The organism is Umezawaea tangerina, from assembly GCF_003002815.1.
Classification (GTDB): domain Bacteria; phylum Actinomycetota; class Actinomycetes; order Mycobacteriales; family Pseudonocardiaceae; genus Umezawaea; species Umezawaea tangerina.
Genome location: NZ_PVTF01000011.1, coordinates 169,633 through 380,540, shown reverse-complemented (window position 1 = coordinate 380,540; position 210,908 = coordinate 169,633). Strand labels below are relative to the sequence as shown.

Sequence of the window (210,908 nt, the reverse complement as noted above, 5' to 3'; positions counted from 1 at the left end):
ACCTGTTGCAGCAGCACGAGTTCGGCTACTACACCTTCCACGACCTGGTCCGCAGCTTCGTCCGCCAGATCCTCAAGAACTCCGACCACGCCGACCACTCCGACGCCTCCGACGTCCCCAACGCCCTCAAAGGCCTGCTCGACTACCTGGTGCACACCAGCGACCACGTCTGCGACATGCTGTTCAGCGGCCGAGTCCGACTGCCGACAGGGGTCACCGACCCGCCACCCATCCCAGCGCGGCTGCTGGACCACAAGAACGCGCGCGCATGGCTGGCCAGGGAACGGGCCACCCTCGAGGCGGCCGCGGTGCTGGCCTACGAGCAGGGCTTCGACCGGCACGCGGGCCACCTGACCCGCAACGTCGTCTTCCAGCTCGACACCATCGGCCTCTACACCGAGTTCGCCGAGATCACCCAGCTCTCCGTCCAGTCCTCCCGCAGACTCGGCGACCGCGAACTACTGCACCTGAGCCTGTCCAACTCCGCCGTCGCCAACTGGAAGCTCGGCCGGTTCGAAGCAGGCATCAAAGCCGCCTCCGAAGCACTGGAGATCGCCCGCGACCTCGACGACAAGCGGGGGTTCGCGAAGGGCATCGGGATGCTGGGGGTGCTCACCGCGCACGCGGGCAGGTTCGACGAGGCGCTGCCGATGTTGCAGGAGTCGATCCGCATCAAGCGGGAACTCGGTGTCGGGCGGGCCGAGGCCGAGTCCCTGGTCAACCTCAGCTCCCTCTACGAGGAATGGGGCCGCTACCCCGAAGCCGTCGAGGCCGCCAGCCGGGCCGTGGCCCTGGACAACGAGTTCCACATCCGCGGCCAGCAGATCATCGCCTGCGTCAGCCTCGCCCAAGCACACCTGGGCATGCACGACCACGGCAAAGCCGACCACCAGCTCGACGTCGCCAGGGCACTGGTCGAGGAGTTCGGCGCACCCGCCGGCAACGCCGCACTCGTCTTCGCGTTGTCCGCGCTGACCCACCACCGACTCGGCCGCGACGAACTGGCCGACCAGTACGCCGACCTGGCCCTGCGCAACCACCGCGGCCACTGGACCACCACCCGCCAGGTCGAGATCGACAACATCATCGGCCGACTCCGCCGCGCCCAAGGACGACACACCGACGCCCTCACCCACCACCTCATCGCCTACGAGGTCGCCTCCGCCATCGGCTACCGCATCGCCGAAGCCCGCGCACTCGCCGGCCTCAGCGAAGCCGAGAACGCACTCGGACGCACCGAAGCCGCACGCGAACACCTCCGGCAGGCCAGCGAGGGCTTCGCCGACATGGGTGTCCCGCTGACCGCTCGCACCTGAAGCGGGCGGGGTCCACTCCGGACAGCGCGACCGACCCCGTTGCGCGACAACGAATCCTCCACCACCGGGATCCCGCCCGTCAACGGCACCGCGGGTGCCCGAGGTCGGGGCACGGCGACACCTTCGGCGGCCACTGGTCGACCCCGAGCACACCGGTGGCGCACGCCCGCGCCACCAGCTCGGCGCGGTTGCCCGCGTTCAGCCTCCGTTGCAGGCTCTTGACGTGGTAGTCCACCGCCTGCCTGCTCAGCCGCAGCCCGCGGGCGATCCGCAGACTGGACGCGCCCGCGGCGACGGCTTCCAGGATCGTCGCGTCGAGCGGGGTGAGGCGCCTGCGCGGGCCCGCGCCCGTGAAGGGACAGCCGCCGCACCTCTCGGGCTCGTCCTGCCGCAACACCAGGGGAACCTCCACCCGGACCGGCCGCGCCCCTGGCGCGCTCACCGGTTCCACCCCTCACCGGAGGAGCCGACGTGGTACCCGCGCGGTGTTCCGGCGACCGCCGCGACGGCCCACCCGCCCATGCCCGTGCAGGCGGCGAAGTCCTTGGAGCATCCCGTTTCCGGTGTGCCGGTCATGGCGCCCGACCCTCCCGCCCCGGTTCCCGTGTGGTCATCCGTCCTGGTCCGCACCGTCGTCGTCCCGGCCGCTCGGCCCCTGTCCGAGGGCGACCTGGGCCGCGCCGTCCAGTGCGATCAGGATCCACTTCTCGAAGTCCACACCGTCCTGCTCGGCCGCCGCCCGCCACCACCGGACCTGCGCCTGCGGCGCGGTGACCCGCGGCAGCACCACCTCCGGGGGCGGCCGGAGGTCCTCGGAGCCGATCCGGGACCGCCGGATGGTCTCCCGCAACTGGTTGCGGGACCAGTGGTTGCGCTCCGCCTCGTCCAGCCAGCGGTCCTGCTCGTCGTCGGGAAGAGCGGCGACCTCGGCGTGGTGCTGGAAGCTGAGCTGGTCGCGCCTGCGGGAGAGCTCGAACCTGCGGGCGATCCAGGCGTAGTTGCGCAGCGTCTGGTAGTCCAGCCCGGCCTCGGCGATCGCGACCCGGTAGCGGTCGCGGTACTCCTTCTGACCGCAGATCAGCCAGTCCCCGAGGCACCACGCGCTCGAGTCGGCTATCCGGGCGATCTGGAGTCCCGCCCTGGCCCAGCCCTCGTAGGTGAGCGTGGCCGGGAGCCTCAGCCCGACCCGCGAGAACAGCACCTGCCCGGCGGAGTCCCCGAGGCGTTGCGGCTCCTGCCGGGTGCGGGGCGCAGGTCCGTGACCGTTCCCCTCACGTCGCGGGTCGCCGAGGCCGTGACCGGGCGGAGTCGCTGTGGTTCCCATGGTGCTCGACCTTTCGTTCGCGAAATGCCCGAGTGGGTGCGAGCATCGGATGGGGACCGCCGGTGACGCGGGCTGGACGACCGCGTCCGGGAACCGGCACACTTCAACGGGGTTCGGAGGCGTTCCCGGCGCAGCACCAGGAAGCCCCATGAGCGGGACTGGAGCCCGTCGGACGGGCGTGTCTTGGGGGGAAGGACCCTGATCGGCTCAGGTGTTGCGCGTCTACGAGCGGCGCGCCGTGCCGTGGTCCTCGGACGCGGCCCGTGACCGGTACCCGCGTCGCGCGGCCTCCGGGCGCCTGCCCGGCTCGGCCGTGTCGTGCACCCACCGCGACCGACCGGCGTACCGGAGGGCGGTCGGGATGGTCCTCATGCCTTCTCCTCGAGAGCTCGCACCGACGCCCTCGGCGGCCGCTCCGCGGCCTCGACCACTGCTGACGGGTAGATCCTCGACTCGGTGGTGGTCCACCGCACGTCCGTGGAGGTGCGGGCGATCCACGCGTCCCCGGTCGTCTCCGGGTCCGACGCGCCGGGCATCGCCGTGCGCCGATGCGGGACCACGCCCGTCACCCGCCCACAACGCCGACCGCCTGGACACCGCTGTCGTCCTCGGGGATCAGGCGTTCGACTTGCCGCCGGGGACCGAGCTGGGCCCCTCCTCCGAACAGCAGTCCGGCACGTCCGAGGCACCGAGCGCCGACCGCCCTTCGGAACCGGACGCCGTGACGAGGTGCACGCCGTGCGGGGCGTGGGACTCCTGCGTGGCGTCCAGGTAGCCGGCACCGGCGACCGCGACCAGAACCGCCATGGCAGCCGTGCCCCACAGCCTCCGGGCGACGCCCTGTCGGGTCACGTCGGAGCGTCCACCGGATCGGGTCGTCTCGTTCATGTCGATCTCCCTCGCACTTGTTCTTCGGCTTGGCTCCAATCCTGTGAAGTGGCGGTTCCTCTGAGATCCGCCTGCGTTACCCGTGCGAGGGAATGAAAAGGGAACTCGAGCAAAACGGACAAGGACTCGGATCAGTCCGACGGTGCTCCGGCCTCGTCCAAGCGCTCGCGGACGACCTCCGGCGAGACGCCTTCCGCGAACACGCTCGGCTCCCGGTCCCCACCGGGGGACCCCGGAGGCCAGGAGGACCGCGTCCCCGCGAACCACCGCGGTCGCGGCGGTTGCAGGAGCGCCCCGGCCAACGCCCGGAACAGCTCGGTCGCGACGTCGAACCCGGTGGCGACCTCGATCAGCTCGGAGATCCCGTCGACGCTGAAGCACGGCCGCGAACGCAGGACGCGGGGCTCGGGACCGGTCAGCGCGACCCGTGTCTGCGCGGGGCCGAACTCGTGGCCGACCAGGTCGAGCATGCTGGTGACCGCGGCCCTCACCCGCACCATCCTGAGCTCGGGCAGGCTCGCCGGGTACACATAGGACCTCGCGCCCGCCTCCTCGACGCGCTCGGTGATGGCGATGACCCGGTGCATGCCGTCGACGGTCAGCGTGGAGACGACCACCTCGGGGTCGGAGTCGAGCTTCTCGACCGCGAACGGGCCGGAGTGCGGTTCACGCGCCCGCGCCCACTCGTCCACGTCCTCCCCCGACCGGACGACGACCTGCTCCCGGTCCGCGCGGATCACCGCGTGCCAGCCCAGGTCGCCGACCACCTTGCGCACCTCGTCGACCGTCGCGGCGGTGTACTCCCCCACCGCGGACTGCCAGGCCGGGACCAGCTCGCGCCCGAAGAGGTCGTCGTCGGACCCGGCCGCGGAAAGCGGATCGCGCAAGGGAAAACCCGCGCCGTCGAGGACGTGGGTGACCCGGTGTTCGCCGATGAGCTCGCGGACCACCACCGCGGTCCCCCGGTCACCACGGCCGTCCACTCCGACCACGCGGTCGGCGGGCAGCGGGATGTCCTCGGCACGCTGTCGCCCGTCGAGCACGACGCGGACGTCCAGGCCCGCTCGCACGGCCTTGCGCACGAGCGCCGGGTCCGGGAAGACCAGCAGCAGGCGCGCGGGCGGCAAGGACTGGGACGACCCCGCCATCACGACACCTCCCCTCGTCGACGGACAACCGCTGATCGGCTCGTGTGACAACGTGACATGGCGTACTCCACAGTTCAGCCGGCCGTCCGAACCCACCCGGCCGCCACCGGCGATTGCACGTGATTCCTATTGAGTTGACCTGGTCGCCGCCAGGCAGCAGTCCCGAACCCCACCAAGTGCACCACGGGTGCGACCACGCACCCCGGCCGCGTTGTACGGCAAGCCGTGGCGAGTGCTCTTCAGCCCGCGGGCAATACCCTTCGGAAAACCTCTGAACAATAGGGAGCCGGAGATCGAAGTACAGCAGAATACGCGCGCCGAACCGGACGCCTTCGGCGGCCGGCGGCCGGGCCCCGCAGATGGCATGTCTACGCCACTCGCCTGCCGACCCCCTGGTGACCACTTGATGCGGTGACACCATTGGCGCTGCTCGCAAAGCACATACTCCGAACTCTCCTGACGCGCCCATCCGCATCGCCCGGCCGACTCCACCGCGAATCGGACGAAGACGACGACGCCGATGACCTTCTTGCCTGCCGCAGACTCCCGCAACAGGGCCCCGATCGCAAACAACTCGGGCCGGTTTTCCGGTTCTGCCAACGGTTCACGTACTCTCCCGCAATTCGGGCACGATGCACCACTTGCAACGCCCCTGGTGACCGGACCACCTCCGCCCGCCGACGCCGTCGTTCCACCGCCGAAACCGGTGTCCCGGTGAGCGGTACCCGGCGGTCGGCGCCGGGCCCGGACCGGTGCGCCCGCGTCCCGCCGGCGGGACGCCGCCGACCTGCGCCCTCTCGCGGTAGTCGACCACGGGACCCCGTTCGTTGACGAGATGCCGACGTCGGCCGGACGGTGCCGCGCGCCGCGTCGGCCCGTCCACCACCTGCCGGAGGACCAACACGTCCCACCATCCGGTCGTGCCACCGGTGGCACGAGTGGCGGATCGACGGAGGACCCGCACGCGCACCGGCGACGAGCCGGGGCGGTAACAGGGACTTGGGGCGACGAAAAGTCCTACTTGCGCGCGAGACGGCCACCAGGCACGTGAATAACGCCGTCGTCCGATCGCCTAATGGCCGCGAACGCGCCGGACCCGACGTTTTCCGTCGGGCACCCGCGGACGCATGGTCGACTTCGGGACAACACGTCGGCCGCCGTTGTTTTGCCTAATGCCAAATTCGTGGTCACGACCGGACAAGTGCTGACCGGAAACACCGTCCCGCCAGCGGGACGCGGGTGTTCCACCGATCTTGCCGCGTTCGCCGGGAGCTGTTTATGCTCCGCCGCGACGCATGGACATCGACAGGACAAAACACGTCGGTTCCCGCGGCGGACAATCGATTCGCCGCCCACCGCCCGGCACACCGGCGGTCGTGCACGGACCATGCGGTCCGGTTTCCGGTTCAGCGCAGCTCAGCGACATCCGAGAGGTCGTCCACGCCGGACGGCCGAAGCTCGGAGTGGAATGCAGCCGAAAGAGGAACATGAGCGACATCCAGCGTTTCGTCGGGAGACAGGAACACGAAGGTGCCCCGGACCGGGACGCGCCCCGGTTCGCCGTCCTCGGACAGGTGCGGGCGATGCGCGACGGCAGGACGCTGACCGCGGCGTCGCCGCAGCAGCAGGCGTTCCTTGCGGCGCTGCTCCTCCACTCCGGACGCGCGAGCGGGCTCGCCGAACTGGTGTACGCGCTGTGGGGCGAGAACCCGCCCGACGCCGCGGTGTCCACGGTGCGCACCCACGCGTGGCGCTGGCGCACGCTGCTGGAGCGGGGCGGCGGGGCGCACCGCGTCCTGCTGTCGGTCGGGGACGGCTACCGGGTGGTCGTCCCGGAACTGGGGCTGGACCTGGACTTCGCCGAGGACCTGGCGCGCCGGGCCCGGCAGGCCGGTGCCGACGGGAGGCTGGAGGCCGCCGACAAGCTGCTGGCCGACGCGCTCGCGCTGTGGCAGGGCAACCCGTTGTCCGGCCTGCCGGGTCCGTTCGCCGAGCAGCAGAGGGTGCGCCTGGGCGAGCTGCGGCTCGCGTGGACCGAGGAGCGCCTGCGCCTCGCGCTCGCATTGGGGCGGCACGCGCTGGTGCTCCCCGAGCTGACCCTGCTGGCCGCGGAGCAGCCGTCGCGCGAGCACGTCCACGAGCTGCTCATGCGGGCGCTGCACGCGGCCGGGCGGCAGACCGACGCGCTCGCCGTGTTCAGCCGCCTGCGCCAGGCGCTGGTCGAGGGGCAGGGCATCGAACCGGGTGCGGCCCTGAAGTCCTTGCACCACAGCATCCTGGCCGGCGAACCGCCCGTCGCGGAGCCGGTCGCCCGTACCGCGACCGCGTTGCCCCGGCCCGCGCCGGCGGTCCCGGTGCCCCGGCAGCTGCCCTCGGCGACCGCGGACTTCACCGGTCGGCACGCGGAGATCGACGCCGTGGTGCGCGCCCTCACGGCACCTGCCCGCAGCTCACCCGCCGTCGTCGCGGTCACCGGCACCATCGGGGTCGGGAAGTCCGCGCTGGCGCTGCAGGCCGCGCACCGGGTGCACGACGCCTTCCCGGACGGCGAGCTGTACGCCGACCTCGGCGCCGCGGGCGCGGGGTCGACGACCGCCGGGGTGCTCGAAGGTTTCCTGCGCGCGTTGGGGCTGGCCGCGGAGGCGGTGCCGGACTCGGTGCCGGAGCGGTCGAAGATGGTGAACACCGTCCTGGACGGGAGGAAGGTGCTCGTCGTCCTGGACAACGTCCGCGTCGCCGAGCAGATCCGCCCCCTGGTACCGGGGTCGGCGGGGTGCGGGGTGCTGATCACCGGCTGGGCGCCCCCGTTCGGGGTGCCCACCACCGAACGGGTGTGCCTCGGGGTCTTCACCGCCGTGGAGGCGCTGGACCTGCTCGGCGCCGTGGTGGGCGCGCAACGCGTGGCCGCCGACCGGGCGGGCGCGCTCGCGCTGGTCGAGGTGTGCGGGCTGCTGCCGCTGGCGGTGCGCTCGGCCGGGGCGCACCTGGCCGCCAGGCCGAGGTGGAGCTTCGGCATGCTCACCGCGAGGCTCGCGAGCGATCCCGCGGGCGCCATCAGGCTGGGCTCCGGTGACCGGTCGATGCTCGCCGCCCTCCGGGCGATCGAGGCCCAGCTCACCGACGACCAGCACCGGGCGTTCCTGGCGATGGCCTCGGCGGGCCCGGAGTTCGGGCTGCGCGCGGCGAGCGCGGTGCTGGGTGTCGCCGAGCGCGAGGCGGAGGACCTGGTCGAGTCGCTGGTCGACGTGGCCGTGCTGGAGTCGCCCTCGCCCGGCCAGTACCGCTACTCGCACCTGCTGTGGTCGTTCGCCCGCCACTACGGTCGCCTGCACTACGAACAGCCCGACCCGGCGTCCCGGATCGCCTGACGCCGAATTCCGCCGCGCGTTTCCGATCGCCCGGTGGAATTCGGCGGTCGACCGCCGGAGGAATGCCGTGCGGTGACGTCCGAGTCCGACCGGCGGGCATGGCGGCCACGGCCGCCGAGGCAGCGGACGATCACTACTTCCACCACTCCGTCCGACGCGAAAGAACCGAGCGCGCCCACGGCACCTCATTTCACACCGCCGCCCCCGCCGCACCGGGTCGACCATTCCCGCGCGGGCCGGGTGCAGCGCGATCCCGATGGCCATGAGCCAGGAGCCCGCCACGGTCGGGCGCACCCCATCCCCCAGCAGACGTGCCTGGTAGAGCCCCATGACCTCCGGACGTTCGCCAGGCCGGGCCGCAGGTCCGCATGCGGCGGCCCGTCGTGGACAGCACCTGCGTCCACTCCCCGCCGACACGCCGCCCGAGCCCATCCGGAAATCGACGCAATGAGACGCTGAAAACAGGTGTACCCGGTCGAATATTCGGCGAATACCGTTCATAGATCCCGTTCATTGCGATTTCCCACGACGAATGTCTAACGTCTTCACCGTGCCCGTTAGCGCTTGCCGGTCGGGTTCCACTTGGACGGAGAAGACGACATCACCAACTCGCCCGTCATGCTCACAGGTCCCGACCGGCAGGCAGGGCGACATCCGGTGCCGATGATTGTCACGAGACGAGGAGCGGATCCAAGGTGAGTCTGGAGACGAACATGTCGGACGCCTTCTACGATCCGGAGCTGTATTCCCTGAAGATCGGCTACGCCCCGCGTTTCGACCGGATCTACGCCGACCGGCTCGCGGGCGTGCCCGCCGGGTCGACCGTGATGGAGCTCGGCTGCGGCACCGGCGACGTCCTGCTCCCGTTGGCCCGCAGCGGGATCCGGGTCATCGGCGTCGACAGCTCGGCGGACATGCTCGGCCACTTCGAGCGCAGGCTGCGCGAGGAGCCCGCCGACGTCGCCGACCGCGTGGCGCTGGTCCGGGAGACCCTTCCCGAGGTGCCGTCCACCGAACCGGTGGACGCGGTCATCCTGCCGAACGACATCGTCTCCCACCTGGTCGACGACCCGGCGGTGGACCGGTTGTTCGCCAACATCCGGTCCGCGCTCGCCCCGGACGGCCTCGTGGTGCTGGACATGGCCGAGTTCGACGTGGTCGAGCTGGGGTCGATCGCCGCCGCCCCGCACGGCCTCACCCGCCCCTACGGCTTCTTCCCCTACACCGAGGACCGCCACCTCCGCGTCGAGGAGCACGTCACCTACGACCGCGCCGCGGGCGTGGCCGACAGCGTGATGCGCTACGAGGTCCTGGAGTCGGACGCGACCGTCGGGTCGGTCCGGTACCGCAGGCTCCGGATGCACCCGAGACGGGCTCGCGAGATCACCCTGGCGCTGCGGCTCGCGGGCTTCGAGGTCACCGGTGTCGAGGACATCGGCCACCTGCTCGGCAAACAGCCCGGCGGCCTCCAGGACCTCCTCATCCAAGCCAGACCAGCCCGCACGACGTCCACCGCCGCGCACGCCGGAGGGATCTGATGCAGACCTACGACACCGTGCTGGTGATCTCGCCGCACGCAGACGACGAGGTGCTCGGCTGCGGGGGCATGCTGGCCCGCCTGTCCGCCGAGGGCAGTCGTGTCCACGTCCTGTACCTGTCGGTCGACGGCATGAGCCACTACGGGCTGGCGAACCCGGTCACCTACGAGGCCAGGGTCGCCGAGATCGACCGGGTCGCGAAGCTGCTCGGCTTCGAGTACACGATCGCCTACGGCGACCGGCAGCTCAACGAGCGCCTGGACACCCTGCCCCGGCGCGAGCTCGTCGACCTGTTCCAGGACCACCTCGACCGGCTGCGCCCCGACCTCCTGCTGCTGCCCAGCGGCGACGACTACGACCAGGACCACGTGGCGACGTTCACCGCCGCGTTCGCCGCCGCGCGCCCCATCGGCCGTTCCTTCGGCAAGTGGCTCGTGCCGCACGTCATGAGCTACGAGATGTCCAAGCTGCAGTGGGCGAACAAGCCCCTCGCCCTGTGCACCGCGTTCCTGGACATCAGCGACCACCTCGACGCGAAGCTGGCCGCGTTGCGCGAGTACGCCAGCCAGCACAGGCCGGTCCCCCACATCCGCAGCGAGGAGTCGGTGTCCGCTCTCGCCGTGCTGCGCGGTGCCGAGATCGGAGTCCGGTACGCCGAGGCGTTCGAGGTCCACCGGACCCTCCTCTAGGTCCATTGCACAGTCGGTAGTCGGCCGGGCGGAGTCCGGCAGAGGGGAGAGCCGCACGTGGAAGCGGCACAGACAGATCGCGTCGTCGTGGTCGGACTCGGCTACGTCGGCATCCGGATAGCGCACGAGGCGATCATGGCCGGGCTGTCCGTCGACGGCTACGACACGGACGCCGGACGGGTGGGGCTGCTGAACTCGGGACGCTCCTACGTGGACGACCTGAGCGACTCGGACGTGGGTGACATGCTGGCACTCGGGTTCCGGGCGAGCTCCGAACCCGACGTGCTGGCCTCGGCCACCGCCGTGGTGGTGTGCGTCCCCACGCCCTTGCACGCCGACCGCACACCGGACCTGACGGCGGTGCGCGCCGCGGGCCGCACCATCGCCCCGTTCCTGCGCGCCGACATGCTCGTCTCGTTGGAGTCGACGACCTACCCCGGCACCACCGAGGACGTCTTCCGGCCGTTGCTGGAGACGACCGGTCTCGTCGCGGGCGAGGACTTCTCGCTGGTGTACTCCCCGGAGCGGATCGACCCCGGCAACCGGGCCTTCGGGCTGCGCAACACCCCGAAGATCATCGGCGGGCTCACGCCGCAGTGCGCCGAGCACGCGGCGCGGATCTACGGCAAGCTCGTCGACCGCACGGTGTTCACCGCGGGGCCCCGCGAGGCGGAGATGGCCAAGCTGCTGGAGAACACCTACCGCAACGTCAACATCGCGCTGGTCAACGAGCTCGCGATGAGCTGCGACGCCTTGGGGATCGACGTCTGGGACGTCGTCTCGGCGGCGGCCACCAAGCCGTTCGGCTTCGAGAGCTTCCGGCCGGGCCCCGGCGTGGGCGGGCACTGCATCCCGGTGGACCCGCGCTACCTCACGCACTGGGCGCGCACGTCGGGACGGCGGCTGACCATCGTCGAGGCCGCCGACGAGGTGAACACGGGGATGCCCGGCTACCTCGCCCAGCGGTTGGCGAGCTCGCTGCACGAGTGCGAGCGGCCGCTGGAGGAGTCCTCGGTGCTGCTGCTGGGGGTGACCTACAAGGCGGACATCGCCGACACCCGCGAGACCCCGGCCGCACCGCTGGTCAGGAGCCTGCGGGAGCGCGGCGTCCGCCCGCACTTCCACGACCCGCACCTGGCGGAGTGGTCGGTGGACGGCGTCCCCGTGCCGAGGGCCGAGCTCGACGCACTGTCCACTGTGGACGTCGTGGTGCTGCTGCAGCCGCACGCGGAGTACGACGTCGACGACATCTGCGCCCGGTCGCGCGTCGTGTTCGACGCGCACGGCGTCGCCAAGTCCCCGAACGCGGTCGCGCTGTGACCGCCACGCGGGCGGACGGGGACACGACGATCGCCGTCTCCGTGGTCATCCCCGCGCACAACAGGTCGACGGCGCTGCGCAACGGGCTGCGCAGCCTGCGGACGCAGTCGTTGTCCCGCGACGCCTTCGAGGTCGTGGTGGTCGACGACGGCTCCGAACCGCCCCTGTCCGGCGAGATCGGCGACCTCGTCGACGGCGAGCACGTCCGGCTGGTCCGCCACGACTCGGCGCGGGGCGCGGGTGCCGCGCGCAACACCGGCGCGGAGGCGGCGCGGGGCGGGCTGCTCGTGTTCCTCGACGTGGACTGCCTGTGCCACCCCGACCTGCTCAGCGCCCACCTGCGGGCGCAGGCGGACGGCCCGGTAGCGGTGTGCGGCTTCTCCAGCGGCCGGGAGATCACCCCCGCGGCGTGGCGGATGACACTGGGCGACGACTGGGACTTCACCGACGCGGAGGCGACGTTCGCCCGCGCCGCGAAGACCCCGGCGCTGCACGACCCGCTCACCGAGCTGCTGGCCGAGCCCCGCCCCGCCGACTGGGCGTTCTTCTGGACCCTCAACGTCGGCGTGCCCAGGTCGGCCTTCGACCAGGTCGGCGGGTTCAACCGCGACTTCGAGGTGAAGGGGTGCGAGGACCTCGAGCTGGGCTACCGGCTGGCGAAGGCGGGGTACCCCACCGTGTTCGCCCCCGAGGCGATCACGATCCACCAGCCGCACGAGCGCGACCGCAACACCGAGGTCGTCAGGGACCGGCGCAACGAGCACGTCCTGGTGCGCGCGTACCCCACCCTCGAGGTGGAGGCCGTGTGCAGCTACGACATCGCCAACTCCCGCGAGCTCGTCCCCGCCGTCGAGCGGTTCGCCGCGGGCCTGGAGACCGGGACGTCGGACTGCGCCCACCTGGGGCGGCTGCCCCGGCTGGTCGAGCGCGTCGCCGACTGCGGACCGGTGCTGCTCGTCGGCGCCCCGCGGGGGTGGCCGGAGCGGCTGCGCCCGCCGACCGCCGTGTGCCACCCGCACCACGTCGACGACGTCGGCCAGCGGCAGGACCTGCGGCTGCTGGGGACCCGGATCCCGGTGGAGGACAAGCACTTCGACCTCGGCCTGATCACCGACTACTGGCGCCAGCTCCCGGAGCGCACGGTCAGCCGGGTCCTGGCGGAGATGCACCGGACGTGCAAGGACGTGCTCGTCCTGTCGGGGGTGAGCAGCACCCCGGTCGAGCGGCCCGACCCGGACCTGGCCGGGGCGCTGGCCGCCCACGACCACCCCTACTGGGAGTTCACCGTGCGCCTGCGCCGGGAGCTGCACCAGTTCGACCTGGCCGAGTGGGAGGGCGGTGGGCGGGGACCGACGGCGTTCGCCTGCCCGCCGCGGCACTGGCCGACCGCCGAGCTCGGCGAGAACGCCGCGGCGTCCCAGTGAAGGAGGCAACATGCGAACCCTGGTGACCGGAGGCGCGGGCTTCATCGGCTCCCACCTGACCGAACACCTGCTCAGCGCCGGTGACGAGATCGTCGTCCTGGACGACCTGAGCATCGGCGGCGAGGCCAACCTCGCGGCCGTGTCGGACCACCCCGGTCTGCGGGTGGTGGTCGGCTCGGTGTGCGACCGCGACGTGGTGGACCGGTGCGTGCGCGACGTCGACCGCGTCTTCCACGCCGCCGCGTCCGTGGGCGTGCTCAGGATCCTCGAGAAGCCGTTGCAGGGCCTGCGCACCAACATGCGCGGGACCGAGGTCGTGCTCGACGCGGCACTGCGCCACGACGTCCCGATCCTGGTCACCTCCACCAGCGAGGTGTACGGCAAGAACAGCAAGGTCGGCCTGTGCGAGGACGACGACCGGATCCTGGGGTCGCCGCTCAAGAGCCGCTGGTCCTACGCGGAGGCCAAGGCGGTCGCCGAGTCGCTGACCAAGGGCTACGTCACCGAGCACGGGCTGACCGCGGTCATCGTGAGGCTGTTCAACACCGTGGGGCCGCGGCAGACGGGGCAGTACGGCATGGTCGTGCCCCGCTTCGTCGGGCAGGCGTTGTCGGGGCAACCGCTGACCGTGTACGGCGGCGGGGAGCAGATCCGCTGCTTCTGCCACGTCCTGGACGTGGTGCCCGCCATGGTGGCGCTGCTGGAGGACGAACGCGCGCACGGCGACGTGTTCAACCTCGGCGGCACCGAGCAGGTGAGCATCGCCGACCTCGCCGAGCGCGTGGTCGCCGCCACCGGGTCGACGAGCGAGATCGTCCACCTGAGCTACGAGCAGGCCTACGGGGAGGGGTTCGAGGACATGCGCCGCCGTGTCCCGGACTCCACGAAAGCGTTGGAGCGGGTGGGTTTCCGCCCGCGCCGGAGCCTGGACGACGTCATCGCCGACGTCGCGGACCACTGGAAGAGCCGCCTGGAGGTGGAGCATGCCTGAACGGGCGAAGACGACGGAGAGCCCGGACTTCTTCACGACGTACGGCTTCGTCGTCCTGAGGAACCTGCTGGACGGCGACGAGGTCGCCCGGCTGCGCGCCGAGGTCCTGGAAGCGCTGTCGGCCAACTACGAGCTGCCCACCGAGCAGGTCGTGGAGGCCAGCGGCACCAAGGGGTACTACCTGCCGATGACCGGACCGCGCACACCGGTGAGCCGGGCGCTGCTCGGGGACGCGCGGATCGTGGACGCCGCCCGTGCCTTCCTCGGCCGGGACGTGGTTCCCAAGCCGGCCAAGGGGATCCTCTACCGGGACGCCTCCAGCTGGCACGCGGACTCCTACGTCCGCGAGCTGGACGCGGTCAAGGTCGTTGCCTACCTCGACCCGCTCGACGCGGGCACCGGCGCGCTGCGCGTGCTGCCGGGCTCGCACCACGCGGACGTCAGCGACTCGCTGCGCGAGCACCGGGCGAACAACCCGCCCGGCTCGCCCGTGCTCGACGAGGAGCTGGAGTCGGCGCTGTGGCCGGGACTGGCGCTGGAGACCGACCCCGGCGACGTCATCGTCTTCGACGTCAACCTGTGGCACGCCAGCCTGTCCGGCCGCGACCGTCTGCAGTGGAGCGCGTCCTACGCCGCCGTTCCGCGCGACGAGCGGGAGACGGCCGCCGTCCGCCACTACGTCCTGTCCTTCCTCGACGCCGGGCACGAGTACGACACCGAGCGCTACCCCTACTTCGACCCGGACTGGTCGCTGCCCGGCGCACCGCCCTACGCCGAGGCGCTGAACCGGATCTGCGCCCCCGCCTGACCGGCAGGCGCACGCGCGGCAGAACAGGAGGCAACAACCAGTGTCCGGCTACTACAGCAAACGGTTCCGGGACGAGCTCGAGGCCGCGGTCGCCGAGGCCTACGCCGACGAGCTGGGGGCGGCGGAGGTCACCCCGCGGGACGGGTTCGCGACGCTCAGCGGGTACGTGGCCGCGGCGTCCAGGGTGGCCGACCGGGTCCGGCGGGTCACCAGGGCGCAACTGACCGCGGAGGCGGTCATCCAGCACGACACCGTGGAGCGGGTCGCGGCCCACCTGCGTTCCCAGGCACCCGCGGAGAGCTGCGTGCAGCTGCCCGCCGGGGCCGTACCGGGCGCGGTGAACCTGTTCTACTTCCACTCCGCGTCGGGCAACGCCTTCGCGATCAGGACCCTGCGCAACCACCTGCCCGTCCAGCTCACCGGGGTGCGGGCGGCGGGCCTGCACGGCGAGCGCGACGTGCCCACGACCATCGACGAGTTCGCCACGACCTACCTGGAGCAGATCCTCCGGGTGCAGCCGGACGGCCCCTACCTGCTGTGCGGATTCTCCACGGGCGGAACCATCGCCTTCGAGATCGCCTGCAGGCTCAGGAGGTCCGGCGCCGAGGTCGGGCTGCTCGCCATGTTCGACAGCCAGCCGCCGGACCCGACGGTGATGGAGAGGCTGCAGTCGGAGGACGACCTGAAGCGGGGCAGGCTGCGCGAGATCCTGCGCCGGGTGGGCGACTCCCCCGACGCCGAGGTCGGCCCCGGCGACGCCGGCGTGGTGGAGGCGCTGCGGCGCTCCCACGCGCTGGCCGAGGAGATGGACGCCGAGACGCTGGAACGCCAGCTGCTCGTGTTCGCGCGCACCCTGCGCGCCGACTGCCTGTACGAACCGGGCCACTACGACGGCGAGGTGCACTACTTCGCCGCCGACACCCCCGTCGAGCTGGTGCCCGGCTGGAAGCCCCACGCGGCCGCCCTGCACCTGCACGACATCGACGCCGAGCACTACGAGTACGCGATCTTCGCCAACCAGGAGTTCCGCTCGATCTTCGGGGACCTGGTGCGCGACGCGCTGGCCGGGAGGACTGACGCCGGATGACCGACAACGGTGCACGAGCCGAGAACCACGACCTGAACATCGTCGAGTTCGAACGCAGGGCCACGGTGCTGACCAGCATGCCGAGGGTGCTGTTCATCGAGCTGACCGAGAACTGCAACCTGTCCTGCCCGATGTGCCGGTCCGCCGGCCCCTTCCAACCCTCGCGCAACATGAGCACGGAGCTGTTCGACCGGGTCGCCGAGGAGCTGTTCCCCACCGCCGAGATCGTCGACCTGCGCGGCTGGGGCGAGAGCACCATCCTCAAGCGCTTCCCCGAGTTCGTCGACAAGACCCTCGCGCACGGCTGCCGGATCCGGCTGGTCACCAACCTGACGGTGCCCAACGAGCAGCTGTGGCGCAAGCTGGTGCGCAGCGGCGCGCTGATCGCGGTGTCGTTCGACGCCGGTGAGCCGGAGACCTTCGAGATCCTCCGCAAGGGCGCCAAGTTCGACGTCGTCATGCGCAACCTGCGGATCCTCGCCGACGAGGCGAGGGTGAGCGGCGTCGGGACGGACAACATCCACCTCAACGTCGTGGTGCAGCCCGCCGCGCTGGCCGAGCTGACCCAGATCGTGCGGGTGGCCGCCGAGCTGGGGATCAAGGTGCAGCTCAACCCGTTGACGACCGGCGAGGACGACCCGGACAACCTGGTGCACCACCGGGAGGAGCTGCTGGCCGAGCTGACCGGCATGGCCGAGGCGGCGCGGGAGCTGGACGTCGACGTGCAGATCAACGCGGCGCTGGACCCGTTGTGGGCGCAGGACGCGCACGCGGACAAGACCTGCACGCACCCGTGGATGTACTGCTACGTCAACTACCGCGGCCAGGTCGGCTTCTGCGACCACCTCATCGGCGCGCCCGCGGAGCAGCACCTGCTCGGCGACCTGACCACCACGAAGTTCGACGACATCTGGAACGGGAGCGCCTACCAGCGGCTGCGCGCCGAGCACGCCCTCGGCCGCGACGGGCTGTCCGAGCAGTTCGAAGAGTGCAAGTGGTGCTACCACAACAGGTACGTCGACTTCGACGAGACGTCCTACGAGCCCTACCAGGACCACCGGGTGGCCTTGACACCCGCGTTGTGCGGCGGCTTCACGCCCGCCCCGTCCGTGCAGGTCCCCTCCCGGCACACGCTGCCCCTCGCGGTGGTGCCCTCCGGCAACGGCAACAGCAAGGAGACCCCGTGAACGAGCAGACACCCCCGGTGCCGGCCGACCGCCGTTGGCCCGGCTGGCCGGAGACGGACGAGTGGTCGGTGCAGGCGGTGGGCGGCGCGCTGCTCAGCGGCAGGCTCGCCGTCAGCGGCGCCCGCAGCACGTGGACCTCGCGCAACGTCACCGCCGCCAGGGCGCTGGCGGACATGGCCGGGCGCGAGCACTGCGTGCTGACCACCAGCGGGTCCAGCGCGATCCTGGTGGCGTTGCAGGCACTGGGCATCGGTCCCGGCGACGTCGTGCTGATGCCCGCGACCACGTGGGTCAGCTGCGCCACCTCGGTGCTCAGGGTCGGGGCCACGCCCGCGTTCTACGACGCCGACGAGGCGTCCCCCTGCCTGATCGGGGAGACGCCGATCGAGTCGCCCGCCGTGGTGCTCGCGATCCACCTGTACGCCCAGCACACCGACATCGACGCGCTCCGCGTCCGCTTCCCCGACTCGCTGATCATCGAGGACGCCTCGCACAGCCAGCTCTCGCTCACCGCGGACGGCCGCAGGATCGGCAGCCTCGGCGACGTCAGCATCATGAGCCTGCAGGCGACCAAGGTGATCACCAGCGGTGAGGGCGGGGCCGTGCTCACCGACGACGAGGAGGTCGCCGCGCGGGTGGAGTCGCTGGTCATGGACTCCCGCAAGCGCGCGGAGCTCGTCGCCGCGGGGGCCGCCAACGAGCTGGAGCCCGCGTTCCTGCTGCACGGGGCCAACCACTCCGTCTCGGAGGTGTCGGCCGCCCTGCTGCTCGACCAGCTCGACCGGCTCCCGGCGCAGGCCGCGCTGCGGTCGCGCGCCGCCCTCCGGTTCGTGAACCGGCTCGCGGCGGAGGGCTGGCACTGCCCCTCCGACGACTGGGCGTTGCGGTCGGGCAACTTCTACGGCCTCGCGGTCCGCATCCCCGACGGCCGGGGCACTCCGGAGGAGCTGGTCGCGCGGGTCGCCGAGAGGACCGGCCTGACGCTGGACCGGGTGTACCCGCCGGTGCCGGAGGGTCCGCTGTACCGGCCGGGCACGGTCAAGCAGTACTCGGGGATCGGCCACCTCGCGCCGCCCACCAAGCGCTCGCGGCAGTGGCACGAGACCCACGTCGTGGTGCCGCACCACGCCTTCCTGGCCGCGGACGAGCTGCTCGACGGGCTCGTCGACGCCCTCACGGGCAGCGCGACGCCGACCCGGACCGTCCCCCGGCGCACCTCGGTCGAGGTCGTCGTGGTGACCAAGGGCGACCGGCCGTCGTTGGAGGCCGCGCTGGCAGGCGTCGCCGCGCAGCAGGTCGACGCCGACGTGCGGGTGACGGTGTGGTGGGACGGCCCGGCACCTCGTGACCCCGTTGCCGCGCAAGGACTCCCCGACCTGCGGGTGATCACCGTGGACACCGGGCGGGTGCTGCCGGACTCGCCGTTCGAGCGGATCGCCGCGCTGCGCCAGCTCGCCGCGCAGACCTGCGACGCCGACTACACCGCCTTCCTCGACGACGACAACGCCTGGGCTCCCGACCACCTGGCCAGCCTGCTGGCGCTGGTGTCGCGGGACCTGCCCGCGGCGCACTCGTGGCGCACCCTCGTGGACTCCGACAGCAGGCCGGTGGCCGTCGACCGGTTCCCGTGGCTGCCGCCGGGCCAGGAGGCCGTGGACCGCTGGCAGTCCCTGCAACGCGCGGGGGTGGTGGACGCGGAGGGCACCGTCGTCCGCGACGGCGTCGAGGCGGGCATGGTCGACATGGGCGCCTGGCTCTTCGACACCCGGCTGCTGCGGCTGCTGCGGTTCAGCCGTCCCCGCACCCCCGACGAGGTGGCCGGGCGGCTCGGCGAGGACGACGTCGTCCTGGAGCAGCTGGGCAGGCTCGGCGTGCCCACCGCGTGCACCGGGCTGCCGTCGCTGCGCTACCGCCTCGGCGGCATGTCCAATCCCGAATACGCCACGATCTGAGGTGCCGCACGTGGGTTCGCAGGACAGTTCGCACCTGGTGCCGCTCGACGGCGCCGGGTGGCACGTGTGGCGGGAGTTCGTCCTGCGCGGCGCCGGTTTCCCCGCCGCCGACGTGCTGCTGCTCAGCGACCAGGAGCTGGCCGAGGCCGGCGAGCGGTCCTGGCGGTCGCCGGACGACCTCGCCCGGTTCCGGCAGGACTGGGACCGCTGGCAGCTGGTGCTGCGCCCGCGGCTGCGGGACCTGGCCGCCGACCCGCGCTTCCGGGAGGCCCTGGCCTGGCAGAACCCCACGATGGTGCGCAACGCGCTGGACAAGGTGCGCTCGCCCCGCGTCCCCGGCAAGCGCCCCGACCAGGGGCACCTCCTCGCGATGGCCAACTACCTCCAGCGCTACACCACCAAGAACGACACCATCGGGTTCTTCGGGCCCGCGGTGTGGGCGCGGTTGACCGACGACGAGGAGGCCGTGCGGCTGCGGCACGGCGCGGAGCTGGTGACCGACCGCAGGCTGTACTTCGAGGTCTGGGCGATCGACGCGCTGGCCGAACGGCTGGCGCGGGACCCCGACGTCCAGCCGTGGCTGGTCCCCCGTCCGGTCGGCGGCTGCTGGCTGGACGGGGACCTGCTGCGGCGGCCGCACGGCGAACCGGTGCGGCTGAGCGCGGAGCACGCCGGACTGCTGCGGGCGTGCGACGGCACCAGGACCGTTCGCGACCTCGGCGCCGACGCGCTGCCGACGTTGCTGGACTGGCGGGACCGGCACCTGGTGCGCCTGAGCCTCGAAGGGCCCGTGGAAGCGCACCCCGAACGGGCGCTGCGCGACAAGCTGGTCCTGATCGGCGACCAGGCGGCCCGGCGGCGGGCGCTGGACCTGCTCGACGAGCTGGTGCAGGCCCGCGACACCGCGGCGGCCTCCGCCGGTGACGCGGACAAGGTGCTGGCGTCGGTCGCCGAGCTGGACGAGACCTTCCGCCGCGTCACCGGGCAGGACGCGACCCGGCGCCACGGCGAGTCCTACGCGGGCCGCAAGGTCGTCTACGAGGACACCCGCCGGGCGGTCGACCTGGAGCTCGGGCTGCCGGTCCGGCGTGCCGTCGCGGCACCGCTCGGGCTCCTGGCCGACAGCGCGCGCTGGCTGATCGCCCGCGCCGGGCGCAACTACCTCGACCTGCTGGGCGCGCTGTTCGACAGGTGCCTGGCCCACGACGGCGGCACCTCGGTGCCGCTGGCCCGGCTCGTCGGGGTGGCCACGCCCCACCTGCTGGTCCGCACTGGCCTGCCCCGTCCGGTCGCCGCCGCCGTGGCGGAGTTCCAGGACAGGTGGGCCCGCGTCCTGGAGGTGCCCGCGGGCGTGCGCGAGCACTCGGTGCGGGCGGAGGAGATCGCCGGGCGCGTCGCCGAGCTGTTCCCGTCGTCCCCGCTGCCGTGGTCGTCGGCCCGGTACCTCTCCCCCGACCTGATGATCGCCGCCGACGGGCCCAACGCGCTGCGGCGCGGGGACTTCACCGTCGTGCTCGGTGAGCTGCACCTGGCGACCAACACCGTGGAGAGCAGGCTGTTCGTCGAACGGCATCCCGATCGGGTCAGGCTGCTGGCCGCCAGTGCGCGCGACCACGCCGACCGCCGGATCTACTCCGTGCCGACCAAGGACTGGCCGCAGGTCAACTCCAGGGTCTACCCGGCGGCGCTGCTGTCCGAGCGGTTCTACTACTGGTGCCTGCACGACGACAACAGCGGCGCGCCCGGACCGGTGATGCCCTCCGCGGCACTGGAGGTGCACCGCGAGGCCGGTCGGCTGGTCGTGCGCTCCCGGCGCGGGGACGGCGAGTTCGACCTGCTGGAAGTGCTGGGGGAACAGCTGTCGGCGGCCGTCGTCGACGCCTTCCGGCCGCTGCCACCGGCTCCGCACCGACCGCGGGTCTCGATCGATCGCCTGGTGCTGGCCAGGCGGACGTGGTCGTTCCCGCCCGCCGAGATCGGCTGGGCGACCGCCAAGCAGCCCGTCGACCGGTTCCGCGCCGCCCAGCGCTGGCGGACCGAGCAGGACCTGCCCCGGCTGGCCTTCTACAAGGTGCGCGGGGAGCGCAAGCCGATCTTCCTCGACTTCGCCGCGAGCCTGCTGGTCGACCGGTTCGCCAAGGCCGTGCGCCAGGCGGGCGACCAACTCGAGCCCGCGCCCGTGACGGTCTCGGAGATGCTGCCCGACCTGTCGCAGAACTGGCTGGTGGACGCCACCGGCGCCGGCTACACCTCCGAGCTGCGGCTCGTGCTGGTGGACCAAGGGGAGGACGCGGCATGAGCACCGAACCGGCGATCGACGTCCGGGGGCTGTCCAAGTCCTTCGTGGTGCCCGAACGGGAGTCCGGTCTGCGCGCGGCCCTCGGCGGCCTGGTGCGGCGCCGCACGCGCACCGTCCACGCCGTGCGGGACGTGGACCTCACCGTGGCGCGCGGCGAGGTGGTCGGCTTCCTCGGCGCGAACGGCGCGGGCAAGACCACCGTGCTGAAGATGCTCTCCGGGCTGCTGCACCCCACCACGGGTGACGTGGCAGTGCTGGGCCACGTGCCCGCCCGGCGCGAACGGGCCTACCTGCGCCGGATGACCCTGGTGATGGGCAACCGCCACCAGCTCCAGTGGGACCTGCCCGCCTCGGACTCCTACGAGCTCACCCGCGCGATCTACCAGGTCCCCGAGGCGCGGTTCCGGCGCACCCGCGAGGAACTGGTGGAGCTGCTGGAGATCGGCGAGCTGATCCGCAAGCCCGTGCGCACGCTGTCGTTGGGCGAGCGGATGAAGGCCGAGCTGGTCGGTTCGCTGCTGCACCAGCCGGAGGTGCTGTTCCTCGACGAGCCCACGCTCGGGCTGGACATCACGATGCAGAAGCGGATCCGGTCCTTCGTGGCCGAGTACAACCGGCGCCACGAGGCCACGGTCCTGCTCACCAGCCACTACATGGCCGACATCCAGGCGCTGTGCAAGCGGGTGGTGGTGATCCACCACGGCAGGCTGCTGTTCGACGGCGACCTGTCCGCGCTGGGCGAGGAGTTCGCCGCCCACAAGGAGATCGAGGTGACCCTCGACGAGGCCGACGCCGACCTGAGCGGCTACGGCGAGGTCCGCTCCGCCGAGGGAGGGCGGGTGCGGCTGCGGGTCCCCCGCGAGAACGCGCCCCCCACCATCGCGAAGCTGCTGTCGGAGCACAACGTCCTCGACCTGACCGTCGAGGCGCCGCCGATCGAGGACGTCATCGAGCAGGTCTTCTCCTCGGGGACCTCCGGCGCGGCGGTCCCGCGATGACGGCGGTCCGGGAACGCCCGGTGGCCAGGATCCGCGCGCTGGCCGACTTCTACGTCCAGGCGGGCAAGCTCTCCGCGGTCCAGCAGTTCAGCTACCGCGCCAGCAACTACCTGTTCCTCGTCGGGATGCTCGCCGAACCGGTGATCTACCTGGTGGTGTGGCGGACCATCGCCGAGGCCAAGGGCGGCAGCGTCGGCGGCTACACCGCGGGATCGCTGGCGGCCTACTACATCCTGTGGACCCTGGTCCGGAACATGAACCTGGTCTACGCGCCCGCCGGTTTCGAGTGGCGCATCGCCAGCGGCCGGATGTCCGGGCGGCTCCTGCTGCCCGTGCACCCCGTGCACTACGACCTCGCCGGGTTCGCCGGTGCCAAGGTCGTGTGGATCGTGCTGTGGCTGCCGATCGCGGCGCTGCTGACGTGGCTGTTCGAACCGGCGCTGGACGTCGGACCCGTGCAGGTGGCGGTGTTCCTGGTGGCGATCTGGGGCGCGTTCGCCATCCGGTCGCTGTTCCTGTGGGCGCTGGGCCTCGTCACGTTCTGGACCACCCGCGCGGGCGCGCTGTTCGAGCTGTACTTCGTCGTCGAGCTGCTGCTGTCGGGGCGGCTGGTGCCGCTGTCGCTGCTGCCCGGCTGGGCCAGGGCGATCGCCGACCACCTGCCGTTCAAGTGGACGTTCGCCTTCCCCATCGACTCGCTGGTGACCCCGCAGTCCACCGCCCGGCTGCTCGGCGGGCTGGGCATGCAGGCGCTGTGGGTCGCGGTCGGCGCCGCACTGGTCGCCGTGGTCTGGAAACGGGCCGTGCGCAGGTACTCGGGGGTGGGCGCGTGATGGCCGGTCTGGTGTGGAGGTTCCTGCGCGTCCAGGTGCTCAACGAGCTGCAGTACCGCGCCAACTTCCTGGTGCGCCTGCTCAACTCCGCGCTGTCGCTGGTCACCGGGGTGGCCGTGCTCGCGCTGGTGTTCGGCGAGGTCGACCGGCTCAACGGCTGGTCGGCGGGGCAGCTGCTGGTGGTGATGGGCGTGTTCACCATGATGAACGGCTTCGTGCAGATGGTGGTGATGCCCGCCGCGCTCAAGCTGCTCACCGACATCCAGGACGGCGACCTCGACCACGTGCTGACCAAACCGGTCGACGCGCAGCTGGTGGTCGGCGTCCGCGCGGTGCAGCTGTGGCAGGGCGTGGACCTGCTCACCGGTGCCGGGGTCGTCGCGGTCGCCGTGGTGTGGCTCGGCGACGGCGTCGGCCCGCTCGACCTGCTCGCCTTCGCGGTGTCGCTGGTGCTGGGGGCCGTGCTGGTGCACAGCTTCCTGATGATCGTCACCACCACCGCGTTCTGGTTCGTGCGGCTGGACAACGTCGCCGAGCTGTTCTCCGGGGTGTACCAGGCCGCCCGCTGGCCGGTGGGCATCTACCCCGGCTGGCTGCGGGCCGGGCTGACGTTCGTGGTGCCGGTCGGCCTGGCCGTCACCGTGCCCGCCGAGGCGCTCACGTCCCGGCTGACCCCGCAGACCCTCGCCGCGCAGGCCGCGCTGGCACTGGCACTCGCACTGGTCGGCAGGGCGCTCTGGCGCGCGGGCCTGCGCCGGTACTCCGGCGCCTCCTCCTGAGCCCGACCACACCGACCCGATCGACAGGGAGAACCCGATGGACATCAGCCTGTTCTACTTCGCCGACGACGCCTCGGGCAGCGACCGGGGGCGGTACGACCTCCTGCTCGACGGCGCCCGGTTCGCCGACGAGGCGGGGCTGACCGCGGTCTGGACCCCCGAACGGCACTTCCACCAGTTCGGCGGCCTGTACTCCAACTCCGCGGTCACCGGCGCGGCCGTCGCCTCGGTCACCAAGCGGATCGGCGTCCGGGCCGGCAGCGTCGTGCTGCCGCTGCACGACCCGATCCGGGTCGCCGAGGAGTGGTCGATGGTCGACAACCTGTCCAACGGGCGGGCCGCGGTCGCCTTCGCCTCCGGCTGGCACGCGACGGACTTCCTGCTGCACCCCGACCCGACCACCGCCTACCCCGACCGGCGGGCGCTGCTGGCCGAGCACATCCAGGTGGTGCGTGGACTCTGGGCGGGCAACAGCATCACCAGGATCGACGGCAGCGGCGAGAAGGCCACCGTGCGGATCTACCCGACCCCCGTGCAGCCGGAGCTCCCCTTCTGGATCACCAGCTCCGGCAACCCCGACACGTTCCGCGCCGCGGGCGCGCTCGGGGGCAACCTGCTCACCCACATGCTCGGCCAGCGCCCCGCCGTGCTGGAGCGCAACATCGGCGTCTACCGCGAGGCGCTGCGCGCCGCGCACGGCCCCGACGCGCGCGGCCACGTGACCCTGATGCTGCACACCTACCTCGGCACGTCCGACGAGGAGGTCCTGGAGGAGATCCGCGAGCCGTTCAGCCGCTACCTGGCGAGCTCGCTGGACCTGACGACCCGCTCGGGCCCGACCACCGAGGGCATCGACGAGGTGAGCGAGGACGACGTGAAGGTGCTGGTGCGGCGCGCCTTCGACCGCTACTCGAAGGAGAGCGGACTGTTCGGCTCCCTGTCCACGGCGCACCGCACCGTGCGCGCCCTCAAGGAGGCCGGTGTGGACGAGATCGCCTGCCTCGTCGACTTCGGCGTCGACCGCAAGTCCGTGCTGAAGGGCATGGACCACCTCGGCGAGCTCGTCGCCGACCTGCGCTGAGCACCGGACCCACTGGAAAAGGACGCTTCATGGCCCACAACACCCCCGACCGGTCCCTGCACCGGCTCGTCGAGAACTCCGCCGCCCGGTCGCCCGAGCGGACGGCGGTCATCACCCCCGACCGGACCCTGACCTACCGCGAGCTCGACGAGCTGGCCGAGGCCGTCGCCGACCGGCTGCGGCCCGTCGTGGGCGCGGACCGGCTCGTCGCGATCGCCATGCGCAAGGGCTGGGAACAGGTCGTCGCGGTACTGGGCGTCCTCAAGTCCGGAGCCGCCTACCTGCCGGTGGACCCGGCGCTGCCCGAGGCCCGGCTGCGGCAGGTGCTGGAGCTCGCCGAGTGCACCACCGTGCTCACCCAGCCCGGTCTGCTCGACGGGCTCGACGGCGTCGAACTGTCCATCGTGGACGAAGGGCTGACCGGGGTACCGGGCACCGCCTCCCCCGACGTGCCTGGGGACCTCGCCTACGTCATCTTCACCTCGGGCTCCACCGGTGTGCCCAAGGGCGTGATGATCGAGCACGGCGGCGTCGCCGACACGGTCCTGGAGATCGACCGCCGGTTCGACGTCGGTCCCGCCGACCGGACCATCGGCCTGTCGTCGCTGAGCTTCGACCTCTCCGTGTACGACGTCTTCGGCCCGCTCGCGGTCGGGGGCGCGCTCGTGCTGCCCGCCGCCGACCGGGCGGGCGACCCGGCGCACTGGGCCGAGGCGATGCGGCGGCACGGGGTCTCGGTCTGGCACACCGTGCCCGCGCTGATGGGGATGCTGCTGTCCTGGCTGGAGGACACCGGCACGCCCGCGCCGCCCGCGCTGCGGCTGGTGGTGCTGACCGGTGACTGGATCCCCGTCGACCTGCCCGACCGGGTCCGCGCGCACTTCCCCGACGCCACCGTGGTCAGCATGGGTGGGGCGACCGAGACCTCCATCAACTCGCTGGTCCACGTCATCGGCGACGTCGACCCGTCGTGGACCAGCATCCCCTACGGCGTCCCGCTTCCGGGCGAGGGCTGCCTGGTGCTCGACGACGACCTGCGCCCGGTCCCCGACGGCCAGGACGGTGAGCTGTGCGTCACGGGGACGGGGCTGGCCAGGGGCTACTGGCGCGACCCCGAGCGCACCGCGGCGAGCTTCCCGACCCACCCCGACACCGGGGAACGCCTGTACCGCACCGGCGACCGGGGACGCGTGACCCCCGACGGCACGATCGAGTTCCTCGGCCGCCGCGACAACCAGGTCAAGGTCAACGGGTACCGCGTCGAGCTGGGCGACGTCGAGGCGGGACTGCTGGCGTGCGGCGGTGTCCGCGGCGCGGTCGCCGTCGCGACCGGTCCCCGGACCGCGCTGACCGGCCTCACCGCCTTCGTCGTCGCCGACGACTTCGACCCCGCGCGGATCCGGACGCGGCTCGACGCGCTGCTGCCCGCGTACATGGTGCCCGGCACGATCCGCGCGGTGGAGGCCTTCCCGTTGACCGCCAACGGGAAGGTCGACCGGGCTGCCCTGCGCGAGCTGGCCGCCCAGGCCGGTCCCGCGGCCGACGACGAGCCGCCGAGGCCGGGCACCGAGCGGCGCGTCGCCGACCTGCTCGCGGAGCTGACCGGCCGACCCGTCACCAGCCGCACCGCGCACTTCTTCGACCTGGGCGGCAACTCCCTGCTCTCCGCGCAGGTCGCCACCCGGCTGCGCCGGGAGTTCGGCGTGGAGGTGCCGATCGGGCTGGCGCTGACGCACCCCAGCGTGGAGCGGATGGCGGCGGCACTGGGCGAGGCGCCCGCGCGGGCCGCGAGCACCGAGCCCGCCCTGGTCGCGAGGTCCGTCGCGGGCACGCCGTCACCGGTGTCCTTCGGCCAGGAGCAGGTCTGGTTCCTCGACCGACTCGTGGGCGGCAACCGCGCCTACCACTTCCAGTGCGGCGTCCGGTTCACCGGCGCGCTGCGGCCGGAGCTGGTCCAGCGCGCGCTCACCGAGGTGGTCGCCCGGCACGAGATCCTGCGCACCACCTTCCACGACTCCCTCGACGGGCCGGTGCAGGTCGTGCACCCGCCGACCGAGGTGCCCCTGCCGCAGGTGGACCTCCGCGGCCTCCCGGAGTCCGAACGCGAGGCGGCGTTGGCGCGCGGGCAGAAAGAGGAGATCGCCCGCTCGTTCGACCTGGAGCAGGGCCCGCTGATCGTCTGGAAGCTCTACCGGATCGCCGACGACGACTGGGTGGTCACCGAGACCGAGCACCACCTCGTGCACGACGGCTGGACGGTCGCGGTGTTCTGGCGCGAGGTCTCCGAGCTCTACAGCGCGTGGGTCCGCGGCGAGGAGCCCGTGCTGGCCGAGCTGCCGATCCAGTTCGCCGACTTCTCGGCCTGGCAACGGGAGCGCTACCTCGGCGGCAGGCGCGACGAGGTCCTGCCCTACTGGAAGCGCCGCCTCACCGGTGTCACGCCGTTCGACCTCGCCATCAGCCGCCCCCGTCCGGCGAAGCAGACCTTCACCGGGCGGGCGATGCGCGTCGCCATGCCCGCGCCGCTCTACGCCCGGCTGCGCGAGTTCGCCGCCGCCGAGGGGCTGTCGCTGTTCGTGCTGATGTTCTCGACGTTCACCCTGCTCATGCACCGCTACAGCGGCGCGCGGGACCTGTGCGTGGGCACGTGGATGGCGAACCGGGACCGCGCGGAGACCGAGAACCTCATCGGGATGCTGGTCAACATGGTCGGCCTGCGGACCGAGGTCACCGGTGAGGAGTCCTTCCGCGAGCTCGCCTCGCGCACCAGGACCGCGGTGCTCGAGGCGCTCGCCCACCAGGACGCCCCGTTCGACGACGTGGTGCGCGAGCTGGACCTGCCCCGCGACGCCAGCCGCAACCCGCTGGTGCAGACGTGCTTCAGCTTCCACGACTCCCCCGTGCCCGACTTCGACTGGCCGGACGCGACCGGGGCGCTCACCGAGTACCACAACGACAGCGCGAAGTTCGACATCAACGTGGTCGTCGTGCCGAGGGCTGAGCAGCTGCGGACCTCGGGCACCCCCGGCGAACGGGACCGGCTCACGCTGATCTGGGAGTACAACACCGACCTGATCGACCCCGACGCCGCCGAGCGCATGGTCGGCCACTTCCAGCGCCTGCTGGCCACCGCGGTGGCCGACCCGGACGCCCCGGTGGACTCGTTGGACATGCTCGTCGACGCCGACCGGGAGGCGATCGCGGCAGGCGTCCCCGAAGTGTCGGTGGACGAGACCGGCACCACCCTGGTCGACCTGTTCCGGGCCCAGGTGGCCGCGCGGTCCGACGCCGTCGCGGTCCGGTCGGGCGGCGACGTCCTGACCTACCGGCAGCTGCACGACCGGGCGGCGGGCCTCGCCGGGACGCTCAGGCGGCGCGGTGTCGGGGTCGGCGACCGGGTCGCGGTGTGCGTCGACCGGTCGTGCGACCTGGTGGTCGCGCTGCTGGGCACCGCCATGGCGGGCGCGGCCTACGTGCCGCTGGACCACCGGCACCCCAAGGCGCGCAACGACTTCATGCTCACCGACGCCCAGGTCGACGTGGTCGTCACCGAGCGGGCGCTGGCCGGGCACTTCGCCGACCGTGCGGTGGTGCTGGTCGGCGAGAGGGGCGTCGGTGACCTCGTGGCCGCGACCGCCGGGGGCGACGACCTCGCCTACGTGCTCTACACCTCCGGCTCCACCGGCACCCCCAAGGGCGTCCGGGTGCCGCACCGGGCGCTCTCGCACCTGCTGCGGGCGATCTCCCGGCAGGTCGGGATCACCGACCGGGACGTGCTGCTCGCGGTGACCACCGCGACGTTCGACATCGCCGCGCTGGAGCTCTTCGCACCGCTGGTCAACGGCGCCACCCTCGAGATCGCGCCCACCGGGGTGTCGACCGACGGCGAGGCGCTGGCCGCACTGCTCGCCGAGTCGCGGGCGACCGTGATGCAGGCGACCCCGATGACGTGGCGGATGCTCACCGAGGTCGGCTGGCGGCCGAGGGGCGGGTTCACCGCGCTGTGCGGCGGTGAGGCCATGCCCGCCGACCTCGCCGCGGAGCTGGCCCCTCGGGTCGACAGCTGCTGGAACCTCTACGGCCCCACCGAGACCACCATCTGGTCCACCGCGCACCGCGTGCGGGGCGACGAGAACAGCGTGCCGATCGGGCGGCCGCTGGCCAACACCACCATCCGGGTGCTCGACGCGGCCGGGCAGGAGGCCGCGGCCGGACTGCCCGGTGAGCTCCACATCGGGGGCGCCGGGCTCGCCGAGGGCTACACCTCGCCCGAGCTGACCGCCGAGCGGTTCGTCGAGCTCCCTGGGGGCGGGAGGTTCTACCGCACCGGTGACGTCGTGCGGCGCCTGCCGAACGGAGACCTCCAGTTCCTGCACCGCGTGGACAGCCAGGTGAAGCTGCACGGCTACCGCATCGAGCTGGAGGAGGTCGAGCACGCCCTGCGCTCGCACCCCTCGGTCACCGACTGCGCCGTCGACCTGCGCGGCGAACCGGTCCGGCTGATCGGCTACTACGTGCCCCGGCCCGGTGCCATGCCCACCCACGCCGAGCTGACCGCGCACCTGGCCGGACGGCTGCCCGCGTACATGGTCCCGGTGGACTTCGTGTCGGTGGCGGGGATCCCGGCCTCCGCCAACGGCAAGACCGACCGCCGCGCGCTGCCCGACCCCGTGCCCGCGCCCGTGGAGGAGCCGGGGTCCACCGCCACCGAGGCGTTGTCGGAGAAGGAGGAGGACCTCGCCAGGATCTGGGCCGAGGTGCTGGGGCGCGACCGGGTCGGCGCGCAGGACGACTTCTTCATCCTCGGCGGGCACTCCCTGCTCGCGCTGCGGCTGGTGTCGAGGATCAAGGCCAGGATGAGCACGACCATCAGCGTGGACCTGGTGTTCGACCACCCGACCGTCCGCGAGCTCGCCTCCGTGCTCGACAGCGGTGTCCGGTGATCACGACCGCCGTCCACCACGACGTGGAGGAGTTCGCGGCCGAGTACGCGCGGCTCGCGCCCGACGTCCCGCTGCACGAGTCCGCCGCGTGGCTGCGCTACTGCGACCGGCGCTCGCGAGGACGCATGCGGTACGTGACCGCCAGGGATGACCGGGGTGAGCTGCTGGGCCTCACCGCGTTGCGCGCCACCGAGGACGAGTCCCTCGCCTCGGCCAACTACGACGTCGCCGAGCTGCTCTGGCCCGCGCCGACCGGCACTCCCCCGGTGCCGGTCGGCAGGCTCTACCCGCAGCTGTTCGCCGCGGTCTCCGGGTCGCGCTGCCTGTTCCGGGTCCTGGGCGGTGTCGCGACGGAGGTCCGCGCCGCCCTGGCCCGTGCGGCGTCCGCGCTGGCCGACGAGGACGGCTCGGTGCTGACGTTCGCCTACCTCGCCGACGCTGAGGTGGTCGAGGAGCTGGCCGGGGCGCTGGGTGCCCGCGAGCACGCCGTGGTCGGCGCGGACACCGTGCTCGACGTGGAGTGGACGGACTTCGAGGGCTACCTCGCCGGGCGCTCGCGCGGGCGGCGCGGCACGATCCGCCGCGAACGCAGGCAGTACCTGGGCAGCGGTCTGACGACCGGGGTGCACGAGTCGACCTCCGTGCTGGGCGAGCGGACCGCGCTGCTGCAGGTGCACCTGGCGGGCAAGTACGGCGTGCGGGCCTCGGTGGAGTCGGTCCTGGAGGACTACCGGGACCTCGCCGCGACGCTGGACGACGACGTCCTGGTGTTCACCGCCGACCGCGACGGCGTGGCCGTCGGCGTGTGCGTGTGCCTGCGCGACGGGGACACCCTGCACATCCGCAGCGTGGGCTTCGACTACTCCTCGGTGGGCGGCGACTTCGTCTACTTCAACCTGATGTTCTACGAGCCCCTGTTGTGGGGGCTGGACAACGGCGTGCGCCGGTTCCGGTTCGGGAACGGCGCCTACCGCGCCAAGCGGCTGCGGGGGTGCCGAGTGGAACCGCTGCACGGCGTCGTGCGGTGGCCCGGCTCGCTCGCGGCGGCGTGCGCGGACTCGTTGGCACTGCGGGAGAAGGACGTCCGCGCCGAGGTCTGGGGTGTGGTCGAGACCCCGGTGTGACGACGTCCCGGCCCGCGCGGAGACGTGACGACCGACGTCCGCTCCGCGGTTCCCCTCACGACTTTCCACGGAGGTTGTCCTGTCCAGGCAAGAGCTGTACCCCGGTCTTCGGCCGCTGCCCAACCACCCGGTGGGCCGTTCGGCGATGACCTGCGCCTACCGGTGCGGTAGCGCGTGCGCGAGCGACGAGCCCAACTGCTCGGGCAACGAGTACTTCGGCGACATCGCGGGCAGCGCGCTGTCGCGGCGCGGTGTCCTGCGGGCGGGTGTCGTCCTGGCCGTCGCGGGCGGCACGGCGCTCGGTACCCCGCTCGCCCGCGCCGAGCCGAGCCCGACCGCGAGTCCCGGTGCGGGAGTGCGCGCCACGGGCGTGGACTTCGAGCCCGTCGCGCCCAACCGCGAGGACGCGGTCGTGGTCCCGGAGGGATACGTCCAGGAGGTCCTGATCAGCTGGGGCGACCCCGTGCTGCCGGGGGCGCCGGAGTGGGACTTCGACAACCAGACCGCGGCCGCGCAGGCCATGCGGTTCGGGTACAACAACGACTACTGCGCCCTGGTGCCGATCCCGGGGTGCGACGACCGGTGGCTCATGGTGAACAACCACGAGTACTCGTCGGAGGAGCTGATGTTCCCCGACTGGGGCAGGGCTCCGCTGACCCGCGAGCAGGCGGAGATCGGCTGGGCGGCGCACGGCATGTCCGTCGTGCTCGTGGAGCTCGACCGCGCCACCGGCAGGCTGCGCGCCAAGGTGGACGGCGAGCACAACCGCCGCATCACGTTGACGACGCCGTTCGAGGTGCGCGGACCCGCGGCCGGGTCGCCGTACCTGCGGACCTCCGCCGACCCGACGGGCAGGCTGGTGCTGGGGACGCAGAGCAACTGCTCCGGCGGCCTCACCCCGTGGGGCACGGTGCTGTCCGGGGAGGAGAACGTCAACGGCGCCTTCGCCAACGCCGACGCGGTCACCAACCCCGTCGCGAGGGCGCGACTGGCCCGCTACGGGTTCCCCAAGGGCGCGGGCGTCCGCCAGTGGGAGCTGTTCGACCGGCGCTTCGACCTGGCGCAGGAACCCAACGAGGCCAACAGGTTCGGCTACATCGTCGAAGTGGACCCGTTCGAGCCCGACCGGCCGCCGGTCAAGCACACCGCCCTCGGCAGGTTCAAGCACGAGGGCGCCAACGTGATCGTGGCACCGGACGGCCGCGTGGCCGCGTACATGGGCGACGACGAGCGCTTCGAGTACCTGTACAAGTTCGTCACCGACGGACGCGTCAAACCGGGGCTCGGCAGGCACTCCCGCGAGCACAACAAGCGCCTGCTCGACTCCGGCACCCTCTACGTCGCCAGGTTCACCGGCGACAGTCCCGCCGAGGAGGTGGACGGATCCGGCAGGCTGCCGTCCGACGGCCAGTTCGACGGCACCGGCGAGTGGGTCCCGCTGGCGCACAACGACACGTCGTTCGTCCCCGGCTTCTCCGCCGAGGAGGTCTACGTCTTCACCCGCGCGGCCGCCGACGCGGTCGGCGCGACCAGGATGGACCGCCCCGAGGACGTCGAGCCCGACCCGCGGACCCGGAGGGTCTACGCCGCGCTCACCAACAACACCGACCGCGGCAAGCCGGGCAAGGAGGGCCCCACCGAGGTCGCGCCCCGCGTGGGCAACAAGAACGGCCAGGTGCTGGAGATCGAGGAGGACCGGTCCGACAACACGGCCACCGCCTTCTCCTGGCGGCTGCTGCTGGTGTGCGGCGACCCGGCCGCGGCCGACACCTACTACGGCGGCTACGACAAGGCCGACGTCAGTCCGATCTCCTGCCCCGACAACGTCACCTTCGACGCCCACGGGAACCTGTGGATCACCACCGACGGCAACGCGCTCGGCTCCAACGACGGGCTGTTCGCCACCCCGCTGGCGGGACCCGAACGCGGGCACGTCCGCCAGTTCCTGACCGTCCCGGTCGGCGCCGAGGCCTGCGGTCCCGTCGTCGCGGAGCGGTTCGTGCTCGTCTCGGTGCAGCACCCCGGCGAGGTCGACGGCGCCACCGTCGAGAACCCGGCCTCGCACTGGCCCGGCGGCGGCACCAGCCAGCCCCGCCCGTCCGTGGTCGCGGTGTACAAGGCCGACCGCGGTCGCATCGGCGGCTGAACGGCGGACCACCCGCTCACCCCCGGAGGGCGCCCGTGCCCTCCGGGGTTCCCGTCGTCCGTTCTGAGAGGTGCGAATGACCCACTTGTTCCCGCAGTCCGTCCAGCAGCCGCCCCGACGCGGGGTGGTGGGATGGTGATCGGGTCGAAGGACCGGCTCGCCGAGTTCGCCGACCACCTGTGCGCGCGGTTCGCGGTCGAGCAGCGCGGCCCGCGCAGGATCGTCCCGGCGGGCAAGGGTTCCGTCGGCGTCGTGTGGCGGTTGGAGACCGGTGCGGCGCGGTACGCCGTGAAGGAGTTCCTGTGGGGGCTCCAGGAGTCCGAAGTGGACCGCGAGGTCGCGTTCCGGGACCTCACCGCCGACGCCGGAATCCGCTCACCCGCGAACATCCCGTCCGTGGACGGCGGTTACCTCGTCCGGCTGCCACCGGAGCCCGACGGCAGGCTCGTGCGCGTGTACGAATGGCTCGACGGCACCCCCGTCCGCGCGGGCCAGGTGCCGGAGCTGGTCGGCGAGGTGCTGGGCCGCATGCACGCGCTGGAGGCTCCCCCGGTCAACGCCCCGGATCCCTGGTACTCCACCAGTCCCGACGAGGCGACCTGGTCGGCACTCGTGGCCACCGCCTCCCGTGCGGGCGCCGACTGGACCGGCGAGCTGGTCGCCGCCCTGCCGCGGATCCTCGACCTGGCCGCGGTCACGGCCGAGCTCCCCACCGACACCCCGCGGCTGCTGCACCTCGACCTGCAGCCGTCGAACCTCCTGATGGTCGGCGGGCAGCTCGCCGTGCTCGACTGGGACGGCACCGACACCGGCAGCCCCGAACGCGAGCTGGGCTTCGTGCTCGCCCACTGGCACCTCGTGGACGGCGCGGTCGACGCCCCCGGTGCCGCGCGCATGGTGCGGGGGTACCAGGACTCCGGCGGCGAAGCCCGTCTGCACGGCCTGTCCTCGTTCGGCATGCGAATAGCCACCCACCTCAACTACGTGCTCTGCCAGGCCGAGCTCGCGCTGGACACCGACGCCGACCCCGCCACCAGGCACACCGCGCTCCAGCGCACCCGCCGCTCGCTGGCCCGGCTGCCCAGCCGTCCCGAGCTCGCCGCGCTCCTGCACGCCGGTCAACGGCGTGCGTAGACCATGTGCAGGTCCAACGACGGGTCGATCATCGACGGCCGCTCCACCACCGCGGTGTACCCCTTGGCCTCCAGCAGCCCGACCACCTCCGCCAACCGGGACCCGACCTGCTGCACCTCCACCACCAGCTGCGCGATGCGCGCCCAGTCCGCCTCCTCGATCCCCTTGAGCACCTCGAGCTCGGCACCCTCGACGTCGACCTTCACCAGGTCGATCCGCTCGACGTGCCGCCACTCCCGCAGCAGGTCCGACAACGGCCGCACCGCCACCAGCTCCGTGCGCGACCGCATGGTGTGCTCGGTGACCTCCACACCCCGGTCACCGCGCATCAGCTCCAGCAACGAGCTCTTCTCGTCGGGGTAGCGGGTCGAGTTCGCGGGCAGTCCGGGGAAGTGGTGGAACGTCGCCACTTCCTCGCGCTCGCCCAGCCCGCACGCGTGGACGTGGCAGTCGGTCAGCCCGTGCAGCTCGATGTTGCGGCGCAGCACCTCGCGGGTGTCCGCCATCGGTTCCACCGCCACCACGGTCGCACCCGGCGCCGTGGTCTTCACGAACAGGCAGAAGAGCCCGATGTTCGCCCCGGCGTCCACCACGAAGGCGTCCGGCGGCAGCACCACACCGTGCTTGAGGTAGTCCCCCCGCTCGAAGATCTCGCCGTAGAGGAACCTCGCGTCGTCTTCGGCGTCCGCGTCCGCGACCGTGTAGCACTCCACCGCCGAGTCCAGCCTCACCAGGGACAACTTCCCCATGTTCTCCTCCTGCAGATCGGCCGAACGGGCACCGCGGCCGTCCCGCGAGGAGCTCCGCCGCGGGTCGGTTCCGACGTCCCGCCCACCGTAGAACGGCCTCCGCGCCACCTGATACCGAAGCGCTCCGCGCACGATCTACGCCCGAGCAGCGGCCACCACCCCGTGCTCCTCCGCCCTGGCCCGCCACCACCGGCGCGAGGCCAGTCCGGCCAGCAGGGCGCCGGTGGCGTTGACCAGGACGTCGTCCACGGAGGACACGCGGTCCAGCTGGAAGGCGTACTGCGCGGTCTCGACCAGGATCGAGCAGCCCGCGCCGAGCGCCAGGACCCGCGGCGCGGAGGCCAGCGCCGCGAACCGCATCGGGGCGAAGAAACCGAGCGCGGCGAAGATCAGCAGGTTGGCGAAGATCCCGAGCGGCCCCATCGTGACCAGGTCGCGGAACGGGACCAGGCTCAGCCTGCCGGGGACGAGACCCGCACCCTCACCCGGCATCAGCGTCATCCACAGGAACGGCACCGTCCCGTGGACCATCCCCACCTCGGCCAACGACGTCCGCCACGCCGACGCGGAGCCGCGGCGACGTGCCAGGAGCCACACCAGCACGAGGGACAGCGGCACCGTGGCCAGCGTCGTGAACACCACGCCGTTCTCCGTGCCGAGGCAGCCGCGCCACCGGCCGTCCAGGCACATCGGGGCAGCCATCAGGAGCGGCCCGCGCACGAGGTAGGCCGCGCCCGCCAGGCCGAGGACCGCGAGTCCGACGAGAACGAGCCTGGGCGTGCGACGTTGCGGGGACGTGCTCCGGTTCATGCCTCCATTGGGCGCCACGGGCCGTTGCCGGGGCGTATGCGGTTTCGGATACGCCCGCGATACCCCGGACTGTCCGTCCCGGAGTCCTACCGTTCGCCCGCGTGGGCCTGCCTGCCGTCGTTGGTGAGGATCGTGAGGATCACGACCGGTCGCCTGCCGTGGGCGCCGATGGCGTGCGGGACCATCGTCGAGAACTCCGCGGCGTCACCGGCGCGCACCAGGATGAGGCGTTCGCCGAGACGGAGCTCCGCGGTGCCCGAGATCACGGTGAACCAGTCGCGACCGGGGTGCACGCCCGCCTCCTCCAGGGGTGGCACGGGTGTGGTGATGCGCATCTTGGCGACCGTGAGGTCGTTCGGGGTGCGTTCCCGCGCGAGCGTCCAGATCGTCATGCCGGGACGGTCGCCGCGGTACGGCCGGATCACGACGTCCTCGTCGTCCGGGGACTCCACCAGCTGGTCGATGGTCGTGTCGAGGGCCTTGGCGATCGGGATGAGCTGGTCCAGCGCGATCCGCCGGGCCCCGGTCTCGATGCGGCTCAGGTTCGACGGGCTCAGGTAGCTGCGTTCGGCGAGAGTGTCCAACGACCACCCGCGCGCCTGGCGAAGGGCCCTGACCCGCTGCCGGACCAGCTGGTCCACATCCAGTTCTTGCTTCATGGACAAGAGCGTATGTCCTGGGAGCAAGACGAACCTAGGGTCGCGGCATGACCAGTTCCCGGTCCCACCCCCGACCGTCCACCACCGCGCCCCTCCCGAGGCGGTGGTCGCTGCTGGCCGTGCTCGCCCTGGCGCAGCTGATGATCGCGCTCGACACCACGGTCATCACCATCGCGCTCCCCTCGGCGCAGGCCGACCTCGGCTTCCCCGACGGTGCGCGGCAGTGGGTCGTCACCGGCTACGCCCTCACGTTCGGCAGCCTGTTGCTGCTCAGCGGCCGCCTCGCCGACCGGTGGGGCCGCGAACGCCTGCTGGTGGTCGGGTTGGCGGGCTTCGCCGTCACCTCGGCCGTGGGCGGCGCCGCGTCGACGGTGGCGGTCCTCGTCGCCGCCCGCGTCGGTCAGGGTGTCTTCGCCGCCCTGCTGGCCCCGGCCGCGCTCGCCCTGGTGTCGACCACCTTCACCGACCCGGCGGAACGGGGGCGGGCGTTCGGGATCTTCGGCTCCGTGGCCATGGTCGGCACGACCGCGGGCCTGCTCCTCGGAGGGGCGCTCACCCAGGCGTTCTCGTGGCGGTGGACGATGTTCGTCAACATCGCGGTCGCGATCCCGGCCGTCGTCGGCGCGGTCGTGCTCGCACCGGCGTCGGACCGCCGGGTCGGCCGCCGGGTCGACCTACTCGGCGCCACCACCGTCACCCTCGGGCTGTTCAGCCTGGTGTACGGGACCTCCCGCGCCGAGGTCGCCGGGTGGTCCGCGCCCGGCACGGTCGGTCCCCTGGTCGCGTCGGGGGTCCTGCTCGCGGCGTTCGTCGTCGCGCAGACGCGTGCGGCGGATCCCCTGCTGCCGCTGCGGATCCTCACCGATCGCGGCCGCGGCGCCGCCCTGGTCGCGTTGCTGCTGTCGTCGGCGGGCCTGTTCACGACGTTCCTCTTCCTGCCCTTCTACCTCCAGTCCACCCTCGGGTACGGCCAGATCCGCACCGGGCTCGCCTTCCTCCCCGTGCCCGTGGCCCTCGTGCTCGCCGCGGCCGTCATCGGCCCCGCCCTGGGCAAGCGCTCCGGACCTCGCGTCGTCGTGCCGGTCGGCCTGCTGACCGCAGGCGCGGGTGAGCTGCTGTTCACCCGGATCGACCCGCACAGCGAGTACGGCGCGGACCTGTTGCCGAGCCTCGTCCTCATCGGCGCCGGGGTCGGCCTCGTCATCGCGACCGCCACCGCGTCCGCGACCGCGCGACTGGGTGACGACCTCGCCGGCGCCGCGGCGGCCTCCGTGAACACCGCGCAGCAGATCGGCGGCTCGGTCGGCGTCGCCGTCCTCAGCACGGTGGCCGCGGCGGCCGCCCGCGACTCGACGGCCGGGGACGCCACCGTGCACGGCTACAGCACGGCATTCGGCTGGACGGCCGCCGTCTTCCTCACCGGCGCGGTCCTCACCGCGCTCATCACCCCGTCGAAGGGACCGACCGCGTGACCACCACCGCCACCCCGACCAGCCGGAGCGCCCGTCTCGGCGGGGTCCTGCTCGCGCTCGGCCCCGCGCAGTTCCTCGTCCTGCACGTCGTCGTCGCGAACGCCTGGGTCCGGCCCCGCTACAGCTGGTGGACCAACTACATCAGCGACCTCGGCGCCGTGCACTGCGCCCCCGTGCTCGGCAACGACGTGTGCTCACCCCTGCACGCGGGCATGAACACCGCGTTCGTCCTGCTGGGCGTGCTCCTGCTCGCCGGGACCGTCCTCACCGCCAACACCTGGTCCACCCAGGGGAACCGGCGCGTCTGGCAGGCCATGGTCGGCCTGGCCGGGCTGTCGTGGGTCGTCGTGGGCCTGGTCCCGGAGGACGTCGACCTGACGGTCCACTCGATCGGCGCGCTCCCCGTCTTCATCCTCGGCAACGCCGCCCTCGTCATCGCGGGCACCTCCGCTTCGACCCGCACCCGCCCCCTGGCCCGCACGGCGGCGCTGGCGCTCGGGATCACCGGCCTGCTCGGCTTCGCCCTGACCGCTTTCGCGGCCACGAACGCCGGGCACGTGATCGGCGTCGGCATCGCCGAACGCGTCACCGTGTTCCCGCTGCTCCTGTGGGTGCTCGTCGTCGGTGTCGACGTGGTCCGGGAACGATGACGACCCGGCTGGTGGCCACAGCCACATCAAGACAAACTTTCCACTCCTGGACCAAATGTATAAGGTCGAGGACGTGATCGACCTCGAAGCCATCAGGAGCGCCGCCAAGCGGATCGACGGCGTCGCCCACCGGACTCCCGTCCTGACCTCGTCCACCCTCGACCGGGACACCGGGACGACCGCGTTCCTCAAGGCGGAGAACTTCCAGCGGGTCGGCGCCTTCAAGTTCCGCGGCGCCTACAACGCGATCTCCCGGCTCACGCCCGCCCAGCTCGCCACCGGCGTCGCCACCTACTCCTCCGGCAACCACGCCCAGGCGGTCGCACTCGCGGCGAGCCTCGTGGGCACGAAGGCCGTCATCCTGATGCCCGAGGACACCCCCGCCTCCAAGGTGGACGCCACCCGCGGCTACGGCGCCGAGGTCATCACCTACGACCGCTACACCGGCGACCGGGTCGCGCTGGGCCACGAGCTCGCGCGGGAGCGGAACCTGACCCTCGTCCCGCCCTACGACCACCCCGACGTCATGGCGGGCCAGGGCACCGTCGCGCTCGAACTGCTCGACGAGGTCGGTCCGCTGGACACCCTGCTCGTGCCGATCGGGGGCGGCGGGCTCATGGCCGGCTGCGCGACCGCGGCCAAGGCCCTGCACCCGGACATCCGGGTCGTCGGCGTCGAACCCGAGCAGGGCGACGACACCCGGCTGTCGCTGCTGGCAGGCGACCTCGTGCGGATCCCCGTCCCGCGCACCATCGCCGACGGGCAGGCCACCGAGATCCCCGGCGAGCTGACCTTCCCGGTCAACCGCCGCCTCGTCGACGACGTCCTGCTGGTCGGCGACGACGAGATCCGCGAGGCGATGCGGTTCGCGTTCGAACGGCTCAAGGTCGTCCTGGAACCCAGCGGCGCGACCTCGCTCGCCGCGCTGCGCAAGGGCACCCTGTCCGGCCGCGTCGGCGTGGTCCTCTCCGGCGGCAACATCGGCGTCGACCGCTTCCGCGACCTGCTCGCCGGCCAGGGCTGAGCGCCGCGTCGCGGAAGCGGCGGATCCGCGCTAGGGCCTGTCCTCGAAGCCAGAGGATGAGGGTCGCCAGGTCGATCACCGCCCGGTAGGACGTAGCGGTCTTGTCGTAGCACCTGGCGATGGAGCGGAACTGCTTGAGCCTGCTGGAGCAGCGTTCCACCACGTTGCGGCGCTTGTAGGCGACGCGGTCGAAGACCGGGGGTCGACTGCTGTGGGCGGTTGGCCTGCTGGTCGCGGCGTTCGGGAATCGTGGCCGGGACCGGGGCGAGGGAATCGAATTCCGGCCATGACCTGCTCGAACATGGCGCAGTCGTCGACGTTGCCGCCGGTCAGCACGACCGAGAGCGGTCGGCCGTGGCCGTCGCAGGCCAGGCGGATCCTGGTACCGGGGCCGCCGCGGGAACGCCGGATGGCATGATCACCTGGCTCGCTGTGCCCGCCGCACGACCGGCCCGCCCCCTGTGAGGGACACGGTCGTGCGACGGGCACCCGCGGCGTGCCGGTGGGCGCGCACGATGCTGGAGTCGACCGAGACCTCGCGATCCAACTCGTCGACCGCCTCGGCCACGACCCGGACCTTGGACACGAGCATCGTGAGGGTGCCGTCCCGCGACCACCGCCAGAACCTGGTGTAGACCGTTTTCCACGGGGGAAGCAAGGGCTCGATGGTGTGCCACTGCTCATCGGTCAACTCATGCCCACACACCACGACACAAGATCAAAGCAGATCACAGTCACCTGCTTTGAGGACAGGCCCTAGTGGGCGCGGGCGATCGCCCCGACGAGGTCGGAGACGTGCTGCGCCACGTCCGCGGGCAGGGCGTCGACGTTGTCCAGGAGGTACTGGCGGTCGAGGCCGAGGACCCTGGAGTTCTGCATGGCGACGACCTTCCAGCCCGCCTCGCCCTTGACCACGGTGTAGAGCTCCATCGAGTTCCGGCTCGGCGAGGGCGCGGCCTCGCCGGGCAGGATCACCGACAGGCGGCTGTGGACGACGGCGAACCGGTCGTCGTGGACGCGGACGAACGGGACCTCGCCGTTCACGAGGCGGGAGCCCTTGAGCACGGTGTCGAAGAGCGGTTGGTGGAACGCGACGACGGCCTCGGTCCCGTGCAGGACCGTGCCCTCGAAGGCGACGAAGTGGGCGTCCTCGGCGAACGGTGCGGCGAAAGCGGTGGCGTCGCCGTCGTTCCAGGCCTCGATCATGCGTGCTGGGATCGCCGCGAGCTCGGCGGTCGTCTCGTCCGGGTGCGTGTTCGGCATGTGCCGATGCTGTCGCCCCACCGCGTGGTCGACCATGACGATCCGCGCACCGACGTTGATCATCAGCGCACGCCGTGGACCTCGCGGTAGTCGGAGGCCGAGACGCCGTAGGCGGACTTGAACAGGCGGCTGAAGCTCGCCGGGTCGGTCAGGCCCCACCGGGCGGCGATGGAGGCCGCCGAACGGTGGCGTTGGCCGGTGTCGCGCAGGTCGTCGGCGCACCGCTGCAACCGCCGGTGCCTGATCCGGGCCGCGACGGTCATCGGCTCGGTCTCGAAGAGCTTGTGCAGGTGCCGCAAGGAGATGTGCTGCGCCGCGGCGATGGAGGCGGGCGACAGGTCCGGCCGGTGCAGGTTCCCGTCGATGTGGGCGTAGACCTGCCGGCGCAGGACGGCGTGCCGCGACCGCGGTGGGGCCGGTCCGTCGAGCCGCGTCGCCAACGCGGCTTCCAGGAGGTCGACCACGGCGGTGCCGATCCGGGCGGCCTCGTCGACGCGGATCCCGTCGAGCGCGGCGGGAAGTCCCCTGACCATCGAGGAGATGAGCGCACCCGTCCCCCCGCCACCCGGTATCGCCAGGCCCGCCACCCGCAGGAAGTCGTCGTGCCCCGACGACAGCATCGTGCGCGGGAACAGGACGGTCACGTTGGTCGTGTCCGTGGTGCGCCACCGGATCGGCGCGGTCGGGTCGACGAGCACGACGTCGCCCACCCCGATCCGGGCCTGCCTGCCGTGCTGCTCCAGCACGGCCTCGCCGCTGGTCAGCACCTCCAGCTGGTAGAGCTCGTCGGCGAACCGACGGGCCATGCGCGCGGTGCGCACGCACTCGCCGCCCGGCGTGGTCGCCTCGACGACGCGGACGGCCCCGATCCGCCCGAACCGCAACCGCGCCTCGAAGTCGCCCTCGATCCGCCTGCCCTCCCGCAACGGCGGCAGCCCGCCGCGGGCGGCGGCGTCCTGCCAGCGCTCGACGCGCAGGTCCGCCGCGACGTCGCGGGTGTCGAAGGTGGTGCTCACGCCCCGACCGCCGACCCGCCGGGGAGGCCGGTGTCCGGCCCGTGCAGCACGGTCGGCAGCACCGACAGGAACCGCGTGGCCCGGTGCAGGTCGGTGGTCGACACCCTCTCGTTCGCCTTGTGCATCAGCGCTTCCTCGCCGGGACCGAACAGGACGGTGGGCAGGTTCCGGGGTGGCGAGAGCACGGAGGCGTCGCTGAAGTACGGGACGCCGCGGGTCGGTCGACGACCCCCGAGCGTCCGCACCGCCGCCTCCTGGGAGGCCCGCACCAGCGGGTGGTCGACGGACGTGCTCACCGGAGCCCGCTCGTGCAGGACCCGCACCAGGATCTCGACCTCCGGCATGGCGGCCATCACGCGGTCCGCGCCCTCCTTCACGGACGCGAGGACCACGTCCGCGTCGACGCCGGGGATCGTGCGGACGTCCACGACGGCGCGGCAGAGGTCCGGCACCACGTTGACGGCCGTGCCGCCCTCGATGAGGTTCACGCTCGACGACGGGGAGCCCAGCAGCGGGTGGGGCCGCACGTCCGCAGGGAGGACGCGGACTGCGGACACCAGCCGCGCCACGGCCTCGATGGCGTTCACGCCGAGCTCGGGCGTCGCGCCGTGCGCCGACATGCCGTGCGCGACGAGCTCCACGCGGACGGCGCCCTTGTGCGCGACCACCAGGTCCAGGTCCGTCGGCTCGCCGACGACCAGCCACCCGGCGTCGTCGAGGACGTCGGTGCCGTCCAGGTGCCGGGAGCCCGCGCAGTCGGCCTCCTCCCCCACGACCGCGCACAGCACCAGGTCACCCGGCAGTTCGGTGCCCGCGAAGCGAAGCACGGCCAGGGACGTGAGCATCGCCGCGAGCCCGCCCTTCATGTCCACGGCGCCGCGCCCCCACAGGTACCCGTCGCGGACCACGCCGCCGAAGGGGTCCTCGGCCCAGTCGCGGCGGGCTCCGACGGGGACGGTGTCGAGGTGCCCGCAGTACACGAGGGACGGTGCGGACCCGGTGCCCGGCAGCCTGGTCACGACGTTCACGCGGTTGTCGTCGATCTCCTGGGTGGTGACCTCCAGCCCCCACGCCCGCGCCTGCCCGGCGAGCACCTCGGCCACCGCCGACTCCCGGCCGGGCGGGTTCTCGCTCGGGGTGCGGACCAGGCGCCGCGCGAGCGCGGTGACCTCGTCCTGCGCGTCGAAGTCCATGCCCAGCACCACCTTCCGACGATCCCGGTCCAGCGTCAGGCGGGCTCGTGAGCCGCGCCGTCGAGCTCGTTGAGGTAGTTGTAGATGGTGAAGCGGCTGACCCCGAGCGCGCCCGCCGCCGTCTCGGGCGCCTGCTTGACCAGGAAGAACCCACGACGCTCCAGCTCGGCCACCACCTGGAGCTTCTGCTCCTTGCGCATCTTCGCGACCGGGACGCCGACCGCGGCGATGGCCGCGTCCACGAGCACCCTGCACAGCTCGTCGACACTGCGGGGGAACGACTCCCCCTGCTGCTCGGCCGGGACTGAGGAGGCACGGGGCTCGGGAACGTCGCGCCCGAGCACGAACCGGTCCACGGCGGAGCGCAGCGACACCCAGGCGGACACGTCGGTGTTGAGGCACAGCGCCGCCGCGGGGCGGCCGTCGGCGTCGGTGTAGACGATCGTCGAGCTCCGCAGGACGCGGCCGTCGGGCAGCTCGGTGCGGTAGCCGATGTCGTGGCGCAGGTCGCCCGCCGCGACGCGTTCGAGCAGCTTGTCCGTGGGAGGGTCGCCGACGCGCCTGCCGGTGAGCGTCCCGGCGATGGCGCGGACGGTGTTCGGGACGCGGCGCAGGTCGTGCAGCACGACCTCGGTCGGCTGGGGCGCGGCGGCCTGGAGGGGCGCGACGAGGATCTCCAGCACCCGGTTGACGCACTCGGCGTCCAGTCCCGCCAAGGCGTCGGGTGGGGGCACCGCGTCCATCCGCACCCTCCGTTCTTCAACCGCACGTTGAACTCCGCTCAACACAATGTTGCAATGCGGACCCTTGATGTCAACCGCTTGGACAACCCGTCGATGTCGATCAGGGACACCCGCACCCCTGGAGTGCGCGCGCGGATGATCACCTGCACTATCGGGGCATGCGCAGCTCACTGTTCAACCACACCGAGCGGTCCGTCGAGCCCGGCAGCTTCCAGCTGCAGAACGACCGCATGCTCAAGGTGGACCTCACCGGCAGCGGTGGCTTCTTCTTCGCCAAGCAGGGGTCGATGGTCGCCTACCAGGGTGATGTCGACTTCGCCTACGAGGGCAGCGGCGGTCTCGGCAAGCTGTTCAAGAAGGCCTTCACCGGTGAGGGCATGTCGCTGATGAAGGTGTCGGGCAGCGGGGACGTCTTCCTCGCGCAGGACGCCGACGAGGTGTTCGTGCTCTACCTGGAGGACGAGGGCGTCACCGTCAACGGCAAGAACGTGCTCGCGTTCGACAGCACGCTCACGTGGGACATCAACCGCACCGAGGGCGCGTCGATGCTCAGCGGCGGCCTGTTCAACACGACGTTCAAGGGCACGGGCGCGCTCGCCGTCACCGCCTACGGCACCCCGGTCGTGCTGAGCGTGGACGTGCCGACGTACGTCGACATGCAGTCCGCGGTCCTCTGGTCCACCTCGCTGCAGTCCTCGATCCGCAAGACCGCGAAGCTCGGCGCCGTCATCGGCCGCGGCTCCGGCGAGGCCTACCAGCTCGCGCTGTCGGGTCAGGGCATCGTCGTCGTGCAGGCCTCCGAGGGCCACCCCGCTCCGCCCGCGCAGTAGGACACCACCCGGAAAACCGCGCCAGGTTCCCCTTTTCCGCACTTCTGCGGCGAAGAGGAGCCTGGCGCGGACGACCCCGGACCCACCACCGGGCGACTCGTCAGTGGTGCTGGACATCGTCCGGCCCAGCGCCGTCGGACTGTGCGTGACCACCCCCGCCAGCCGGCACGAACTCACGCGGAGTCCGCGGCACGACGGCACGACCGGACGGCCCCGGCGACTCCCGGCGGAGCCGACCGACCCGCGGCCGGACCCGCACGAAACGGGCGCGAACCCCGTGACCTGCGGCCCACGGCGCGGCCCGCCCACTCGATACCGATCGTTCCGGCGGTCGAAACAATCTTGGAATCCGATCCTCGCTTCCGCTTCCCGGCCACCCCGAGCACCGGCCCGTGATTTTCTCCACGTGGTGACGAAAGAGTTTCGGATGACCGGCCGTAGCTCATTCGGGTAGTACCGCCCACCCGACCTTCCGGCCCATTCATCTCCTCTGTAGCTTCTCATGGGGATACGAAACCGGAATCGGAAAAATGGTCGTATCCATTGTTGGACAATCCCCGGAGAACGCATCGTCGCGTTGTGCTGTCACGAAAGCGGGCACCGAAATGGACTACACGCTCCAGCTCCTGGTCGACTCGGCGGACCTCGAGATCCTGAAAGCGGCCCAGCAGAACATCATCCTCGCGAAGCCGGTGGGGGGCGGCAGCCCCAACGTCGCCTGGCTGACCGTCGACCCCTTCCCGGAGAACACCATCGAGTGGACGGAGAGCTACGGGCTCTACGCGTCCACCTCCAGCGTCGAGTCGGGCGCCAGGATCCGCAAGGTCGGCAGCGTGCCCGTCGCCGAGGACGGCAACACCTACGCGTTCAAGGCCACGAACACCTTCAGCGGCCCCTCGTCGATGCCGCCCGTCCCGAACGGGACCTTCGCGGTCAACAACGTCAACGACAACCCGCTGTACCCGTACCTGACCTTCGGCCTCACCCAGTCGGCGACGGTCGGGCCGGTGCCGGTGGAGAACGCGCCGATCAGCGCCACCGTCGTCCCCAGCAACCAGTCGGTGGCGATGACCCCGCTGACCAGCGTGTGGGTGTGGCTGGAGGCCAACCTGATGAGCGGCACGGTCATCACGCAGGTGACCAGCAAGCGGGCCATCGCCACATTCGGCGACGGGGTCCCGTCGATCACCCTCAAGTACAGCCGGTCCAAGGGCTTCTTCGTCCCGGCGACGACGTCCGGGAAGGAGATCGCGTCGGAGAGCTACCTGCTCTACGACCCGCTGGCACCCGACGCGCGGGCCGCCACCAAGGAACTCCACGAGCTCGTTTCGTCCACCTGACAAAATCCTCCCCGATTCATCGGGCAATAGTCGACGCGGCCGCGGAATCGACAACGCGGCTGCGTCGACGCACGCACCGAGGAAAGAATGGACAATGAACGCGACACCTGTCGAAAATCCCACCATCCCGCCCAGAAGCACCGTCGGGTACCTCGCGATGCAATGGAGCACCGACGGCGGGTGGGCCTACGGGTCCGGGGCGCTGATCGACGACCGCCACGTGCTCACGTGCTCGCACAACCTCATCGACGCGCTCACGGACCCGCTCCCGCGGGGGCAGGCCACGCAGGTCTTCTTCTACCGCGCCTACAACCAGGCCCGACCCGCGGACCCGCCGCCCAGCGGTGCGCGGGTGTCCGCGGGCTACTTCAACGTGAACTTCCGCAACGGCCAGGACGCCTGGGACGTCGGGGTGTGCTTGCTGGCCGCACCCGTGCAGGTCCCACCCCCGTTCGCCTACTTCCAGCCCACCGTGACCGGCGAGGAGATCGTCGGCGAGAACGTGAAGCTGACCGGCTACCCCGGTCCCCACCGCGGCCGGATGTACGAGGACGTCGACCCGGTGGACGGCGTCCACATCGACACCAACACGCTCATCTACACCCACGACACCTGGGGAGGGAACAGCGGATCACCGGTGTGGACCTACGACACCGACCACGACAGGGTCCTGCAGCACGGGATCCACGTGTCCCGCCAGCCGATGGAGCTGCGCAGGGCGGTGCTCGTCACCCGACCGGTCCTGAGCTGGATCCAGTACGCCTGCGGCCAGCCCGCCCCCGCGGGCGGGGGCTTCACCCTCATCGGACTCTGAACGACCGCGCCACCCGTCCCCGAAAGCGTCCCCTGCCCCGCCATCGGGCCCGATCGCGACCGTCCACTTCGGACCGTGATCCAGGCCGTCCCCTGGTCTCAGCCGGACGTCGTCGGCTCGCGGGACGCCAACGCCTCGCCGAGGCGGTCGATCGCGGTCGCCAGGAGGTGGGGTGCCGTCGCGAACGACAGCCGGACGTGCTGTTCGGCGGTGGGGCCGAACGCGCCGCCGGGCGCGACCACGACCCCGGTGCGCTCCAGCAGCCAGGCTGCGCACTCCCCCGCCGAGCCGAAGCCGAGCCCCGAGATGTCCGGCAGGACGTAGAAGGCGCCCTCCGGATCGGGGCACACGACACCGGGTATCCGGTTGAGCGCGTCGACCACGTACCCGCGCCGGGCGTCGTAGCTCGCCACCATCTCGTCCACGGCGACGCGGGCCTCGGGGGTGAACGCCGCCAAGGCGCCGCGCTGCACGAACGAGGAGGCGCAGCCGACCGTGTGCTCCTGGACCTTCAGGACGTCGCGCATCACGGCGGGCGGGCCGACCACGTAGCCGAGCCGCCAGCCGGTCATGGCGTGGCTCTTGGAGAAGCCGTTGACGGTGATGGTCCGGCCGCGGCCGCCGGGCCTGGCCGCCAGGCTGAGGTGGGGGCGGTCGCGGTAGCGGATGTACTCGTAGATCTCGTCCACGAGGATGGTCAGGTCGTGCCGTCGGGCGACGCGGATGACGGCGTCGGCCTCGGCGGGGGTGAGCATCCGGCCCGTGGGGTTGTTCGGCGAGTTGACCAGGACCGCCCGCGTGCGCGGGGTGACCGCGGCCGCGAGCTGGTCCGCGGTGAGCCCGTACCCGTCGCGGGGGTCGAGCGGGACGTCGACCGGACGTCCGCCGAGCAGCCCGATCATCGGGGCGTAGCTGACCCACGCGGGCGAGGGCACCAGGACCTCGTCGCCGGGCCCGATGACACCCGCGAGCGCGATGAACATCGCGTGTTTGGCCGACGGCGTGACGATGACGTCCGTCGCGGGGTCCGCGGCGATGCCGTTGTCGACGAGCAGCTTGGCCGCGATGGCCTCGCGCAGCTCCGGGAGGCCGCGGCTCGGGGTGTAGTGCGTGAAGCCGGCCTCCAGCGCCCGCACGGTCGGGCGCACGATGTGCTCCGGTGTCGGGAAGTCCGGCTCTCCCCCGCCGAGGTTGACCACCTCGACGCCGCGCACCCGCTGCCGCTCGACCTCGTCGAGGAGGGCGACGGTGGGCGACCGGCCGATGGACCTCGCGACCGGGACGGGACGTGCGCTCACGCGATCTCCTGTGCGGTGAGGGGGAAGGACCTGTCGACGCTGCCGACCACCGCGGTGCGGGCCAGCAGGAGCACGGCCGCGGCCTGCAGCTCCTCGTCCGCGGTGGCCGTGGCGTCCTCCAGGACCTCGACCGCGAAGCCGAGGTCGTGCGCCTGCATGGCGGTCATGAGGACGACCAGGTCGGTCGCGACCCCGGCCAGCAGGAGCCTGTCGACCTTGCGGGCGCGCAGCAGGAGCTCCAGGTTGGTCCCGTGGAACGGGCTCACCCGCTGCTTGACGACGACGTCGTCGCCGGGTTCGGGTGCCAGCAGGTCGTGCACCCGCGTGCCCCACGAGCCGAGCGTGAACCGGCGCTCCGGGTCGGGTGGGCCGAACAGGGGCGACTCCGACGGCCAGTCCTCGTAGTGGCTGCTGTAGCCGAGCACGACGTAGACGACCGGGACGGCCGCGAGCCGGGCGCGGTCGACGGCGGCCCTCGCGCGGTCGAGCACCCCGCGGGCGGCGACCTGCTCCCGGCAGACGTGCGCGTAGTGCCCGTCGGGGTGCACGAGCTCGTTGACCATGTCGAGGACGAGCAGTGCCGAACGGCTCATCGTGGACCTCCGATCGCCACGGGGTGGTCGGTCCGGTGCCCGACGGGCCGCAGCAGGTGCCGGGCGACGTCGTCGGCGTCGCGCATGAACTCGCTCCAGCCCGCGGGGCCGGTCGCGACGACCTGGGTGAAGAAGCGGGAGTGCTCCGAGGGGATGCCCAGCACGTGCAGGCCGCGCACCGGTCGGCCGTCCGCGCCGACCGGGTGGAACGGCGACCTGGTCACCTCGACGCCGCCGGTGCGGAACGACCCGCCGTCGACGAACTCCCGGCACAGTCCCCGCCGCAGCAGCATCCGGGACAGCGGCGACGTGTCGGACCCGATGTCGGGCGGCGGGATCCGGGCGTCGACGACCGTCCGGACCACCTCGGACGCGCCGCCGACTTGGGGTGAGGAGACTCGGAACGCCCCTGCTGCGGCGTCGACCTCGTACCGGGCCCTCGGGCCGATGACCCGCAGGACACCGGCCTCGACCAGCGCCTTGGTCTCCCGCAGCCTGACCAGGGGCGGTCCCGCGGCCAGGAAGGCGCTGCGCGGCGCGTACCAGCCGACGAGGTCGTCGCGGTGCGACTCGGGCAGCAGGCCGCCGAAGTCGGTGAGGTCCCGGATGGTCGCGCGCAGGCCGCGCAGGACGTCGAGCGCGGCCTTGACCGGTGAGTCGACGTTGCCGCGTCCGGCCTCGCGCACGTCGGCCCCCAGTGCGGTCAGGAGCGCGTCGTCGAAGGCCGCCCGGTCGACGAACGCTTGGTCGGCGAACGGGAAGGCCAGGGTGTCGAAGTCGAGCCGGGTCGGCACGGGGAGACCGAGGTCGGCCGCGCAGTCGTCCACTGTGGACAGCGAGGCGCCGCCCTTCTCCCGCACCCGTGCGACGAGCTCGTCCGCCACGACCGTTCCATGGCGCTCGCGCAGCACCGCGGCGAAGTGGACGAGGTCCACCTCCGCCATGAGCCTGGGCAGCAGGTGCCGTCGGAAGTCGAGCCGTCCGGGGCCCGTGTCGGCGCGCACCAGGCCCTCGGTGAAGAAGACGGGCCGGTGGGCGGAGTCCGGCGGCTTCCGGTTGCGGCCGCGGGCCGGTTGCGGGAACCCGCTGCGCGACCCGGCGACGAGGAGCGGTTCCTGCCCGCTGGCGGAGTAGACCAGGCCGTCCGGCGACTCCTCGAACCTCCCCCCGCGCCCGACCGTCAGCGCCGCCACCACGTCGTAGAAGGTCAGCCCCATCCCGATCACGCCGACCGCGCTGCCCGCGGGGATGGCGGGCAGCGGCATGTCCGCCGCCGAGTCCCCCGCGACGAACCGCAGGTCCGGGTGGGCCTCCGCGAACCGCCGCAGCTCCAGCAGGTGTCCCGACAGCCGCGGCCGGGCGTGGCCGGTGACCAGGACCGCCCGGTCGACGTCGATCCCCGTCCCGTCGTGCAGGGTGAGGCGGTACCCGCCGCCCTCCAGCCCGCGGAGGTCCTCGACGGTCGCGGTGACCCGGTGCAGCACCACCCCCGACGGCAGGGCCCGCTCGACAGCGTCGAGGAGGTGGAGCAGGTAGCGGCCGTAGAGGCGGCGCGGGGCGTAGGCGTTGACGTGCTCGGTACCGGGGTCGGCCAGGTCCCACCACCGTGCGAAGGACGGGCCCGCCCCCGGTCGCGGCGGGCCCGCGTCGGGTGGTCCGGAGAAGGCGGTGACCTCGCCCGCCACCGTGTTCATCAGGAACCAGTCCGGCTGGTCGGTGCGCCACACCCGCCCGCAGCCCACCTGCACGGAGTCGACCAGGTGGATCTCGACCGGCTCCGTGGTCCCGGACAGCCGGACGGCGAGCCGTTCCAGGACGCTCATGGCCCTGGGGCCGCCCCCGATGATCGCCAGCGCGGTCACCGCGCGCGCTCCGAGGTCCCCGCGGCGTCCTCCGGGACGACCCGCCCGTGCGCGAACCCGCTCAAGGCACCACCCTCCTCGACTCGTAGTCCTCCACCTCGGCGAGGTGGAGCAGGGTCTCGGCGATCCGGTCACCCGGCCGCAGGAGACGGCGGCGCAGGGGCTCGTCGATCCGGAATGGACACTCCCCCGCCCCGAAGCCGAGGCGCCGCGCGGTCAGGTCGACCACGAGGGGCAGCCAGGGGTCCGCCTCGACCTCCCGCCACAGGCGTTCGACGACGTCGTGGTCGACCTCGACCGTCCAGAGCCCCCTGGTGGTGGCGTTGCCCCGGAAGATGTCGCCGAAGCCGCTCGCGACGACGACCTGGAAGCCCGCGCCCTGCAGGGCCCAGACGGCCGACTCGCGCGACGACCCGGTCCCGAAGTCGTGGCCCGCGACCAGGACGCTCGCCCCCTGGTACTGCGGCTGGTTGAGCACGAAGTCCGGATCCGTGCGCCAGTCCGCGAACAGGATGTTCGTGAAGCCGTCCGGCCGGTAGTAGGGGACGAACCGCGCGGGCGACAGCTGGTCGGTGTCGACGTCGTCGCGCCGCAGCGGCACCGCCGTCCCGGTGCGGACCGACCGCGTGCTCACAGGTCCTGCGGTGTGGTGATGCGCCCGGTGACCGCGGTGGCGGCCGCGACCCGCGGTGACACGAGGTGGGTCCGGGAGCCCTTGCCCTGCCGTCCCTCGAAGTTCCGGTTGCTGGTGGACGCCGCGCGCTCGCCGGGGGCGAGCCGGTCCTCGTTGAGCGCGCAGCACATGGAGCAGCCCGCGCCCGGCCGGAAGTCGGCGCCCGCGACGCTGAACACCCGGTCCAGCCCTTCCGCCACGGCCTGGCGGCGCACGGCCGCGGAGCCCGCGACGATCAGCATCCGGACACCGTCGGCGACCTTGCGTCCGGAAAGGACGGACGCGGTCTCGCGGAGGTCCTCGATCCGCCCGTTGGTGCACGAGCCGACGAAGACGGTGTCCACCTCGACGTCGCGCATCGGCTGGCCCGGCCGCAGTCCCATGTAGGCGAGGGAACGCTGGGTCGTGGCCCACTCCTGCTCGGTGGCGCAGTCGGACCTGGACGGGGCCCGGCCGTCGAGCGGCAGGTTCTGGGCCGGGTTGGTCCCCCACGAGACCCTGGGGCCGACCTGCGCGGCGTCGAGGTGCACGACGTGGTCGAACCGGGCGCCGTCGTCGCTGCGCATCTCCCGCCACCGCGGCTCGGCGTCGGTGAACCGCGCGCCGGTCCGCGTGCGCAGGTAGTGGACGGTGGCGTCGTCGACCGCGACCAGACCGGCACGGGAGCCCGCCTCGACGCTCATGTTGCACAACGTCATCCGGGCTTCCACGGACAGGGCGCGGACGGCTTCGCCGCGGTACTCGATGACGCTGCCCCGACCGCCGCCCGTGCCGATCCGCGCGATCAGCGCGAGCGCGAGGTCCTTCGCGGTCGCGCTGTCCGGCAGCACACCGGAGATCTCGACGGCCAGGTCGTCGGGGCGGTGGATCGGCAGGGTCTGGGTGGCGAGCACGTGCTCGACCTGGCCCGTGCCGATCCCGAACGCCAGCACTCCCAGCGCCCCCAGCGTGGAGGTGTGCGAGTCGCAGCAGACGATCGTCATGCCGGGCCGGGCCAGTCCGAGCTCCGGGACGACGACGTGCACGATCCCCTGGTCGGGATCGCCCAGGCGGTGCAGCCGGATGCCGGACCCGGCGCAGTTGGCGCGGATCAGGTCGCGTTGCCTCCGGCCCGCCAGGTCCTCCCGGCCGCCCTCCCCGGTCGGGGTGTTGTGGTCCTCGACCGCGAGGGTGAGGTCCGGGCGGCGGACGGTCCTGCCCGCCGCCCTCAGGTCGTCGAACGCGCGCGGCGTGTTGACCTCGTGCAGCACGTGCAGGTCGACGTAGAGCAGGTCCGAGCCGTCGTCCAGGGGGCGCACGACGTGGTCTTGCCAGATCTTCTCCGCGAGCGTCCGGTGGCCGGTCACCTCACGGGACCGCCGTTCAGCACGGGGACGAGGTCGGCCGCCAACCGGCGGCGCACGACCGAGATGTCCTCGCAGTCGCTCTCGACGCGCTCGGCGATGTGGACGCGGTAGATCTCGTCGACCTCGTCGGCGTCCAGCGACAGGCCGAGGCCGGTGAGCAGGTGGCGCAGCACCGCCCGGCCGGAGTGCCTGCTGATCAGCAGGGTCCGCTCCCGGCCGAACCTGGCGGGCTCGACGTACTCGTAGGTCGCCGGGTTCCGGAGCACGCCCGCCTGGTGGATCCCGGCCGCAGTGCCGAACGCGTACTTGCCGAAGATCGCCTTGTTGCGCGGCTCCTCCAGGCGGATGACCTCGCGCAGGCGGGTGTAGACGGAGTGGATGGCGGCGAGGTCGACCTCGGCGAACAGGCCGAGCTGCTCGTGCTTGTAGGCGAGCAGGGCGCAGACCTCCTCCATCGCCGTGTTCCCCGCGCGCTCGCCGATGCCGCCGACGGTGACCTGGACGTCGTCCGCGCCCGCCCGCAGCCCTGCGACCGCGTTCGCGGTGGCGAGCCCGAAGTCGTTGTGGCAGTGCACACCGACGCGCACCGGGGCGGGCGCCCACTCGCGGATCCGGGCGATCAGGTCGCCGAACTCCTCGGGGGTCGCGCACCCGGACGTGTCGGCGACCGGGATGTAGCGGGCACCGGCCTCCACCGCCCGTTCGGTGAGCTGCCGCAAGTGGTCCGGGTGGCCGCGGGTCGCGTCCTCGATCCCCACGGACACGGTCTCCACGCCCAGCGACGCGGCGAACCCGGCCGCGTCCACCGCGTCGTCGATCGCCTGCTGCCGGGTGATCCCGAGCTTGTGCTCCAGGTGGATGTCGCTGCCGGTGCCCAGGATCTGCAGGACGTGGTTGCGCCCGCCCGCGGCTTGGACGGCGGTCTCGACGTCGTCGCGACGAGCCCGCGCCAGCGTCGCCACCTGGGCCCGGCTGAGCGCTCCGGCGATCGCCTTGGTGGCCGCGAAGTCGTTGGGCGAGGACGCGGGGAACCCGGCCTCGACGACGTCCACGTTCAGCGCCTCGATCCGCAGCGCCAGCTCGAGCTTGTCCTGGGCGGACATGGCGTTGCCGGGTGCCTGCTCGCCGTCGCGCAGCGTCGTGTCGAAGATCCCGACGCGGCGCGGGGCCTGGTTGGTGGTCACTGGACTCCTTCCGGTGGTGGGAGGTCGTGCGGCCGCCGGGGTGCGGCCCTGGGGAGGGGTCAGTCGCCGACCTTCCCCGGTACCCCGTCGACCCAGGCGTCGGCGTGCGCGTCGGCCGACTCCCGGTCGGCGAAGGCGTAGGTCTTGAGCAGCCAGCGGCCGAGCGCCCTGCCAGGATCGGTGATCTCGATCTGCTCCCGGTTGTGCAGGCCGTGCTGGTTGGCGAACGTGAGCACGTCGCCCCGCTGCATCCGGTGCCGGTCCTTGGGCACCCTGGTCAACGCGTTCTTCAACGCCAGCAACGCGTCCTTCGCCTCGACCGGCGCGCCCGCGGCCGTCGTGGTGTGGGTGTCGAGGTAGCGCAGCGAGGAGCGACCGCTCAGGATCGGGTGCGCGACCTCCTCGCCCAGGTCGGCGTTCGCGTCCCGCGAGACGACGTCGAACGGGGTCGCGAAGTGGGGCTCGCGCAGCACCCTCCGGACCTCCGGCGACAGCTCGGCGACCAACCTGGTGCCGGGGACGAACCCGGTGTACACCAGGTCCTCGGTCGGGCACCGCATGCCCAGCAGCGTGATGTAGTCGGCGCGGACGGGGTGCGCCGTGCGGTCGTTGTGGAAGACCACCTCGCCGCCGTTGTACCCGGTCTGCTTGCCCAGGTACCTGGAGATCGCGACGACGTCGATGAAGAAGTCGCCGCCGAACCGGTTCGCGTAGGCCAGCAGCGGGGTCCCGGTGATCTGGGCCAGCAGCTCCAGGAACGCCTCGCCGACGAACGTGGTCTTCCGCTTCTTCTTCTCCGCCGAGGGGTCCTCGTTGCCGAGCTCGGGGAGGTCGTCGTCGACCGGGCAGTTGCGCAGCACGTGCGCCTCCACGACGCCCTCGGCCCGGTCGGCCCGGATGCGCCCGGCCGCCCGGAGCAGCCGGTCGGGCACCACGTCGTCGACCACCAGGTCGCGGACGTGCTCGCTGAAGGCGGGGTAGTCGTCGTAGGGGCTGGCCTTGATGCTCCCGAACCCCTCGACGAGCTGGGACCGTTCGGTTCCGGTGAGGACCAACAGGGCGTCCACGATCTCACTCCCGAATAGGTCAATGGGACCGGATCAGTGAAACAGCACTTCCCCCACCACCACATCGGCCGACGGTCGACACGGGGCTCAACCTAGGACGAGAAGCGAATTCCGGCGGCATTAAGCGGGGGAACACCGAAAAGCACGGCGGACAATTCGCCGTGCTGCGGTGGGAATACCGGCGACCGGATCCGGCAATACCCGGAATGCGCGACGCGGATCGCGTTCCGGGGCTGGATCACTGTGGCACCGACGGGCTCGGCCGACGTAGGAGCGGTCCCGGTCAGCGGGACTCACGCCCGGAACTTCAACTTTGGACGAGACCGGAGGACGTCCGGTCAGGGCCGCCGGTAGGTCGCGAGGAACCCGGCGACCAGCTGGTCGCGGAAGTACTGGTCCAGCGGCTCGTCGCTGACCAGGCGCCGGTAGAGCAGCGGGCCGCTGATCTGCGCTATCGCGACGTCGCTGTCGATGCCGTCCCGCAGCTCCCCGCGCCCGGAGGCGTCCTCCAGCACGGCCCGCAGGGTGGCGCGCCGCGCGTCCAGGAAACCGGGCATGAACGTGGCGAACTCCGGGTCCCGCCTCGCCTCGTCCAGCAGCGTGGGCAGCACGGATGCCCACGGGTGCGCGCTGAGCTGGTGCGCGAGGCCGTCGACGAACACCCGCAGCCGCTCCTGCGCGGTCCCCCGGTCGGGCACGTCCATCGGGGGCGGCATGAGGCGGTTGAGGCCGTCGATCAGCAGCGCCCGGCGGGTGGGCCAGTGGCGGTACAGGGTGGCGCGCGAGACGCCGGACCGGGTCAGCACCGCCTCGATCGTCACCGACGGGAGCCCTCGTTCGCGCAGGAGGTCCACCACCGCCGCGAGCACCGCCGTACGACTGCGTTCGACACGGGGGTCCTGCGCCTGCTGCCCGCCCACAGCGAGACCATACAGCGCACCCGTCAGAGCGGTGGAGCTTGATCCACTGGGGCGCCGCCGGGCGCCGACCAGGACCCGGCGCCCGCGGGGTCGTCCGACGGAAAACCCGCCACCACCGGCGTTACCGGACTTTCCCCACCCCGGTGTCTGGAAAGCTTGCGGACACCGTTACGACACCCTATGGTCCCTCAACAAGACCACGTGGTGTCGTTTCGGTGGAGGCGCAATTCCGGAATCGCCCACTCGCCCTCACCACAGCGGCACCGGACATTCGACTCGGCGAAGCCCGACAAGGAAAACGATGACACTCACGGACGCGTTCACCCTTGCCCAGGACACGGCCGACAACGTGGTCGAGGTCGTCCTCTTCGACGAGGACCCGGTGTCCAGGCACGTGCTGGGCGCGGCGCTGGCCGGGGTCGGCGGGATCACCGTCGTGGACTCCACCGACGACGCGGCGTCCTACGGGCGGCGCAGACCCGCGGCGGGCCACGTCGCGGTCATCTCCGCCTCGCACGACCGCGCCGTCGAGCTGGTCCGCCTCTTCACCGGTCTGCACCTGCGCGCCGTCTGCCTCGGGGTGGGCTGGACCCAGGACCGGCTCGACGAGATGTTCCACGCGAGGGCGTCCGGCTGCCTGGTCAAGGAGACCAGGGTCGCCCGGCTCGCGGCCGCGGTGCGGGCCGTGGCGTCGGGCTGCGTCGTGCTGTCCGACGAGCTGCGCTGCCTCCAGGTGCGGACGACGGCGATGACCGGACCTCCCCCGGCCACCGCGTCCCCCTCCGCCGGGTACACCTCGGCGGAGGTGCTGGTCGACGGGCTGACCGACCGCGAGTTCGAGGTGCTCGCGCTGCTGGCGCAGGGCTGGTCGACGGCGGAGACGGCGAAGCGGCTGATCGTGTCGCGGTCCACGGTCAAGAGCCACGTCTCGCACGCCCTCACCAAGCTCGGTGTCCGCAACCGCGTCGAGGCGGTCCTGCTGGTGCGCGGGCTGCTGGACCGCCGCACCGGCTCGTCGCCGCTGTCGCGCCCCGGCGCGCCCCGAGCGCTCCCGGCGCCGTCCCACCCGACGTCCGGCTGACCTCGACACGACAATCCCTTGCCGCCGTGGCACGGGTGGGACCTCGCCCAGAGGGTCACGGGGTGGGGCGCACTCCGACACCGGTGTAGACCGGCCACGAGTAGGCCCACACGTCCGGGTCGTGCATCGCCTCGCGCAGCGCGGTGAGCGCGGCGAGGTCCATGCCGCGGGCGAGCAGGCCGTCCTCGACCTGGCGGCTGATGCTGTCGTGCAGCAGCATTCCCGCCTCCCCACCGGCCCACAGCCGGTTGGTCACCCGCGCGGACACGTCCACCAGCCCGGCGTCGCGCATGGCGGCGGGGATCCGCCGCGCCCAGGCCGGGTCCATCCCGTTGCCCACCCCGATGCCGGTCAACGCGTCCTGGAACGCGGTGAACACCTCGGCCACCGGATCCGGTGCCACCACGAGCATGTCGCCGCGGCGGCTCGCGTCGCAGTCGGTGACCACCAGCACCCCGCCGGGCTTGAGCGCGGCCACCGCCCGCTCCAGCACCCGCTCCCGCCGCGGCAGGTGCATGAACAGGAACCGGGCGTGGATCAGGTCGTACCGGTCGCGGCCGAGGTCGGTCGTGTTGACGTCCCCCGCGACCACCGTCATGCCGTCGCGGGCGACCACGTGCTGCGGCTTCTCGTCGACGACGGTGACGTGCCCGGACGCGCCGAGGCGGTCGGCGAGCCACGCGGACACGGTCCCGGCGCCCGCGCCGAGGTCGAGGCACCGCCAGTCGTCGGCGATCCCGAGGTCGGCCAGCACGGCCGTGGTGTCGCCGTCCAGCATGGCCGCCAGCAGCCGGACCTGTTCGGCGGCGTCGACGGCGTCGTTGTCGAACAGGTACCCGCCGGTGTCCGCGCTCTCGGGCGCGGCGGTATCGGTGCTCCGCATCAGGATGGTGCCCTTCGACTGCCTTGGTGGTCAGGAGTCGCCCGGCGGCCGTTCGACCGGGCGACCCACAGTCAACCGGCCCGCCCGCGCGTCCCACATCGGCCGATGGCGGAGACCCGGCTCAACCTAGGACGAGGGACCGTCCACTCCGGACACTCGACGCACCGGCCGCGACCACAGGTCCGGCACACCGCCGGGCGGTACGACACGACTACGCCCCCGGTTCCGAGGAACCGGGGGCGCGGTCGCGGGGGGTGCGCCCGTCAGCGGCGCGGGCGGGGCAGGATGCGGCCCGCGCGGGAAGCCCTGCGCAGCAGCAGGACCGTGGGCACGAGGCAGACGAGCAGGGCCAGCAGGCTGGCCTCCGGGCCGAACGAGCCGCCCGTCACCACCGACGGACCGGAGAGGACGGCGTGCAGCAGGCCGTTGGGGACGTCGTTCGACCCCGACACCGCGATGCCGAAGATCCCGGCGTGGGTGAAGTTCCAGGCGAAGTGCAGGCCGATCGGGAACCACAGCGTCCGGGTCGCGGTGTAGGCCGCGGCCAGCATGGTGCCGCCGGTGAGACCGATCGCCAGCGCGCCCCACGGGGTGGCGTTGACGTTGACCAGGTGCGTCGCGCCGAACAGCAGCGAGGACACCACCAGCGAGACGACCGTGCCCGTGCGCTCCTCCAGGATGCGGAACAGCACCCCGCGGAACAGCACCTCCTCCATGGTGGCGACACTGGCCATCATCCCGATGAGGCCGAGGAACCCGGCGAACGAGCCCCACGACAGGTCGTCGAACCCGCCGAACACCAGGACGAGCAGCAGCACGGTGCAGAACAGCGCGAACCCGAGCAGCGCTCCCCTGCCCAGCCCCGACCACCGCTTCTCCGCCGCCAGCTCGGGCACGCTGTCGCGCACCTCGACGTGCCGGGTCAGCTTCTGGTAGCAGAGCACCCCGGCGGCGGCGAGCCCGAGCCCGATCGGCAGCGCCAGCAGCGGGAGGGGTGCGACGAGGGTGTCGATACCGACGACCGCGAGCATCACCACGAACAGCGACCCGAACAGGACGGGGAACCGGAAGCGGCGCAACCGGATCCTGCCCTCGGACAGCTCGACTGGTGTGGTGCTCTGCTCCGGCTGGACTTCGCGCTCCATGGTTCCGACTCCTGGGCTGCGGGGTGGACAACGACCTTGTGGCACAAAGGCTAGGGAGCGGGCCGACCCGCGGAATCCCGCTGGAGCGGACACTTCCGGGTAGCTCTCACGGGGGACAGGCCCGCCGCGGCCGGTGTGCGAAACACCCGCCGGAACCCGATCATCAGTGGAAGGTTCCCACCTCTTGCCCCCGCGGGAGCGCCCCTAGGTTTGGCCGGGGGACGACCGCACGGCGGCTGGCCGCCGGACCCGAGGCGGAAGGGGTGACCGACGTGGACGGGTTGATGCAGCCGCGGCCGCTGACCATCGCGCACATCCTGGAGCGCGCCGAGAAGCTGTACGCGCACAAGCACGTGACGACGGCCGGCGGCGAACGGCTGACCTACGCGGAGGTGGCCGACCACACCCGGCGCCTCGCCACCGCGCTGGACGCGCTCGGCGTCCCGGTCGGTGCCCGCGTCGCCACGTTCGCCGCCAACACCCGGCGCCACCTGGAGCTCTACCTCGCCGTGCCGGTCACCAAGCGGGTGCTGCACTCGGTCAACATCCGGCTCTCGCCGGAGCACCTCGAGTACATCGTCGAGCACGCCGAGGACGACGTGGTGTTCGTCGACCGGGCGCTGCTGCCCCGGATCTGGCCCAGCGCCGACCGGTTGCCGAAGGTGCGGCACTGGGTGGTGCTGCCCGACGACAGCGGCACGGAGATCCCGGAGGACCCCCGCGTCCTGGACTACGACGAGCTGGTCGCCGGTGCCGCCCCGTTCACCGGCTCGTTCGAGGACGCGTTCACGCTCGCGGACGAGAACCTGGCCTCCGGGCTGTGCTACACCTCCGGGACGACCGGACCGCCCAAGGGTGTGGTGTACAGCCACCGGTCGACGGTCCTGCACTGCCTGGGAACGCTCGCGGCCGGGTTCATCGGCCTGTGCGAGAGCGACGTCGTGATGCCGATCGTGCCCATGTTCCACGCCAACGCCTGGGGCCTGCCCTACGGCGCGATGATGACCGGAGCCTCGCTCGTCCTCCCCGGCCCCTCGGCGGACCCGACCCACCTGCTGCGCCTGATGGAGTCCGAGCGGGTGACCGTCGCGGGCGCGGTCCCCACGGTGTGGACGAGCCTGGTCCCCAGACTGCGCGACCACGACCTGGGCGCCACGCGGTTCCTGCTCGGCGGCGGCTCCGCCATCGCACCGGCGCTGTCGGAGACCTACCGGTCGGCGGTCGGCGTGCCCATCACGCATTCCTGGGGGATGACCGAGATCAGCCCCGTCGGGACCATCGGCGGCACCCGCACCCAGCACCAGGACGGCGGTGCCGAGCAGCAGGTGGCCGTGCGCGCGGCCCAGGGCCAGCCCCTGCCGCTGGTGAACGTGCGGATCGTCGACGTCGAGACGGGCCGGGAGCTGCCGCGCGACGGCCGGGCGATCGGCGAGGTGCAGGTGGCGGGTCCGTGGGTGGCGGGCGGCTACTTCCGGGTCGACGGCGGCACGAGCTTCACCGGCGACGGGTGGCTGCGCACGGGCGACCTGGCCACCATCGACGCCGAGGGCTACCTGCGGCTCGTGGACCGGATCAAGGACCTGATCAAGTCCGGCGGCGAGTGGATCTCCTCGGTCGAACTGGAGACGGCGATCTTCTCGCACCCCGACGTGGTCGAGGTCGCCGTGATCGCCCGCCCCGACCCGCGGTGGGTGGAACGCCCCGCCGCCTACGTCGTGCTGCGCGACGGCAGCGCGGCCACCGCCGAGGACCTCCTGCGGCACATCACGCCGATGGTCGCCAAGTGGTGGCTACCCGACGAGGTCGTCTTCATGTCCGCGCTGCCCAAGACCGGCACCGGCAAGCTGTCGAAGACCGCCCTGCGCGACGCGACGCGTATCGCCTGAGCGCACCGTGGCGTCCCTGTGGCGGTTGTCAAGCTGCAACGAAGGCGGGAACGGGCTCGGCGGCGACCTGCTTTCTCTGTTGGAGCACGGTTTTCAGGATGTCCGCGAGTCGGGGCAGGACCGTGTCGGCCGCGGTGGTGCCGGGAACGGTCACGGTCTGTTCGTCCAGCGCCGTCATGATCGAATCGACGAGCACCCATGCGGGGTGCGTGCGCGGCCGCGATCGCGGTGAGTGTGCGGCGGCCGGCCTTGGCGATGCCGGTCGGTCCGCCGCAGCGGGACAGGATCTCCAGCACCGCCGGGTGGCTGATCCTGGGGCCGATCGCGCGTTCCAGGGCGGGGTGGATACCGGTGAGCAGGCCGCGGATCCGGTTGGACAGTCGGGTGGCCTCGTCGGCCAGGTCGTCGTCGAACCCGACCAGTACGTCCAGTTCGGCCAGGGCGTCGTCGCCGACGTCGACCGTGCGCAGGGTGTGCGTGAGGGTGCGGGCGGGCGGCGGCAACCGGCAGCGGTCCGGCGATGCCACCAGGTCCGGTGACACCACCCCCGGATCATGCGTTCGACTGGGGGCGTCAGTCATGCCGGACCTGGCGACCACGGCTCCTTGTCAGGAGCAACGAAAAAGGCACCGGGGTAAGGGCGCCTCACGACGGCGCGGTCGCGATCGCCCTGAGCCGGTGCAGCCGCAGTCCGAGCTGCAGCTCCAGGTCGTCCTCGTGCCGCCGGTCGACGCCGAGCACGCTGCTCGCCCGGTCCAGCCGCTTGAGCAGCGTGTTGACGTGCACGTGCAGCGCCCGCGCCGTCGCGGCGACGTTGGTGCGGTGCAGGTAGTAGGCGCCCAGGGTGTGCACGAGGTCGGTGCCGCGCCGCCGGTCGTAGTCGAGCAGCGGGCCCACGGAGTCGGCGATGAAGCGGTCGAGCTCGTGGACCCGCTCGGTGTCGAAGATCATCGAGTACAGGGCGTACCGGCCGGTCGTGGTGCCCAGGTCGGTGTGCCCGATCGCCCGCACGACCGCGCCGCACCGGCTCGCCAGCGAGAAGGCGCGCGACCAGTCGTGGTTGACCGCCCGCTCCCCCACCACCACGACAGGTGCGCCCAGCGCGCGGCGCAGCCGGCGGTGGACGTCCTCCACGGTCCGGTCGTCCTCGGCGCTGGGCAGGATCATGGTGGCCTTGCCCAGGTGTTCGCCCGCCAGCCCCGAGCTGTCGCGGGCGATGTCGTGCAGGTGGCGCAGCAGATCGGTCGACGACAAGGCGTCGGACTCCACGACGAGGACGAGGTCGAGGCGGTCGGCGTCGATGTTGCGGGTCCTGGTGCGGGCGCGCTGGGCGGGGCTGATGCCGGGGCTGCCGACCATGAGCTCGGTCAGCAGCTCGCCGCTCATCCGCTCGCTGGCCTCGGCGACGGCCCGCTCCTTGAGGATGAGCAGCCCCAGGATGTGGGTGGCCCGCTCCAGGGTGCGCAGGTCCATGTCGTCCGGCACGCCGTGGTCCACCACCGCTTTCCGGCTCCACGCCAACGCGCCCAGGTAGCTGTCGCCCGCCCGGATCAGGGCCACGCTGCGGGCGACCCCGGCGGCGTCGACCGACGTGGCGCAACGGCCCGAGCGGTGGGCGTTCCCGATGGCGGCGGCCAGGTCCGCCTCCGACGGGGTCCGGCACGGGCTCTCCGAGGAGTGCCGCCGGACCAGCACGTCCCCGGTCCGGTCGACCAGCGTCACGCCGCCGCCCAGCTGGTCGGCCAACAGCTGCACGACGTCGCCGGGTGCCCCGCCCTCCAGCACCACACCGGTCAGGGCCTCGTGGATCGCCTGCGCCCGCTCGACCACGGCCACGTGCCCCTCGATCGCGCGGTACGCGATCCGCAGCTCCTCCAAGGCGGTCCGGCTGGCCTCGTAGAGGCGGGCGTTGTCCAGGGCGACCGCGGCGTGGTCGGCGAACGCGCTCAGCAGCGCGATCTCACCGGCCTGGAAGGACCGCTCGGAGCGGTCCGCGGCGAACAGCGCGCCCACCACCTCACCGCGGATCACCAGTGGCACGCCCAGAAGCGCGACCAGCGCCTCCGTGGTGACCAGGCGGTCGAAGTCCGGGTCGTGGGAGATGAGGGTCGAGGCGGCGTAGTCGCGCACCCAGTGCGGGCTGCGGGAGGCCAGCACCTTGCCGCCCAGCCCCACGTCCGCCGGTATGCACGCGGTGAGGAAGGAGGCGGAGATCGTCCCCTCCGACGCCTTGGCCGACAGCTTGCCGTCCGCCCCCACCAGGGACAGGTAGGTGAAGTCGGTGCCGATCAGCTCGTGCGCGTGGTGGACGATCGACTGCAGGACGTCGTCGAGCCCGCCCAGCGCGGTGAGCGACTTCGCGGTCGCGTACAACGACGCCAGCTCGCGCTGTCGGCGCACGAGAGCGCGCGACTCCGCCTCACGACCGGGATCGCTGGCCACAGTGCCATCCTCCCTCGGCATCGGGTGGGGGAAAGCCCCACCGAACAGGCCTGAGACGTGGGTGATCCAGACCTCAACCACAGGGTAACGGCGCCCTAACATGACCGTCATCACTTGCCTGAGCTATTGACGAAGGCGGCATGCATGGCAACCCCGATCGCCCAACCCGAGGAACAGTCGGGCCTCCCCGACGCCGCCCTGTCGACGACCCGTCGCCGGGCCTTCCGCAAGCTGCTGACCGTCGGGCTCGTCGGGAGCTCGATCGAGTGGTACGACTTCTTCCTCTACGGCACCGCGGCCGCGCTGGTGTTCCCCCGCGTGTTCTTCCCGCACTCCACGGCGCTGACGGGGACCCTGCTGGCGTTCAGCACGTTCTGGGCGGGCTTCGTGGCCCGGCCGATCGGCGGGGTGCTCGCCGGGCACTTCGGCGACAAGTACGGGCGCAAACCCGTCGTCGTCACCTGCCTGGCGGTCATGGGCGCCGCGACGTTCCTGATCGGCTGCCTGCCCAGCGCGGCGAGCGTCGGCGCGCTGGCCCCGACGCTGCTGGTCGTGCTGCGCTTCGTGCAGGGACTGGCCACCGGCGGCCAGTGGGGCGGCATCGTGCTGCTGCTGACCGAGTCCGCGAGTCCCAAGCGGCGCGGTTTCGCGGGCACGTTCGGGCAGACGAGCGTCCCGGTCGCCGTGATCATCTCGAACCTGATCTTCGTGGCCGCCAGCGGCCTGATGCCGAACGACGCGTTCCTCAGCTGGGGCTGGCGGATCCCCTTCCTGGTCAGCGTCGTGATGTTCGCGGTGGTCCTCTACATCCAGGCGAAGGTCGAGGACACCCCGGAGTTCCGCGAGCTGCAACGGGAGGTGTCGACGCCGGAGGCCGCGGTGGTCAGGGCGCCGCTGGCGAAGGTGGTCCGGAGCAAGTGGCGGACCATCCTGCTGGGCTGCGGGATGCTGTCGGCCACCAACAGCCTCTTCTACGTCAGCATCGCCGGACTCCTGAGCTACGGCACCAACTCCCTCGGCCTGCAGCGCAACTCGCTGCTCGCGGCCGTGCTGCTCAGCTCCGTGGCCATGCTCGTGGTCATCCCCTGGTCGGGCCACGTCTCGGACAGGGTGGGCCGCCGTCCGCTGATCCTGATCGGCGGACTGGGCGTCGCGCTCTGGGCGTTCCCGTACTTCGGGCTCGTCAACACCGCGTCGCTGCCGCTGATCTTCGTCGCCGTGGTGGTGGGCTTCGTGTTCCAGTGCCTCACCTACGGCCCGCTCGCGACCTACCTCGGCGAGCTCTTCGCGCCCAACGTCCGCTACTCGGGGGCGTCGCTGGCCTACCAGCTCTCCGCCATCATCGTCAGCGGCGGCACGCCGTTCCTGATGACGGCGCTCATCGCGAAGACCGGGAGCACCATCCCCGTCGCGGCCTACATCGCGGTCATGGGCCTGATCACGTTCGCCAGCGCGTGGTTCCTGCCCGAGACGAACACCGCCGAGATCCGCGAGGACCCGCTCGCCCTCCCCGGCTCGCACCTGCACCGCTGAGCGGTGCCGACCACGTGCCTACGAGATCCACGGAGGGACCAGCGTGAGCAGCACATCCGCAAGGGCCACGAGGAACCGCCGGGTCGCCGTGCTGGCCACCGCGCTCCTGGTGGCGGGCGTCGCCCGGTTCCCCGCCACCGCGACGGCCTCGGCCGAGGCCTCGACGGTTCCCGCCTGCGCCGGGCTGGACCAGCTGAGGATCCCGGCGTCGGTGATCAGCCTGCCGACGACCGGCGGCCGCGTCACGGCGGCCGTGGTCAAGACCGGGGTCGTCAGCGGGGTGGCGGTCGAGTACTGCCAGGTCGACGCCGACGTCTTCCCCGTCGACCCGGCCGCGCCGAGCATCAAGATGCGCGTGGACCTGCCGACCGGCTGGAACCGCAAGACGATGATGTTCGGCGGCGGCGGTTTCAACGGGACCATCCCCGACCTGACCGGGAACGTGCCCTTCGGCCCCGCGGACCAGCCCGCGCCCTTGGCACGGCGGTACGCGGTGCTCGCCAGCGACTCCGGCCACCAGCAGAGCCCCACGGCCGTCCCGTCGTTGGACGGGTCGTTCGGCGTCAACGACGAGGCCCTGCACAACTTCGCCGCCGGTGACGCGCTCAAGAAGACCTACGACGCCGCCCGGTTCATCATCCGGCACGGCTACGGGGCGACCCCCGTCAAGTCCTACTTCGCGGGAGGCTCGACTGGTGGCCGCGAGGCCCTGGAGGTCGCGCGCCGGTGGCCGCTGGCGTTCGACGGGGTGATCTCCGCCTTCCCCGCGTGGAACAACATGAGCGAGATCCTCGACCTGGGCTACCTCGCGCAGGTCCTGTCCCGCCCCGGCGCCTTCCCCGGTCCCGAGAAGCAGGGGATGCTCTACACCAGCGTCATCGCCGCGTGCGACGGCCTGGACGGCGTGCGGGACAACGTCGTGTCGAACCAGGGCGCCTGCCACTACGACCCCCGCGCCCTGCGCTGCCCCGACGGGGCGGACACCGGTCCGACCTGCCTGTCGGACGCGCAGATCGGGGCGGTCAAAGCCATGTCGACGCCGTTCAGGTGGCCGTACCGGATCGCCAGCGGCGAGACCTCCTACCCCGGCTTCCCGTTCCTGTCGGGCGCGGACATGCGCACCCCGTTCCTCGGGTTCGGCACGACCGCGCCCGCCAACCCCATGCCGGTGACGAGCGGCTACGGGTTGCAGTACTGGGAGCAGTGGGTCAGGTACTTCCTGACCCGCGATCCCGGCCACAACTCCCTCGACGTCGACCCGCGGCATCCGGGCAAGTGGCTCGACCGGATCAGCGCACTGTCCACGGTGGAGGACCGCAACAACGTCGACCTCCGCCCGTTCGCCCGCGCGGGCGGCAAGCTGATCCTGATGCACGGCTCCGCCGACGAGCTGGTCTCCCACCTCTCGACGAACGACTACTACCAGCGGGTCCGCGGTGTGCTGGGCCCCAGGGCGACCCACGAGGCCACCCGCTACTACGTCATCCCCGGCGCCAACCACGCGAACTTCGGCACACCGGCGTTCGCCGCGAGCTGGGACTCCCTCACCGCCCTCGAACGCTGGGTCGAGACGGGCCGAGCACCCCGCGACCCGGTCGTGACCGACGTCAACCACAACCGCACCAGGCCGCTGTGCGAGTACCCGGACTGGCCCCGGTACCGCGCGGGCGACCCGAACACCGCGTCCAGCTTCACCTGCGCGCACTGACGTCGGACCCGGAACCCGTTGCGCTGCCGGGCGCAACGGGTTCCGGTCCGGTGTGGACACCCACGGGAGTGGCCGGTGTCCGGTCGACCGCCACCGCTGTCGGTGACGCGCGGACCTCCGGTCGACCCTGCCGCACAGGCGGTTCCGTCACTCCGGCTTCTGGTCCAGTGTGGACAGCCAGGAGGCGATCTCCCGGCCGATCCGGTCACCGTGGTCCTCCTGGAGGTAGTGCCGCCCCTCGCCGAGGTGGATCGAGTGGCAGTTCTTGAGCCGCTCGGAGTACCACGCCGCCCGCTCGGGGGAGATCAGCGATCCGGGCGTGACCCAGAAGAAGACCTTCGGGAGGTCGGTGTCCAGCAGCCACTCGTGGTAAGCGCTTGCCATGGCCCAGGTGTCCGCCGGGTGGCCCGCGATCGGGAGCTCGTTGGGGAAGCGGTAGAGGGGTTCCCGGTGGGCGGGGTCCAGGAACGGCTGCCGGTACACGTCCAGCACGTCGTCCGGGAGACCGCCCACGACACCCGCGGGCAGCACCTGTTCGATGAAGCGGTTCTCCTCGACCAGCTGCCGCCGGCCGACCTCGGGGTCCCGGAAACCGCGGAAGACCGCGGCACCGGCCTCGCTCACGTCGAGCCAGGTCGGGATGGGCCGGATGAACTCCATCAGCACCAGCCCGCGCACCCGGTCCGGATGCCTGCGCGCCCAGTCCAGCCCGAGCGCGGAACCCCAGTCGTGCAGGACCAGCACGACGTCGCGCAGGTCGAGCGCGTCCATGAACGCCTCGAAGTACCGGGCGTGCTCCTCGACGCGGTAGCCCAGCCCCGGCTGGTCGGAGCGGCCCATGCCGATGAGGTCGGCGGCGACGCACCGCGCTCGGGGCGCCACCCGCGGGATGACGTCGCGCCACAGGTAGGACGAGGTGGGGTTGCCGTGCTGGAACACCACGGCCGCCCCCTGCCCCTCGTCGACGTAGGCCATCCGCGAACCGAGCACGGTGACCCGGTTCAGCTGTCGGGAGTCCACTGGTTCACTCCTTGTGGGATAGGGAAGTTCAGGACTCGGCGGGGGCCACCAGGACGGTGGTGAAGACCAGCCGCGTGAACGCCTCCAGCGCACGGGGGGCGCGCTCGACCTTCATCCGCAGCATGGCGCCCTGCCAGGCGGCGAGCAGGAACTCCGCCGTCTCGTCCGGATCGAGGTCCGCGCGGATGTCACCGGAGGCCTGTCCCGCCCTGATCGCCACCGCGAACGGCGCGGTCCACTCGGCGAAGATCGCGTCCAGCCGCTCCCGGATGGCCTCGCTCTGCTCGGTGGCCTCCAGGCTCATGTTGCCGATGAGGCAACCGTGCCGCCAGTCCCGTTCGGCCAGGAGTCCCGAGATGGTCCCGAAGTACGCCCGCAGCCGGTCGAGCGGCGGCCTCGACTCGTCGAGCAGCGTGCGGTCCACCACCTCGAGGATCGACTCGAAGTAGCGGGAGACGACCTCCAGCCCGAACGCCTCCTTGCTCGCGAAGTGGTTGGTGAACGACCCCTGGGGGACCTTCGCGTCGGCGACGATCGCGCGCACGCCCACGTGGTGGTAGCCGCCCCGGTGGAGCGTCTCCACGCCGGACTCGATCAGCTGGTCCTTCAGTGATGCCCGCGCCATGCCACTGACAATACGTTCGTACGTATTGGCCGTCAACCCGGCCGCGGCCGACCCGCGTTCGATGCCGTTCGTCGTAGTGGCAAAGGTTTTCACCACCTCCTGCCGACCGCTCGTTGACACCGGGGCGGGAACAGCGCGACTCTGCGAGCGGGTGAACCTGGAGGTTGCCGAGTGCCACGACGAAGTCTCGCTCTCGCCGTCCTGATCGCCATCGCACTGCCCTGCACCGCCACGGCGGCCACCGGCGGCGTGCCCGTGAGCCAGGACTCCGCCCTCTACCCCAGAGCTGTCTCCTTGGCGCACAACGGTTCCGCGAACGGCCGCGTGCTGCTCACCACCACCGGTTTCCCGTCGGCCGGGCCGGTCGGGGCGATCAGCGAGAGCGTCGACGGCGGGAGCACCTACCGCCGCGTCGGCTCCGTCTCCGACGACACCGCGGCCACCGGGCTGTGCTGCACCACTCTGTTCGAGCTGCCGCAGCGGATCGGCGCACTGGCCGAGGGCACCCTGCTGTGGGTGGGCAGCACCGGCCAGAACGGCACCGACCGCCGGATGGCGTTGCGCGTGTGGCGCAGCACCGACGTGGGGCGGACGTGGACCCTGCTGTCGACCGCCGTGCGCGCGGGCGGCACCGGCGGCCTGTGGGAGCCCGAGCTGTCCGTGGACTCCTCCGGCCGACTGGTGCTGCACTACGCCGACGAGGGCCAGGCAGGCCACAGCCAGGTGCTGTCCAGGGTGGTGAGCAGCGACGGCGTCACGTGGAGCCAGCGCACGACGACGGTCGCGGGCACCGCGGCCGGGCACCGACCGGGGATGCCCTCGGTGCGCCGCCTGCCCGGCGGCACCTACCTGATGGCCTACGAGGTGTGCGGGTACGGCGGCCAGTTCGACTGCGCGGTGCGCTACCGCACCTCGTCGGACGGCTGGTCGTGGGGCGACCCGGCCGACCTCGGTCCGGTGGCGCGCACCGGCGACGGCCGCTACCTCGTGGCGACACCCACCCTCGCCGTGACGCAGTCGGGCCGCGTTCTGCTTGCTGGACAACGGGTCCTGCTGTCCGACGGCCGGACCGCGCCCGCCAACGGGCTCGTCCTGTTCACCGCGGGCACGGCGCTGGGCACGTGGAGCACCGTGCCCACCCCGGTCGGCGTGGCGGGCGCGCGGGCGGGCGTGTGCCCCAACTACAGCCCCACCGTGGTCCCGCTGGAGGGCGACCGGATCGCGGAGGTGGCCACCGACGCGGGGTCGGACGGGACGTGCCGGGCGTACGCCGGGACCGCCGTGCTGCCACCCGCGACCGAGCGGACCGGCGCCCTGGTCGCCGTGGGCGGCACCTGCGTGGACGCCGCGGCCGGAGGTGTCCACAACGGCGACGCCGTGCAGCTCTGGACCTGCAACGGCGGGGCGGTGCAGCGCTGGACGTGGCGGCCCGACGGTTCCCTGGCCGTCAACGGCCGCTGCCTCGACCTCCCCGGCGGCACCCCGACCGCCGGTACGCAGCTGCAGATCTGGGACTGCAACGGACTCCCGCCGCAGCAGTGGCTGCACCGCGCGGACGGCACCCTGCTCAACCCCCTGTCCGGTCGCTGCCTGGACTCCCCCAACGGCGCCACCGCCGACGGCACCCGACTGCGCGTCTGGGACTGCAACGGCTCGACCGCGCAGCGCGTGACCGTGCGCTGAGCAGTCCCCGCGACGGACACCGCCGTCCGACCGACCGCACGAGCCCGACCCGGCCACCCGGCAGCGGGACCCGCTCGCCGGACCCGCCCCGGTCGGCGCGCCGGCGGGTCAGCACTCCCGGCAGCGGCGGACCCCGCCGTGGTGCTACCCGACCCGACCGGCTCGCAGCTCGGCGTAGTCCGGCAGTGGCCAGGCACCGCCGCGGTCCTCCTTCGCGAACCGGGCGGCGAGCTCGGGGAGCTTGAGGAACGTGCCCACCGCGCCCATGGTGCGCAGGGCGTTGATCCCGAACCTGCCCTGCGGGAACCCGAGTCGCAGGACCTTCGGGTTGACCTCGGCCTGCACGGTGTCGACGAAGGGCTGGAGCGCGGTCTGGTAGTCGGCGAACGCCGTCGGGATGTCGCCGGGGTTGCGGTTGAGCTCGCCCGCCAGGACGTAGGCGCCGACCAGTCCGGCGGAGGTCCCCATGCCGCTGTAGGGCGACGGGCAGTAGCCCGCGTCGCCGACGAGCGCGACCCGCCCGTCGGACCAGGTCGGGATCCGGACCTGCGCGACCTCCTGGGAGTAGAAGAACTCGGCCGTCTCCATGCCCGCGAGGAACCGCCCGGTCTGCCACCCGGCGTCGCGGAACCGGTCGGCCCAGAACCGCTTCTGCCGGTCGACCGGCCGGCGGTGGATCGCCGTGGCCTCCTCGGACCGCTCCCACAGCGCGAAGTAGACCTGGGTCTCGGTGGGGTTGTGGCTGCGCCGCATGATCATGCGGCCGCCGGGGGCGTTGTAGGTCTCCCTGAGGGCGTCGTCGGTCTCGTCGCGCGGGATGAACCAGTAGGCCATGTGGATCCCCACCGGCCAGTACGGGTCGGTGCCTACGGGCAGGAGGTCCCGCCGGACGCGCGAACCCTGTCCGTCGGCTCCGATCAGGACGTCGAACTCGTCGGTGGTCCCGTCGGAGAAGTGCGCGAGGACGCGGTCCGCGTTCTGCTCGAAGCTCTCGACGCCGGTGCCGAAGACGTACCGCGCGTCGTCCTTCGTGGCGTCGTGGAGGATGCGCACCAGGTCGCCGCGCATGATCTCGTACTCGGACGTCATGGTCTGGCGCCCCTTCCCCGACGTGTTGGCCATGACCGCACCCCAGCGCCTGCCCCGCTCGTCCACGAAGGCCACGCCCGGCTCGTGCACGAGCTTGTCGCGCACGGCGTCGAGCAGCCCCATGCGCTCGACCGCCTCGATCCCCTGCCCGCGCAGGTCGATCTGCGCGCCGGTGGCGCGCAGCACGGGGAAGCGCTCCACCACCACGACCTCGTGGCCACCCCGCACGAGCCAGTAGGCCGCGGCCTGACCGGCGATACCGCCACCGCAGACGAGGACCTTCAGCGAAGGCCCGGATGTCGCGTCCATGTGCGCCCCTTTCAGTGATAGGCAACTGGCGCCCAGCATCGCCTATCACTGATAGGTCGTCAAGGCCTATCGCTGATAGGCTGTCGGGGTGATGAAGTTGGACCGCGAGACCATCGTGAGCGAGGCGCTCACCCTCCTCGACGAGCTGGGGCTCGACGCGGTGAGCACCCGGCAGCTGGCCAAACGCCTTGGCGTGGAACAGCCTTCGCTCTACTGGCACTTCCGCAACAAGGCCTCGCTGCTCGACGCGATGGCCGAGGCCGCCGTCGCGGGCCACGCGACGACTCCCCTGCCCGCGCCCTCGGACGACTGGCGCGACTGGCTCGTGGAGAACTCGCGCAGCTTCCGGCGGGCGCTGCTGGCGCACCGCGACGGCGCGCGGCTGCACGCCGGGACCACACCGCAGGGCGTGGACCTCTCACGCGCGCTGCACAAGCTGGAGTTCCTGGTCTCCGCGGGGCTGCCCGAGCAGGACGCGCGGATCGCGATGCTCACCACGAGCCACTTCACCGTCGGCAGCGTGCTGGAGGAGCAGGCGGAGGCTGGTGACGACGCGGAGGGCCCCGGCCTCGACCGGACGGCGGCGTTCGAGGCGGGACTGGCGCTGATCATGGACGGCCTGGCCCAGCGCGCGGGCCACCTCCCGAAGCGGCGCCGCTGAGCCCCGGTCAGCGGGGACGGGTCGCGGCCTCCAGCAGGTGCCGCGTCCGAGGAGCCCGACGGCCGCGCCAGACCTCGTCGTCCTCCCGCGACCACGCGTACGCGGGGCGGCCGTCGTGGACCAGGTCGAGCAGTGCCGGTTCGTCGAGGTCGCGCGCGGCGTGCTCGTACAGCCCGGCGGCACGGGGCAGGATCACGCCGTAGTCGAGCAGGTGGCCCAGGTGGTTCTCGGCGTCCAGCAGGTCGCCGAGCCCGACGTCGTCGAGCGGGTACCGCGCGGGCAGGATGTTGCGCAGGGACAGGAACACGTCGGTCGCACGGCGGCGCGGGTCCCCGAGCAGGCGACCCACCGGGGCGAAGCGGCCCAGGGCGAGGCCGGGGTCGGACACCAGGCAGTCGGCGTAGAGGACCCGCAGCAGCGCGGCGTTCATGAAGAACCGCTCGGCGGTGTTCTCCAGGTCGGCCAGGCCGCGGTGGGCGAGGTACCCCGCGACGATGCTGGAGTTGTGGGCCCGGTACCAGGTCCGCACGGAGGGGTCGCGCAGGAAGCGCATCCACCGGTCCACCCGCGTGGAAGGGGCGGACCGGTCGTCCCCGCGCAGCCGGAGCTCCGCCTCCACCGTGTCGCGCAGCAGCTCCTCGTTGACCGCCCGCCACCACGGGCTGCCACCCGCGCCGGGCGGGCCGAGGACACCGCGGCGGATCTGCCACCGCATGAACGCCAGCTCCGCCCGCCGGTACGGCCGGATGCCCGCGGTGCCGTCGTAGAAGCGGGCGGCCAGTGCCAGCCGAGCCGCCGGGTCGTCGCGGACGGCCGCCACGACGGCCGCCGCCGCGGAACCGGCCCGACCCCCGTCCCGCGTGCGCGGGGTTCCGCTCCACCGGGTGCGCTCCGGCGAGTCGACCAGCAACACGATTCCCGCCCCCTTCGACTCGGCGCGTTCCGCGGTTACTCGCCCACCGGTGTGCCGCGGCCGGTCCCGATCTTCCGGACGATGTCGTCGCCGAAGAGCCTCGTCTCCTCCACCGTGTGGGAGCGGATGGCCGGACCGAGCAGGGACAGGGCGCCGAGCACGCGCAGCAGCGGGTTCATGGTCAGCTCGACGGTGCAGCGGAACTCGGAGGTCTCCGCGTCGCGGGCGGTCGCCGACATCGTCCAGCGGACCTGGATGGTCGCCGGGACGAGGTGGAACAGGTACACCCGGCTGCGCCTGGACAGCATCTCCACGCGGGACGGCTCCGCCGAGACCTCCTGGTAGTGCTGGACGATGAGGTGTCCGCCGATGGCCTCGACGTTGACCGTGCCGCGGACGCCGTCCTGGACGAACGTCCCCGCGGCGCGGTGCCCCCGCGCGCAGGCCTGGTACTCCGCGTCGGTGAGCCCGAAGAGCCATTCCTCCAGGTCCACGCGGTCGGCAGGTGCGTCGAGGACCGCGGTTCCGGTGTGCTTCATGTCTTTCACCCTTCCGGTCGAGTGGAGGTCGTTGTCGCGAAGAGCATCACTAAACGACCGTTAGGCGAACAGTAGCGGCAAGACAAACAGTTGTAAAGTGATGCCGTGGAACGCACTCGCAAACCCAATCCCCGAGGGGCGGGCGGCGGTCTGCGCGAGGAGGTCGTCGACGCCGCCCTCCGCCTCGTGGAGGCCACTCCCGACCCGTCCGGCATCACCCTGCGGGGAGTGGCGCGCGAGGCCGGGATCACCGCACCCTCGATCTACCCGCACTTCGCCAACCTCGGCGCCGTCCTGACCGCCGTGGTCGACCGGGCCTTCGAACGGCTGCACTCGACCCTCGATGAGGCGCGCACCGGGAACGACGACCCGGCCGCACGCCTGCGCGCGCTGTGCCGGGCGTACGCCGCCTTCGCCGTGGCCAACCCCCGGCTCTACGGCCTGATGTTCACCCAGGACAAGGTGTTCCTCCTCCGACAGCCGGAGGCCGGACCGCTGCCGCCGAAGTCGGTCGCCACCATGCCCGGCGCCCACGCCTTCGACCTGCTCGTCCGGACCGTCGCCGCCTGCGTCGAGGCGGACAGGTCGACCAGCACCGATCCCACGCGCGACGCGACCCTGCTGTGGACCGCGCTGCACGGCTACGTCACCCTGCCGCACTCCACTGCCGACTTCCCGTGGCCGTCACGCGACAGCGTGCTCGACCAGTACGCCGACCGCCTCGCCCTCCTCACCCCGTGAGACCGTCCGTTCGGAAACCGGACGACCTCGCCGACGGCGGAGTTCAGCGCGCCGAGCCCGTCAGCAGGTACCGCTCGTCGGAGGTGGGACCACCCCACAACCGGGGGTCGACCAGCGGGTGCACGGCGACGTCGTCGAAGTGCTCCTCCACGAGCCCCCGGCAGTCGGCGGCACCCATCCCCGCGCCCGTCGTCCACAGGCCTTCGACCAGGACCAGACGATCACCAGGTCGCAGGAGCCCCGCCCACCGGGCCAGCGCGGCGCCCGGACGCGGCAGCGCCCACAGCACATGCCGCGCGAACGCCACGTCGAACGACGCGGGCGCGAACGGCGGTGACGCGGCATCACCCTGCCGGACACCGACCGCCAGACCGGCACCGGCCAGCTTCGCCCTCGCCGCGGCGACCATCCGACCGGACAGGTCGACCCCGTGCACGTCGTAGCCCGCTTGGGCCAGCAGCAAGGCGACACTGCCCGTCCCGCACCCCAGGTCCACGACCCGTGCCGGCACCGGCGGCATCGCTGGAAGCAGCACGCCACTCCACGCGGCCCGGACTTCCGGGTCGAGAAGCCCGTGATCGGGCTCCTCGTCGAAGCTCGCGGCCTGACCGTCCCAGAACCCCTGCACCTCGCTGGTCATGAGCGCCATCATGCCGAGGGCGCCCCGTAATCTGACGCCCCATGTCGGAGATCCGCCGGTCCGCACCGCCCGAGGAGCACAGGACGCCCCAGGGCGGGGGTCGGATTCCGCACGGCTACCACCTCGACTCCCACTCGCACCCCGACGGCCAGCTCGTCTACGCGGCCGCGGGGGCGTTCGCGACCACGACGGAGCACGGGACGTGGGTCGCGCCCGCCAACCGGGTCACCTGGACGCCGCCGGGTTTCGCGCACTCCCACCGCTTCTACGGCGACACCGACGCCCGGCTCCTCGCCATCCCGGCCGACGAGTGCTCCGCGCTCTCGCCGCTGCCCGGCGTGTTCGCGGTGAGCCCGCTGGTGCGCGAGGCGCTACTCGCGTTGACCGGCCGGAGCACGAGGTCGCCCGAGGCCGTGCGGCGGCTGCGCGGAGTGGTGGTCGACGAGCTCGTCGAGACGCCCGAGCAGTCGTTGCACCTGCCCGAGCCGCGCGACGACCGGCTGCACGCGGTCACCGACCTGCTGCGCGCCGACCCCGGCCGGGACACGACGCTGGCCGGGCTGGGGCGTTCGGTCGGAGCGAGCGAACGCACGTTGAGCCGCCTCTTCCAGGCCGACCTCGGGATGGGTTTCCAGCGCTGGCGCACGGTCCTGCGCATCCACCACGCCATCGTCCACCTCACCGACGGCCGGTCGGTGACCGAGACCTCGATCGCGTGCGGGTGGTCCAACCCGTCCACGTTCATCGAGACGTTCGCCATGATCGTCGGCCAGACGCCGGGCCGGTACCAGGCCGGGCTGCACACCCGCGGCGGATGACGCCCGCGGCACGTTGGCGGGTTTTCCTTATCCCGTGACCTGTTGTCGGTGGTCGGCAACCGCCCGTGGGGAGCACGGTGGTGTCCGACGGCGGGGACCACCACTCCCCCGTCGGGCCGAACACCTCTTCACGGAACGGAAAACCTGATGCCGGAGAACGAGAACACCACCGTCGTCGTCGTGGGCGGCGGAGTCGCCGGACTCACCCTCGGCATGTTCCTGCTGCGCCGCGGAGTCGCGTGCACGATCCTCGAGAAGCACGATCGGGAGCACGTGGAGAACCGGCAGCGAGCCGGTGCCCTCGACGCGAGCGGCGTGCGCATGCTCCGGAAATGGGGAGTCGACGAGGTCCTGGAGGACGTCGGCGGCGGTCACGGCGACGCGGAGCTGCCGCTGCTGGTCGACGGCGAGAAGCGGTTCTGGAGGAGGGACGAGGACGACGCCGAGTCCGTCTTCTGCCCGCAGCAGGTCCTCGTCCGGAACCTGGTGGCGCTGTTCCTCAAGGAGGGCGGCGACCTCCGGTTCGGGTCCGCGGACATCACCATCCACGGCATCGACACCGAACGTCCCGTCGTGCGCTACCGCGACCCCGCCGGGTCGGCGAAGGCGATCGGCTGCGAGTTCGTCGCCGGGAGCGACGGCTACCACGGCGTCAGCAGGACGGTGATCCCCGAGGACGTCCTCACCTGCTCCGCGCACGAGTTCGGGTACGCGTGGCTGAGCATCCTGGCCGGGGTGCCCGCGAACCCGCCCGCGGTGATGGCGGTGCACTCCCGCGGTTTCGCGGCGCAGATCACCAGGGGCCCCGAGGCCAGTCGCGTCTACCTTCAGTGCCCGGTGACCGACACCGTCGACCAGTGGCCGGACGAGCGGATCTGGACCGAGCTGGAGACCCGGTTCGGGGAGCAGCCCGTGGTGAGGGGCCCGATCGCGGGCAAGCAGGTCGTGCCACTGCGCGGGGTGGTGTTCAGCCCGATGACCCACGGCAGGCTGCACCTCCTCGGGGACGCCGCCCACCTCATCTCCCCCATGAGCGCCGAGGGCATGAGCCTGGCCCTGCACGACGCCGAACTGCTCGCGCTCGCGGTGGTGAAGCACGTCGACGAGGGCGACTCCAGCCTGCTCCAGGGCTACTCCGACACCTGCCTCGCCCACGTCTGGGAGCGCCAGGCCTCCGCGGTCTGGATGACCGAGACGATGCACGAGTCCGGTGACTCCTCGTCCACGGGCGAGTTCCGCAAACGGGTCGCACGGGCGAACCTGGAGAACCTGGTGCGGCCGCGCGACACCGCGGCGGGCTGACCGGAGCACCACGCCCACCGCACGCCGGTGTGCGGTGGGTGGTCCGTCCCCGCCCGCTTCCTTTGTGGAGCGAGGTGCGACCCGTGTGTACTGTCGATCACGGCACTCCTTCCGCCTTCCGCAGCGGGATTGGCGGCGCTCGCGCGACCACGCGCGATGATCCTTCGTGAGGGAAACCGTGACAGTTGTTCCGATCAGACTCCTCGGAGACCCCGTGCTCCGCCAGGCCGCGCAGCCTGTCGAGACGTTCGACGCGGAACTGCGGCGACTTGTCGCCGATCTGCGGCAGACGCTGGACGACAGCAACGGCGCGGGACTGGCCGCGCCGCAGATCGGTGTCGGTCTGCGGGTCTTCGCCATCCACCCCAAGCTCTCCGACGGCGAGCTCGACCACCTGGTCAACCCCCAGCTCACCTTCCCGGACGAGGACGAGCAGGACGGCATCGAGGGCTGCCTGTCCATCCCCGGCGTCTACCTCGACACGAAGCGCCGGATGAACGTCACCGCCAAGGGTTTCAACGTCCACGGCGACCCGGTGCAGATCGTCGGTTCCGGGCTGCTCTCGCGGTGCGTCCAGCACGAGACCGACCACCTGGACGGGGTGCTCTTCCTCGACCGGCAGGACGTGGAGGGGCAGCGGCGGATCATGTCGACCCTGCGCGCGGCGTCCTGGTTCGACGAGGTCGGCGGCCCGGAGCCGGTCGTCAAGGTCAGTCCGCACTGACCCCGCGAGCCCGACCCTGGTCCGCCGCACAGTCCGACGGCGTCCGGTTCGGCCGATCGGACAACGTCCGCCACGGGAACAGCGCCGACAATCGGACTCGGTCCGACCGCCGACACCCGCCAGCGAGGAGCCGACAGTGAAGGTCTACATCTCGGTCGACATGGAGGGCGTCGCGGGCATCGCGACGCTGGACCAGGTCCTCCGCGGCGGCTCCGGCTACCCCCGCGCCCAGGAGCTGATGACCGGGGAGGCGAACGCCGCCATCGCGGGCGCCTTCGACGGCGGCGCGACGAGCGTCGTCGTCAACGACTCCCACGGGACGATGGACAACCTGGTCCACGAGCACCTCGACCCCCGTGCCCGCCTGGTCTTCGGCACGCCCAAGGCGCAGTGCATGGCCGAGGGCCTGACCGAGGACTGCGGCGTGGCGCTGTTCGTCGGCTACCACGCGCCCGCGGGTGCGCCGGGCGTGCTGGCGCACACCTTCTCGGCGTACTTCGGCGAGGTCCGGATCAACGGGGTGAGCGTGTCGGAGGCGGAGGTCAACGCGCTGTACGCCAACTCGCTCGGAGTCCCGGTCGGTCTGGTCACCGGCGACGACGTGATCGGCGAGATCGCCGCGAAGGCGTTCCCGGACGCCCGCGTCGTCACCGTCAAGACCTCGCGCGGGTTCTCGGCCGTCGACTCGCTCGCCCCGTCGGTCGCCAGGGACCTCATCCGCGAGGCCACCGCCGCCGCGGTCGCCGGAGTCGCGGTCGCCGGTGCCGCGGGAGCGCCCTGTCCGGACCTGCCGTCCTCGTTCCGCGTCGAGGTCGACATGCCGTCACCGGTGGCCGCCGAGCTCGCCGCGGGCATCCCCGGCTGCGACCGCACGGCCGACCGCACGGTGTCGGTCACCGTGGCCTCGGCGGACGAGGTGCAGGGCCTGATCATGGTGCTCTACGAGCTCGCGGCGAGCAGCGAGCGCACCCGCCAGGCGATCGCGAACCGCCGTTAGGACCGCGGGCGGAGTCCACTCCCCTTGTCCGCCAAGGCTTTCCGGGGGATCACCCGCGGAGGCCGCCGCGCAGCTCGATGGCGATCTGCGCCGCGTCGAGGTCGGCCAGCGCCTCCTCCAGGACCTCGGCGTCGAAGGTGCCGTTGTCGCGCGCGTCGAGCAACGCCGACCTCTGGGCGGAGATGACCGCGAGCCGGTGGGCGGACGCCGGTGAGGACGTCGCGTCCGGATGCGCTGTCGCGGAGGTCGTCCGCATGATCTCGGCGATCCGGTCCCGTTCGGCGGACGCCCTCCGCGCGGCCGCGACGTGGTCGGCGGCAGGCGTCAGGCGGCGCAGCAGCGGGCCGATGGTGCCGCCCTGGACGAGGAGGGACAGCAGCGCGACCGCGAAGGCGATGAGCACGAGGACCGACCGCCGCGGCGTGTCCTCGGGGAGCGTCTGGGCGGCGGCGACCGTCACGGCGCCGCGCATGCCCGCCCACACCACCGCCGTACCTTCGCGCCAGCCGAGCACCTCGCGGCGGAAGTAGTCGAGGTCGGCGAGGATCCGGACGATCCGGCCCGCGAACCGGTCGAGGTCGCGCTCCTTGGGCGGTCTCCCGCGGAGCTTGGCCTCGTCCATGGTCTGCTGCTTGCCCTCCGGTGTGCTCATCCGCTCCTGCAGGCCCCGCACCCGCGTCCGGATCGTGTCGCTGCCGCGGGCGCGGGCCGCGAGGACGGCGAGCAGCGGCCCGATGTAGGCCGCGCGCACGAGCACCGTCAAGGCGAGGGCCGCGGCGGCGACCAGGACGGCCGTGCCGATCTCGTCGTAGTCCGCCCGCACGTCCGCGACGATCGGGCCGATCTGGACGCCCATCGTCAGGAACACCGCTCCTTCCAGGACGAGCTCGACCGTGCGCCAGTTCTGCGAGTCGGACAGGCGGTTGCGCGGGGACAGGTCGCGCGGTGCGCGGATGCCCGTGACGAGACCGGCGACCACGGCCGCGACGAGGCCGGACGCCCCCAGGTGCTCGGCGGGCACGGAGGCGAGGAACGGTGCCGTGAACGAGATGACGGTGTTGACCGTCGGGTCGGTGACGCGCTTGCGCACCAGCAGGTCGAGCCGTCCGACCGCCCACCCGACGGCGAGGGCGACGACGACCGAGTACGCCAACGTGCCCACCGCGCCCCAGAAGGAGAACGCCGCGGCCGTGGTGACGACCGCCGTGCGCAGCAGCACCAGGGCGGTCGCGTCGTTGAGCAGGCTCTCACCGTCCAGGATGGACACCACGCGCCTGGACACCGGTGTCCGCTTGACGATGGACGTCGCGACGGCGTCGGTCGGGCTGATGATCGCGCCGAGCGCCACGCCCCACGCGAAGCCGAGTCCGGGGATGGCGAGCGCGAAGAACAGGCCGAGCAGGAGCGCGGTGCCGATGACGAGGAGCACCGACAGGCCGCTGACGGCCCCGAACTCGCGCCGGAAGTTCATCGGCGGCATCGACACCGCGGACGAGTAGAGCAGCGGCGGCAGCACGCCTTCGAGGATCCACTCCGGCTCGACGTGCACCGATCCGAACATCGGCGACAGGCTCGCGACGACGCCGGTCACGACGAGCAGGAGCGGCGCCGCGACCCCCAGCCGCGGACCCACGACGGTCGCGGCGGCGATCACCGCGAACGCGGTCACCATCACCACTAGCGGCTCGGTCACGTGCTTGCACTCCTGGAGGTTCCGTCGGTGAGGGGCTCGCGGTCGTGCGGGCGCGGCACGGCGTCAGGCCATCCGGACCGACACGTGCCCCCGGTGGTGCCCGGCGAGCAGGGCGACCAGGGTGTCGGGCAGGACCGGGAGGCCGCCGTCGACGCTGGTGTGCGGGAAGGTCATGCCCTCGGCCAACCACCGGCGGAACAGGGCGGGCCACTCCCCCAGCACCTGCGGCGCGTGGACGAGGGCGAAGCCCCGGACCGCCAGGGCCTTCACGATCGCGGCCCCGGTGTCGAACCGCGGCCACGGCGCGCCCGCCTGCTGGGTCGACAGCGCGCCGCCGACGGCGAACCGGGCGTGGGTGGCGGCTACCGCGACGGCCGCTTCGAACTGCGCCCCGCCGACCAGGTCGAGGTAGACCGTGACGCCGTCGGGCGCGTGCTCGCGCAGGGCTCCGGCGAGGTCGTCGACGTGGTGGTCGACGGCCGCGTCGAAGCCGAGCTCGTCCACCAGCCAACGGCACTTCGCGGCCGATCCGGCGGTCCCGATCACCCTGGCCGCGCCGAGCCGCCGGGCGATCTGGCCCGCCAACGAGCCGACACCGCCCGCCGCGCCCGACACCAGGACCACGTCGCCCCGGCCGACCCCGGCGACGTCGCGCACGCCGTGCAGCGCGGTCGCCCCGTTGGCGGTGGCCAGGTGGTACTGCGGCGCGGGCAGCAGGGCCGGGTCGAGGACCCGCGCCGCCTCGACCGCGACCTCGGCGTACTCCGCCCACGGACCCCAGTACGCGACCAGCGCCCCGACCGGTACCGCCTCGGCCCGGCTCGCCACGACGGTGCCGACGGCGGGCCCGGACATCGGCTCGTCGAGCGCGTACGGCGGTACGGGCAGATCGCCGTCGAGGTCCATCCGCTCGCGCATCACCGCGGCCACGCCCAGGTGCCCGGTGCGCACGAGCACGTGGCCGGGCCCCGGATCCGGGACGGGGACCTCGACACCGCGGAAGGCGTCCGTCGTCAGCGGGCCGTCCGGGCGCGCCACCAGGTGCACCGCCCTGGCGCGGTCGGGGATCGCGGCGGTGGCACCGGAAGGGCTCGGCGGGCACTCGTTCATCGTCACGGCGACGCTCCTGCTGCTCGTGGGTCGGCTAGTCGGCGATCAGGACGAGCCGTCCGCGGACGTGCCCGTTCTCCAGCAGCCGGTGCGCGTCGGCGATCCGCGCGAGCGGGAAGGTCCGTTCGACGGGGAGCCAGAACCGGCCGGTCTCGACGAGCCGTCCGACCTCGGCGAGGGCGTGGAAGGCGTGGCCGTCGGCGAACCCGTTGCTGAACCGCACACCGTGCTCCTTCGAGCCCGCGAAGTCGGCGAGCGTCAGCACGTTCTTGGCGTCGCCCGCGAGGTCGACGAGCTGCGGCAGCACGCCGTTGCCCGCGACGTCCACCGCCGCGTCGACACCGTCCGGGGCCAGGGCGCGGACGCGGTCGACCATGCCGTCCCCGTAGGTCACCGGCTCCGCGCCGAGACCGGACAGGTACCCCTGGTTCAGGGCGCCCGCGACGCCGATCACCCGCGCGCCGCGGGCGACGGCCAGCTGGACGGCCGCGCTGCCGATGCCGCCGGAGGCGCCGTTGAGCAGCACCGTGGTGCCGTCGGTGACGTGGAGCTGGTCGAGGGCGCGCGTCGCCGTCTCCAGCGCGCACGGCAGCCCGGCGGCGTCGACGAACCCGAGGGACTCCGGGATGACCGCGCGGAAGGTCAGCAGCGCGAACTGGGCCGCGCCCGCGCCGTCGTCGGAGATGCCGAAGACGCGGTCGCCGACGGCGACGTCGGTGACCCCCTCCCCGAGCTCGTCGACGACGCCCGCCACGTCGCGGCCGGTCGTCTGCGGCAGCCCCGCGCCGAAGCTCAGCTCGCCGCCGCGCAGCTTCAGGTCCGAGGCGTTGACCCCGGCGGCGCGCACGGCGATCCGGACCTGGCCGGGCCCCGGACGCGGGACGGGCAGGTCCACGACCTCCAGGACCTCGGGACCGCCGAACCGCTGGAACCGGGCTGCTTTCATCGTGCTCTCATCTCCGGCGCGGACGCGCCTGTGTCGGGTGTCGTGCGGAAGTGGTGGTGGAGGCGTGGTCGCCTCAGTGCGCGCTCACGGGCGGCGCGTCCGGGTTGGTCGGCAGGGGGCCGCCGCGGAAGAGGACGGCGGCCAGCACGGCGCCGCCGAGGAACAGCGCCGCCGCGACCCGGAACACGAGGTGGTAGCCGGCGAGGGTCGCCTCGACCAAGGCGGCCGGGTCCGCCGCCGTCGCCGGGTGGGCGGCGAGGTGGCCCGCCACCGCGGAGGCGCCCAGCGAGCTGAAGACGGCCAGTCCGATGGACCCGCCGACCTGCTGGGCGATGTTCACCATCGCCGAGGCCGCGCCGGTCTCGTGCGGCCCCACCCCGCTGGTCGCCGCGTTCTGGCCAGGACCGAAGACCAGCCCGAGCCCGAGGCCGATGACGAGCAGGGACGGCAGGACGCCGCTGGCGTAGGTGGAGTCCACGCCGATACCGGTGAGCAGTGCCATGCCGACCGCGGCGAGGAGGCACCCGGCCGCGACGACCGGACGGGGCCCGGTCCTGGGCAGCAGCACCGCGCCGGAGAACACCGCCCCCACCATGATCAGCCCGACCATCGGCAGGAACGCCACCCCGGTCCGCACCGGCGAGAACCCCAGCGTCTCCGCGAGGTAGTAGGTGAGGAACAGGAACACGGCGAACCCACCGGTCCCCGAGATCCCGACCGCCAGGTAGGCCGCGCCCCGGTCGCGGTCCAGGATCACCGGCAGCGGCAGCAGCGGGTCGCGGACGCGGCGCTCGACGAGCACGAACACGGCCATCAGCAGGACGCCCGCGACCGTCGGCCCCACCGTCCGGACGTCGGTCCAGCCGGTCGAGGCCGCGTTGCCGAGGCCGTACACGACGCCCACCAGGCCGAGGACCGCGGTGACCGTTCCCGCGACGTCGAACCGGGTGCGCTCCGGCCGGCCCGTCGCGGGGAGGAACAGCAGCGCGCCGACGAACGCGACCCCGGCGATGACCAGGTTCACGTACAGGCACCACCGCCACGACAGGCCCTGGGTGAGGACACCGCCCAGCAGCAGCCCCAGTGCGCCGCCGGCACCGGAGATCGCGCCGAACACCCCGAACGCCCGCCCGCGCTCGGCCGGGTCGTCGGCGAACGCCACCGCCACCATCGACAGCGCCGCGGGCGCGAGCAGTGCCGCGAACACACCCTGGGCGACGCGGGCGACGAGCAGCACCGCGAGCCCGCCCGCGGCACCGCCCAGCGCCGACGCGGCGGCGAACCCGACCACCCCGACGACGAACACCCGCCTGCGGCCGAAGTGGTCCGAGAGCCTGCCACCGAGCAGCAGGAGGCTGCCGAACGCGAGCGCGTAGCCGGTCACCACCCACTGGCGGCCGTCGGCGGAGAAGCCGAGGTCGTGCTGCGCGGTGGGCAGCGCGATGTTCACGATCGTGGAGTCGAGGACGACCATCAGCTGGGCCAGGCTCAGGACCACGAGGGCGAGCCACCGGTTCACGGGACGCCGCCCGCCGTCGGACGCGACTCCGGTGGTCGGTGCCGCCGAGGCGGCCGGGGCGCCGGACTTCTCCACGGGCGTGACAGGGCTCATGTCGACCTTCGCTGTGTGCGCTGGGTGGTGTCGTCGCAGGTCGAAGTGATGAGGAGGGGAGCTCCCGCACCGTCTACCTAACGTCGTAAAGTCAACTTATCATTGGTAAGTCAGTGGAGCGACGGTAGCATCCGTGATCGTGGACACGGACGAACCCCCTGCGAGCACGACCCGACCGAGGCCGACCGAGGCCGACACCGGGGACGTGGTGTGGCTCCGCGGAGGGTCCGACCGCGCGTCCCGCCGGGCCGAGCCGCTCACGCTGGAGCGGATCATCGTCGCGGCCGTCGCCGAGCTCGACGAGCACGGGGCGGAGCGGTTGACCATGCGACGGCTGGCCCAACGGCTCGCCGTCACCTCGACGGCCCTCTACTGGCACGTCTCGACCAAGGAGGACCTGTACGACCTCGTGCTCGACCACGTCCTCGCCGACGTGCCGATCCCCGCCGCCGACGCCGACCCGCGGTCCGGGGTGCGCGACCTGCTGATCGGCTGGCGGGCCGCGATGCTCGCGCACCCGTGGTCACCCAGCCTGCTCGGACGCCCCATGCTCGGGCCGAACGTGCTGGCGCGGACCGAGTTCCTCCAGGCGACGCTGACCCGCGCGGGCCTGTCCGGCATCGACCTCGCGTCCGCCACCAGCGTGCTCGCCGAGTTCGTGATCGGCGCGGCGATCACCGAGACCACGTGGCTGCGGTTGAACGACCCGGCCGCCCTGGCCAAGGCGCGCACCCACATCGCGGGCCTGAGCAGGCTCTACCCGACGCTGAACGCGACCGGGTTCGTCGACCGCACCCAGTGGTCCGAGGACGACCTCTTCCGCTTCGGCCTCGACCGGGTCCTGGACGCCTTCCTCCGCTGACCCGCCTCAGCCCTCGCCGCCGAACGTGACGACCGGTCGGTACAGGCCCGTGTTGTGCACGGCGCGGGGGGCCGCAGGGTCACCGCCGACCCGCCGCGCCGCCGCCCGCATCTCCGGGTTCGCCGCGGCGTCCCGCCACGCCTGCTCGCTGTCCCAGTGCGCAACGTTGATCAGCTGGAACCTCGTCTCGCCGGAGATCGCCTCGTGGAGCTGGGCGTCGCGGAACCCCGGCGCCGAGGCCATGATCTCCGCGAGCCCGCGCCACCCGGCCTTGAAAGACTCCAGGTCCTCGCGGTCGACCTCGAAGACGTTGAAGAAGGTCACCGGCCCGGTCGACTTACCCGCGTTCTGTTCCATTTACCAATGGTAAGTCATCGGGTCGGCCGTTGTCCCCATACGAGACGGCCGCAGGTCAGGTCTTGCGGACGAGGCCGGTGTAGCCGGCGACGAAGAGGGTGGCGAACGCCCAGCCGAGGACCTGGAGGACGTAGGCCGCACCGAGGTGCCACTGGCCCGCGGTGGTCGCGGTGGTCAGCTCGCAGCGCTGCTTGCCGCCGGTGCCCAGCAGCGGGATGGCGATGTCGGCGCCCAGGCCGACGTTCTCCACCAGGGTGCACGGGTCGCCGCCCACCGCCCTGGGGTGGGCGGTCAGGTGGTTCGCGTCGGCCGACAGGACGAGCGCGGTGGCCAGGCCGAGGACCGCCAGGAGGAAGGCGAGGGCCCGCCAGGGGCGGTAGCCGTACCCGATGAGCACGCCGCCGGTGGCGTGCAGGGCGCGGCGCAGCGGTCCGCCGAGGTCGCCACGGCGACGCAGGTCCCGCTGCTGGGCGACGAGGACCCGGCGCGCGTCGCGTTCGTGCCCGGCGGCGCGGTGCACCACCGCGAGCTGCTGGTACGGCTGGGCCGCGTACGTCGTGGTGCGCTCGCGCAGGAGGGTGAGCCACTCGGAAAGCGTCGCGCCCCAGGGGATGGCGGGGTAGCGCAGTCCGTCGAGGACGACGCGCCCCGGCTCGTCCGGGGTGCCGAGGGCGTCGAGCGGCAGGGCGAGGTCGCCGCCGACCGCCGCACTCGCGAGGTCCAGGCACAGGCGGTCCTCGTGCCGGTTGCGCAGGGTCGCGCCCTCGACGAAGAACTGCCCGGCGACGGCGGCGCCGTGCAGGCGGACGGCACCGTCCGCACAGGTCGCCTCGGCGCGGAACCCCTCGTTCAGTAACACGTCACCGTCCACGGCCACGCCGTCGGCGAGGAGGGCCGGACCCTCGGGGTTGTCCAGGCGCGCGCCGCCCAGGGAGAGCGAACCGGAGATCCTGGCCGAGAGCAGGCGCACCGCACCGTCGGCGCTCGCGGCCTCGGCCCGGAACCCCTCGTTCAGGAACACGTCGCCCTTGACCGCGATGCCGTCGGCGGCGAGGGCCGGGCCTTCCGGGTTGGCCAGGTGCGCACCCCTCAGGTCGAGCTGGCCGGTGACGGCGGCCCCGAGGAGGCGGACGGCCCCGAGGGTGCTGGTGGCGTCCGCGCGGAACCCGTCGCGGAGGACCACGTCGCCGCCGACGGTGACGCCGTCGGCGGCGAGGGCGGGCCCCTCGGGGTTGCCGAGGTGGGCGCCCTCCAGGACCAGCGAGCCGGAGATCCGCGCGTCGGTGAGGTCGACACCCCGTTCGCACCGGGTGTCCCGCAGGACCAGGTCGTGGTCGCACCGCAGGGAGGCGGCGCCGACCGCCCGGAACCGCGACCCCGTCAGGTCGCAGTGCGGCAGGTGCGCCCTGACCAGCACCAGGGGCTCGTCGCTCGTGCACGCCAGGAGCACCAGGGGAAGCGCCGTCCGCAGGTCGGTCAGGTCGAGCTCGCCCTCCACGACCGCCCCCTTGAGCCGCACGCCGCGCGGGTCAGGGTCCGCGGTCAGCACGCCGCGCAGGAGGTCGCGGACGACCCGCGCCCGGACCGACCGGTCCCCAGGCCCGGACAGGTCCAGCACCTCGCCCGATCCGACGGCGGCGACCAGGCGCTGTTCCGAGTCGGTCAGGTCCGTCACGGCCGTGACTCTAGCGACGTGATCACGCCGGGGCGGACGGTGCTCGCGACGACCCGGTGCGGGCGCGGGAGCGTCGGGGGAACCGTCCAGGACACCCGCGGCCGGTCACGCCGGGCGAGCCCCCGACAGGTGGCAGCCGCACGAGTCGCGGTGGCGGAAGGTCGGGTCGAGCACCTGCCGCCGCGCGGGCCTGGACGGGTCCCGGATGCGCTGGACGACGAGGTCGACGGCGATGCCGCCGATCCTGGCGACGTCCTGCTCCATCGCGGTGAGCCGCGGTTCGAACAGGTCCGCCCACTCGAAGTCGTCGTAGCAGACCAGGGCGACGTCGGCGGGCACCCGGAGGTCGAGGCGGCGCAGCGCCCGCATCGTGCCGATCGTCATCGCGTTGTTCCCGACCACGACGGCGGAGGGTCGGGCGGGACCGGAGAACAGCTCGTGCACGACCTGCTCGGCCCGCGCGGCGTCGCTGCCGCCGTCCAGCTCGAGGCCGGGATCGTCGTCCAGGCTCAGCGCGGCCACGGTCCGCCGGAACCCGTCGACGCGCTCGGAGGTCGACGGCAGGCCGCGCAGGCCGCACACCATGGCGATCCGGCGGTGGCCGATCTCGGCGAGGTGCTCCACGAGACGTGCCGTCGCGTCGGTGTTCTCGGAGCCGACCTGGTCCAGCTCGGCGTCGACGAAGCGGTCGATCAGGACCGTCGGCGCCCCGGTCGACTCCAGGTAGGGCAGCGCCCGGTCGATCGCGTTGACCGACGGGGCCAGCAGGATCCCGTCGGTGCGGCGACCCAGCAGCTCCTCCACCACGCGCCGCTCCACGTCCGCGTCGTCGTGGGTGTCGGCGAGCATGAGCATGTACCCGGCCGCGCTCGCGCTCGCCTCGACCGCGCGGATCAGGTCGCCGAAGTAGGGGTTCGCGGCCGAGGAGATCGCGAGCCCGAGCGACATGGTCGTCGACGTCGCCAGGGACCGCGCCACGACGTTGTGCCGGTAGCCGGTCGCGGAGATCGCCTCCAGCACGAGCTCGCGGGTCGAGTCCGACACGATCCGGGTGCCGTTGAGGACGTGCGAGACCGTGGACTTGTTGACCCCTGCGGCCAGGGCGACGTCCGCCATGGTCACAACAACGCCTTTCCGCATGATCGGGAGTATATCGATCCACCTCGTACAACCGGTTGCGCAACCGGTTGTACGAGGTTACGGTTCTGCTTCCGCCGGGGCCGCCCGGCCGGTGGCGAGGAGGCCGCGATGACGTCGAGCGCCGAGCCCCTGCTCGCCGTGCTGGCCTCCAGGGCCCGCGGTCTCGCGCGCGGCGGACGGCGGGCGGTGCTGGGCATCACCGGCGCGCCGGGCTCGGGCAAGACGACCTTCGCCGACGCCCTCGCCGCACGGCTCCGCTCCACCGGACGGGAGGTGGCCCGCGTCCCGATGGACGGCTTCCACCTCGCCGACGACGAGCTGTCCCGGCTGGGCCGCCTCGACCGCAAGGGCGCGCCGGACACCTTCGACACCGCCGGGTACGCGTCCCTGCTGGGGCGCTGTTCCGCGACCGACGGGGAGGTCGTGTACGCACCGTCGTTCGACCGGCGCGTCGGGCAGCCGATCGCCGGGAGCATCCCCGTACCGCCCTCCGCGGAACTCCTCATCACCGAGGGCAACTACCTCCTGTTCGACGGGGAGTGGGCGCGGGCCGGGGAGTTCCTCACCGAGACCTGGTACGTCGAGGTGGACGAGCACGGACGCCGGCGCAGGCTGGTGGCCCGGCACGTGGCGTTCGGCAAGCCCGCGGCCGCGGCCCGGGAGTGGGCGGCGCGCGTCGACCAGCGCAACGCGGACCTCGTGGCGTCCTACCGCCACCGCGCGGACCTGGTCGTGGACCCCGATCGAGGACAGGCGTTCCGGCCTGGCCGATGACAGCGGCGCGGCCAGGACGGGCGGCGCACGGAGATCCTTGGAGGACTCGATGACGAGTTGGGGACGAGCGGGCGCGGTGGTCGCCGCCGCGGTGCTGGTCGGCACCGCGGCGTGCTCCGGAGCGGGTGGCAGCGGCGGCGGGGACGGCGGCGGGGCCATCTCGGTCCTGATGGTCAACAACCCGCAGATGGTCGACCTGCAGAAGCTGACGGCCGACGACTTCACCAAGCGGACCGGGATCACCGTGGACTTCACGGTGCTGCCCGAGAACGACGTCCGCGACAAGATCAGCCAGGAGTTCACCAGCCAGGCAGGCCAGTACGACGTGGCCACGCTGTCGAACTTCGAGATCCCGATCTACGCCAAGAACGGGTGGGTGGCGCCGCTGGACGACCACATCGCCAAGGACACCGCGTTCGACCAGGGTGACGTCCTGCCCCCGATGACGTCGTCGCTCACCGCGGCGGACGGCAAGGTCTACGGCGAGTCGTCGTTCCTCATGTACCGCAAGGACGTGCTGGAGGCCAAGGGCGTGACCATGCCCGCCGCCCCGACCTGGCAGGAGGTCGCCGACATCGCCGCGCGGGTCGACCACGCGCAGCCGGACATGCGGGGCATCTGCCTGCGCGGCCAGCCCGGCTGGGGCCAGGTCTTCGGCCCGCTGACCACCGTGGTCAACACCTTCGGCGGCACCTGGTTCGACCAGGACTGGAACGCGCGGGTGAACGCGCCGGAGTTCACCGAGGCCGTGCGGTTCTACACCGACCTGGTCAAGGCGCACGGGGAGAGCGGCGCCGCCCAGGCCGGGTACACCGAGTGCCTGAACGACATGGTCCAGGGCAGCGTCGCGATGTGGTACGACGCGACGGTGGGAGCGGGCACGCTGGAGGCCGACGACTCGCCGGTCAAGGGCAAGATCGGCTACGCGCCCGCACCGGTCGTGAAGACGCGCAGCTCCGGCTGGCTCTACACCTGGGCGTGGGCGATCCAGAAGGCGAGCAAGAAGCAGGACGACGCCTGGAAGTTCATCTCGTGGGCGTCGGGCAAGGACTACGAGAAGCTCGTCGGCGACCGGCTCGGCTGGGCGAAGGCGCCCGCGGGCAAGCGCGCGTCGACCTACGCCAACGCCGACTACCTCGAGGTCGCGCGGGCGTTCGCCGAGCCCACCAGGAACGCGATCGCGAACGCCGACCCGAAGAACCCCGGTGTGCAGCCGCGGCCCGCTCCGGGCATCCAGTTCGTCGGCATCCCCGAGTTCCCGGACCTCGGGACGAAGGTCTCCCAGGACGTCAGCGCCGTGATCGCGGGCAGGCAGACGGTGCAGGAGGCCCTGGACAAGGGCCAGCAGGCCGCGGAGGCGGTGGGCCGGAAGTACCGGGGGTGACGGCGGTCCGGCACCGGTCGGTCCTCACAGGACTGGCGGACGCCCACCATCCCGACGGCACCGGGTGGTGGGCGTCCGCAGGTCCTGTCCGGCCGGTCGCAAGTGGACCGACGCGCCGTTCCCCTTCCCGCCCACCGGGATGCCACCCGGCGCACCGGATCGCTCGCGGGGTCGCCCCGTCGGGCGGCGTGTACCTTTCTGGTGGTCATCGCCGGGTCGGCGGGGGCAGGACGAGCTGGTGCGGGGGCGGTCGAATGAACTTTCCGGTGGCGGCACTGTCGGCGGCCTCGCTGTCGTCGCTCGGTCCCGAGGTGGCCATGCCCACCTACGACCGGAGCGCGGTCGCGGTGGGGATCGTCCACCTGGGCGTGGGCGCCTTCCACCGCGCCCACCAGGCGCTGTACCTGGACAAGCTGATGAACCGCGGGCAGGCGCTCGACTGGGGGATCTGCGGTGTGGGCGTGCTGCCGGGCGACGCCGGTGTGCGCGACGCGCTGGCCGCCCAGGACGGGCTCTACACCCTGGTGGAGAAGCACCCGGACGGGCGGCAGGAGGCCCGTGTCGTCGGCTCGATCGTGGAGTACCTGCTCGCGCCCGACGACCCCGAGGCCGTGATCGAGAAGATGGCGGGCGAGGCGGTCAGGATCGTCTCGCTCACCGTCACCGAGGGCGGCTACAACCTCGACGCCGTCACGGGCGAGTTCCAGGCCGACGACCCCGGTGTCGTGCACGACCTGGAGCCGGGTGCCGCACCGCGCACGACGTTCGGGCTCGTCGTCGAGGCGCTGGCCCGCCGCCGCGAGCGCGGGCTGGCCCCGTTCACGGTGCTGTCGTGCGACAACATCCAGGGCAACGGGCACGCCGCCCGGCGCAGCTTCACCGCGTACGCGCGGCTGCGGGACCCGGAGCTGGGCGAGTGGGTGGAGGCGAACGTCCGCTTCCCCAACTGCATGGTCGACCGCATCACCCCCGTCACCACCGACGAGGACCGAGCCCTGGTCGCCGAGCGGTTCGGGGTGCGGGACCGGTGGCCGGTGGTGTGCGAGCCGTTCACCCAGTGGGTGCTGGAGGACGACTTCGGGACGGGGCGGCCGGAGTTCCAGGACGTGGGCGTGCAGGTCGTCGCCGACGTCGAGCCGTACGAGCTGATGAAGCTGCGGCTGCTCAACGCGGGCCACCAGGCGCTCGGCTACCTCGGTTACCTCGCCGGACACCGGCTGGTGTCCCAGGCGAGCCAGGACCCGCTGTTCGCCGGGTTCCTGCTGGACTACATGGTCCGGGAGGCGACGCCGACGCTGTCGCCGGTGCCCGGCATCGACCTGCACGCCTACCAGCGGCAGCTGGTCGAGCGGTTCTCGAACCCGCAGGTGCGCGACACGGTGGCGCGGCTGTGCGCGGACAGCTCCGACCGCATCCCGAAGTGGGTGCTGCCGGTGATCCGGCACAACCTGGAGCACGGCGGGGAGATCGAGCGGGCCACGGCCGTCGTGGCGGCGTGGGCGCGCTACGCCGAGGGCGTCGACGAGCAGGGCGAGCCGATCGAGGTCGTCGACCGGCTCAAGGCCACCCTCGTGCCGCTGGCGAGGTCCCAGCGCGAGGACCCGCTCGCCTTCATCCGCAACCGGGACGTGTTCGCCGACCTCGCCGACGACGAGCGGTTCGCCTCCACCTACCTCCGCCTCCTCGCGTCGCTGCACCGCGACGGCGCCCGCGCCACCCTGGAGGCGCTGGCGTCGCGCTGACCGGTCAGCGCCCGGGCCGTCCTCGCGCCCACGCGGTCGCGTGCTCCTGGACGAACCCGGTGAACGTGCGGGGCGGACGGCCGGTCAGGTCGAGCACCGCGGTGCTGACCTGGTCGTCCCCTCCCGCCCCTGCGCTGTCCTCCACGGCGGCGAGGGCGGCGGCGAACTCGGCGGGCATACCGGCCGCCCGGTAGCCGGCGGCGACCTCGGCGGAGTCGACGCGCACCAGCCGGACCGGGCGTCCGGCGTGGGCGGTGATGACCGCCGCGGCGTCCCGGTAGCTCAGCGCCTTGGGGCCGGTGAGCAGGTAGTCGGGCTCGGCGGCGGAGCCGGTCAGCAGGGCGGCGGCGGAGGCGGCGATGTCGCGCGCGTCGATCCAGCCCACCCTGGCGTCGCCCGCGGACGTGCGGATCTCGCCGTGCAGGCGGATGTGCTCGCCGAGCGGGTGCGGGCTCAGGAAGTTCTGCATGAACCCGGACGCGCGCAGCACGACCCAGCCGGGGCTGGCCCGGACCTGTGCGGCCAGCTCCAGGGCGCCGGGGGCGTCGGGCAGCACGATGGCGGAGCCGAGGAGCACCACCCGGCGCACGCCGAGGCGGCGTGCCATGGCCAGGAACGGTCCGACGCTCGGCATCGGGTCCACGCTCTGCACCGGCGGCACCAGGAAGACCCGGTCCACCCCGTGCAGCGCGGCCGGGTGCGTCGTCGGGTCGGACCAGTCGAACCGGACCGCGCCGGGGTCGTCCGCGGCCGGGTGGCGACTGGCCACCCGGACCGGAACACAGTTGTCGCGCAACAGGTCCACCAGCGCGCCGCCGGTCTTCCCGGTGCCGCCGGTCACCAGCACGCCGGTCATCGCGCGGTCTCCGGGCGCAGCGAGTCCAGCAGCTCGGACCACGTCCCGGCGGCCGCGGCGGTGGCGAGCGGGCTCCAGTAGTCCCGGTAGCGGCGGATCAGCCCGTCCACGACGACGACCACCGCGATGTAGTCCAGCCGGTAGGGCTCCCCGGTGCGCACGGTGGTCCCGGTCGCGGTGAACTCCACCACGACGGTGTCCGGCTGTCGGGTGTGGTGCACGGTGACCTCGGGGACCTCCCGCACGTCGACCAGGTCCGGGTAGCCCGCCAGGTAGCCGCGGACCTCCTCGCGCCCGACCAGCTCGCGCGGCGAGGTGCCCGCGGCGAACGGGAACTCGGCGACGCCGTCCCGCGCCCACAGGTCGGCGACGGCGTCCATGTCCTTGGCCAGCAACAGGTCCAGGAGACGGCGGACCGTCTCCTCGGGAGTACTCGGCACGGTGTTCTCCAGTGCTCGGCGGTGTGTGCGGCTCCAGGCTGGCCGCGGACCGGCGGGCCTCGGAACGGACGGCTGAGCCCCGGACCACTGGTCCGTGGCCAGGCCGGTGCGCCCGTGCCACGATGGGGGCGATGAGCAGAGGCGAGCTGGCCGACTTCCTGCGCCGCAGGCGGGAGGCCCTGCGTCCGGACCAGGTTCCGGCGGGCGCCACCCACCCACCGGGGCAGCGCTCGCGGCGCACCCCCGGCCTGCGCCGCGAGGAGGTCGCCGCGCTGGCCGGGATGTCGGTCAGCTACTACGAACGGCTGGAGCAGGCCCGCGCGCCACGCCCGTCACCGGAGGTGCTGGCCGCGTTGGGGACGGCCCTGCGGCTCACCGCGGCCGAGCGCGACCACGTGGCGCGGCTGGCCGGGCAGGTCCCGCCCGGCACCGACGCCGACCGGGGGACGGTGCCCTCCGACGCCCTCCTGCTGCTCGACCGGCTCGGGGCGATCCCCGCCTACCTGGTCGACGACCGGCAGGACGTCGTGGCCTGGAACGACGCCGCGGCCGCGCTGGTCACCGACTTCGCGCGGCTGCCCGCGCAGGACCGCAACACCGTGCGGCTGTCCATCCTGCTGGGCGGCGACCTCTGCTCGGCGCCGCCGGGCGCCGAGGGCGAGTTCGCCCGGCAGTCCGCCGCCCAGCTGCGCGCGGCGGGCGCCCGCTACCCGAACGACCGGGTCATCGGCGAGCTGGTCAACGAGTTCGCGGCGCACAGCCCGGCTTTCGCCGCGGGGTGGCGCGACCACGACGTGCGCCCCGTGACGACGCTGCGCAAGCACCTGCGCCACCCCGTGGTGGGCGACCTGGTGCTGGACTGCCAGACCCTGGTGGTGCCCGGCACCGACCTGCGGCTGGTGCTGTACACCGCCGAACCGGGCAGCCCGAGCGCCGCCGCGCTCACCCGCCTCGGCACACCGGGCGGGCACCGCGGCTGATCAGCCGATCGCGGCGAGGTAGTCCGCGACCGCCCCGGCGTCGCCCGCGTCGGAGATCAGCCCGACGTGGCCGTCGGGGCGGATCAGCACCAGGGTGCGGTCGGTCGCGCCGTAGGCGGCCGCGAGGTGCTTCCCGGTGTCCACGACGTCGTCGGGCCCGGTCGGGTGGTCGACGACGTGCAGGGTCCTGACCGCGAGCCCCGCCGGACCAGCGAGCCCAACCGTGTCATCGGGCCCGAACGCCAGCAGGGTGAACCGGGCGCCGCGGGTCAGGTCGAACAGCCGTCGGCCGCCGTCGACCACGGCCAGCTCCGTCGCGTCGGGGGCGCGGTCGCCCGCGCGCAGTGCCGCTGCCTCGTCGCGGTCGTCCCACGCGAGCCGGGAGCCGCGGTACCCCACGTCGAGCTGGATCGTGCTCGCGTCGCGCCGGGTGGGCATCGCGTTGGCCTTGAGCACCTGGTCGAGGCGGGCGTTGGAGAGGGCGAGCACGTGGGCGGCGACCGGCCGGCGTTCGGCCTCGTAGCTGTCGAGCAGCTCCGGCGACGCGCCGTTCACGACCGCAGCGAGCTTCCAGCCGAGGTTGTGCGCGTCCTGGACACCGGTGTTCATGCCCTGCCCACCGGCGGGTGAGTGGATGTGCGCCGCGTCGCCAGCGAGCAGGACGTTGCCCTCGCGGTAGCGGTCGGCCAGCCGGATGTTGGCGCGCCACAGCGACGACCACTCCGGGTCGTGGAGGCGGATGTCGGTGCGGCCGGTCCGCCGCTCCAGGACCGCCCGCAGCGCCGCGAGGTCCTGCCCCGGCTCCGCGCCGGGCGCGACGGAGGCCCCGTACTGGAACAGGTCGGTCGACGGCAGCGGGCACAGGCTCAGGAGGCCGTCCTCGTGCTGCCACGCGTGCCAGGCCTCTCGGTCGAGGCCGTCGACCGCGAGGTCGGCGATGACCATCCGGACCTCCTCGCGCGTCTCCCCGACGAACGGGATGCCCGCCTGCTTGCGAACGGCGCTGTGGCCGCCGTCGCAGCCGACCAGCCACCGGGCCGTGACGGTCTCGGGCACGCCGCCGGTGACGAGCCGCGCGGTCACGCCGCCGTCCGACTGCTCGAAACCGACCAGGGCAGTGCCGAACCCGACCGCGCCGCCGAGCTCGGACAGCCGCCACCGCAGCGCCTCCTCGACCCGCCACTGGGGTGTGACCAGGCTCGCCGCGTAGGGGATGTCGGGGCGGTCGGCCAGCGACTCGGGCACGGCCCCGCCGCGCGTCACCCGACCGTCGGGCGCGGTCGAGTGCAGGGGCATCGCCAGTCTACCGACCGCCAGCACGCGGTCGGCGATCCCGAGGTCCTCGAAGATCTCCAGGGAGCGCGGCTGGACCCCCTTGCCCCGCGACCCCGGTCGCGGACCGGGTGCCGCGTCGACCAGGCGGAACGGGACGCCCAGGCGGGCGAGCCCGCAGGCCAGCGTCAGGCCGGTCGGGCCCGCGCCCACGACCAGGACCTCGGTTGTCGTCGGCTCTGCCGTCATCACGTCTCCACTACAAGAAAGGGATCACTTTCTCCGAAGCTACGTCGGGTTGAGGAGAAAGGCAAACCTTTCTATCCTCGGGCGGTGGTCACCAACGCGGCCGAACCGGCCCGGCGTCGACGGCACGGCGAGCAGCTGGAGTCCGCGATCCTCACCGCGGGCTGGGACGAGCTGGTCGAGGTCGGGTACGCCCGCCTGACCATGGGGTCCGTCGCCGCCCGCGCCCGCACCAGCGAGCCCGTGCTCTACCGCCGCTGGCCCAACAAGGACCGGCTCGTGCTCGCCGCGCTCGAGCACCACCGGACCGCCCACCCGGTCGCCGTGCCCGACACCGGCACACTGCGGGGAGACCTGATCGCCCAGCTGACCTCGGTGAGCGAGGCCCTGGCGGGCTTCTTCGCCATCGCCGCAGGCGCCGCGTTCTCCGGGTTGCTGGCCGACACCGGGATGTCCCCCGCCCGGATCCGCGAGCAGATCGCGGGCGACCAGCTGCTCCCCCACCGGCGGACCGCCTACCAGCGCGCGCACGCCCGTGGCGAGATCGACCTCGACCGCGTCCCCGAGCCCGTGCTCGCCCTGCCCTTCGACCTGGTCCGCCACGACATGCTCATGGCCCTCAAGCCGGTGGACCCCGACCGCGTCCGGTCGATCGTCGACGACCTGTTCCTGCCGCTGCTGGCGGCCCACCGGACGGGCTGAGCCCCGGCGACGAGGTGGGCCCACCTGGAGTCGGCGTGCGGTGTCCCGCCCGGTGACGACGACCGGGCGGGACACCGTTCAGACGACGGACCGCGCGGTCACGAGCACGCGGCACCGTTCAACGACGCCGAGGTGAACGGCGGCGTCGACCCGCTGTAGGTCGCGTTGTAGCCGACGGTCGTCTGGCCACCGGACGCGAGGGTCGCGTTCCACGAGGCGTTGCCGACCTGGACCACGTCCCCGGTGTCGGTCCAGGTCCCGTTCCAGCCCTGCGTGACGGACACGCCCGGCGCCGAGAACAACAGGGTCCACCCGGTGATCGACGGCCCCCGGTTGGTGATGACGATCTCGCCGGTGAACCCGCCCGACCACTGGCTCACCACCCGGTGGGACACCGCGCAGCCCCCTGCGGGGTTCCCGGTCGTCGTGGTCGTCGTCGTGGTGGTCGTGGTCGGGCCCGCCGCGATCGCCAGGTCGTAGGCGCGCTGCGGGACGAACTGGCCCGCCGAGGCGATGCAGCCGTCCGACTCGCCCGGCAGCTTGACCCACAGGAAGGCGTCGATCCTGGAGTCCCCGGTAGCGGTCGTGCTGGGCGTGCCGATCGCCCGCCCCGCCGGGTCGCACCACTCCTCGCCCAGCGGACCGTTGCCGTTGCGGCTGGTGTCCACGACGGCCTTGAGCCTGCTGTCGCCGACGGCGTTCAGCACCGCCTTGGCGTAGGCGACCTCGTCGGAGGTGGTGCGGTAGTTGGAGACGTTGGTGGAGATGCCGTCGGCGCTGTTGGAGACGTCTGCGGCCCGCAGCCTGCTCGCCGCCTCCGACGGGCTGAGCCAGGCGGAGTTGCCGATGTCGAGGTACACCTTCGCCTGCGAGGAGCCCGCCTTGAGCTTCCTGCCCGCGTAGGCGATGGACGCCTTGGTCTGGTTCTGCTGGTCCGCGCTCTGGCAGTTGCTCATGATCGGCAGCACGTCGGGCTCCAGGATGATCGCCGCCGGGCGACCGGCCAGCCCGGCGGCGACCTCGTCCACCCACGCCCGGTAGGCCGAGTGGGACGGCGCGCCTCCCCCGCTGGCCCCACCGCAGTCGCGGTTGGGGATGTCGTAGACGACCAGGATCGGGATCTTCCCGGCGGAGGCGGCCGCGCCGACGAAGGAGCTGATCTCCGCGCGCACCGACGAGGTGTTCGTGGTGGTGAACCACCGCGCCTGCGGCACCGAGGCGATCCGGTCCCGGATGACCGACGCCCGCGAGTCACCGGGGTTGGCGGCGACCCACTTCGCGCTGGAGCTCGACGGGTCGACGTAGAACGCCGAGTCGGCCGCCAGGGCGGTCGGTCCGCCGCCCACCGCCAAGGCCACGACCGCGGTCAGGAGCGAGCTCGCGAGCACGCTCGCGGCGACGGCCTGCTTTCCCAGCTTCATCGGGTTTCCTCTCGGGGTACCGGGGTGTCGGGACGTGCGGTGGACCCGGCAGGGTGTCCGGTGCGCGGTCAGGCGGTGGCGCAGACCGCGCCGTTGAGCGAGAAGGACGTCGGCTTGGCGGTGTCACCGGTGTGGCTCGCCTGGAAACCGATGCCGACCGACGCGTTCGGGGCTATGTCGGCGTTGTAGGAGGCGTTGCGCGCGGTCACCTGGCCGGAGGTGGGCGAGTAGGACGCGTTCCACCCGGAGGTGATCGTCTGCCCGCCCGGCAGCGTGAACACCAGCTCCCACCCCGTGTACGGCTGGGTACCGGTGTTGGTGATGACGACCTCCGCGGTCAGGCCGCTGTTCCAGGCGTTGGTCCGGTACTCCACCTGGCAGCGCTGCCCCTGGTGGGTCGTGGTCGTCGTCGGGTTCGGCGTGGTGCCCTGGAACTGGGAGAAGAACTTCCAGACCTCGCCCTTGGTCCACGTCCGGACACCGCTCTCGCAGGCGCAGCCGTCCACCGCGCCCGGCAGGTGCCCGCCGTCGAACGCGGCCCACACCACCGGGTACCCGGCCCGGCAGCCCGAGTACTCGGTGGTGACGTGGGTCTGGCTCCCCGCCGCGGGTTCACGCGGGTTCTGGGACGTGCACCCGTTGTTGCGCACGAACCTGTCGCGCAACGCCCGGCCCTGCGAGATGGCGAGCACCGAGTCGCCGATGCCGTGGATCCCGAGGTAGGCGACGGGTTGCGTGCCTCCGTCGCAGCCGCTGAGCTGCGCGCCCGAGAACACCGCGACCGCCCGGAAGACCGTCGCCCGACCGCACGCGAGCGCGTAGCTCATCCCGCCGCCGTAGCTGAACCCCGTCGCGAAGCGCTGCGTCGTGTCGACGCAGAGGGCGGCCTCGATCCGACTGGTCATGGCGTCGACGAAGGCGACGTCCTCGCCGCCGTTGTTGGGCCACGCGTTGTCGATGCCCTGCGGTGCCACGAGGACGGCGCTGTTGTCGGACAGCTCCTGCTGCCCGTAGTAGGCCCACGGGGTGCCGCTGGTCCCGCCCGAGGCGACCTCGTTCGCCGTGCCGCCCCACCAGTGGAAGGCGAAGATCAGCCGGTACGGCCGGGTGTTGTCGTAGTTCCCCGGCACCCGCAGGATGAAGGTCCGGTTCTTGCCCCCGCTCTGGATCGTCTGCGTGCCGCTCGCCAGACCGGGGGCCTTGCCGCACCCGGCGGTCGTCGCGGCGGTACCGACGGCAGCGCTCGCCCCGGTGTCGGCGACCGCGCCGGTCGCGGCCAGCCCGGCGGCGGCCAGCACCAGGGACACCGCGGCCGCCCACAGGGACTTCTTCCTCGTCATCGGGGACTCCTTCCGTTCGTCGACGTGCCTAGGGCGTCGCGAGCTCGAAGCGCTGCAACGTGACCGCGCCGCCGAGGGCCTGCGTGGCGTGGTTGAAGACGCCGAAGCGGTAGCCCATGAAGAACTGCCAGGCGTTGTTGAGCGTGAATCCGGGTCCGAACGAGGTGAAGTTCACCCCGTCGGTGCTGTAGGAGAACCGCGCCTGCCTGCCCGAGCCCGGACGGATGTCGGCGTTGGCGCGCAACCAGATCCTCGTGGCGGACAGGTCGGCGCTCGCCACCTCGGTGCCGGTGCCGGTCGTCCGCCAGCCGCTGTCCATCGTGAGTCCGTTGACCACGACGACGCGGTTACGACCGTTGTCGCGCTTGACGCCGATCCACGCCGAGGAGTCGCGCAGCACCGCCAGGCCGGTGCGGTCGCCGTCGCGCATGGACGTCAGGTCGAGCGTGGCGGTGCCGGTGGAGGTCGGCCCCTGGACGCGGTGGGTGAGGGTGTTGCGGGCGGAGTACAGGTCGTTGGTGACGGTCGCGGTGGACAGCCGAACACCGTTGCCCACGCTGAACTTGCTCGTGTCGGGGTTGTGGTTCCACTCCCACTGCGGCCCCAGCGCCGTCCCGGTGAAGGTGTCCACCCCGGTCATCGGTTTCACCTGCCGGGGTGGCGCGGGCAGGTTCGGCGTCGGGTAGCTCGCGCCCCAGCCGCCGTTGACGGTGGTGATGCGCGGCCAGCCGTCCGAGGTCCACGTGATCGGCGCGAGCACCGGCACGCGGCCGCCGGGGTAGGCGTCGACGAAGGCCAGGTAGTACCAGTCGCCGTACTGCGTCCGCACCAGGCCGCCCTGGTGCGGCACTCCCCCGCCGGAGATCGGCGTGGGCATGTTCAGCAGCACCTGCTGCACGGTGTACGGCCCGAACGGGCTGGAGGCCTTGAGGACGTACTGGCCGTTGGCCGGTTTGGTCAGCCAGATGTAGTAGCTGCCGTCGCGCTTGTAGAACCGCGCGCCCTCCAGGGTGCCGATGGACGACGGGGTCTGGAACACCTGCTGCGACCGGACCTCGGACTTCCCGTCCGCGGACAGCTGGGCGACGCTGATGGTCGTGTTGCCGTAGGCGACGTACATGGTGTCGTTGTCGTCGACCAGCATGCCCGCGTCGTAGTAGCACTTGTCGATCGTGGACAGCTTCGACCACGTGCCGTCCACGGCGGTGGCGGTGTAGATGTGCGTCTTGGCGAAGTCGACGCAGCCGCCCCAGTAGAACGTCCGGTTGCTCTTGCGGTAGTTGAGGAAGGACGCCCAGATCCCGTTGACGTAGGCGCGGCCGCCGCTCATGTCGTACTTCGCGCCGAAGTCGAGCTTCGGCACCGAGTGGCCCGCGAACTCCCAGTTGACCAGGTCGTAGGAGCGCAGGACCGGCGCGCCGGGCGAGTAGTGCATGGTGGAGGCGGAGTAGTAGTAGGTGTCGTCGACCCGGATGACGTCGATGTCGGCGAAGTCCTGCCACAGCACGGGGTTCGCGAACGTCGAGGCCCGTGCCCCCCTGGTCGACCCGGTGATGTCGCCTCCGGTGCACCTCGTGCCGTCGGAGTCGACTCCGACGGCGGAACCGTTGTGGGACGACGAGCAGCCGGGTGCGGCGTGCACGGGTGGGCTCGTGGCGACACCGCCACCCACCAGAGCGAGGACCGCCACCGCGGCCAGGCCCAGCGTCCACTGGCGTTGACGGGACATCTTCTCCCCTTCCGACGATCGCTAGGCGCGGACCCACTTCTGGTTGTCCTGGCCGTTGCACGTCCACAGGACCAGCCGGGAACCGTTCGCGGTGGCCGCCTGCTCGACGTCCAGGCACTGGCCGGCGCGGGTGTTGCGCAGGGACCCGTCGGAGCCGAGGGTCCACTTCTGGTTGTCCTGGCCGTTGCAGGACCACGTGACCACCCGCGTGCCGTTCGCCGTGCCCTGGTTGGCGGCGTCGAGGCACTTGTCGCCGAACACCCGCACCTCGCCGCCCGCCCACGTGGTCCACAGCTGGTTCGCGGCGGTGTGGCAGTCCCAGATCAGCGTGGCGGCACCCGCGGCCGTGGAGGCGTTGTCGACGTCGAGGCACCGGTTCGACCCGACGCCGCGCAGGCGCGAGGTCGTGTTCGCCGACGGGCTGCCGCCGGAGACCCGGAACGCGGCGACGCCGTGCGCGGGCACGCTCGCCGAGATGGCACCGGACGTGCTCGACGTGCCGCCCGTCCACAGGTCGAGCAGGGTGAACGCGCTGCCGCTCAGGCCGATCTGCGCGGCGGTGGTGGAGATCGTCGCCGTGGCGCTCCCCCGGTTGAACAAGCCCACCGCGACCGAGCCGTCCGACAGGGCTTTGGCGAACACCTCGGCGTTCCCGTCGTCGCGCACGCGGCGGCCACCCGCGCCGAGCGGGTCCTGGTCCACCGCGAGCAGGCGGGGGTTGCGCAGGACCGCGCTGATGTCGGAGGACATGGTGCGGATGTCGTTGCCCGCCATGAGGGGCGCGGCCATCAGCGCCCACAGCGCGAAGTGCGACCGCGACTCGGTGAGCGAGAGACCGGGGCGTCCGACGACGAGCATGTCCGGGTCGTTCCAGTGGCCCGGCCCCGACTGCGCGGCCAGCGGCGCGGTCACGTCCAGGACGTTGCCCACGCCCATCGGGTAGCTGTTCGTGTTGCCGTTCTGCCAGATGTCGAGCAGGTCCTCGGTGGTGCGCCACAGGTCGGCCACCTGGCCCCAGTCGTACTTGTCGCCGGTGATCGCGTGGAAGCTGTTGGGGTTGATGCTGTAGACGATCCCGCGGCCGGTCGCGCGCAGGGCGTCGCGCATGGTCGAGAAGCGGGCGACCTGCTCGTCGCGGCTGCCCGCGCCCGAGCACCAGTCGTACTTGACGTAGTCGACGCCCCAGTCCGCGAACGACCGGGCGTCCTGGGCCTCGTGGCCCTTGCTGCCGGTCGAGCCGGGGTGCGCCCCGCTGGTCTGCGCGCAGGTGCGCTCGTTGGGCACCTGGTAGATGCCGAACCCCAGGCCCTTGCCGTGGATGTAGTCGCCCAGGGCCTTCATGCCGCTCGCGAACTTCGTCGGGTGGGCCCGCAGGTTGCCCGCCGAGTCGCGGTTCGGGTCGAACCAGCAGTCGTCCACGACGACGTACCGGTAGCCCGCGTCCTTCATGCCGGAGGACACGATCGCGTCCGCGGCCTGCCGGATCTGCGTCTCGGTGACGCCGCAGCCGAAGCTGTTCCAGCTGTTCCACCCCAGCGGGGGTGTGAGCGCGGGACTGCCGGGGGCGGCGACCGCGGTCGGCGGTGCGGGCACGGTGGTCGTCAGGACGACCGCCAGCAGGGCCATCACGAGGTGGGCTGGTCGGCGACGTGGTCCGGCGGGCATCGTCTCACCCCTTTCCGGGCAGGCGGGGACATCGCGGTCGGCGGGTGGAGCGGGACCGGTCAGGCGGCGGCGCAGGTGGCGGTGCCCACGGCGGCGGTCCCGGTGCCGGAGGCGATGAAGCCGAACGTGGTGGAGGTGCCCGCGGCGAGCGACCCGTTGTAGTCGACGTTCTTGACGGTGACGGTGCCGCTGCCGGACGCGGTCCCGCCCCAGATCTGGGAGACGGTGTGGCCGTTGGGCAGGGGCAGCCGGACGGTCCACCCGGTCAGGGCCGAGGTGGAGGTGTTGGCGACGGTCACCTCGCCCTGGAACCCGCCGCCCCAGCTGCCCGTGACGCGCGGCGTCGCGGCGCACGCACCGTCCGGGGGAGGCTCCTGCGTGCCGTCGCCGATGCTGCCGGGCACCGACAGCAGGGCGTTGTACCAGGTGGTGGCCATCTTGGCGTAGCCCGCGGCGTTGGGGTGGATGCCGTCGGGCAGGTCGGAGACCGACACCGACGGGTACATGTCGACCAGGTGGACCTTCTTGCCCGCGGCGGCCTTCGCCCGCACGATCGACGTGACGGCCGCGTTGAAGGTGCGCACGGTCTGGTCGGCGAAGCTGATCGGGATGATCGTCGCGACGAACACGTCGGCTCCGGGCGCCTGGGCGGTGATCCGGTCGACCAGCGTGCCGAGCCGGTTCGGCGCGCCACCGGGGTCGCTGCCGTACATGTCGTTGGTGCCGATGTGCAGCAGGACCGTCCGCGGGGTGGAGGTCCGCAGCCAGGAGACGACGTTGGCGTCGACCTGGGCGATGGTCCAGCCGGGATGGCCCTCGTGGTCGCGGTCGGGCATGGAGCTGGGGCCGTCGGCGAGGGAGCCGACGAAGTCGACCGCGCGACCGCTCGACCGGAGCTTCGAGCCGAGGTCGAGGCGGTAGCCGCCGATCGACCCGCCCTGGGTGATGGAGTCGCCGAGCGGCATGATCCGCACCGGGTCGGCCTGCGCGCCGACGTCCTGCCGCACCGGCGGTGTCGCCTCCGCGATGACGGGCGCCGCGGCGAGCACCACCGCGGTCACGACTCCGAAAAGCAGCGTCCTCATGCGAGGCCCTTCTGGGTGTGGGATCGGCTCACGGGCGCGCGTCGGCGCTCCGGCGGGCGGACGCGCCACCGGATCGCGGACGGGGAACGGGAATGGGAAGGGCGCGCTACCGGGCGCCGGATCTCCGGCGACCCGCCATCGCCGCAACGGCGTGCCGAACGCGGGCGAATGGCACTCGTGCTCGTCGCATCGGAATCCTCATCGTCATCGTCGACGGCGGCCGACTGACGGGCGTCCGGCCGAGGTGGGGTTTAGCGGCGATCCCTGTGGAGCAATGTATCCAGGGTGGCGGAAGGGCGTCAAAGCTAAATGTGGGCGGCGATTTAGCCGTGGCGGAAATGGCGGTACCACGGTGCCGCGGCGGCCCGTCCGTTCCACCGCGCCGGGTGGAACGGACGGGCCGCCGCGGCGAACCCGTGACCGGCGGTCAACCCGTGGCGCGGTGGTGGACCAGCGGGGCGACGAGCCGTCCGACCGACCTCCCGTGGTGCACGGGCATGGGCACGCGGTGCACCGCCGCGGTGCTCGGCGGCCTGCCCCGGCGCTCGGCGACCGCGAACAGCACCTCGACCGCCTTGGCCCCGAGCTGGCGGTGCGGGAGGGCGACGGTGGTCAGCCTCGGCCGCAGCCACGAGGCGATGGGGTGGTCGTCGAACGACATCACCGACACGTCCTCCGGCACGGACAGCGATGCGTCGGCGAGCGCCTGGTACGCGCCGAAGGCCAGGTGGTCGTTGAGGCACAGCAGGGCCGACGGCGTCGTGCGGCGCAGCAGGTCGCGGGTGAGGTCGTAGCCGTTCTCGGGGCTCCAGTCCGCGCAGCACCGCCCTCCGGCCACCGCGACGCCCGCGGCGTCGAACACCTCGCGGACGCCGACCAGGCGTTCCACGGCGGCGATGCTGTTCGGGGGGACCTGGCCGGGACCGGGGCCCGCTCCGATCAGGTGCACCCCCTCGCGGTGTCCGGCCTCCACGAGGACGCGGGCGGCGGAACGGCCAGCCTGCACCTCGTCGGGCAGCACCGACGGCACGGCGGACGGGTGGGTGGGCAGCGCGTTGAGGAGCACGGCAGGCCCCTCGCCCAGCCCGCTGGGAACGACGACCCTCCTGGTGCGCATGGAGGCCAGGACGATGCCGTCCACCCGGTGGTCGCGCATCGCCTCGACCAGCGAGCGCTCGGTCGCGGGGTCACCACCGCTCGCGCCGGTGAACAGCACGAAGCCGCGCGCGCCCGCCGCCTCCACCGCGCCCGTCACCATGTCGCCCGCCGGCATCGAGGGCGCGGTGGAGTCCGAGATGAGACCGATGGTCCGGGTACGCCCTCGGCGCGGGGCGCCCGAGGCGGTGCCGCGCCGGTACCCCAGCTCCTCCGCGGCCGATCGCACCCTGTGCTCGGCGGCGTGGGAGATGCGCAGGTCCCTGCCGCGACCGGTCAGCACCAAGGACGCGGTCGTGGGGGACACACCACTCGCCTTGGCCACATCTGCCAGCGTCACGCGTTGTCGTGCCAACGCAATCCTCCGTCTCGACGGCTGTCAACCGAATCAACGGATATGGGTACCCGGCAGGACACCCGTTGAATGATCTGATACTAACACCGATTAACTCGCTGGAAACATCGGGGAATTACCGTTCACACCTCCGCGATAAAACGTTTCAACATCATGAGAATACAATTCACCCCATTTTGCTCCCCTGTCGACTCCCCTTTCCTCGGCCACGGCGACGCGGGTCAGCGCTCCAGGCGACCGGGGTCGCCCACGGCGGCGCGGCGCACCAGCCAGGCCTGGGTGATGTGGGTGGACATGGCCTCGGAGGCACCCTCCCGGTCGTGGGCCGCGATGCGTTCGAAGACGCGCCGGTGCCCGCGGTTGGACGCCTTGCACAGCTCCACCCCGCTCACGCCCATGTAGTCGGCCGAGTTGACGACCTGCCTCTCCAACGACCGCACCACGCCGCGGGCGATGCGGTTCCCCGACGCGCGCATGATCGTGTCGTGGAAGGCCCGGTCGTGCTCGTGGTAGGCGTCGAGGTCGTGGACGAGCCGGTCCATCCGGTCCACGAGGGCGCCCAACCGGTCGACGGTCTCCTCGTCGGCCGTGTGCGCGGCGACGTGGGCCATGTCGGACTCCAGCAGCCTGCGCGTCACCACGACGTCGTCGAGGATGGCCAGGCTCTCGTCCTCGGCGATGACGGCGGCGAGCACCAGCTCGTCGAGCATGTTCCACGACACCGGCGGGGTGACCGTGGTGCCCGCGCCCTGGCGGACCTGGACGAGCCCCTTCTCCTGCAAGACCTTCACCGCTTCGCGGACCACCGTCCGGCTCACCGAGAACAGCTCGCCGAGCACGGGTTCGGGCGGGAGGACGGAGCCGGGAGGGTGGTCGCCGCGGACGACGCGCCGGACCAGCTCGGCCGTGACCGCCTTGGCCAGGTTGGTCGGCCGTCGAGCCCAGTCGGGGCTCGCGGTCGGCTGCGGGCTGGTCGCCGTCATCGTCCCTCCGGTGCACCGTCGGACCACCCACTATGGCACGCGAAGGGCATACGTAACACCGTTGACGTCAGACGTCCTACGACCCGCCCCGGCCGCCGGGGTCACCACCCGGCTGTCGTCGGCTCCCACCTGCTCCGACACCTTCCCCGCACGGGCAGCCGAGAGCCTGAGGCCATTTCCGATAGCTAAAATTGTTAGCGCTAACTTTAGCCGAATTTCCAATTGAGACAGAAGCGGATCACCGCTGTAGTCCTTTTAAGTGGCATCTGGGAGCGCTCCCGGTTTTTAGTGGGCCATTGGGACCAACATCGCCGCCACCAGCGGGATCCCGCCTTGTGAACGCAAACATCCGCTGCGACACTTCTGCTCGCACGTTTCCCCCGCGACCCTGCGCGCGGTCACCCGTCACAACCATCACCGCCCGGTCGGTCCGGGCGGTCTTCGGAAAGCGTGGAAGATGGAACTGACATCGAGGTCGGTATCCCGAACGGCGATCGTGTCGACGGCCCTCGCGGCCGCGCTCGGCGCGACCCTGCTCGTCACCACCGCCGCCAACGCGGCGACCACCCTCGGCGGCGCCGCCGCCCAGACCGGCCGGTACTTCGGCGCGGCCATCGCGGCGGGCAAGCTCGGCGACTCGACCTACGTGAACATCCTCAACCGGGAGTTCTCGATGGTCACCGCCGAGAACGAGATGAAGTGGGACGCCACCGAGCCCAATCGCGGGCAGTTCAACTACACCAACGGCGACCGCGTCCTCAACCAGGCGTTGAACAACGGCAAGCGGGTGCGCGGCCACGCACTGCTGTGGCACCAGCAGCAGCCCGGCTGGGCTCAGGGGCTCAGCGGCTCGACGCTGCGCAGCGCGGCGATCAACCACGTCACGCAGGTCGCCACCCACTACCGGGGCAAGGTCTACGCCTGGGACGTGGTCAACGAGGCCTTCGCCGACGGTAGTTCCGGTGGTCGTCGCGACTCGAACCTCCAGCGCACCGGCAACGACTGGATCGAGGCCGCGTTCCGCGCCGCGCGGGCGGCCGACCCCGGTGCCAAGCTCTGCTACAACGACTACAACACCGACGGCATCAACGCGAAGTCCACCGGCGTCTACAACATGGTGCGCGACTTCAAGTCCCGCGGCGTGCCGATCGACTGCGTCGGGCTGCAGTCCCACCTCACCAACTCCCCGCCCGGCGACTACCAGGCCAACATCCAGCGCTTCGCCGACCTCGGCGTGGACGTGCAGATCACCGAGCTCGATATCGCGGGGTCCAACCAGGCCAACGGTTTCGCCGCGGTGACCAAGGCCTGCCTGGCCGTCGCGCGCTGCACCGGCATCACGGTGTGGGGCATCCGCGACAGCGACTCGTGGCGCACCGGGGAGAACCCGCTGCTGTTCGACGGCTCCGGCAACAAGAAGGCCGCCTACACCTCGGTCCTCAACGCCCTCAACGCGGGCGGGACGACCGTGCCGGGCGGCGATCCCGGCACCACGACCACGACGACGACCACCACGACCACTCCGCCCGACCCCGGTTCCGGTGACTGCACCGCGTCGGTGTCGCTGAACGCCTGGAACGGCGGCTTCGTCGCCACGGTCAAGGTCGCCGCGGGCTCGTCCGCGCTGAACGGCTGGAAGGTGACCACCTCGCTGCCGTCCGGCACCACCGTCACCGGCTCCTGGAGCGCGTCCCGCAGCGGTGACACCGGCACGGTGACCTGGAGCAACGTCGACTACAACGGGTCCGTCGCGGCGGGCGGGTCCACCGAGTTCGGCTTCCAGGGCACCGGGAGCGGCGACGGGCTGTCGCCGACCTGCGCGGCCGCCTGACCGCCGGGGCGCCCGGAGCGGTCCGCCCCCGGCGCCCCGGCTCCACCACTGCCAGGGAGACGACGATGACCTCTTCCGCGTTGAGCCGTCCCAGGGCGCGGTCGGCCGCGCTGCTGGGCCTGGCGCTGGTCGCGGCCGCGGTGAACGCGGTCGCGGCACCGGTGCCCGCCAAGGCCGACAACCCGATCGTGCAGCACGTCTACACCGCCGACCCGGCACCGCTGGTGCACGACGGGCGGGTGTACCTCTACACAGGACACGACGAGGACGGCTCCACCTACTTCACCATGAAGGAGTGGCGCGTCTGGTCGTCCGCCGACATGGTGAACTGGACCGACCACGGCTCCCCCATGGACGTCGGCACCTTCAGCTGGGCCAGCAAGGACGCTTGGGCGGGCCAAGCCGTCGAGCGCGGCGGCAAGTTCTACTGGTACGTCCCCGTCGTCAACCGGGCCACCGGCCGGATGGCCATCGGCGTGGGCGTCGCGGACAGCCCGACCGGCCCGTTCCGCGACGCCCTCGGCCACCCGCTCGTGGAGAACGGCGAGATCGACCCGACCGTGATGATCGACGACAGCGGTCAGGCCTTCCTGTACTGGGGCAACCCGAACCTCTGGTACGTCAAGCTCAACAACGACATGATCTCCTACTCCGGGAGCGCCACGAAGATCCCGCTCACGACCTCGGGCTTCGGCACCCGCACCGGTGACGCCAACCGGCCCACCCTCTACGAGGAGGGGCCCTGGGTCTACAAGCGCAACGGGCTGTACTACAACGTCTTCGCGGCCAAGTGCTGCTCGGAGTTCATCGCCTACTCCACGGCGACGGGGCCGACCGGGCCGTGGACCTACCGCGGCACCGTCATGCCCACGCAGGGCGGCAGCTTCACCAACCACGCGGGCGTCGTCGACTTCAAGGGCGGCTCGTACTTCTTCTACCACAACGGCGCGCTGCCCGGCGGGGGCGGTTACACCCGCTCGGTCGCCGTCGAGAAGTTCTCCTACAACGCCGACGGCTCGATCCCCACCCTGTCCATGACCACCGGCGGTCCACCGCCCGCCGACACCCTGGACCCCTACGTCCGCCAGGAGGCCGAGACCATCGCCTGGGGCTCGGGTGTCGAGACCGAGCGCTCGTCCGAGGGCGGCATGAACGTCGGCTACGTGGAGAACGGCGACAACCTCAAGGTGCGCAACGTCGCGTTCGGCAACGGCGCGACGACGTTCACCGCCCGCGTCTCCTCCACCGTGTCGGGTTCCGCCGTGGAGGTCCGCACGGGCGGCGCCACCGGGACCGTCGTCGGCCGGTGCGCCGTCCCCAACACCGGCGGGTGGCAGACCTGGACCACCGTGTCCTGCCCCGTCAGCGGCCTGTCCGGCACCCGCGACCTGTACCTGCGGTTCAGCGGCGGCAGCGGCTACCTGCTCAACGTCGACTGGTGGCGGTTCGGCACCTCCGCGACCAGCTCCGCGGTGCGGGTGGTTCCGCCACCGCGCCGATCGACGTGACCTGCTCGTCGTCCTGCCCGTCGGATTCCACCGTCCCCGAAGGACGGTCGACGTCCCCCTGACGCCGAGCCCACCTGGAGAACGCGGTGATGAGGCAGCTCGCGCCCCTGTTCGCCGCCGTCCTGGCGGTGGCGCTGGCCACCCTGCTGCTGGTGGCGGTCCAGCTCACCTAGGCCCCGACAGGCGGAGCACCGGGGTCCGCACTCCCGAGTGGACGGACGCCGCCGGCCACCACGCCGCCCGCTCCCCCTTCGGCGGCGTGGTGGCCGCGCCGGACCCCCTGCGTCCCGGCGTGGCGTGGCGGAGGACCCGGCGTGCCGGGCCCTCCGCCACGGGTGTCAGCCGACGCTGCAGGTCAGGCTGGGCCAGCTCCAGTTGCCGTTGTGCTGGATGGTGAAGCCGAACGAGTTGCCGCTGCCGTTGGGCCGGGCGGTCATGACGTTGCCGCTGGAGTCCCACGAGGGGCTGGTGTTCCAGGTGGCGATGACCTTCTGCGGCGAGCTCACGGTGACGGTGACGACCCAGTTGTCGGTGCCGGACACGGTGACGTTGCCGTTGAAGCGGTCACTCCACTTCTGCCCCTCGGAGTAGGTCGCGGTGCAGCCTCCGGGCTGCTCGCCCGGCGTGGTGGTAGTGGTGGTGGTCGTGGTGGTCGGGTTCGTGCCCGTGCCGCCGGAGTTGAGGGCGTTGAGGACCGAGGTGTAGGCGGCCTTCTTGTTGCCGGAGCCGTCGAACAGCAGCGGCGTGCCCGAGGAGCGCCACGAGTCGCTGTCGCGGATGCCCCACACCGTGATGCCGGTGCAGCGCGCGACGGCCAGGCAGGCCTGGGTCACGCCCTGGAACTGCTGGGCCTGACCGGACCCGGAACCCTCGATGTCCAGCTCGGTGATCTGCACGTCCACCCCGAGGGCGGCGAAGTTCCCCAACGTGGTGTGGTAGTTGCTGGGCACGGGGTTGCCGCTGTTGAAGTGGGCCTGGAAACCGACGCAGTCGATCGGCACGCCGCGGGACTTGAAGTCGCGGACCATGTTGTAGACGCCCTGGGTCTTGGCGTTGGACCAGTTGTCGGTGTTGTAGTCGTTGTAGCAGAGCTTCGCGTTCGGGTCGGCCGACCGCGCGGCGCGGAACGCGGCCTCGATCCAGTCGTTGCCGGTGCGCTGGAGGTTCGAGTCGCGCCGACCGCCACCGCCGCCGTCGGCGAACGCCTCGTTCACCACGTCCCAGGCGTAGACCTTGCCCTTGTAGTAGCTCGCCACCTGCGTGACGTGGTTGAGCATGGCCGAGCGCAGCGCGCTGCCGCTCATGTTCTGCATCCACCCCGGCTGCTGGGAGTGCCAGGCCAGTGCGTGGCCGCGGACCCGCTTGCCCTGGTTGCGGGCCTGGTTGAGGATGCGGTCGCCGTTGGAGAAGCTGAACTGGCCCTGGTTGGGCTCGGTGGCGTCCATCTTCATCTCGTTCTCGGCCGTGACCATGTCGAACTCGCGGTTCAGGATCCCGACGTAGGTCGAGTCGCCGAGCTTGTTCGCCGCGACCGCCGTGCCGAAGTAGCGACCGCTCTGCTCCGCGGCCGCGGCGAGCGTGGAGGCGGCGCCGCTGGCGGGGGCCGCCAGGAGCACCGCGGCACCCGCCACCGCGGCGACCAGTGAGGACACGAGTGCGACTCGTGAGACCGACTTCGCTGTCAGTGTCATGTGAGCACCTTCTGGGGGACCGACCGACGACGTCGTGTCGTCGAAACTTTCTGAAGTATTGCCGAAACTGTTCGGCCGATCAACCCCAGTATTCGCCCTCCTGAACCACAATCAGACCAGCAGAAACCCTTGATACACGCCAAAAAGGCCGGTACACGCAGCAGCACGCAGACGGCCTGGCGGTCTTCGAAAGTTTCAGTCGGTCAGGGGCACTCCGGGAGGGTCGAGCGGGCCGTGGTCGAACCAGTCGAACCACGCGGTGCCCGCGGTGGCGTACATGCCGACCACCCGTCCGGTGAAGCCCGTGGCGACCTCCGTGGACAGGTAGCGGCCGTCGAGCTCGGCGAGCAGCTCGTCGCCCACGTGGAAGGCGACGAAGTCCGGCGCGGCGACGTGCAGGCCCGTGGGCTCCCCGGCGCCGGGAGGCCCTTGTCGGTCGGGGCTGGTGGTGATCACGAGGGTCAGCGGTCCGGGAGGCGCGGACCGCACCGCGACCCGCTGGCGCAGCGGGCCGATGCGGGCGATGACGCCGACCTGCCCGTCGGCGACCTCGATGTCGTAGTGGTGGGCCTCGTCCATCCGGATCGACAGACCCGCGCGACCGGAGCCGGGGTCCAGGAGCACGGCGGTCCGGCTCGCGGGGTGCTCCTGGCGGCGCCCGACGAACGTGCAGCCCGGTCGGTCCGCGGTGGAGCCCGCGGCGTGCAGGGCCAGCCAGCCCGGTCGTTCGGTCGTCGACCAGGAGTCGTCCGGCCGCGACCGCGGCGAGATCCACCGGGGGTCGAGCGCGGGGTCGTCGAAGTCGTCTCGCGACGGACGCGCCCGCACGGGCCGCGGACTGCCCGGACCCCGCTCCCGCAGGGCGACCGGGCCGACGACCGGCCAGCCGTCCTCCCAGCGGACCGGCGTCAGGAACGTCTCCCGGCCCAGGACGTGGAAACCGGGGCTGTACCCGCGCGGCCGGGTCGCGAGCAGGACCATCCACCACTGCCCGTCCGGGGTGGTGACGAGGTCGGCGTGGCCGGTGCTCTGGACCGGGTGGGCGGTGCCGCGGTGGGTCAGGATCGGGTTGGCGGGCGCGGCCTCCCAGGGGCCGCGCGGAGAACGGGCGCGCGCCATGGCCACGGTGTGGCCGCGCTCGGTGCCGCCCTCGGCGATCATCAGGTACCACCACTCGCCGATCCGGTACAGGTGCGGCGCCTCCGGCCACTGCAGCCCCGTGCCCGACCAGGCGGGGAACGGCCCCTCCAGCACCTTCCCCGCCTCCGGGTCGACGCGGGCGACCTGGACGCCCTGGAAGGCGCACCAGCAGTCGCCGTCCTCGTCCCAGGCCAGGTCGGGGTCGATGCCCGGCAGGTCGATCCACACCGGGTCCGACCACGGGCCCTCCGGTCGCTCGGCGGTGACGATGAGGTTGCCGCCGTGCGAGACGTTCGTGGTGATCATCCAGAACCGGCCGTCGTGGTACCGGATCGTGGGCGCGTAGATGCCGTCGGACGCCGCGGCGTCGGGTGGCAGCGGCAGCTGGGCCGGCCGGTCGAGGACGTTGCCGATCTGCCGCCAGTGCACCAGGTCCCGGCTGTGGAACACCGGGACGCCGGGGAAGTACTCGAAGCTGGAGCAGACCAGGTAGTAGTCCTCGCCGACCCGGCAGACGCTGGGGTCGGGGTGGAATCCGGGGATGACGGGGTTGTCGTAGTGCCAGTCGGTCGTTTCCGCGTCCACGGGCTCGTCTCTCCTGGTGTCGTCGGGACGGGGGTCACCCCTTGAAGGCGCCGTCGAGGATGCCCGCGACCATGCGCCGTCCCACCAGGACGAACAGCACGACCAGGGGCGCGGTGGCCAGGAACGAGCCGGACATCGCCAGCCCCAGGTCGACGTCGTAGCTGTTCTGCAGGGCCTTGATGGCGATCTGCGCGGTGTACCGCTCCGGGGTCTTGAGCACGATGAAGGGCCAGAGGAAGTCGTTCCAGGCGGTCACGAAGCCGAACAGGCCGAGCACGAGCGCGGCGGGGCGCACGATGGGGAAGGCCACCCGCCAGAACACCTGCCACGTGCTCGCGCCGTCGATCGTCGCGGCCTGCACCAGCTCGTCGTCGATCGTGGCGGTGATGTGCTGGCGCATCCAGAAGATCCCGAAGGCGCTGGCCAGGCCGGGCACCACCAGGGCCTGGAGGGTGTCCACCCAGCCCAGCCAGGACATGATCATGTACTGCGGGATCACGGCCAGCTGGGTGGGCACGGTCATGGTGAGCACGACGACCAGGAACAGGGTGTTGCGACCGGGGAAGCTCAGCTTGGCGAAGGCGAACCCGGCCACCGCGCACAGCACGGCCTGGCCCGCACCGATGGCCGCGGCCACGAACAGGCTGTTGAGCAGCGCCCGCACGAACGGCACGGTGTCCAGGACCAGACCCAGCAGGTGGAGGAAGTTGCCACCCGGCACGACCGCGGGCGGCATCCGCGTCGCGGTCGCGGTGTCGTTGGTGGCGACGACGAACATCCAGTACAGCGGGAACAGGCACACGACCGCGGCGGCGGCCAGCAGCGCGTAGGTCCACCAGCGGACCCGGCCGTGGCCGCGCACGCGCGGCGCGGCGGCCGTCACCGGTCCGCCCTGATCCGGCCCGCCAGCAGGTAGTTGACCGCGGCGATCACCACCACCATGGCGAACAGCGCGACGCCGACCGCCGAGCCGTAGCCGAACTCGAACTCCCCGAAACCCTGCTCGTAGAGGAACAGCGTCAACGTCTGGCACTGCCGCACCGCGCCGCACGTCAGCGGTGCGCCGGTCGCGATCAGCAGCGGCTCGGTGAAGATCTGCAGGCCGCCGATGGTCGAGGTGACCACCGTGAAGATGATCACCGGTCGCAGCGAGGGGATCGTGATGTGGCGGAACCGCTGCCACGGCCCCGCGCCGTCGATGGCCGCGGCCTCGTAGACCGCGAGCGGCACCGCCTGCAGCGAGGCGAGGTAGAGCAGCGTGGTGTAGCCGAACCACCGCCAGGTCACCATCGTGGCGATCAGCACGTGGCTGCCCGCGGTGGACTGGACGAAGTCGACCGGCGCCACGCCGACGAGCCCGAGCAGCCAGTTGAGCATCCCGTAGTCGCGGTCGAACAGCTGCGCGAACACGATCGCCGTGGCCGCCACCGAGGTGACGTACGGGACCAGCACCGACATCCGGAAGAACAGCGCGAAGCGCAGCCTGGCGTGGTTGAGCACGTGCGCCAGCACCAGTGCCAGCGACAGCTGCGGCACGGTGGACAGGAACCAGATGCTCACGGTGTTGCGGGCGGCGTTCCAGAACCTGGGGTCGGCGAACATCCGCGTGAAGTTGTCCACGCCGATGAACACCTGGTCGCCGATGGGGTTCCAGTCGAACAGGGCGACGTAGAAGGTGAAGGCGAACGGGAACAGCCCGAAGATCCCGAAGAGGACGAAGAACGGGGCGATGTAGGCGTAGGGCGCCAGCCGCTCCCCCAGCCCCCTGGCGGTCCTGCGGACGGGTGCCGGTGGTGCCGCACGCGGTGCGGGGACGAGCGCGACGACCACGCCGCTCACCCGCCGATGGCGGTCTTGATGTTGCGCACCGCGTCGTCCCACGCCGTGGCCGGGTCGCCGCCGCTCTGCTCGACGTTGGTGATGGCGTTGAGGAACTCCTGGCCGATGGTGGCGCTGTCGGGGCCGATGTAGAACGGCTTGAGGCCCAGCAGCGAGTCGGTGTAGATCTTCCCGGTCGGCGCGTCGGAGAAGAACGGGTCCTTCGACGAGGCGAGCTTGTCGTCCTGGTAGACCGAAGGGGTCGAGGGCAGGGCTCCGACGCGGGTGAAGTGCTCCAGCTGCCCCTGGGGCGACTGCATCTCCTTGATGTAGTCCCAGGCGGCCTGCGGGTTCTTGGCGCGCTTGGGGATGGCCAGGTAGCTGCCGCCCCAGTTGCCCGCGCCGCCGGGGATCTTCGCGATGGCCCACTTGCCCTTGGTGTCGGGAGCCGTGCTGCGGATGGTGTTGAGCATCCACGACGGCGCGGCCACCGCGGCGTACTGGCCCTGCGCGAGGCCCGCGCTCCAGGCGGTCTCGAACGAGGACTGCCCGGCGGTGATCCCGGCCGTGGCGGCCTTGACGCCGAGGTCGAACGCCGCCCTCACCTGGGGGTTGCGGTCGTAGACCAGATTGCGGGCGTCGTCGTAGTACTTCTCGGAGACCTGGTTGACCGCCTGGTAGAACACGCTGGTGGCGGCGTTGTCCAGGAACGCCTTGCCGGTCGCCTGCTTGTAGCGCTTCCCGGTCTCGATGAACGCGTCCCACGACGGCCACAGCGCGCTCGCGGCCGCCGGGTCGGTGGGCAGCCCCGCGGCGGCGAACAGGTCGGTGCGGTAGGCGATGGCCATGCCGCCCACGTCGGTGGGCATGCCCAGGACCTCGCCGTCCTTGGCGATGCTCTGCTTCATGACCCAGTCCAGGTAGTCGCCCTTGACGTCGTCGGCGCCCAACGTCCTCAGGTCGACGAAGTTCTGGGGCTGCTGGACGAACTTCGGCAGGTTGTCGCCCTGGATGAGCACCAGGTCCGGGACCTTGCCGCCCGCCAGCGCGGTCGTCAGCGCCTGGGCCGTCTCCGTCGAGGTGCCCACCTCGGTCAGCTTGACCTGCACGTCCGGGTGCTTGCCGTGGTAGGCGTCCACGGACACCTTCTGGTTGATGGCGGCGAACGACCAGAACTCGAACGACCTGCCGTCCCCTCCCCCGCCGCCACCGGTACCGGGGGTGCACGCGGCGGACAGCGCCAGTGCTCCGACGACGAGCAGCAGGGGCACGCGGAAGGTCACGGGCTTCTCCAATGTCTTCGGGCAGGCCGAGATCGGGAATTCCCTGCCCGAGCTCCACACGTGAGATGCCTGCGACTCCGGCAACGGCGGTGGCGCGCGGATATCGGGCGGCGCGTCGGCGGGGATTCCCCTGCTTGGCGCCGTCGTCACGGTAACCACGGCCGCAAACGGCGGTCAATGCCTCCGACGTGCTAAATGTTCGCGCTAACTTTAGCTCCGCGTTCAAGCAGCACAACGGGCCAACCGGCACGCACCACGTGGGCCATCCGAATGAGACAGCCGCAATGGTCCTTGACCGGGACCATTTCTTCGTCCACAGTCGGGAGCAGCCGGGCGCGGACGATATCCCGACACCGCTGGGGCGAATGGTCCCGAGTGGACTGCGGACCGCCAATTGTTAGCGATAACAGATGTGGCGCACAGATCCGCCGACGACTCCGGTGCCCCCACCCCGATTCAGGGCGGGCGTGGGGGCGCCGGGCCCCTGCCGTCATCCCACCGAGGAGAAGCGATGTCCGTGCCCAGGATCGACTCCCGCACCAGGCGGATGGCGGCCGCCGGGATCGCCGTGTCGGTGGTCGCGGGCGCCACCGCGCTGATCGGTTCGCCTCCCGCCTCCGCCACCGCGGGCTGCCGGGTCGACTACGCGGTCGGCTCCGAGTGGCCGGGCGGGTTCGGGGCGACCGTGGTGGTGACTAACCTGGGCGACCGGCTCACCGGGTGGCGGCTGTCCTGGACCTTCCCCGGTGACGAGCGCATCACGCAGTCGTGGAACGGGACGCACACCCAGTCGGGCGCCGGGGTGACCGCGACCAACGCGGCGTGGAACGGCGACCTGGCCACCGGCGCGACGGTCTCGTTCGGCTTCAACGCCACCTCCGGTGCCAGTCCGGCGACCCCCTCGACGTTCACGCTCAACGACGTCGTGTGCACCGGGTCGGCGACACCCACGACCACGACGACGACCACGACGACCACCTCGACGCCGGCCGACCGACCCATGGTGGACAACAACTTCGCCGTCACCCGCGAGGGCGCCTACGGCGACATCCGCTTCACCGTCCTGCGCCCGTCGAACCCGCAGGCCGTCGGGGGTCCGCTGCCCGTGCTGGCGTTCGGCAACGGCGCGTGCGCGCACACGAACAACAGCGAGGTCACCCGCGCGTTGACGATCATCGCGTCCAAGGGCTTCGTCGTGGTGGACATCGGCTCGGTGAACGGTTCGGCCAACGGCCTGCCCAGCGGCTCGCCGATCCCGTCCCTGCTGACCGACGCGATCTCCTGGGCCGAACGGGAGCAGAACCGTTCCGGATCGCCGCTGTCCCAACGGCTCGACCTCACCAAGGTGGCCACCGCGGGCCACTCGTGCGGCGGCCTGGAGGCCCTCGTCGCGGCCCAGGACCGCAGGGTGTCCGCCGTGGTCTCCCTGAACAGCGGCTTCTTCGCCGACGGCTCCTTCGGCTACCCCCGCTCCGAGCTCGCCAAGCTGCACACACCCGCGCTGTTCCTGGACGGCGGATCCTCCGACGTCGCCTACGCCAACAACCAGGCCAACTACGACCAGGCCACCGTTCCCGCCGTGCTCGCCAGGCAGCCGCAGGCGGGTCACGTCGGCTTCATCTCCGGCAACCAGGTGGGCGACGGCATGACGACCGTCGTGCAGTTCCTGGACATGGTGCTCAACGGCAACCGGACCGCCCGGTCCTACATCCTCGACCCGTCGGGCCTCGCCTCCAGGAGCCCGTGGACGGTGGCGAAGAAGAACTTCTGAGCCCGGCACCGCGAGACATCATGCCGATCTTGCTAAATGTTAGCGTTAATCCTCGTGGACGATCCGAAGGACATTTCGTCAGAACGCCCACAACTCCTGCCGCACAACGATTAGCACTCCGGACTGTTCCACCTGGACCGATCGGCCGAACCCGGAGTTGGAATAGTGGGCTATGTCTTGTGAGCGTGAACATGGCGCGCCACACTCCGAAGTGAAGTCGACGACGAAGTCGACGTCGTACTCCCCGCGCGCACGTACCGGGGACAAGGGAGTCGAGCGCATGAAGACCAAAGCCAGTCTGCTCCTCGCAGCGGTGACATCGCTGGTCGTCGGCGGCCTCGCCGCCACCGCGGCCCCGCCCGCGTCGGCGGCGTCGCTGGTCGAGGTCACCGGTTTCGGCGACAACCCCGGCGGGATGCGGATGCACGTCTACGTGCCCGACTCGCGCCCGGCCAGTCCGGCGGTGGTGGTGGCCATGCACGGGTGCGGCGGCTCGGGGCCCGGCTTCTACTCGGGCAGCGAGTTCGCGTCGTTGGCCGACCGGTTCGGCTTCGTCGTCGTGTACCCCAGCGCCCAGCAGGAGGCCGGGTTCGGCAAGTGCTTCGACACCTGGTCCTCCGCCGCGAAGCGCCGCGGCGGAGGCAGCGACCCGGTGTCCATCGTGTCGATGGTCGGCTACGTCGAGCAGCGCTACGGCGGCGACCCGAACCGGGTCTTCGCCACGGGCTCGTCGTCCGGCGGCATGATGACCGACCACATGCTCGCGCTGTACCCGGACGTGTTCAAGGCGGGCGCGGCGTTCATGGGCGTGCCGTTCGACTGCTTCGCGAACGCCGCCGACTACCCGCCCGGCAGCAGCCGCTGCACCGGCGGCGGAGGGGCGGACCGCACGCCCCGGCAGTGGGGCGACGCGGTCCGGCAGGTGAATCCCGGCTACACCGGGGCGCGCCCGCGTCTGCAGCTGTGGCACGGCACCAACGACACGCTCGTGCCCTACTCGCTGCTGCAGGAGTCGATCGAGCAGTGGACCGACGTGTTCGGCCTGAGCCAGACACCGACGTCGACCGACACCCCGCAAGCAGGCTGGAACCGCCGCCGTTACGCCGACTCCTCCGGCACCACCCAGGTCGAGGCCTACAGCGTCCAGGGCGCCGGGCACAGCCTCCCGTCCACCGGCATGGCCGCGAGTGCGGTCGCCTTCTTCGGACTCGACGGCCCCGGTACCCCCACCACGACGACCACGACCACCACCACGACCACCACGCCGGGAACCGGTTCGTGCCGGATCTCGAGCAAGGTCAACGCCTGGAACAACGGCCTGACCGCGAGCATCACCGTCACCAACACCGGCGCCGCCGCGGTGAACGGCTGGACCCTGGCGTTCACCCTGCCCGGCGGGCAGTCCATCACCTCGGGCTGGAACGCCACCTACTCCCCCGCGTCCGGCCGGGTGAGCGCCCGCGACGCCGGCTACAACGCGACGATCCCGGCCGGTGGCTCGGTCGACATCGGCTTCCAGGCGAGCCACAGCGGCGACACCGCCGCACCGTCCTCCTTCGCGCTCAACGGTTCGGCGTGCTCGGCGACCTGATCAGGAGGCCACCTTCCGGGCGGCGACCAGGTGCAGCAGGCCGAAGGCCCCGGTGCCCACGGCGCCGACCGGGTTCCTCGACCGCAGGCACAGGTAGGCGTCGCCGAACTGGGTGAGGCCCGCCGCGACGAGCAGTCCCGGTGACGGCACCCTACGGCGCAGGAGGGACCACAGCAGGGGTCCGGTCACCGAGTACGTCCGCACGGCGGTGGCGACGACCCAGAAGTCGAGGTCCTTCCCGTCGCCCGCGACGAGCAGGCGACGGGTCCGCTCCGGGATGCCGACACCGGTGGTGGCGGCGGACATCGCGGTGGAGGCCAGTGCGGCGAGGGCACTGGCGACCAGGAGCCCGGAGGTGGGCCGGTGCGGGGTCCGACGGGGGAAAGGCTTGGAGGACAAGGAGATCCTTCCGATCGATGGGTGCGGGCGGCGGTCAGAGGCGGACGAGGGCTCGGTAGTCCGGCAGGTCGACGGCGTCGGCGGGACGCGAGGCCACCTTGTCCCCGAGGCGGCGCAGCGGCGGACTGGACACCACCTTGACGACCGCGGCGAAGGCGGCCACCCCGAACCTGGAGACCGGAGTGGCCAGTCGCGGGCCGAACGGGGGCAGCTTCTGGGCGCGCGCCACGAACGGCCGCATGATCCGCTCGTACTCGAAGAAAGCGTCGGTGTGGTCGTCGTGGCGGGCCAGCTCACCCGCCAGGACGTAGGCGCCGGTGAGGGCCAGGGTGGTGCCCATGCCGCTCAACGGGGACGCGCAGTGGGCCGCGTCCCCCGCCAGCACCGTCCTGCCGTGGAACCACTGCGGCGCTTTGACCTGTCCGAGGTGCTCGTAGTACAGGTCGTCGGCGGTCACCAGGCCGTCCAGGACCCGGTCGGTGTGCCACCCGGCGTCGGCGAACGCCCCGCGCAGGTGCTTGACCTGTTCCGCACGGGTCCGCCGGACGGAGCCCGCGGCCCAGGCAGGCGACACCAGCTGGGACAGGACGGCGCGGATCCCGCCGTAGGGATCGGGGCGCAGCTGCACCGAACGACCGCGACCGGGGTTGTACCACCGCCAGTAGTCGTCGTCCTCGGGCGCGCGGTCGATCGTGAAGTACGTCGACTCCAGTCCGATGTGGTGGACGGGCACCCGGAAGCCGAACACCTCGCGGGTGGTGGAGTTCAGGCCGTCGGCGGCGACGACCACGTCCACGTCGTGGACAGCGCCCGAGCGCAGGTGGACCCGCACCCCGTCCGCGGTGTCCTCGACCTCGGTGACGTGGTCGCCGTAGACGTACTCGACCTCGCCCGCGGTCGCCTCCACCAGGAGGTCGGACAGGTCGCCGCGCAGGATCTCCAGCTCGGCGGTGGCGCCGTCGACGCCGCTGGCACCCGCGGGGAAGACGCCGGCAACCTTGCCGTCGGGTCCGATGAAGGAGGCTCCGAGCTCGCCGGTGCGCCGGGCCGCCACGGCGTCGCGGATGCCCATCCGCTCCAGCACGGTGGCGCCGACACCGCGCACGTCGATGTTCTGCCCGGCCGTGCGCGGTGCGGGCGCCCGTTCGACGACCGTGACGTCCCAGCCGTAGCGGGAGAGCCAGTGGGCCAGGGCCGGACCGGCGATGCTCGCGCCGGCGATCAGAGCGGTTCGGGAGGAGGTCACCTCGAGATAGTAAACTCAGTTAGCAACTGGTGCAACAGTATGATGTCCTAGTACCTGGACGGCGCCGCGCGGTCCGCCGGGTCGTGAGACCATCGGCGGCCGAGACGGGTCGCGCCGATCCGTCCACGGAGGACCGGACGAAGGGGTGGGTGGTGACGACGGACTCCCCGGTCCCCCACCTGCGGGATCTGCTCCAGGTCATGGCGGTGCGCCAGCAGTGGTTCGAACGCTCCATGGCGACGGCGCTGGGGATCGACCGCACGGGCCTGGAGGTCGTCTACCACCTCATCGCCCGCGGCCCGAGCACGCCGACCGACCTCGCCAGGGCCGCGGGCCTGTCGACCGCGGCCACCGCCCAGGTGCTCAAGCGACTGGAGGCGGGCGGGCACATCCGGCGCGCGAAGCACGACTCGGACCGGCGGAAGATGGTGATCGCCGTCGACCCCGGCACCGAGGCGCTCGCGAACCGGTACGTGGCGCCGGTCATCGAGGGCCTCGACGGACTGCTGGGTGCCGCGGACGCCGACACCAGGGAGAAGATCTCCTCGTTCCTGCGCGGTGTCGCCGACGTCTACACCAGGGCGCTGCCGGAGCACCCGGCCACCGGCGCACCCTGAGCCGGTCACCCCGTGCCGCGAGGGCTCACGCCGCGCGGGCGAGCGCGAGCTTGCGGTTGATGTCCGCGGCGAAACCGGCGGTCTCCTCGACCAGGTGCCTGCGCAGGAAGAACGGCATCGCGGTCACCCGTGCCAGCACGCGCAGCGGCAGCGGGAGGTCGACGTCCACCGTGCACGAGAACACCGACGACCTCTCGTCCCCGGCCTCGGCCTCCAGGATCCACCTGACCCGGCACGTCAACGGGACCAGGTGGTAGAGGTAGGCGCGGGTGGTGGCCGAGTACATCTCCACGAACGCGGGGTCCGCGCGTTCGGCCCGGTAGTGCTGGACGAGCAGGTTCCCGCCCACCGACTCGACGTTGACCGTCCCGCGCCCCCGGTCGTCGACGCTCACACCCGCCGCGTGGTGGCCCCGCGCGGCCGCCCGGTACTCGGCGTCGGTCAGGGTGAAAAGCCATTCCGCCAGGTCCACGCGCTCCACCGGGGCGTCCAGGACCGCTTGCGCCACGTACCTCACGACGATCTCCTCACCTGATCAGCGGGAAACGGCCGTTTCCCCGAGGAGGAACGTACGTCAACGCTAAACGACTGTAAACCCTAATTTTCGTGATCCATGATTACAGGCGTTTTGCCATCTGCTAGGCTCGGACCCCGACCCGCGTCGACAGCGAAGAGGAGTCCCGTGCCGCAAGCAGCGCGCCGCGCCCCCAACCCCCGAGGTCAAGGCGGTCACCTGCGCGAGGAGATCGTCCGCGCGGCAGCCCGCCTGCTGGAGGAGTCGGGCGGCGCGGGTGTCACCCTGCGCGCCGTGGCCAGGACGGCGGGCATCACCGCCCCGTCGATCTACGCCCACTTCGCCGACCTCAACGACGTCCTGCAAGCCGTGGTGGACAACACCTTCCACGCGTTGACCACCCACATCCGCCACGCCGTCGACGGCATCACCGACCCGGTCGACCGCCTGCACTCGGCGATCCGCGCCTACGTGGACTTCGGCCTCCAGCAGCCCCACCAGTACCGCGTGCTGTTCACCGTCCCCCCGGCCGACCGGCGCGAGCAGCTGGACAAGGACATGGAGACGATGACCGGGGCCGACGCGTTCGCGTTCCTGCTCGACGGCATCCGCGACTGCGTGAGCGCGGGCCGCTCCCGCAGCCAGGACCCCGAGGTCGACGCCACCGCGCTCTGGCTCGCCCTGCACGGCTACGTCGGCACCCGGTCGACCCTGCACGACTTCCCCTGGCCCGCCGACGACAAGCTCCTCGACACCCTAGTGCGCAACCTCGCCCAGCTCACCGGGTAGGCCCGGACTCAAGCGCTCTTCTCGGCGACGCAGGTGTTGCGGAGCTCGCCCAGGCCCTCGACGACGGTGCGCAGCACCTGGCCGGGCCCGAGGTAGAGCTTCGGGTCGCGGCCGTCGCCGACACCGCCGGGCGTGCCGGTGGCGATGAGGTCGCCGGGGTGCAGGGTGATGATGTCGCTGACGTAGGACAGGATCTCGGCGATCCCGAAGAGCAGGTCCGAGGTGCGCGAGCGCTGCATCACCTCGCCGTCGACCTCGCACCGGATCTCCAGGTCGGGTGTCGCGCCGGGGTCGCCCAGCTCGTCGGGGGTGACGAGCTCCGGCCCGACGGGTGTCGTCGACTCGAAGGTCTTGCCGGACAGGAACTCCCTGGTGCGCCGTTGCCAGTCGCGCGCGGTCACGTCGTTGACGACGGTGTAGCCGGCGACGTGGTCCATGGCCTCGTCGCGCGGGACGTGCCGGGCCGTTCGGCCCACGACGAAGCCGAGCTCGGCCTCCCAGTCGACGCGGTCGCTGACAGCGGGCAGCACGACGTCGTCGCGCGCGCCGATCAGGGCCCCGTCGTACTTGGCGAACAGCGTGGGGTAGGCGGGCACGTCGCGCCCCATCTCCGCGATGTGGCTCGCGTAGTTCAGGCCCAGGCAGACGATCTTGTTGGGGTGCGGGACCAGGGGCGCGTAGTCCACTTCGGACACCGGCACCGTCGCACCCCCGCCCGTGGCGGCGCGCACACGCCAGTCCGGGTCCCCGAGCAGCGTCCCGACGTCGCTGTGCGGGAACAGCACGTAGGAGTCGCCGTCGCGCCGTGCGGCGCGGGTCCGCCCGTGGTGGCGCAGTGTGGCCAGGCGCATGGTCGTCGCCCTCCCTCGATGTTGACGCGACCGGACCCGAATCGTATCGTTGTCCCATAAAACAGTCCACACGTCCTGTTAAACAGGACTCAGGAGGTCAAGATGGCGATCTCGCAGCTGGGGCACACGGGACTGTGGGTCTTCGACCTCGCCAGGATGCGCGACTTCTACGAGCGCGTGATCGGGTTGACCGTCACCGACGAGGACGCCGAGCTGGGCATCGTGTTCCTCAGCTCGCACCCCGAGACCGAGCACCACGAGTTCGTGCTGCAGACCGGCCGCACCGCCGTGCCGGGCGCGAAGCTCCAGCACCAGGTCTCGTGGCGCGTCGAGGAGCTGGAGGACCTCATCCGCTACCACCACCTGTTCGCGGCCGAGGGGGTCGAGGTGCAGCAGGAGGTCACGCACGGCAACGCGTTCGGCATCTACTTCTTCGACCCCGAGGGCAACCGCAACGAGGTCTACCTGCGCCTGGAGCGCGACGTCCGGCAGCCCTTCCGCAAGACGATCGACCTCGGGCAGTCCCCGGAGGCCATCCACGCCGAGGCCGAACGGCTGCTCGCCGAGGCCGGTCCCGCCTACCTGCCCGTCCAGTGAAGCCCAGCGTCCCCACGACGTCGGAGGAAGCGCGCGCCCTGACGATCTCCGCGTCCCACGCCCTGGCCGCCGCCGGGCAGGAGGACATGGTCTGGGGCCACGTCGCCGTGCGCGACCCCGACGGCCGGGGCGTCTGGATCAAGCAGCCCGGCTGGGGTCTCGCGGAGGTGACCGGCCCCCGGCTCCAGCTCGTCTCGTTCGACGGCGGGGTGCTGGAGGGCGAGGGCACCCCGCACGTGGAGTGCTCCATCCACCTCGAGGTCCTGCGCGCCGACGCTTCGCTCGTGTGCTCGGTGCACACCCACTCGGCGGGCGCGACGACGTTCGCCTCCCTGGATACCGCCCTGCTCCCGCTGTCGCACGCGGGCGCCCTCTTCGCGGCCCGCGGCCTCCCCCGCTTCCAGGCGACCACCGGCCTGGTCCGCACACCCGAACTGGGCGCTGCCTTGGCCGCGGCACTGGGAAGCGCACCCGCCGCCCTGCTGCCCGCCCACGGCATCGTCACCACCGGCCCGACCGTCGGCGCGGCCGTGATGCACGCCGTGCTCCTGGACCGCGCGTGCCGCGACCAGCTGGTCGCCATGGCCGCCGGATCACCCCGCGCGCTGCCCGACGAGGACGAGACGCGCCGCAAGGCCGAGGAGTGCTGGCCACCGCACCAGCTCGAAGCCGGCTGGCGCTACCTCGTGCGCCGGATCCCCTGACCGTCGCGGCGCAGTGTTCCTGCGCCGCGACGGGCGTCTACAGGGCGGTGTCCGACTGCGGCGGGGTGACCACGGCCATCCAGATCGGTTCCTCTCGGGCCTGCATCTCGGCGAGGGCGGTGCCGATGTCGTCGAGCGGGTAGCGGTGGGTGATCAGGCGGTCGGCGTCGACGGAGCCGTCGCCGATGAGGCAGAGCACGTCGCGGACGTCGGCCCTGGTGTTGGCGCGGGTGCCGACCAGCCGCCAGCACCGGACCATCATGACCGCCATCGGGACCAGCTCGCCGGTGAAGTTGCCTCCCATGTGGACGAACGTGGCACCGGTCGCCATCGAGTGGAGCGCCTGCGTGCCGAGCACGCCTTCGGGCGCGTAGTCGAGCACGGCGTCGGCTCCGCCGGGCAGCAGCCCGCGCAGCACGGTCGTGAGGCCGCCGTTCGCGGCCCAGTCGGGCGGGAGGTCGTCGGTCGCGACGGTGTCGGTGGGCAGGTCGCCCGCCAGTTCGCGGACCGCCGCCAGCCGTTTCGCGTCCCGGCCGACGAGCACCAGCCGCGCCACCCCGAACCGCGCCGCGAGTGCCACGGTCGCCGTCCCCATCGCCCCGGTCGCCGCGGTGACGACCACCGCGGCCCCGTCGCGCAGGTCGGCGCACTTCAACGCGCGCACGGCGTTGGCGAGGTCGTGCACCTTGGCGCCGACCTCGAAGCCGACGCGGTCGGGCAGCGGGTCGACCAGCCAGTGCGGGACTCGGACGAACTCGGCGAGCCCGCCGTCGTGGTAGGCGTCGTAGAGCGGTTTCGCGCCCGTGCCGAACGCGGCGTGCCCGATCATGGCGTTCTGCTCGCACATCATCTCGCGGTCCGACGTGCAGTAGGCGCACCGCAGGCAGGTGAGGTTGGGGTGCACCCTCACCCTGGTACCGGGGACGATGCCGGACACCGCCGGGCCGACGGCCTCGACGGTGCCCGCCGCCTCGTGGCCGATCGTGGTGGGCAGGTTCGGGAACCCGCCGCTCGCGAGCAGTCGCAGGATGCCGGGGGCGACACCCGCGGAGACGACGCGCACCAGCACGTCCTGCGGCCCGACCTCGGGGACCGGGACGCGGACGAGGGCGACGGTGGTCGAGCCCGCCTCCACGCGGGCGGCCAGCATGGTCCTGCCGGTGCCGGTCACGACGCGGCCCCGGCGCGCCGGACGGCGGCCAGCAGCTCGGGCGCGTACGGCACCGCGACCCGGTCGACCTCGCCGATCCGGGGCAGCTCGCGGTCGCACAGCACGCGGACGTGCTCGCCCTGCTCGTGCGCGACGGAGGTGTGGGCGACACCGAGCGGGACGAGCAGGAAGTCGCCCGGCCGCAGCTCGACGATCCCGCGCTGGGTCACGACCGTGCGGGTGCCGCTCACCTGGTACTGCACCTCGTCGGCGTCGAGCGTGCGCACGTAGGTGCGTCCCGTCGAGGGCGGTGTCGCGGCCATCCCGATCCGGATGTGGTCGTTGCGGTAGAGCCAGGTCGTGCCGGTCCCGGCGCCGCGCAGCACCCGCAGCCGCTCCTTCTCCTGGTGCACCTGGTCGAGCAGCCGCCGCTCGTCGACGGGGAAGACGGCGACGTCGTGCCCCGGCGCGCCGAGGCACTGGGTGACCGCCTCGTTCGCGGGGCCCGCCTCCCAGCCGGGGAAGGGCGGCATGACGGGCTCGGACTCCCGCACCGCGGCGCACTCCTCGGCGACCGGAGCCGGTGTGTAGAACAGCAGGTGCGACTCCTGGCGGCCCCGGTTGTCGTGCGCGACGCCGCGGGGCAGCCGGGAGAACTCGCCCGGCCGGTGCTCGACCACCCCGAGCTCGGTCATGAGCGTGCGTTCCCCGTCGATCTGGTAGGAGATCTCGTCGACGTCGCAGTTGCGGTGGTAGAAGGGCTGGCGGTTGTCCATCGTCTGCCACTCGACCCGCAGCTTGTCGTTCTCGTAGACCCCGCGGGGCGGGGCGAACGGCTGCGCGCGGAACTCCACGGGGTGGTGGACGACCTCCAGCGGCGCGTGCTCCCTCCACAGCGCGATCGGGATCAGGGGGTGCGGTCGCGGTTCGGCCAGCAGCAGGTGCTCGTCGCGGTCGAGCACGCGCAGGGGCTCGTCCGCGCCGAACAGCACGAGGTGTTCGGTGACGGTGGGCATCGTCGCTCCTCCGGATCGTCCGGTCAGTGGGCGAGGGGCAGGTGGTCGGCCAGGAACGCGGTGGTGCGGTCCCAGGCGAGGGTGGCGGCCTCCCGGCGGTACAGGGCAGGCCGCGCGTCGCAGGCGAAGGCGTGTCCCGCGTCGGGGTAGACGAACTGCCGGGCGGGCACCGGGAGCGCGGCGAGCGCGGTGTCGACCGCCGCGACCTGGTCGGCCGGGATCGTCGGGTCGTCACCCCCGACGTGCACCAGCAGCGGGGCGTCGATCCGGCCCGCGTCGCCGAGCACGGCGTGCGGGCCCGCGGCGATACCGGGGCCGTAGAAGACGACGGTGGCCCCGAGTCCCCGGATCGACGTCGCCGCGGTGAAGGCGGCCCGGCCGCCGAAGCAGAAGCCCACGACGGCGACCCGGTTCGCCGGGACGCCGTCGTGCTCGGCGAGGTGCGCCAAGACCGCCCGCACGTCGCGGGTGATCGCCCCGGCGTCGATCGCCCCGATCAGCGGCATGGCCTCGGCGTGCCGCTCGTAGCCGAGGACGCCGGTACCGGTGCGGTGGAACAGGTCCGGCGCCACGGCGAGGTGGCCGAGGGCGGCGAACCGGCGGGTGACGTCCTGGATGTGGTCGTTCACCCCGAACGCCTCCTGGAGGACGACGACGGCCGAGGTGGCGTCACCGCCCGCGCGGTAGAGGCCCATCGGGCCGTCCTCGGTCGGGACCTCGCCCCATTCCGTTCCGATGTCGTCCGGCTGGGCCGTCATGGCCGACCTCCTGCCGACCGCGGGCCCCGGTCGACACCGGGAGCCGGTCGGGTGGACACGTGGATCATGCGACCGAAGATAGCACATGTCCCACATTGCAGGTCTTGTGTCCTGTTAGTCAGTAGGTAGGCTGTGGTTGCGGAGGCAGTGCCGCCCACTCGCGAGCACGACACCTGCCGCGCGACAGCCACGAGGGGGACCCATGTCGAACGACCCGACGACCCGTGTCGTGGTGGTGGGTGCGGGCCCGGTGGGCCTGACCGCGGCGGCGCTGCTGGCGGCACGTGGCGTGGAGGTCCTGGTGCTGGAGCGCAACGCGACCACCAGCGACGAGCCGAAGGCGATCAGCCTCGACGACGAGTCGCTGCGCGCCTTCCAGGCGGCCGGGGTGGTCGACCGGGTGCTCGGGATCATCGTGCCCGGCATCGGCACCCGCTACTACGACCGCGACGGCCGCGCGGTGGTGCAGGTGCGCGCGCCCCGGCCGTTCCGGCACGGCCACCCGTTCAAGAACCCGTTCGCGCAGCCGGACCTGGAACGCGCGCTGCACCGGCACCTCCTGTCCCATCCGCGGGTCGAGGTGCGGATGGGCGCCGAGGTGACCGGGCTGCTCCGCGACGCGGACGGGGTCGAGGTGGCCTTCCGCGAGCACGGGCGAGCCACCACCGTGCGCGCCCGGTACGCGCTGGGCTGCGACGGTGGCCGGTCCGGCGTCCGCACCGCCCTCGGCGTGGGGATGTCCGGGCGCAGCCACGCGGAGTCGTGGCTCGTGGTCGACGTCGTCGGCGACCACCACGACGAGCGCTACGGCATGCACCACGCCGACCCGGCGCGACCGCACGTGATCGTGCCGGGACGGGACGGCCGGTGCCGCTACGAGTTCCTCCTGCACGACGGTGAGGGGACGCCCGGCGACGAGGTCCCGTTCGAGGTGGTCGAACGCCTGCTCGCGCCCCACCGGCGGGTCGAGCCCGCCCAGGTCGAGCGCGCCGTGGTCTACCGCTTCCACGCCCTGGTGGCCGACCGCTGGCGGGTCGGGCCGGTCTTCCTGCTCGGCGACGCGGCGCACATGATGCCGCCGTTCGCGGGGCAGGGCCTCAACTCCGGCATCCGCGACGCCGCCAACCTCTGCTGGAAGATCGCCGACGTGCTGGCGGGCGGGCTCGCCGAGTGGGCACTCGACAGCTACGAGTCCGAACGCCGTCCGCACGCCGAGGCGACGGTCCGGCTGTCCGAACGCCTCGGGCGGATCGTCATGACCACCGACCCCCGGCTGGCGCGCCGCCGGGACGCCCACTTCGCCGCCGCGCTGCGGGACCCCGGCACCCGCGCGTTCTACGAGGAGATGCGCTACCGGCCCGAGCACCGCTACCGCGACGGCATGGTCGTGGCGGGTGCCTCGGCCGAGGTCGGCGTCATGCTCGGCCAGCCGAGGGTGTTCGACACCGCGACCGGCGCGGTCCGCCTCCTCGACGACGTGCTCGGCCACGGGTGGGCGCTGCTCGGGGTCGGGGTGGGCGCCGACGACCTCGCCGCCGCGGCCGCGGTGGTCGGCTCCCCCGTCACCGCGGTCGTCCAGGTGGCGGTGGACGACCGGTTCGCGACCGGTCGAGCGATCGTCGACGTGGACGGTGGTCTGGACGCCGAGACCGCGCCGTACGCCGGGCACCTCGTCCTGGTGCGCCCGGACCGCTTCGTCGCCGCGGCGTGGCACCCCGGCCACCCGCCGGACGGCCTCGCCGCCACGCTGTCGTTCGCCGCTCCCGCACCGGCCGGGGCCTGACACGACCACCGTGCCCGGCCCCGGCCTCTCTCACGCGCAGGAGTGGAGCAGCTGCGGTCGGGTGCCCAGCCGCTCCGCGCCGCCCTTGCGCACCACGACCATGTCGCCCCAGCTCACGTCGTAGCTGCGCGCGACGACGCGTCCCGCCGACCTCGGGAACGCCGTCGGCTTGCAGATGAAGACCGCGCCCTCCTCGACCGGGTCGTCGAGGACGGCCTCCGGGGTGTCGTTCGGGATGAACAGCGGGCCGTCGAACCCGCCGTGGAGCAGGAAGCAGATCTCCGAGCCGGTGCCCGCCGCGACCGCCGTCGCGGCCGCCCGCACCTCGCGCCACGTCGCGCCGGGCACGAGTGCCGCCCTGGCCGCCTCGAAGGCCGCGATGTTGAGGTCGAACGCGTCCTGCTGCTCCGGCAGGACCCGCCCGGCGATGAACGGCTCGGCCACCTGCACCACGTGCTGGTAGCCGGGCATGATCTCGGCGGCCACGCACAGCCCGTCCGCCACCCGACCGCGGGGGACGGCGACGAGCCGGGGCCGGGGCTCGCCCCACGCGCCGGGGCACCAGGCGATGGTCGGCAGGGCGAGACCCGGTCGCATCATGGCCACCATGCCCGCGCGGTAGGCGTCGGCCTGCTCCGCCCCCACGCGGAAGGCCGCCCCGATCGCCCGCGCACCGGCCTCGGCGACCTCGATGCCCGCCCGGATGTCCTCGACCTCGGCGTCGCTCTTGACGTGCCTGGCCGCCGCCATGACCGGGGCGCCGTCGACGACCTCGGCGTCCGGGAGGGCCTCCAGGATCCGGACGACCGTCGAGTGGACGACGTAGCCGTCGGCCGACCGGACGTGGGAGTAGTCGTTGCCGTCGAGCCCCGCGATGGCCACGCGCGCCGCCCGCGGACTCCTCCTGCGGAGCTCGGCCGCGACGACCGCGCCGTAGGGGACCTTCGTCGAGCCCGACGGCGTCGCGCTCGCCCGCCGCTCGATCCACCCCTCCCGGTCGACGGCCAGGTTGCTGTCCTCCCCGCCCAGCAGGATGGACGGTGCCCCCTCCAGCGGGAACAGCACCGCGCCGTTCTCGTTCGCCAGGTACCTGACGTCGGTGGGGTTCGACTCCGGCAGCGCGATCAGCAGGTCGATGTCACGGGCCGCCATCTCGTCGCGCACCCGCGCCCAGCGCCAGTCGCGTTCAACTACGTTCACTCCGACTCCTCATCCGTGTCCTGATTAACGGTATCCCATTCCTGAAAAAGGAAACAGATGTCCCGTCCCTCGGGCACACGGCGGGAGCGGCCCGGCGCAGTGCCCGGCCGCTCGCGGTGGAGCGGGTCCGATCAGGCGTCGAGCGCGGCCACCTCGGCGGTGACCCGCGCGGCCGCGGCCAGGACGGCCGCGATGATCTCGCGTTCGAGCTGGGCCGACACCCTGGAGGCCACGGCCGCGATGCTGATCGCCGCCGTGGCCTTGCCGCTCCCGTCGCGGATGGGCGCGGCGACGCCGAGCACGTCGTGGTCGACCTCGGAGCGCGTGATCGCGTAGCCGTCCCGGCGGATGACCTCCAGCCGGTCCATCACCGCCTCGACGTCGACCAGGGTCGCCGGGGTGAAGCGCTGCAGCGGCGAGGACTCGAGGATCGCCCTGGCCTCGGCCGACGGCGCGAACGCGAGGATCGCCAGCGCGGACGCGCCCGCGTTCACCGGCAGGGTCGACCCGCGTTCGTAGGAGATGCGCACGCGGTGGGCGTGCGACTCGGCGCGGTCCAGGCAGGTGACCACGCCGCCGACCCGACGGGTGAGCAGGGCCGTCTCGTCGACCGCCTCGGCGAGCCCTTCCAGGACCGGGGCGGCGATGTCGGTCAGGCTGTGCGTGCGCCGCGCCAGCCGGGCGAGCTCCAGCACCCGCATCCCCAACCGGAAACGACCACCTGGCGCCTCCTCCAGGTAGCGGTTCACCACCAGGCTCTGCAGGTACCGGTAGCCCGTCGACCGCGCCACCCCGAGCCGCTCCGCCACCTGCACGGCCGACACCACCGGCACGTCGTCCTCGAACATGTTGAGGATCTCGAGGGCCCGATCCGCCGTGGAGTTGCGCTCGCGGTAGGCACTACCGCCCTTGGTCCGCTCCGATTGTCCTGACATGCGGGAATCCTAACGCCCCATGCGGACGCCACCGCGCTCCGACACCGACAGCGGTACCGGAGACCTCGTGGCCGGCGTAGCGGCGACGTGCCGGGCCGACTTGACCGACGCGCAGTGGGCACTGCTGCACCCGCTGCTACCCGTCGGCTGGAAGCCCGGTCGTCCACCCAAGTGGAGCAAGCGGCAGTTGATCGACGGCGTCCGCTGGCGGGTACGCGTCGGTGCGCCTTGGCGGGATGTCCCGTCCGAGTACAGGCCATGGCAGACCGTGTACGGGTTGTTTCGATGACCGGTGGAGCGCCGCCTGCGCGTCGAGTCGGGCGGGGATCTCCGCACCGGGCACGCCCAGTGCGTGCAGGACCCCTCCAGCGCCTGTCCGGGGTCGACCGGGGCGCCGGGCGCGTACCCGAGCAGGTCCGCGTAGAGCCGTCGGGGAACCGCTCCCGCACCCGGCGGGCCCAGTGCAGGGCCGGCGCGGTCTTCCCGACCCCCGCCGTACCCGTGATCGCGACGGCACCCGCGGGCCGGTCGTGCCGGGCCAGGGTGTCGAGCACGTCGACCCGCGATTCCGTTGCGGCACAAGCGGAACCCCGCCCGAAAGAGCCACGATCCCGGACGTCCTCGCTACCGGGGCATCGTCATGCCGTCCAACATCAGGTCGAGGCCCGCCAGGAACTCGGCGCGGTCGTCGTGCACGCGCAGCTGGTCGGCGACGGTGCGGGTGAACGCGTACCTGTCGGCGTCGAGCTCCGCCCACTGCGCCGCGAGCCCGTCGAGGAAGTCGCCGCGGTCGCCGAACGCCTCCGGAGAGCGGGAGTTGGTCGCGTTCTGGCCGCCCGCGCCGATGATGTAGTGCAGCAGCGCCGTCGTCGAGGTGAAGTGCGTGGCGACCGGGGTCCCGAGGGCGCGCACCTGCCTGCCGATGTGCTCGAAGATGTCCAGCATCGTGGACTGCCACGGGGGCCGGGCGAGTTGGCCGCCGACCCACGGGTGCGCCTCGATCGCGTCGAACACGCCGAGGGCGATGGTGTGGATCGCCTCCCTGGGCGGGGTGTCGGGGGCGGTCTCCCCCACGGCCTTCGCGACGGCGACGGCCGTGGCCGCCTTGAGCAGCTCGCCCTTGTTCGCGACGTGCCACTGGATGGCGCCGTGGCCGGTCTCCAGCCGGGCGGCGAGGGCGCGGAAGGTCAGCCCGTTCTCGCCGTCGGAGTCCAGGACCTCGATCGCGACGTCGACGATCCGCTCGCGGGTGAGCGCGTCCGACCGCCGTTCCGTTTTCGCCATGGCTCATCTTGACACAACTGGTACGGCGTGCCAATGTCTCTGGTACGGCGTACCAGACAGGAGCCGACGAAACTGAAGGGATTCACCGATGACCACTCCGGTCACGATCGTCGGCGCGGGGCTCGGCGGGCTGGTGCTCGCCCGCGTCCTGCACGTCCACGGCATCCCCGCGACCGTCTACGAGGCCGAGCCGTCGGCGGAGGTCCGCGGGCAGGGCGGCCAGCTCGACATCCACGAGTACAACGGGCAGCTCGCCCTGGAGGCGGCGGGCCTCACCGGGCGGTTCCGCGCGATCATCCACGAGGGCGGCGAGGCCTCGCGGGTGCTCGACCAGCACGGCAGGGTGCTGCTCGACGAGCCCGACGACGGCACCGGTGGACGTCCGGAGGTGCTGCGCGGGGACCTGCGGCGGATCCTGCTCGACTCCCTGCCCGACGGGGTGATCCGGTGGGGCCACAAGGTCACCGACGTCCGACGCCTCGGCGGCGGGCGGCACGAGCTGGTCTTCGCGAACGGGACGACCGCGACCACCGGTCTGCTGGTCGGTGCCGACGGCGCCTGGTCCAGGATCCGCCCGCTGCTGTCCGACGTCACGCCCGAGTACGTCGGCACGTCTTTCGTCGAGACCTACCTGCACGACGCCGACGAGCGGCACTCCGCGGCGGCCAAGGCGGTCGGCGACGGCGCCCTGTTCGCCCTGGCACCGGGCAAGGGGATCCTCGCGCACCGGGAGCCCGACGGCGTCCTGCACACCTACGTCGCGCTCACCAAGCCGCGGTCGTGGATCGACGGCATCGACTTCACCAGCCCGGCCGCGGCGGCGGCCGTGGTCGCGGCGGAGTTCGCCGGGTGGGCGCCCGAGCTCACCGCGCTCATCACCGACTCGGCGACCGCGCTCGTCCCCCGCGCGGTCAACGCCCTGCCGGTCGGGCACCGGTGGGACCGGGTCGCGGGCGTCACCCTGCTGGGCGATGCCGCCCACCTCATGTCGCCGTTCGCGGGCGAGGGCGCCAACCTCGCCATGTTCGACGGCTCCGAGCTCGGCGAGGCCATCGCGGCGCACCCCGACGACGTGGAGGCCGCCCTGAGCGAGTACGAACAGGCGCTGTTCCCCCGCGGCGCGCACTTCGCCGCCGAGTCCGACCGCAACCACAAGCTGCTCTTCGGCGCCGACACACCCCGAGGCCTGCTCGCCCTGTTCTCGGGCCAGGACCCGGTCGGCTGAGCGACCACAGCGACGACAAGGGAACACCAGTGGACGAGAAGATCAAGAACCTGTTGCGCGCGCCGAACTTCGCGCACATCGCGACCGCCCGCCGCGACGGAAGTGCTTCGGTGACCCCGGTCTGGGTGGACCTGCACGAGGATCTGGTGCTCATCAACGGCATGCCGGGACGCGCGTGGCCCCGCAACCTCGACCGCGACCCGCGCATCACCGTCTCGGTCTCGGCGTTGGACAACCCCTACGAGTGCGCGACCCTGCGCGGGCGGGCGCTCGCCCCGACGACGGACGACGCGGAGGCCCACTTCCGCCGGCTGTTCGAGAAGTACCGCGCCCGGCCCCTGCCCGCGGAGGCCGCCGCGCCGCCGGACGACGCCACCCCCGGCAGGCTGCTGTTCCGGGTGGTCGTCGAGTCGGCCCACTACCAGTGGCAGCCCCCACCGGGCGCGACCGCCGAGTTCGACGAGTTCCTGGCCCGGATGATGAGCGCGCCGTCGTCCTGAGCCCCGCCGCGTGGGGATCTCCCGCGAGATCCCCACGCGCCCGGTGCCCCGGTCAGCGGCCGTAGGCCTCCAGCAGCCGCAGCCAGACCTCGCTCACGGTGGGGAACGCGGGAACGGCGTGCCACAGCCGGTCCAGCGGGACCTCCCCGACGATCGCGATCGTCGCGGCGTGCAGCAGCTCGGCGACGTCCGGGCCCGCGAGCGTGAAGCCGACGACCACCGCGCGGTCCTCGTCGACGACCATCCGGGCGCGCCCCCGGTAGCCGTCGGCGTGCAGCGAGGACCCGGCGAGGGCGGCCAGGTCGTGGTCCACCACCCGGATCCGCAGCCCGGCGGCCTCCGCGGCGGCCGCGGTCAGCCCCACCGAGGCGATCTCCGGGTCGGTGAAGACCACCTGCGGCACCGCGCGCCCGTCGGCTGTCGCCACGTGCCTGCCCCACCGGCCGTCCTCGACCGCCGCGCCCTTCGCGCGGGCCACGACCACGTCACCCACGGCACGGGCCTGGTACTTGCCCTGGTGGGTGAGCAGGACCCGCCGGTTCACGTCGCCCGCGGCGTAGAGCCAGCCGCCGTCGAACGGGTCGCCGCCGCCGTCGACGACCCGCAGCGTGTCGTCGACCGCGAGCCAGGACCACGGCTCCAGCCCGATGGTGTCGAGGCCGATGTCCCCGGTGTTCGGCGTGCGCCCCACCGCCACCAGCAGCTCGTCGGCCTCGACCTGCTCGCCGCTGGTGAGCGTGATGGACACCGTCCCGTCGTCGGCGCGCTTGACGGACCCGGCCTCGGCGCCGACGCGCACCGAGACACCCTTGTCCCGCAACGACTCCACGACCAGGTCGCCTGCGAACGGCTCCGCGAGGGGCAGCACGCCGTCACGGGCCAGCACCGTCACCGACGACCCCAGACCGGCGAACGCGGTCGCCATCTCCGTCGCGACCACCCCGCCGCCGATGACCGCGAGCCTGCCGGGGACCGCCTTCGCGGCGGCCGCCTCCCGGCTGGTCCACGGTGCCGCGTCGCGCAGTCCGGCGATGTCCGGGACCAGTGCGCCGCTCCCGGTGGCGACGACGACCGCGTGCCGCGCGGTCAGCGTGACCACGGCACCGTCCTCACCGGTCACCTCGACCACGCGGGCGGAGCGGATCCGCCCCCGACCGCGGTGGAGCGCGATCCCGGCCTGCTCCAGCCAGGACACCTGCCCGTCGTCCTCCCAGTGCGAGGCGAAGTCGTCGCGACGGCGCAGCACGGCCGCCACGTCGAGGTCGCCCGTCACCGCCTCGCGCGCACCGGGCACCTGCCGGGCCGCCCGCAGAGCGGCCCCGCCGCGCAGCAGCGCCTTGGTCGGCATGCAGGCCCAGTAGGAGCACTCGCCACCGACCAGCTCCCGCTCGACGACGGCGGCGCTCAGGCCACCCCGCACCACCCGGTCGGCGACGTTCTCCCCGACCGGACCGGCGCCGATGACGACGACGTCGTAGGTCGCGCTGTCCACGTCAGCTCGCCTTCGCGGCACGGCCCAGGCGCAGCGCCGAGACCAGGAAGAAGATGCCGCCGATGGCGGCGTAGCCCGCCACGTTGGTGAGCGCGGCGTCCTCAGCGCCCGCCATCGCGATGAACGACCCACCGGCCAGCACGGAGATGCCCCCGCTCAGGATCATCGGCCACTGGCCACCCATCCCGCGGCGGCCGAGGCCCACGACCAGCTGGACCAGCCCGGCGACGATCGCCCAGGCACCCCACACGCTCAGGACCGCGGGCACCCCGGAGGCACCCGCGACGGCCAGGCCGACGGCGGCGAGCAGGCTGATCGCGATGTTCACGTACAGGCCGCGCGGTGATCCGGTGGCACGCGACGAACGGGCGTCCACGACCGCCGCGGCGACGTCGAACAGCGGGTAGACGACGATCAGGGCGATGCCGAGCGGCCCGATCTGCGACTTGGTGACGATCAGCAGCGCCGCCCAGACGATGGCGAACGCGAACCGCACGAAGTACAGCCGACGCAACGCGGGCGCGAACCCGCTGGTGGCGGGCGAGTCGAGGGTGGTCACGATGGTCCTTTCACAGATTTGGGAGACCGAACGTTCTTTCTCTGGAAGCATGGCGCCCTGGGCACGGCAGCGTCAAGACAGAACGTTCTATCCGAATTCTTACGTGCCCTCCGGCACCGGCCGGAGACGCCCGAAGGCCGCGCGGCTCAGGTCACGCGGGGATGCCGACGACCCGGACGCGGACAGGCTGACGCGGCCGTACGGGTACACCCCGGACAGCCGCGGAACTCTTCACCGGTCGGCACTTCCCGCTCGCGCCATGGGCCGACCGTCCTTTGTGCACACTCCCCCGGCGTCCGCCGGTCGGGTCGGTCAGGCGCGCCCGGCGTGCGCCTGGAGCAGTCCGTCGACTCCCCGCAGGAAGGTCTCGCAGACCAGCTCCGGGTCGAACAGGCAGCCCGAGGCCATGGCGCCGTCGCGCAGCATCACGTAGTGCAGGGCCGCGGGCTCGGCCGACTCCTCCCGGACGCGGGCCAGCAGTTCCGTGATGGCCTCCAGGAACCACTGCCGGTGGGCGAGCACAGCCCGGTGCACCGGGTGGTCGGGGTCGGAGTACTCCGCCGCCGCGTTCAGGAACGCGCACCCGCGGAACCCCTGCGACCGGATGCCCTGCGCGATCGCCTCGCCGACGACCCGGAGCGTGTCGACCGGCGCCAGCCCGACGGCGACGGCCGCGGCCACCTGGCCGCGGATGGCCTGGTCGGCGGCGTCCAGGTAAGCGAGGACGAGGTCCTCCTTGCCGGGGAAGTGCCGGTAGAACGTGGCCCGCGTCACCTGCGCCTCGGCCAGGATCCGGTCCACGCCGACGGAGTGGATGCCCTCCGCGTAGAAGATCCCGCTGGCCGTGGTCAGCAGCCGCGTCCGCGCCTCGGACGGCCGGCTGTCGGGTTCGCTGCGTGCCATGGGCCCATGATAACGAAAGAACGTTCGGTCTCGCCTCCGATGTCGCCAACGCCCGTCCGCTACCCGCGTGACGAACGCCCACTCGGAGGTGGGGTCCCGGCGGATGTCCTTCGTGGACAGCACGGAACGGCCGCACACCAGGACATGCGAAAGGCCCCGGCGACCAAGCCACCGGGGCCTTTCGGGAAGACGGGGTCAGGCGTGTGCGCGACGACCCGTGACGAGCCGGTAGATGCCGAGCAGCACCAGCGAGCCGAGGATGGCCAGCAGCCACGTGCTCAGGTCGAAGAAGCTGTTGATGTCGCTGTTGAACAGCGCGCGGCCGATGAACCCGCCGAGGATCGCGCCGACGATGCCGATGAGGATCGTGACGATGATGCCGCCGGGGTCCTTGCCAGGCATGATCGCCTTCGCGATGGCACCCGCGATGAGGCCCAGAACGATCCAACCCAAGATGCCCACGATGACGTCTTCCCTTCCTCCGGCGGCAACAGCGGTCCGTTGCTGCTCTGTTCTGCTCGGGGCTGGTGTTCCCGTGGGGAACGGGTCCCAAACACACCCCGCCGTGAACCGGTCGTCGCCGCTGGGGAAGACGTGGTCAGCCGGTGCCGCGCAGCCTGCGCAGCTCGCTCCTGGCGTGCTCGACCTCCGGTGTGTCGTTCCCGTCGGCGCGCGCGATCTCGTGCGCGAGGTCGCGGGCGGCCTCCACGAGGTGCCGGGACCTCCGCCGCGCGCGCAGGTGCCTGCGGTAGGCCCTGCGCTGCTTGCGCAGGCCGCTGACCGCGTCGAGCAGCGCGGGGTCCACGACGCCCGCGTCGACCTCTGGACCGAGCAGGTCCCGCGTCCACGCGCGTTCCTGCCGCGCGGCGCGGCGCAGGACGGCGAACAGGACGACCAGCTCCACCGCGGCGATGAGGAAGGGCAGCACCACGGCCAGGGCACCGCCACCGCTCAGGCCGGTCATGTCGTCCCAGGCGAAGTGGAACACCATCGCGGTCAGCATGGCCAGCACACCGCGCGGCACGTCGCGGTCGCCGGGGACGCGGCCGAGCACCCACATGAGGCCGGTGCAGAAGATGGCGCTGAACAGGGCGTGGGAGACGACGCCCGCCGCGCCGCGGACGAGGAACATCTGCACCGCGGTGCCGACCTGGTCGGCGCCGTAGGTCTGGGCCGCGCCGTTGTAGACGTAGAGGACGTCCTCGAAGACCTGGAAGCCCAAACCGGTGAACGCGCCGATGACGAACCCGTCGTAGGCACTGCGGACCAGCCGCGGGGCCAGGCCGATGAGCAGGACCAGGCCCAGCGCCTTGGCCAGTTCCTCGTCGACCGGCGCGGTGAGCCCGGCGGCCCAGTCGGCGGCGAAGGAGGTACCGCCGACCTTGGACCAGATCCGCAGCAGCGCGTCGTTGGCGGGCAGCGCGATCCAGAACGGCGCGGCGATCCCGCCCCAGGCGAACGCGGTCGCCAGCAGCCCGGCGGGCTGGCTGGTGAAGCGGTTGTGGTGGCGCAGCAACAGCAGCCACGGCACCAGGTAGAGCCCGAACAGCAGCACTCCCCCGGTCAGCGCGGGGCCGTAGAACCCGACCGCGGGACCGAAGTAGCGCAGCACCGCCAGCACGCCACCGCCCACGCCCAGCAGGTAGACCCAGAACGCGAGGTTGTGCGGCTGGACGAACCGGAACGGCCGCCCCCACCCCGACTGCTCGATCGCGGCCAGCTGCGCCGCCTTGGCCGGGGCCGTCATCGGGTCGTCCCCGGTGCGATGCTGCGCAGGAGCGCGGTCACCTTGTCGCGCTGCCGCTCGAACTGACCGGGCGCGGACCGGACCCGCACCAGCAGTGCCGGGGCCGCGTCCACGGCCGTGCCCGTGGCCATCTTGAACGCGGCTTCGACGCCGTCACCTCCGGGACCGGTCGTGCTCCGCACCACCCCGACCAGACCCGCGTCGGTGGTCAGCGTGCCGACCTCCCCGTCGACCGCGGGGGCGTTGTCGCCCTCGGAGCGGCGCACCTGGTCCAGGAACGCCCGTGCCGTCCCCCGGAACGCGGTGCCCTGCATCCCGATGGTCGTGCCGCCGGTCACGAGCAGCACCTGCAGGCTGGTCGCGCCCGTTCCGGCTCCACCGGTCAGCGTGCCGTCCTCGAGCTGCCACCCGACCGGCGGCACCGCCGTGGCGCCGTCGCCGAGGTCGAGCACGTCACCGGCGCGGATCTCGTTGTGCCACGGGATCGCGGCGTCCAGCGCGGGCAGCCCGTAGATCAGCACCAGCGCCACCGCCAGCGCCACCAGACCGGGCCCGAACGTCCGCCGGTCCAGTCCCAGCCACCGGTGCTCCACCGGCACCCGCACCCCTGCTCCCACCGGAAACCCCTCTCACCACGACGGCACTGTAGGCACGGCGCACCACCTCCGCAGGACGTGCCGACGGCCCACCGGGACGCCGTCGTGGTCACGCCCTCGGGTCCGTCGCCCGATAGTGGACTGCGCGGTGTCCGTCGTGCGGGGAGGCGGTGCGCGCCCTAGCGTCGACCCGTGATCCGCATCCCCTCTCGCGCCGCGAGCAGATCCCCGTGGGCGGGTGGCGTCCGGTGACCGCGCTGCTGCTGTTCGGCGACCAGCTGGGTCCGCACTTCCACGCCGGGCACTCCGGCGAGATCCTGCTCGTCGAGTCGGCCGCGGCGCTGCGGCGCAAGCCCTACCACCGGCAGAAGCTGCACCTCGTGCTCTCCGGCATCAGGCACCTCGCCGCGGAGCTTGGCGACCGCGCGACCCTGGTCCGGGCCGGGACCTACGCGGAGGCGATCCGCGACTTCGGTCGGCCGGTGGTCGCCCACCAACCGGGATCCCTTGCCGCAGAAGGACTTCTGCGGCGGCTCGGGGTCGAAGTGCTGCCCACGCCCGCGTTCGCGTTGGGCCGCGAGGAGTTCACCGAGTGGGCGGGCGACCGCACGACGTTCCTGATGGAGGACTTCTACCGCGACCAGCGCCGCCGGTTCGGCGTGCTGGTCGACGGCGGTGACCCGGTCGGCGGCCGGTGGAACCACGACGTGGAGAACCGCGAACCACCGCCGAGGTCGCCGAGGCTCGGCGTGCCGGAACCGTGGTGGCCGCGGGAGGACGACGTCGACGCGGCGGTCCGCGCCGACCTGGACGCACTGGACCTGCCCACCACGGGGGTCGACGGACCGCGCTGGTTCGCCATCACCCGGCAGGAGGCGCTGGCCGCGCTCGACGTGTTCGTGCGGGACCGGCTGCCGCACTTCGGACCGCACGAGGACGCCGTGCTCAGGCGCGACCCGACGATGGCGCACTCGCTGCTGTCCGTGCCGCTGAACCACGGCCTGCTGCACCCGCTGGAGGTCGTGCGCGCGGCCGAACGCGCCTACCACGCCGGGGACGCGCCGCTGGCGAGCGTCGAGGGGTTCGTGCGGCAGGTGCTGGGGTGGCGGGAGTACGTGTGGCACCTCTACTGGCACCTGGGGCCGGAGTACCGGGCGCGCAACGAGTTCGGTGCCACCGCGCCGTTGCCGGACTGGTGGCGGGCGCTGCGACCGGGTGGTGTGCGGGCGGCCTGCGTGCGCACGGCGCTGGAGGGCGTCCGCGACCACGGGTGGGTGCACCACATCCAGCGGCTGATGGTGCTCGGCAACCACGCGCTGCAACGCGGCTACGACCCGGCGGCGCTCGACGACTGGTTCACCACGTCCTTCGTGGACGGCTTCCCGTGGGTCATGCCGGTGAACGTGGTGGGCATGAGCCAGCACGCCGACGGCGGTGTCATCGCGACCAAGCCGTACCTCAGCGGCGGGGCGTACCTGAACCGGATGACCGACCACTGCGGCGACTGCTGGTTCGACCCCCGGAAGCGGACCGGCGACCGCGCCTGCCCGTTCACCGCGGGCTACTGGGCGTGGCTCGACCGGCACGCCCCCCGACTGCGCGGCAACCACCGGATGTCCCGCCCCCTGCAAGGACTCCAGCGCCTGGACGACCTGGACGAGGTGCGCGCCCGCGAACCGCACCGCGACGTCTTCTGACCACGGCGGCCGTGGCCGCTCGCTTGCACGCGGGTAACCCCAGAGTTGTCCCCGGCGCACTTGCCGTCCGCGCCCCTGCTCCCTAGCTTCGCCTCCTGGTAGGACGCGGAGACCGAGGAGCACAAGTGGAACGACTGAGCGTGAAGATCGACGGGCAGCGGATCGCCTACCTGGACAACTCGGCCGACCGGGGAGGCGACGACGCCCCCGTGGTCGTCTTCGTGCACGGCAACTCCTCCTCCGCCAAGACCTGGCTCCCGGTCGTGGCCGATCTCGGCACCCGGTTCCGCTGCGTCGCGCTGGACCTGCCCGGACACGGCCAGTCCGATCCGGCGGGCGACCAGGACGACTACTCGCTGCCGGGGTACGCGGCCGTGCTCACCGGCTTCCTGCGGGAGCTCGACGTCCTCGACGCCGTGGTCGTCGGCTGGAGCCTGGGCGGGCAGATCGCGCTGGAGGCGGTGCCCTCGCTCCCGGACGCGCGCGGTTTCGCCGTCTTCGGCGCGCCACCGGTCGCCTCACCCGCGCAGATGGCGCAGGCGTTCCTGCCCAACCCCGCGATGGGCGCGCTCTTCAGCGAGCACGTCAGCGAGTCCGAGGCGGAGCTGGCCGCGCGGAGCTTCACCGCACCCGGCTCGCCACTGGACACCGACCAGTTCGTCTCCGACATCCTGGCCACCGACGGCGCCGCCCGCACCGGCCTCGGCTCCAGCGCCGGAGCGGGCCGGTTCGCCGACGAGATCGCCATCGTCTCGACCCTCAGCCGCCCCCTGGCCGTCCTGCACGGCGCCGAGGAGCAGCTCGTCAGCCTCGACTACCTGCGGACGCTGGACATCCCCGCGCTGTGGCGCGGCGAGGTCCAGCTGATCCCCGGTACCGGCCACGCCCCGCACCAGGAGGCACCGCGGCGCTTCGCCGCCCTGCTGGCCGAGTTCCTCGACGACGTCGGCCGCGACGGCCGATAGGGAGCTGGCCAGGTCGCCCCCGCCCGACGAGCGCGGTGGGTGCGGGCAGCGACGTGACGAGCAGCTTGGACAGCACGGTGTCGCGGGAGATCCGCGCGATCTCGTCGCCTGCCCGCGTCGCTGTTCGCCGGGGTGCGGGCGCCCGCCCGGCAGGTGAACGGGCAACCCGTCGGCTTCGCCAACCTGGCCCTGGACCGGCTCTGCGGGACGTCCTGAAGCAGGCCGACCGGCCCCTACCCGTGGTCCTACGCCCGGTGCCCCGTCCCCGCACGGCAGTACCGTGCGGGGACGTGGCTACGGCTTGTCCGACACCTTGATCGTGCCCGCGATGATCTGGGCCTTGTACCCCTCCAGGACACCCTGCAGCTCCGCGTCGATCCGGCCGCCCGACGTGGCGTAGCCGACGCCGTCCACCTTGAGGTCGAAGACCTTCGGCAGCGAGGCGAGGTCGTTCCTCGCCGCCGCCCGGAAGAAGTCGTACACGGCGACGTCGACGCGCTTGAGGCTGGAGGCGACGATGACGTCCCTGGTGCCCGCGAGCGTCGGCTGGTTGTACTGGTCGGCGTCGCACCCGATCGCCAGCACGCCCGCCTGCTTCACCGCCGAGAACACGCCGATGCCGGACGCGCCCGCGGCGGGGTACAGGACGTCCGCGCCGGTGTCGATCAGCCCCTTCGCGACCTCCTGGCCCTTGGCGGGGTCCTGGAAGCCGGTGAAGTCACCGGCCGGGGTCAGGTACTTCTTCTCGACCCGGATCTTCGGCGCTGCGGCCTTGGCGCCCTGCGCGTAGCCCGCCTCGAACTTCTGGATCAGCGGGATGTCCACACCGCCGACGAAGCCGACGTGGCAGGCCTTGCTCTGGTAGGCGGCCACGACGCCGGCCAGGAACGACCCCTCCTGCTCGGCGAACACCAGGGGCGTGACGTTGGCCGCGCCTTCCACGGCCGAGTCCACCAGGCCGAACCGCACGTCCGGGAACTGCGGCGCGACGACCTTCAGCGCCTCGGTGTAGGCGAAGCCCACCGCGACAACGGGGTCGAACCCCTCGGACGCGAGCTGGCGCAACCGGCCCTGCTTGACCGCCTCGTCCTCGTTGGGAGCGGCGGAGAGCTCGCGGGTGTTCTCCTTCCGCACGCCCATGTCCTCGATCGCCCGGTCGAACCCGGCGGCCGCGAGGTCGTTGAACGACGCGTCACCACGGCCACCGATGTCGTAGGCCAGACCGACCTTCAACGCGCTGCCGTCGACCTTCTCGCCCGCGGCGGCACTGGTCCCGGACGTGGCGGGCGCACTGGGCGGTGCCGCGAGCTCGCACGCGCCACCAGCCGCCCCACTGCCGCCACCACCGGTGTCCTTGGCGCAGGCGCTCACCACCACGAGGGTGGTCAGCGCGATCACCGCGACAACGGTCCCGGCCCCACGACGACGCACGACCCGTCTCCTCCCTGCTCGACCGGCGACCACCTTCCGCGGCACCGGCGACGGACCGTACCCCTCCCCGCGACCGGTCCGGGCGAGCGCTCACCTGGTGGGAAACGACCCGGCCCCGGTACTGCCGGCCGGGGCACCAAGGGGGTAACGGCAGCACCTCCCGCGTCCTGACGCGCGGTGCCACCGTGGCGGTATGGGCATGAACCTCCTCCTGAACAACGGCGTCGAGATCCCGGCGCTCGGTTTCGGCGTCTTCCAGACGCCGCCGCAAGAGACCGTCGACGCGGTGGAGACCGCACTACGGGCGGGCTACCGGCACATCGACACCGCGGCCGCCTACGGCAACGAGCGCGAGGTCGGCGAGGCGATCCGCCGATCCGGTCTCGACCGGTCGGACGTGTTCGTCGAGACCAAGGTCTGGATCAGCGACTACGGCTACGACTCGACCCTGCGCGCCTTCGACAAGAGCGCGGGCAAGCTCGGTGTCGACCGGATCGACCTGCTGGTCCTGCACCAGCCGCTGCCCTCCCGGTTCGACCTCGCGGTGGAGGCCTACCGGGCGCTGGAGGCACTGCTGGACAACGGCGGCGTGCGGGCGATCGGGGTCAGCAACTTCATGCCCGACCACCTGGACGACCTGCTGAAGACCGCGTCGGTCGTGCCCGCGGTGAACCAGGTCGAGGTGCACCCCTACTTCGCGCAGCCGGACGTGCTCGCGGCCGATGCCGCGCACGGCATCGTCTCGCAGGCGTGGTCGCCGATCGGCGGGATCACGTTCTACCGCGACGGCGAAGGCGGCAGCACCCTGGACGACAGGACCATCGCGGCGATCGCTCAGGAGCACGGCAGGACACCGGCCCAGGTCATGCTGCGCCGGCACCTCCAGCAGGGTCGTTCGGCGATCCCGAAGTCGACCCGTCCGGAGCGGATCGCCGAGAACCTCGACGTGTTCGACTTCGTCCTCACCGACGCCGAGCTCACCGCGATCGACGGCCTCGACCAGGGCGTGCGCCGGGGCCCGGAGCCGGACGCGATCACCCTGGAGGCCTTCGGACGGGAGATCCCCGAGGCGTAGCGCCGGACGGCACCGCACGACCGTTGCCCGCCCTAGACTTCCGCGGTGCCCGAGTTGTCGATCGTCACCACGAGCGAGCGGCCGGATCTCCAGCGAAGTGCCGTGGACCGGCTGCGCGGCAGCTGGCCGCTGTTCATCCTCAAGGACCCCGTCTCGAAGACGCACCGCGCCGCGGTCCGGGAGTACTTCCCGCACCTGGACCTGCTGCTCGTCGAGGACGGCGAGGTGGTGGCGAACGCGGCGGGCGTGGCCCTGCGCTGGGACGGTGGGGTGTCCACGCTGCCCGGCGGTTACGACGGCGCGATGGTGGCGGCGGTCCGGGAGCACGAGAGCTCCGTGCGGCCCGACACCCTGTGCGTCATGGCGGCGACGGTCGTGCCCCACCGCACCGGCTCGGGGCTCGCGGGCGCGATCCTCACCGGGCTGCGCGACCGCGCCGCGGAAGCGGGGCTGGAACGGGTGGTCGTGCCGGTGCGGCCCACGCTCAAGGCGAGCTACCCGCTGACGTCGACGACGGACTTCATGGGCTGGAGCCGCGCCGACGGCCTGCACCTGGACCCGTGGATCCGCACCCACCAACGGCTCGGCGCGACCATCCTGGCCCCCGCACCGCGGTCCATGACGGTCACCGGCACGGTCGCCGAATGGGAGACGTGGACCGGCATGGCGTTCCCGCAGACCGGCCGCTACGTCGTCCCCGGCGGGCTGGACCTGGTCGAGATCGACCGCGAACGCGACCTCGGCACTTACAGCGAGGACAACGTCTGGATGCGGCACCGCTGAGGGCACTCCCCTCGTTCGGGGTACTGCCGTTACCTCCTTCTCCCCCGCCCGAGCGCCTACGTTGGGGGCATGAGCCAGACCGATCGCCGCGCCGAGGTGCGCGAGTTCCTCAGCTCACGGCGGGCGCGCATCACGCCGGACCAGGCGGGGTTGCCCGCCTACGGGGGCAACCGGCGGGTCAAGGGGTTGCGGCGGGAGGAGGTCGCGCTGCTCGCGGGGGTGTCCATCGACTACTACGTGCGCATGGAACGGGGCAACCTGGCCGGGGCGTCGGACGGTGTGCTGGACGCGGTGAGCCGGGCGTTGCAGCTCGACGAGGCCGAGCGCGAGCACCTGTTCGACCTCGCCCGGTCCGCGGAGCCCGGTCCGCGCCGCCGTTCGAACCCGCCCACCAGCGTGCGCCCCGCGGTCCAGCAGGTGCTCGACGCGATCAGCGACGCTCCCGCGTGGGTGCGCAACGGCCGCCACGACATCGTGGCCATGAACCGCCTCGGCCGCGCCCTGTACTCCCCGGTGCTCGCCGATCCGCGCAGGCCCGCGAACACGACCCGGTTCGTCTACCTCGACCCGGCAGCGCCCGAGTTCTTCGTCGACTGGGACCGGATCGCCAACGACGCCGCGGCGATGCTGCGCCTGGAGGCGGGCCGCGCCCCGCACGACCGCAAGCTGATCGAGCTGGTCGGCGAGCTGTCCACGCGGAGCGAGGTCTTCCGCAAGCGCTGGGCCTCCCACGACGTCCAGTTCCACCGCAGCGGCCACAAGCGGCTGCGGCACCCGGTCGTGGGGCAGCTCGACCTGAACTTCGAGTCGATGGAACTGCCCTCCGAGCCCGGCCTGGTCCTCAACGTCTACACCGCCGCCCCGGACAGCCACGCGGCCGACGGCCTCAAGCTGCTCGCCAGCTGGGCGGCGACCCTGGACACGACCCGGCCGCTCTCGGCGAACCCCTGACGGACGCGCGCTGAGGGGTACTGCCATTACCTGGAAGGCCAGTCCCTGCCGCGCCTCCCGCGACGGGCGTTCGATGGGTGTCGGCCAGGAAGACCGCTCCGCGGCGGTCCGAGCCGAACACCTCCGGAAGGGCAGCAACACCTCCATGCGAGCCACCTTCATGCACGGCCCCGGCGACGTGCGGGTCGAGGACGTCCCCGACCCGCGGGTCGAGCGGCCCACGGACGCCGTCGTCCGGGTCGTCCTCGCCTGCGTCTGCGGCTCCGACCTGCACCCCTACCGCTCGGCGGCCACGACCGACGAGGCCAGGCCGATGGGGCACGAGTTCCTCGGCGTCGTCGAGGACACCGGCTCCGAGGTCACCGGCCTGGAGCGCGGCGACTTCGTGGTCTCCCCGTTCGCGTTCGCCGACAACACCTGCCCGATCTGCCTCGACGGCTTCCACACGGCCTGCCCGCGCGGCGGCTGGTACGGCGCGGGTGGTGTGGGCGGGGCGCAGGCCGAGGCCGTCCGCGTCCCGCAGGCCGACGGCACCCTGGTGAAGGTCCCCGGCGACGTGGACCCGGCCCTGCTGCCCTCGCTGCTGGCCCTGACCGACGTCTACCTCACCGGCCACCACGCGGCCCGCATGGGCCGGGTCGGGCCCGGCAAGACCGTGACGGTCATCGGCGACGGCGCTGTCGGCCTGTCCGCCGTGCTGGCCTCCCGGCGCATGGGCGCCGAACGGATCATCCTCATGGGACACCACACCTCCCGCACCGACCTCGGCCGTGAGTGGGGCGCCACCGACGTGGTCGCCGAACGCGGCGAGGAGGGCATCGCGAAGGTCGTGGAGCTGACCGGCGGCGAGGGCTCCCCCGTGGTGCTGGAGGCCGTCGGGCTGATGCCCGCCTACGAGCAGGCCTACGGCGTCGTGCGCCCCGGCGGGGTCATCTCCCGCGTCGGGGTCCCCCAGTACGAACTGGCCCCGGTCGGCTTCGGCTCGCTGTTCGGCAAGAACGCGGGCCTGACCGGCGGCCCCGCACCCGTGCGCGCCTACCTGGAGCAGGCGGTCGACGACGTCCTGCGGGGGCTCGTCGACCCTGGCAGGGTGTTCGACGCCGAGGTCGGCCTCGACCAGGTGGCCGACGCCTACCGGCGGATGGACAGCCGCAGCAACCTCAAGGTCGTGGTGCGCCCGTGACCACCAGCCCGTCCGACGACAACACCACACGAGGAGCGGAAGCGATGGAGCACATCACACTGGGTGACCTGGACGTGGCCCGGATCGGTCTGGGCGCGATGGGCATGTCGCACGGCTACACCGGGGCAGGGAGCGACGACGACGAGTCCGTCCGCACCGTCCACCGCGCCCTCGACCTGGGCGTCACCCTGGTCGACACCGCCGAGGTCTACGGCCCGTACGCCAACGAGGAGCTGGTCGGGCGCGCGCTGAAGGGCCGCCGCGACGAGGTCGTGCTCGCGACGAAGTTCGGCATGATCTCCCACACCGGTCGCCCGCGGGGGTCTTTGGACAGCAGCCCCGAGAGCATCCGCGTCGCCGTCGAGGGCTCGCTCACCCGCCTCGGCACCGACCGCATCGACCTGTACTACCAGCACCGCGTCGACCCCGACACCCCGATCGAGGACACCATCGGCGTGCTGGCCGACCTGGTCGCCGAGGGCAAGATCCGGCACATCGGCCTGTCCGAGGCGGGCCCGGACACCATCCGCCGCGCCCACGCCGTCCACCCGGTCACCGCCGTGCAGTCCGAGTACTCGCTGTTCACCCGCGACCCCGAGGCCCGCGTCCTGCCGGTGCTGCGCGAGCTGAACATCGGCTTCGTGCCCTTCTCCCCCTTGGGACGCGGCTTCCTGACCGGCGCGATCCGCTCCACCGACCAGTTCGACGCAGGCGACTTCCGCGCCGAGAACCCCCGGTTCACCGAGGAGAACTTCCAGCACAACCTCCGGCTGGCCGACGAGGTCGCCGCCATCGCGACCGAGGTCGGCGCCACGCCCGCCCAGGTGGCCCTGGCGTGGCTGCTGGCCCAGGGCGACGACATCGCGCCCATCCCCGGCACCAAGCGCGTGTCCCGCCTCGAGGAGAACCTCGCGGCCGACGCCGTCCGCCTGGACGACGAACAGCTCGCCGCGCTCAGCAGCCTCCCCCAGGCCGCGGGCGACACCCACACCGAGGCGCAGATGCGGATGATGGAGCGCTGACCGGTTCGTCCATCGAGGACGGTCACGCCCTGTGGCCCTCCTCGACGGGATGCTCGATCTGCTCGCGGAGGATGTCGCCGTGGCCCGCGTGGCGCGCGAAGTCCTCGATCGCGAGCAGGTAGACGAACCGCAGGCTGACGTCGCCGACGCGGGGGTGCGTCCTGATGTCGTCGAGGTCGAGCTCGGCGGCGATCGCGCGGGAACACTCGCAGGCGCGGTCGAACTCGGCGATCACGTCGGCCGACGACTCGTCGTCGGCGACCTCGAAGCTCGCGTCGCCGGGTGTCGTACCGCCGTCGCACTCGCTCTCGGGCAGGCCCGCGAGGACGTGCTGGAACCAGATCCGCTCGGCGACCGCGGCGTGCTTGAGCAGTCCGAGCGGTGTGGTCCGGGAGGCGACGAGGCGGCGGCGGGCGTCCTCTTCGGACAGACCGCGCACGACGGCGACGAGCTCGGCGCGGTTGCGGTCGAGCATGTGCTCCAGCAGGCGGCGCTCGGTGCCGGTGGTGATCCGCGGCATCGACCAGGTCATGGTCAGCTCGATTCTGTCGGGCGGGATCCGCGCGGTCGCGGCGGTGGACGGCCTCGGCGCGGGAGGAGTGCGGCCTGATCGGCGGCGGTCTCGGGAGGCCGGGAGTCCCACCGGCCTGGCGCGCCGCGCGGGCGTCGGTCGGACTCTACCGCCGGAACGCGCCGGTGCCGACCCCCTGGCCGGTCCGGGAACCAGGACAGCCCTGGTTCCCGCACTAGGCGGGGGTTCGGCACCGGCGTTCGTCGAGGGTCGGCCCTCAGACGCCGCAGTTGGGCGCTGACCAGAGCTGACCCGAGCGCAGCGCGGTGTGGACGTGGTCGTCGTGGTCGGGGTAGCCGGGGCCGAGGATCTCGGTGAAGCCGTGGTACCGGGCCTGCTTGGCGATCGCGCAGAAGCCCTGGACCCCGGCGCCGAGGTCGGCCGCGTCGCCGTACATGTGGCGGCTGGTGGCCGATCCGCCCACCGCGCTGTTGCACGAGACGCTGCGGAAGCCGCCGTTGACGGTGAGCGGGCGGTCGCCCAGCGCGTGCCGCAGTGCTTCCAGCTTCCACATGGTGACGCGGGCATTGGCCTTGGCCTGGGTGGCAGACACCTTGCCGCCGGACCAGTCGGAGTTGCACCGGTTCAGCTCGCCGTAGGTGAAGTGGACGGGCGTGCAGTCGTCGTCCTGGAGCGCGTAGACCTTGGCGAACGTGGCAGGACCCGCGACACCGTCGGCCACCAGGCCGTAGGCCTGCTGGAAGCGGACGACCGCGGACCGGGTGGCCGCGCCGAACTGGCCGTCCAGGGCGACCACCGCGCCGTAGCCGGGGTAGCCGGAGACGCGGATCTGGAGCTGCCGCACGTCCTCGCCGCTCGCGCCCTGCGACAGCGAACGGCTCCAGGTGTAGCACCCGTCCATGGCGTGGATGTCGTCCTGCGCGACGGGTCCGGGGTCGGCGGCCGCCGTCCCGGTGCACGCGAGCAGGCCCGCGACGAGCAGGAGCAGGATCCTTCGCAGCATGGGGGAACACCTTTCGGGGCAGGGGTCGAGGTGGTGCCCGGAGCGTGTCGGAGGATCGGGATCCGGTCAACGAGTCGCGAACACGACACTTCGGTCGAAGTGCGACGACCGATCGGGGTTCCGCCGGACCGACACCGCGTGGCGCGCGCCCAGCCCGTCCGCCGTGGACCCGTCGCACGGCGGTCAGGCGCTCGGGTGGGACTGCCGTCAGGGGCCCGCCCGCTAAGCGGCACCTCCTCCACCGCGCGCGGCCACCAGGATCGCGGCGCCGAGGAGCGCGGCGATCAGGACGATCCGTTGCACCGCGAAGAGTCCATCGTGGACATCGACGCCATGACGACGTCCGTCACGCCCTCAGCGCCGGGGCCTTGTCGAGCACGTGGGCGACCGCTTCCTCCAGGGGCACACCGGAACCCGAGTGCCAGGCCACGATCGCGTCGGGCCGCGGCAGCGGTGCGCCGTCCGCGGGCAGCTCCACGTCCACGAGCCGGTCCGGGTCCGTCACCGCGACCACGATCAGGTCGAGCCCACGGGCCTTCTCGTTCCACGGCAGGACGTCCGCGCCCGTGAGCACGGTCAGGCCCGGTCCCGCGAGGTCCATTGTGGACACCCCGTCACGGACTCGGGCGTGCGGGACGCGGGTACCCGGCCTCGCGCCTGTTCGCCGCGCGCGGCTTCGAGGCCGTCACGGTCGCGGAGATCGCCGAGGCCGGCGACCCGGTCCGCGCCGACCCCGGCCGGGCCCGCGTCCGGCACACCTTCCACCCACCGCTGGCCGTGAGTTCGACCGGCCACCGCTCGGCAACACACCCGACACCGCCCTGGCGAAAGCACGCCGGTGCTCCCTGGTGAGCCGATCATCATCGGCGACGGGGGCGACGTCGCCTCCAGCGACGACGACGGCAACTCGATCATCGCCCAGCACAACGGCGACAACGTGACCTGCGGTCGCGTCGCCGTGCGCACGCTCCGGAGTGGACGGTGACCGGATCCGCTTCCGCGCGCGGCCGGTCATGCCCTTCCCCGCGAAGATCGACTGCGTCGCCGTGATCGACGGCGACACGATCACCGGCAAGGCCGCGCACCCCGTGACGGACCTGGGCTTCTCCGGTGTCCGCGAGCGATCCTAGGCGGACCGGGCCGTCTCGGGGCTGGTTCGGGTCTTGAGCACGAAGTCGTGGACGACCGTGTTGAAGGGGACCTCGAAGCCGTGGGCGGCGATGTCCTCCGGGTCGTCGCGCCGGACCAGGTCGGCCTGCAACGACGGCGCGGCGACCTTGGGCCCCGCGACGTCGAGCGGGATGACGGGGTCACCGGCGAAGTAGACCTCGCCGCGGAACGGCTTGAGCAGGTCGGGGTGGTGGACCTCGTAGTGGATGTGCGCGGGCCGGTAGAGGCTGCGGCCCAGCGCCGCGACCGCCGCGACCACCTCGGCGCTCAGGTCCCGCGCGTCGGAGTAGGGCACCGGGGTGATGGTGGTGAAGGAGTAGCGGCCCTCGGCGTCGGTGAGCAGACGGCCGCGCAGGTTGTGCTCCGGCTGGCCGTCGTCCAGGAAACCGGAGTAGACGCCGTCGTTGGAGGCCTGGTAGATCACCAGCTCCGCACCGGCCAGCGGGCGGCGGTGACCGTCCAGGACGCGCCCGGACGCGATCAGCGGGACACCCGGCTCGTCCGGGCGCATCGGCAGCACGCCGGGGTTCCCGATCATCGGGGAGCCGGGCACGTAGGTCGGGCTGTCCAGCTCCTCGGAGATCGTGTAGCCGTCGCCACCGCCCTGGAAAACCTCGCTGAACAGGGGTACGGCGAGCATGGCGAGCGGCAGGCCGCTGGTGTCGTGCAGGTGCTCCAGCAGCGAGCCGACCACCCGCAGGTCGTCGAAGGTGAAGCCGTGCTCGTCGCGCAGGCGGGCGAGCGCGTCCTTGAACGCCTCGGTCAGGCGCACGGCGCGGGGGTTGATCCGGGTCTGGTCGATCGCCCACGGGGCGTCGGTCGTCGTGGTCATGCCGAGTTCCTCCCAGGATGGGGGTGACAGTAAGTGGAACGGCCTTCCCGTTTCCGTCTCCCACCGTAGCACGGTAAGCGGGAAGGCCGTTCCACTTAGTAGAATGCCGCCATGCCCAAGCCCACAGGCCCCGCTGACACCCCAGGTCAGCAGTCCGAGACCGCTCTGCGCGCGGACGCCGAGCGCAACCGCGAGCGGATCCTGGAGGCCGCCCGCCGCCTCTTCGGCACCGAGGGCCTGGGGGTCTCCATGGCGTCGGTGGCCCGCGAGGCGTGCGTGGGCAAGGCCACGCTCTCCCGCCGCTTCGACACCCGCGAGGACCTGATCGACGCGGTGTTCGTCGACCGCATGGACGACTACGCGGAGTCCGCCGTCGAAGCACTCGCCGACCCCGACCCCTGGCGCGGGTTCACCCGCCACATCGAGCGGATCTGCGCCATGCAGGCCGCCGACCGGGGCTTCGCCGCCGTGCTGACCCAGGCCTTCCCCACCGCCAAGGTCATCGAGGCCAGGCGTGCCAAGTCCTACCAGGACTTCCAGGAGCTCATCAGGCGCGCCAAGGCCACCGGCCACCTGCGGGAGGACTTCGTGGCCGACGACGTCATCGTCATGCTCATGGCCAACGCGGGCGTCATCGCCGCCACCGGCGACGCCGCCCCGGACGCCTGGCGCCGCCTCTCCGGGCACATGCTCCGCGCCTTCGCCACCCCCGGCGCACCCCTCCCCCCGATGCCTCCCCCACCCACCACCAGGGACCTCTACCGCGCCATGATCCGCTACGGCCGCCCCTCCCCCGACACGACGGGAACCGCCTCGTGACCGGCCGCTCCGACATTCCCGGAAGTGCGGTGCCGACCCTGTCGCACCGGGCTCGGGGTCACGTGTCGGAAATGGCATCGGAAATGGGCACGACCGCGTCGAAAGGGGATCGGAACCGTGGTCGAAGGTGATGTCACCGCTGTCGCGGTCGGCGCGCGGGACTGCGGCGACCTCCCGGTCGAGAACGGCGAGTTCGTCCGCCAGGTCCTGACCAGGATCGGCGACAAGTGGACGCTGCTCGTGGTGGCCAACCTCGAGGACGGCCCGCGGCGGTACTCCGACCTGAGGCAGGCCGTGCCCGGCATCTCGCAGCGCATGCTCACCCTCACCCTGCGCCAGCTGGGCGAGGACGGCCTGGTCAGCCGGACCTCGTACGGCGAGGTGCCGCCACGGGTCGAGTACGCCCTCACCCCGCTCGGCGGAAGTCTCCTCGAGACGGCCGCCGCGCTCGTGCGCTGGGCGTCCACCCACCACACCGAGATCCGCGAGAACCGGTCCCGCGCGGCCGCCCGGTCCGAACGCGACTGACGCGGGCGGGTCACGGGCCGAAAGCCCGACCGACAATTCCCGGTCCGGACATCGCACGTCGTGGGATCGGACCCAAAACGAACACCGATGTGCCTTTTGCAACACCCCTGAAGGTGATGCACCATGGCGTCGCGCGGGAGATCGTGACCGCGCGGTAGTGCGAATTCGACCGCACACCAAGTGGAACGCCACTCGACCACGGGAGAAGCATGTTCGCTCAAGTCGTGTCCAGGTACGGGGGTTTCGACGCCGTCGAGTACCGGGAGGTCGGGGAACCGGTCCCCGGCCCCGGTGAGATCCGCGTGCGCGTCGCCTACGTCGCCGTGAACGCCATCGAGTGGAAGATCCTCGCCGGGAGCGTCGCGGAACTCCTCCCGCAGACCTTCCCCGTCGTCCTGGGCAACGAGGTGTCCGGCGTCGTAGACCACGTCGGTGACGGGGAGCACGACCTGCGGGTCGGCGACCGGGTGACGGGCTTCGTCCGGGGCGGTGGTGACGCCGAGTACGTCCTCACCACCCCCGACCGCGTCGCGGTCGTCCCCGACGGGCTCTCGCTCCGGCGCGCCGCGACGATCCCGCAGGGCGTCGAGACGGCCCGGCGCGCGATCCGGGAGCTCGGTGTCGAGGACGGCGAGACGGTGCTCGTCAACGGCGCGGCGGGCTCCATCGGGAGCGCCGCGGTCCAGCTCCTCGTCGACCGGGGCGTCGTCGTCATCGGAACCGCGCGACCGGACAACCACGAGTACCTGCGCGGCCTGGGCGCGATCCCGATCGAGTACGGGACCCGGCTGCTCGACCAGCTCGCCGCCGCCGCCCCGAAGGGTGTCGACCGGGCACTCGACTGCGGCTCACGGGGGTTCGTGCGCCAGATCCTGCCCGTCGTGCCCGCGGACCGGGTCATCACGGTGGCGGACTTCGAGGCGCAGGCCCTCGGCGTGCCCATCACCATGGGCGCGGGCCCGCACGAGCTGTACGCCGACTCGTTCCGCGACGTGCTGCCGCTCGCCGCGCGAGGGCGCTTCGCGACCGAGATCGCGGCGGAGTTCCCGCTGAGCGAGCTCACGGCCGCGTGGAAGATGAACGAGGACGGGCACTTCCGCGGGAAGATCGTCGTCAAGGTCGCCCAGCTCGACTGACCGACGCCTGCTCACCCGGAGTCCGAGGTCGACCACCTTGTGCCGCAAGGGGAACGGCCGTCGCCGCGCCGACGTCGAGGCCGACCGCGGGCGGTGGGGCTCAGCCGTGCCGGGCCACCGCCCCGGAGTCGGCGTCGAGCGCTTCGAGGACCGCGTCGCCGTTCTCCCTGGCCCACTCGGTCAGCACGTGGATCGGGTCGATCAGCGACGCCCCGAGCGGGGTGAGCTCGTACTCGACGCGGGGCGGCACCTCGGCGTAGGCGTGGCGGTGGACGAGCCCGTGCGCCTGGAGCCGCCGGAGCGTCTGGGTGAGCACCTTGCGGGAGATGCCGCCGATCAGGTCGACCAGCTCGCCGTGGCGCACCGGGCCCCCGCTCAGGCCGCTGAGCACGACCGCCGTCCACTTGTCGGCGATCAGCTCGATCGTCATCCGCCCTGGGCAGTCGGCGAGGAAGGGACCGCCGGGCTCGACACAGCTCATGGCCCAAAGGTACCTGGGGGTTCCCATCGCCTGCCTAGCCTGGATTCCGTTCCCCCAGAACCAGGAGAGTCATGCGAGTCATCACCCAGCAGGAGCTCGGCGGTCCCGAGGTGCTCACCATCGTGGACGCGCCCGCGCCCCGGCCGTTGCCGACCGAGGTCCTCGTCCGCGTCAAGGCGATCGGGCTGAACCCGTTGGAGGCGCGGCTGCGCGCGGGCGAGTTCCCGCTCATCGGCGGGCTGCCGTTCGTCCTCGGTTGGGACATCAGCGGTGTGGTCGAGGACGGGCCGCAGACCTGGCGGTTCAGGCCCGGTGACGAGGTGTTCGGGATGCCGCTGTTCCCCCGCGCGGCCAACGCCTACGCCGAGGTCGTGGCCGCTCCGGCGTTGCACCTGGTGCGCAAGCCGGCGTCGCTCTCGCACGTGGAGGCCGCGGCGCTGCCGGTCGTCGGGCTGACGGCGTGGCAGGGCCTGGTCGACCTCGCGGGCGTGGGCGCGGGCGACCGCGTCCTGGTCCACGGCGGTGGCGGCGGGGTCGGCCACGTCGCGATCCAGATCGCGAAGGCGCTCGGCGCACACGTGATCACCACCGCCAGCGCGGCCAAACGGAAGTTCGTCGAGGGGTTCGGCGCCGACGAGGTCGTCGACTACACGGAGGTCGACTTCGCCGAGGTGGTCCGCGACGTCGACGTCGTGCTCGACACCATCGGCGGTGACGTCGTCGAGCGGTCGCTCGCGGTGCTCCGTCCGGGAGGTCACCTGGTGACGGCGGTCGCCGAGTCGGACCCAGGGCTCGTCGCCAAGGTCGAGGCGGCGGGCATGCGCTTCAGCGGGGTCGCGGTCGACCCCGACCCGGTCGGCCTGCGCGGTCTCGTCGACCTCGTCGAACAGGGCGGGCTCCGCGTCCACATGCAGGAGACGTTCCCGTTCGACCGCGTCGCCGACGCGCACCGCGTGCTCGACGGCGGCCACCTCCAGGGCAAGCTCGTCCTCACCGTCTGACGTGGCGACTGGGGCCTCGGGAGACCGGGGCCCCACCCAGCGCGTACGCGCCCACCGCGCAATGGGAAAGCGCTTCCCGCTCGTACAGGTCCGCCATCGCCCCGGCCACTTCCAGGCCGCCACCCCCTGTTCGTCCACTTCGCCTCCTCCGCACCGACAACGGGTCGAGCCCATCCCCGCCGGACTTGCGGCGAGGCGGCGAGAAGTCGCCCAGTCGGGAGGTCAGTGGCCGCTCATGTCGTGCATGCCCGTCATCGGCATCTCCGTGCCCGCCGGAGGCCGCTCGGCCGGACCGCCCTCAGCCCGGCCGATGAGGACACCGAGCACGCAGCCGACGCACAACAGGGCCGCGAGCACGCAGACGACCAGTGCCAGGACGGTGCCCGCGGGCGCACCGGACCTCCCCGCCGAGCTCGTCACCGACCGCGTTCCGCCCATGGTCGACATCCAACGCGGCACCGCTCTCCACCCCGTCTCGACGGGCACTCGGGTCGTCGTCGACGCGGTGGGCGTCAGGTGCTCGACGCACCGACCGCCCGGCCCGGCCGCGACCCGGTCGGCGCCACCCGGCGCAGGGCGAAGTAGGCGACGACACCGCCGACGGCGACCAGGGCGGCCGACATGACCAGGCCGAGGTGGAAACCCTCGACGAACGCGCCGTCCGCCGTGCTCCCCGTCCGCCGCGCCCGGCTCTCCCCGGCGGCCAGCACGGCGCCGATGGCGGTGATGCCGATCAGGCCGCCGGTCTGGCGCACGGTGCTGAAGATCGCGGAGGCGACACCCGCCCTGCCCGCGGGCATGACGCCGAGGATCGTGGTCGGCAACGACGTGGTGAACCCGGCCCCGATCCCCATCACCACCAGCACGGCGGTGACCTGCGCGAAACCCGCGTCCGTGCCGAGCAGCAGGCCGCCCGCCATGCCCGCGGCCATCACGACCATCGCGCAGGCGACGGACCGGTGCGCGCCGAACCGGCGCGCCGCCCGGTCGTTGAGCACCGAGCCGATGATCACGAGCAGTGCCATGGGCACGAACACGAGCCCGGTCCGCGTGGGCGAGAACCCGAGCACGCCCTGGAGGTAGAGCGAGGTGAAGAAGTAGATCCCGTAGATGCCGAACGCCCAGATGAACGCGGCCACCATCCCTCCGCCGAACACGGGGTCGCGGAACCAGGAGGGGGTGACCATCGGGTCGGTGCCGCGCAGCTCGACGACCACGAACGCCGCGCCGCCGAGCACCGCGACGACCAGGCAGCCCACGATGACCGGTGAGCCCCAGCCCGCCTGGCCGCCCTGGATCAGCGCGTAGGTCAGGGCGAACAGCGCACCTCCCGACGTGGCCAGCCCGGCGAGGTCGACCCGTGCGCCCACCCGGTCCGCCGCGGGCGGCCCGACCGACCAGGCCCCCGCCACGAGGACCGCCACGCCGATCGGGACGTTGATCAGGAAGATCCACGCCCAGCCGACGTGCTCGCTGAGCACGCCCCCGAGCAGCGGTCCCACCGCCAGCGCCAGCGCGCCCGCGGCACCCCAGATCCCCATCGCCCGGTTCCGCTGCCGCTCGACCGGGTAGAGGGCCTGGATGACGGCCAGCGCGGCCGGGGTGGCGGCGGCCGCACCCAAGCCCTGCACCGCCCGACCGCCGATCAGGACGGCCGGGTGCCAGGCCAGCCCGGCGAGCAGCGACGCGAGGGTGAAGACCCCCATGCCCACCAGCAGGAGCACGCGGTTGCCGTGGAGGTCGGCGAGCCTGCCGCAGACCAGCAGGAGGCACCCGAACACCAGCACGTAGGAGCTCACCACCCACTCGAGCCCGGACACGCCCAGGTGCAGGTCGCGCCGCATGGACGGGAGGGCGACGTTGACGATGTTGTTGTCCAGGTACGTCATGAACGTCGTGGCGATGACGGTGAGGAACGCCCAACGGCGTCGTGCGTCGGTCAGGGGGACCACCGCCTAACGGTCGATCTCGGGTGGTAGCAGGAAGCAGTAGGGTCTGCGCCGGACCTTGAGCTGCCAGAGCCGGTCGGCCCTGCGGAGCCGTTGCAGGACCGTCCACGTCGTGGCGTCGCCCTGGTAGTACCGCGCGACCTCCTGGACGCCCAACGGCCGCTCCAGCCGCGCGTTCGCCAGCTCCACCAGGAACGGCACCAGGTGGCCCAGCGACTCCTTGTGCAGGTTGCCCAGGAAGTCGAGGACGACGCCGCGGACCGAGAAGTACTTGTCGAGGATCCGACCGGTCATCGTCACCCGGACCGGCGTGCGCAGGACCCACGGCAGCGAGGTGACGAACAGCCGCACGTCCAGCAGCTCCCGACCGCGCTCGTCGCGCAGGAACGGCGTGGTGACGTCGAGGTAGTGCGGCTCGCCGTCGACCTCGACCCAGTTCGACGCCTGCGCGTCGAGCCCCAGCGTGGGTGCGACGACCCGGTCCACGGTGTCGAGGAAACGGGTGAAGAAGCCGCGGACCCAGGCCTCGTCCTCGGTGCGCAGCAGCGCCGAGCACAGCCGCCCCGCCGGAAGCGCCTCCTGCACGCAGTAGGCCGCCACCTCCCCCGACGGCGCCGTCAGCGCCCTCAGCTCCGAGTCGACGACGGCCACACCCGCCTGCCGCAGCCGTCCCAGGTACTGCTCGAACCGCTCCTGGTACCGGTCGAACCGGGCCCGGTCGGCGAAGGTGGGCAGCCGTTTGCAGGCCAGCGCGCCCTGCGGGGTCTCCAGTCGCAGGACCATCGAGCTCTCGCCGTACCCGATGACGTCCAGGGAGGAGTCGCGACCGGTCCGGAAGGCCGCCGCCACGCGGTCCTCCAGGCCTTGCAGCTCGGCCCGCGACACGGTGATCGCCATGCTCGCCTCCGCGGGGTCGGCTACCGCTGCCCGGTCCACTGCTCGCTGTGCGCCCAGAGCTCCTCGGCCAGCCGACGGGTCGCCCGCGGGCTGGCCTCGCGTTCCCGGCACCTGTCGTAGAACAACCCGCTCGCCGAAGCCACCTCGGGGGACGCCGCGCAGTACACCGAGGTCTCGGCGCCCCGATCGGTGTCGATCATGAACCGCGTCATCAGCGGGCGGACCGGCCACGGCACCTTCCGCCAGATGTCGGAGGCCACCACACCGGGGTGCACGCAGTACGCGGTGACGCCGGTCCCGGCCAGCCTGCGCGCCAGCTCCTGGGTGAACAGGACGTTGCAGAGCTTGGAGACGCGGTACTCGGCGTAACCGGTGACCGGGCGGGTCACCCGCCGCAGTGCGCCGAAGTCGACGGTCCTGGCGCTGTAGTGGGCATCGCTCGACACGTTCACGACCCGCGACGGCCCGCTGGCGACCAGCAGGTCGAGCAGCCCCATCGTCAACGCGAAGTGCCCCAGGTGGTTCACGCCGAAGGTGAGCTCGAAGCCGTCCTCGGTGAGACCGCGATGGCCCGCCACCCCGGCGTTGTTGACCAGCACGTGCAGCGGTTCGCCGCGGGAGGCGAAGTCGCGTGCGCACTTGTCGACCGACGCGAGGTCGGCCAGGTCGAGGTCGAGCAGGTCCACGTCGTGGTTCCCGCTGGCGGCGACGACCTCCGCCACCGCCGCGCGCCCCTTGGCCGCCGACCGGCAGGCCAGGAACAGCCTGCCGCCCCGCGCGGCCAACGCCTTCGCCGTCGCCAGGCCGATCCCGGTGCTCGCACCGGTGATCAGGACCGTCCGTCCGGACATGTCACCCATGGTCTTCCCACCTCTCGACGCGCACGTCAGCTGACACCGAGGCTGCTCTTGGCGGCCTTCTCGAACACGCTGAACGGGAGCAGCCGCTTGGCCACGAGCCCCACCCGCTCCCCCGCCTTGCCGACCGACACCCGCCGCGGCGGCCGCCGTGCCCGCACGACCCGCTGCACGGCGGCGGCCACGTGGTCGGCGGTGCACCCGTTGGCCTCGTCGCGTTCCATGACGCCGATGGCCAGCTTGAGCGCGTCGGCGTAGACGTCGTCGGTGGCCGCCCTGGCCGCCATGCGGCGGTTGGCCGTGAAGTCGGTGGCCGCGTTCCCCGGCTGCACCAGGGTCACCGAGATCCCGAACGGCCGGACCTCGTAGGCCAACGACTCCGCATAACCCTCGAGGGCGAACTTGCTGGCGCTGTAGAACGCCTGGAACGGCAGCCCGATCGCGCCGCCGATCGAGCTCATCAGGACGATGCGGCCACCGCGCCGGGCGCGCAGGTGCGGCAGCGCGGCCTGGACAAGCCTTGCGGTGCCCCAGAAGTTCGTCTCGAACTCCGCCCGCGCCTCGTCGATCCCGGTGTGCTCCACCGCTCCGGCCACGGCGAAGCCCGCGGCGGGCACGATCGCGTCCAGACGGCCGTGCCCGCGCACGACCTCGGCGACCCCGGCGGTGACCGACTCGGTGTCGTCGACGTCCACGACCAGGCCGGTCCAGCCGTCGCCACCGCTGCCGCGGCGGCTCGCGCCGACCACCGTCCAGCCCGCCGCGGCGAACCGGTCCGCGCAGGCCCGTCCGATGCCCGCCGAGGCCCCGGTGACCATCATGACTCCGTTGTGCCCCACCACAACCCCCGCCTTCCCGGTCGTCACGGCGCAGCCGTGCGGATGGCCTCGACCACGCGGTCGAGGGCGTACTCGATGTCGTCCTCGCCGTGGTCGGCGTTGGCGAAGAAGCGCAGCCGGCACTGGTCCTGGGCGACCGCCGGGTAGCCGATGGGCATGACGTTCACGCCGGCGGCGAGCAGCGCGTTGGAGACGGCCATCGTCACTTCCCAGTCCCCCAGGACGATCGGGACCACGGCCGACTCGCGGGAGACCCCGGTGTCCAGCCCCCGTGCCCGCGCCGCCGTCCTGAGGAACTCCGCCAGCTCGCGCACCCTGGCGACCCGTTCGGGCTCGTCCCTGATGACGCGGATGGCCTCCAGGGCCGCGGCGGCGTTGGCCGGTGAGATCCCGGTGCTGAAGATGTGCAGCGGTGTGGTGTAGCGCAGGTACTCGACGACCGGTCCGCGCGCGGCGATGTAGCCGCCGAGGCTGCCCAGCGCCTTGCTCAGCGTCCCCATCCAGAGGTCGACGTCGGCGCGGTCGACGCCGAAGTGCTCGCCGATGCCCGCGCCCGTCGCGCCGAGCACGCCGACGGAGTGGGCCTCGTCGACCATGATCATGGCGTCGTGCCGCTTCGCGACCTCGACGAACCGCGGCAGGTCGGGGATGTCGCCGTCCTGGCTGTACACCCCCTCGACCACGACCAGTGCCCGGCGGTGGCGGTCGCGCACCAGGCGCAGTCGCTGGTCGAGCGCGCCCCAGTCGTTGTGCGGGAACGGTTGTCGCCGCGCTCCCGACAGCACGCAGCCGCGCACGACGCTGTCGTGGATCCACTGGTCGTGCAGGATGACGTCAGGCGGTCCGAACAGGTGCCCGACCGTGGCCACGTTGGTGGCGTGCCCTCCGGCGAACACCACCGCGGCCTCGGTGCCCAGGAAATCCGCGATCCCGGTGGTGAGCTCCTCCAGCAGCGGTGTCTCCCCGCACAGCAGCGGAGTCGCCGACGCGGAGGTCCCGTAGCGGTCGACGGCGGCCTTGGCCGCCTCGCGGACACGGGGGTGGTTGGACAGCGCCAGGTAGTTGAACGCCGCGAAGTTGACGACCCGGACACCGCCGACCGTCGTGCGCCCGGAGTTGTAGCCCTCGTGGAGCCGGTTGTAGGGGTTCGCGCCACCGAGCTCGACCTGCTGCCTGCGCTGCCGCAGCGCCACGTACTCCGGCCACTGCTCGAACGCGGTCTCCTTGGCCACCAGGGGAACCACGGGTGCGGCGGGCACGTCCTCCGCGACGCCCAGCAGCTCCATCAGCTGGGCCACGGTGGGGTCCTCCGCGAGCGCCTTGCGCAGCCGCTGCGCCCGGTCGTCGGGCCGCGTCACGAGCCCGCGGTGCAGCTCGGTCGCCATGAGCGAGTCGAAGCCCAGGTCCGCGCCCAGCCGCGCGTGCGGCGGGATCTGGTCCGCGGCGAACCCCGACACGCGGGCGAGGTGGTCCACGACGTCCTGGCGGCTCAGCTCGCGGTCCGCGACCACCGGCGAGGGGGCGACGGTGGAATCGCCGAGCTCTCCAGGGGGTTCGGCCGTGGTCGGCGTGTCCAGCCAGTAGGACCGCGGCTCCTGGACGGCGTGCGGGACGTCCACCACCACGCGGGGGCGGTGCCGGTCGAGCGCCGACCAGTCCACGCCGCCGTCCGCGCAGTGCAGGCGTCCCAGCGACCGCAGCAGGGTCTCCCACTCGTGCCCGGACCGCAGTGAGGGCAGCAGGAGCGCCGCGTCGTGCTCTGGGGTCATGGCGCGGCCGAGAGCGGTCAGCGTCGACCCCGGACCGATCTCCGCGAAGACGTCGCACCCCAGCCGACGCAGGGCGGCGAACCCGTCCGCGAACCGCACCGGGCTGAGCATGTGGTCCACCCAGTAGGTCCCGCCCAGGTCGTCCACCACCCCGCCCGCCAGGTCGCTGACGAACGTCGTCGTCGGTGTGCCGAAGCGCATCCCGTTGACGGCGTCGCGCAGCAGCGGTGCCGCGCCGGCCATCATCGGCGAGTGGAACGCGTGCGAGACGCGCAGGCGGCGGACCTCGACCGAACCCGCTTCGAGCTCGCGCCGGACGCGTTCGACCGCGTCGGTCGGCCCGGCCAGCACCAGGTGGTCGGGGGCGTTGACCGCGGCGACGACGACCGCCGGTTCCTGTTCGACGACGGCCCGAACGACCTCCGCGTCGCCGGTGCAGGCGATCATCGTGCCGTCGGCGCCCTGGGCGTCCATGTACCGGGCGCGCAGGGCGACGAGCGTCAGGGCGTCGTCGAACTCGACCGCGCCCGCCACGCAGGCGGCGCTGTAGGCGCCGACGCTGTGCCCCAGCACCGCCGTCGGCCGCACCCCGAGCGAGGTCCACAGCCGGGCGAGGGCCACCTCCAGCGCGACCAGCGCCGGTTGGCAGTAGCGCGTCCGCGCCAGCAGGTCCGCGTCCTGCTCGGCGAAGAGCAGGTCGGGCAGCGGGCGGTCGAGCAGCGGACGCAGCACCGCGTCCGCGTGGTCGACGGTGTCGCGGAACACCGGATGCCCCTCGTAGAGCTCGCGACCCATTCCCGGGTACTGCGCGCCCTGGCCGCTGAACAGGAACGCGACCCGCCGGTCGGGCGCGGTGTCGACGTCGCGGACCACCGCGGTCGACGGCTCGTCGCGTTCCAGCGCGGCCAGTGCGGCGTCGAGCTCCCGCGCCGTCCTGCCGACCAGCGCGGCGCGGTGGCGCAGCAGCGCGCGTCCCGTGTTCGCCGACCGGCACAGGTCGTCCACCCTGGTCGCGGGGTCGTCCGCGAGCAGGCGCCGGTAGTGCCCGGCCAGGGTGCGCAGCGCGGTGGGCGTGTGCCCGGACAGGCACAGCACGTGCGCGGCGCGCTCCGGCGCGCTCGCGGTGGCCTCCACGCGCCGGGCCTGCTCCAGGACGACGTGCGCGTTCGAGCCGCCGAACCCGAACGAGCTGACGGCCGCGCGGGCGGTGCCGCGCGTCGGCAGCTCGGTGCGCCGCCTGGACACCGACAGCCCCGAGTCGGCCCAGGAGAGCCGGGTGCTCGGTGTCGAGAGGTGCAGCTGCGGCGGCACCTCGCCGTGGTGCACGACCAGCGCGGCCTTGATCAGCCCGGCGACCCCCGCGGCCGCCTCAAGGTGCCCGATGGAGCTCTTGACCGACCCGACCAGGCAGGGCTTGTCCTTGGAGCGACCGGCGCCGTAGACGGCCGTCAGCGCCTCCCACTCGACGAGGTCGCCGAGCTTGGTCGCCGTGCCGTGCGCCTCGACGTAGTCGACCTGCTCGGCGTTGAGCCCGGCCTTGCCGAGCGCGCGCTCGATCACCTGGCGCTGCGCGGCCCCGCTCGGCGCGGTGATCCCGTTGGTGCGGCCGCCGTGCCCGACCCCGGACCCGGTGACCGTCGCGTAGATCCGGTCGCCGTCGGCGAGCGCGTCCGACAGCAGCTTGAGGCACACGATCCCCGCGCCCTCGCCGCGCACGTAGCCGTCGGCGTCGTCGTCGAACACCCGGCAGCGGCCGTCCGGCGCGAGGATCCGCCCCTTCGCGAAGGCCGTCGTCAGCGTCGGCGACAGCATGAGGTTGACACCACCGGCGAGGGCGAGGCCGCACTCGCGTTCGCGCAGGCTCTGGCAGGCCATGTGCACCGCGGTGAGCGACGAGGAGCAGGCCGTGTCCAGGGCGATGCTCGGACCGTGCAGGTCGAGCAGGTAGGACAGCCGGTTGGCCGCGACCGCGTGGGCGTTGCCGGTGGCGGTGTACAGGTCGGGCTCGTCGTGGTCACCCGTCCGCAGGGTCGCGTAGTCGTTGCTGCTGATGCCGACGAACACGCCCCCGTCGCCGCCCGCGAGGTCGGCCGGGGCGATCCCGGCGTCCTCCAGGCACTGCCAGGCGACCTCGAGCAGCAGCCGCTGCTGCGGGTCCATCCGCCGGGCCTCGCGGGCGGAGACGCCGAAGAACCGGGCGTCGAACCGGTCGACGTGGTCGAGGAAACCGCCGTGGCGGGGAGCCCCGGTGGAACCGGCGTCCCAGCGCTGAGGGGGGACCTCCGTGATGGCGTCGCGGCCGTCCAGCAGCAGCTGCCAGTAGGAGCGGACGTCGGGTGCGCCGGGGAACCGGCAGCCGATGCCCACGATCGCGACGGGCTCCTCGGTGCGGCCGACCGTCGTGGTGGCGGCCGCCGGTGCCGGTGCCGGACGGCCGATCTGCCGCGCCAGGTCCCGGATGGTCGGGTGGTCGAACACCAGACCCGGCGTCACCTCCCGGCCGAGCCACGCGCCGAGCTCGTCGACGAGGGTCACCAGCTGCCGCGAGTCCACGCCCACCGCGGTCAGCGGCACCGCGGTGTCGATCGCGGTGGCGGGCAGGCCGAGCATGTCCCCGATCCGCGCCGTGAGCCACTGCCGGATCTCGACCGGCTCCGGAACGTCGTCCTGCTTCCCCTTGTGCCACAACGACAGCAGTGCGTCCACTCGGGGGTCGACCAGGAGCGGCCCGAGCGGCGGGGCCGACCCCGCTCCCCCGTCGACGGTCCGGACCACTTCGAGCAGTCCGGAGTAGTCCAGGCCGATCTCCGCGAAGCCGCGGCCCGCGAGGTCGGTCCGCCCGGTGGTCTCCGCCAGCGCCTCCAACACCGAGGTCGTGCTCGACGGAGCCGTACCGGTGTCCCGCGGGGAGGGTCGCACCACGCTCGCCGCCACGACGGGGAGCGCGAAGGCGCGGAAGTCCTCGGCGCACGCCCGTCTTCGCAGCTTGCCGCTGGTCGTCTTGGACAGCGCTCCGGGGCGGAGCACCACGACGGCGTGCGGCGAGACCTCGTGCTCGGCCGCGATCCGCGCGCGCACCGTCGCGAGCAGACCGTCGGTGTCGTGGAGCTGGTCGCCCGCGGCCTCGAGGGCGACCACCATCTCCTCGGCACCGTCCACGTCGGTCGAGAACGCGGCGACGCTGTTGGGTCTGGACGCGCCGACCGCCTTCTCCACCGTGAGCTCGACGTCGTGGGGGTGGTGGTTGCTCCCCTGCAGGACCATGACGTCCTTGGCGCGGCCGACGACGAACAGCTCGCCCTCGTGCTGGAACCCGAGGTCGCCGGTGCGCAGGTGCGGCACACCCGGCTCGTCGGCGAGGACGGCCCCGAACGTCCGCCGGGTGGCCTCGTCGTCGCCCCAGTAGCCACGGGCCACGCTCGGTCCCGCCACCCAGATCTCCCCGATGCGGCCGGGGACGACGCGGTCGCCGGTGTCCGGGTCAACGATGGCGACCGAGACGGTGTCGGCGGCGGCACCGCAGCCGACGAACCGGGTGCAGCGGGCGGTCTGGTGGGTCGCCGGGACCGGAGCGCCCTCGGCGACCGTCGCCGCGTCGAAAGCGCGCTGCACGGGCTCCACCGCGGGTTCGGTCGCCGTCACCATCAGGGTCGCCTCCGCGAGCCCGTAGCACGGTGCGAAGGCGCGGCGGTCGAAGCCGCACGGCGCGAAGAACTCGGCGAAGCGGTCCAGCGTCCCGGCCCGGACCGGCTCCGCGCCGTTGAGCGCGTGCTTCCACCGGGACAGGTCGAGGGTGTCCCGCTGCTGTTCGGTGATCTTGCGCAGGCAGTGCTCGTAGCCGAAGTTCGGTCCGCCCGCGGTACTGGCGCCGGTCTGCGACAGGGTCTCCAGCCACAGCAGCGGCCGTCGCAGGAAGGCCATGGGGGACATGAAGTGCAGCGGCACGCCGCCGTGGAGCGCGTTGAGGATGCACCCGATCAGACCGAGGTCGTGGTGGGGCGGGAGCCAGGACACGATCGCCGAGTCCTCGTCGTGCCCGAGCCTGCGGTGGATGGCGTCCAGGTTGTGCAGGATGTTGTCGTTGCTGACCACGACCCCCTTCGGGGTCGAGGTCGACCCCGAGGTGTACTGCAGGAACGACACCGAGTCCCGGTCGGTCCCCGGATCGTCCCACCGGTCGGCCAGTGACGGGTCCAGCGCGTCCGTTGCCAGCCAACGCATCCCGCCGAGCCCGACGACGGCGCTCTCGCGCCCGTGGGCCTCGGCGTACCGGACGAAGTCCGCCGTGCTCAGCGCGTGCGTCGCCGAGCAGTCCAGGGCCATCGCGGCCAACCGCCGCGCCGACTGGCCGAACCTGTTGGTGTCGAACGGGTAGGCCGGCACCGCGACGGCACCCGCGTACTGGCAGCCGAGGAAGGCCCCGACGTAGTCCAGACCCGGTTGGTGCAGCAGCAGGACCGGTTTGCCGCGCAGTCCTTCCTGACCCAGTCGCACCGCGACGGCGCGGGCGTGCGCGTCGAGCTGGCGGTAGGTCCACGTCCGACTGGCGCCGGAGTCGCCGACGAACCGGTAGGCGAGCGCGTCGGGCGCCCGCTCGACGTTGGCGCGCAACAACATGGCGAGCGTCTCGGGTCCTGCTGAACGGGTGCCGCTCATCTTCGATCGCGATCCATGACCGCACCTTCCCCATGAGGTGGTCTCGGCGGACGACGTCCACGTGCCTGCCACCGGTCGTCCTCGTCGACACCGGCATTCCCTTGGCGCCAGCCGGATCCGCCGGGTCCGGCTGGCCGGGGCAGCACTGTCGCACCCACGGGTTCAGAACCCGCACAATCCGGGTTCAACCTCCGGTTCACCGCACGTCCACCGCGAGTTCACGGGGTATACAGGAGTGATGACCGGGGGCAGTGGAGAGGTCGCGCCGTTATCCGTCGCGATCACCGTTTTGGGAAGTTTGGAAGTCGTGTCGGATGGAATCCGACTACCGGTAGGGCACGCCCGGCAGAAGGCCGTGCTGGCCGTGCTGCTGACCGACGTCAACCAGGTGGTGCCGCCGGACAGGCTCGTCGACCGGGTCTGGGGCGAGCGCGCACCGGCACGGGCGCGGTCGGTGCTGCGGACCTACGTGTCCAACCTGCGCCGCGCGCTGCACCGGACCGGCATCACCGTCCTGTGGCACGACACCGGTTACCGGCTGGGCGCCGACCCCGACAGCGTGGACCTCCACCGCTTCCACCGCTTGGTCGCCGAGGCCCGCGACAGCCGCGGTCCGCGCGACGCGCTGGCGCTGGTGGACGAGGCCCTGGCGTTGTGGCGCGGCGAGCCGCTGGCCGAGCTGGACACCCCGTGGGCGCGGTCGGTGCGCGAACAACTGCACCGGGAGCACGCCGCCGCCCGTGCCGACCGGGTCGACTGGGCCCTGCGCTGCGGCAGGCACGGCGAGGTGCTGCCCGAGCTGACCGCGCGGGTCGACGAGCACCCGCTGGACGAACGCCTCACCGGCCAGGCGATGCTGGCGCTGTACCTGTCCGGGCACCAGGCCGAGGCGCTGGAGCACTACCGGCGCATCCGAAGACAGCTGGTGGACGAGGTCGGCACCGACCCCGCGCCCGCGTTGCAGGAGCTGCACCAGCGCATCCTCGCCGCCGACCCCGCTCTGGCCCACCCGCCCGTCGAGACGGCCCGCCCGGTGGTGGTCCCCCGGCAGCTGCCCGCCCCGCCGACGCCGTTCATCGGCCGCGACGACGAGCTCGACCTGCTCGACACCGCGGTGGACGTCCCCGGCAGCGCCACCACCGTCGTGCTCTCCGCCCTCGCGGGCGCGGGCGGGATCGGCAAGACCTGGCTGGCCCTGCACTGGGCCCACCGCAACGTCGACCGCTTCCCCGACGGGCAGCTGTTCGTCGACCTCCGCGGCTACAGCCACCACAGCGAACCCCTGAGCCCCGCGACCGCGATCCGCGGGTTCCTCACCGCGCTCGGCGTCGACCCCACCTCGCTGTCGGCGGACCTGGACGCCCAGGCGGCGCTGTACCGCAGTCTGCTGGTGGGCAAGCGGATGCTCGTGGTGCTGGACAACGCCGCCACCGCCGAGCAGGTGACCCCGCTGCTGCCGGGCAGCCCGACCTGCACGGTGCTGGTCACCAGCCGCACCAGGCTGGCCTCGCTGATCGACCGCCACGGCGCCGTCCACGTCCAGCTGGACGTCCTCGCCGACACCGAGGCGTGGCAGCTGCTGACCGGGCGGTTGCACCGGGCCCGGATCGCGCCCCAGCCGGAGGCCGTCGCCGAGCTGGTCGAGCTGTGCGGCGGCTACCCGCTGGCCCTGTCGATCACCGCCCGCAAGGCCGCTACCCGCCCCGGCGTCGCGCTGGCCGAGATCGCCGCCGAGCTGCGCGAGCTGGGGATGGAGACGCTCGACCACGACACCGATCCCGCCGCGAGCCTGCCCGCCGTGCTGTCGTGGTCGCTGCGCAGGCTCACCGACGTCCAGCGCACCGTGTTCGGGCTGCTGGGCATCGCCCCCGGCCCGGACACGACCGTGCCCGCCCTGGTCTCCCTCACCGGGCTGCCCGAGGCACAGACCCGCAGGGCCCTCCACGCCCTGGAGGACGCCTCCCTCGTCCACCGGCGCGCGCACGGCCGCTACGCCATGCACGACCTGATCCGCGCCTGCGCCGCCACCACCGCCCACCAGGACCTGACCGGGCAGGTGCGGGAGGAGGCGCTGCGCAGGCTGCTCGACTTCTACACCCACACCGCGTGCGCCGCCGACCGGTTCCTGAACCCCCACCGCCTCCCCGTGCACCTCGCCCCGACCGCACCCGGCGTGCGCCCGCACCGGCTGCCGGACGCGCAGGCCGCGCTCGCCTGGTTCGACGCCGAGCACGCCTGCCTGCTCGCGAGCCACCAGACCGCCGTGGGCCACGGGTGGCACGCCGACGTGTGGAACCTGACCCGTGCGCTGGACACGTTCCACAGTCTGCGAGGCCACCGCCACGACCGGCTCGTCATGTGGCAGGCCGCCGCCGAGGCCGCCACCCACCTGCCCGACCCCACCGCCCTCGCCCACGCCCACCGGGCGCTCGGCCTGGTGTGCGCCGGCCTGGGGCGGCTGGAGCAGGCCATCGCCCACCTCCGCCTCGCCCTCACCGAGGCCGAGCACCACGAGGACCCCACCCAGCAGGCCCACATCCACGTGGCGCTCACGGCCGCCTGGGAGCACCTGGGCGACGACCGGCGCGCCCTGGACCACGCCCGCCGCGCCCTCGACCTCCACCGCGGCCTCGACCAGCCGGTGGCCGAGGCCGAGGCGCTCAACGTCGTGGGCTGGTACTCCGCCCGCCTCGGCGACTACGACACCGCCCGCGTCCACTGCCACGCCGCCCTCACCCTGCACCGCCGCCACCGCGGCAGCCCCGACGGCGAGGCGAACACGTTGGACACGCTGGGTTTCATCGCCCACCGCACCGGCCACCACGCGCAGGCCGTCGCCCACTACGCCCACGCCCTGGCCCTGTACCGCGACCACGGCTACACCCACCAGGTCCCTCCCGCCCTCGACGCGCTCGGCCACCCCCACGCCGCCCTCGGCCACCACGACCAGGCCCGCTCGGTGTGGCGGGAGGCGTTGGAGCTGTACCGGGAACAGGGCCGCGACGACGACGCGGAACGGATCCGCCGACAGCTGGACGGCCTCGCGGCGGGCTCCTTGGGACCGGCGAAGACCACGGAGAGCGCGTGAGCCCCGCCCTGTCATGGGCCCGGATGGGCGGTCGGGTCGGTGGGAAGGTGGCGGTGCTCCGGACGGCCTTGCTGCTGCTCGGTGCGCCGGCGTGCCTCACCGGCCCGCCGCCCACCCGTGTCGTGCCCGCGGGAGCCGACTGCGCGGCGTTCACCGTGCTCGGCGACGCCCGGTCGCCGAGCGGCGCGACCTGGACCTGCCGGTCGACCGACCAGGGGGTGCGCTACGCCTTGGAGGGCGTCCTGTTCACGCCCGCGGGCGGAGGACCGCACCCGGCCGTCGTGATCAGCCACGGCCGCAACGGCGACGCGGGCAAGTACTCGGCCCGGATCGCACGCGCCATGATCGACTGGGTCTGGTCGCCATCGCCACGAACTACACCCACACCCCGGACGCGGTCGACCACGGCAACGCACCCGACGGGCCCGACTGGCCCGACGGCGCCGACGCCGTCGTGCCGCTGTCGGAGGACCAAGCGCTCGTTCGCGTGCTCACCGCCGACGGCACACCGGACGCCCGGCTGGACCACGCCGGGATCCGGTAGGGCCGCGACGCATTTTTCAGTCAACACTGAACTCTTCGAGGATACCGACACCCACTCCGCCGAATGATCCACGACGAACTCAGCTACCGCCGCGCCCCGCCAGCCCCCAAGCTCGACGAGGCTTTCCCAATCCCTGCGGAGGCAGCCTTGTTCTCGAAGAAGTCCACCCTGTCGCTGGCGAGCGTCCTGCTGCTCGCCGCAACCCTGCTCAGTCCGACCACGGCGGCCGCGGCACCTGTCGCACCCGTCGCGGTGGCCGCCCCGGACATCCCGGTGGCCAACGTGCGGGCGCACCTGGACGACCTCCAGGCGATCGCGACGGCCAACAGCGGCAACCGGGCGCACGGCAGGGCCGGTTACCGGGCGTCGGTCGACTACGTGAAGGCGAAGCTGGACGCGGTCGGGTTCCAGACGTCGTTGCAGCAGTTCACCTCCAGCGGCGCGACGGGGTGGAACCTGATCGCGGACTGGCCGGGCGGTGACCCGGACAGCGTCCTGATGGTGGGCGGCCACCTGGACAGCGTCACGGCCGGTCCCGGCATCAACGACAACGGCAGCGGGTCCTCGGGGATCCTGGAGGTCGCGTTGACCGTGGCCGCGCAGCAGTTCCAGCCGCAGCGGCACCTCCGGTTCGGCTGGTGGGGCGCGGAGGAGCTCGGGCTGGTCGGGTCGACGTTCTACGTGAACTCCCTGTCCTCCACCGAGAAGTCGAAGATCAAGACCTACCTGAACTTCGACATGACCGGCTCGCCGAACCCCGGCTACTTCGTCTACGCGGGCGCCGGCCAGCCCGCGGGCTCGGTGGCCGTGCAGCAGATGCTGGTGGACTACTACACGTCGGTCGGCGTGCAGACCGAGCTGACCGAGGTCGGCGGCCGCTCCGACCACGCCGCGTTCGCCCGCGCGGGCATCGCGACCGGCGGCACGTTCTCCGGTGCCGAGGTCGTCAAGACCGCCGCGCAGGCCGCGAAGTGGGGCGGCACCTCGGGTGTCGCGTTCGACCGCTGCTACCACCGCTCGTGCGACACGACGGCGAACATCGACGTCCCCGCGCTGGACCGCAACACCGACGCGATCGCCCACGCCCTGTGGACGCTGGCCCAGGTGGAGACCCCGCCCGCGGGCCCGAAGTTCGAGAACACCACCGACGTGACGATCCCCGACCTGAGCACGGTCGAGAGCCCGATCACCGTCTCCGGCATCACCGGCAACGCCCCGGCCACCCTGGGCGTCGGCGTCGACATCACCCACACCTACCGGGGTGACCTGGTGATCGACCTGATCGCGCCGGACGGCACCTCGTTCCGGGTCAAGAACTCCGGCAACGACAGCGGGGACGACGTGGTCGCGACCTACTCGGTCGACGCCTCCGGCAAGGTCGCCGACGGCGTCTGGAAGCTGCGCGTCCAGGACGTCGCCGCGCAGGACACCGGCCGGATCAACGGCTGGTCGCTGCAGTTCTGAGGCGGAGGTCTCCCGGTGGCGGTCCGCCACCGGGAGGCCTGCTCCGGACGGACGACCGGATCAGGGGTTCCAGTACAGCGTGGTGACCGCGCGGTCGAAGCGCCGCGCGGCCAGGTCATCGCGCTGGATCGACCAGTGCACCGTGGCGCCCTCCCAGCCGCTGACGTCGAGGTGCCAGTCGGCGAGGAGCGCCCAGTCCCGGACATCGGCCGAGACCGGCCAGTCCAGTCGGCCCGCCTCCGCCGCCCTCAGCGCCTTCGCCACGGCGTCGGCGACCGGGTCGGTCCCGACCGCCTCCTGGTTGGAGTAGCCGCCGATCTGCAGCTCGCACCAGAGGTCCACGTCGCGGCAGACGTCGTCCCAGACCTCGACCAGCTCCTCGGACCGGGGATGGCCGGGGAGCCGCCCGGTCCCCGGATCTTCGCCCAGGTAGTGGTAGGGCAGCGACACGTCCGCGGTCGCCTTCAGGGGAGCGCGCGGGAACTCCTCGACCGTCGTCCTGCGGTCGTCGACGTCGTGCCCGGACCAGGAGTCCGCGTCCCGCTCCACCACCGCCGCCCCGGCGGGGACGTGCACCACGCCGCCCACGTTGCCGGTGGAGCAGGCGGGACAGCACTCCTCCTCCGGGTAGGCGAACAGCAGCAGGTGGCCGTCCGGGGGCAGCGGGAGATCCGTCACGCCGGCGAGCGCGGCGAGGTCGATCGAGGCGACGAAGGGGTGGACCGGGTCCGGGACGTCGGCCGGGAGCAGGAGCGGGCCGCCGAGACGACCCACGACGGGCCCGTTCCCGTTGAACGTCAGCGTCGCGCAGGGGCGGGCGGTGGCCACCCACCGCTCCACGTCCTCGACGGGGACGCCGCGCGCGACCGCCTTGTCGCGGAACGGGCCCAACCGGTCCAGGGGCTCAGGGATCATGGCGGACGATCCTAGCCACCGCCGCCGCGGGCCTGCCGCCACCTCTTTTGTCCGATGTGGACACTCCTTGCCACGCGGAGGAGGCGTCCGGCGGCGGTCAGGTGGCGAACCCGCCGTCGGCGTTGATGGTCGCCCCCGTGACGAACCCCGCCTCCGGGCTCGCGAGGTAGGCCACGAGCCCGGCGATCTCCTCGGCGGTGCCGTACCGGCCGACCGGGGTCGCCGGGAGCATCGTCCCCGACGCGGCACCGTCGGCGGGGTTGGTGTCGGTGTCCACCGCGCCCGGCTGGACCACGTTGACCGTGATGCCCCTGGGCGCCAGCTCGCGCGCCAACCCGCGGCTCAGCCCGGCGAGCGCCGCCTTGGTCATGGAGTAGACCGCCATCTCCGGGAACGGGTTGCGGTCGGCGAACACGCTCCCGGTGGTGATGATCCGCGAGCCCGGTCGCAGGTGCGGCAACGCCGCCTGCACCGCGGCGAACGCGCCGCGCACGTTGACCGCGACCATGCGGTCGAAGTCGTCCAGCCCCAGCCGGTCGGTGGCGGCGAACACCGCGACGCCCGCGTTGTTGACCAGGACGTCCAGGCCGCCGAACTCCTCGACGACGCGCGCCACGGCCGCCCGCACCTGCCCGGCGTCGGCGTTGTCGGCCTGGACCGCGATGGCGCGCCCGCCCCGGCCGACGATGTCGGCGACCACCCCGTCGGCCGCCTCCGACGAGCTGGAGTAGGTCACGGCGACCCCGGCGCCGTGGCGGGCCAGCCTGCGGGCGACGGCGGCGCCGATCCCGCGCGACCCGCCGGTGACCAGCGCCGCCCTCCCGTCGAGGTGCGGCTCCGCCGAGGTCGCGTTCCCGATGGTGGTCGTCATGCGGGCTTGACCGCCTCGACGTTCCCGGCCAGCCACTCGCGGAAGGTCTTCAGGCGGGGGTTGAGCGAGCGGACCAGGTCCAGGTCGCGCGCGCCGACGAAGTCGCGCTCACCCTCGACGTAGAACTGGAACATGTTGCCCAGCTCCTCGCCCGCGGGCAGCCCCAGCGAGCGGAAAACGTCGTGCGGGACCGGCTGGTAGGCGACGGGCTCGCCCAGCGCGTCGGCGAACGCGGCCGCGTACTGCTCGCCGGTCAGGTGCTCCCCCGCGATGCTCACGGTCTTGCCCACGTACTCCTCGCCCGCGGCGAACACGCCGTAGGCGGTGCGGCCGATGTCCTCCGACGCGATGCCCGACAGCTTGGCCGCGCCCATCGGCAGGCTCAGCACGAGCCGTCCGTCCTCGCCCCGCCGCGGCCCGGAGCCCTGGGCGAACCCGTCCCAGTAGAACGTGGTCCGCAGGTAGGTCGTCGGGACGCCGGAGTCGCGGAAGTACGCGTCCGCCTCGGCCTTGGCGTCGAAGTGCGGGACGGTGTAGCGGTCCTGGAGCACCGGGACCCGCCGGTCGGACACCGGGATGACCTCGCGCGTGTCCTCCAGGGTCGACCAGACGACGTGGGCGACACCGGCGGCCTTCACCGCGCGCGCCGCCGTCGCGGCCTGCGCCAGCTCGACGTCCGCGGACATGGACTCCCAGAAGTTGGTCACCACGTAGGCGCCGTGGGCGCCCTCGAAGGCCTTCCGCAGCGAGTCCTCGTCCTCCAGGGTCGCCTCCACCACCTCGGCGCCGAGGTCGGCCAGCTCGCGGGCCTTCGCCGAGTCGGCGTCGCGGGTGATCGCCCGCACGGTGAACGGACCGTCGGGCGCGTCCAGGACGGCCCTGACCAGTCCGCCACCCTGCGCACCCGTCGAACCCAGCACCGCGATGATCTTCTTGTCGCTCACGAGCACTCCTCGGTGGTGTCGCCGCTCCAGTGCGGCAACTTACCTGGTTAAACAGGTAAGTTGCCGCCGGCATTCCGCGCGCGGTTGTGAGCTGGACCACCGGGCCGGAGTCGCTGACGCCCGCGACCCCGGCGGACGGGGAGCATGGACCCGTGTCACGAGAACGAGGTACGAGGAAGCTCCCCAGCGCCGCGGGGCGCGGACCCGTCAGCCACGCGCTGTTCCGGGTGGTCCGGCTGCACCGGATGCTCGCCGGTCACCTCCTGCGCGACCTGGGCCTGCACCGCGGCCAGGAGCTGCTGCTCATGCACCTGTGGGACTCCGGCCCGGTGCGCCAGACGGAGCTGATCGAGGTGCTGGACTCCGACTCGGCGACCATCACCAGGATGGTGCAGCGGCTGGAGAAGGCGGGCCTGGTCGAGCGCTCCCCCGACCCCCGCGACGGCCGGGCGACCCTCGTCTCCTCCACCGCCGAGGGCGACGCCATCCGCGCCGAGATCGAGCGGATGTGGCACGACCTGGAGTCCTCCACCGTCGGCGACATCCCCCCGACCACGCGGACCGCCCTGCTGGACGCGCTCGCGCAGGTCGAGGCGAACCTGGTGGCCGCGACCCGGTCCTGACGCGGCCTCACCGACCGGGGCGCGGGTAGAGCAGCCGGAGCACGGCGACGCAGACGACCTGCATGCCGAGCGCGATGGCGGCGTGCACGGCCCAGGCACCGATGAGCGTGGGACCGCCCCAGCCGTTGATGAGCGGGTCCTCGGTGAACGGGTGGCCGATGGCGCCCACGGTGTCCGGCCACAACGGGTAGAACCAGCCGCGGGCCACCAGGTGGACGATGAGCAGCGCGAACGGCAGCGCGACGAGCGCGCGGCCGAGTCCTGGACGCGGGTGGACACCGAGGCGGGAGAGCAGTGCGGTCATCGCCAGGACGCTAGGGGCGGACGCGCCGTCGCGTCGTGCTACCGCGGTACCCCCGTTCCCGTCATACCCCGGTAGCACCGTCGCCCACCCGTGGTCGCGTCGCCGGAACTAGGCACTTGATGCCGACGCGGCGGGAGCGGGACGAGTCCAGGATGGGCGCCGGGAGCGGATCCCCCGCCGGGCACCGGCACGGCGGGTCCGCGGTCCCCACTCGATCGTCCCCGTACGGAAACCGGAGTCCCGCAATGTCGGCTGCAGTCATGTCACGGACCGCCCGCGAACGCTGGTGGTGGTTCCTGTGGGGACTCCTCACCGTGCTCGCGCTCGGCATCGCGGGCTACTTCGTGCCGCCCTACCTGGTCGGCGGCACGACCGTCCCCGACCTCGACCGGACCACGCCGGGGTACTACACGAGCCTGGTGCTCCACGCCGTGCCCGCGGGCATCGCACTGGTCACCGGCCCGTGGCAGTTCATCCCGAGGCTGCGGACCCGCTTCCCCCGGCTGCACCGGATCACGGGCCGGGTCTACCTGGTCTCGGTCGTCGTCGCCTCGCTGGTCGCGGTGTACTCGTCCGCGGTCACGAAGAGCGGTTTCCCGTTGCAGGTGGCCTTCTTCGTGCTGATCGCGGCGTGGCTGTACACCGCCGCGAAGGCCTACCGCGCGATCCGGCGGCGCGAGGTGCAGCTGCACCGGATCTGGATGGTGCGCAACTACGCGCTCACGTTCGCCGCGGTGACCCTGCGGCTCTACCAGCTGCCGCTGCTCGTGCTGATGAACTCGGTCACCTGGCTGGAGTACAAGGACGTCTACACCGTGAGCGCCTGGCTGTCCTTGCTGGGCAACGTGCTCGTGGCCGAGTACTTCATCATCCAGCGCACCCTCGCCCCGCTGGCCCGGCGCGAGCCGGTCCAGGCCCAGGCGCCGGTGCCGGTGCGGGCGTGACGACCGCCCGGCCGACGTCGGCGGAGGGGTGTGAGCCGATGGTCGGCGAAGCGTGGTGACGCCCGCGCACGGGACCGGGCCGACGCTGGTCGGCCGGGACCGCGAGACCCGTCGGCTCGACGAGCTCGTCGACGCCGCGCGCGCGGGCCGGGGCGGGTCGCTGGTGCTCGGCGGCGAGGCGGGGATCGGGAAGAGCGCGCTGCTGGCGCACGCGGTGCGGGCGGCCTCCGGCTTCCGCGTGCTGCGGGCCTTCGGTGCCGAGTTCGAGCAGGAGCTGCCGTACTCCGCGCTGCACCAGCTGTGCGCCCCGCTGCTCGACCGCGTCGCCGGGCTGCCCGACCGGCGGCGCGACGCGCTGCACGTCGCGTTCGGCCTGGCCGAGGGGACGCCCCAGCCGTTCCAGGTCGGTCTGGCGGTCCTGGAGCTCGTCACGGCGGTGGGCGGCGAGCAGCCGGTGCTGTGCGTGGTCGACGACGCGCAGTGGCTGGACGCGGCGTCGTCGCAGACGATGGCCTTCCTCGCCCGCCGGGTCGCGGCCGACCCGGTGGCCGTGCTGCTCGGGCTTCGCCTGCCCGCCACGACGGAGGAGCTGACCGGACTGCCGCGGCTGGCCGTGGCCGGGCTGGGCGACCAGGACGCCAAGACCCTGCTGGCCGCGCGCTACCCGTTCCCGCTGGACGACCGGGTGCGCGACCGGCTCGTCGCCGAGGCGGACGGCAACCCGCTCGCGCTGCTGGAGCTCCCCAGGGCGGGCGGCTTCGCCCTGCCCGCGGCGTCCTCGGTGCCGTCCCGGATCGAGGACGGCTTCCGGGCCAGGCTGGCCGGTCTGCCCGCCGACGCGCGGCTGCTGCTCACGATCGCCTGCGCCGACCCCACCGGTGATCCCGGCCTGCTGTGGCCCGCCGCCGACGCCTTGGGCGTGGAAGTGCGGACAGCAAGCGCGGCCGCCGCCGCCACCGGGCTGGTCGAGTTCGCCGCGCGGATCCGCTTCTGCCACCCGCTGGCGCGCTCGGCGGTCTACCGCGCCGCGCCGGACGACGTGCGCCGGGCGGCCCACGGTGCGCTGGCCGGGGCCACCGACCCGCGCACGGCACCGGACCGGCGGGCGTGGCACCGCGCGCAGGCGTGCGCGGGCCCGGACGAGGACGTCGCGGTCGACCTGGAGCGCCGCGCGTCGCGGGCACGGGCCCGCGGAGGTGTCGCGGCGGCGGCCGCGTTCCTCGAACGCTCGGTCGCGCTGTCGCTGGACGCCCGGCGCCGCACCGAACGGACGCTGACCGCCGCGCGGACCTGCGTCGAGGCGGGCGCGACCGGTCGGGCGGCGGACCTCCTCGCGACCCTCGACGACGCCGGGCTGGAGGAGGTCCACCGGGCCCGCGCGGACCTGCTGCGAGGCCGGATCGCCTTCACCCGCCCCGGTGACAACGACGGCCCCGCGTTGACGGTGAGCGCGGCGCGACGACTGTCCACACTGGACCCCGACCGGGCGCGGGACTGCTTCCTGGACGCGCTGGAGATGAGCCTGGTCGTCGGTCGCGCCGGTCACGTCGTCGACGAGGTGCTCCGCGCGGCACGGGCCTCGGCACCGGCGCCGAGCTCCCCGGACCTCCTCGAAGCGCTGATCACCCTGGCCGAGCGCGGTTTCCGCGCCTCGGTCCCACTTCTCCGCGAGGCGCTGCACGCCGAGGGCAGTCCGTTGTGGAGCCGACGTCCGGCGCTCGCCTCGATGATCAGCATCGAGCTGTGGGACTCCGACACCTACTGCGCCATCGGCGAACGGCTGCTCGAGGAGGGCCGCGAGTCGGGCTCGCCACTGCTGCTGAGACTCGCCTTCGCGCAACAGGTCTACGAGGCCGTCTTCGCCGGTGACCTCGGACGGGCGCTGGCCGCGACCGCCGAGGAGGAGGCCGTCGCCGACGCGACCGGCGAGCCCCCGCTGGTGCACCACCGGCTGCACCTGGCCGCCATGCGGGGCCACCGCGGGGAGGTGCGGCGGCTGTTCCGGGAGGCCACCACGGCGGACACGGGACAGGTGACCAACGTGCACTGGACCGCGGCCCTGCTGCACAACGGGCTGGCCGACTACCCCGCCGCGCTGGCCGCGGCCCGCGCGGCGACCGAGCACGGTGACATCTTCCTCACCGGCGCGGCCCTGCCCGAGCTCGTCGAGGCCGCCGTCACGTGCGGTGAACCCGTGGTGGCCGAACGGGCGCTGGAGGCGTTGACCGAACGCACGGGGGCGACCGGGACCGCGATCGGCCAAGGGGTCACGGCCTACTCGCGGGGGCTCGTGACGGGAGCCGAGGACGACTACCGGGAGGCCGTCGACCGCCTCGCGGACGTCACCTTCCGCCACTACCTCGGCCGGGCGCACCTGGTGTACGGGGAATGGTTGCGGCGCAAGGGACGCCGCGTCGACTGCCTGCGGGAGCTGCGGGCGGCGCACGAGCTCTTCGCCGCGGCGGGCGCCGAGGCGTTCGCCCGCCGTGCCGCGGGCGAGCTGCGGGCCGCCGGGCACCGGGTCCAGCGCCGCTCCGCGCAGGCCTACGAGACGCTCACGATGCAGCAGGTGGCCGTCGCCCGGCTGGTGGCCTCGGGCGCCACCTCCAACGAGGTCGCCACCCAGCTGTTCCTCAGCAAGCGCACGGTCGACGCGCACCTGCGCACGATCTTCCGCAAGCTCGGGGTGACGTCGCGCAGGCAGCTCAAGGACCACCCGGACCTGGAGCGGTGACGTCCGCGCACCGTCCTGTCCGGATAGGCAACTCCTGCTGACGCGGCGGGTCGCCGGGCCGGTGCACAGTGGGATCACGACCGGGAACGGTCGGCACAGGTCCACCGCCACGGAGGGAACACGGTGATCTACCACAGCATCCGCATGAAGGCCAAGGCCGGCGTGACGCCGCAGCAGGTGGAGGAGGCGTTGGAGAGCATGCGCGAGCACGGCCGGGTCGTCCCGGCCGTGCGGACCTACGTCGTCGGCCGCGACCACGGCGGCGACTTCGACTGGGGCGGCGTGTTCGTCATCGAGGACCTCGACGGCTACTGGGAGTACCTGACGCACCCGGCGCACGCGCGCACCGACCGGATCGGCATGCCGCTGGTCGAGAGGTACGAGTCCTTCGACATCACCGACGACGGCGACCCGGACCTGGGCGCGAAGATCGCCGACCTGCACCGGCGGCGGTACGAGGCCGACCCGGAGCTGGCCGCGCTGGTGGGCACCCCGACGCGGTCCTGACCCGCGGGGCTCGCCGTGGTGCGGACCCCCTCCGGGCTCAGGACGTCGACGGTCGCTCTACTCCGGTGTGCGCGCGGGGTTCCGCCGGCTCCGACCGGCCGAACCCGTCCAGGAGGTCGCGGTAGGCCGCGGCGACCGCGGCGGCGAAGGTGGTCGCCACCCGCTCGGGCCGGTGCCCCACCGCCACGTGCGCGGACCCGTCGGGCTGCGGCCACACCTCCACCTCGAGCTCGTGCACGGCCCGCCCGGTTCCCGGACGCTCCGGAGTGACCCGGCAACCGTCCAGGGCGAGCACCGCGGTGGACTCGTCCTGCAACGCGAACATCGTCTGGAACAGGGGATGCCGCAGGCGGTCGCGGGCCGGGTCGGCGGCCAGCCGCACGACCTCCTCGAACGGCACGTCCTGCGCGGCGAGGCCGTCGTGGACGGCTTGCAGCGCCTCCGGAACGGCGTCCGGCTTCGGGGTGAAGCGGAAGCAGACGACGTCGACGAGGCAGCCGATCGCGTCCGCGGTGGCGGGGTGGTAGCGCTTGGCGACCGGGGCACCGACGGCGAAGTCGTCCTGCCCGCTCACCGCGCCGAGCGCCTGGGCGTAGGTCGCGAGCAGCACGGCGAACCGCGTGCTGGCCCACCGGTGCGCCGCCCGGTCGACCGCGGCGAGCGCGGCCGGGGCGAGGCGGAAGTCCCGCGCGGGACCCGCCGCGCCCCGGTCCGGGGGCTCGGGGAAGGCCAGCGGCGGTACCCCGTGGAGCCTGGTCCGCCAGTACGCGCGCTGCTCGTCGAGGGACGCCTCGTCGGTCTGGGCGCGGTACCCCGCGAACACCTCGGCGAGCGTGCCGGGCCGTGGCCCCGTGTCGTGGGCGGCGTAGGCGGCGCCGAGCTGGTCGGCCAGCGGGCGGGCGGACGCCCCGTCGAAGGCGATGTGGTGGACCACCACCGAGACCAGCCACCCGGTGCCGTCGGCGACCGGGGTCAGCGCGCACCGCCAGACACGGCCGGTGCCGATGTCCAGCGGTTCGTCCAGGACGGCCCGCACGCGCCCGGCCGCGGTCTCCCAGTCCGGTGCCGCGTCGAGAGACCGGACCTCCGGGGGCGCGGGCGGCCGGTCGGTGAGGGCCACCGGCTCGCGGTCGAAGACGTAGTGCGCGTGCAGCGACTGGTTGCGGCGGTGGACCTCGCCCACGGCCGCGGTGAACGCCGCCACGTCGAAGTCCCCCCGCACGCGCCAGTGCAGCTCGCAGTGGGCCGAGACGTCCGCCGGGTCGGCCAGTCGCGCGAAGAGGAACCCCGCCTGCATGGGGAGCAACCGGTGGCGACCACCGTCAGCGGGCACCGGGGTGCTCGTCGCGGGTGCGGTCCGGGTCTCCAGCCAGGCCACGAGCCCGTCGACCGTCGGCCGCCTGACCAACACCGACGCAGGCACCGCGATCCCCACGGCGGCACCGATCCGCGCGCACAGCCGGGCACCGTCCAGCGAGTCGCCGCCGAGCTCGAAGAGCGACACCCCCGGCGGAACCGCCGCCCTGCCGAGGATCTCGCCGAACGCCGCCGCCACCCGGTCCCGGACCGCAGCACCGTCCACAACGGATGGAGCAGGGACCGACGTGGTCCGCTCCTCCCCCGCCGTCCCGGCGACCGCCTCCAGCACGGCCGCCGCGTCCAGCTTCCCGTTGGCCGTCAACGGGAGCTCCGGCAGCACGCGGACCACCCGCGGGACCAGGTACGGGGGCAGGGTGGCGCGCAGGGCGTCGGCGATGTCGGCGGCGGTCACCTCCGCGGTCGGGGTCAGGGTGACCGCGGCGACCAGTCCGGTGTAGCCGGGACCGCCGCGGCGCACCGGCAGCACGGCGCAGCCGCGCACCCCGGCGATGCCGACCACCCTGGCCTCGATCTCGCCCGGTTCGACGCGGTGCCCGCGGATCTTGACCTGGCGGTCGATCCGGCCCGCGTGGTGCAGCACCCCGGCCGCGGAGAGGTGGCCCAGGTCGCCGGTGCGGTAGGCGCGGGTGACCGCGCCCCGCACGGTGATGTCGACGAAGTGCCGCCTGGTCTGCTCGGGGTCCGCGAGGTACCCGTTGGCCAGCCCGGCACCGGTCACGCAGATCTCGCCGGTGGTGCCCACCGGGCACGGGCGCAGCCGCTCGTCGACGACCAGCACCCCCGTCCTGGGCACCGGTGTGCCGACGGGGATCCCCGCGTCGGTCGCGCAGTCCGCCGGGGTGATCCGGTGCGTGGTGGCGAACACCGTGCTCTCCACCGGGCCGTACCCGTTCCACAGCGCGATGTCCGGGTGCGCCGCCAGGAACCTCCGGACGTGCGGCGGGGACAGCCGCTCCCCGCCGGTGAGCACCTGGCGCACGCCGGTGAAGCAGTCCGGGTCCTCCTCGACGAAGAGGTTGAACAGCGAGGCGGTGAGCCAGACCGTGTTGACGCCGTGGTCGCGGACCAGCGCGCGCAGCCCGCCGGTGGTCAGGTAGGGCTCGTCGACCAGCACGCTGGTGCCGCCGTTGAGCAGCGCGGGCCACAGTTCCAGCGACATCGCGTCCCACGGCAGCGGCGCGGCCTGCGGGACGACCGCGTCCGGTCCGATGTGGAGGGACGGCGACGGCGTGCTCAGGCGCACGATCCCGGAGTGCGGTGAGCACACCCCCTTGGGTTGTCCCGTGCTGCCGGAGGTGAAGAAGACGCAGCAGGTGTCGGTCTCGCGCACCGGTGGTGATGCCGGCGGGACGGCCGCGTCCGGCAGGTCGACCGGCGTCCAAGTCCTGAGCGACCACCCCTCGGCCCGATCCGGGGACGTGGCCAGCAGCGGTGCCGCGGCGAGCCCGGCGAGCTCCTCGATCCGGGCGCGCGGCCACCTCGGGTCCAGGGCCGCGTAGGCCGCGCCGAGCTTCAGCACGGCCAGCATCGTCGCGACCAGCCGCGGCGACCTGGGCATCACCAGCGGGACGACGGCACCGGCGCCGACGCCCGCCGCCGCCAGCCCGGCGGCGAAGGTGTCCGACAGCTCGTCCAGCTCCCGGTAGGTCGTCACCGCGCCGCGGTGCACCAGGGCGGTGGCGCCGGGGCGTTCGGCGGCGCGGCGCCGGAAGATCCGGTGGACGACACCCCCGGCCTCGCGGTCCTCGGTCACCGACCGCCTCCCGCCCCGGTCCGGTCCCGCACCGGGTCCTGCACCGGGTCCTGCTCAGGGTCCTGCTCAGGGTCCTGCTCAACGGGGTGCGGGATCCGGCGCCCCAGCACCGGCGCGAGCCCGGCGCAGACCGCCGCGCCCACGCCGAAGACCACGGTCAGCAGCCACGGAGGGCCGTGGACGAGCAGCTGCCCGCCCACCAGCGGACCGAGCACGAGCCCGGACGCCATCGCCGTGCTGTAGGCGCCGTTGTAGCGACCGCGCAGGGCGTCGGGCGCCAGGTCGTTGACCACGGTGGGCATGGCCACCGAGAACATCGTCTCCCCCAGGGCGAAGACCCCGATCCCGGCGATGAACAGCGCCGCCGCCAGCGGGCCGTCGACCAGGGTCACGACGAACAGCAGCAGCCAGCACGCCGCCCAGCACGCCGCGGTCCCGGCCATCAGCACGGCAGGGCGGGTGCGGCTGATCCGCCCGATCGCGGCGAGCTGGACGACCACGACGCACACCGTGTTGGCCACGAACGCCCACGCCATCACCCGCGGGTCCAGTCCCCGCACGGAGACCAGGCCGGGCACGCTCGACTCCAGCTGCCCGTAGCCGACCAGCACCAGCGCAACGGTGAACGCCAGCACCAGCAGCAGCGAACGGTCGCCCAGCAACGAGCGGTAGCCGCCCGCAGCGCCGGGAGCCTCCGCCGAGCCGTCCCCGGTGCGGCCGGGTCCGAGCACCCGGACGAGCATCGCCCCGGCGAGCAGGAAGGTGACCGCGTCGCAGGCGTAGAGCAGCTGGAAGCTGGCCGGGTTCGCCGCGGAGGCGAAGACGCCGCCCAGCACACCGCCGATGCCGACACCGAGGTTGAGGCCGATGAACTGGAACCCGAACGCGGTCGCGCGGTCCTCGCCCTCGACGTCGCGGGCGATCACCGTGCCCCAGATCGTGAACATCGCGCCCTGGCCGAGCCCGTGGACGACCGCCGCCACCACCGCCGGGCCGGGGCTCTCCACCAGTGCGAACCCGGCCGTCCCGACGGCGGCGAGCGCCATCGCGACCGCGGCCGCGCCGCGCAGGGAGACCGTGTCGGCCAGCCGTCCCGCCACCGGCGCGCCCGCGAACGAGGCCAGTGCGATCACCGACACCACGGCGGTCGCTGTGCCGACCGACAACCCGCGCACCTCGGTCAGGTAGAGCACCAGGAACGGCTGCACCAGCCCGGTGCCCGCGGAGCTGAGCACGTTGGCCAGGACGGCCGCCCGCGTCCGGCCGGGAAGCCTGCGCACCACCGCCAACGACGTGGTCACGAGGACTCCGCCTCCCCCCGCCCGACGGCGCGGGCGACGGCGCCGAAGCTCGGGTCGGCCAGCAGCTCCCCGAGCCCGAACCCGGCGCCGAACTCGTCGGAGATCCGCTGCACGAGCGCCATCGCCCGCATCGAGGTGCCGCCCACCGCGAAGAAGTCGTCCCCGTCGGCGAAGGACTCGCGCGGGGTCTCCAGCACCTCGCGCCACAGCCCCGCCAGCTTCTCCCCCACCGGGTTCATCCCTGTTCCACCTTTCGCAGCAGGACGGCGGCCAGGTGCGCGGCACCGGACCCGACGAGCACCACTCGGGAGCCCCGGCCGTCGTCGGAGTGGTCGCTGAAGTTGATCAGCGGGTCGCTGCCGAGGCAATGCCCGTTCCGGGCGACGTCGCCTGGGCGCAGCTGCTCCGCCGTGAACCCGGCCTCGGTGAGGAACAGTCCGGCGCCGTCCGGAGCGGCGTTGTCGGTCAGCACCGCCGAGACGTCACCGGGGCGCGCACCCGAGGCCTCCCACAGGTCGGCGAACAGGGTGCGGTACGCGGTCAGGAGCCCGACCAGCCTGTTACGGGCGGGGCCTCCCGTCCGCAGCGCCTCGTAGTCCACGTGCCGTGCGGAGGCCTCGACCTCCCAACCACCCTCGTGGGCCGACACGACGGCGGCCGCGGCCGCGTCGCTGGCCACCGCGGTGCCGTCGAGGACCAGCGGGCCGTCGGGCAGGACCGTGCGCACCAGGTCGCCGGAGAGCACCAGCACGTGCCGCGAACCGCCGTCCCGCACCAACGACGCGGCCAGGCCGAGGGCGGCCGTCGCGGTGGCGCAGTCGGAGAAGCCCACGGTGACCGGGTAGGCGCGGGTCAGGCCCAGCTCGCGCATCAGCCCGGCGGCCGACCCGTGCGCGCTGGGATCCCCGGTGACCGTCTCGGAGGCGTAGAGCACGACACCCACGTCCCGCGGCTCGATCCCGGCGCGGTCGAGCGCCTGCCGCGCCGCCGGGCGGTAAAGGTCGAAGACGGAACCGGTGCCCACGCGGTACTCGGCGAAGCCCTCGGGAACCGCCCCGGCGAGCGCGGCGACCGGCTCGCGGCGCTCGCCCAGCCGGTAACCGCACCCCAGCAGGTGCGCCCGCGCGCTCACAACGCGTACTCGAACCGGGTCCGGTGCTGACCGGGCCCGTCCCAGTCCGGCCACACCGGCGGCGTCGTGCCGTCGTGGGAGTCCTGGCCCGGCAGCGGTTTCGCCCGGAACCCCACGGCCTGGTGGAACCGCTGCGACACGGTGTTCACGGGGGAGACGACGGCGGTCACCCTGGACCTCCCGGCCTCCCGCGCGATGTCGAAGAACCTCCTGTACAGCAGCGTGCCGAGCCCGGACTCGCGGACCTCGGGCGAGACCGCGACGAAGTGCGTGTGCGCCTCGTCGGGGACGTCCGGGGACAGGAAGCCGACCAGGAAGCCCACGATCGCGTCGTCCTCGTCGACCGCGACGAGGCTCGTGCGGTGGAAGTGGCGCAGGAACAGCCGCGGGAGCATCCCGGCCACGGGCCGCCCCCACCACAGGTCGACCCTGGAGATGATCGCCGGGTAGTCGTCCTCGGTCAGCGCGCGCACGGTCACGTCCACCCTCACTCCTCCACGGCGGGGATCGTCGAGCCCGCGACCACGGTCGCGGCCAGGTGCGAGATGCCCGCACCGAGCAGCACCAGCGGGCCGCCGCCCGACTCCGGCCGGTCCGCCAGGGTGATCAGCGGGTCGCTGCCCAGGCAGTGCCCCGTCCGGCCGACGTTGTCCATGGCGATCCGGTCGGGGCCGTACCCGAGGTCGGCCAGGTAGGCCCCCATGACGTTCCTGGCGAGGTTGCTCGGCAGCACGGCACCGACCTCGTCGGGGCGCACCGCGTTGCCCTTCGCGAGCCTGCCGAACAGCTCGCGGTAGGCCGACACCCTGACCGCGAGCTGGCGGCGCGGTGGCACGCCGTCGCCGGCCAGCTCAGGCGCGTGGTGGTGGGCCGTGCCGAGCACCGGCCACCCCCGTGCCGTGGCCGACACCAGCACCGCGGCCGCGGCGTCGCTGGCGACGGCGGCACCGCCCGCGACCACGCGCTGCCCGGCGGTGGCCAGGTCGGCCACGTCTCCGGAGACCACCAGCACGTGTCGCGCGCTGCCGTCGCGCACCAGGGACGCCGCCATGCCGACCGCGACCATCGCGGTCGCGCAGTCCATCAGCCCCACCGTGCTCGCGGTGGCGTTCACCAGCCCGGTCTCGGCGAGGAGCTCGGCGACGTCGCGGTGCGCGGACCGGTCGCGGGGCAGGGAGTCCGTGGCGAGCAGGACCAGGTCGACCTCGGCGGCGGGCACCCCGGACGCGGCGACGGCCTGGTGCACCGCGGTGGCCATCAGCTCGGTGATCCCGGCCTCCGACCACAGGTAGGTGTCGAACCCCGCGGCGGCCGAGGTCAGCTCCGCGGCGACACCGGGGTCGGCGAGCAGTTCGGGCAGCTCGGCGACCGGTTCCGCGAACTCGCCGAGCGCGTACCCCGGAGTGCACAGCCGCGGTGTGCTCACGCGTCCCCGCCTTCCGCCGCGGCGGCGTCGGCGATCGCGGTGAACCGCCCGGCCAGCCGGACGACCGTGTCGCGGTCGTAGCGCGCGGTGTCGTACTCCAGCCAGCCGGTCGCGCCGTCCGCGCCGGGGTACACCGCCACCGTCAGGTCGTAGCGCGCGACGCCCTTGTCCACGTCCAGCGTGGTGGCCGGCACCCCGGCGACCGTGCGTTCCGGGCCCGCGAGGTCGTCGAAGACGAACACCGCGGCGGGCGGCGGGCCGCCGACCAGCTCGCCGGGGTACCCCGCGTGCCGCAGGCCCGCCGTCGTCGCCGCCTTGGCCGCCCGCGTGCGCGCACCGTGCGAACCACCACCGGGGTCGCGCAGCCGCACCGGGAGGACGTTGAGCAGGTACCCGACGACCCGGTCGTCGCCCGGCCGGTCCCGGCCCGCGGTGAACGTGCCGAGCAGCACGTCCTCGTGCCCGCCGTGCTCGGCCAGCGCGGCCCAGAGGACGGCGAGCCAGCCCGCGTACGGTGTCGCGGCGGCCTTCTTGGCACCGGCGGCGATGCCGTCGGCGGTGGCGCGCCCCACCTCGAAGTCGACCCGCGCGCCTGCCCGCGGGGTGTCGGTGCCGCGCGGCCGGTCGGTGGGCGGCGCCTGCGGGGCGTCCGCCACCTCCGCCGTCCAGTACCGAGCCGCCGCGGCGGCGTCGGGACCGGCCAGCCACCGCCGCTGTTCGGCGGCGAACCGGCTGAACGGACGGGCGGGCGCGCCCGCGCCGGCCCCGCCGTCCAGCGCGTCCAGCAGCAGCTCGAACGACCACGCGTCGAACACCAGGTTGTGCGCCACCACCAGCAGCCAGCCGCGGTCGGGTCCTTCGGCGACCGTGACGCGCAGCAGCGGCCCCTCGGCCAGGTCGAACGGTTCGGCGGCGAGCCGGGCCGCGAGCGCGTGCGCCGTCGCGCTGTCCGCGCACGGGGTGCGGTCGACCCGCGGCGGCAGCGTGTCGTGCACGACCGGGCGGGCGTCGTCGTCGCCGACCGGTGTGAACGTGGTGCGCAGCGCCTCGTGCGCTTGGGCGAACGCCCGCACCCGGTCGACCAGTGCTCCGGTGTCGACGGTGCCGCGCAGCTCGACGACCTGGCACACCACGTCGACCGGTGTGCCCGCGTGTTCGTGGTGGGTCCGCCACAACCGCCGCTGGCCGGGGGTCAGCGAGTCCTGCCGCGGGCTCGCGCTCGCCAGGCGGTCGCGCAGCTCGGCCCGCTGCCGCGGGGTCATGGCCGCGAGCCTGGCCGCGAGTTCGGTGCTCACGCGTACCGCCTCCTGAGTTCGTCGAGCTGGCCGAGGCTCTCCATGACCAGGCCCTCCTCGACGCCGAAGTCGATCAGGCAGGCGATCTCCTGCACGCCCATGCCGTGGAACCGGTCGACCACGGCCGCGCACGAGTCCGGGGTCCCCAGCAGCGCGCCCCGGCCGAAGTACTTGTCGAAGGCGAAGCCGATCAGCTCGTCCTGGTCGGCGTCGGAGATGTCGCGGACACCGGCTCCCGGCGCCAGGTTCTTCTTCTGCGAGTCGATGACCGTGAAGAACGACCGCAGGTACTCGGTGAACGCGGGCCGCACGGTCTCCCGCACCTCGTCGAGGTCGGTGCCGATGAAGGTGTGCAGCATCAGCGTGACGACGACGTCCTCGCGGTCGTGACCGTGCTCCTCGAGGGTCTTGTAGTAGAGCGCGAGCTTCTCCTCCAGCTCCTCGTTCGTCATGTCGATGAGCGCGGTGAGCACGTTGCACCCGAGCCTGCCCGCCATCTCGAAGGTCTCCGGGTTCTTGGTGCACGTCAGCCAGAGCGGCAGCTCCGACCGCACCGGCTGCGGGTGCAGCTCCACCTCGACGTTGTTGCCCAGGCCGTCCTCGACGAAGACGGGGGCTCCCTCCCACAGCTCGCGGATGGTGCCGACGGCGTCGAAGGTGCGCCGGCGGCGGTCGGCCCAGCCCGCCGGGTTGATCGCGAAGTCGACCGGGCTGAAGCCGGTGGCCAGTGCGAGCCCGGCCCGGCCGCGGGACAGGTTGTCCACCATGGACCAGTCCTCGGCCACCCGGATCGGGCTGTGCAGCGGCAGGATCACGCTGCCCGCCCTGATCTGCAGCCGCCGGGTGGCCATCGCGAGCGCGGCGCCGAGCACCGCCGGGTTCGGGTAGAGGCCGCCGAAGCGGTGGAAGTGCCGTTCGGGCGTCCAGATCGCGGTGAAGCCGTGCTCGTCGGCGTACCGCGCGGCGTCCAGGACGAACCGGTACTTGTTCTTCTCGTCGCCCGAGAAGAAGATCAGGCTGAAGTCCACGGTCAGCGCTCCTGTTCCGCGGCCGGTGCCGCTCCGGTACCCGCCAGCAGTGCCTCGATCTCCGCCTCGCCGAACAGGGACAGCTCGGCGACAAGGGCCGCGATGTCGTCCACCGGGTCCTGTGAGCCCTTCGCCTCCAGCCGGGTCCGCACGAGCTCCGCCATCGCGGCCGGGGTCGGGTCGGCCAGCACGTCGGCGAGCGGCACCTCGACCGAGAACTGGTCGCGGACCTGGGACAGGAGCCGGACGATCAGCAGCGAGTCGCCGCCCGCCTCGAAGATGTCGCCGTCGGGCGGCAGTTCCTCGTTCCCCAGCGCCTCGCGGACCAGCGCGCCGATCCGCTCGACGAGCTCGCCGTCGTCCGCGGGCCGCGCGGCGGCGTCGGAGGTCGAGGTCGCCGGGCGGGAGACCCGGTCGTCGCGCACCCACTGGTCGAGGCGGTGCCGGATGTCCCAGGTGGACACCGCGACGTGCGAGACGTCCCGGAGGGTGAGCAGCCGCCGGATGGCCTCCAGCCCCTCCTCCCGCTGGATCGCCTTGTCGTCCATGCCGCGCCCGATCGCCGAGATCGCGCGCTTCTCGTCCTGGTGGTGCTGCCAGACGTCCCACGCGGCGCTGATCCACACCGTCCGGTCGAGCCCGCGGTTGGCGCGCTCGGCCGCGGCGTCGAGGAAGTGGTTGGCGGCGCCGTACCCGAGCAGCCGCAGCCCGCCCAGCACCCCGGCCAGCGAGGACAGCAGCAGGCAGAAGTCCACCGGGTGGTCGGCCAGCACCCTCTCCAGCACGATCTGGCCGTGCGCCTTGGCCCGGAAGTGCCACCGGCACTGCTCGGCGTCGGCCGCGGTGACCGCCCTGTCCCACCGTTCGCCGGGCAGGCCCGCGGCGTGCACGACCCCGTCGAGCCCGCCGAACCGCGCCCGCACCTGTGCCACCGCGGACCGCATCGCGTCCTCGTCCGAGACGTCGGCCGCCACCACGAGGAGTTCGACACCGTCGGACTCCAGCCCGCGCAGCCTGCGGATCCGCAGGGCCGTCTCGTCGTCGTCCTCGTGGCCGTCCGCCCACGCGTCCCACTCCTCCCGCGGCGGCAGCGGTTCCCGGACGAGCAGGGCCAGCCGCGCACCGCACTCCCGGTGCAGCCAGCCCGCGATGGTCGACCCGATCTCGCCGAGGCCGCCGGTGACCAGGTAGGTCCCCCGCTCGCGGAGCCGGGAGGTGGCGCCGGCAGTCCAGTCGGCGCGCACCGGTTCCAGGTCGGCGACCCAGCGCTGCCCGCCCCGGACGGTGGTCGCGACCTCGGGACGGCGGAAGCCGGTCAGCTCACCGGCGAGGGTCCGCAGCGAGGCGGGGTCCCTGGACGGCGGGAGGTCGAAGTGCCGGGTCCCGATGTTCCCGTGCTCCTGGCCGATCACGCGCGCGGCCACCGCGAGCGGGACCAGCTCGGCGGCGGGCTCGGGCTCGGCCGGGCTGACCGCGTACGCCCCGGCGCTGACCAGGTCGAGCTGGACCGGGGTGGTCACGCCGTGCGCGCTGAACGCCTTCACCAGCGCGATCAGGCTGTACAGGCCGGTGCGCTGCGCCGCCTCGAACCGCTCGACACCGCGTTCGGGCGGCAGTTCCGCGACCGACCAGGCGTGCACCACCCGTTCCGGCAGCCTGCCTTCCTCCAGCAGCGCGCCGACCAGCCTGAGGTGGTCGTCCTCGTCGTCGGGCCGCAGTGTCCACACGTCGTTCGTGCGGCTGTACTGCGTGCCCGCCAGCACCCTGATCACCTCACCGGTGAACGCCCGCGCGACCAGTCCGTCCGCGGTGCCGTCCCGGTCGGCGAACAGCAGCACCGGTTCGGCGAGCGGCTCGCGGTCGCCGTCGAGCGTCCCGACCGCCCGGCGCCACACGGGTGCGGAGAACCACTCGTCCAGCGGGAGCTTGCCCGGTGCGGTCGACCAGGCGGACCCGGTGCCGCCCGCCACCGCGGTGCCGGGCTCCACCCAGTACCGGACGCCCTCGAAGGGGTAGGTGGGCAGCGGCACCCGGCGTCGGCCCCGGTCGGCGTGGTAGGCCGCCCAGTCCACCGGCAGGCCCACCGCCCAGAGCCTGCCGAGCGCGGTGGTGACGGCGGTCAGGTCGGCCGCGGCGTCACGGGTGCGGGCCGCCGAGGTCAGCACCGGTACGCCGGTCTCGCGGTCGGGGTGGCGCCGGGTGAAGGTGGCCAGCGTCTGTCCGGGGCCCGACTCGACGAAGACGTGCCCGCCATCGGCGAGCACCGCGGCGACGTTGTCGGCGAACCGCACCGTGGCGCGCAGGTGCCCGCCCCAGTAGGCGGGATCGGTGGCCTCGTCGTCGCGGATCCAGGTGCCGGTGCTGTTGGAGGGGAACGGGATCCGCGGGCGGTGCAGGGCGACCCCGCGCACGAGGTCGGTGAGCGGGCCGACCGCGGGCTCCACCATCGCCGAGTGGAACGCGTGGGAGGTGGGCACCTTGCGGTGGGCGACTCCGTCGGCGGTGAGCTTGGCGGTCAGCTCGCGGACGGCGTCGCGCGGACCGGAGACCGTGCACACCGCGGGCTCGTTGACCGCGGCCAGCGAGACCTCCGGGCCGAGGTAGGCGGTCAGCTCCTCCGGCGGCAGCATCACCGCCGCCATCACCCCGGCGGGCAGCGCGTCGACCAGCCGTCCGCGCTCGGCGATGACGTGGAGCGCGTCGGGGAGCCCGAAGACCCCCGACAGCGTCGCGGCGACGTACTCGCCGACGCTGTGCCCGATCATCGCGCTCGGCCGCACGCCCCAGGCCGTCCACTGCTTCGCCAGGGCGTACTCGACGGTGAACAGCGCGGGCTGCGTCAGCGCGGTGCGGCCGAGGTCGTGCGCCTCGCCGCGGTGGCCGGTCAGCCGGGGGAAGAGCACGTCGCGGATGTCCAGGCCCAGGTGCGGCTCCAGCAGGTCGGCGCACTCGTCCACGACGTCGCGGAAGACCGGCAGGTGCTCGTACCAGCCGCCGCCCATGCCGGGGTACTGCGCGCCCTGACCGGGGAACAGGAACACGACCGGCCGCTCGGCGGGCTGGCCGGAGTCCCGGTACACGTGCCGGGGATCGCCGGAGCGCAGCACCCGCGCCGCGGTCGCCCGGTCCGGCGCGGTGACCACCGCGCGGTAGTTGAAGGTCCGCCGCCCGGTGGCCAGCGTGTGGGCCGCGTCGTGCAGTGCCGGGTCGCCTGCCGCCCCGAGGGGGTCCTCCGCCCCCTCCAGGTGTTCGGCCAGCGAGGCGCACAGCCGGTCCAGCGCGGCGGGCGACTTCGCCGACACCGGCAGCAGCACGATCGGCGGCTCGGCCGCTTCGTCCGACGGGTCGCGGTGCGCCGCGGGTGCCTCCTCCAGCACGACGTGCGCCGTGGTCCCGCCCATCCCGGTGGAGGTGATCGCGCAGCGCAGCGGAGCCCCGGTCGAGGGCCACGGCGACGCCTCCGTGCCGACCCGGAAGCGGGTGCCCTCCACCCGGCACTCCGGGTTCCACCTCGTGAAGTGCGGCGTCGGCACCAGGGTCCGGTGGCGCAGCATCAGCACGCACTTGATCAGCCCGGCGATCCCGGCCGCGGTGCTCAGGTGGCCGAGGTTCGCCTTGACCGAGCCCAACGTCAGCGGCTGCGCTCCGTCCACCTGGTACACCCTGGACAGCGCGTCGAACTCGATCGGGTCGCCGACCCTGGTCCCGGTGCCGTGGGCTTCGAGGTAGCCCACGGTCGCCGGGTCCACCCCGGCCACCGCCAGCGCCTCGGCGAGCACGGCCGACTGGCCCGCGACGCCGGGCGCGGTGTAGCCGACCCGGTCGGCACCGTCGTTGCCCACGGCCGAGCCGCGCAGCACCGCCCACACGGTGTCGCCCTCGGCCACCGCGTCCTCCAACCGCTTCAGCACGACCACGCCGACGCCGTTGCCGAACAACGTGCCGTCGGCGGCGGCGTCGAACGGGCGCACGGTCCCGGTGGGCGAGGTGATGCCGTCGACGTCGTGCCGGTAGCCCGCCTCGTGGGGGAACCGCAACGAGACGCCCCCGGCGAGCGCGACGTCGCACTCCCCCGCGATCAGGCTCTGCGCCGCGACGTGCACCGCGACCAGCGACGTCGAGCAGGCCGTCTGCACGGAGATGCTGGGGCCGGTGAGGTTCAGGTGGTAGGACACGCGGGTGCTCAGGTGGTTCGGGTCGTTGCCCATCAACGCGGCCTGGTCCTCGCGCATCCGCGACAGCGACCCCGCGAACCCCCGTTGCCCGGTCAGCACGTTGTGCAGCAGGTAGGTGCCGGCCAACGAGCCCGCGAAGACGCCGATCCGGCCGTCGTACCGCTCGGAGTCGTGGCCGCTGTGCTCCAGCGCCGACCACGAGGACTGGAGGAACAGCCGCAGCTGCGGGTCCATCCGCTCCGCCTCGCGCGAGCTGAGGTAGAAGAACGAGGCGTCGAACAGGTCGACGTCCTCGACCACGGCCGCCCGGCGCACGTAGCGGTCGTCGGCGGCCTCGGCCTCGTCGACCCCGGCCGCGCGCAGCCGCTCGTCGTCCACCTCGGAGATCGCGCTGTCGCCCGCGACGAGGTTGCGCCAGAACTCGTGGTGGTCGCGCGCACCCGGCAGGCGGCAGTCCAGCCCGACGACCGCGATCCGGCCGTCGGGCGGGGAGTCGTCGTGCGGTCGGTCAGTCATCCGATCCTCCAGTGACGGTGGGCCGGTTCCGACGCGAGACGGGGGGGCTCGGCGGAATCCGTCGTGGGGTCTGGGCGGTGTGCCGGGGCGCGTCCCCGCCGGGCCTGGACGAGGGCGCGGCGGCGGGCGCCGCGCGCGTGGGCGCCGCCGTCGGCGTCGGGCAGCGGCGCCGAGAGCAACCCGGTCAGGCGGCGGATCGTCGGTGCCCCGTACAGGTCGGTCATCCGCAGCCACGGCGCGACGACGCGCGTCAGCCGCTCGTGCACGGCGGCCATCCGCAGCGAGGTCCCGCCGAGGTCGAAGAAGTTGTCGTCCAGACCGATCTCGGCGACGTCGAGCACGTCGCGCCAGGCGGCCAGGACCTCTTGCTGCCGAAGGGATCCCGGCAGCGGACGGGGTTGTGCCCCGGCGGCCGCGCGCGGGTCGGGCAGCGCGGCGCGGTCGATCTTGTGGTTGGCCGTCACCGGCAGCGCGTCCAGCCGCACGAACCTGGTGGGCACGGCGTGGTCGGGCAGGCGGAGCCGGAGCGCGGCGCGCAACGCCGTGGTGCCGGGCAGTGCGGCGCCCGCGGTGACGACGTAGGCCGCGAGCTGGAGCTCACCGCGCGCGTCGGTGAACGCCGTGACCACCGCGTCGTCCACCTCCGGCAGCTGCTTGAGCACGCTCTCCACCTCGGCGGTCTCCACCCTGATCCCGCCGATCTTCACCTGGAAGTCCTTGCGCCCCAGCAGGAGCAGCGTGCCGTCGGGCAGTCGGCGGGCCAGGTCCCCGGTGGGGTAGGCGTCGCCGGTGGCGTGCGCGCTCGGCGAGAGGTACGGGCTCACCACGACGACCTCGCCCTCCCCTTCGCCGTCGACGGTGCGGCCGTCGCCGTCGACGAGGCGGACGGTGGTCTCGGCGACCGGGAACCCCAGCGGGAACACCCCGGTCGGCGGCCGGTAGTCGCGGCCCGCCACGCGCAGCAACGCGCACGAGCACTCCGAGGAGCCGTACGCGCCCGCGATCTCGCAGTGCGCGCCGAACAGCTCCCGGTAGGCCTCCAGGTCGGCGTCGTGCACGCTGTCGCCGCCCAGCGCCAGCATCCGCATCGCCGGGAGCCCTTCGCCGCGCGAGCGCATCGCGGCGACCAGCGCGCGGAAGATCGGCAGGGTCGAGTGGTAGACGGTGACCCGCTCCGCGGCCATCCAGCCGAGCAGGCCCGTGACACCCAGGGTCTTGAAGTCCAACGGGTACAGGGCGGCACCGCTGAGCAGGGCGGCGAAGGTGTCCTGCACCGCGGAGTCCCAGCTGTAGGCCGACTGCAGCGACAGTCGGTCCTCGGGGGTGATCCCGAGCCCGTCGATCCACGCGCGCGCGTGGTGCAGCACGTTGCGGTGGGTCTGCCGGACGACCTTCGGGCGGCCGGTGGAGCCGGAGGTGAACAGCACGTAGGCGTCGCCGTCCTCGACCGCGGCGGGCTCTCCCGACGCGGCGCCGCGCACCAGCTCGTCGTAGGCCAGCACCGGCCGGTCCTCGGCCAGCCGCCGCGCCACCTCCGCGGGCTCCTTCGCCGTGACCAGCGTCCGCACGCCCGCGTCGGCGACCATGAGGCCCAGCCGGTGCTCGGGGTAGGCGGTGTCCAGCGGCACGTAGGCCATGCCCGCGCGCAGCACCCCGAGCAGCGCCGCGATCATCTCGGCCTCGTGCGGGAAGAGCAGCCCGACCCGGTCACCGGGCCGGAGTCCCCGGTCCACCAAGGAGCTCGCGATCCGCCGGGAGATCCCGTCGAGCTCGGCGTAGGTCCACCGGGTCGTGGGCGTGACCACGGCCTCGCGATCGGGGAAGCGCGCCGCCACCGCGTCGAACCGGTGGGCGAGCGTCAGGGGCACCGGGTCCGCCGTCATGGAGCGACCGTCCCCTTCGTCAGCCGGTAGTCGAACAGCGCCGTCGGGTAGGCGGGCCGCTCGCGCAGTGCCGCGTAGACCAGCGGCGCGTCGTCGGGCGAGAACCGCGGCAGCCGCAGGGCGTCGGCCCGCACCCTCCCGTCGGCCACCAGGTCGAGCGCGCGTTGCAGGTTCTCGGTGACCGTGCCCTCACCGGGCGGCGCGGTCACCTCGGTGCGCCCGCGCTCGTAGTCGTGGTCCCGGTACCCGGCGCCGCACCGTGCCGCGTAACGGATGTCGAGGTTGCCCAGCTCCACGCTGAAGGCGACCCGCGCCTCGAACCTGCCGACCCCGACGAGCCTGGGGCGGCCGGCCGCCGCGGCGGCCCACCGCGCCGCGGACACCAGGGTGGTGCTGGCATCCCCCGTGGTGCAGAGGAAGACGCACCGGCCCGCGGCGGCACCGGACCCGGTCCGCTCCGGGAAGCCCACGCCTGTCGACACCCGCGGGCCGAGCGCGGCGGCGGCGTGCAACCGCTCGGGCCGCCGGTCCAGCAGCGACACCGGGCAGCCGCGCGCCGACGCCGTCAGCGCGACCAGCTGCCCGACGATGCCCGCACCGACCACCGCCACCTCGTCGGCCGGGTCCAGCTGGGCCCGGTCCACCGCGTGCACCGCCGTCGCCGCCAGGTTCGCCACGACGGCGTCGTCCAGGCCGACGTGCGCGGGAACCCCGCGGCACAACCGGAACGGGACGGTGACGACGTCGGCGTGCACCGCCTGGCCCCAGCCCATGGCGATGACGCGGTCCCCGACGGCGAAGCCACTGACTCCTGGTCCGACCGCCTCGACCACGCCCGCCGAGCAGTAGCCCAGCGGGAAGCGCTCCCCGGTGCGCGCGGACCGGTCCAGGTAGTGCAGCTCGGTGCCGGGGCTCACCATGCTGTAGGCCGCGCGCACCGCGAGCTCGCCGTGGCCCGGCACGGCGCGCGGCCCCTCTTCCCACCGCGGCACGGCACTGCCGTGGGCGACCAGGCGCCGGACGGCGCTCGCCGCCGTCACGGGCGTTCCTCCACTTCCGGCGCGGCGAGCCACTGCTCGTCCGGGATGATCTCCAGCTCCTCGACGTAACCGGGGATGGGACCGTGGGCGATGGGCTCCTCCGACCTCTCGTAGGAGGCCCGCCGGTTGCGCTTGCGCTCCAGCCCGAGGTTCAGCCCCGCCAGCTCGACCGGGCCGTAGGCCAGGAACCCGCGCGAGCGCGCCCGTGCGACGGCCGCGGCCCCGACGTCCGTGCGGATGAACAGGCGGCCGTGCTTGGCGATCCCGCCCCCGCCGGTGCTGGCCGCGAAGATGTTCGGGTCGCCGTCGCTGACGCTGAGGTCGGCCAGCCCGGACATCCAGTCGCCGCAGGACAGGCACCGGTGCGTCTTGTTGCCCGCGAAGTCCTTGACCGCGCGCCAGAACGGCACCCGGTGGTCCACGCCGTCGTCGGTGCGGACGCCGATGTCGCCGGGGTAGTCCCCCTCCCGGTAGCGCAGGCGCACCACGGACTCCAGCGGCACCAGCGCCCGCTGCCTGATGACCTCCGCCGTCCCTTCCGGACGGGTGCTGGACGAGCAGGCCGGTTCGACCAGCAGGACGACGTGCTCGCGCGCCCACTTGCCCGCGCGGGTGTCCATGGCCTGGAGCTTGCGCATCGCCTGGACGTGGCAGGCGACGCCGGTCATGGCGACGCGCGCGTCGGGTTCGGTGTCCATCACCCGCCGCAGCGCGCCGAGGTAGGGGGCGAGCTGGTAGGTCGACTGGGCGGTCTCGGCCAGCTCGTCGGAGTCGCGGACCAGCACCGGCGAGGCGCGCCACGGCTCGTCCCGCTCGCGCCCCATGCAGAGCACGACGTCGGCGAACCCGGTGGACAGCGCGAACTGCAGCACCGCCGAGATCGAGCCGCCGCTGGCCGAGGCGGCGAAGAGCTCCTCGTCCACCGCGTGCCCGGCGACGACCTCCCGGAAGATCCCGGTCCACCGTTCGCCCGGCTCGCGGGTGCGCCCGAAGAGCAGCCGCTCGGCCTCCGGCGTCGCCGGGTCCAGGCCGGGGCACGCGTCCAGGCAGTCGGTGCAGCCACCGCAGTCCGCCGCCGTCCACGTGTCCACGGTCAGCACGGGGTCGAGGCCGTCGAACCCGATCACCGCCTGCGGGCAGGCCAGCTCGCAGGCACCGCACACCGTGCACAGCAGCGGCCGCAGGACCGCCTCCTCCAGCTGCTCGAAGGTCATCGCGGCGTTCCCCCGGCCGGGTCGGCGGCGAGGACCGCGGCGGCCAGGCCCCCGCGCAGGAACTCGTACTGCTCGTCGTCGAGCAGCACTGGGGGCACGATCTTCACCGTGGCTCCTTCGGGTCCGCCGCCGAACAGCAGCACCCGCCGTCGTGCCGCGGCGTCGAGCACCGCCCGTGCCACCGCGGGGTCCGGGTGCCCGTCGGGCGCGCAGTCGAAGGCGGCCAGCGCTCCGACGGCGCGCACCGAGCGCATCCACCGGTGCCGCTCCGCGAGCGCGCGCAGGTCCGTCGCGAGCCGCTCGCCGAGCCGGCGGGCGCGGGCGGGCACGTCCTGTTCGGCGATGACGTCCAGCACCGCGCACGCCGCGGCGGCGGAGACGGGGCCGCCGGAGAAGGTCGAGGTCTGCACGCCGGGGGGAAGCGCGTCCACCACGGAGCGCTCACCGACGACCGCGGCGATCGGGAAGCCGTTGCCGAGGGTCTTGCCCAGCAGCGTCAGCGCCGGGGGTGCCGCCATCAGCCCGGCGGTGAACATCCGGCCCGCCCGGCCGAGGCCGGTGTAGATCTCGTCGAGCACGAGCAGCGCCCCGCGGGCCAGGGTCTGCCGGGCGATCTCGTCGAGCACGGTCGGCGCGACGTCCAGCACGCCCTCGGTCACCTGCACGGGTTCGAGCACGACCGCGGCGACCCCGCCGGCACGTTCCGCCGTGTCGAGGACCGCGGCGAAGCTGACCGCGAAGGCGTCCACGTCGGCGGGGCCCACCCGCGGGTCGGGCAGGTCGGCGGTGAACACGACGTCGTCGGGAAAGGCGTTGTAGGCCTTGAAGTCCGTGCGCCAGGTCAGGGCGAGCGCACCGGCCGTCTTCCCGTGGTACCCGTGCCGGAACGCCACCACGGCCCGGTTCCCGGTGGCGGCCCTGGCGATCTTCAGCGCGGACTCGACGGCCTCCGCGCCGGTCGCGGTGGGCAGCACGGCGGGTTCGGCGTACGGGGAGAGCAGCCCGAGCCGGTGGACGAGCGCGGTGCGGGCGTCGGACCCGAGCTTGCAGCCGGTGTGGGTGAGCCGTCGCACCTGCGCCACCGCGGCGGCGGTGACCGCGGGATGCTGGTGCCCCAAGGTCACCGCGCCGCTGCCCGAGGTCGCGTCGAACCAGGCCGGGCCCTCCTGGGGGTGCAGCCACGGGCCGTCACCGGAGTGGAACTCGGGACCGAGCACGGTCGCGGTGGACCGGGCTTCGACGGCCGTGACCGCCGTGAGGCTCCTCAGCACCGCGCCTCCTCGGTGACGGACGCGCCGACGTGGCGCTGCACTTCGACGAAGCCGGGGAACGAGGTCCGGTGGCAGGCACCGCCGGTGACCCTGGTCGTGCCGGGGACGGCCATCGCCAGGGTGGCCGCGGCCATCGCGACGCGGTGGTCCTCGAAGCCGGGCACGGTCCCCGCCCGCAAAGGGAGCCCACCGACCACCGTGAGACCGTCGGCCGCGGGCTCGACCCGGCCGCCGAACGCGGTGACCATCCGCGCGGTGGTGTCCAGCCGGTCGGTCTCCTTGAACCGCAGCTCCTCCGCGCAGCCGATCCACGACCTGCCCGGCAGCCGGGCCGCCACCGCGGCCAGCAGCGGGACCTCGTCGATCAGCGAGTGGAGCACGGCCGCGTCGACGACGCGGACGGACTCCACGCCGTTCAGGCCGCCCCGGACCACGATCGACCCCACCCGCTCCCCCGTCGCGCCGGTCCGCTCGTCGGTGTAGCGGATGTCCGCGCCCGCCTCCCGGAGGACCTCGAAGAAGCCCAGGCGGGTCGGGTTCAGGCAGACCCCCGGAACGGTGGTCTCCCCTTCGCAGGACCAGAGCAGCCGCGCGGCCACCGGGTACGCCGCCAGTGACGGGTCGGCGGGGACGTCGAAGAACCCCGGCACCTCGTCGCCGCCGCCGTCGTAGCGCAGCTCGTGCGCGGACTCGGTCAGCCGGGCGCCGAACGCGGCCACCATCCGCTCGGTGTGGTCGCGCGAGCGGACCGGGTGCTTGATCACCACCGGGAGCCGCGCGGCCACCGCGGCCAGCAGCACGGCCGAGCGCGCCTGCGCGCTCCCCACCAGCAGCTCCACCGACCCCGACCGCCACACCTTCCCGCGAACCCTGACCGGCAGGCGGCCGGGCTCGCCGAGGTGGTCGATGACGGCGCCGAGCGCGACGAGGGGCTCGACCACCCAGTCCATCGGCCGGTGCCGCAGCACGTCGTCACCGTCGACGACGGCGTCGACACCGGTCCCGGCGAGCACGCCGATCAGCAGCCGGGCGGCGGCGCTCGACCCCTCGGTCTGCACGTACGGCACACCGTCGGGCCAGCGGCCCCCGGTCGGGTGCGGTCTGGGGGTCTGCGCGACGGGCCGGTCGGCGCGCCGGACCACGAGCGCGGTCCGGTCGCCCTCGACCGACCACCCCAGGGCCCGCATCGCGGGCAGGAGCGCCCGCACCGCACCGCCGAGGTTCGCGCCCGCGATGGTCACCACGGGCGGGGCCGTGGGCAGCAGCGCGGCGAGCAGCGCCCGGTGGCTCACCGACTTGTCGCCGGGCACGACCACCTCGCGGGCCGCGGCACCGGGCATCGCGTCGCGGCCGTGCACCACCAGGTCCGCCGAGTCGGTCACCGGGCGTCCGAACCGGGAGTTCACGCTCACTCGCAGATCTCGCTCTCCACGACGTCGAATTCGCCGGAAATCGACTCCGACCCATTCAGGGGAATGACTTCGAAAAAGAGGATGGACAACCATCGGAAAGATCTTGGGGTATTCGCCGGGTCGAGTCGATTCCCAATCCCGATACCGGCCGCTTCGGCCCTCGAATTCGAACATAGACGGGGCGTCGACGCGGTGTCAACGAACGCGGCGGTGGTCACCCGTCCGGACCATCAGGGATTCCGCCATCGAATCCCAGGCCTGCGCGGGGATCGGAATTCCTGGTGCGCACCCGGCTCAGCAGCGGTTTCGACGTCCCCCGACGCAGGCGTGCGCAAGGAGCTCACGCGCAGTTCAGAGAACTTCCCCAAGTCGCACGAAGCCGCACATCCACCTCACGGAACGGCGAATTCATGCCAACACATCCCGACAACTTTCCTGCATGTGCACGCAATGGGGAACTTCACCTCCGCTTCACATCACGGCCGATTGCCGTCTTACCCGAGGAAATGACGACAGGGATTCCAGGACCGGAAGACCGGCGACACCGCATCTGTGAAAATGCCGACCGGAAACCGTCACGGCCGACAGCGCCGCGGGTCCACACGGCACCACGACCAGTCGCACTACTCCGGCCGGCTCATCCACCGATGACCACCACGGGCGAATGGTCGAAGTGCGGCTTCACGCGAGAGCGGTGGCCAGCAAGGCGAAGGCGGCGACGATCACGGCGACCCGGACGTGGTGGAAGCGGTCCCAGCGGTCCCCCTGCTCCTTCCAGTCCGCGGGCCGGTTCTCCGGGGTCCAGGTCTTGCTCCGGTTGTTGATCGGGACGAGCAGCAGCACCGACATGACCACGCTCACGACCAGCAGCCCGGCGGCGACGACGACGAGCCCGACACCGGGACGCCCCCATCCCGCGACGGCCCAGACCGCGCACAGGACCAGCGAGCCGATGTACCAGAACGGCATGACGGCACCGAGCATCCGCCCCCCGTGGGCACGGCCGAGCTGGCCGCTGTCCTCGGGCAGCGCGTCGAGGATCCGGTTGACGACGAAGGCGACGGCAAACTCCACCCCCACCATCACACCGACGACCACGGTGGTGACGACCTCAAGTGCGGTGACCATGACTAACCCTCCCAGGATCTAGCATCGCTAGATGATGGGGCGACGCTAGCACCGCTACCGCTCGCAAGTCTAGCGCCGCTAGCGCACATGGCTCGTGATGTCGTTGACGCTTGGGCGACCAGTCGGCTGATCGGTGGTCGGCCACCGAGGGTGCTGTGGCTCGTCGGGTGTTGCAGTCGTGGCCCCGGACGGGTGGTCGTAGCCGATGCCGCCGCCGTGCATCCGCCGGCCGCCGGCGGGTATCCGGCCCGGTTCCTTGACCTCGATGTGCGGCAGGTCGCCGGAGTGGGGACGTCCGTGGCGGATACCGCTGCGGATCGGGTGCGTCGGACACATCCACTTCGCCCGGAGGTCCCCGCTTGGTCAACTCGACTCGCGGTCCACAACCTCAACAGCCACAACGGCCAACTCCCGTCGTGGTCCGTCCTCGGCACCACGCGGCCGACATGGGGTCGGCTGCCCTACCGGACGTCGGGGAGGCGAAGCCCCGGCGGTGGGGTCTGCCACGGGTCGAACACGGGAGGCGCGGTGTAGTGGTCGGTGTCGACCTCGGAGAGGTCCACCTCCCCGCCGGTGAACCGCGCGCCGCGGAAGGTCACCTCACCGCCGGTGAACTCGGCGCCCTCGAACCGGACGCGGCCACCGCTGAACTCGGCGTTGTCGAAGCTCACCGTCCCGCCGGCGAACTCGGCGCCGCCGAACCAGACCTCACCGCCGCTGACGCGCATCCCGTCGAAGTCCGCCCGGCCGATCGGGAACCGCGCCAGGCTGAGCAGGAACCGGCCGCCGCTCACCTGGATCCCCGCGAAGTCCGCCGCGCGCAGCACCGCCCGGACCAGGTTGAAGTCGTGGCCCTGCCAGCTGACCGGCGCGCCGGGACGGAGGTGGTCGCTGATCACGCTCGTGACCGACAGGCGCACCTCGGACTCCTCGTCGTGCAGCCAGGGCGAGTCCATCGCGGGCTCGTACGGGATGCGCAGGTACGCGCACAGCACCTCGATGCACACCTGGCGCTGCTCGACCCACTCGTCGGCGAGGCTGGCCATGGCGTAGACGCCCGCGAGCCGGATGGTCGGCCGCTCGTGGCCGATCTGCGAGCAGGCGGTCGCGAACCGCTCGTTCAGGACCTTGACGTACGCGCGCGCCTCGGCCACCTCGTCGATCCGCTGCTTGCGGTAGGCGACCACCAGCGCCACGACACCACCGACGCCCGCCACGACCGACAGCGCGATCTTGACGACGTTCAGCCTGATGTCCGGGCTCGGCGCGGCGGGCTGGCCCAGTGCCAGCCACAACAGGACGGCCGCGACGGTGAACACGGCGAGGCCGATCAGGACCACCGCGGCGATGTGCCTCGTGATCGGCCACAGCGCGGCGGTCTCGGCACGACGGCGACTCGTTGGGAGCACAGCGGGATCCTAGATCGCGGCCACCCCCGACCGGGGCCGCTTCACCACAAGATCGGCGCGGGCGGCCCGGAGGCGCTGATGCCGGCTGACGGCATCGACGACGTCCGGGCCGCCCGGTCGCGAAACCCCGGCCTGGCAAGGGAATCGGCGGCCGCCGGTCAGATGTTCTGGTTCGCGAAGCCCTTGGTCGCGATCTTCGACAACATGCCCTGCCACACCGACGTCGTGGTGTGCGGGTCACCGGACACGGCCAGCGCCGACTTGAGGCCGTCGAAGGCGCTCTGCGTCTTCGGGCCCCAGATGCCGTCGATGTCCAAACCCGCGGCGCGGAAGTTGTTGCAGGTGGCCTGGACGAACTTGGTGTCGGCCTCGGAGTCCTTGAGCACGCGGACCGGCATGCCGCCGAAGTCGGAGTGGATGTGGTCGTGGTGGTCGGCGTTGTACCAACCGTCGAGCACGTAGCGGAACCTGCGGCGGCACACGGCCTCCGTCGCCAGGTAGCGCTTGCGGGTCGCGGCGGTGCCCGACGCGTGGGCCTGGTCGAGCGGCGAGATCGTGTTGCCGCCGGACCAGCGCACGTGGTCGAGGTCCATCGCGGTACCCGCGCCGTGCTGCCCGTCCTTGTCGACGTAGAAGCCCGCGGACACGATGTAGCTGATCGACCCGTAGCTCGACGACAACGACCGCAGGTCGCGGATCCACGTGACGAGGGCGTCGTAGAACGCCTGGGTGGCCTGCCAGTTGCGGGCGGTGGTGTTGCCCCGGTTGGAGCGCCAGTAGTACACGGGCGTGCCGTCGATCTTCTGGAACGTGATCAGCGCCGCCTGCGCGCCGACCGCGGGCGCGAACTCGGACTCGACGTGCTGGTCGCCGATCTTGGGATCGGCACCCGCCAGCCCCGGCGCCACCGCGGACAGACCGGCCAGACCGGCGACGGCCGCCGCACCCGTGACGAAGCCCCGCCTCGAAAGGTTCTTCTCGAACACCCCAGTACTCCTCCGTGTCCATGACCGGCGGGGACAGGGGGAAGGGCCTGTCTCGCCAACCGGCAGGCGGGAGCCTATGGATCATGCCCACCTCGGGGAATCGCACCTGACCTGCGGCTTTCCTTTTCCTTTACCGGTCGGGCCCCCAGGCGCCGCGGCGACCCCGCCCGTCCGCCTGCGCCGCGCGGAACCTCGCGGTGACCTCCGCCGGGATGCGCCCGCGCTCGAGGACCACCAGCCCGGCTTCCCGCGCCCACGACCGGATCCGCCGGTTCCGCTCCTGCTCCGCGGCCGCCGTCTGTGCCGCGGCAGGCCTTCGGTGCGCGTTTCCGGTGCGCCGGGCGTGCCGGATGAACTCCGCCAACGCGAACCGGAGCCTCGCGGCGTTGCCCGTCGACAGGTCGATCCGGTACTCGACGCCGTCCAGCCCGAACTCCACCGTCTCGTCCGCCGCTCCCCCGTCGAGATCGTCCACGACCAGCACAACCACACGACGCGCCATCAGTTGTCCATTCGGCAGCCCAGCACCGGCGACCTCTGCCACCGAAGACGTGCCGGACACCAAGTGCCCGAAGTACGACACCCCTGCCGTCCGGCATGGCGACCATGATCGGAAGCTCATGTCCCGATCGTGTCCGGACCACGTCGCGGTTTCGCTACAGACAGCCGCGCCGACTAGCGCAGCGGAACCGGCCCCTGCTCGAAACCGGGGAACTGGGGGACCACCGGGTTGTTCACCGAGTCCATCGCCGGCACGATCACGGCGAACAGGAACACCAGGAACAGAACCAGCCCGACAACCCCCGCCACCATCTGGAAACTCACGTACCGGTTCGCGGCCCGCCCGATCGAGTCATCCCTGACAGGCGCCACCGCCGGCTGCAACAGCGCCCGCTTCGCCGCCGCGAACTCCGCCTCGGACAACGCCCCCGACTGACGCAGCCGGTCCAACTTCCCCAGCTCATCGGCCATGCTCACGGCTTCTCCCCCTTCAGCCCCACCACCTACCGGATCGTAAGTGCCCGACAACTGGGCACACGGCCGATTGACAAGATCGGGGCCCGCGTCACGCCCCATCAGCCGGACAGCGACCTGCCGAAGCATCGGCTCAACCCGAGCGCGTCCGGTAGTCGAACCCATTGCGGGCCAGGGGAATCGGCGCCGTGTTCGTGCGTGCCCACTCGGCCAGGACGGGGCGGTCGACGAGGACGATGCCCACCTTCGCCGCAACCCTCCGAGCATCGGACGTGAACCCCGAAGTCGTCACGATCAACGAGATGTCGGACCCGTGGTACAGCCGGTCGGTGCCCGCGAACATCTGCACGGCACCGGTCCCGACGTTCTTCTCGCCGTAGCGCTTGCACTGCACCACGATCCGGCGACCATCCGGCGTCGCGGCGAGCACGTCCGCACCGGCGTCGCCCGCGCCACCCACGACACGGACGTCGACGCATCCAGACCTGCGCAGCAGCCGAGCCGTCCACCGCTCGAAGTCCACTCCTCGCATGCCGTCGGTGACTTCGATGGCACGATCCCGCTCAGCCTGGAGCATCTCCTCATGGCGACGCGCACGCAGCCACACCACCACCCCTGCCAGCACGATCGCTGCCAGCGCCGCGGCGATCAGCGCGGACAACACCGGATGTGCCCGGACGAACCCCACCAGAAGCCACACCACGACCCCACCGGCAATCACCACGACCGGCGGCACACGATTCTGCCCTTTGCCACGTCTCTTCTTCTTGCCGTTCCTCTTTTTGCGGTTGCGTGGTTGCGCAGCCATCCCTCCCCCTCGACGCCATCCAGGATGCCCGCCGGAAGTACCACGACACCAGGCCACAACGAACGTGATCCAGAACGAAATCGAGTCGAGACCGCGAGGAATACGATGGATCCCTTGACCCAACGATCCCCGCATCCCGACCGGAGACACCGCTATCGTGGATCGATGAGCAGCGGGACAGGATCCGAACTCTCCCTATCGGGCGGTCGACGAACCTGCCACATGGTCGCCGGGTCCGAACTACTCCCAAATGCCAAGACGACTGGGCAAAGGCCGGAAACGAGTCTTACCCCTGTCGACAGGGGCAAGCAGCGGATCAACGAACTGCTCAGGCGCGGTTGGTCCGCGTTCGATCGCATACGACCAGCCGAAATACCGTGCAGCTCGGCAACGCGCACTACGCGATAGCGCGACACGGCGATCCGGTGGAACCGGCACCACACATCCACTGCTGACCGCCCCGAGAACGCACAGCACGTCGGAATCAGCAACAAGCAGTACCGCCCGAGCGGAAAGCGCCTTCCACGAAGTCGTGCGCGGACAACTCGAACCCCGCGTCACCCAAGCTCGCGGCGTTCCGCCACGACCTCCCACGTCGGAAACAGGGCGAGGCCGTTGTCGAACTCCACCTCGTCCCCTGTCGGTTCGGGGAGGCCGGTGGTTTCGCAGACCGAGCGGAGCAGGTCCAGTGTGAAGGAGACGGGGATGGAGCTCGGGGTGATGTCGGTGATGGTCCAGCCTGCGGGCGGGAGGGTGGCTTGCAGTTCGGTCCGGGTGATGCGGGCGGGGCCGGGCAGGGTGGGTGGGAGGGAGTCGGAGACGCAGATCATGAGCAGGCGGGCGGCGGGGCGGCTGACGGTGCCGAGGCCGCGCAGGTAGGTCTGGCGGTCGGCGAAGGGCAGGCAGTGGTAGAGGGTGGAGTCGAGGATCGTGTCGTAGCGGTCGGGCAGGTCGAGGGTGAGCGCGTCGGCGAGCAGGAACTGGGCCGGGAGGCCGGCTGCGCGGGTGCGGGCGATCCTCAGCGCGTTCGGTGAGGCGTCGAAGCCGGTGATCGGGTGGCCGTGCGCGGCCAGCCACACGGCGTTGGAGCCGCTGCCGCAGCCGGCGTCCAGCACGTGTCCCGTCACCACCCCGGCGTCGTGCCAGCGCACCACCGCCTCGCGCGGGCCGGGCAGCTCCCACACGGGCAGGTCGAGGGAGAGGTCGGACACCTCGACGCGGGCGTAGAGGGCGTCGAACTCGGCGTTGGTCAGGAAGACCTCGCCGTCGGACCTGGTCGACATCGTGCCGTCCTTCCTCGGGGGCCGGGTGTCACCCGGCGGCGGGCCACGGGTCCCGTGACCGCCACGTGCCGACGGACATCTCGGCGGTGATGCCGGGACCGAACGCGGCGATCACGCCGCGCGCGGCCTCGGGCAGGGAGTCCTCCTCGAACAGGCGCCGCAGCACGTCGAGCACGACCACGCTCGCGATGTTCCCGCGTTCGGCCAACGTGGCCCAGCTGTGCCGGAACGCGGTCCTCGGCACGTCCAGCAGGCGTTGGAGGTCTTCGAGGATGCGCGGACCGCCCGCGTGCACGACGTAGAAGTCGAGAGCCGAGACGTCCCAGTGCTGCCGTTCCACCAGTCCCCGCAGGGCGGGCGCCACCGGCGCCATGGTCCCCGGCACCCGCCGGTCCAGCCGGAAGTGGAACCCGGTGTCGTCGACCGAGTAGGAGATCCAGTCCTCGGTCCCCGGAACGAGGTGGGAGGCGTTGCGCTCCAACCGGATCCCCAGACCGCCCTCGCCGCGGACGACCACCGCGCCCACGGCGTCGGCGAACAGCCCCGCGCACAGGATGTCGCCGACGTCGTCGTCGGTCGGCTGGTAGCACAACGAGCAGAACTCGCACGCGACGACGAGCACGTTCGCACTCGGCCGCGCGTCGCAGAAGTCGTGCGCGCGGTTGATCGCGGCGGCACCCGCCGCGCACCCCAGCTGCGCGATCGGCAGCTGCCTGGTGTCCGGCCGGAAACCCAGGGCGTCGATCATCCACGCCGTCATGGACGGCATCGTGAACCCGGTGCAGCTCACGTAGACGATCATGCCGATGTCACGGGCCTCGACGCCCGCGTTGTCGAGCGCCTCCTCGACCACGGCCGGGATCCGCGCCTTCGCCTCGGCGACGTAGACCTGGTGCCTGGCACCGATTCCCGCCTGCACGAGCGTCCGCGAGACGGGTCGGATGATGTGCCGCGTGCGCACACCGGTGCTCTCGATCAGCCGCAGCGCCAACGCCAGCCGCGGGTGGCCGCGGTGTTCGGCGCGGGCCAGGGCAAGGGTTTCCTCCAGGGTGACGACGTGCTCGGGAACGGCTACCGCGGGACGGCACAGCACCGCCACCTCAGGTCTCCGAAGCGGTGCGCGGCAGGCGGCGGGCCGTGAGGAAGAGGTAGTTGTTCGGGGTCCAGGTGTCGACGACCTCGAACCCCAGGCCGGTCAGCCCCGTCGTCAGCGCGTCCTGGTCGAACGACGACACGGTGAACGCGAGCTCGTGCCGCCGCTGGAAGTGCCTCTGCAGCGGGCGGGCCGCCGTCCGGAAGGTCAGCAGGGTCAACGAGCCCCCCGGTCGCAGGACGCGGGCCATCTCCGCGAGAGCCGCCCACGGATCTTCGAACAGCTGGAGCGCGTTCCAGCAGTTGACCGCTCCCGCCGACGCGGTGGCGACGGGCAGGCCGGTCGCGCTCGCGCGGCCGATCCGCATGCCGGGGTTCGCGGCGTGGAACCGGGCGACCATCGCCCGGCTGATGTCGATGCCGACGACCCGGTGGGCGCCGAACCGGTCGGCCAGCGGCCGTGTCCACCGGCCGGAGCCGCACGCGACGTCGAACACCGGCCCGTCCACCGGGCGGACGTGGTCGCGGAGGTAGTCGCGTTCCTGCTCGAAGTCGATCCCGCCCGTCCAGTTCGCCGCCATGAGCGCGACGAAGTTCGGGCGGAGGAACTCGTACCTGGCCACGTGCAAGGGATCCTGGAGGAACAGCAGTCCCAACCCCGCCGTGCGCGGTTCCGCGTCCGGCAGGAAGTCGACGACCGGGTCGTCGACGGCGTACCTCCCACCGCAGCCGGGGCATTCGGAGCGGGTGGCCAGGTCCAGCGGTCCGCGGCAGCGCGGGCAGCAGAACACGGTGTCGTGGCCGCCCGTCGTCTCCGCGGTCGACGTGTCGGGAACGCGCTGCGGTGGCTCGACAACGGGATCCACAGCGGGATCGCCGGCGGACTCGCGGTGGGCGGCGTTCTCCGCCTGCGCACCGAGGAACGCCATGATCGCCGTGGTCTCCAGCTCGCGGATCCCGTCGCGCTCCTCCTCGGACAGCGCGAGGTTCGCCCGCCACTCCCGGTCGACCCGGCGCTCGTGCTCCTCCAGCACCCAGAGGGCCGGTGACGGCCAGCACCTGCCGAGCGGGAACCGGGACTCGTCCGGCGGATCCCCGGCGCACCGGGCCACCCGCGTCGCGTCCTGCGCGGACACCAGCGGGGACGACGTCAGCTCGTCGACCAGCCCGTCGCCAGGCGGGAAGTGCGCCAGCAGGTACAGCAGCGCCAACCTGGTCGCGTGGTCGTCGGGCCCCAGCCCGCTCAGCAGTGCCCGGTACCCGTCGTACCCGGCCGCGACAGCGGACCGGACGGCGTCCTGCACGGCCGGGTCCGGCGCGCTCCCCTCGACGAACGCGCCGAGCGCGAGCACCAACCAGGGCCGCCACGCCGCCGCCGCGGTCGGCAGCAGGTCGCGCATGACCACCGCGACGTCGACGGTCGCCGGGGACACGGTCCCCTCGGACCAGACCTCCGACAGCAGCCGGTCGAACAGCTCGGGGTGGAAGTCGTGCCGACCGGGTGCGGCGATGGCCCGCAAGGTCTCGGCGGCGGTGTCGAGGTGACCTGTCGAAGGGGTGCCCACGTCGAGATCGCGCACAGGTTCTCCTTCTCGCGCTCCCCCTCCCGTTTCCGGTCAGCACCGGGGAAGCGGTCGGCGAACCCCACGTTAGGGGCA

General features: G+C 72.6%; 182 protein-coding genes and 3 pseudogenes. 75 read left to right on the top strand and 110 right to left on the bottom strand.

Translation table 11 applies throughout. The features are described 5' to 3' along the window. Positions 1–1,316: tetratricopeptide repeat protein (locus CLV43_RS33995; RefSeq protein WP_146175005.1), on the top strand; the 1,316-nt coding region annotated here is incomplete at its 5' end. A gap of 79 nt (positions 1,317–1,395) precedes the next feature. On the opposite strand, the gene CLV43_RS33990 is transcribed toward CLV43_RS33995, so the two are convergent. The 7 genes from CLV43_RS33990 to CLV43_RS33970 form a co-directional block, all read right to left on the bottom strand. Continuing rightward, entirely contained in the window at positions 1,396–1,758 is a 363-nt protein-coding gene (locus CLV43_RS33990) for a helix-turn-helix transcriptional regulator (protein WP_170156139.1), read from the bottom strand. After that, positions 1,755–1,892, bottom strand: coding sequence for a hypothetical protein (locus tag CLV43_RS48090; RefSeq protein ID WP_170156138.1), 138 nt, complete (start codon positions 1,890–1,892; stop codon positions 1,755–1,757). The genes CLV43_RS33990 and CLV43_RS48090 overlap by 4 nt, the downstream gene beginning before the upstream one ends. 34 nt (positions 1,893–1,926) lie before the next feature. Beyond that, entirely contained in the window at positions 1,927–2,640 is a 714-nt protein-coding gene (locus CLV43_RS33985; protein ID WP_170156137.1) for an LmbU family transcriptional regulator, read from the bottom strand. Between the two features lie 222 nt (positions 2,641–2,862). Continuing rightward, positions 2,863–3,012 (bottom strand): hypothetical protein, encoded by a 150-nt coding sequence (locus tag CLV43_RS48085; protein WP_170156136.1) that lies wholly within the window; start codon positions 3,010–3,012, stop codon positions 2,863–2,865. Then, positions 3,009–3,200: a hypothetical protein gene (locus CLV43_RS33980; protein ID WP_146175004.1), complete on the bottom strand. Its 192-nt coding sequence runs from the start codon at positions 3,198–3,200 to the stop codon at positions 3,009–3,011. Before CLV43_RS33980 ends, CLV43_RS48085 begins: the two co-directional genes overlap by 4 nt. Before the next feature lie 55 nt (positions 3,201–3,255). Then, positions 3,256–3,528, bottom strand: coding sequence for a hypothetical protein (locus CLV43_RS33975; RefSeq protein WP_106192447.1), 273 nt, complete (start codon positions 3,526–3,528; stop codon positions 3,256–3,258). A gap of 131 nt (positions 3,529–3,659) precedes the next feature. Next, complete coding sequence (locus CLV43_RS33970; RefSeq protein ID WP_106192446.1) at positions 3,660–4,676, bottom strand: hypothetical protein; 1,017 nt, start codon at positions 4,674–4,676, stop codon at positions 3,660–3,662. Between the two features lie 1,487 nt (positions 4,677–6,163). Here CLV43_RS33970 and CLV43_RS33965 point away from each other — a divergent pair. From CLV43_RS33965 to CLV43_RS33875, 19 genes are all read left to right on the top strand, one after another. Then, positions 6,164–8,044 (top strand): AfsR/SARP family transcriptional regulator, encoded by a 1,881-nt coding sequence (locus tag CLV43_RS33965; protein WP_170156135.1) that lies wholly within the window; start codon positions 6,164–6,166, stop codon positions 8,042–8,044. Positions 8,045–8,739: 695 nt separating this feature from the next. Next, positions 8,740–9,582, top strand: coding sequence for an SAM-dependent methyltransferase (locus CLV43_RS33960; protein WP_146175003.1), 843 nt, complete (start codon positions 8,740–8,742; stop codon positions 9,580–9,582). Continuing rightward, positions 9,582–10,271, top strand: a complete 690-nt coding sequence (locus CLV43_RS33955) for a PIG-L deacetylase family protein (RefSeq protein ID WP_106192442.1) — start codon at positions 9,582–9,584, stop codon at positions 10,269–10,271. Before CLV43_RS33960 ends, CLV43_RS33955 begins: the two co-directional genes overlap by 1 nt. Positions 10,272–10,328: 57 nt before the next feature. After that, the gene (locus CLV43_RS33950) at positions 10,329–11,591 is read left to right on the top strand and encodes a nucleotide sugar dehydrogenase (RefSeq protein WP_106192441.1); all 1,263 of its coding nucleotides are present in this window, start codon (positions 10,329–10,331) and stop codon (positions 11,589–11,591) included. Continuing rightward, positions 11,588–13,015, top strand: coding sequence for a glycosyltransferase family 2 protein (locus CLV43_RS33945; protein ID WP_170156134.1), 1,428 nt, complete (start codon positions 11,588–11,590; stop codon positions 13,013–13,015). Before CLV43_RS33950 ends, CLV43_RS33945 begins: the two co-directional genes overlap by 4 nt. A 10-nt stretch (positions 13,016–13,025) precedes the next feature. Then, the gene (locus CLV43_RS33940) at positions 13,026–14,006 is read left to right on the top strand and encodes an NAD-dependent epimerase/dehydratase family protein (RefSeq protein ID WP_106192437.1); all 981 of its coding nucleotides are present in this window, start codon (positions 13,026–13,028) and stop codon (positions 14,004–14,006) included. After that, positions 13,999–14,814: a phytanoyl-CoA dioxygenase family protein gene (locus tag CLV43_RS33935; RefSeq protein WP_106192436.1), complete on the top strand. Its 816-nt coding sequence runs from the start codon at positions 13,999–14,001 to the stop codon at positions 14,812–14,814. The genes CLV43_RS33940 and CLV43_RS33935 overlap by 8 nt, the downstream gene beginning before the upstream one ends. Before the next feature lie 40 nt (positions 14,815–14,854). Then, positions 14,855–15,901 (top strand): thioesterase domain-containing protein, encoded by a 1,047-nt coding sequence (locus tag CLV43_RS33930; RefSeq protein ID WP_106192434.1) that lies wholly within the window; start codon positions 14,855–14,857, stop codon positions 15,899–15,901. Further along, positions 15,898–17,088: a radical SAM protein gene (locus tag CLV43_RS33925; protein ID WP_106192432.1), complete on the top strand. Its 1,191-nt coding sequence runs from the start codon at positions 15,898–15,900 to the stop codon at positions 17,086–17,088. Before CLV43_RS33930 ends, CLV43_RS33925 begins: the two co-directional genes overlap by 4 nt. Then, positions 17,085–19,040, top strand: coding sequence for an aminotransferase class I/II-fold pyridoxal phosphate-dependent enzyme (locus CLV43_RS33920; RefSeq protein ID WP_106192430.1), 1,956 nt, complete (start codon positions 17,085–17,087; stop codon positions 19,038–19,040). Before CLV43_RS33925 ends, CLV43_RS33920 begins: the two co-directional genes overlap by 4 nt. A gap of 10 nt (positions 19,041–19,050) precedes the next feature. Continuing rightward, a complete protein-coding gene (locus CLV43_RS33915; protein ID WP_146175001.1) occupies positions 19,051–21,339 on the top strand; it encodes a lantibiotic dehydratase in 2,289 nt (762 codons plus the stop codon). Then, positions 21,336–22,337, top strand: a complete 1,002-nt coding sequence (locus tag CLV43_RS33910) for an ABC transporter ATP-binding protein (RefSeq protein WP_106192427.1) — start codon at positions 21,336–21,338, stop codon at positions 22,335–22,337. Before CLV43_RS33915 ends, CLV43_RS33910 begins: the two co-directional genes overlap by 4 nt. After that, positions 22,334–23,170, top strand: a complete 837-nt coding sequence (locus tag CLV43_RS33905; RefSeq protein WP_211304687.1) for an ABC transporter permease — start codon at positions 22,334–22,336, stop codon at positions 23,168–23,170. Before CLV43_RS33910 ends, CLV43_RS33905 begins: the two co-directional genes overlap by 4 nt. Beyond that, a complete protein-coding gene (locus CLV43_RS33900; RefSeq protein WP_106192425.1) occupies positions 23,170–23,949 on the top strand; it encodes an ABC transporter permease in 780 nt (259 codons plus the stop codon). Before CLV43_RS33905 ends, CLV43_RS33900 begins: the two co-directional genes overlap by 1 nt. Positions 23,950–23,986: 37 nt before the next feature. Next, complete coding sequence (locus CLV43_RS33895; protein WP_106192423.1) at positions 23,987–25,030, top strand: MupA/Atu3671 family FMN-dependent luciferase-like monooxygenase; 1,044 nt, start codon at positions 23,987–23,989, stop codon at positions 25,028–25,030. Between the two features lie 29 nt (positions 25,031–25,059). Continuing rightward, positions 25,060–29,973: a non-ribosomal peptide synthetase gene (locus CLV43_RS33890; protein ID WP_106192422.1), complete on the top strand. Its 4,914-nt coding sequence runs from the start codon at positions 25,060–25,062 to the stop codon at positions 29,971–29,973. Next, complete coding sequence (locus tag CLV43_RS33885) at positions 29,970–31,097, top strand: GNAT family N-acetyltransferase (protein ID WP_106192420.1); 1,128 nt, start codon at positions 29,970–29,972, stop codon at positions 31,095–31,097. Before CLV43_RS33890 ends, CLV43_RS33885 begins: the two co-directional genes overlap by 4 nt. Before the next feature lie 145 nt (positions 31,098–31,242). Further along, positions 31,243–33,243, top strand: a complete 2,001-nt coding sequence (locus CLV43_RS33880) for a PhoX family protein (RefSeq protein WP_106192419.1) — start codon at positions 31,243–31,245, stop codon at positions 33,241–33,243. 132 nt (positions 33,244–33,375) lie between these two features. Beyond that, entirely contained in the window at positions 33,376–34,377 is a 1,002-nt protein-coding gene (locus CLV43_RS33875; RefSeq protein WP_106192418.1) for a phosphotransferase, read from the top strand. Here CLV43_RS33875 and CLV43_RS33870 read toward each other — a convergent pair. The 3 genes from CLV43_RS33870 to CLV43_RS33860 form a co-directional block, all read right to left on the bottom strand. Continuing rightward, complete coding sequence (locus CLV43_RS33870; protein ID WP_146175000.1) at positions 34,362–35,126, bottom strand: FkbM family methyltransferase; 765 nt, start codon at positions 35,124–35,126, stop codon at positions 34,362–34,364. The two genes, CLV43_RS33875 and CLV43_RS33870, sit on opposite strands and share 16 nt — an antisense overlap. A 135-nt stretch (positions 35,127–35,261) precedes the next feature. Next, positions 35,262–35,936 carry a VanZ family protein gene (locus CLV43_RS33865; RefSeq protein WP_106192415.1) on the bottom strand — a complete coding sequence of 225 codons (675 nt, stop codon included), beginning with the start codon at positions 35,934–35,936 and terminating at the stop codon, positions 35,262–35,264. Positions 35,937–36,022: 86 nt separating this feature from the next. Next, positions 36,023–36,595, bottom strand: coding sequence for a helix-turn-helix domain-containing protein (locus CLV43_RS33860; protein ID WP_106192413.1), 573 nt, complete (start codon positions 36,593–36,595; stop codon positions 36,023–36,025). Between the two features lie 47 nt (positions 36,596–36,642). On the opposite strand from CLV43_RS33860, the gene CLV43_RS33855 reads away from it, so the two are divergent. The 3 genes from CLV43_RS33855 (at position 36,643) to CLV43_RS33845 (ending at position 39,741) form a co-directional block, all read left to right on the top strand. Beyond that, on the top strand, positions 36,643–38,067 hold the full coding sequence (locus tag CLV43_RS33855; RefSeq protein WP_106192411.1) for a DHA2 family efflux MFS transporter permease subunit: 1,425 nt from the start codon (positions 36,643–36,645) through the stop codon (positions 38,065–38,067). After that, positions 38,064–38,717, top strand: a complete 654-nt coding sequence (locus tag CLV43_RS33850; protein WP_170156133.1) for a DUF998 domain-containing protein — start codon at positions 38,064–38,066, stop codon at positions 38,715–38,717. Before CLV43_RS33855 ends, CLV43_RS33850 begins: the two co-directional genes overlap by 4 nt. 73 nt (positions 38,718–38,790) lie before the next feature. Then, entirely contained in the window at positions 38,791–39,741 is a 951-nt protein-coding gene (locus CLV43_RS33845; RefSeq protein ID WP_106192408.1) for a pyridoxal-phosphate dependent enzyme, read from the top strand. 46 nt (positions 39,742–39,787) lie between these two features. Here CLV43_RS33845 and CLV43_RS33840 read toward each other — a convergent pair. The 5 genes and pseudogenes from CLV43_RS33840 to CLV43_RS33820 form a co-directional block, all read right to left on the bottom strand. Beyond that, positions 39,788–40,450: pseudogene (locus CLV43_RS33840) on the bottom strand (IS5 family transposase); the annotation flags it as partial. Between the two features lie 47 nt (positions 40,451–40,497). Then, positions 40,498–41,004, bottom strand: coding sequence for an SgcJ/EcaC family oxidoreductase (locus CLV43_RS33835; RefSeq protein WP_106192530.1), 507 nt, complete (start codon positions 41,002–41,004; stop codon positions 40,498–40,500). 62 nt (positions 41,005–41,066) lie between these two features. After that, on the bottom strand, positions 41,067–42,020 hold the full coding sequence (locus CLV43_RS33830; protein WP_106192406.1) for an AraC-like ligand-binding domain-containing protein: 954 nt from the start codon (positions 42,018–42,020) through the stop codon (positions 41,067–41,069). Beyond that, positions 42,017–43,213: a M20 family metallopeptidase gene (locus CLV43_RS33825; protein WP_146174999.1), complete on the bottom strand. Its 1,197-nt coding sequence runs from the start codon at positions 43,211–43,213 to the stop codon at positions 42,017–42,019. Before CLV43_RS33825 ends, CLV43_RS33830 begins: the two co-directional genes overlap by 4 nt. Before the next feature lie 35 nt (positions 43,214–43,248). Next, a complete protein-coding gene (locus CLV43_RS33820) occupies positions 43,249–43,956 on the bottom strand; it encodes a helix-turn-helix transcriptional regulator (RefSeq protein WP_106192403.1) in 708 nt (235 codons plus the stop codon). 158 nt (positions 43,957–44,114) lie between these two features. On the opposite strand from CLV43_RS33820, the gene CLV43_RS33815 reads away from it, so the two are divergent. The 3 genes from CLV43_RS33815 (at position 44,115) to CLV43_RS33805 (ending at position 46,940) form a co-directional block, all read left to right on the top strand. Then, entirely contained in the window at positions 44,115–44,786 is a 672-nt protein-coding gene (locus CLV43_RS33815; protein ID WP_106192401.1) for an AIM24 family protein, read from the top strand. A 605-nt stretch (positions 44,787–45,391) separates the two neighbouring features. Continuing rightward, on the top strand, positions 45,392–46,126 hold the full coding sequence (locus tag CLV43_RS33810; RefSeq protein WP_106192400.1) for a hypothetical protein: 735 nt from the start codon (positions 45,392–45,394) through the stop codon (positions 46,124–46,126). 157 nt (positions 46,127–46,283) lie between these two features. Beyond that, the gene (locus tag CLV43_RS33805) at positions 46,284–46,940 is read left to right on the top strand and encodes a trypsin-like serine peptidase (protein WP_170156132.1); all 657 of its coding nucleotides are present in this window, start codon (positions 46,284–46,286) and stop codon (positions 46,938–46,940) included. 98 nt (positions 46,941–47,038) lie between these two features. On the opposite strand, the gene CLV43_RS33800 is transcribed toward CLV43_RS33805, so the two are convergent. The 8 genes from CLV43_RS33800 to CLV43_RS33765 all read right to left on the bottom strand — a co-directional run bounded on the left by CLV43_RS33800 (position 47,039) and on the right by CLV43_RS33765 (position 55,883). Continuing rightward, complete coding sequence (locus tag CLV43_RS33800; RefSeq protein WP_106192396.1) at positions 47,039–48,238, bottom strand: pyridoxal phosphate-dependent aminotransferase; 1,200 nt, start codon at positions 48,236–48,238, stop codon at positions 47,039–47,041. Beyond that, positions 48,235–48,831: a cysteine hydrolase family protein gene (locus tag CLV43_RS33795; RefSeq protein WP_106192395.1), complete on the bottom strand. Its 597-nt coding sequence runs from the start codon at positions 48,829–48,831 to the stop codon at positions 48,235–48,237. The genes CLV43_RS33800 and CLV43_RS33795 overlap by 4 nt, the downstream gene beginning before the upstream one ends. Continuing rightward, positions 48,828–50,693, bottom strand: a complete 1,866-nt coding sequence (locus CLV43_RS33790; RefSeq protein ID WP_106192393.1) for an FAD/NAD(P)-binding protein — start codon at positions 50,691–50,693, stop codon at positions 48,828–48,830. Before CLV43_RS33790 ends, CLV43_RS33795 begins: the two co-directional genes overlap by 4 nt. Before the next feature lie 61 nt (positions 50,694–50,754). Further along, positions 50,755–51,327: a 3-isopropylmalate dehydratase small subunit gene (gene leuD, locus CLV43_RS33785; protein ID WP_106192391.1), complete on the bottom strand. Its 573-nt coding sequence runs from the start codon at positions 51,325–51,327 to the stop codon at positions 50,755–50,757. Further along, on the bottom strand, positions 51,324–52,712 hold the full coding sequence (leuC, locus tag CLV43_RS33780) for a 3-isopropylmalate dehydratase large subunit (RefSeq protein ID WP_106192390.1): 1,389 nt from the start codon (positions 52,710–52,712) through the stop codon (positions 51,324–51,326). Before leuC ends, leuD begins: the two co-directional genes overlap by 4 nt. Beyond that, positions 52,709–53,896, bottom strand: a complete 1,188-nt coding sequence (locus tag CLV43_RS33775; protein WP_106192388.1) for a LeuA family protein — start codon at positions 53,894–53,896, stop codon at positions 52,709–52,711. Before CLV43_RS33775 ends, leuC begins: the two co-directional genes overlap by 4 nt. A gap of 59 nt (positions 53,897–53,955) precedes the next feature. Then, a complete protein-coding gene (locus CLV43_RS33770; RefSeq protein WP_211304686.1) occupies positions 53,956–54,963 on the bottom strand; it encodes a TauD/TfdA family dioxygenase in 1,008 nt (335 codons plus the stop codon). 338 nt (positions 54,964–55,301) lie between these two features. Then, a complete protein-coding gene (locus tag CLV43_RS33765; protein WP_106192386.1) occupies positions 55,302–55,883 on the bottom strand; it encodes a TetR/AcrR family transcriptional regulator in 582 nt (193 codons plus the stop codon). A 301-nt stretch (positions 55,884–56,184) separates the two neighbouring features. Here CLV43_RS33765 and CLV43_RS33760 point away from each other — a divergent pair, with 301 nt between their 5' ends. Then, the gene (locus CLV43_RS33760) at positions 56,185–56,964 is read left to right on the top strand and encodes a response regulator transcription factor (RefSeq protein WP_106192384.1); all 780 of its coding nucleotides are present in this window, start codon (positions 56,185–56,187) and stop codon (positions 56,962–56,964) included. 55 nt (positions 56,965–57,019) lie between these two features. On the opposite strand, the gene CLV43_RS33755 is transcribed toward CLV43_RS33760, so the two are convergent. Both CLV43_RS33755 and CLV43_RS33750 read right to left on the bottom strand, forming a co-directional pair. After that, positions 57,020–57,847, bottom strand: a complete 828-nt coding sequence (locus CLV43_RS33755) for a methyltransferase (protein ID WP_106192383.1) — start codon at positions 57,845–57,847, stop codon at positions 57,020–57,022. Between the two features lie 263 nt (positions 57,848–58,110). Beyond that, entirely contained in the window at positions 58,111–58,992 is an 882-nt protein-coding gene (locus CLV43_RS33750; RefSeq protein ID WP_106192381.1) for a CPBP family intramembrane glutamic endopeptidase, read from the bottom strand. A 272-nt stretch (positions 58,993–59,264) separates the two neighbouring features. On the opposite strand from CLV43_RS33750, the gene CLV43_RS33745 reads away from it, so the two are divergent. Next, positions 59,265–60,878 carry a long-chain fatty acid--CoA ligase gene (locus CLV43_RS33745; RefSeq protein ID WP_106192526.1) on the top strand — a complete coding sequence of 538 codons (1,614 nt, stop codon included), beginning with the start codon at positions 59,265–59,267 and terminating at the stop codon, positions 60,876–60,878. Between the two features lie 55 nt (positions 60,879–60,933). Here the strand turns inward: CLV43_RS33745 and CLV43_RS33740 are convergent. Next, a pseudogene (locus tag CLV43_RS33740) lies at positions 60,934–61,369 on the bottom strand (IS110 family transposase); the annotation flags it as partial. Between the two features lie 154 nt (positions 61,370–61,523). After that, on the bottom strand, positions 61,524–63,320 hold the full coding sequence (locus CLV43_RS33735) for a helix-turn-helix domain-containing protein (RefSeq protein WP_245887169.1): 1,797 nt from the start codon (positions 63,318–63,320) through the stop codon (positions 61,524–61,526). 144 nt (positions 63,321–63,464) lie between these two features. Between CLV43_RS33735 and CLV43_RS33730 the strand changes: the two genes are divergently transcribed. Both CLV43_RS33730 and CLV43_RS33725 read left to right on the top strand, forming a co-directional pair. Next, on the top strand, positions 63,465–64,853 hold the full coding sequence (locus tag CLV43_RS33730) for an MFS transporter (protein WP_106192380.1): 1,389 nt from the start codon (positions 63,465–63,467) through the stop codon (positions 64,851–64,853). 109 nt (positions 64,854–64,962) lie between these two features. Next, positions 64,963–66,561 carry a tannase/feruloyl esterase family alpha/beta hydrolase gene (locus CLV43_RS33725; RefSeq protein WP_425445786.1) on the top strand — a complete coding sequence of 533 codons (1,599 nt, stop codon included), beginning with the start codon at positions 64,963–64,965 and terminating at the stop codon, positions 66,559–66,561. A 147-nt stretch (positions 66,562–66,708) separates the two neighbouring features. On the opposite strand, the gene CLV43_RS33720 is transcribed toward CLV43_RS33725, so the two are convergent. Then, complete coding sequence (locus CLV43_RS33720; protein ID WP_211304685.1) at positions 66,709–67,581, bottom strand: haloalkane dehalogenase; 873 nt, start codon at positions 67,579–67,581, stop codon at positions 66,709–66,711. A 28-nt stretch (positions 67,582–67,609) separates the two neighbouring features. After that, on the bottom strand, positions 67,610–68,206 hold the full coding sequence (locus tag CLV43_RS33715; protein ID WP_106192378.1) for a TetR/AcrR family transcriptional regulator: 597 nt from the start codon (positions 68,204–68,206) through the stop codon (positions 67,610–67,612). Between the two features lie 171 nt (positions 68,207–68,377). Between CLV43_RS33715 and CLV43_RS33710 the strand changes: the two genes are divergently transcribed. Further along, positions 68,378–69,889, top strand: coding sequence for a sialidase family protein (locus tag CLV43_RS33710; protein WP_106192377.1), 1,512 nt, complete (start codon positions 68,378–68,380; stop codon positions 69,887–69,889). A 144-nt stretch (positions 69,890–70,033) separates the two neighbouring features. Here CLV43_RS33710 and CLV43_RS33705 read toward each other — a convergent pair whose 3' ends face one another. Next, the gene (locus CLV43_RS33705) at positions 70,034–71,287 is read right to left on the bottom strand and encodes an FAD-dependent monooxygenase (RefSeq protein WP_106192375.1); all 1,254 of its coding nucleotides are present in this window, start codon (positions 71,285–71,287) and stop codon (positions 70,034–70,036) included. A gap of 91 nt (positions 71,288–71,378) precedes the next feature. Here CLV43_RS33705 and CLV43_RS33700 point away from each other — a divergent pair, with 91 nt between their 5' ends. Further along, complete coding sequence (locus tag CLV43_RS33700; protein WP_106192373.1) at positions 71,379–71,948, top strand: TetR/AcrR family transcriptional regulator C-terminal domain-containing protein; 570 nt, start codon at positions 71,379–71,381, stop codon at positions 71,946–71,948. Positions 71,949–71,955: 7 nt separating this feature from the next. Here the strand turns inward: CLV43_RS33700 and CLV43_RS33695 are convergent, their stop codons facing one another. Together CLV43_RS33695 and CLV43_RS33690 are read right to left on the bottom strand one after the other, a co-directional pair. Then, positions 71,956–72,861, bottom strand: coding sequence for a hypothetical protein (locus CLV43_RS33695; protein ID WP_245887167.1), 906 nt, complete (start codon positions 72,859–72,861; stop codon positions 71,956–71,958). A 35-nt stretch (positions 72,862–72,896) separates the two neighbouring features. Further along, positions 72,897–73,400 carry a hypothetical protein gene (locus CLV43_RS33690; RefSeq protein ID WP_106192371.1) on the bottom strand — a complete coding sequence of 168 codons (504 nt, stop codon included), beginning with the start codon at positions 73,398–73,400 and terminating at the stop codon, positions 72,897–72,899. Positions 73,401–73,505: 105 nt separating this feature from the next. On the opposite strand from CLV43_RS33690, the gene CLV43_RS33685 reads away from it, so the two are divergent. Continuing rightward, a complete protein-coding gene (locus CLV43_RS33685) occupies positions 73,506–74,141 on the top strand; it encodes a TetR/AcrR family transcriptional regulator (protein WP_106192370.1) in 636 nt (211 codons plus the stop codon). Between the two features lie 43 nt (positions 74,142–74,184). On the opposite strand, the gene CLV43_RS33680 is transcribed toward CLV43_RS33685, so the two are convergent. After that, on the bottom strand, positions 74,185–74,781 hold the full coding sequence (locus CLV43_RS33680; protein WP_106192517.1) for a class I SAM-dependent methyltransferase: 597 nt from the start codon (positions 74,779–74,781) through the stop codon (positions 74,185–74,187). Positions 74,782–74,822: 41 nt separating this feature from the next. Between CLV43_RS33680 and CLV43_RS33675 the strand changes: the two genes are divergently transcribed. The 4 genes from CLV43_RS33675 to CLV43_RS33660 all read left to right on the top strand — a co-directional run bounded on the left by CLV43_RS33675 (position 74,823) and on the right by CLV43_RS33660 (position 78,622). Continuing rightward, positions 74,823–75,599 (top strand): helix-turn-helix domain-containing protein, encoded by a 777-nt coding sequence (locus CLV43_RS33675; RefSeq protein ID WP_106192368.1) that lies wholly within the window; start codon positions 74,823–74,825, stop codon positions 75,597–75,599. 147 nt (positions 75,600–75,746) lie between these two features. Further along, positions 75,747–76,901, top strand: a complete 1,155-nt coding sequence (locus CLV43_RS33670; protein WP_106192366.1) for a 4-hydroxybenzoate 3-monooxygenase — start codon at positions 75,747–75,749, stop codon at positions 76,899–76,901. A gap of 166 nt (positions 76,902–77,067) precedes the next feature. Then, positions 77,068–77,625: a peptide deformylase gene (gene def / locus CLV43_RS33665; RefSeq protein WP_342749832.1), complete on the top strand. Its 558-nt coding sequence runs from the start codon at positions 77,068–77,070 to the stop codon at positions 77,623–77,625. A gap of 136 nt (positions 77,626–77,761) precedes the next feature. Further along, a complete protein-coding gene (locus tag CLV43_RS33660; RefSeq protein WP_106192363.1) occupies positions 77,762–78,622 on the top strand; it encodes a M55 family metallopeptidase in 861 nt (286 codons plus the stop codon). Positions 78,623–78,671: 49 nt separating this feature from the next. On the opposite strand, the gene CLV43_RS33655 is transcribed toward CLV43_RS33660, so the two are convergent. From CLV43_RS33655 to CLV43_RS33640, 4 genes are all read right to left on the bottom strand, one after another. After that, the gene (locus CLV43_RS33655; RefSeq protein WP_106192361.1) at positions 78,672–80,315 is read right to left on the bottom strand and encodes a cation:proton antiporter; all 1,644 of its coding nucleotides are present in this window, start codon (positions 80,313–80,315) and stop codon (positions 78,672–78,674) included. A gap of 63 nt (positions 80,316–80,378) precedes the next feature. After that, entirely contained in the window at positions 80,379–81,425 is a 1,047-nt protein-coding gene (locus CLV43_RS33650) for an MDR family NADP-dependent oxidoreductase (RefSeq protein ID WP_106192515.1), read from the bottom strand. Between the two features lie 34 nt (positions 81,426–81,459). After that, complete coding sequence (locus CLV43_RS33645) at positions 81,460–82,371, bottom strand: NADP-dependent oxidoreductase (protein ID WP_106192359.1); 912 nt, start codon at positions 82,369–82,371, stop codon at positions 81,460–81,462. Between the two features lie 73 nt (positions 82,372–82,444). After that, positions 82,445–83,983, bottom strand: a complete 1,539-nt coding sequence (locus tag CLV43_RS33640; RefSeq protein WP_106192358.1) for a DHA2 family efflux MFS transporter permease subunit — start codon at positions 83,981–83,983, stop codon at positions 82,445–82,447. A 139-nt stretch (positions 83,984–84,122) separates the two neighbouring features. Here CLV43_RS33640 and CLV43_RS33635 point away from each other — a divergent pair, with 139 nt between their 5' ends. Next, positions 84,123–84,845 (top strand): TetR/AcrR family transcriptional regulator, encoded by a 723-nt coding sequence (locus CLV43_RS33635; RefSeq protein ID WP_106192514.1) that lies wholly within the window; start codon positions 84,123–84,125, stop codon positions 84,843–84,845. A gap of 6 nt (positions 84,846–84,851) precedes the next feature. Here CLV43_RS33635 and CLV43_RS33630 read toward each other — a convergent pair whose 3' ends face one another. From CLV43_RS33630 to CLV43_RS33620, 3 genes are all read right to left on the bottom strand, one after another. Beyond that, positions 84,852–85,202: an antibiotic biosynthesis monooxygenase family protein gene (locus tag CLV43_RS33630; RefSeq protein ID WP_106192356.1), complete on the bottom strand. Its 351-nt coding sequence runs from the start codon at positions 85,200–85,202 to the stop codon at positions 84,852–84,854. Positions 85,203–85,257: 55 nt separating this feature from the next. Further along, complete coding sequence (locus CLV43_RS33625) at positions 85,258–86,877, bottom strand: hypothetical protein (RefSeq protein WP_106192355.1); 1,620 nt, start codon at positions 86,875–86,877, stop codon at positions 85,258–85,260. 105 nt (positions 86,878–86,982) lie between these two features. Next, positions 86,983–88,017, bottom strand: coding sequence for a LacI family DNA-binding transcriptional regulator (locus tag CLV43_RS33620; RefSeq protein ID WP_106192354.1), 1,035 nt, complete (start codon positions 88,015–88,017; stop codon positions 86,983–86,985). 108 nt (positions 88,018–88,125) lie between these two features. Between CLV43_RS33620 and CLV43_RS33615 the strand changes: the two genes are divergently transcribed. The 3 genes from CLV43_RS33615 to CLV43_RS33605 all read left to right on the top strand — a co-directional run bounded on the left by CLV43_RS33615 (position 88,126) and on the right by CLV43_RS33605 (position 91,917). Continuing rightward, positions 88,126–88,791: a nucleoside/nucleotide kinase family protein gene (locus CLV43_RS33615; protein WP_106192352.1), complete on the top strand. Its 666-nt coding sequence runs from the start codon at positions 88,126–88,128 to the stop codon at positions 88,789–88,791. A 49-nt stretch (positions 88,792–88,840) separates the two neighbouring features. Continuing rightward, complete coding sequence (locus CLV43_RS33610; protein WP_106192350.1) at positions 88,841–90,175, top strand: ABC transporter substrate-binding protein; 1,335 nt, start codon at positions 88,841–88,843, stop codon at positions 90,173–90,175. 254 nt (positions 90,176–90,429) lie between these two features. Continuing rightward, positions 90,430–91,917 (top strand): mannitol dehydrogenase family protein, encoded by a 1,488-nt coding sequence (locus tag CLV43_RS33605; protein WP_211304683.1) that lies wholly within the window; start codon positions 90,430–90,432, stop codon positions 91,915–91,917. 4 nt (positions 91,918–91,921) lie between these two features. Here the strand turns inward: CLV43_RS33605 and CLV43_RS33600 are convergent, their stop codons facing one another. Beyond that, on the bottom strand, positions 91,922–92,773 hold the full coding sequence (locus tag CLV43_RS33600) for a Rossmann-fold NAD(P)-binding domain-containing protein (protein ID WP_106192347.1): 852 nt from the start codon (positions 92,771–92,773) through the stop codon (positions 91,922–91,924). Continuing rightward, entirely contained in the window at positions 92,770–93,213 is a 444-nt protein-coding gene (locus CLV43_RS33595; RefSeq protein ID WP_245887166.1) for a nuclear transport factor 2 family protein, read from the bottom strand. Before CLV43_RS33595 ends, CLV43_RS33600 begins: the two co-directional genes overlap by 4 nt. Before the next feature lie 131 nt (positions 93,214–93,344). Here CLV43_RS33595 and CLV43_RS33590 point away from each other — a divergent pair, with 131 nt between their 5' ends. Further along, entirely contained in the window at positions 93,345–94,193 is an 849-nt protein-coding gene (locus tag CLV43_RS33590; RefSeq protein WP_106192345.1) for a helix-turn-helix transcriptional regulator, read from the top strand. Here CLV43_RS33590 and CLV43_RS33585 read toward each other — a convergent pair whose 3' ends face one another. After that, a complete protein-coding gene (locus tag CLV43_RS33585; RefSeq protein WP_106192343.1) occupies positions 94,194–95,714 on the bottom strand; it encodes an FAD-dependent oxidoreductase in 1,521 nt (506 codons plus the stop codon). A gap of 84 nt (positions 95,715–95,798) precedes the next feature. On the opposite strand from CLV43_RS33585, the gene CLV43_RS33580 reads away from it, so the two are divergent. Next, positions 95,799–96,413, top strand: coding sequence for a TetR/AcrR family transcriptional regulator (locus tag CLV43_RS33580; protein WP_106192342.1), 615 nt, complete (start codon positions 95,799–95,801; stop codon positions 96,411–96,413). A gap of 98 nt (positions 96,414–96,511) precedes the next feature. Here the strand turns inward: CLV43_RS33580 and CLV43_RS33575 are convergent, their stop codons facing one another. The 7 genes from CLV43_RS33575 to CLV43_RS33545 form a co-directional block, all read right to left on the bottom strand. Next, a complete protein-coding gene (locus CLV43_RS33575) occupies positions 96,512–97,834 on the bottom strand; it encodes a glycoside hydrolase family 6 protein (protein WP_106192340.1) in 1,323 nt (440 codons plus the stop codon). A gap of 68 nt (positions 97,835–97,902) precedes the next feature. Continuing rightward, on the bottom strand, positions 97,903–99,174 hold the full coding sequence (locus tag CLV43_RS33570; RefSeq protein WP_106192339.1) for a CE1 family esterase: 1,272 nt from the start codon (positions 99,172–99,174) through the stop codon (positions 97,903–97,905). A gap of 28 nt (positions 99,175–99,202) precedes the next feature. After that, positions 99,203–100,903, bottom strand: coding sequence for a glycoside hydrolase family 43 protein (locus tag CLV43_RS33565; protein ID WP_245887165.1), 1,701 nt, complete (start codon positions 100,901–100,903; stop codon positions 99,203–99,205). Between the two features lie 21 nt (positions 100,904–100,924). Continuing rightward, a complete protein-coding gene (locus tag CLV43_RS33560) occupies positions 100,925–102,568 on the bottom strand; it encodes a glycoside hydrolase family 27 protein (protein WP_106192337.1) in 1,644 nt (547 codons plus the stop codon). A 59-nt stretch (positions 102,569–102,627) separates the two neighbouring features. Beyond that, a complete protein-coding gene (locus CLV43_RS33555) occupies positions 102,628–103,653 on the bottom strand; it encodes a cellulose binding domain-containing protein (protein ID WP_106192335.1) in 1,026 nt (341 codons plus the stop codon). A 427-nt stretch (positions 103,654–104,080) separates the two neighbouring features. Beyond that, positions 104,081–105,148, bottom strand: coding sequence for a LacI family DNA-binding transcriptional regulator (locus tag CLV43_RS33550; protein WP_211304682.1), 1,068 nt, complete (start codon positions 105,146–105,148; stop codon positions 104,081–104,083). A 236-nt stretch (positions 105,149–105,384) separates the two neighbouring features. After that, positions 105,385–106,146, bottom strand: coding sequence for a FadR/GntR family transcriptional regulator (locus tag CLV43_RS33545; protein ID WP_106192332.1), 762 nt, complete (start codon positions 106,144–106,146; stop codon positions 105,385–105,387). Positions 106,147–106,603: 457 nt separating this feature from the next. Between CLV43_RS33545 and CLV43_RS33540 the strand changes: the two genes are divergently transcribed. Both CLV43_RS33540 and CLV43_RS33535 read left to right on the top strand, forming a co-directional pair. Continuing rightward, on the top strand, positions 106,604–107,977 hold the full coding sequence (locus CLV43_RS33540; protein ID WP_106192331.1) for a glycoside hydrolase family 10 protein: 1,374 nt from the start codon (positions 106,604–106,606) through the stop codon (positions 107,975–107,977). 65 nt (positions 107,978–108,042) lie between these two features. Continuing rightward, the gene (locus tag CLV43_RS33535; RefSeq protein ID WP_106192329.1) at positions 108,043–109,485 is read left to right on the top strand and encodes a glycoside hydrolase family 43 protein; all 1,443 of its coding nucleotides are present in this window, start codon (positions 108,043–108,045) and stop codon (positions 109,483–109,485) included. 338 nt (positions 109,486–109,823) lie between these two features. Here the strand turns inward: CLV43_RS33535 and CLV43_RS33530 are convergent, their stop codons facing one another. The 5 genes from CLV43_RS33530 to CLV43_RS33510 all read right to left on the bottom strand — a co-directional run bounded on the left by CLV43_RS33530 (position 109,824) and on the right by CLV43_RS33510 (position 116,002). Then, positions 109,824–111,176 carry a glycoside hydrolase family 10 protein gene (locus tag CLV43_RS33530; protein WP_106192327.1) on the bottom strand — a complete coding sequence of 451 codons (1,353 nt, stop codon included), beginning with the start codon at positions 111,174–111,176 and terminating at the stop codon, positions 109,824–109,826. Positions 111,177–111,371: 195 nt separating this feature from the next. Further along, entirely contained in the window at positions 111,372–112,901 is a 1,530-nt protein-coding gene (locus CLV43_RS33525; protein ID WP_106192325.1) for a glycoside hydrolase family 43 protein, read from the bottom strand. Positions 112,902–112,935: 34 nt separating this feature from the next. After that, positions 112,936–113,784, bottom strand: a complete 849-nt coding sequence (locus CLV43_RS33520) for a carbohydrate ABC transporter permease (RefSeq protein ID WP_211304681.1) — start codon at positions 113,782–113,784, stop codon at positions 112,936–112,938. Beyond that, entirely contained in the window at positions 113,781–114,740 is a 960-nt protein-coding gene (locus CLV43_RS33515; protein WP_245887164.1) for a carbohydrate ABC transporter permease, read from the bottom strand. Before CLV43_RS33515 ends, CLV43_RS33520 begins: the two co-directional genes overlap by 4 nt. Then, positions 114,737–116,002, bottom strand: coding sequence for an ABC transporter substrate-binding protein (locus tag CLV43_RS33510; RefSeq protein WP_106192324.1), 1,266 nt, complete (start codon positions 116,000–116,002; stop codon positions 114,737–114,739). Before CLV43_RS33510 ends, CLV43_RS33515 begins: the two co-directional genes overlap by 4 nt. Before the next feature lie 511 nt (positions 116,003–116,513). On the opposite strand from CLV43_RS33510, the gene CLV43_RS48700 reads away from it, so the two are divergent. After that, positions 116,514–117,773: a cellulose binding domain-containing protein gene (locus tag CLV43_RS48700; protein ID WP_211304680.1), complete on the top strand. Its 1,260-nt coding sequence runs from the start codon at positions 116,514–116,516 to the stop codon at positions 117,771–117,773. Between the two features lie 280 nt (positions 117,774–118,053). Next, complete coding sequence (locus CLV43_RS33500) at positions 118,054–119,364, top strand: extracellular catalytic domain type 1 short-chain-length polyhydroxyalkanoate depolymerase (RefSeq protein ID WP_106192322.1); 1,311 nt, start codon at positions 118,054–118,056, stop codon at positions 119,362–119,364. Here the strand turns inward: CLV43_RS33500 and CLV43_RS33495 are convergent, their stop codons facing one another. Both CLV43_RS33495 and CLV43_RS33490 read right to left on the bottom strand, forming a co-directional pair. After that, positions 119,365–119,763 (bottom strand): hypothetical protein, encoded by a 399-nt coding sequence (locus tag CLV43_RS33495; protein ID WP_106192320.1) that lies wholly within the window; start codon positions 119,761–119,763, stop codon positions 119,365–119,367. It abuts the gene before it with no gap. A gap of 34 nt (positions 119,764–119,797) precedes the next feature. Further along, positions 119,798–121,009, bottom strand: a complete 1,212-nt coding sequence (locus CLV43_RS33490; protein WP_106192319.1) for an FAD-dependent monooxygenase — start codon at positions 121,007–121,009, stop codon at positions 119,798–119,800. Positions 121,010–121,161: 152 nt separating this feature from the next. Between CLV43_RS33490 and CLV43_RS33485 the strand changes: the two genes are divergently transcribed. Next, positions 121,162–121,626, top strand: a complete 465-nt coding sequence (locus CLV43_RS33485; RefSeq protein WP_146174998.1) for a MarR family winged helix-turn-helix transcriptional regulator — start codon at positions 121,162–121,164, stop codon at positions 121,624–121,626. A 25-nt stretch (positions 121,627–121,651) separates the two neighbouring features. Here CLV43_RS33485 and CLV43_RS33480 read toward each other — a convergent pair whose 3' ends face one another. Beyond that, complete coding sequence (locus CLV43_RS33480) at positions 121,652–122,143, bottom strand: hypothetical protein (RefSeq protein WP_106192315.1); 492 nt, start codon at positions 122,141–122,143, stop codon at positions 121,652–121,654. 165 nt (positions 122,144–122,308) lie between these two features. On the opposite strand from CLV43_RS33480, the gene CLV43_RS33475 reads away from it, so the two are divergent. Continuing rightward, entirely contained in the window at positions 122,309–122,929 is a 621-nt protein-coding gene (locus tag CLV43_RS33475; protein ID WP_211304679.1) for a TetR/AcrR family transcriptional regulator, read from the top strand. Positions 122,930–122,937: 8 nt separating this feature from the next. Here the strand turns inward: CLV43_RS33475 and CLV43_RS33470 are convergent, their stop codons facing one another. Then, positions 122,938–123,780, bottom strand: a complete 843-nt coding sequence (locus CLV43_RS33470; protein WP_106192311.1) for a fumarylacetoacetate hydrolase family protein — start codon at positions 123,778–123,780, stop codon at positions 122,938–122,940. Between the two features lie 102 nt (positions 123,781–123,882). Between CLV43_RS33470 and CLV43_RS33465 the strand changes: the two genes are divergently transcribed. Further along, complete coding sequence (locus CLV43_RS33465) at positions 123,883–124,377, top strand: VOC family protein (RefSeq protein WP_106192309.1); 495 nt, start codon at positions 123,883–123,885, stop codon at positions 124,375–124,377. After that, a complete protein-coding gene (locus tag CLV43_RS33460) occupies positions 124,374–125,081 on the top strand; it encodes a class II aldolase/adducin family protein (RefSeq protein ID WP_245887163.1) in 708 nt (235 codons plus the stop codon). The genes CLV43_RS33465 and CLV43_RS33460 overlap by 4 nt, the downstream gene beginning before the upstream one ends. Before the next feature lie 37 nt (positions 125,082–125,118). Here CLV43_RS33460 and CLV43_RS33455 read toward each other — a convergent pair whose 3' ends face one another. The 3 genes from CLV43_RS33455 to CLV43_RS33445 are packed head-to-tail and all read right to left on the bottom strand — an operon-like array spanning position 125,119 to position 128,005. Next, positions 125,119–126,252, bottom strand: a complete 1,134-nt coding sequence (locus CLV43_RS33455; RefSeq protein WP_245887162.1) for an alcohol dehydrogenase catalytic domain-containing protein — start codon at positions 126,250–126,252, stop codon at positions 125,119–125,121. Further along, positions 126,249–127,247, bottom strand: coding sequence for a cupin domain-containing protein (locus CLV43_RS33450; protein WP_106192308.1), 999 nt, complete (start codon positions 127,245–127,247; stop codon positions 126,249–126,251). Before CLV43_RS33450 ends, CLV43_RS33455 begins: the two co-directional genes overlap by 4 nt. Before the next feature lie 23 nt (positions 127,248–127,270). Next, positions 127,271–128,005: a dienelactone hydrolase family protein gene (locus CLV43_RS33445; RefSeq protein WP_106192306.1), complete on the bottom strand. Its 735-nt coding sequence runs from the start codon at positions 128,003–128,005 to the stop codon at positions 127,271–127,273. A 202-nt stretch (positions 128,006–128,207) separates the two neighbouring features. Here CLV43_RS33445 and CLV43_RS33440 point away from each other — a divergent pair, with 202 nt between their 5' ends. Continuing rightward, on the top strand, positions 128,208–129,788 hold the full coding sequence (locus CLV43_RS33440) for a bifunctional 3-(3-hydroxy-phenyl)propionate/3-hydroxycinnamic acid hydroxylase (RefSeq protein ID WP_106192304.1): 1,581 nt from the start codon (positions 128,208–128,210) through the stop codon (positions 129,786–129,788). Positions 129,789–129,818: 30 nt separating this feature from the next. On the opposite strand, the gene CLV43_RS33435 is transcribed toward CLV43_RS33440, so the two are convergent. Together CLV43_RS33435 and CLV43_RS33430 are read right to left on the bottom strand one after the other, a co-directional pair. Next, positions 129,819–130,988, bottom strand: a complete 1,170-nt coding sequence (locus CLV43_RS33435) for a M24 family metallopeptidase (protein ID WP_146174997.1) — start codon at positions 130,986–130,988, stop codon at positions 129,819–129,821. 131 nt (positions 130,989–131,119) lie between these two features. Then, a complete protein-coding gene (locus CLV43_RS33430; protein ID WP_106192300.1) occupies positions 131,120–131,923 on the bottom strand; it encodes an IclR family transcriptional regulator in 804 nt (267 codons plus the stop codon). 19 nt (positions 131,924–131,942) lie between these two features. Here CLV43_RS33430 and CLV43_RS33425 point away from each other — a divergent pair, with 19 nt between their 5' ends. Then, positions 131,943–132,212, top strand: a complete 270-nt coding sequence (locus tag CLV43_RS33425; RefSeq protein ID WP_245887161.1) for a transposase — start codon at positions 131,943–131,945, stop codon at positions 132,210–132,212. A 335-nt stretch (positions 132,213–132,547) separates the two neighbouring features. Here the strand turns inward: CLV43_RS33425 and CLV43_RS33420 are convergent, their stop codons facing one another. Continuing rightward, the gene (locus CLV43_RS33420) at positions 132,548–133,207 is read right to left on the bottom strand and encodes a TetR/AcrR family transcriptional regulator (protein ID WP_106192299.1); all 660 of its coding nucleotides are present in this window, start codon (positions 133,205–133,207) and stop codon (positions 132,548–132,550) included. Positions 133,208–133,295: 88 nt separating this feature from the next. Between CLV43_RS33420 and CLV43_RS33415 the strand changes: the two genes are divergently transcribed. Both CLV43_RS33415 and CLV43_RS48080 read left to right on the top strand, forming a co-directional pair. Continuing rightward, on the top strand, positions 133,296–134,432 hold the full coding sequence (locus CLV43_RS33415; protein ID WP_106192297.1) for an FAD-dependent oxidoreductase: 1,137 nt from the start codon (positions 133,296–133,298) through the stop codon (positions 134,430–134,432). A gap of 29 nt (positions 134,433–134,461) precedes the next feature. Next, a complete protein-coding gene (locus CLV43_RS48080; RefSeq protein ID WP_170156130.1) occupies positions 134,462–134,932 on the top strand; it encodes a TIGR03618 family F420-dependent PPOX class oxidoreductase in 471 nt (156 codons plus the stop codon). A 52-nt stretch (positions 134,933–134,984) separates the two neighbouring features. Here the strand turns inward: CLV43_RS48080 and CLV43_RS33405 are convergent, their stop codons facing one another. The 6 genes from CLV43_RS33405 to CLV43_RS33380 form a co-directional block, all read right to left on the bottom strand. Further along, positions 134,985–136,424, bottom strand: coding sequence for a dihydrolipoyl dehydrogenase family protein (locus CLV43_RS33405; protein ID WP_106192294.1), 1,440 nt, complete (start codon positions 136,422–136,424; stop codon positions 134,985–134,987). 1 nt (position 136,425) lies between these two features. Then, positions 136,426–136,983: a hypothetical protein gene (locus CLV43_RS33400; RefSeq protein WP_106192292.1), complete on the bottom strand. Its 558-nt coding sequence runs from the start codon at positions 136,981–136,983 to the stop codon at positions 136,426–136,428. 312 nt (positions 136,984–137,295) lie between these two features. After that, positions 137,296–137,886 carry a TetR/AcrR family transcriptional regulator gene (locus CLV43_RS33395; RefSeq protein WP_106192291.1) on the bottom strand — a complete coding sequence of 197 codons (591 nt, stop codon included), beginning with the start codon at positions 137,884–137,886 and terminating at the stop codon, positions 137,296–137,298. Between the two features lie 195 nt (positions 137,887–138,081). Then, entirely contained in the window at positions 138,082–138,348 is a 267-nt protein-coding gene (locus tag CLV43_RS33390; RefSeq protein ID WP_106192289.1) for a GlsB/YeaQ/YmgE family stress response membrane protein, read from the bottom strand. A gap of 136 nt (positions 138,349–138,484) precedes the next feature. After that, complete coding sequence (locus CLV43_RS33385; RefSeq protein ID WP_106192287.1) at positions 138,485–139,633, bottom strand: PrsW family intramembrane metalloprotease; 1,149 nt, start codon at positions 139,631–139,633, stop codon at positions 138,485–138,487. Next, positions 139,630–140,250 (bottom strand): hypothetical protein, encoded by a 621-nt coding sequence (locus CLV43_RS33380; protein ID WP_106192285.1) that lies wholly within the window; start codon positions 140,248–140,250, stop codon positions 139,630–139,632. The genes CLV43_RS33385 and CLV43_RS33380 overlap by 4 nt, the downstream gene beginning before the upstream one ends. A gap of 227 nt (positions 140,251–140,477) precedes the next feature. Here CLV43_RS33380 and CLV43_RS33375 point away from each other — a divergent pair, with 227 nt between their 5' ends. Both CLV43_RS33375 and CLV43_RS33370 read left to right on the top strand, forming a co-directional pair. Further along, positions 140,478–141,926 (top strand): cryptochrome/photolyase family protein, encoded by a 1,449-nt coding sequence (locus CLV43_RS33375; protein WP_106192283.1) that lies wholly within the window; start codon positions 140,478–140,480, stop codon positions 141,924–141,926. A gap of 125 nt (positions 141,927–142,051) precedes the next feature. Beyond that, entirely contained in the window at positions 142,052–142,891 is an 840-nt protein-coding gene (locus CLV43_RS33370) for an alpha/beta fold hydrolase (RefSeq protein WP_170156129.1), read from the top strand. Positions 142,892–143,185: 294 nt separating this feature from the next. Here the strand turns inward: CLV43_RS33370 and CLV43_RS33365 are convergent, their stop codons facing one another. Next, entirely contained in the window at positions 143,186–144,322 is a 1,137-nt protein-coding gene (locus CLV43_RS33365; RefSeq protein WP_106192280.1) for a BMP family lipoprotein, read from the bottom strand. A gap of 193 nt (positions 144,323–144,515) precedes the next feature. Between CLV43_RS33365 and CLV43_RS33360 the strand changes: the two genes are divergently transcribed. The 5 genes from CLV43_RS33360 (at position 144,516) to CLV43_RS33340 (ending at position 149,336) form a co-directional block, all read left to right on the top strand. After that, positions 144,516–145,397, top strand: a complete 882-nt coding sequence (locus tag CLV43_RS33360) for an aldo/keto reductase (RefSeq protein WP_106192278.1) — start codon at positions 144,516–144,518, stop codon at positions 145,395–145,397. Positions 145,398–145,442: 45 nt separating this feature from the next. Continuing rightward, complete coding sequence (locus CLV43_RS33355) at positions 145,443–146,180, top strand: hypothetical protein (protein ID WP_106192277.1); 738 nt, start codon at positions 145,443–145,445, stop codon at positions 146,178–146,180. A 69-nt stretch (positions 146,181–146,249) separates the two neighbouring features. Beyond that, positions 146,250–147,131: a helix-turn-helix transcriptional regulator gene (locus CLV43_RS33350; RefSeq protein ID WP_106192275.1), complete on the top strand. Its 882-nt coding sequence runs from the start codon at positions 146,250–146,252 to the stop codon at positions 147,129–147,131. 145 nt (positions 147,132–147,276) lie between these two features. After that, on the top strand, positions 147,277–148,314 hold the full coding sequence (locus CLV43_RS33345; RefSeq protein ID WP_211304677.1) for an alcohol dehydrogenase catalytic domain-containing protein: 1,038 nt from the start codon (positions 147,277–147,279) through the stop codon (positions 148,312–148,314). Between the two features lie 44 nt (positions 148,315–148,358). Continuing rightward, a complete protein-coding gene (locus CLV43_RS33340) occupies positions 148,359–149,336 on the top strand; it encodes an aldo/keto reductase (RefSeq protein ID WP_106192498.1) in 978 nt (325 codons plus the stop codon). A 22-nt stretch (positions 149,337–149,358) separates the two neighbouring features. Here the strand turns inward: CLV43_RS33340 and CLV43_RS33335 are convergent, their stop codons facing one another. The 3 genes and pseudogenes from CLV43_RS33335 to CLV43_RS33325 form a co-directional block, all read right to left on the bottom strand. After that, on the bottom strand, positions 149,359–149,868 hold the full coding sequence (locus CLV43_RS33335; RefSeq protein ID WP_106192274.1) for a DinB family protein: 510 nt from the start codon (positions 149,866–149,868) through the stop codon (positions 149,359–149,361). Positions 149,869–150,124: 256 nt separating this feature from the next. After that, positions 150,125–150,871 carry a D-Ala-D-Ala carboxypeptidase family metallohydrolase gene (locus CLV43_RS33330; protein ID WP_106192272.1) on the bottom strand — a complete coding sequence of 249 codons (747 nt, stop codon included), beginning with the start codon at positions 150,869–150,871 and terminating at the stop codon, positions 150,125–150,127. A gap of 346 nt (positions 150,872–151,217) precedes the next feature. Then, positions 151,218–151,511: pseudogene (locus CLV43_RS33325) on the bottom strand (aromatic-ring hydroxylase C-terminal domain-containing protein); the annotation flags it as partial. Between the two features lie 198 nt (positions 151,512–151,709). Here CLV43_RS33325 and CLV43_RS48075 point away from each other — a divergent pair. Both CLV43_RS48075 and CLV43_RS48070 read left to right on the top strand, forming a co-directional pair. Continuing rightward, complete coding sequence (locus CLV43_RS48075; RefSeq protein WP_170156128.1) at positions 151,710–151,856, top strand: hypothetical protein; 147 nt, start codon at positions 151,710–151,712, stop codon at positions 151,854–151,856. Beyond that, positions 151,846–152,001, top strand: coding sequence for a hypothetical protein (locus CLV43_RS48070; protein WP_170156127.1), 156 nt, complete (start codon positions 151,846–151,848; stop codon positions 151,999–152,001). Before CLV43_RS48075 ends, CLV43_RS48070 begins: the two co-directional genes overlap by 11 nt. Here CLV43_RS48070 and CLV43_RS33320 read toward each other — a convergent pair. After that, complete coding sequence (locus CLV43_RS33320) at positions 151,998–152,873, bottom strand: dioxygenase family protein (RefSeq protein WP_106192268.1); 876 nt, start codon at positions 152,871–152,873, stop codon at positions 151,998–152,000. The two genes, CLV43_RS48070 and CLV43_RS33320, sit on opposite strands and share 4 nt — an antisense overlap. Positions 152,874–152,984: 111 nt before the next feature. Between CLV43_RS33320 and CLV43_RS33315 the strand changes: the two genes are divergently transcribed. From CLV43_RS33315 to CLV43_RS33305, 3 genes are all read left to right on the top strand, one after another. Beyond that, positions 152,985–153,692 (top strand): TetR/AcrR family transcriptional regulator, encoded by a 708-nt coding sequence (locus CLV43_RS33315; RefSeq protein WP_106192266.1) that lies wholly within the window; start codon positions 152,985–152,987, stop codon positions 153,690–153,692. Positions 153,693–153,809: 117 nt separating this feature from the next. Continuing rightward, positions 153,810–154,220, top strand: coding sequence for a winged helix-turn-helix transcriptional regulator (locus CLV43_RS33310; protein WP_106192265.1), 411 nt, complete (start codon positions 153,810–153,812; stop codon positions 154,218–154,220). A 224-nt stretch (positions 154,221–154,444) separates the two neighbouring features. Next, positions 154,445–155,356, top strand: a complete 912-nt coding sequence (locus tag CLV43_RS33305; protein WP_170156126.1) for an NADP-dependent oxidoreductase — start codon at positions 154,445–154,447, stop codon at positions 155,354–155,356. 100 nt (positions 155,357–155,456) lie between these two features. Here the strand turns inward: CLV43_RS33305 and CLV43_RS33300 are convergent, their stop codons facing one another. Further along, positions 155,457–155,837, bottom strand: a complete 381-nt coding sequence (locus tag CLV43_RS33300) for a winged helix-turn-helix transcriptional regulator (protein ID WP_106192262.1) — start codon at positions 155,835–155,837, stop codon at positions 155,457–155,459. Between the two features lie 71 nt (positions 155,838–155,908). Between CLV43_RS33300 and CLV43_RS33295 the strand changes: the two genes are divergently transcribed. Further along, the gene (locus CLV43_RS33295) at positions 155,909–156,838 is read left to right on the top strand and encodes an NADP-dependent oxidoreductase (protein ID WP_106192260.1); all 930 of its coding nucleotides are present in this window, start codon (positions 155,909–155,911) and stop codon (positions 156,836–156,838) included. Between the two features lie 222 nt (positions 156,839–157,060). Here the strand turns inward: CLV43_RS33295 and CLV43_RS33290 are convergent, their stop codons facing one another. From CLV43_RS33290 to CLV43_RS33265, 6 genes are all read right to left on the bottom strand, one after another. Continuing rightward, the gene (locus tag CLV43_RS33290; RefSeq protein ID WP_146174994.1) at positions 157,061–157,276 is read right to left on the bottom strand and encodes a hypothetical protein; all 216 of its coding nucleotides are present in this window, start codon (positions 157,274–157,276) and stop codon (positions 157,061–157,063) included. Between the two features lie 74 nt (positions 157,277–157,350). Next, positions 157,351–158,790 (bottom strand): MFS transporter, encoded by a 1,440-nt coding sequence (locus CLV43_RS33285; protein ID WP_211304676.1) that lies wholly within the window; start codon positions 158,788–158,790, stop codon positions 157,351–157,353. Between the two features lie 3 nt (positions 158,791–158,793). Further along, a complete protein-coding gene (locus CLV43_RS33280) occupies positions 158,794–159,684 on the bottom strand; it encodes a DUF6206 family protein (protein ID WP_106192494.1) in 891 nt (296 codons plus the stop codon). Positions 159,685–159,704: 20 nt separating this feature from the next. Continuing rightward, entirely contained in the window at positions 159,705–160,535 is an 831-nt protein-coding gene (locus CLV43_RS33275) for an SDR family oxidoreductase (RefSeq protein WP_170156125.1), read from the bottom strand. Positions 160,536–160,570: 35 nt separating this feature from the next. Continuing rightward, a complete protein-coding gene (locus CLV43_RS33270; RefSeq protein WP_146174993.1) occupies positions 160,571–161,362 on the bottom strand; it encodes an SDR family NAD(P)-dependent oxidoreductase in 792 nt (263 codons plus the stop codon). A gap of 41 nt (positions 161,363–161,403) precedes the next feature. Next, a complete protein-coding gene (locus CLV43_RS33265) occupies positions 161,404–167,805 on the bottom strand; it encodes a type I polyketide synthase (protein WP_106192253.1) in 6,402 nt (2,133 codons plus the stop codon). Between the two features lie 307 nt (positions 167,806–168,112). Between CLV43_RS33265 and CLV43_RS33260 the strand changes: the two genes are divergently transcribed. The 3 genes from CLV43_RS33260 to CLV43_RS33255 all read left to right on the top strand — a co-directional run bounded on the left by CLV43_RS33260 (position 168,113) and on the right by CLV43_RS33255 (position 172,901). Further along, positions 168,113–170,893: an AfsR/SARP family transcriptional regulator gene (locus CLV43_RS33260; RefSeq protein WP_342749831.1), complete on the top strand. Its 2,781-nt coding sequence runs from the start codon at positions 168,113–168,115 to the stop codon at positions 170,891–170,893. Beyond that, complete coding sequence (locus CLV43_RS47280) at positions 170,890–171,504, top strand: hypothetical protein (protein WP_146174992.1); 615 nt, start codon at positions 170,890–170,892, stop codon at positions 171,502–171,504. The genes CLV43_RS33260 and CLV43_RS47280 overlap by 4 nt, the downstream gene beginning before the upstream one ends. 80 nt (positions 171,505–171,584) lie before the next feature. Further along, positions 171,585–172,901: a M28 family metallopeptidase gene (locus tag CLV43_RS33255; protein ID WP_245887160.1), complete on the top strand. Its 1,317-nt coding sequence runs from the start codon at positions 171,585–171,587 to the stop codon at positions 172,899–172,901. Between the two features lie 60 nt (positions 172,902–172,961). Here CLV43_RS33255 and CLV43_RS33250 read toward each other — a convergent pair whose 3' ends face one another. From CLV43_RS33250 to CLV43_RS33240, 3 genes are all read right to left on the bottom strand, one after another. Then, on the bottom strand, positions 172,962–173,816 hold the full coding sequence (locus tag CLV43_RS33250) for a DUF1963 domain-containing protein (RefSeq protein ID WP_106192248.1): 855 nt from the start codon (positions 173,814–173,816) through the stop codon (positions 172,962–172,964). 97 nt (positions 173,817–173,913) lie between these two features. Next, complete coding sequence (locus tag CLV43_RS33245) at positions 173,914–174,687, bottom strand: 3-oxoacyl-ACP reductase family protein (RefSeq protein ID WP_106192247.1); 774 nt, start codon at positions 174,685–174,687, stop codon at positions 173,914–173,916. Then, entirely contained in the window at positions 174,684–175,631 is a 948-nt protein-coding gene (locus tag CLV43_RS33240; protein ID WP_106192245.1) for an NmrA/HSCARG family protein, read from the bottom strand. Before CLV43_RS33240 ends, CLV43_RS33245 begins: the two co-directional genes overlap by 4 nt. Before the next feature lie 152 nt (positions 175,632–175,783). On the opposite strand from CLV43_RS33240, the gene CLV43_RS33235 reads away from it, so the two are divergent. Beyond that, positions 175,784–176,254, top strand: a complete 471-nt coding sequence (locus CLV43_RS33235) for a MarR family winged helix-turn-helix transcriptional regulator (protein ID WP_245887159.1) — start codon at positions 175,784–175,786, stop codon at positions 176,252–176,254. 7 nt (positions 176,255–176,261) lie between these two features. Here CLV43_RS33235 and CLV43_RS33230 read toward each other — a convergent pair whose 3' ends face one another. Next, positions 176,262–176,558, bottom strand: coding sequence for a hypothetical protein (locus CLV43_RS33230; protein WP_106192243.1), 297 nt, complete (start codon positions 176,556–176,558; stop codon positions 176,262–176,264). Between the two features lie 260 nt (positions 176,559–176,818). On the opposite strand from CLV43_RS33230, the gene CLV43_RS33225 reads away from it, so the two are divergent. The 3 genes from CLV43_RS33225 (at position 176,819) to CLV43_RS33215 (ending at position 180,743) form a co-directional block, all read left to right on the top strand. Next, positions 176,819–177,502: a DUF2306 domain-containing protein gene (locus CLV43_RS33225; RefSeq protein ID WP_245887158.1), complete on the top strand. Its 684-nt coding sequence runs from the start codon at positions 176,819–176,821 to the stop codon at positions 177,500–177,502. Between the two features lie 52 nt (positions 177,503–177,554). Then, positions 177,555–180,236: an ATP-binding protein gene (locus CLV43_RS33220; protein ID WP_342749830.1), complete on the top strand. Its 2,682-nt coding sequence runs from the start codon at positions 177,555–177,557 to the stop codon at positions 180,234–180,236. A gap of 123 nt (positions 180,237–180,359) precedes the next feature. Further along, complete coding sequence (locus tag CLV43_RS33215) at positions 180,360–180,743, top strand: Dabb family protein (protein ID WP_106192240.1); 384 nt, start codon at positions 180,360–180,362, stop codon at positions 180,741–180,743. A gap of 37 nt (positions 180,744–180,780) precedes the next feature. Here CLV43_RS33215 and CLV43_RS33210 read toward each other — a convergent pair whose 3' ends face one another. The 23 genes from CLV43_RS33210 to CLV43_RS33100 form a co-directional block, all read right to left on the bottom strand. Further along, positions 180,781–183,876, bottom strand: a complete 3,096-nt coding sequence (locus CLV43_RS33210; RefSeq protein ID WP_106192238.1) for a non-ribosomal peptide synthetase — start codon at positions 183,874–183,876, stop codon at positions 180,781–180,783. Beyond that, on the bottom strand, positions 183,873–185,177 hold the full coding sequence (locus tag CLV43_RS33205; protein ID WP_106192237.1) for an MFS transporter: 1,305 nt from the start codon (positions 185,175–185,177) through the stop codon (positions 183,873–183,875). The genes CLV43_RS33210 and CLV43_RS33205 overlap by 4 nt, the downstream gene beginning before the upstream one ends. Continuing rightward, the gene (locus CLV43_RS33200) at positions 185,174–185,416 is read right to left on the bottom strand and encodes an acyl carrier protein (RefSeq protein WP_106192235.1); all 243 of its coding nucleotides are present in this window, start codon (positions 185,414–185,416) and stop codon (positions 185,174–185,176) included. The genes CLV43_RS33205 and CLV43_RS33200 overlap by 4 nt, the downstream gene beginning before the upstream one ends. Beyond that, positions 185,413–186,309 (bottom strand): beta-ketoacyl-[acyl-carrier-protein] synthase family protein, encoded by an 897-nt coding sequence (locus CLV43_RS33195; RefSeq protein WP_211304675.1) that lies wholly within the window; start codon positions 186,307–186,309, stop codon positions 185,413–185,415. The genes CLV43_RS33200 and CLV43_RS33195 overlap by 4 nt, the downstream gene beginning before the upstream one ends. After that, positions 186,306–186,794 carry a GNAT family N-acetyltransferase gene (locus CLV43_RS33190; protein ID WP_245887157.1) on the bottom strand — a complete coding sequence of 163 codons (489 nt, stop codon included), beginning with the start codon at positions 186,792–186,794 and terminating at the stop codon, positions 186,306–186,308. Before CLV43_RS33190 ends, CLV43_RS33195 begins: the two co-directional genes overlap by 4 nt. Positions 186,795–186,796: 2 nt before the next feature. Continuing rightward, positions 186,797–187,735, bottom strand: coding sequence for an acyl carrier protein (locus CLV43_RS33185; protein WP_106192233.1), 939 nt, complete (start codon positions 187,733–187,735; stop codon positions 186,797–186,799). Further along, positions 187,732–189,030, bottom strand: coding sequence for a condensation domain-containing protein (locus CLV43_RS33180; protein ID WP_106192232.1), 1,299 nt, complete (start codon positions 189,028–189,030; stop codon positions 187,732–187,734). Before CLV43_RS33180 ends, CLV43_RS33185 begins: the two co-directional genes overlap by 4 nt. Next, on the bottom strand, positions 189,027–190,058 hold the full coding sequence (locus tag CLV43_RS33175; RefSeq protein ID WP_106192230.1) for a MupA/Atu3671 family FMN-dependent luciferase-like monooxygenase: 1,032 nt from the start codon (positions 190,056–190,058) through the stop codon (positions 189,027–189,029). Before CLV43_RS33175 ends, CLV43_RS33180 begins: the two co-directional genes overlap by 4 nt. Positions 190,059–190,060: 2 nt before the next feature. Then, positions 190,061–194,749 (bottom strand): type I polyketide synthase, encoded by a 4,689-nt coding sequence (locus tag CLV43_RS33170; RefSeq protein ID WP_106192228.1) that lies wholly within the window; start codon positions 194,747–194,749, stop codon positions 190,061–190,063. Beyond that, positions 194,746–196,632 (bottom strand): non-ribosomal peptide synthetase, encoded by a 1,887-nt coding sequence (locus tag CLV43_RS33165; protein ID WP_106192227.1) that lies wholly within the window; start codon positions 196,630–196,632, stop codon positions 194,746–194,748. The genes CLV43_RS33170 and CLV43_RS33165 overlap by 4 nt, the downstream gene beginning before the upstream one ends. Then, positions 196,629–197,672, bottom strand: coding sequence for a zinc-dependent alcohol dehydrogenase (locus CLV43_RS33160; protein WP_106192225.1), 1,044 nt, complete (start codon positions 197,670–197,672; stop codon positions 196,629–196,631). Before CLV43_RS33160 ends, CLV43_RS33165 begins: the two co-directional genes overlap by 4 nt. Further along, entirely contained in the window at positions 197,669–198,886 is a 1,218-nt protein-coding gene (locus CLV43_RS33155) for a Coenzyme F420 hydrogenase/dehydrogenase, beta subunit C-terminal domain (protein ID WP_106192223.1), read from the bottom strand. Before CLV43_RS33155 ends, CLV43_RS33160 begins: the two co-directional genes overlap by 4 nt. Further along, entirely contained in the window at positions 198,883–200,157 is a 1,275-nt protein-coding gene (locus CLV43_RS33150) for an aminotransferase class III-fold pyridoxal phosphate-dependent enzyme (protein ID WP_106192221.1), read from the bottom strand. The genes CLV43_RS33155 and CLV43_RS33150 overlap by 4 nt, the downstream gene beginning before the upstream one ends. Further along, positions 200,151–201,569 (bottom strand): 3-phosphoshikimate 1-carboxyvinyltransferase, encoded by a 1,419-nt coding sequence (locus tag CLV43_RS33145; protein WP_211304674.1) that lies wholly within the window; start codon positions 201,567–201,569, stop codon positions 200,151–200,153. Before CLV43_RS33145 ends, CLV43_RS33150 begins: the two co-directional genes overlap by 7 nt. Positions 201,570–202,250: 681 nt before the next feature. Further along, positions 202,251–202,697, bottom strand: coding sequence for an anthrone oxygenase family protein (locus CLV43_RS33140; protein WP_106192218.1), 447 nt, complete (start codon positions 202,695–202,697; stop codon positions 202,251–202,253). Positions 202,698–203,158: 461 nt separating this feature from the next. After that, on the bottom strand, positions 203,159–204,106 hold the full coding sequence (locus CLV43_RS33135) for a pentapeptide repeat-containing protein (protein WP_146174990.1): 948 nt from the start codon (positions 204,104–204,106) through the stop codon (positions 203,159–203,161). A 158-nt stretch (positions 204,107–204,264) separates the two neighbouring features. Beyond that, positions 204,265–205,092, bottom strand: coding sequence for an extensin family protein (locus CLV43_RS33130; RefSeq protein ID WP_106192214.1), 828 nt, complete (start codon positions 205,090–205,092; stop codon positions 204,265–204,267). 130 nt (positions 205,093–205,222) lie between these two features. Beyond that, positions 205,223–205,594, bottom strand: coding sequence for a histone-like nucleoid-structuring protein Lsr2 (locus CLV43_RS33125; protein ID WP_106192213.1), 372 nt, complete (start codon positions 205,592–205,594; stop codon positions 205,223–205,225). Positions 205,595–205,767: 173 nt separating this feature from the next. Then, positions 205,768–206,064 carry an SHOCT domain-containing protein gene (locus tag CLV43_RS33120; RefSeq protein ID WP_211304673.1) on the bottom strand — a complete coding sequence of 99 codons (297 nt, stop codon included), beginning with the start codon at positions 206,062–206,064 and terminating at the stop codon, positions 205,768–205,770. Positions 206,065–206,200: 136 nt separating this feature from the next. Beyond that, on the bottom strand, positions 206,201–206,875 hold the full coding sequence (locus CLV43_RS33115) for a restriction endonuclease (protein WP_106192209.1): 675 nt from the start codon (positions 206,873–206,875) through the stop codon (positions 206,201–206,203). A gap of 557 nt (positions 206,876–207,432) precedes the next feature. After that, entirely contained in the window at positions 207,433–208,158 is a 726-nt protein-coding gene (locus CLV43_RS33110) for a class I SAM-dependent methyltransferase (RefSeq protein WP_106192207.1), read from the bottom strand. 28 nt (positions 208,159–208,186) lie between these two features. After that, positions 208,187–209,257, bottom strand: a complete 1,071-nt coding sequence (locus CLV43_RS33105; protein WP_106192206.1) for a type III polyketide synthase — start codon at positions 209,255–209,257, stop codon at positions 208,187–208,189. Position 209,258: 1 nt separating this feature from the next. Beyond that, entirely contained in the window at positions 209,259–210,830 is a 1,572-nt protein-coding gene (locus CLV43_RS33100) for a class I SAM-dependent methyltransferase (protein ID WP_106192204.1), read from the bottom strand. Positions 210,831–210,908 lie beyond the last annotated feature (78 nt).

What these genes read in the sequence shown, in the direction of transcription:
- CLV43_RS33835 (WP_106192530.1), bottom strand. Translation starts at nt 41,004, where the DNA reads ATGCCGAACACGCACCCGGACGAGACGACCGCCGAGCTCGCGGCGATC.
- CLV43_RS33610 (WP_106192350.1), top strand. Translation starts at nt 88,841, where the DNA reads ATGACGAGTTGGGGACGAGCGGGCGCGGTGGTCGCCGCCGCGGTGCTG.
- CLV43_RS33500 (WP_106192322.1), top strand. Translation starts at nt 118,054, where the DNA reads ATGAAGACCAAAGCCAGTCTGCTCCTCGCAGCGGTGACATCGCTGGTC.
- CLV43_RS33985 (WP_170156137.1), bottom strand. Translation starts at nt 2,640, where the DNA reads ATGGGAACCACAGCGACTCCGCCCGGTCACGGCCTCGGCGACCCGCGA.
- CLV43_RS33300 (WP_106192262.1), bottom strand. Translation starts at nt 155,837, where the DNA reads ATGAGCTGTGTCGAGCCCGGCGGTCCCTTCCTCGCCGACTGCCCAGGG.
- CLV43_RS33865 (WP_106192415.1), bottom strand. Translation starts at nt 35,936, where the DNA reads ATGAACCGGAGCACGTCCCCGCAACGTCGCACGCCCAGGCTCGTTCTC.
- CLV43_RS33975 (WP_106192447.1), bottom strand. Translation starts at nt 3,528, where the DNA reads ATGAACGAGACGACCCGATCCGGTGGACGCTCCGACGTGACCCGACAG.
- CLV43_RS33120 (WP_211304673.1), bottom strand. Translation starts at nt 206,064, where the DNA reads ATGGCCGATGAGCTGGGGAAGTTGGACCGGCTGCGTCAGTCGGGGGCG.
- CLV43_RS33420 (WP_106192299.1), bottom strand. Translation starts at nt 133,207, where the DNA reads ATGGCGAAAACGGAACGGCGGTCGGACGCGCTCACCCGCGAGCGGATC.
- CLV43_RS33895 (WP_106192423.1), top strand. Translation starts at nt 23,987, where the DNA reads ATGGACATCAGCCTGTTCTACTTCGCCGACGACGCCTCGGGCAGCGAC.
- CLV43_RS33265 (WP_106192253.1), bottom strand. Translation starts at nt 167,805, where the DNA reads ATGAGCGGCACCCGTTCAGCAGGACCCGAGACGCTCGCCATGTTGTTG.
- CLV43_RS33900 (WP_106192425.1), top strand. Translation starts at nt 23,170, where the DNA reads ATGGCCGGTCTGGTGTGGAGGTTCCTGCGCGTCCAGGTGCTCAACGAG.
- CLV43_RS33385 (WP_106192287.1), bottom strand. Translation starts at nt 139,633, where the DNA reads ATGACGGCCCCGGCCAAGGCGGCGCAGCTGGCCGCGATCGAGCAGTCG.
- CLV43_RS33280 (WP_106192494.1), bottom strand. Translation starts at nt 159,684, where the DNA reads ATGGCGATCACCGTGTCGCGGGCCGAGCTGCAAGGCCTGGAGGACCGC.
- CLV43_RS33650 (WP_106192515.1), bottom strand. Translation starts at nt 81,425, where the DNA reads ATGAACGAGTGCCCGCCGAGCCCTTCCGGTGCCACCGCCGCGATCCCC.
- CLV43_RS33890 (WP_106192422.1), top strand. Translation starts at nt 25,060, where the DNA reads ATGGCCCACAACACCCCCGACCGGTCCCTGCACCGGCTCGTCGAGAAC.
- CLV43_RS33630 (WP_106192356.1), bottom strand. Translation starts at nt 85,202, where the DNA reads ATGGAACAGAACGCGGGTAAGTCGACCGGGCCGGTGACCTTCTTCAAC.
- CLV43_RS33560 (WP_106192337.1), bottom strand. Translation starts at nt 102,568, where the DNA reads ATGCCCGCCGGACCACGTCGCCGACCAGCCCACCTCGTGATGGCCCTG.
- CLV43_RS33905 (WP_211304687.1), top strand. Translation starts at nt 22,334, where the DNA reads ATGACGGCGGTCCGGGAACGCCCGGTGGCCAGGATCCGCGCGCTGGCC.
- CLV43_RS48090 (WP_170156138.1), bottom strand. Translation starts at nt 1,892, where the DNA reads ATGACCGGCACACCGGAAACGGGATGCTCCAAGGACTTCGCCGCCTGC.
- CLV43_RS33545 (WP_106192332.1), bottom strand. Translation starts at nt 106,146, where the DNA reads ATGACGGCGACCAGCCCGCAGCCGACCGCGAGCCCCGACTGGGCTCGA.
- CLV43_RS33715 (WP_106192378.1), bottom strand. Translation starts at nt 68,206, where the DNA reads ATGGCGCGGGCATCACTGAAGGACCAGCTGATCGAGTCCGGCGTGGAG.
- CLV43_RS33760 (WP_106192384.1), top strand. Translation starts at nt 56,185, where the DNA reads ATGACACTCACGGACGCGTTCACCCTTGCCCAGGACACGGCCGACAAC.
- CLV43_RS33345 (WP_211304677.1), top strand. Translation starts at nt 147,277, where the DNA reads ATGCGAGCCACCTTCATGCACGGCCCCGGCGACGTGCGGGTCGAGGAC.
- CLV43_RS33705 (WP_106192375.1), bottom strand. Translation starts at nt 71,287, where the DNA reads ATGGACGCGACATCCGGGCCTTCGCTGAAGGTCCTCGTCTGCGGTGGC.
- CLV43_RS33860 (WP_106192413.1), bottom strand. Translation starts at nt 36,595, where the DNA reads ATGAAGCAAGAACTGGATGTGGACCAGCTGGTCCGGCAGCGGGTCAGG.
- CLV43_RS33970 (WP_106192446.1), bottom strand. Translation starts at nt 4,676, where the DNA reads ATGGCGGGGTCGTCCCAGTCCTTGCCGCCCGCGCGCCTGCTGCTGGTC.
- CLV43_RS33755 (WP_106192383.1), bottom strand. Translation starts at nt 57,847, where the DNA reads ATGCGGAGCACCGATACCGCCGCGCCCGAGAGCGCGGACACCGGCGGG.
- CLV43_RS33315 (WP_106192266.1), top strand. Translation starts at nt 152,985, where the DNA reads ATGCCCAAGCCCACAGGCCCCGCTGACACCCCAGGTCAGCAGTCCGAG.
- CLV43_RS33110 (WP_106192207.1), bottom strand. Translation starts at nt 208,158, where the DNA reads ATGTCGACCAGGTCCGACGGCGAGGTCTTCCTGACCAACGCCGAGTTC.
- CLV43_RS33730 (WP_106192380.1), top strand. Translation starts at nt 63,465, where the DNA reads ATGGCAACCCCGATCGCCCAACCCGAGGAACAGTCGGGCCTCCCCGAC.
- CLV43_RS33115 (WP_106192209.1), bottom strand. Translation starts at nt 206,875, where the DNA reads ATGGCTGCGCAACCACGCAACCGCAAAAAGAGGAACGGCAAGAAGAAG.
- CLV43_RS33925 (WP_106192432.1), top strand. Translation starts at nt 15,898, where the DNA reads ATGACCGACAACGGTGCACGAGCCGAGAACCACGACCTGAACATCGTC.
- CLV43_RS33440 (WP_106192304.1), top strand. Translation starts at nt 128,208, where the DNA reads ATGTCGAACGACCCGACGACCCGTGTCGTGGTGGTGGGTGCGGGCCCG.
- CLV43_RS33320 (WP_106192268.1), bottom strand. Translation starts at nt 152,873, where the DNA reads ATGACCACGACGACCGACGCCCCGTGGGCGATCGACCAGACCCGGATC.
- CLV43_RS33290 (WP_146174994.1), bottom strand. Translation starts at nt 157,276, where the DNA reads ATGGGCGGAACGCGGTCGGTGACGAGCTCGGCGGGGAGGTCCGGTGCG.
- CLV43_RS33795 (WP_106192395.1), bottom strand. Translation starts at nt 48,831, where the DNA reads ATGAGCCGTTCGGCACTGCTCGTCCTCGACATGGTCAACGAGCTCGTG.
- CLV43_RS33555 (WP_106192335.1), bottom strand. Translation starts at nt 103,653, where the DNA reads ATGAGGACGCTGCTTTTCGGAGTCGTGACCGCGGTGGTGCTCGCCGCG.
- CLV43_RS33670 (WP_106192366.1), top strand. Translation starts at nt 75,747, where the DNA reads ATGCCGGAGAACGAGAACACCACCGTCGTCGTCGTGGGCGGCGGAGTC.
- CLV43_RS33450 (WP_106192308.1), bottom strand. Translation starts at nt 127,247, where the DNA reads ATGCCCACCGTCACCGAACACCTCGTGCTGTTCGGCGCGGACGAGCCC.
- CLV43_RS33820 (WP_106192403.1), bottom strand. Translation starts at nt 43,956, where the DNA reads ATGGACGCGGTGCCCCCACCCGACGCCTTGGCGGGACTGGACGCCGAG.
- CLV43_RS33470 (WP_106192311.1), bottom strand. Translation starts at nt 123,780, where the DNA reads ATGCGCCTGGCCACACTGCGCCACCACGGGCGGACCCGCGCCGCACGG.
- CLV43_RS33125 (WP_106192213.1), bottom strand. Translation starts at nt 205,594, where the DNA reads ATGGCGCGTCGTGTGGTTGTGCTGGTCGTGGACGATCTCGACGGGGGA.
- CLV43_RS33955 (WP_106192442.1), top strand. Translation starts at nt 9,582, where the DNA reads ATGCAGACCTACGACACCGTGCTGGTGATCTCGCCGCACGCAGACGAC.
- CLV43_RS33245 (WP_106192247.1), bottom strand. Translation starts at nt 174,687, where the DNA reads ATGACGACCACCATCGGGAACGCGACCTCGGCGGAGCCGCACCTCGAC.
- CLV43_RS33270 (WP_146174993.1), bottom strand. Translation starts at nt 161,362, where the DNA reads ATGATGGTCACCGGGGCCTCGGCGGGCATCGGACGGGCCTGCGCGGAC.
- CLV43_RS33575 (WP_106192340.1), bottom strand. Translation starts at nt 97,834, where the DNA reads ATGAAGCTGGGAAAGCAGGCCGTCGCCGCGAGCGTGCTCGCGAGCTCG.
- CLV43_RS33340 (WP_106192498.1), top strand. Translation starts at nt 148,359, where the DNA reads ATGGAGCACATCACACTGGGTGACCTGGACGTGGCCCGGATCGGTCTG.
- CLV43_RS33250 (WP_106192248.1), bottom strand. Translation starts at nt 173,816, where the DNA reads ATGATCCCTGAGCCCCTGGACCGGTTGGGCCCGTTCCGCGACAAGGCG.
- CLV43_RS33600 (WP_106192347.1), bottom strand. Translation starts at nt 92,773, where the DNA reads ATGACCGGCGTGCTGGTGACCGGCGGCACCGGGAAGACCGGCGGCGCG.
- CLV43_RS33645 (WP_106192359.1), bottom strand. Translation starts at nt 82,371, where the DNA reads ATGAAAGCAGCCCGGTTCCAGCGGTTCGGCGGTCCCGAGGTCCTGGAG.
- CLV43_RS48085 (WP_170156136.1), bottom strand. Translation starts at nt 3,012, where the DNA reads ATGAGGACCATCCCGACCGCCCTCCGGTACGCCGGTCGGTCGCGGTGG.
- CLV43_RS33395 (WP_106192291.1), bottom strand. Translation starts at nt 137,886, where the DNA reads ATGGCACGCAGCGAACCCGACAGCCGGCCGTCCGAGGCGCGGACGCGG.
- CLV43_RS33680 (WP_106192517.1), bottom strand. Translation starts at nt 74,781, where the DNA reads ATGACCAGCGAGGTGCAGGGGTTCTGGGACGGTCAGGCCGCGAGCTTC.
- CLV43_RS33200 (WP_106192235.1), bottom strand. Translation starts at nt 185,416, where the DNA reads ATGAACCCGGTGGGGGAGAAGCTGGCGGGGCTGTGGCGCGAGGTGCTG.
- CLV43_RS33615 (WP_106192352.1), top strand. Translation starts at nt 88,126, where the DNA reads ATGACGTCGAGCGCCGAGCCCCTGCTCGCCGTGCTGGCCTCCAGGGCC.
- CLV43_RS33910 (WP_106192427.1), top strand. Translation starts at nt 21,336, where the DNA reads ATGAGCACCGAACCGGCGATCGACGTCCGGGGGCTGTCCAAGTCCTTC.
- CLV43_RS33935 (WP_106192436.1), top strand. Translation starts at nt 13,999, where the DNA reads ATGCCTGAACGGGCGAAGACGACGGAGAGCCCGGACTTCTTCACGACG.
- CLV43_RS33140 (WP_106192218.1), bottom strand. Translation starts at nt 202,697, where the DNA reads ATGGTCACCGCACTTGAGGTCGTCACCACCGTGGTCGTCGGTGTGATG.
- CLV43_RS33815 (WP_106192401.1), top strand. Translation starts at nt 44,115, where the DNA reads ATGCGCAGCTCACTGTTCAACCACACCGAGCGGTCCGTCGAGCCCGGC.
- CLV43_RS33825 (WP_146174999.1), bottom strand. Translation starts at nt 43,213, where the DNA reads ATGGACTTCGACGCGCAGGACGAGGTCACCGCGCTCGCGCGGCGCCTG.
- CLV43_RS33810 (WP_106192400.1), top strand. Translation starts at nt 45,392, where the DNA reads ATGGACTACACGCTCCAGCTCCTGGTCGACTCGGCGGACCTCGAGATC.
- CLV43_RS33855 (WP_106192411.1), top strand. Translation starts at nt 36,643, where the DNA reads ATGACCAGTTCCCGGTCCCACCCCCGACCGTCCACCACCGCGCCCCTC.
- CLV43_RS33425 (WP_245887161.1), top strand. Translation starts at nt 131,943, where the DNA reads ATGCGGACGCCACCGCGCTCCGACACCGACAGCGGTACCGGAGACCTC.
- CLV43_RS33155 (WP_106192223.1), bottom strand. Translation starts at nt 198,886, where the DNA reads ATGACCTTCGAGCAGCTGGAGGAGGCGGTCCTGCGGCCGCTGCTGTGC.
- CLV43_RS33295 (WP_106192260.1), top strand. Translation starts at nt 155,909, where the DNA reads ATGCGAGTCATCACCCAGCAGGAGCTCGGCGGTCCCGAGGTGCTCACC.
- CLV43_RS33535 (WP_106192329.1), top strand. Translation starts at nt 108,043, where the DNA reads ATGACCTCTTCCGCGTTGAGCCGTCCCAGGGCGCGGTCGGCCGCGCTG.
- CLV43_RS33700 (WP_106192373.1), top strand. Translation starts at nt 71,379, where the DNA reads ATGAAGTTGGACCGCGAGACCATCGTGAGCGAGGCGCTCACCCTCCTC.
- CLV43_RS33565 (WP_245887165.1), bottom strand. Translation starts at nt 100,903, where the DNA reads ATGTCCCGTCAACGCCAGTGGACGCTGGGCCTGGCCGCGGTGGCGGTC.
- CLV43_RS33590 (WP_106192345.1), top strand. Translation starts at nt 93,345, where the DNA reads ATGAGCAGAGGCGAGCTGGCCGACTTCCTGCGCCGCAGGCGGGAGGCC.
- CLV43_RS33585 (WP_106192343.1), bottom strand. Translation starts at nt 95,714, where the DNA reads ATGACGGCAGAGCCGACGACAACCGAGGTCCTGGTCGTGGGCGCGGGC.
- CLV43_RS33540 (WP_106192331.1), top strand. Translation starts at nt 106,604, where the DNA reads ATGGAACTGACATCGAGGTCGGTATCCCGAACGGCGATCGTGTCGACG.
- CLV43_RS33965 (WP_170156135.1), top strand. Translation starts at nt 6,164, where the DNA reads ATGAGCGACATCCAGCGTTTCGTCGGGAGACAGGAACACGAAGGTGCC.
- CLV43_RS33675 (WP_106192368.1), top strand. Translation starts at nt 74,823, where the DNA reads ATGTCGGAGATCCGCCGGTCCGCACCGCCCGAGGAGCACAGGACGCCC.
- CLV43_RS48700 (WP_211304680.1), top strand. Translation starts at nt 116,514, where the DNA reads ATGTCCGTGCCCAGGATCGACTCCCGCACCAGGCGGATGGCGGCCGCC.
- CLV43_RS33870 (WP_146175000.1), bottom strand. Translation starts at nt 35,126, where the DNA reads ATGGGGAAGTTGTCCCTGGTGAGGCTGGACTCGGCGGTGGAGTGCTAC.
- CLV43_RS33465 (WP_106192309.1), top strand. Translation starts at nt 123,883, where the DNA reads ATGGCGATCTCGCAGCTGGGGCACACGGGACTGTGGGTCTTCGACCTC.
- CLV43_RS33225 (WP_245887158.1), top strand. Translation starts at nt 176,819, where the DNA reads ATGTCACGGACCGCCCGCGAACGCTGGTGGTGGTTCCTGTGGGGACTC.
- CLV43_RS33360 (WP_106192278.1), top strand. Translation starts at nt 144,516, where the DNA reads ATGGGCATGAACCTCCTCCTGAACAACGGCGTCGAGATCCCGGCGCTC.
- CLV43_RS33335 (WP_106192274.1), bottom strand. Translation starts at nt 149,868, where the DNA reads ATGACCTGGTCGATGCCGCGGATCACCACCGGCACCGAGCGCCGCCTG.
- CLV43_RS33805 (WP_170156132.1), top strand. Translation starts at nt 46,284, where the DNA reads ATGCAATGGAGCACCGACGGCGGGTGGGCCTACGGGTCCGGGGCGCTG.
- CLV43_RS33445 (WP_106192306.1), bottom strand. Translation starts at nt 128,005, where the DNA reads ATGACGGCCCAGCCGGACGACATCGGAACGGAATGGGGCGAGGTCCCG.
- CLV43_RS33570 (WP_106192339.1), bottom strand. Translation starts at nt 99,174, where the DNA reads ATGACGAGGAAGAAGTCCCTGTGGGCGGCCGCGGTGTCCCTGGTGCTG.
- CLV43_RS33875 (WP_106192418.1), top strand. Translation starts at nt 33,376, where the DNA reads ATGGTGATCGGGTCGAAGGACCGGCTCGCCGAGTTCGCCGACCACCTG.
- CLV43_RS33275 (WP_170156125.1), bottom strand. Translation starts at nt 160,535, where the DNA reads ATGTCCGGACGGACGGTCCTGATCACCGGTGCGAGCACCGGGATCGGC.
- CLV43_RS33165 (WP_106192227.1), bottom strand. Translation starts at nt 196,632, where the DNA reads ATGACGGCGGACCCGGTGCCCCTGACGCTCGCCCACCGGTTCGACGCG.
- CLV43_RS33605 (WP_211304683.1), top strand. Translation starts at nt 90,430, where the DNA reads ATGAACTTTCCGGTGGCGGCACTGTCGGCGGCCTCGCTGTCGTCGCTC.
- CLV43_RS33170 (WP_106192228.1), bottom strand. Translation starts at nt 194,749, where the DNA reads ATGACTGACCGACCGCACGACGACTCCCCGCCCGACGGCCGGATCGCG.
- CLV43_RS33430 (WP_106192300.1), bottom strand. Translation starts at nt 131,923, where the DNA reads ATGTCAGGACAATCGGAGCGGACCAAGGGCGGTAGTGCCTACCGCGAG.
- CLV43_RS33350 (WP_106192275.1), top strand. Translation starts at nt 146,250, where the DNA reads ATGAGCCAGACCGATCGCCGCGCCGAGGTGCGCGAGTTCCTCAGCTCA.
- CLV43_RS33690 (WP_106192371.1), bottom strand. Translation starts at nt 73,400, where the DNA reads ATGAAGCACACCGGAACCGCGGTCCTCGACGCACCTGCCGACCGCGTG.
- CLV43_RS33330 (WP_106192272.1), bottom strand. Translation starts at nt 150,871, where the DNA reads ATGCTGCGAAGGATCCTGCTCCTGCTCGTCGCGGGCCTGCTCGCGTGC.
- CLV43_RS33880 (WP_106192419.1), top strand. Translation starts at nt 31,243, where the DNA reads ATGACCTGCGCCTACCGGTGCGGTAGCGCGTGCGCGAGCGACGAGCCC.
- CLV43_RS33530 (WP_106192327.1), bottom strand. Translation starts at nt 111,176, where the DNA reads ATGACACTGACAGCGAAGTCGGTCTCACGAGTCGCACTCGTGTCCTCA.
- CLV43_RS33750 (WP_106192381.1), bottom strand. Translation starts at nt 58,992, where the DNA reads ATGGAGCGCGAAGTCCAGCCGGAGCAGAGCACCACACCAGTCGAGCTG.
- CLV43_RS33620 (WP_106192354.1), bottom strand. Translation starts at nt 88,017, where the DNA reads ATGCGGAAAGGCGTTGTTGTGACCATGGCGGACGTCGCCCTGGCCGCA.
- CLV43_RS33230 (WP_106192243.1), bottom strand. Translation starts at nt 176,558, where the DNA reads ATGACCGCACTGCTCTCCCGCCTCGGTGTCCACCCGCGTCCAGGACTC.
- CLV43_RS33940 (WP_106192437.1), top strand. Translation starts at nt 13,026, where the DNA reads ATGCGAACCCTGGTGACCGGAGGCGCGGGCTTCATCGGCTCCCACCTG.
- CLV43_RS33640 (WP_106192358.1), bottom strand. Translation starts at nt 83,983, where the DNA reads ATGAGCCCTGTCACGCCCGTGGAGAAGTCCGGCGCCCCGGCCGCCTCG.
- CLV43_RS33415 (WP_106192297.1), top strand. Translation starts at nt 133,296, where the DNA reads ATGACCACTCCGGTCACGATCGTCGGCGCGGGGCTCGGCGGGCTGGTG.